Source organism: Pseudomonas sp. MDV22-iso1 (genome assembly GCF_058145095.1).
Genome location: NZ_JBYVMF010000016.1, coordinates 1 through 169,059, shown reverse-complemented (window position 1 = coordinate 169,059; position 169,059 = coordinate 1). Strand labels below are relative to the sequence as shown.

Genomic DNA, 169,059 nt, shown 5'->3' with positions numbered 1-169,059 from the left:
GCCACCGTGGCGCATTGACGCCTCGGCTTGGGCGAGTCCATCCAATTACAGGGGATGGGTTATTTGGCCAAAGCAGTCAGTATCGTGTGAGCAATTTTGATCCGCTCCGGGATCGGGAAGTTTTTGTTGGCCAGAATCACGATGCCGATGTCTTTGGATGGCACGAAAAGCACGTAGGTGCCAAAGCCACCGGTGGAGCCGGTTTTGTTGATCAGCACGTTGTCGGGTTGAGGCTCAGGTGGGGTCAACCATTCGACCTTGTGCGCTTGCATGGCCATTTCCGTGGAATTGCCTGCCAGCAGTTTTTCCAGCGTGATGGGGTAGGTGTAGCGCTCCCAACCCAGCCCTTGGGTCATGCCGCCGACGGTGTAGTAACCGGTGTGAGTCGTGGCGATGGCCTTTTGCAATGGCTGTTCAAGGTTCGACGGTTTCAGGTTCGCCTCAACGAACCGAAGCATGTCCGTGGCGCTGGTTTTCACGCCGTAGGCTTCTGAGTCCAGCGCTCCCGGGCTGACCCTGACCGGTTTGTTTTCCTTATCGTAACCTTGGGCGTACAGGCCCATTTCGGCCTGCGGAACCTTGAGCCAGGTGTGCGACAACCCTAATTTTGGCAGTAAGGTTTTTTCCATCACTTCATCAAACGGCGCTCCCATGCGTTGGCCCGCCAGGTAGCCGAACAGCCCGATGCTCGGGTTGGAATACTGGCGGTGGGTGCCAGCACCGTAGGTCGGCTTCCACTGCATGAAGTAGCCGAGCATTGTGTCCGGCGTGTCGAACTCCGCGGGGAATTGCAACGGCAGGCCACCGGCGGTGTAGGTGCCCAGTTGCAGCACGGTGATGTTGTCTAATGCGCTGCCTCGCAATGCCGGGAGCACCTGGCTGGCCTTGTCCGAGAGGGAAAATTTGCCGGTCGCGTTGGCATAAGCGGCGAGGGTGGCGGTGAAGGTCTTGCTGACTGAGCCGATCTCGAACAAGGTGTCCTGAGTGACCGACTGGCCGGTTTCCTTCGAGGCGAGGCCGTAATTGAAGTAATGGGGCTGGCCGTTGACGGTGATTGCGATCGCCATGCCGGGAATCTGCTGTTGCTGCATGATCGGCGTGACAGCGGCCTGCACAGCGTTGTCCAGACGTTCGTCCGCCATGCAGTGACCGGCGACGAGTAGAAGTGCGAACGTGCTGCAGGATTTGATCTTTATAGCCATATCGAAGGGACGTTCCATAAGTCTGGTGAACATGAATCGCTGCTCTCCGGGCGATTGTCCAGGAGTGCCGTTTGCGCCTGCCGACCCATCACATCCGGGTCGATCTGGCGGCCGAGGGCTCGATTATGCCATTCGTTTTGGCGTCTGGACTGCCCGCTGTTTCGATGGCCGCGTTCAAGGAGTGGTTGCTTGAAGTTGCGCGCCGCCGCCGTTCGTCAACTCGATAGCACGCCCTCTGCGCGTTCGTTTCAAACAAGTACGGCCCAGATTTGCTGGACCTCATCAATGAGGTGCGTCATGGCTAACGAATCAACGTTCCAGGGTGGAACACCCAACACCGACCCAACCAAGCCCATCCCCGGCACCGACGAGCCGACGATGGATCACGACGCACCTCCAGGCATGGACCCTTCGCGGGATCCGGCGGAAGCCGATGCGGATCGACCCGAAGACTGGAAGGATCCGACGGCAGATGAAGACATGCCGCCTGCGGATGAACCTACCCCGCTGTCCGATGACAGGCGATAAACAGAACCCGGCCAGTGTGCCGGGTTTTTTGTGTGCGCCCGGTTGACCGCGTCATCGTTCATCGCCAGCAGGCTAGCTTACACACTGATCGCATGAGGACTGGAGATCCATTGTGGGAGCCAGCCTGCTGGCGATAGCGGACACTCAGGCAACACAATTGTCGGCTGTGCCACCGTCATCGCGGGCAAGCCATGCTCCCACAGGAATCAGACACTGGCGGAAATTGCTACCGGCCTGCGCTCCAGATTCAATGCCAGCACACTGACCAACACCACTACTGCGCCTACAACAATCATCATCGTCGGACGCTCCCCCAGTGCAAACGAAGCGATCGCCATGGCCGTTGGCGGCACCAGGTACAGCGTCATGGTCGCCCGGCTCAGATCAACGTGAGCCAGCACATACGCCCATGCCAGGTAGGCGAGTGCGCTTGGAAAGACGCCCAACGCCACCACTGCCAACTGCACATGAACCGGTGCGCTGACCACCTGCGCGGCCAGGCCAGGCAGATAAATCAGCAGCAATACCGTCCCCGCCCACACGGTGTAGCAAACGAGGGTCAGGCCGTCGTAGCGTCCGGTGTGATGCTTTTGCAGCGCAAAGTAGAAACTCCAGGACACCGCCGCCAGCAAAATCAACAAGCCGTGGGCGTCGATGCTGCCGAAGCCACGATCGCCGGCCACCACCGTGACGACGCCGATCAATCCCAGGAAAACACACCCCCAGCGCCACACACTCACCCGGTCCTTGAAAACAAAACGCGCCAGCAGCGTGCTGAACAGCGGAGTGGTTTGCGCCAGCACACTGGAGGCGCCGGCGCTGACACCTTGCTGGCCAAAATTGATCGCGACGTGATGCAGGCTTACGGCGAAAAAGCCGAGCCCGAACAACAGAGGCACGTCGCGGATGCGCGGCAGGCGGATGCCTTTGAACGCTGCGACGAGGGCCATGAATGCCGAAGCTACCAGAAAGCGCAGTAACGCGAGGTGGCCCGGGTCATAGGCTTGCAAGCCGATGTGAATGCCCGTGGGGGAGTAAGCCCAACAGGCGACAACAAAAGCCATCGACAGCATGATTTGCAGGGGGCGCGGAGGTTTCATGGGCGTAGACCGGTGGGGGAATGCAATGAGTATCGGAATCCTGATCACTCTCCACAACTGACTTATACTGCGTGAAATGTTCATTTTTGGTGATGTATGGAGCTGGCGCAGATTCGCATGTTCAAAACCGTTGCTGACGTCGGCAGCATCGCCCGGGCGGCCGAGCTTTTGCATTGCGTGCCGTCGAACATCACGGCGCGGATCAAGGCACTGGAGGCGGAATTGGGGGTGGCGCTGTTTCTGCGCGAGGGGCGCGGGCTGAGAATCAGTCCTGCGGGGCAGACGTTTCTGGTGTATGCGTCGAAAATCCTGGCGCTGACCGTGGAAGCGAAGCGTGCGGTGGATCCTTCTGCCGAGCCGTCCGGTCCATTGCGCATAGGGGCCATCGAGTCCTCAGCGACGGGGCGATTGCCACGTTTGCTGGCCCGGTTCCACAAGCGCTATCCCGCCGTAGCGCTGGAATTGACCACCGGGACCTGGAGCCAGCTGCTGGATGACACGCTCAATCACCGGCTTGATGGCGCGATCGTCGCAGTGGATGTCGAGCGCGCGCAACTCAAGCGCACGCCGATGTATCGCGAAGACCTGTTGCTGATTGCCTCGACGTCTCTGGGGCCGGTGCGTGATATCTCGGATCTGCACGACAAGACGGTGTTCATGTGGCCTCAGGGTTGTCCTTATCGGGCGGCGCTTGAGCACTGGTTGCTGCGCCAGGGGCAGGCGCTGCCGATTGTCAGCCTGGCCAGTTACGGTGCCATTGTCGGCTGTGTCAGCGCAGGGGCAGGGGTGGCACTGGTGCCCAAAGGGGTGTTCGATCAATACGCCAAGGGCGCTGGCTGTGTGGGGTATGAGTTTGCTGAACTGACGGCGATCGAAAACCTGTTTTACTGGCATGAAAACGCCGGCGTTCACCCGGCGCGAGAGGCTTTTGTGGGGATGTTGCGGGAGGAGTTTCAGAAGGACCCGTAGGACCGTAGGACCGTAGGAGCTGTCGAGTGAAACGAGGCTGCGATCTTTTGATCTTTGTTTTTAAGGCCAGATCAAAAGATCGCAGCCTCGTTTCACTCGACAGCTCCTACATTGAATCAGGCGTATCAGGTAAATCAGATCAATCAGATCAATCAGGTAAATCAGGTCAATCAGGTCAATCAGTCTGCGCCGACATCCCGCATCAATAACCCAAACTCCAATTGCACCGCCTCCGGTATCGGCAGGTACACCGTGTGCCCATCCCCCGGTGCCACTGCAATAGCTTCGCCTTTACCGTTCTGCAGTTGATGCAGATCGAAATGAAAGTTGCCCTTGGGTGTCATCAATTCCATGTGATCGCCCACACCGAAGCGGTTCTTGACCTTGACCTCGGCCAACCGGCCCAGGCGCTCGCCGGTCAGTTCGCCGACGAACTGCTGGCGCTCCGAGACCGAGCTGCCGTTCTGGTAGTTCTGGTATTCGTCGTGCACGTGACGGCGCAGGAATCCCTCTGTGTAACCGCGCTGGGCCAATGATTCCAGGTCGGTCATCAGGCTGCGGTCGAAATCACGTCCGGCCACTGCGTCGTCGATGGCCTGGCGATACACCTGAGTGGTTCGCGCGCAATAGAAGTGGGATTTGGTACGACCTTCGATTTTCAGTGAGTGCACGCCCATCTGCGTCAAACGCTCGACGTGTTGCACGGCGCGCAGGTCCTTGGCGTTCATGATGTAGGTGCCGTGTTCATCCTCGAACGCCGGCATCAGTTCGCCTGGGCGATTGGCTTCCTGCAACAGGAACACCCGGTCGGTCGGCGCGCCGATACCCAGGGTCGGCTCTGGCTGGAAGCTCTGGACGATGTCGCCAAGCTGGTTTTGCGTGGCTTCCTGGGCCGAATACTTCCAGCGGCAGGCGTTGGTGCAACTGCCCTGATTGGCATCGCGCTTGTTCATGTACCCCGACAGCAAACAGCGGCCGGAATAAGCCATGCACAGCGCGCCGTGGACAAACACCTCAAGCTCCATGCCCGGCACTTGCTGGCGGATTTCGGCAATTTCCTCCAGGGACAGTTCCCGCGACAGGATGATCCGGCTCAGGCCTTGCTGTTGCCAGAACTCCACGCTCGCCCAGTTCACTGTGTTGGCCTGCACCGACAGGTGGATCGGCATCAGCGGGAAGTGCCGGCGCACCAGCATGATCAGTCCCGGATCGGACATGATCAGCGCGTCCGGGCCCATGGCAATGATCGGTTCGAGGTCCTTGAGAAAGGTTTTCAGCTTGGCGTTGTGCGGGGCAATGTTCACCACGACATAGAAGCGCTTGCCCAGGCCCTGGGCTTCGCGAATGCCGACCGCGAGATGGGCGTGATCGAACTCGTTATTGCGCACTCGCAAGCTGTAACGCGGCTGTCCGGCATAAACCGCATCGGCGCCGTAGGCGAAGGCATAACGCATGTTTTTCAAGGTGCCGGCAGGGGCGAGCAGCTCTGGGGATGAAGGGGTCATGGGTAGGTGGTCGCAAAAGCCGCGCAGAGTAAGCGGCTTGAGCCGAGGGTTTATTGATCTGGATCTATGCTTGATGAACAGACGGATGGCACTCGCGCGAACCGTGGCGGACTAAGCATCAGGACCGCTCTTAACGACAAGAGCGTGCCCCCTGCGGACTGACATGGATCGGACATGAACGAAAAGACATTACAGAACAAATCACTGGTGATACTGCTGTTTGTGGTCACCGCCGCCTTTATCTGGATCTTGCTGCCCTTTTACGGGGCCGTGTTCTGGGCGGTGATTCTCGGAATCGTCTTTGCGCCGTTGCAAAGACGCCTGCAAATGAAGTTTGCCTGGCAGCGTAACGTCACATCGCTGTGCACCTTGGGCGTGTGCCTGGTGATCGCTATTTTGCCGGTGATCATCATCAGCGCCTTGCTGGTTCAAGAGGGAGCCGTGTTCTACAAGAGCGTGGAAAGCGGCGAGCTGGATATCGCGGCCTATGTCGCGCAGTTCAAACACAGCTTGCCGATGTACTTCCAGCACTTGCTCGACCGGTTCGGCATGGGCGAGTTGAACGGATTGCGCGAGAAGCTGGTCAAGAGCGCCATGACCGGTGGCCAGGTCCTGGCGTCCCAGGCGTTCAGTTTCGGCCAGGGGACCTTTGAGTTCATCGTCAGTTTTTTCATCATGCTGTACCTGCTGTTTTTCTTTTTGCGCGACGGTCCCGAGCTGGCGCGCAAGGTCCGGGCGGCGGTGCCGTTGCAGGAACACCAGAAGCGTCGCTTGCAGCTCAAATTCAATCGTGTGGTGCGCGCAACCGTGAAAGGCAACCTGCTGGTGGCGGTCACGCAAGGTGCGTTGGGCGGTTTCATTTTCTGGTTTCTGGATATCCCCAGCGCGTTGCTGTGGGCCGTGCTGATGGCGTTTCTGTCGCTGTTGCCAGCGGTGGGGGCGGGGATTGTCTGGGGGCCGGTGGCGGCTTACTTCCTGCTGACCGGTGCGATCTGGCAAGGTGTGGTGCTGGCATCGTTTGGGGTGTTCGTGATCGGGCTGGTGGATAACGTGCTGCGCCCGATTCTGGTGGGCAAGGACACCAAAATGCCGGATTACATGATTCTGATTTCAACCCTGGGTGGCATGGCAGTGTTTGGACTCAACGGCTTTGTGATCGGACCGCTGATCGCCGCGCTCTTCATGTCGAGCTGGGCGATCTTCAGCGAAACCAAACCGCGGGTGCAGCTGCCTTAGGCGCTGAGTCGACCCGAGTCGATGCGTTGCGACAGCGCTTTTGCCGCTGGCAGCGAGGTCAGCGGGCCGCTGATGGGCTCGCCGTCCTGCATCAGATACCAGCAGGCGAGCAATCCCAGCTCTCTCAAAGGGGCGGGAACGGCGCTACCGATTACGGACATGATCTGGACCTGGGACATACATACCTCCATCGCTTGATGGAGTTACCTTACGGATCTGGCGTCAAGACGGACAATCAACGCTTTCGATAGTGGTCATTGACGCCAGTGAGTGTTGGATCAGTCGACAACCAGGTCCAGCATGTGCACCACTTCCTGCTCGTTGAGCAGGCCCTTGCGCACCAGGTTTTCCGCCAGCAGCGATAGAAACTTGGCGCTGCGATGGCCTTCCAGGTGCTTGAGTTCGGTGAGCGTGTTGTACACCTTGCTGGAAGTGCACAAGCCGACATTTCGGTGCGGGTTCTGTGTGGGCATGAGGTCGTCCTTGTTGTTATTGACCTATTAGGGAGCGGACAGAGCCAACTGTGCGGACCCGTCATGACATAAATATGACCGTTTTCCCCAAGGCGAGGTAAGGCTGTTCAGCTTAATCTTGCCTTTTTTGGGCATCGAGACTGTCCCGACAGCGACCTTGATGGAAGTTATCCAGACACTGTACCGATGCGCGGGCACAAAAAAGGCCCCGCTGATGAGGCGGGGCCTGATTGATGGCCTATAGCGGTGAGTGGCTGCAACGCTGTCAGTAGTGCCGGCCACCGTAGTAGCCGCGAGGCGGGCCGTAATAACGGGGAGGACCGTAGTAGCCGCGGGGTGGTCCGTAATACACAGGCGCCGGTTGATAATAAACCGGTTGTTGCACATAGACCGGTGCCGGCTGGTAGTAGACCGGTGGCGGCGGTTGTTGAACATACACGGGCTGCGGTTGCGCATAGACCGGTTGTTGTACATACACCGGCCGGTTGGCGTTAATCAGGGCCGAACCGACAATGGCCGAGCCGACAATCGCGCCAAACACCGCTGGGCCTTGCCAGTGGTTACCGCCACCGCCATGGGCTTGAGCCTGTCCTGCGATAGCGAGGGCGCCAATCAGCAAGGCAACTGTGGGGAGTTTACGGATCATGATAATTCCTCGGTTCTTCGACCCGGCGCTTGTGTCTGCAATAGACCCAAGGATTGTCGCGGGGATACTTCTAAGACAGCGCTTTTTCGAAATTCAGCACGGCCTCAAGGTAAATTTTGTGTAAGGTCTGTACCGGCTTCCTTACGGTCGCGTTCCCCAGTGAACACAGGCCTTTATGATCGAACAGAACACGATGGACTGGCTAATCCCGTCCATCTGAAAGTGCATTTGAAGGAGAAGTTTCATGCAGATGAACCCCAACCGCGATACCCAATTGTGCATGTCGCTTTCCGCGCGCCCCGGGAACTTTGGCCTGCGCTTTCACAACCACCTTTACGAGCAGTTGGGGCTGAATTACTACTACAAGGCGTTCAGCAGCCAGGACTTGCCGGGCGCAGTGGGTGGCATTCGTGCCTTGGGCATACGCGGTTGTGGCGTTTCGATGCCGTTCAAGGAGGCATGTATTGCCCTGGTTGATGAGCTGGACCCTTCCGCTGCGGCCATCCAGTCGATCAACACCATCGTCAACACGAATGGCCATTTGAAGGCTTACAACACCGACTACATTGCGATTGCCCAATTGCTGGAAACCCATCAAGTCCCCAAGGAATCGACGTTTGCCCTGCGCGGCAGCGGTGGCATGGCTAAAGCTGTGGCAAGTGCCTTGCGCGATGGCGGGTACAAAAACGGCCAGATCGTCGCGCGCAATGAACGCACCGGTCGCGCCTTGGCAGAGTCACTGGGCTATGAATGGCGAGCTGAACTGGCGGACTTGCGCCCGCAAATGCTGATCAATGTCACCCCTGTCGGAATGTCTGGCGGATCAGAAGCGGATCAACTCGCGTTTGATGCTGAAGCGATACAACGCGCGGAAACTGTTTTCGATGTGGTGGCGATCCCTTCGGAAACGCCACTGATCGTGCGAGGTCGTGCGGAAGGCAAGCGGGTGATCACCGGGCTTGAAGTCATCGCCATCCAGGCACTGGAGCAATTTGTGTTGTACACCGGCGTGCGCCCGTCGGATGAGCAGTTTCGCAAGGCCGTAGAGTTTGCACGCAGCTGACGCCTCCGCGCGGGGGTAGGGCGTCATCGCGAAACACATTTCCCGGGTTTATTCCAGGCGGGAAAGGCGTTCTTCCAGCGCGGCAATCCGCGCTTCCAGCTCTTCGATCCGCTCCAGCGAAACACCGCTCCCCGAGCCTCTTTCCGCAGGGTTCTGCCGAGCGGCGAGGATCACCTCGATGTCCGCCGGATCACCCAGGGCGTGCATGTAACGGTCCTCACGCTGGCCCGCCTGACGCGGGATCAACAGTGCAAGACCGCGAGCAATCAGGCGCTCCAGTTGATGCACCACCTGTTCTGCATCTTCGAAGTCATGCATGCGGCCGCTGCGGGTCAGCAGTTCATTGACCGTTTGCGGACCGCGCAGGAATAACAATCCCGCCAGGATGACCTGCGCCGGCACCAACTCCAGGGCCTTGTCGACTTTATGCTCCCAGCGGTCGGCGCGGCTGCCCATTACCAGTTTGGTGAACCCGCGTCCTTCAAGGGCACGCAGACTTTGACCGACCTGACCCTGGGTGAGGTTCATCACCGGTTCACGGCTGGTTTTCTGATTGCAGGCAATCACCAGTGCATTGAGGGTCAGCGGGTAGGTTTCCGGGCTGGTGGCCTGCTTTTCGATCAGCGAGCCAAGGATGCGGATTTCCGTGCTGTTGAGCCGTGGCTCGTCGAAGGTGGTTTCTTGCTCGGTGCTCATTTTTTCTATCCCTAATTGGCAGTCGGGTCTGGCAAACCTCAACTCATACCCATTTGAATCGAGCCGGGAATCTTGCGCTAAAGCAGGTTCCCGATTCCAGCGTCGAGGTGACGCTCAACGTTCCGTTGTGTGCGGTGGCAATTTGCGAGGCGATGTAAAGCCCCAACCCCAGGCCTTCGCCCCGTTGCCCGGCTTCCGAGCGGGTAAAGGGCTCGAACAGCAAAGGCATCAAGGCGGGTGGGATCGGTGAGCCCTGATTGGTCACGGTGATCACAACCTCATCCCCCTCGGCAAAGGCCTGCACGCTGATGGGCGCTGCGGTCGAGCCGTGAGTGACGGCGTTTCCGAGAAGGTTCGACAACAACTGGCTGATGCGCAGCGCATCGCAATGGACACCGCTTGGTACATCCAGCGAGTGAATCAACTGCGCCTTTGGGTGCGATGCCTGAACTTCGTCCAGGGTCTGCTTGAGCGTATGACGCAAGTCATCGACCATCTGGCGCTTGACCGGGATCCCGCCACCCATGCGCCCTCGGGCGAAATCCAGGACGTTTTCGATCAGCACACCCATGCGTATCGAGCTGGTGCGGATGGCTGAAATAAGGCTCAGGGAGCGTTTGTCCTCGGTCTTGGTGTCCAGCAGATCGGCGCTCATGCGAATGGCGCTCAACGGCGTTCGCAGGTCATGCCCGAGCACCGCGACGAACTGCTCGCGCAGCCGGCCATGTTCATTGGCCACGACCAAGGCCTCTTTCGTGATTTCAAGGTGGCTTTGACTGTCGAGACTCATCGCAATCAGTTGCGCGAAGAGGGTGAGGGTCTTGACGATGGCAGGCTCGTCAAGGTTCGCCGGTACCGAGTCGATGGCACACAGGGTGCCGAAGAAGTCGCCATTGGCCTTGACGATGGGAATCGAGATGTAACTCTCCAGGCCATAAGTCCTGGGGGTGTGATGCTGCGAGAAAATCGGATGATGGCTGGCATGCCCGAAAATCACCGGCGTGCGGTGCTGGCGGATCTCGTGGCAGATGGTCGACTCCAGGACCAGTTCTCCGCCGGGTTTGAGCCCGAAATCAATGGAGTCATCGACCGCGCAGGCGACCCACTTTTGCTCGGTCACTCGTGCCACGGCAGCGAAGCGCATCCCGGTGAGGTGCTTGACCATGCTCAGAATCACCGGCACCGCATCGATGCTGCGGATGGCTTCAACGTCTGGAGTGAAATCTGCTTGGGTCATTTGGCCATGGGACGGAAAGGAATTTGATCAGAGATTATCCCTAATTCCTCACTGTGGCGAATGGACTGGCGTGTTCATCGGTAACTGATTGCAGCGCATCGACACCAACGTGCCATCCGTTTCCAAGGCTATAATCGCCTCCACGTTTTTCCTACTGTCACCCCATGAGACTGCCATGACCATTTCCCTGTATGACGCTTCCGTTCCTGTTTTCAAGCAAATGCTCAACGCCCTGAGCGATGTGCTGAACAAGGCTGAAGCCCACGCTACTGCCAAGAACATTGATCCAAATGCCTTCCTGCAGGCTCGCCTGTACCCGGACATGTTCCCGTTGGTACGCCAGGTGCAGATCGCCGTTGATTTCGCCAAGGGCGTTTCCTCGCGTCTGGCTGAAGTTGAAGTGCCGAAGTACGAAGACACCGAAACCACCTTCGCCGAGCTGCAAGCGCTGATCACCAAGGTCCTGGCCTACATCGGCGAGATCAAGCCGGAGCAGATCAATGGCAAGGAAGGCATCGAGATCGTTACCCGTCCTGGCACGCCAAAAGAGAAGCGCTTCAGTGGTCAGGCTTACCTGCTGAGCTACGGCCTGCCGCAGTTCTTCTTCCACGTCACCACCACCTACGCCTTGCTGCGTCACAACGGTGTGGAAGTGGGCAAGCGTGATTACATGGGCGCGTTCTAAACCGCCCAGCGACAAAAAAGCCCGCCAAGGTGTAAGCCTTGGCGGGCTTTTTTTGTTTTTCTGTGGGAGCCCGGCTCGTGTTTACGCCATTCGTTGGGCTTTCTCTTCTTCGCCCAGGCAAGCCGCCGCGGTGAACAGCACATCGGTCGACGAATTCAGCGCCGTCTCTGCCGAATCCTGCAACACGCCGATGATGAAGCCGACCGCGACCACTTGCATGGCGATTTCGCTCGGGATACCGAACAGGCTGCACGCCAGTGGGATCAGCAGCAACGAGCCGCCGGCCACGCCCGAGGCGCCGCACGCGCAGATCGCTGCAACGACGCTCAGCAGGATGGCCGTCGGGATATCCACGGCGATACCCAGCGTATGCACGGCAGCCAGCGTCAGCACGGTAATGGTGATCGCCGCGCCGGCCATGTTGATGGTCGCACCCAGCGGGATCGAGACCGAGTAAGTGTCTTCGTGCAGGCCCAGGCGTTTGCTCAATTCCAGGTTGACCGGAATGTTCGCCGCCGAGCTGCGGGTGAAGAAGGCCGTGATGCCGCTCTCGCGCAGGCACGTCAGCACCAGTGGATACGGGTTGCGCCGCAGCTTCCAGAACACGATGAGCGGGTTCATCACCAGTGCCACGAAGAGCATGCAGCCCAGCAACACGGCCAGCAGATGCGCGTAGCCGATCAGGGCGCCGAAACCGGAGGTGGCCAGGGTCGAGGCCACCAGGCCGAAGATGCCCAAGGGCGCAAAGCGGATCACCAGGCGCACAATCACGGTCACGCCGTTGGAAAGGTCGCCCAGCACTTCACGGGTGGTGTCGCCGGCATGGCGAATGGCAATGCCCATGCCGATTGCCCAGGCCAGGATGCCGATGAAGTTGGCGTTCATCAGGGCGCTGACCGGGTTGTCGACCACGCTCAGCAGCAGGCTTTGCAGGACTTCACCAATGCCGCCCGGCGCGGTCACCGCAACGTCCTGGGTCGACAGCACCAGGTTCGATGGAAACATCATGCTGGCGACGACCGCGACCACAGCGGCGGCGAAGGTGCCCAGCAGGTACAAAAACAGAATCGGCCGGATATGGGTTTCCTGGCCGTGCTTGTGGTTGGCAATCGATGCCATCACCAGCACAAACACCAGAATCGGTGCGACGGCTTTTAGCGCGGAGACGAACACTTTGCCGATGAACGCCGTGGACTTCGCCACGTCAGGTGCAAGCAGGGCCAGGGCGATACCGGCAAGCAGGCCGATCACGATTTGCGTAACCAGGCTCAAGCGTGTCAGGCGTTGCAATAGAGAAAGGGATGAAGCAGTCATAAAACGGCATCTCTGATTTTTTATAAGTGCGAGGCTTCGCCATTCCTGTGGCAACAATCAGGCAGGCCACAGGCAGGAAACCGAAAAGTGTCGCGACATCGACGCTAATGACGGTCGATGAACACAGGGCATACGTTTTTCAGGGCGCGGACTTTATCACAGCGTAGGCCGTATCTTTCAGACCTGTGACGAACTGCCGCCGGGGCATTCAACGCAATAGGCAGGTTTGTGCAACCGCGTCTGGAAACACTCTGTTAAGATTGCGCATCCTCATTTTCATGTTCTGCCAGTGGGCCCTCGGGCTATCGCTGGTGTCGTCGTTTTCTGGAGTTCTGCATGCTGTTGCCCATCCTTCTGTTGTCGGCCGCCGGTTTCACGGTGCTGACCACGGAATTCGTCATCGTCGGCCTGTTGCCGGCCATCGCCCGTGATCTGGAGGTCAGCATCCCGCAAGCGGGGTTGCTGGTGACGCTGTTCGCCTTCACCGTCGCCGCATTCGGGCCGTTCCTCACGGCGTACTTCGCCCGGTTCGAGCGCCGCAAGTTGTTTATTTCGGTGCTGATCATGTTCGGTCTCGCCAACACGCTGGCCGCCTTCGCGCCGAACATTTGGGTGATGGCCGTTGCGCGGCTGATTCCGGCGCTCGGGCTGCCGGTGTTCTGGGCGTTGGCCAGTGAGACGGCGGTGGACATTGTCGGGCCGGATTACGCCGGACGGGCCATTGCCAAGATCGGTTTCGGCATCGTCTGCGCCACCGTGTTCGGCATTCCGGTCGGTACGTTGATTTCCGATGCGTTTGGCTGGCGCAGTGCCTTCGGTATTTTGGCGGTGATTGCGTTTGCCAAGGCGCTGCTGCTGTTTATCTACCTGCCTCAAACCGATTTGCATCAGCATCAGGTGAGTTTCCGTTCGCAGTTCAAGATCCTGCGCAGCCCGTTGATGATCGGCCACGTGGTGCTGTCGGTCCTGGTGTTCAGCGGCATGTTCACCGCTTATACCTATCTGGCGGACATCCTCGAACGACTGGCCGGTTTCAACGGCACCGTGGTTGGCTGGTGCCTGATGGGCTTTGGCGCCGTAGGGCTGATTGGCAACTCGCTGGGGGGCCGAGCGGTGGACCGTCACCCACTGATTGCTTCGATGATGTTCTGCGCGTTCATGATCGCCGGCATGGTGGCGTTGGTGCCGAACATTCATTCGCCGGTTGGACTGGCAGCCGCGATGGGCATCTGGGGCGTGACGCAGGCTGCGTTGTTCCTGGTCAGCCATGTACGGCTGATGAAAGCCGCCCCGGAGGCGCCAGCCTTTGCCGCCTCGCTGAACATTGCCGGCGCCAACCTTGGCATCGGCCTGGGGGCTATGGTCGGCGGGCGGGTGATCGACAGCGTCGGTTTGCAAGGCCTCGGTTTTGCGGCAGCGGCGTTTATCCTGGCGTCGATTTTGCTGTCGATCGCCTTGATGACCTTCAAACCGCGTGAACTCTGCGCCTGAGTGTCTACACCGCCGTAAACAGCTCGCGTCGGGCACCTTCGGTAATCGCAACGATGCCGGGGTGCTTGACCTTACGCTCTACTGAAATGGCGTAGAACGACTCGGTCACGGCGTCGGTCTGGCCAATCAGCTCCACGCCATATTGGCGTTTCACTTCATCGGCGATCACGCTTGGCCCGATGAAAATCCCGCTGCCGGACTGGCCAAACGCTTGCATCAGGGCGCTGTCATCGAACTCGCCAACGATGCGCGGCTGGATCTGCTGCTCGGCGAACCAGCGTTGCAAGCGACTGCGAACGACGGTTTCCGGCCCGGGAATCAGCAACGGCGCACCGTTGAGGCTGCGAGGAAAATCCTGGCCATAGTGCGCGGCCAGGGTGGCGGTGGCGAAAAAGCTGATACCGCATTCGCCGAGTTTCTGGCTGTAGCCTTTGATGTCGAGATGAGAGGGCATCGGGCTGTCGGAAATCACCAGGTCCAGGCGCTGGATCGCCAGGTCGGCCAGCAGGCGTTCGAGCTTGTCCTCGCGACAGGTGATGCGCAGCGGCTCGCTCAATTCCATGGTGGGCGCGATCAGGCGATAGACGATGGATTTGGGCACCACGTCCGCGACGCCCACCCGAAACAGAATCTGCTGCTCATTGGGTTGCGCCCGCAGCATCAACTCCAGCTCTCCCCCCAACTGAAACATTTGCTCGGCGTAGGTGAGGGTCTGCCGCCCGGCTTCGGTGAGTTCCAGCTGTCGACCTACTCGCCGAAACAATTCAATGCCATAGGTTTGTTCAAGCAAGGAGATCTGCCCGCTGATGGTTTGCGGCGTCAGATTCAATTGCTCGCAGGCACGTACGATGCTGCCGGTTTTGGCAACGACCCAGAAGTAGTGCAGCTGACGGTAGTTGAGCATGTCGTTCTACAGTTCGTAAAAACCGAAGTATAACCGCTAAAAATACGAATTTTACTGAAGTGTTTGTCTCCCTAGAATGCGTCGCTATCAACGGGCCACTGTATTGGCTCTGTTTGTTCTATCGAGGAATGCGACATGAAGCTTAAAACCACAGCAGTGTTGATCGCGTCTTTACTGCTATTGGCCGGCTGCGATCAGGCTGAGAAAAGCGCTCAGCAACTGATGGGCAAGGCTGCCGAAACGGCCAAGCAGGCTATCGACGATACTCACAAAGCTGCCGAACAGGCGATCAGCGACGCCACGGGCGGGTTGATCAGCCAGAAAGAACCATCGGACGAAGATAACGAGAAAAAAGAATCTTCGTCCCAGGAAATCTAAACCGCCTTAAACGAGTCAGGACTGACCCATGGAATACCTTTTAGAACTTGCTGCAAGCCCCACCGCCTGGGTCGCCTTGGCCACGTTGGTGGTGATGGAAATCGTGCTCGGCATCGATAACCTGATCTTTATTTCGATCCTGACCAACAAGCTGCCAATGGAACACCGGCAGAAAGCGCGGCGCATTGGTATCGGCATGGCGTTGATTCTGCGTCTGGCGCTGCTGAGCACCATCGCGTTCATCGTCCAGTTGACGGCGCCGGTGATCGAGATTCTCGGTCACGCGTTCTCCTGGAAGGACATGATTCTGATCGCCGGTGGTCTGTTCCTGTTGTGGAAGGCGACCACCGAGATCCATCACAGCATGGACCCTGCGCCTGAAGATCCGAAGTCCGCCACCTCGACTGTGACCCTGGGCTTTGCCGCCGCGATCGGTCAGATCCTGATGCTGGACATGGTGTTTTCCATCGACAGCATCATTACCGCCGTCGGCATGACCGAGCATTTGCCGATCATGATCATCGCGGTGGTGGTGTCGGTGTTGGTGATGTTGCTGGCCGCTGATCCATTGGCCAAGTTCATCAACGACAACCCGACGGTGGTGATGTTGGCGCTGGGCTTCCTGATCATGATTGGCATGACGCTGATCGCCGAAGGTTTTGGCGCCCATGTACCGAAAGGCTACGTGTATGCAGCCATGGCGTTCTCGGCAACGATCGAATGCTTGAACATGATGTCGCGCAAGGCCAGGCAGAAGCGTATCGCCGCTCAAGCTTAAGCCGCGTTAAACAAAACGGCCGCCTGTACTCGAAAGAGCGCAGGCGGCCGTTTTCGTTTGAACGGTTTAAACGCGACGGTCAGTGAGCGGTCGCGACCTTTGCGTTTTTTGGTGCGGGTGCCGATTGAACAGGTGGATGATGGTGCCGGCGAGCAATACGCAGCACACCCCACAACATGGCAGCGGCGACAGCCAGCCAGCCCGAAATCAGCATTACTATGGTCATTGCCAGGCTCATCAGTGCCTCCTCTTTGCCCTGCATCGGGCACACACTCTTTCCAAGTGACAGTCTAGTCGCTGCCATGTTTCAGGCTATTGACCAAAGGTCGCCTGTCACCAACCAGTTCGCTCTATCGAATGCGCACGTCTGACCTATAAGGCTATACCGCTGCCGCGCCGCGTCCTATGATCGACGGCCAAGCCGGGAACGCGATGGCCCGGCGTCTGAACAGTAAGTGATGATGGTGCGGGTATTTTCTCGAATTGTTTCTACGGTGCTGCTGGCAGGCGTTGTTGCTGGCCTGGCGGGTTGTGCGGGGAGCGTTTCGCCCGAGATCAAGCGTCTGCCGGAGCGGGTCGAACTCAGCGGTACGTTCTATCGTGGGCAGGACAATCAAAGTGGCCCTCAGGTGCTGGCCAGCCTGCTGTCGCAACAGGGTGTGGTCATCACACCGGGCTTGCTCGAGAAGCCGCTGCACTTGCCGGGGGACGAGGCCCGGTTGCAGCAGAACATGCTGAACCTTGCCCGGGAATACGGCATGGTTGTCTATCCGCTGGACAGCAATCTACCGGCGTTGCTGGCGCAAGTGGCGGCGGGGTACCCGGTCGTGGTGCGGTTCACCGAAGGCTCGGCTTTCTGGGCTGAACCGCGCTACGCCATCCTCGCCGGCTACAACACTCAGAAGCAGACCGTGCTGCTGCGTGCGGGGATGAATCGCCGAGCACTAATGAGCTTCAGCTCATTCGAGTCGTCGTTCAAGGACGCGGGTGGCTGGGCGGTGTTGATTCAGAAGCCAAACCAGATTCCAGCCAATGTCGATCAATCTCGCTGGTTGAAAGCCGCTAACGAGCTGGCTCAGGCGGGTCAGGAACAAGCCGCTGCCCGTGCAACCAAGGCGCTTGGCGCACAATAAGTCCGTTCGTCATCTGCCGGGCACCGACGCGCGTCGTCGACCTCTTAAAGGATAAGGCCCGGATGTTCCGGGCCAGACCAAGGAGGCGCCCCATGGCACAGTCCAATACTCCCGCAGGCCCGCATTCGTCGGAACACTCATCCGGCGATGAGCTGGGTTTCGACCCCGATTCGCCTGACGTCGCTGACCCTCAGGTGGATCCCATCGGGCCCGCCAAAGCCCCCCGGGATGTGAAGCCGGGTGACGATGACAAGGCTCCGGCGAAGCCCTACGACCCGCTTGCTGATCTCAAACCCTGATGTCTCGTGAGGTGCCTATGTCTACCGATTCGAGTTTCAACGACAAACGCCCGGACAGTGTTCCAACCACGCCCGCTGATGAGATCGACCCGGTCATGGACCCGGACAGCCCTATGAGGGACCCCATGGCGAGGCCGGTGGTGGTGCCAACCGAGCACACCAAAGATCCCAGTGCCGGAGACGGCATTCCCGATGACGATCAGATGCCGTTGCCCAACGACTGACTCAGCAGGATGAAAAAAGCCCCGAAGAATCGTAATGCTGTTTACTTAAGAAAAGTTTCAGGCGATCAGAATATTGTGGCGAGGGGATTTATCCCCGTAGGGCTGCGAAGCAGCCCCAAAAGCCGCAATTTGAGGTGTATCAGGTATACCGCGTAGGCGGGTTTTACGGCTGCTTCGCAGCCGGACGGGGATAAATCCCCTCGCCACGAATGTATGTCCATCACTTAAGTGAACATCATTACCGAAGAATCGGGGCTTTCTTTTGGTTGGAGGCGGCTTACTTCGACGCTTCGACCACGCCGCTCTGGCGGTTCTTGAGGTTCTTCTCTGATTTGTATTGAAGTGCCACCGACGGTACGTTCGCGCCCTTGCCGGTTTCAACCCAGCTGCGAATACGACTGGCATCGGCAAAGTGTGTGTACTTGCCGAAAGCATCAAGGATGACCAGCGCCACCTGGCGATTTCCCATAGTCGTCACGAGCACCAGGCAGTGGCCGGCCTGATTGGTGAAACCCGTCTTGGTCAAGCGAATGTCCCAGTTCGGTTTATTGACCAGGTGATCGGTGTTGCGGAAACCCAAGCTGTAGTTGGGCTTGCGAAACGAAACGGTTTTTTCCTTGGTGGTGCTCAGTTCAGTGAGCAGCGGGTACTTGTGCGCGGCTACCAGCAATTTACTCAGGTCGCGGGCCGTGGAGACGTTGCGCGGGGACAGGCCGGTAGGTTCGACGAAGTGGGTGCTGGTCATGCCCAGTGCCTTTGCCTTGGCGTTCATCGCGGCAATGAACGCGACGTAGCCGCCCGGGTAGTGGTGGGCGAGGCTGGCGGCAGCGCGGTTTTCCGAGGACATCAAGGCAATCAGCAGCATTTCCCGGCGAGGCATTTCGCTATTGAGCTTGACCCGGGAGAAGACGCCTTTCATTTCAGGCGTGTCGCTGATGTTGATGTTGATGTACTCATCCATGTTCTGCCGGGCTTCAACAATGACCAGGCCGGTCATCAATTTGCTGACGGAGGCGATCGGTACCACCACGTCCGGGTTGCTGGCGTAGATGACTTTGTTCGTCTGCATGTCCATCAGCAGTGCGCTGCCTGAGGCGATCTTCAGCTGCGACGTGTCCCGAGGCGCCGCGGTGGTTTCTGCGGCGTTGACCGCTGGCGTGATGAAAGTCCCTGTAACTGCAAAAAATAGGCTCAGGATGGAAAGACGGATTTTCACGCTGGCAAACTCATAAGAGGTGGATAAGCCGTTTTGTAACGGGCTGTTTCTTAAAACCGACGCATTTTAGGAGTATGGCTGAAGAACTGTCGATGGTTGATGAAATAACGGGTGAAAGTCCTTGAAAAGCCGTACAAAACAGCAGGTTTCCGGCGAGCGGTAGGCTTTTTTCTGCGGGCAAAAAGAACCCCGCCATTGGCGGGGTCCTTTTTTCACGTTCATGTCGCTACGTGAACTCAGCTGTGCAGCGTTTCCGCCGCATACAGCGTGTTTTCCAGCAGGCAGGCTCGGGTCATCGGGCCAACGCCGCCAGGAACCGGAGTGATCCAGCCAGCACGGGGCAGGGCGGTTTCGTAGATGACGTCACCGACCAGCTTGCCGTCGTCCTGGCGGTTGATGCCGACGTCGATCACGATCGCGCCTTCCTTGATCCATTCCCCCTTGACCAGGCCCGGCTTGCCGGCGGCAACCACCACCAGATCGGCACGGCCGACATGGCCGGCGAGGTCCTTGGTGAAGCGGTGGGTGACGGTGACGGTGCAACCCGCCAACAGCAACTCCATCGCCATCGGGCGTCCAACAATATTGGAAGCTCCGACAACGACTGCATCCATGCCGTACAGGTCGACACCGGTGCTTTCCAGCAAGGTCATGATGCCTTTGGGTGTGCACGGACGCAGCAGCGGAATACGCTGGGCCAGACGGCCGACGTTGTACGGGTGGAAGCCGTCAACGTCTTTGTCCGGGCGAATGCGCTCGAGCAATTTCGAGGCGTCCAGGTGTTCCGGCAGGGGAAGCTGAAGCAGAACACCATCGATTGCCGGGTCTTCGTTCAGTCGATCGATCAGATCGGTGAGTGCTTCCTGAGTGGTTTCGGAAGGCAGGTCGTAGGCTTGGGAAAGGAAGCCGACCTCTTCACAGTCTTTACGCTTGTGCGAGACATAAACCTGAGAGGCAGGATCGCTGCCGACCAGGATCACCGCGAGACCGGGCGTGCGCAGGCCTTGCTGGCGACGCTCGGTAACGCGTTTGGCGATCTGCTGGCGCAGGCTGGCGGCGATCGATTTGCCGTCGATTAGTTGTGCAGTCATTGCGCGTGATTAACCATCGAGAGGGGAAAAAAAGAGAACGCATTCTCGCATGTCATGAGGTGAGGGCAAAGGCGCTTGGTCTGCAAATTCCCCTAACCCCTTTAATTAAATGAATTTTTTTTAAAAAGGATTTGACGACCCCTAGGGGGGTCTATACTATTCGTCGCACTTGTCGGGCACAGCCTAGCACTGGTTAAGAAGGTCTAGCAGAGTTACGGTTCTGCAAGGCTGGAAAGCACTTAGTTTGTAGTCGTCCAAGAGTACAGATTAACAAGGCGCCCGTAGCTCAGCTGGATAGAGCATCCGCCTTCTAAGCGGATGGTCGCAGGTTCGAGTCCTGCCGGGTGCGCCATTTAGGCAGCTTTGGCACAAGTAGCGCGATATGGTGGGCGTAGCTCAGTTGGTAGAGCACGGGATTGTGACTCCCGTTGTCGAGGGTTCGATCCCCTTCGTCCACCCCATATTTCGAAAGGCGCCAGATTAACAGTCTGGCGCCTTTGCTTTAACAGCTTCAATCCGCGGATGTGGTGGAATTGGTAGACACACTGGATTTAGGTTCCAGCGCCGCGAGGCGTAAGAGTTCGAGTCTCTTCATCCGCACCAATTAAAACTTCTCTCATGCCGATTGGCCTGGTGGGAGTTCAACGAAGAAGTTGTTTGGCTTCTTTGTTATGCAAGATGGTGGGCGTAGCTCAGTTGGTAGAGCACGGGATTGTGACTCCCGTTGTCGAGGGTTCGATCCCCTTCGTCCACCCCATATTTCGAAAGGCGCCAGATTTAACAGTCTGGCGCCTTTTTTGTTTCTGAGTATTCACCGGCCGCAGGTTCTGGGTCGTATGAGCAGGGCGTTTCGTCGTATTTATGTTTCTCGATGATGCCGCACTGCCCGCCGACCATGCTCGCACGGTCGGCTGCCAGGGCAATGACTGGCAACTGCTTCTATATATAGAAGGGTTGGCGCAGAGCCTCGGCGTGATTGGCTTTATTTGCTACCAGGGCGAGATGCATTCGTGCATTCGCACCTATAAATTGCCTGCTGCGTTTTTACCCGTTTTCAGTAGGGTGACTTCTTGAGTTTGACCTACTAGAATGCATGCCCTTGATTCTGGGGTCGGAAACGGCCGGCCAACGTCTGTGCAACGAGGAATATCCATGCAAGTTTCTGTTGAAAATACTTCTGCTCTTGAGCGCCGCATGAGCATCACCGTGCCGGCTGAGCGCATCGAGACTCAGGTCAACAAGCGTCTGCAGCAGACTGCCCAAAAGGCCAAGATTGCTGGCTTCCGTCCAGGCAAAGTGCCGATGAGCGAAATCAAGCGCCGTTTTGGTGCTGATGCGCGTCAGGAAGCTGTTGGCGACGTTATCCAGTCCTCTTTCTACGAAGCTGTTGTTGAGCAGAAGCTGAACCCGGCTGGCGCGCCTTCGATCGAGCCGAAATCGCTTGAAGCGGGCAAAGATCTGGAATACGTAGCCATTTTCGAAGTGTTCCCTGAGTTCACCGTAGCTGGTTTCGACGGTATCGCTGTTGAGCGCCTGAGCGCTGAAGTGACCGACGCCGATCTGGACAAGATGCTGGACGTGCTGCGCAAGCAGAACACCCGTTTTGAAGTGGCCGATCGCGCTGCCCAGAACGAAGACCAGCTGAACATCGATTTCGTTGGCAAGGTTGACGGTGAAGTGTTCGCGGGTGGTTCCGCCAAAGGTACTCAGCTGGTTCTGGGTTCCGGCCGCATGATCCCTGGTTTCGAAGACGGTCTGGTTGGCGCTAAAGCCGGCGAAGAGCGCGTTCTGAACCTGACCTTCCCAGAGGACTATCAGAACCTCGACCTGGCTGGCAAAACCGCTGAGTTCACCGTTACCGTGAACACTGTTTCCGAGCCAAAACTGCCAGAGCTGAACGAAGAATTCTTCGCTCAATTCGGCATCAAGGAAACCGGTCTGGAAGGCTTCCGCACCGAAGTTCGCAAGAACATGGAGCGCGAGCTGCGTCAGGCGATCAAATCCAAGGTCAAGAATCAGGTAATGGACGGTCTGCTGGCCACCAACCCGATCGAAGTGCCTAAGGCTCTGCTGTCCAACGAAGTTGACCGTCTGCGCGTGCAGGCTGTTCAGCAATTCGGCGGCAACATCAAGCCTGACCAACTGCCGGCCGAGCTGTTCGAAGAACAAGCCAAGCGCCGCGTTGTACTGGGTCTGATCGTGGCTGAAGTGGTCAAGCAATTCGACCTCAAGCCTGACGAAACCCGCGTTCGCGAAATGATTCAGGAAATGGCTTCGGCCTACCAAGAGCCTGAGCAAGTTGTGTCTTGGTACTACAAGAACGACCAGCAGCTGAACGAAGTTCGTTCAGTTGTGCTTGAAGAACAAGTTGTGGATACTGTTCTGCAGAAGGCTAACGTGACCGACAAATCGGTCTCTTACGAAGAAGCAGTCAAGCCGGTAGAAGCTCCACAAGCCGACTGATCGTTTTTGCGCTAAGAAATACACACCATAAGCCAGCCTTCGTGCTGGCTTATGCGTATTCAAGACATAACTATTTGGGAGTGACTGCAGAGCATGTTCCGTAATTCGTATATTCAGCAGAACTCTGATATCCAGGCCGCTGGCGGCCTGGTCCCGATGGTTGTCGAGCAGTCCGCTCGTGGCGAGCGCGCCTACGACATTTACTCGCGTCTTCTCAAAGAGCGAGTGATCTTTCTGGTGGGTCCGGTAGAGGACTACATGGCCAACCTGATCTGTGCGCAACTGCTGTTCCTTGAAGCGGAAAACCCGGACAAGGACATCCATCTCTATATCAACTCCCCGGGCGGTTCGGTGACGGCGGGCATGTCGATCTACGACACCATGCAGTTCATCAAACCCAACGTATCGACCACCTGTATCGGTCAAGCATGCAGCATGGGTGCTTTCCTGCTGACGGCCGGTGCTCCTGGCAAGCGCTACTGCCTGCCGAACTCGCGTGTGATGATTCACCAGCCACTGGGCGGTTTCCAGGGCCAGGCATCGGATATCGAAATCCATGCCAAGGAAATCCTCTTCATTCGTGAGCGGCTCAACACGCTGATGGCCAAGCACAGCGGGCACACTCTTGAAGAAATCGAGCGTGATACCAACCGCGATAACTTCATGAGCGCAGAGGCCGCGCGTGACTACGGGTTGATCGACGAAGTGATCGCCCAGCGCCCAGCGTAAAAATAAGCAGCTCAATTTAGGGTTGGTCGGCTGGTCTGATCATCGGCGGGCTTGAAAAAGCCCGCAATAGCCTTCATCTTGTGTTGCAAGCCTATCGGATTTGGATCGAACGAATGACTGACACCCGCAACGGCGAGGACAACGGCAAGCTGCTCTATTGCTCCTTCTGTGGCAAAAGCCAGCATGAAGTACGCAAGTTGATTGCCGGCCCCTCGGTCTTTATCTGCGACGAGTGCGTCGACCTGTGCAATGACATCATCCGAGAGGAGGTGCAGGAAGCCCAGGCCGAAAGCAGCGCGCATAAATTGCCTTCGCCTAAAGAAATCAGCGGCATCCTTGATCAGTATGTGATTGGTCAGGAGCGTGCAAAAAAGGTTTTGGCCGTAGCGGTGTACAACCACTACAAACGTCTGAACCAGCGTGACAAAAAGAATGACGACGTCGAACTCGGCAAGAGCAACATATTGCTGATCGGCCCGACAGGCTCGGGCAAAACCCTGCTTGCCGAAACACTGGCTCGTTTGCTGAACGTTCCGTTCACCATCGCCGATGCGACCACCCTCACCGAGGCTGGCTACGTAGGTGAAGATGTCGAGAACATTATTCAGAAGCTGCTTCAGAAGTGCGATTACGACGTAGAAAAGGCCCAGATGGGCATCGTCTACATCGATGAAATCGACAAGATTTCGCGCAAGTCTGACAACCCGTCGATCACCCGGGACGTTTCCGGTGAAGGCGTGCAGCAGGCCTTGCTTAAATTGATCGAAGGCACGGTCGCTTCCGTTCCACCACAAGGTGGTCGCAAGCATCCGCAGCAGGAATTCCTTCAGGTCGATACCCGTAACATCCTGTTCATCTGCGGTGGTGCATTCTCCGGTCTGGAAAAAGTTATCCAGAACCGTTCCACCAAAGGCGGCATCGGTTTCAACGCCGAAGTGCGCAGCAAGGAAGAAGGCAAGAAAGTGGGCGAGTCCCTGCGTGAAGTCGAACCTGACGATCTGGTCAAGTTCGGTCTGATCCCGGAATTCGTCGGCCGTCTGCCAGTTCTTGCCACGCTGGACGAGCTTGATGAGGCTGCGTTGATGCAGATTCTCACCGAGCCGAAAAATGCTCTGACCAAGCAGTATGCCAAGCTGTTCGAGATGGAAGGTGTGGACCTGGAATTCCGGGCCGACGCGCTGAAATCCGTCGCCAAACGTGCACTGGAACGCAAGACCGGTGCCCGTGGCCTGCGATCGATTCTCGAAGGTGTATTGCTCGACACTATGTACGAAATCCCCTCGCAGTCCGAGGTGAGTAAAGTAGTGATCGATGAAAGCGTTATAGAAGGCAAGTCCAAGCCACTGTATATCTACGAAAACAGTGAGCCGGCTGCCAAGGCCGCGCCAGACGCCTAAGCGTCACGCAGCTGGAATAAAGAAGGGGCCTTCGGGCCCCTTTTCTTTTTGCGCGTTTTAACGCTGTCTTTGTGCTTGTTTTTTTCAAGGGCAGCCCCCATCTTGGTTTCAAGCTTACTTCCATCTGTTTACGGCCATATGGCCGCCGTAGAGGCGAAATCATGAAGACAACCATCGAATTGCCTCTCCTGCCATTGCGTGATGTTGTGGTTTATCCGCACATGGTTATCCCGCTGTTCGTGGGGCGCGAGAAATCCATCGAAGCCCTCGAGGCAGCGATGACGGGCGACAAGCAGATCCTTCTGCTGGCTCAGAGAAACCCTGCTGACGACGATCCCGGTGAAGAAGCACTTTATCGCGTAGGTACCATTGCGACCGTTCTGCAGCTGCTCAAGCTGCCTGATGGCACGGTCAAGGTTCTGGTCGAAGGTGAGCAGCGGGGCGCTGTGGAGCGCTTCAGCGAAGTGGACGGCCACTGCCGTGCCGAAGTCTCCCTGATCGACGAAGTCGACGCACCCGAGCGCGAGTCCGAAGTATTCGTTCGTAGCTTGCTGGCGCAGTTTGAGCAGTATGTTCAGCTGGGCAAGAAGGTCCCTGCGGAAGTCCTGTCGTCGCTGAACAGCATCGACGAGCCAGGGCGTCTGGTCGACACCATGGCCGCGCACATGGCCCTGAAAATCGAGCAGAAGCAGGAAATTCTCGAAATCATTGATTTGTCAGCCCGTGTTGAGCACGTGCTGGCGTTGCTGGACGCCGAGATCGACTTGCTGCAAGTCGAGAAGCGCATTCGCGGTCGCGTCAAAAAGCAAATGGAGCGCAGTCAGCGCGAGTACTACCTGAATGAGCAGATGAAGGCCATTCAGAAAGAACTCGGCGACAGCGACGAGGGCCACAACGAAATCGAAGAGCTGAAAAAGCGCATCGATGCCGCTGGCCTGCCAAAAGATGCCCTGGCCAAAGCCCAGGGTGAACTGAACAAGCTCAAGCAAATGTCGCCGATGTCCGCGGAAGCCACCGTGGTGCGGTCGTACATCGACTGGCTGGTCCAGGTGCCGTGGAAGGCTCAGAGCAAAGTCCGCCTGGATCTTGCTCGTGCCGAAGACATTCTCGACGCCGACCACTACGGTCTGGAAGAAGTCAAAGAACGCATCCTCGAATACCTCGCCGTGCAAAAACGCGTGAAGAAAATTCGCGGACCGGTGTTGTGCCTGGTCGGACCTCCGGGTGTGGGTAAAACTTCCCTGGCCGAGTCGATCGCTCACGCCACCAACCGTAAATTCGTGCGCATGGCACTCGGCGGCGTACGTGATGAAGCGGAAATTCGTGGTCATCGCCGTACTTACATCGGTTCGATGCCAGGAAGATTGATTCAAAAGATGACGAAGGTGGGTGTTCGCAACCCGCTGTTCCTGCTCGATGAAATCGACAAAATGGGCAGCGATATGCGTGGCGATCCGGCGTCGGCGTTGCTGGAAGTGCTCGATCCCGAGCAGAACCACAACTTCAACGATCATTACCTCGAAGTCGACTACGACCTGTCCGATGTGATGTTCCTTTGCACCTCCAACTCCATGAACATCCCGCCGGCGTTGCTGGACCGGATGGAAGTGATTCGTCTGCCGGGCTACACCGAAGACGAAAAGATCAACATTGCCGTCAAGTACCTCACGCCCAAGCAGATTACGGCTAACGGCTTGAAGAAAGGCGAGCTGGAATTCGAATCCGAAGCGATCCGCGACATCATTCGCTACTACACCCGCGAGGCCGGCGTACGCGGGCTTGAGCGTCAGATTGCCAAGGTTTGCCGCAAGACGGTCAAAGAGCATGCTCTGGAAAAACGCTTCTCGGTGACCGTCACGGCGGACATGCTGGAGCACTTCCTCGGCGTGCGTAAATTCCGCTACGGCCTGGCTGAATCGCAGGATCAGATTGGTCAGGTGACCGGGCTGGCCTGGACTCAAGTAGGCGGCGAACTGCTAACCATTGAAGCTGCTGTCGTGCCTGGCAAAGGCCAGTTGATCAAGACCGGTTCGTTGGGTGATGTGATGGTCGAATCGATCACTGCAGCCCTCACCGTCGTGCGCAGTCGTGCGAAGAGCCTGGGGATTCCCCTGGACTTCCACGAGAAGCGCGATACGCATATCCACATGCCGGAGGGGGCGACCCCGAAAGACGGTCCTAGCGCTGGTGTGGGCATGTGCACGGCCCTGGTGTCGGCATTGACCGGGATTCCGGTTCGCGCTGATGTCGCCATGACGGGTGAAATCACCCTGCGTGGGCAGGTGCTGGCGATTGGTGGCTTGAAAGAAAAACTGCTCGCGGCTCACCGCGGTGGGATCAAGACGGTGATCATTCCTGAAGAGAACGTACGCGATCTGAAGGAAATTCCTGACAATATCAAGCAAGATCTGCAGATTAAACCAGTTAAATGGATTGACGAGGTCCTGCAAATTGCGCTGCAATACGCGCCGGAGCCCTTGCCTGATGTGGCTCCCGAGATAGTTGCGAAGGATGAAAAACGCGAGTCTGACTCTAAGGAAAGAATTAGCACGCATTAGTACGCATTTGCCTGGGGGGCTTCCTTGACAGCTTTTTAGAGCCCTTGTTATAAAGCGGCTCTTATAGTGTCTGTAGGCCATTCAGCACTCGTTTTTGCTTTCACCAAAAAACTTAGAATCATACTCAAATAGATATAAGGGGACTTAGAGTGAACAAGTCGGAACTGATTGATGCTATCGCTGCATCCGCTGATATCCCGAAAGCCGCTGCTGGCCGTGCGCTGGACGCTGTAATCGAATCCGTCACTGGCGCTCTCAAGGCTGGCGACTCTGTTGTTCTGGTTGGTTTCGGTACTTTTTCCGTGACTGATCGTCCAGCTCGCATCGGTCGTAACCCACAGACCGGTAAGACGCTGGAAATCGCAGCCGCTAAAAAGCCAGGTTTCAAAGCCGGTAAAGCGCTGAAAGAAGCTGTCAACTAAGTACGATTCAGGTTTTTGCCTATCCGGGTCGGGGTCATACCTGACCTGGCAGCGGAGCGGTAGTCCAGTCGGCACATTGCCGGTCCGAGACACCGAGGGTCGCATGTTCGAACCCATCGGTCCGCTCCGCCAGTTACGAGAAGGCGCATCCTCGGATGCGCCTTTCTTCTATCCGGATTCTACCCACGCTCCACGGTTGCCTAAATTTGAAGTTCAACCGTTTCTGGGGGACGCATGCTGCAGAATATCAGGGACAATTCACAAGGCTGGATTGCCAAAACCATTATCGGGATCATCGTTGTACTGATGGCGTTCACCGGTGTCGAAGCCATATTCCAGGCTACGAGCAACAGCCAGGACGCGGCCAAGGTCAACGGTGAAGAAATCAGCCAGAACGAGCTGAGCCAGGCGGTTGATATGCAACGCCGTCAGCTCATGCAACAGCTGGGTAAAGATTTCGACGCTTCCTTGCTCGACGAAAAAATGCTGCGCGAATCGGCTCTCAAGGGCCTGATCGATCGCAAGCTGCTGCTGCAAGGCGCAGAAGACTCGAAATTCGCTTTTTCCGAAGCCGCTTTGGACCAGGTGATCCTGCAAACGCCTGAATTCCAGGTGGATGGCAAGTTCAGTGCCGAGCGTTTCGACCAGGTTATTCGTCAACTGGGCTACAGCCGGATGCAGTTCCGCCAGATGCTGGCTCAGGAAATGCTGATTGGTCAGTTGCGCGCCGGTTTGGCGGGCAGCGGCTTTGTCACCGATGCTCAGGTACTGGCATTCGCCCGTCTGGAAAAACAGACCCGCGATTTCGCCACCTTGAACGTCAAAGCCGACCCTGCTGCGGTGAAGCTGACCGACGATGAGGTCAAGGCTTACTACGACGAACACGCCAAGGAATTCATGACGCCGGATCAGGTGGTCATTGACTACCTCGAATTGAAGAAGTCCTCCTTCTTTGATCAGGTCAGCGTGAATGACGAAGACCTGCAAGCGGCGTATCAGAAAGAAATCGCGAACCTGGCCGAGCAACGCCGGGCTGCGCACATTCTGATCGAAGTGAACGATAAAATGACCGAGGCGCAAGCCAAGGCCAAGATCGAAGACATCCAGGCCCGTCTGGCCAAAGGCGAGAAATTCGAGGCGTTGGCCAAGGAATTCTCCCAGGATCCGGGTTCGGCCAACAACGGTGGTGACCTCGGCTACGCAGGTCCAGGTGTTTACGATCCGGCGTTCGAGACAGCGTTGTATGCGCTGAACAAGGACCAGGTTTCCGCACCGGTTCGTACGGACTTCGGTTTTCACCTGATCAAGCTGTTGGGTGTTGAAGCGCCTGAAGTGCCGACGTTTGCCAGCCTGAAAGACAAGCTGACCCGCGAGGCGAAAACCCAGCAGGTTGAACAGCGTTTCGTCGAGGCGACCAAGCAATTGGAAGATTCGTCGTTTGAAGCTTCCGATCTGGCTCAGCCGGCTCAAGACCTGAAGTTGACCGTTCACACCTCCAAGCCGTTTGGCCGTGAAGGTGGCGAGGGTGTTGCAGCCAACCGTGCCGTGATCGCTGCTGCGTTCAGCCCGGAAGTTCTGGATGAAGGTGCCAACAGCACTGCCATCGAACTGGATCCTGAAACTGTGATCGTGCTGCGTGCCAAGGAACACTTGAAGCCTGCACAATTGCCGCTGGAAAGCGTGAATGCCAGCATTCGCCAGCAATTGGCCATGGAACACGCCAGCGCTGCTGCGAAAACCAAGGCTGATGAGCTGATCGCCAGCCTGCGTGATGGCAAGACTCCGCTGGACAAGGCTGTTGACGGCCAAAACTGGAAAGTCATCGAGGCGGCGACTCGCGGTCAGGAAGGGATCGACCCTACCGTGCTGCAAGCGCTGTTCCGTATGCCGAAACCCGCTGCCAAGGACAAGCCAACTTTCAACAGCGTGACCCTGGCGGATGGTAGCCTGGTGATCGTGCGCTTGAACGGCGTCAATGAAGCCGCTGCACCGACCGAAGAAGAGAAGGCTCAATACCGTCGCTTCCTCGCCTCGCGCATCGGCCAGCAAGACTTTGCGGCCTATCGCAAGCAGCTGGAGAGCTCCGCAGACATCAAGCGTTTCTGATGCCTGACTGAGTTATCCGCGTAATAAAAAGACCCCAGCCGACCAGCTGGGGTTTTTTATGGGCACAAATAAAATAATCGATGGTCAGTACCTCTGTAACTGATTCAAGACACAATCGATGTCACGCTAATCATCGATCTGTTGCACAATACGCCCCGAATCGTTTTCCTCAGGATGTTCAATGTTTAAATCATTTCCCATGCGGGTTGTTGGACTGGCGTTGGTACTGGCCGCTGCTGCCGGCTGTTCGTCAAAAAAATCCGCGATCTATGAGCATGAGAATTTCGATGATTCCGGAACGTTTTCTCGCAATTACCCGGTGACAGATGCGCAAACGTGCGAAGCCGCTCGCAGGGCCTTGCTCAGTCAGGGCTACATCATCACCAGCAGCGATCCGAAACTGGTGAGCGGGCACAAGAGCTTCCAGCAAACCGGCGAGACCCACATGGAGATCAGCTTCAGCGTGGTCTGTGCCGATGACGGTAGCGAAGGGCATCACGCCACCATGTTCGCCAACGCCTTGCAGGACCGCTATGCACTGAAGAAGACCAATAACTCCGCCAGTCTCGGTGTGGGTGTGCTGGGTTCGGTGTCGATGCCGATTGGTTCGTCCGATGACTCGATGGTCAAGGTCGCGAGCGAGACCGTGTCGTCCGCCAAGTTCTACGAGCGATTCTTCGCCTTGGTCGAACTCTTCCTGCCGCCTGAAGCGAAAAAGGCTGCGCACATCGTCGAGAAGCCGAAAACCGATCTGGGTGTACCTGAAGTGAAAGCTGCACCGGCGCCGTTGGCACCCACGCCGGCCCCTGCCACTCCAGCTCCTGTCCCAGCGGCCCCCGCGCCGGCTCCGGCAGCCGAACCTGCGCCAGCACCCGTTGAAGCCGCACCCGCAGCCTCCGAGCCCGTAGCGCCACCGGCTGAATCGGCGCCGATCACTCCGGTCGATACCGTTGAGCCCGCACCATCAACGGAAACGGTAACCCCACCTCAGGAATCGAGCCTGCCGCCACCGAGCGAGCCCATTCCTTCAGGCCAGTAAACCCCGTTTAAATTGACCGTCGTCAACCCAGGCCGTAGTCCTACGGCCTGTTCGAAAAAATCCTGTGATAAATCCTTGGACGCCTGCTACGTTTTATTAGTAGCTGCTGAACGTCGTACGTAAGTGCGTCATTTTTCCTTCACGTGGGCACTTTATGCTCAAGGCGTGGGTCATTTATTCAGGCATTTTTTAAACGAGTGGTGGGGGAGTCAAAATGGACGATTATCAAGAAGAGCTGCTCGAGTATCAGGCATTCGAACTGGATCCGCTGGAACCAGCAGAGGACGCTACAGAACTGTAAACATCAGGCGGATTGGCGATGACTTCGGCGAAATTCGCCGGGCGTCTGACCGTTCCAGCGTTTGAAAGCCCGTTGAAACGCCTCGGCTGATGCAAAGCCCAGCAGGTAGGCGATTTCACCGAACGCCAGTTCGGTATCACGGATGTAGGTCATCGCCAGGTCGCGGCGAGTGTCGTTGAGGATCGCGCGAAATTGCGTACCTTCTTCGGCAAGTTTGCGGCGCAAGGTCCAGGTGGGCAGCTTCAAACGTGCCGCCACTTCTTCCAAGTCAGGTTCCTGGCCACCATTGAGCAACGGCCCAAGCAGCTGAGTGATGCGTTCACGCAAGCTGCGCGTGCGGGTCAATTGTTCCAATTCCCGTTCACATAACTGCAGCAGGTGTCGCCAGGTACTCGGGCAGTGTTCCGGGTTGCGCAGGGCGAGGCTGGCCAGGCTCAAACGCAGCTGGTTATGTTCGCAGCCAAACAGGATCGGGCACTCACCCAGCACTGCATACGCATTGATATAAGTGGGTGCCTCGAACTCGATTTCGATGCGTTCGGCACGCAGTGGGGCAGGGCTGATGCTGGACAATTGCTGCTGCCAGCCGGAGATGATCGAGTCCACCACAAAGCGGTTATAGGCGTTGTAAGGGCTGATGGAATAGAACCGCAGCCACGCGCCTTGGGCATCTTCATGGAAGCTCGATTGACCACGATAGTTGGAACCGTACAGTGCTTCGAAGCGAATCAGGCACCGCGCCGCCTCGCGCACCGTCGGTGCCTGGGCGGCGGTCACCCCGGCCAGGCCTGCCTGACTCAGGCGACTGAGTTGGCCCATGCGTAAACCCAGTGCCGGGTCGCCGGTCAGCTGAATGGCGCTGTGACCCAGGCGCATATAGCGCGGAATCGAGAGTCGGGCGCCTGCTTCGCTCAAGCGCGCAGCATCGAGGCCGTATTGCTCCAGCAACGGCTGCGGGTCCAGAGCGTAACTGCGCACGGCGTCCGCCAGGCTATGAACGAAGCCTACCGACAGATCCCCAAGGCGCATCGGCAGTGGTTTCATGACTTACAACCACAGGTTCAGCAAACGTGCACCATGGGCGTTGCCGTCGGCGAAATGCTGCCCGTTGCTGCTGAGAAAACTTTGACCGGCACTGCCTTTATCCCAGAACTGGCCACGCAGGAACACGCTCATGCCGGCGATGGCCTGGCTGCTGGGCGGCTGGGCCGTCAGTGTCAGGCGTTGCCAGGCCTGGCCTTCACTGAGCTCGCCGGCCTTGAGGCTGATTGAGCTCGGTGTCGTCAACCCTTTGTAACCGCGCCACGGCTTGTCCCAGGCTCCGCGACCGGCGACATACGCCGGCACGGCGATCAGTTGGGCGCCCTGACTGTCGAGCTTGCGGTAGTTGTCCGGATACCAACTGTCACTGCCGATCAACACACCCAGACGTCCGGCAGGGGTGTCGACGACATTCAGGTCATGCTCACCGTTCGCCGCGATGACATCACTTTGATCGAAGACCGGGTGCATTTGACGTTGCGGCTGACCAATGGGCAGTCCGTCGCGATCGAACACGACGGAGCTGTTGAACAGCGCGCCACGACCGATTTTCAGCGTACCGTCGATGACGCTCGGCTCGGGCAGCACGATGGAACCCGCGACCAGGGTCACGCGGAATTCTTTCGCCAGGCCACCAAACAACGCCTGGTAATCCTTTGCCATGCCTTTGGCTTTCATACGCAAGTGCGCATCATCCACGCGGTTCTCACCTTTGGCAGCGATCAGCGCGCGGGCGAACTTCAATGGATTGCTCACCGCCAGCCAGTTCATGGCGTCTTTCAAGGTGTTGGCCTGGTACAGCTCATCCTTCTCGCCACTGACCATCAGCCAGGTGCCGATGTGTTCAGGCAGTACGACGATGGTTTTTTCGTTGAGCAGGCCTTGCTCCTGAGCCTTCTGCAAATACGCGGCGAGCTTGCGGTGCAAGCGCTCGGAGCTTTGGTAGTCGGTGGGAAACAGCTCGGGCTGGATGCCCAGCAGGTTGCCGTGATCCGCGGGCGTCCCCTGGTCGACAGCGAGATCGATACGCAGGTCTGACAGGTAATGCCCCACCGGTCTGTCCGCGGCCCACATTGCGTAGGTCGTCAGGGCGGCAATCAATGCCATGGAAAAGGTCAGGTACAGAAGTTTGCGCATGGGAAAACAGTCAACGGCCGTGTGCAGGATTCGCGACTAGGGTAGGGCCCATGTCGCCGCTTGCCAAGGGGCGCTGCGCATTTGGATCAATAAGTTGTCAGTTACGGTCATTGAGCGACAGCGTCGCGGCTCTTAGTCTGTCGAACATGACTGATGGGGGCCGCAGAGCTCCCGCATTTTTTTCCGTGATCGCTCGTTGTGGAGTTACCGATGGCCGCCGCTCATTACCCGCACCTGTTGGCCCCGCTGGACTTGGGTTTTACCACGTTGCGTAACCGCACCCTGATGGGCTCGATGCACACGGGGCTCGAAGAGAAACCGGGTGGTTTCGAGCGCATGGCGGCGTACTTTGCCGAACGTGCCCTTGGCGGCGTTGGCTTGATGGTGACCGGCGGCATTGGCCCGAACGACGAGGGTGGCGTGTACTCCGGTGCGGCCAAGCTCACCACCGAGGAAGAAGCGCTCAAGCACCAGATCGTCACCCGTGCGGTGCACGAGGCGGGCGGCAAGATCTGCATGCAGATCCTCCACGCCGGGCGCTATGCCTACAGCCCGAAACAAGTTGCGCCGAGTGCGATTCAGGCGCCGATCAACCCGTTCAAGCCTAAAGAGCTGGACGAGGAAGGTATCGAGAAACAAATCAGCGATTTCGTGACCTGCTCGACCCTGGCGCAAAAAGCCGAGTACGACGGTGTCGAAATCATGGGCTCGGAAGGTTATTTCATTAACCAGTTCCTCGCCGCTCACACCAACCACCGCACCGACCGTTGGGGTGGCAGCTACGAAAACCGCATGCGCCTGCCAGTAGAGATCGTGCGCCGGGTGCGCGAAGCCGTTGGCCCGAATTTCATCATCATTTTCCGCCTGTCGATGCTCGACCTGGTGGAAGGCGGCAGCACCTGGGAAGAAATCGTGACCCTGGCAAAGGCCATCGAACAGGCCGGGGCAACGATCATCAACACCGGCATCGGCTGGCACGAAGCGCGGATTCCGACCATTGCCACCAAGGTTCCACGCGCGGCATTCAGCAAGGTCACGGCCAAGCTGCGGGGTTCGGTGAGCATTCCATTGATCACCACCAACCGTATCAACACGCCGGAAGTCGCCGAGCAGATTCTGGCCGAAGGTGACGCCGACATGGTGTCCATGGCACGGCCGTTCCTCGCCGACCCGGATTTCGTCAACAAGGCCGCCGCCGGCCGTGGCGATGAAATCAACACGTGCATCGGTTGCAACCAGGCCTGCCTGGACCACACGTTCGGTGGCAAGTTGACCAGTTGCCTGGTGAACCCTCGGGCCTGTCATGAAACCGAGCTCAACTACCTGCCAGTGAAGCAGATCAAGAAAATCGCGGTAGTCGGTGCCGGTCCTGCAGGTTTGTCGGCAGCGACCGTGGCGGCTGAGCGTGGCCATCAGGTGACGTTGTTCGATTCGGCCAGCGAAATCGGTGGTCAGTTCAACATCGCCAAGCGCGTACCGGGCAAGGAAGAGTTTTTCGAAACCTTGCGTTATTTCGGCCGCAAATTGCAGACCACCCACGTCGAGGTGTGCCTGAACACACGTGTCGATGTGGCCACACTGGTGGCAGGCAGTTACGACGAGATCATCCTCGCCACGGGTATCGCCCCAAGAACGCCGGCCATTCCCGGTGTCGAGAATGCCAAGGTGTTGAGCTACCTGGATGTGATCCTCGAGCGCAAACCGGTGGGCAAACGTGTCGCCGTCATCGGCGCGGGTGGTATTGGTTTTGACGTGTCGGAATTCCTCGTGCATCAGGGCGTGTCCACCAGCCTTGATCGTGAAGCATTCTGGAAAGAATGGGGCATCGACACCCATCTGGAAGCACGCGGCGGCGTCGCCGGCATCAAGGCCGAGCCACATGCTCCGGCCCGCGAAGTGTTCCTGCTGCAACGCAAGAAATCCAAGGTGGGCGACGGCCTGGGTAAAACCACTGGCTGGATTCACCGTACAGGTCTTAAAAACAAACAGGTGCAAATGCTCAACAGCGTCGAATACCTGAAGATCGACGATGAAGGCTTGCATATCCGCATTGGTGAAACCGGTGAGCCGCAGGTGCTGGCCGTGGACAATATCGTGATCTGTGCCGGTCAGGATCCATTGCGCGAGTTGCAGGACGGCTTGACTGCCGCGGGTCAGAATGTGCATTTGATCGGTGGTGCGGACGTGGCGGCAGAGCTCGATGCCAAGCGCGCGATCAATCAGGGTTCGCGGTTGGCTGCCGAGTTGTAACTTTCGAAAATCCTTGTAGCAGCTGGCGCAGCCTGCGCCAGCTGCTACAAGGCCTGCGGTGACTGATAGACTCGATTCTTTTCCAGATCGCGCACAGCCAATGCTTTTTCCCTCGTCCAGCTGGCTTCCCCCGATTCCCCTTGAACTCGTGAATCTCGACTGGCTTACCCACGCCGGTATCGAATTGGCGATTCTGCGTCTTGACCAGATAGATCCGCTGATCAGCGGCAACAAGTGGTTCAAGCTTATCGAGCATCTGAAGGCGGCCGACCAGTGCGCAGCCAAAGGCATCATCAGTCTCGGTGGTGCGCATTCCAACCACCTGCACGCGCTCGCCGCCGCTGGTAAGCGCTTTGGGTTTCCCACTGTCGGCCTGTTGCGCGGTCACCCTCAGGACACTCCTACGGTCGAAGACCTTCACGCGTTCGGCATGCAATTGCATTGGCTGGGTTATGGCGGTTATCGAGCGCGGAACACGCCGGGTTTCTGGTTGCCCTGGCAGGCGCAGTATGCGGATTTTCAAGCGGTGCCCGAAGGCGGCGGTGGGCTTCTGGGCGCGCGAGGTTGCATGCAGCTCAAGGCTGCCGTCCACGATCAATTGCGCAGTGTGGGATGGCGTGATTACGACGGTTGGTGGCTGGCCTGCGGTACAGGAACCACCCTGGCCGGATTGGTATTGGCGGAAGCGGGAGAGCATCCGGTGTATGGCGCACTGGCGGTGCCCGATGATCATGGCGTGGCGCAGCAGGTCCAATCCATTGTGCAAGAAGCGGGCTTGCGACAGCCCCTGTACGAACTGCTCGATGCGAGCCGTGGCGGCTTTGCCAAAGTCGATCCGCTGTTGCTCGAGTTCATTGAGCAGGCGGAACAGGCCAGCGGTGTTCCCCTCGAACCGCTGTACACCGGCAAGGCACTGCTGGCGCTCAAGCAGCAGGTGGCAGCCGGACGGTTCAAGAAAGGTACGCGCCTGATCTTCGTCCACACCGGCGGCTTGCAGGGGCGCCGAGGATTTATCTCGCAATTCTGATGGCGCTGCAAACCATTGCAGGAGTGAGCCTGCTCGCGATAGCGGAGTGTCAATCGGCATCAATGTTATCTGACACTCCGCCATCGCGAGCAGGCTCACTCCCACAGGGTGCCGGTTCTTGCTGGTGTCAGATATCGCGGCTCACCCGTTTGGGCATCATCCGCAGAAGGGTGTTATCGCGCACCACGTAATGGTGATAAATCCCCGCCAACGCATGCAGGCCGATCAGCCAGTAGCCGATCGTTCCGCCCAGCACGTGCCAGCCTTCGATCTGTTTCGCCAGCGCCTTGTCTTCCGACAACAGCATTGGCAGGTCGAAGCCGTAGAACATCACCTGATGGCCCTTGGCGCTGGTCACCAGCCATCCCAGAATCGGCATGGCAATCATGAAAATGTAGAGCGCCCAGTGCATCAGTCTGGCCAATACCGTCTGCCACTGAGGCGATGCCGGGAAGATTTTCGGCGCCGGGCCGAGGCTGCGCGCGAACAGGCGTAGCCAGACCAACACAAATACCGTCAGGCCAAGCAGGAAATGCGATTCAGTGATCAGCGTCCGGCCGCCACTGCCCTTGGGAAAGATCCCGCGAAATTCAATGCAGGCATACACCAGTGCCAACAGCACCAGCATCAACCAATGCAACGTGATCGATACGGTGCTGTAGCGTGATTCGGAGTTTGTCCAGGGCATACGGGTGTTCCTCACAGGTCGGTTCCAGCGTCACCGTTCTCATTCGACGGCGTGCTTTAACTGTAAGCCTGTTTCATCGGGTTTGCCTGAGGCTATCGACCTTTCAATGCTCTGGCTCAACAGATTGACCACAAAAAAGCGCCAGTTCCGCTAAAGAACTGGCGCTTTGAAATCCCCCGTGCGAGTTGATCAGCTGCTTTGTGGCATTTCACCGTTCGCCAGGCGCTTGTTGATATCGGCGATCACCTCCGGCAAATCGGCAATGGTATCGATCATGTAGTGAGGACGAGAGCCTTCGAACATCCCGTGGATACGCGTGCGCTCGCTGTCTAGCTGGTCGCTGCCGAGGGCGCGAAAACCTTCATAATCCAGGCCCAATGCGTTGCCCGAGCAGATCAGTGCCACGGTCCACATGCCGGCGCGACGACCTTCAAGAATGCCCGGCACCGTGTCATCGATTTTCACGCAGGCCGCGACATCGTCGATCCCCAGGGCGATGACATTGGCCAGTGCCTGTGCCGGCCATGGACGACCGTTCGGAACTTCATCGGTGGCAACAACGTGGTCGGCGATGTAGCCGTTTGTGGCCGCCAGTTCGACCACTTTGTCCATGACCTGTTTCGGGTAACCGGAGCAGGAACCGATCTTGATCCCTTGTTGGCGCAGGAGGGCGATGGTGTCCAGCGCGCCCGGAATCAATGCCGAGTGCTCAGCGATCTTTTCAATCTGCAAAGGCATGAAGCGTTTGTAGATGGCGGTGACGTCATCGTCGGTTGGCGTGCGGCCGAACACCGCGCGATAACGCTCTGCCACTTGCGGCTGGTTGCACAGGGTGCGGATGTGATCCCACTTGCCCATGCCCATCGGACCGCGGGCTTCTTCGATCGACACCTGGACGTCAAACTCGGCGAAGGCCTCGACAAAAATCTGCGTCGGCGCGAAGGAACCGAAATCGACCACGGTGCCGGCCCAGTCGAGGATCGCGGCCTGGAGTTTGGTGGGGTTTGCGTAGTTCATGGTAATCAAATCCTGTCGTTGGAAAAATGATAATCCCTGTAGCGGCAGCCTCGCAGGCTCGGCAACTGCTACAGGGTCGGGAGTCAAATTTCTAAAACTTCCATCTCACGCAACACTTCACCGACCGCCGCCACGGCCGCGTGCATCTCGGCCTGATTAACGTGGCCAATGCAACCGACGCGGAACGTTTCAACCTGGGTCAGCTTTCCGGGATAAAGAATGAAACCCTTGGCTTTCACACGCTCGTAGAACTCCTTGAACTGGTAGCGCGGGTCTTTCGGCGCGTGGAACGTCACGATGATCGGCGCCTGGATCGCGGCCGGCAGGAAGCTGCGCAAGCCCAGACGGGCCATGTCATCCAGCAGCACCTGGCAATTGTTCGCATAGCGTTGATGCCGGGCCGGCAAGCCGCCTTCTTCGTTGTATTGCAAGAGGGCTTCGTGCAGCGCGGCGACCACGTGAGTCGGCGGAGTGAAGCGCCATTGGCCGGTCTTGGCCATGTAGGCGTGCTGGTCGTACAGGTCCATCGCCAGGGAGTGGGAATTGCCGGCGGCATTTGCCAGGGATTCTTTGTGAGCGAACACGAACCCCATACCCGGTACGCCCTCGAGGCATTTGCCCGAGGCGGCGATCAACGCGTCAAACGGCACCTGCTGCGCATCGATCGGCAGGCCTGCGAAGGAGCTCATGGCGTCGATGATCAGGCGTTTGCCGTGCTGCGCAACGACCTGGGCGATGTCGGGCAGCGGGTTGAGGATGCCGGTGCTGGTTTCGCAGTGGATCAGCGCGATGTGAGTAATGCTGGAATCGGCGTGAAGCAGGCGATCCACGTCGGCGGCGGTGGTCGGTTCGTCTTCGGCGGTTTCGAAGGTGCTGAACGAGCGACCCAGTACTTCACAGATTTTCGCCAGGCGTTTGCCGTAGGCACCGTTGATCAGCACCAGGACCTTGCCGTCACGGGGCACCAGGGTGCCGATCGCCGCTTCGACCGCGAAGGTCCCGCTGCCTTGCAGAGGCACACAGTGATGGCTTTCGGCGCCATTGATGATGGTGAGCAGTTGCTCGCACACGCTGGCGGTCAGTTGATTGAACCGGTCATCCCATGAACCCCAGTCGACCATCATGGCCTGGCGAGTGCGGGCCGACGTGGTCAGTGGGCCAGGGGTGAGCAGGATGGGTTCGGCAGTACTCAATCTCGTGTCCTCGTAATCGATGGGGTAAAGCTACGGGGCTTAAATTGCAATTTGCCGTGCTATCAATCAAATTGTTTATTGTTATGCCAGCCATCAGTGAGAATTATTCATGAACTTGTTCCAGCTCCGCGCGTTCGATGCCGTGGCCCGCGAAGGCAGTTTTACCCGGGCTGCTGCGCGGTTGTTCATCAGCCAGCCTGCGGTCACCGGGCACATCAAGGCGCTGGAGGAGCATTACCAGATCAGTTTGCTGCGACGCACGGCACGACGGGTGGAGCTGACGGAGGAGGGGATAAAGCTCGCCGCCATCACCCGGGCGATGTTTGGTCTTGCTGAAGAGGCGCAGGTGATGCTGGAGGCAAATCGACAACTGCTGACCGGGCGTCTGGAGGTGGCCGCGGACGGGCCGCACCTGGTCATGCCGATGCTGGCCAGTTTGCGTGCGAGGTATCCGGGCGTCACGGTGAACCTGCGCTTGGGTAATGCTCAGGAAACGCTGACGGCGCTGTTGTCAGAGCATGCCGACGTGGCGGTGCTGACCGAGGTTGAGCCGCGCAAGGGGCTGCACTTGCAGGCGTTGAGCGAATCGCGAATCTGCGCGCTGGTGCCGGCGGGGCATCCATGGGCGCAGCGTTCCAAGGCCGTTCACATCAAGGAATTGGATCAGGTGATCATGGTGTTGCGTGAGCCGGGCTCGGTGACCCGGAGCACGTTTGATGACGCCTGTGCTCAAGCGAAGGTTAATCCGCGCGTACTGCTGGAGCTGGACAGCCGTGAGGCGGTAACGGAAGCGGTGGCTGCGGAGTTGGGGGTTGGCGTGGTGTCTTCGGTAGAGGTAAGCCACGACCCGAGGGTGGTGGCGGTCACGATTATCGGTGACGGGCTGGCTAACCGGCACCTGATCGGGTGCATGGAGCGGCGTCGCAATTTGCGGTTGATACAGGCGTTTCTGGCGTTGGCCCCCGCAATGAATTGACCGCGGTCCTGTAGGAGCTGCCGCAGGCTGCGATCTTTTGATCTTTTTTTTAACATCCAGATCAAAAGATCGCAGCCTTCGGCAGCTCCTACAGGGGATCTGTATTGATCCAGATGCAGGGTTCGACTTAGCGATTGATTAACCAGTCAAACAGCAGATCGCTATTGCCATTGTGTTGCGGCGCAGGCTTCGGCTGCCGGGGTAGTCTGCTACCTGCACACATCACCGGGCGATCCGGGTCGCTGTCGAGAAAACTGACGAATACGTCAGTACCGGCTTTCGGCAGTCCGACAAAGTTCGAGTGAGCGTCCGGTGTCGCGCAGACGATGGGCACCCACATGCCGTCGGGCTCTTCCGGGTCGGGTTCGGACGTTGGCCACAACAAGACCTGAACGCGACCTTGATCATCCCGTGTGGCGGGTTGTCCTGGACAGCCAAGTACGCGCGCGGGCTGATACCCGGGAATGCGGGTTTTGGCCCGCGTGACTGGCGGCCGGAAAACCGTTGACCAGGGAATGGCGGTGAATTGATTGTGGTAACTCGCGGCAATGCTGTCCTGGGCCAGAATCGAAGGATGCTGCCCGTGGTGCCGGACCTCGGTGAGCAGCCACTGATCGTTGAAGCTCATGATGGGATGCTCTGAGACCTGGACAATCCGTGCGCTGCGCAATGCAGGCTGTGTGCTTTCACCGTGGATTTGCTGCGGTGTGCAGCGCAGGCGCTCCAGTTCCCGTTGGCTGCATTGCTGGTGATGAACCTGCTCGGGAGTGGACAGAACGGCAGTTTGCGATGCCTTGGCGAAGGCGTGGTTGGCGGCATCGCCGAGCGTGTCGGGTATACCGCGATTTTTCGCCTGCCGTTGTGCGTGCGTGTGCAGGGCATCGTGGCGCTGATACAAACGCGTAATTGCCGACGCCGCGTTTAAGTCATCCACTTCATTTTGGAAAGGCGACAATTGCGGGTCCTGAGGGAAGCTCAGGCCGTCATCGGCCAGCACCAGCACGTGACCGTTCCGGTGATGTTCGAAGTGAAAGTGGATGCCTTCTTCTTCGCACAGTCGCTTCAACAGGGCCAGATCACTTTCCTCGTACTGAATGCAAAAAGGTCGGGGTGGGTACTGGCCGTTCAGCTCGATGCGATAGCTCTCTTCGGGCAGTTCATTTTGCTCCAGTAATTGACGCAGGATGGTCGGCACGTCGAGGTGATGAAACACCCGGCGGCAGGTGTCTGATTCCAGCCTTTGAAGGTAGGGAACCACTGTCAGCGTGTAGCCGATCTGAAGCGATCCATGATGCTCGCGTGTGGCGCTGTGGACACTGCCATGAATCCCGTCGCCATTCCCCAGATCGAGAAAAACCGGCTTTCGCAGCAGCCTGCCGAAGTCCATGGCCGGTGCCATGGCAATCACCTCAATCTCGAAACGATAGAGCTGGTTGAGTCCTTCATAACCCTTGAACCGCACTGCCTGAAGCGTCAGATCGCCCTCCAGGAGAGTGAGCGTGAAGGGGCTTTCCTTGTCGTTATGCATAGGGCGCGCTTGTGCTGTGAGTACGGATGCAGAGGGTACGAAACCGCAGCAGATTAGGGATGCGGCAATCGACTTTTCAGAATCGCCCTACAACCCTCGGTGAAGAAGCCGATCTGTCTGTCGGTGAAGGTGGAATTTTTGGTCGATTGCCAACTTTAGGCCGTATAAACTTGCGCAAAGCGTCGGCCAATAGATGTCTCGGCGCCACAGATAAGAGAGTGAGTAATGGGCGCACAGTGGAAGGTTAAACACAAAGAAGCGGCATCTAACGCCAAAGGGAAGATTTTCGGCAAACTGGTGAAAGAAATCACCATCGCTGCGCGTAACGGTGCCGATGTGACAACCAACGCGCACTTGCGCCTGGTGGTTGAACAGGCCAAAAAAGCTTCGATGCCCCGTGAAACCCTGGAGCGGGCGATCAAGAAAGGTTCGGGCCAGCTCGGCGAGACGGTGCAGTACCATCGCGTAACGTATGAAGGGTTCGCGCCGCACCAAGTGCCCCTGATCGTTGAATGCGTGACCGATAACATCAACCGCACGGTCGCTGAAATCCGCGTTGCGTTCCGCAAGGGCCAACTGGGCGCTTCGGGTTCGGTGTCTTGGGACTTCAACCATGTTGGCATGATCGAGGCGTCCCCGGACAGCCCTGACGCCGATCCGGAAATGGCCGCTATTGAAGCGGGTGCCCAGGATTTCGAGCCAGGCGAAGAAGAGGGGACCACCTTGTTCCTGACCGAGCCGGCGGACCTTGATGCGGTGCAGAAAGCGTTGCCGGAGCAGGGCTTCACGGTGTTGTCGGCAAAACTGGGCTATCAGCCGAAGAACCCGGTCAGCGGTTTGAGCGACGAGCAAATGGCCGAAGTCGAAGCCTTCCTCGAAGGCCTGGATAACCATGATGACGTGCAGGACATGTTTGTCGGGTTGGCGGGTTGATTTGAGCTGTATGCAATGACAAATGTGGCGGGGGAACTTGCTCCCTCGCCACAGGTTATGGGGTCACCTTAACTCCCGTACAACGTCACTGAACCCAGGTCGAGCCAGCACGTCCGGCTGACAGCAACGCTGCTGTAAATCCTCCAGCTGCCCACGGCTTTCATCGCTCAATCCTGAGTCGATCCGCTCCAGCAACTCCCCTAGCAGAACCCCGAACGCGCGCACTTCAATCCGTTGCAATGCCCGGCTGTCGGGACTGTCCGTGGTCGCGTGAAAAGACGCTGCACCAAAGTCTCCCAGCAGACAATCACCTTGATCATTGCAAAGAATATTGTGGCCATAGAGGTCGCCGTGAGTGATGCCGTGTCGATGCAGGTGTTCGGCCACCGACGCAACGCCCTTGGCGATACGCAAGGCAACGTCCGCGCTGAAACGGGCATCGTCGGCATACACATCACGGGTGCAGGACTCAAGGCTCGGCAGCCCGGCGAGATTGCGGAAACTCGGCTCGATCAGCTCCATCACCAACCCGGCTTGCGCCTGTGGATGCCCGGTGATTCGTCCTGCGACCCGGATCAGGTTCGGATGAACTCCAGCGGTGATGCAGGCATTCATTTCGTGCAACGGCGAGCCATCGCTGGTCATCTCGCCCTTGTAGAGCTTGACCGCGACCTGGGTCGCAGATGTGCCCGCACGCTGCCACGTGGCTCGATGAATGACCCCTGATGCCCCTTCGCCAAGCTGCTGCTCCAGGTGCAGCGATGACCAGGGGATGCTCGCGGTCGCTTCAAGGGCCGCCGCGTCGGCCTCGGTCTCCAGCGGGTTGCCGGCGAAGGCCAGCCACGTCAGGCGGGGCAGCGTGAGCAGCCAGTCGGGAAGCACTTCGAGCTGGTTGGCAGCGATGCGGATCAGTTCGAGTCGATGGCACTGGCGCAGGCTTTCGGGCAACTGCTGCAAGCGGTTACCCGCCAGCATGAGTTTTTGCAGGTATGGGCGTTCACCCAGCTCGGTCGGTAATTCGCTGATGCAGTTGTCGGTCATGATCAGCCAGCGCAACAACGGTGGCAATGCGGCGCCCGGCACCTGTTCAATGTGGTTGGCCTTGAAACCGACCATGGTCAGCGCGGCGCAACGGCCCACGCAGGCGGGCAGTTCCGTGAACGCATTGTCCGAGCAGAACAGTACGCGCAAACGTGTCAGGCGGTGCAGATCATCCGGCAGTTGGCTCAGGGCATTGCCGCTGAGGTTGAGCACCTCCAAGGTATCCGCCAGGTCGAAGATTTCCCGGGGGAACTCCGTCAGGCCGCAGGCGAGGTCCAGTCGGGTAGCGCCTGCCAGTGTTCCGGCGCGCAGTTGGGCAAGGGTGTCCATGAACGGGGTTCGCTATTGATCGAGGGAAGGGCGTAGAGGCCTGAAGATGGGCGACATGATAGCGGGAAAAATGTGGCGCCTGTCAGGCCGTTATCGCTAGCAGGCTAGCTCCCACAGTGATCGAGTTGTCTGGGCGGACGCGGTCAACGGTGGGAGCTAGCCTGCTAGCGATGACGGCACCAGCCACACCAAAGAATACAGATCAAACGATACCCTTGACCTCCACCAACTGCCCCAACCGACTACGCGTCCGCGCCAGATCAATCGCCTCTCCCTCCAGGCTTTCACGCAACGACTGCTGGCCAAGCAAGGTCAGGTGCTTGTCCTGATCGTACAAAACGTCAACCAGATTGATGAACCGCTGCTGCGCCGCAATGGACGCATCGGCCAGGCTGGGCAGCGCGACGATGATCCAGTGATCAAACCGTCGGCACAGCTCCAGATAGTCCATCACCGCCGTGGGCTGGTCACACAGATCGGCAAAGGTAAAACCGACCGAGCGCCCTTCGCAGTATCGGGCTTGAAGGTGTCGGGTTCCGACGGGCAGCTTGATCGGCGGCGTATCACTATCGGGCAGGTTCAGTGCCTGACGCTGCCGTGTCGTGTCTGGCCAAAGGTACTGACCTTGAGTGAAAAGCTGTTGAGCGTGGGTTCTTGCCTGGCTGCGGTAATCGTGCGGCCCACCGACTTCCATGACCTGCATGCGCGCGTTGATCAGGTCGATCACCGGTTTGAACCGCGCGTGGTAAAGCGGGTTCGGCAGCAAACCTTCCGGAGGGTAATTGGAGGTGACCAGCAGCAGGATGCCCCGCTGGAAAAGCGCTTTGAACAGTCGCGTGATGAGCATCGCATCGCCGATGTCATGGACGTGAAATTCGTCGAAACACAGCACCCGGCAATCGCTCAGCAGTTCATCGAGGGTGAGCTCCAGGGCGTCGGGCCGGTCACGATGGTTGAACAGGCCCTGATGCAGCTGAGCGAAGAACTCATGGAAGTGCAGCCGGCGTTTTTCCGCGAACGGGATGGCCTGGAAAAATCCGTCGAGCAACCAGCTCTTTCCACGCCCGACGGCGCCATGCAGGTAAAGTCCGGGAAGGGGTTTCGCGAAGGCGCCCAGCAACGCCGCGGCGTGCTGTGCCATGCAGTCGATCACGCGCTGCTGACTGTGGCTGAGGGTGTAACCCTGGGCGTGCGCCTTGTGGCGGAAGTAGTCATGAACAAGCCGACCGCTGGCGTTGCTGGTGGAAGCATTCGAGGCTTTGCCCAGCAAGCGGCGCAGCACAGGCCAGCGTGATGTGAGTCGCGGACGGTTAGGTGGTCGAACGGCCACTGTGATAGCACTCTGTGATGGTCAGGCCGTCGCCCCAAGCGGCGACGGCACAGTTTAACCAAATAGAGATTTTTCCTTCCAGTCACTCCGAGCCTTGCCGCGAGCCATTGGACAGAAATCTGCGGATGCATACCACGCTCGCGACCCTGTCGGTTGGGGCGGGTTCAGAACTGTACGGTCTGCTTGAGCATTTGCGCCGCTGAGGTGTCGCTCGGGCTGACCATTGCATAGTTGTAGCCGGCGCCCGACCAGTACTCGGCCTGCAGCTCGCCGTCGTGGCGACTGCCCCTGGGCAGGAAGAGGTTTTTGGGGCCAGGTGGGCGTACGTAAAAGCTGATTTTCTGCCCCTCGGGGTTTTCGTAGACCACCATCGCCGCGGGTCCCTGGTCGGTGCTGAGCAACCGTCCGCTGACCGGTTTGAACCCTGCGCTCGCAAGGTTCGGCAGGCGGTTGGCCCGGGTGAAATAGCGGTCAAGCCAACCTTGTACATCGCCATCGTCGCTGACCTTGAAATCCGCCGGCAAAATGCCTTGCTGCGCAAACAGACGGTACGCCTGCAGGGCATCGGTCATGGGTGCCTGGGCACTGACTAGGGTCATCTCGCGGGCCTGCCAGCCACTGAACCCGCCGACACTGACGGCAATCAGCAGCACAGCGGCGCTCGCCAGATGACGGCGCGATTGTCGTTTGACTCGCTGGCGAATCATTGAGGGTGTGAGTTGCGGATTGACCGGTTGCTGCAACAAGCCGCTCAAACCTGCCCGCAGTTGCTGAGCGTCCCGCTGCCAGGCACGCACAGTGGCTGCCACTTCGGCATTGCTTGCCAGAAAAGTCTCCACCAGACGACGGTCATCGTCGCTGAGCTGGTGGTCGATGTAAGCGTGCAGGTCACGCTCGCTTGGGGGCATGCTGATCATTTAAGTCTCCGCAAAGCAGGGCGGATGATTTCACCCTCGCTGAGGTGGCGCAACGCTTGGCGGGCGCGGGACAGACGGGACATCACGGTGCCAATGGGCACGCCGAGAATTTCGGCGACCTCTTTATAGCTCAGGCCTTCTACCGACACCCAAAGCAGCAGCGCGCGCTGTTCAGTGGCGAGTTGGTCGAAGGCCTGGAGGGTGGATTGGGCGATCACGGTGCGTTCCGCCGATGGCTGCGAGTCATCACGACCGGTGAAGAATTCGAGCATTCGCGCGTATCGCCGGGTGCGCCGATGCGTATCGAGAAACTGTCGATACAGAATCGAAAACAACCAGGCGCGCAGATCACCTTCGGGGCGTTTGTCGTTCCAGCGCGACAACGCTCGCTCCAGGCTGGCCTGCACCAGGTCATCGGCGCTGCTGGGGTTGCGCGTGAGCGAAAGCGCAAACCGCCGCAGTCTGGGAATGATTTCACTCAGTTGTTCGTCGATATCGCTCATGAATTTCTAACCAGTCACTACGCTCTGTGAATGGGAGACGTCCGGCATTGGAGGTTATTCCACGCCTGAACAAATAAATACCGGGCAATGGAATAAACCGCCTGGGCGTTCGTCTGCTTGATTCTTCTCACTTGTGGCCGATGGCCCTGGAGTCATTCATGGTAGATCGCTCAACACCGCCCACTCGACCACCGCTGAGTGCTGCAAGCCTGATGTTTCGTCTGGCCGGTATCGCCGTGGTCGTCGCGGTCGTGGCCGGGGCTTTTGCCTACGTCAACGGCACGTTTGACCCACAACGGCTGACGCCGAAAAAGTTGATCAATGTTCTGGAAACCAACAACGGCGTGCATCCGGGGTTCCGGCGAAACCACTCCAAAGGCGTGTGTGTGATCGGCCATTTCGAGAGCAGCAGCGAGGCGCGCAATTACTCCACTGCGCAGGTGTTCAATGAAGAGCGCACCCCTGTGGTGGGTCGTTTTGCCTTGCCGGCCGGCAACCCGTATGCCCCGGACAACAGCGTGCCGATCCGCAGCATGGCCCTGCGCTTCACCCAGGCCAACGGCCAGCAGTGGCGCACCGGGATGAACAGCATGCCGGTGTTCCCGGTGGGTACCCCTGAAGCGTTCTACCAATTTCAACAAGCCCAGTCTCCCGTCCCGGCCACCGGCAAACCGGACCCGGCGGCAGTCCCGGCGTTTTTCGCTTCACACCCGGAAGCCATACCTTTCCTGACATGGGTTAAACCGGCCAAGCCTTCCGCCAGCTACGTGACGGAAACCTATAACAGCGTCAATGCGTTCTACCTGGTCAATGCCGCCGGGCAACGTCAGGCCGTGCGCTGGAGCATGGTGCCGGTGGCGCAGGATGCGGCGGGTGCGACGGCACCGGCGGGTGGGGATTTCCTGGAGAAAGACCTGGTCCAGCGAATCGCCGCAGGACCGTTGCGCTGGCAGCTGAACATCACGCTGGCTGACCCGGGTGACCCGGTGAACGATGCCAGCAAGCCCTGGCCTGACGGGCGCAAAGTGCTGAACGCGGGCACGCTGGTGCTCGAAAGCACCCAGCCGCAGCTCAATGGCGAATGCCGCGACATCAACTATGACCCGCTCGTATTGCCTGCCGGCATCGAAGGTTCGGACGATCCATTGCTCGCCGCTCGTTCCGCCGGGTACGCCAGTTCCTATCTGCGACGCACCAGCGAAGTCAGCCAGTTGCCCGCCGCCAAACAGGAGGCTCAACAATGAGCACTCAACCGAACCATTTCGCACCGTTGGCGCGGCTGCTGCATTGGCTGATGGCACTGATGGTCATCGCGATGCTGTTTATTGGCGCGGGCATGGTCGCCTCGGTGTCAGAGCGTCATGAGTGGCTGATCCATCTGCACAAACCCTTGGGCATCGCCATTCTGCTGCTGGTCATCGTGCGCCTGGTGGTGCGGTTTTCCACCCGGCAGCCGCCATTGCCCGCGGATTTGCCGGGATGGCAGGTGTTGGCGGCCAAGGCATCTCATGTGTTGCTGTACGCCTTGATGCTGATCTTGCCGTTGCTGGGCTGGGCCATGATCTCGGCGGCGGGTGACCCGGTGATGCTCAGCAGCTCGTTGCAATTGCCGTCGATCGTGCCGGCCAACGCCCAGGTGTTTTCGATCTTGCGCAAGGCACACGGTTACTTGGCGTATCTGCTGTTTCTGACCGTACTGCTGCATTTGGCGGCAGCGTTGTTCCACGGTTGGGTGCGCCGCGACGATGTGCTGGACAGCATGCTGCGGGGCAAGGATCGCGTTTGATTTCTTAGCCACGTCGAATCTGAGGAGATACACACTTTTGCAGGCGCTGCCGCAGGCTGCGATCTTTTGATCTTGTTATGAGATCAAAATCAAAAGATCGCAGCCTGCGGCAGCTCCTGCATGGTTAGGGTAACGCCACTTCTGCACGTTTGCTTCTGGGGGCGAGCGTGCTCCACCAATAGATCAACGCCACAGCGTTGATCCCTGCACCCAGCAAACACACCCCGAGCCAGCCACCCCAGGCATACATCGCCGTCGAGCCGATCGAGCCCAAGGCGCTGCCTATCGAATAGAACAGCATGTAACCGGCGGTGAGTCGGCTTTGGGCTTCCGGGCGCACGCTGTAGATCATGCTCTGGCTGGTGACGTGCACGGCCTGTAAACCCAGGTCCAGCGTGATTACGCCCAGCAACAAAGCCCATAACGAAGATTGAGTAAAGGCAATCGGCAGCCAGGAAGCCAACATCAACAACAGGGAACAGCCGCTGGTCCATTGGCCCCAACCCCGATCAGCCAGGTGCCCGGCGCGAGCGGCTGCCAGCGCACCGGCGGCACCCGCCAGGCCGAACAATCCGATCTGTGTATGGGACAGCGACAGCGGCGGGGCGCTTAGCGGTAGCACCATCGGCGTCCATAACACCATGGCGCTGGCGAAGGTCAGCAGCGCTAGAATCGCCCGTTGACGAAGTACGGGCTCTTCCTTGAACAAGGTGAAAACCGAGCCGAGCAGCGCGCCGTAAGAACTGTCGGGCTGCCTGTTCTCGTGCTTGGGCAGCACGCGAAACAACAGCAGCGCCATGGCCAGGGTCAAGCCTGCCGACAACAGATACACCGAGCGCCACCCCGCCAGATCCGCCATGCCGCCGGCCACTGTACGGGTCAGCAAGATGCCGACGACGATGCCGCTGGTGACCACGCCCACCACGCGCCCTCGCTGCGCCGGGAGTGCCAATGTCGCGGCGTAAGCCACCAGGACCTGCGTCACCACCGCCAGTAACCCGGTCAACGTCATCCCGATCAACAGCCAGGTGCTGTTCGACGCGCACGCAATCATCAACAAAGCCAGGGCCGACAGCAGTGTTTGCGTGAGGATCAGCCGTCTGCGATTGAGCAGATCCCCGAGTGGTACCAACAGCAACAGACCCGCGCCGTACCCGACCTGGGTCAGTGTGACGACAATGCCGATGGTTGCCGGGTCCATCGCAAACGCGGCGGCCATGGCATCGAGCAGGGGTTGTGCGAAGTAAACGTTACCGACTGCCAGTCCGCAGGCGACAGCGAACAGCAGCACCACGGCGCTGCTGAGTACATGATGATCAGGCTTCATGCCGAACTCCCAATGTGGTTTCATTTTAAAACCAGTTGTACGGTAGGGAATCTGGTTTTATATTGCAACCACATTTGTTTCAGTGGATTCGGACATGGTTAGACGTATAAGCGAGGAAGACGCCGAATGCCCGGTCGCACGATCCGTGGAAGCCATCGGCGATGGCTGGTCGTTGCTGATCGTGCGCGATGCCTTTGACGGCATTTGCCGGTTCGGTGAGTTCCAGCGCAGTCTGGGCATGGCCAAGAACATTCTGTCGGTGCGTTTGCGCGCACTGGTGGCCCACGGAATTTTCGATCTGGTGCCGGCCTCGGATGGCAGCGCTTATCAGGAATATGTGCTGACTGAGAAGGGCAAGGGCTTATTCCCGCTGATCATCGGATTGCGGCAGTGGGGGGAGGCGTTTTTCTTTAAGGAAAGGGAGGCGCATTCGCGGCTGGTTGACCGCGAACACGGTCTGCCGCTGCGGCCCCTGGAGCTGCGTGCCGAGGATGGGCGGTTGCTGGGGCCGGAGGATTGTGTGCGAATCGCTGCCGATTGAACGGCAAAAGATCGCAGCCTGCGATCTTTTGATCTTTCAATGTGTAAACAGGATCAGCGCAGGGTATCGACCATGTCCGCCACGGTGGTCAACACATCCTTGCCCAACTGCTTCGAACGTTTCCCCGACCAACCCGTAATCGGGTTAGGCGCATCATTGTTGTCCTTGAAGGGCATTTCCAGGGTCAGCGACAGGCAGTCGAATTTTTCGCCGACGCTGTTGCACGCCAGGGTCATGTTGGCCTCGCCCGGCTTGTCCCGGGTGTAGCCGTGTTTGGTCTGGAAGTCTTTGGTTAAATGCTTCAGATGATCGCGGAAGCGGGTTTCGAGCTGCTCGATCCTTGGCGTATAACCGGGATTGCCTTCGCAACCGGCGGTGAACACGTAAGGGATTTCTTCATCACCATGGATGTCGAGGAACAGGTCGACGCCATGTTTTTCCATCTGCTGCTGAACGAACAGCACTTCCGGGCTCATCTCCTGGCTGGCGCTCTGCCACGCGCGGTTCAGGTCCTGGCCCATTGCATTGGTGCGCAGGTGGCCATGGAAGGCGCCGTCCGGGTTCATGTTCGGGACCAGATAAAGGTCGGCGCTGGCCAGCAGTTTGCTCAACACGGGATCGTCGTGATGCTCCAGACGCTCGATCACGCCTTCCATGAACCATTCGGCCATGTGCTCGCCCGGGTGTTGCTGGGCAATCATCCAGACCTTGCGCCGGCCCTCGGCACCGGTGCCTTTGCGCAGCAGCTGAATGTCCCGGCCTTCGACGCTCTTGCCGGTGGCCAGCAGTTCGGTGCCGGCCTTGGTCAGCGCCTGCTCGATCAACCAGTCATGGCGGCCACGGCTGTAGGGTTCGAAGTAAGCGAACCAGGCATGGGTGGCGGTGGTTTCGAGGCTGAAGCGCAGGCAGTCGCCTTCGAAAATGGTCGGCACCCGGAACCAGTTGACGTGGTCGTAGGAGGCGACGGCCTGGTAACCATCCCAGGCTTTGTTGTAGGAAGATTTGCTGGCATTGCTCAGGCGAAACCAGTGCTCCTGACCGACGTGCAAGCCACTGGCCTTGAAGTGGAACCACTGGAAATGCGGGCTGCGCGTGTCGGGCCTGATGGCCAGGAGCGCGTGAAGCGGATTGCTGATATCCAGCACTTCAATGTTGCCGCTGTCGAAGTTTGCGCTGATGTCAAAAGAGGATTTAGCCACGGCCATCGTCGATTCCTGAATATGATTTTTATGGCAGGTACTTTACACGCTGGGAAGCGCTCAGGCGGGTAGAAAAAATCCCCCCGATCATCTGATGCAGTGGGCGCCCGCTCTGGCCACTTGTGCATCATGTTCGGCTTTCACGCCGGACACCCCCACCGCGCCGATGACCTGGCCATCGACAATGATCGGCACGCCGCCCTCCAGTGAAGTGAGCAGGGGGGCGGACAAAAACGCAAAGCGCCCACCGTTGACCATCTCCTCATAGTCGGTTGATTCGCGCCGGCCCAGGGCGGAGGTGCGAGCCTTTTGGGTGGCGATGTAGGCGCCTATCGGGGCGCACCCGTCGAGGCGTTCGAGCGCCAGGGGATGACCGCCGTCGTCGACGACGACAATGGTCACGGCCCATTGATTGTTCTGGGCTTCAGTGCGGGCGGCGGTGAGGATCTGGCTGACTTCGGTCTGGCTCAACACGGCTTTGCTTTTCATGTGAATCTCCAGTGGTCGGTCAAGGCAACGCGGCTTCGACCAGTTCGATCCAGTGCCGAACGGGGGTTCGACCTGCACCATCCAGGTGGGACTGACAGCCGATATTGGCCGTGACGATGACGTCAGGGTGGCCGCTCTCCAGGGCATTGAGTTTGTTATCGCGCAATTGTCTGGACAGTTCAGGTTGGGTGATCGAATACGTGCCCGCCGAACCGCAGCACAAATGGCTGTCGGGCACGGCGGTAAGGTTGAAGCCTAGTCGAAGCAGGACCGCTTCAACGGCGCCGCCGAGTTTTTGTGCGTGCTGCAACGTGCAGGGGCAATGGAAAGCCAGGCGTTGTTCACTGTGTACAGCGAGTTTTTCCAGCGGCTCATCGCTTAGTACTTCAACCAGATCCTTGGCCAGGGCACTGACTTTTTTCGCCTTGTCGGCATACGCCGGATCGTTTTCGAGCAAATGCCCGTAGTCCTTGATGAAGGCACCACAACCGCTGGCGGTTTGCACGATGGCTTCGGCGCCGTTTTCGATGCTCGGCCACCAGGCATCGATGTTGCGTCGGGCGCGGTCCAGCCCCGCGGACTGAGCATCCAGGTGATAGTCCACCGCACCGCAGCATCCGGCCTCCCGCGCTGGCGTGATGCTGATGCCCAATCGATCCAGGACCCGCGATGTCGCCGCATTGGTATTGGGCGACAGGCCGGGCTGAACGCAGCCTTCGAGTATCAGAACCTGCCGAGCGTGGCGCGTAGTCGGACGTGGTTTGGCGGGTGCCATGTTGCGCGGCAATTTGACTCGCAGGCTGTCGGGCAGCAGGGCGCGGAACACCTGACCACTGTTGACCAGCCCCTTGAACAGACCCGGATTGGGCACGACACCACGCAGTCCCTCGCGCAGCAGCCGTTGGCCGAGTGGGCGCGGCACCGCTGCATCGACCACCGCACGGCCGATATCCAGCAGGTTGTGATAGTCGACGCCGGACGGGCAGGTGGTTTCGCAGTTGCGGCAGGACAGGCAGCGATCAAGGTGCTGTTGGGTTTTCTGCGTGACCTCGTTACCTTCCAGCACTTGCTTGATCAGGTAGATGCGGCCCCGGGGGCCATCCAGTTCATCGCCGAGCAATTGATACGTCGGGCAGGTGGCATTGCAGAAACCGCAGTGCACGCACGAGCGCAGGATACTTTCTGCTTCTTCGGCACGGGGTAGCTGGCGGGCGTGTTCGCTCAAGGTGGTCTGCATGGCTCAAAGCTCCGCATACAGGCGTGCGGGGTTGAAGATTCCCCGAGGATCGAGTTGTTGCTTGAGATTCCGGTGGTAACGCATCAATGATGCCGTCAACGGTTGGAACGGGCTGTCGATCAGGCCATGGCTGTAGCAGGTCACATGCCCGCCGACTTCCTCGACAACCTGGCGAATGAACGCCGCGTCGCCGTCGGATTTGAGCCAGCGTTGCGCACCGCCCCAGTCGATGATTTGCGTGCCCGGCAGGGAAAGCCGGGGCGTGTTGTGGGGGACGGACAGTCGCCAGAGCGGCTGGACTTCATCGAAAAAGCTCAAGCGCTGTTCATTGAGATCCGCCCAATAGGAAGAATCCAGCGGCTCACCGCCCAAGCGGTCATGCGCCGCCGTCACCGAACCTTCGCCGCCCTCCAGTCGCAAGTGCAGACGCTGACCGTCGTGGCACGCGGCGCTGATCGGCAAGGGTTGTTGGCCCCATTCCGCCAGGCGCAGCAAGGCGCGGTCGCTGTCCATTTCCAGGCTGATGCTCAAGCATTGGCGCGGTTTCGGCAGGACTTTGAGCGAGACTTCGCTGATCACCCCAAGGGCGCCAAAGCTGCCGGCCATCAGCCGCGACAGGTCGTAACCGGCCACGTTCTTCATCACCTCGCCACCAAAGCGCAAATGCTTGCCATGGCCGGTGATGACGCGAGTGCCCAGGACAAAATCCCTGACCGAGCCTGACCATGGCCGCCTTGGTCCCGACAACCCGCTGGCGATCATGCCGCCCACCGTCGCGCCTTCGCCAAAGGAAGGCGGTTCGCAGGGCAGCATCTGTTGCGCGACGTCCAATGCTTCAGTGAGCTGCGACAAAGGCGTGCCGCACCGTGCGGTGATGACCAGTTCAGTCGGGTCATAGCTGACAATGCCCCGGTGGGTGCGCGTGTCGAGGACTTCACCGGCGACGATGCGCCCCAGGAACGCTTTGCTGTTTGAGCCTTGAATGCGCAATGGTGTGGCGTTCTGCAGCGCCTGATTGACCTGTTCCAGCAGCGCGCGGCTGTCATCGAAATCCTGTTCGCTGCGCATCAGAATCGCTCCAGTTCGGGGAAGGGCAACTGCCCCATGTGAACGTGCATGGCGCCGAACTCGGCGCAGCGGTGCAGGGTTGGAATGTTCTTGCCAGGATTGAGCAAACCGTTCGGATCGAACGCGGCCTTGACGGCATGGAACACGGTCAATTCATCGCTGTTGAACTGCGCGCACATCTGATTGATTTTCTCCCGACCCACGCCATGCTCGCCGGTAATGCTCCCACCGACTTTCACGCACAACTCCAGGATCTTGCCGCCCAGGGCTTCGGCGCGATCAAGCTCGCCCGGTTGATTGGCATCGAACAGGATCAGCGGATGCATGTTGCCGTCACCGGCATGGAACACGTTGGCCACGCGCAGATCGTATTCGGCCGACAACGCTGCAATCGCCTGCAGCACGCCCGGCAACTCACGGCGGGGAATGGTGCCGTCCATGCAGTAGTAGTCCGGAGACAGTCGACCCACCGCCGGGAACGCATTCTTGCGTCCGGCCCAGAAGCGCACCCGTTCGGCCTCGTCTTTGGCGAGCCTCACTTCGGTGGCCCCGGCCTGTTCCAGCACCTGGCGCACGCGGTCGCAATCCTCGTGCACGTCCGCTTCAACGCCGTCGAGTTCACACAGAAGAATGGCCTGGGCATCGACTGGATAACCGGCGTGAATGAAATCTTCGGCGGCACGAATCGCCAGGTTATCCATCATCTCCAGTCCGCCGGGAATGATGCCCGCGGCGATGATGTCTGCGACCGCGCGACCGGCTTTCTCGACAGAGTCGAACGCCGCCAGCAGCACTTTGGCGGTCTGCGGCTTGGGCAGCAATTTGACCGTGACTTCGGTGATGACCCCGAGCATGCCTTCGGAACCGGTGAACAACGCCAGCAGATCGAAACCCGGGGAGTCGAGTGCATTCGAGCCCAGCGTCAGGTGTTCACCGTCGACCGTCAGGATCTCGACCTTGAGCACGTTGTGCACAGTCAAACCGTACTTCAGGCAATGCACGCCACCGGCGTTTTCCGCAACGTTGCCGCCGATGGAACAGGCGATCTGTGAGGAAGGGTCCGGCGCGTAATAAAGTCCATAAGGGGCAGCGGCCTGGGAGATGGCCAGATTGCGCACACCCGGTTGAACCCGTGCGGTGCGGGCGGCAGGGTCGATCTGCAGAATGTTGTTGAAGCGCGCCATCACCAGCAATACGCCTTTTTCCAGGGGCAATGCACCTCCGGACAAACCGGTTCCGGCGCCACGGGCGACGACCGACACGCGTCGTTCATGGCAGACCTGGAGTACAGCTTGTACTTCGTCCAGGTGACGCGGCAGAACGACCAGTAAAGGCGTGGTGCGATAGGCTGACAGCCCGTCGCACTCGTAAGGTTTGAGTTCTTCCTGCTGATGCAGGATCTCCAGATTCGGCAGTCGCGTTTGCAGTGCGTGCAACAGCGCGCTTTTATCAACGTCGGGCAGGACACCGTCGACGCGTTCGTCGTAGAGGATGTTCATAGGCGGTTCACGACACTCCTTTGTTTTTATAAGAGGCCTGTCGCTTTCATCATTGGCCGCACGCGTCCAACTGTCTATCGGTTGTTGGGCCAATAGAAACAGTTTTTGATGAGGTATTTTGAAGTGCGCGTGGGAATCGCAGGTAAAACAGCGGCTTATGAGCCTGTGAACGTAAGCGGTTTTGGTGCTGCTGGAGAGGGGTGAAACGGGGGGCGTCTTCCTTGACGCCGACGCAGCTTAGAGACTGTGCGATTGATTCTCAAGTGCTAATTTTCATTAGTTTGGGCCAATGTAGCCGGGCTTCTCTTGCCAACGGATATTCTTTTGATATCATCCGCGCCATCGAATTTGTAACACGTAAAGACTTCATTAGCCTGAAGCCATAAGCCGGTTTAACCGGCAAAAAAAAGACCCGGCAAAAAGCCGGGTCAAAAACCGTGATTAGCCTGATGAGGAGATAGTCCAGGAGACCGACCTAAGGCCTCTTGGTCCATCGACTGATCTCGCGATCAGCTGATGCAATAATAATCATTCTCGTTTGCAAGTCAAATGATTTTACCTGCCCGATGGGAATATTCTTTCCCGTCGTCGTCCGTGTCTTTCCTTTTTATTTGATCTGATCAGACTTGAGTGCACGGTCAACCATGGCCCTTGCCATGTCGATCATGTGGACCGTCGAGAACGCAAGATCGCGGCTGGCGCCTTGCAGATTGCTGGCGGATTCGTAGGCAATCGCAGCCGCACACCGCATCAAGTCCGAAGCGTGGACCAGCGCTTCTTCGCCGCTGATGCTGCGGTTTACATCGAAAAAGCGTTCTTCAGTCACCTCATCCAGAACAGCGGGTTTCAAGTAATAGTCCAGTGCCCGCTGCGCAGCGGCGCTGCCTTGCGGAGAGTTCAGGGTTGTGTCGAGCATGCCGGGGGCTTCGATGCCGGGTAAGGTCATGGTGTTTGTAGACTCCGTAGTAGGTTCAGATCCCTGAATAAATCCTAATACGTTATGTATTTGTTACAAGAACTGAAATAATACAAGTTGTGTTTTGCAGCCAGGCAGGAGCCGCCGTATCGTGCCGAACATGGATAAATGGATTGAATTGGTCAAGGCCAAGATGAGTGACCTCAACATCACTCAAGAGATACTCGCTGAACGTCTCGGGATGTCCCAGGGTGGAGTGGGGCACTGGCTGAAAAAACGCCGCCAGCCGAGCATTGAAGACATGAATCGGGTCTTGCAGGCACTGGGGTTGGAGTTTCTCGAGGTGGCGATGGTCATCAGAGAAACCGAGGCTTCAGAAGATGACGAGCTGTCTCTGACGCAGAAATATAACCCTTACTTCCGCTACCCGGTCAGTGACTGGCGGGAAACGGGACACGTGCGTGATGGTGAGTTGCCGGTGTACGGCGAGAGGCGTTTCGAGCTGTCCGATTACCATGCTCGAGAGGGGGCGTTCTGGCTGAGGGTCGAGGGCGACGCCATGACAGCACCCAGCGGCCTCAGTATCGGCGAGGACATGTTGATTCTGGTGGACCCTAACGTCGAAGCGATCCCCGGCAAACTGGTGATCGCCCGGTGGCCGAGCAGCGCCAGCGCGACCTTTCGCAAGCTGGTTGAAGAGGGCGGTCAGCGTTACCTGGTCCCGCTCAATCCCACGTACCCGAAAATGCTGTTTACCGATGACTGCCGAATGATCGGCGTGGTCGTACAGGCAACTTTCAAATTCTAATCGGATCGGTCCTGGCAATGCGTAGGACCGATCTTCATTTCACGCGTCTTCCAGCTCGACCAATGCACTGCCTTCGCTGACCATCTCGCCTTCCTGGCAATAAAGCGCCTTGATCACGCCCGCGTGGGGGGCACGGATGCTGTGTTCCATCTTCATGGCTTCAAGCACCACCAGTTGCGCGCCGGCTTCCACCGTTTGCCCGGCTTCCACCAGGACCCGCACGATGCTGCCGTTCATGGGCGCGGTGAGCCCGCCCTGATGGCTGTGGCTGGCCTCGACGGCACTGATCGGGTCGTAGGACTCGATGCGACGCAATTCACCCTCCCATTGCAAGTAGACGATGCCGTCCCGGCGGATCGCCCGATGCTGCAGGCGCATGCCGCCGTGCTCGGTCAGCAGGTGCTCACCCCGAAGCTGCGCCGAGCGCGTATCGCCTAACGTCAGCGCCCGGTCCTGTCCTTCACAGCTCAGGTGCAAAGTAATCTCTTTCGGCAATCCGCAACGCAGGCCTGTGCTGCTGCTCCATGGCGAACTCGGGTCATCAGTGCGCGTAGAAGGTTTCAGGCTTTGGGCGAATGCTTGCCCGGCCGCTTGCCAGAACTCATCACTGAGGTCGGCGGGTGCCGGCAGCAGCTGTTTCTGATAGCGCGGGATAAACCCGGTATCCAGTTCTGCCGCTGCAAAGGCGGGATGGCCGATGATGCGACGCAGAAAATTGATGTTGGTCTTGAGACCACCGATCGCAAACTCATCGAGCATGCTCAGCAAGCGCAACCGCGCCTGCTCCCGGTCTTCACCCCAGGCAATCAATTTGCCGAGCATCGGATCGTAGAAGGGCGAGATCTCATCGCCTTCTTCCACGCCACTGTCGACACGACGACCGGGACCTTCGGCAGATTCGCGATACAACTCCAGACGCCCGGTGGCGGGTAGAAAATCATTGCCCGGGTCTTCTGCGTACAGCCGCACTTCAATCGCGTGGCCGATCAGTGGAACCTGCTCTTGAGTCATCGGCAGCGCTTCACCCCGCGCCACTCGAATTTGCCAGGCCACCAGGTCGAGGCCGGTGATGGCCTCGGTCACCGGGTGTTCCACTTGCAGGCGCGTGTTCATCTCCATGAAGAAGAACTCACCGCGCGCATCCAGCAGGAATTCCACGGTACCGGCGCCGACGTATCCGATTGCCTGGGCGGAACGCACAGCCGCTTCGCCCATGGCGCGACGCAGTTCCGGGCTCAGGCCGGGAGCGGGTGCTTCTTCAACGACTTTTTGATGCCGACGCTGAATCGAGCAGTCGCGCTCGTTGAGGTACAGGCAGTTGCCGTGCTGGTCGGCGAAGACCTGGATTTCCACATGGCGCGGTTTGAGCAGGTACTTTTCGACCAGCATGCGCGAGTCGCCAAACGAGGATTGGGCTTCACGTTGGGCCGAGGCGAGGGCTTCCGCCAGTTGGCTGACGTCCTCGACCACTTTCATGCCTTTGCCGCCACCACCCGCCGTCGCCTTGAGCAACACCGGGTAACCGATTCGCTCACAGGCATCGCGAAAAGTATCCAGGTCCTGTGCTTCGCCGTGATAACCGGGCACCAGTGGAACGCCAGCGGTTTCCATCAGGGCTTTGGCAGCGGACTTGCTCCCCATGGCGTCAATCGCCGAGGCGGGTGGGCCGAGGAAGACCAGACCAGCGCTTTCGATAGCGCGAGCGAAGCCGGCATTTTCCGAGAGAAAGCCATAACCGGGGTGAATCGCCTGGGCGCCGCTGGCCTTGGCGGCTGCGATCAGCTTGTCGATTTGCAGGTAGCTGTCGGCGGCTTTGCTCCCACCCAGGTCGATGCGGATGTCCGCTTCGCGGCTGTGTCGGGCTTCGCGGTCGATAGCGCTGTGCACAGCCACGGTGGTCAGGCCCAGCGCCTTGGCAGTACGCATCACCCGACAAGCGATTTCACCGCGGTTGGCGACCAGCACGGTGGTGATAACAGGTGTGCTCATCAGCGTGGCTCCTGGGGGGTGATTGCGGCTTGCCAGCTCGGCGGACGTTTTTGCAAGAAAGCCCGCAGACCTTCCTGGCCTTCGGGGCTGACGCGGATGCGGGCGATGGCGTTTTCTGTATAGCGACGCAGCGCCGGGGTCAGTGCACCGTTGCCGACTTCACGCAGCAAGTCTTTGCTGACGCGCATGGCGGCCGGGCTGTTGAGGAGCAGGTTGTCGATCCACTGTTCGACTTTCTGCTCCAGGTCTGCCAGCGGATAACTCTCCGACAACAAACCGATTTCCCGTGCCCGTTGGCCGCCAAAACGTTCGGCGGTCAGGGCATAGCGACGTGCCGCCCGTTCGCCGATGGCTTGCACCACGAACGGACTGATTACGGCTGGTGCCAGGCCGATGCGTACTTCCGACAGGCAGAATTGCGCGTCATCGGCGCCAATCGCCATGTCGCAGCAACTGATCAGGCCCAGGGCGCCGCCGAATGCAGCGCCTTGCACCACCGCCAGTGTCGGGATTTTCAGTTTGCCGAGGTTGTACATCAACTCTGCCAGTTCCCGGGCGTCGTCGAGGTTGGTGTGGTAGTCGAGTTCGGCCGATTGCTGCATCCACGCCAGATCAGCACCGGCGCTGAAATGCTTGCCGCGTCCGCGCAGCAGTAAAAATCGCAGGCTGGTATCGCTCGACACGGTGTCCAGCGCGAGGATCAATTCGCGGATCATCTCGGCATTGAACGCGTTGTTCTTTTCTTCACGGTTGAGCCACAAGGTGGCGAAACCCCGAGGATCGGTTTGCAGTTCCAGGGTATTGAAGTCGTTCATAGGGGTCCGTCTCCACGGTCCTTGCGGGAGCGGATTTGTCTGCGGTCTACGATTGCTGCGCAATCGAACGGGGATAAATCCCCTCGCCACACAAACCCGCTCCCACAGAAAATCACATCCGGAACACGCCGAAGCGGCTCGGTTCGATGGGTGCGTTCAACGATGCGGACAAGGCCAGGGCCAATACGTTTCGGGTCTGGGCCGGGTCGATGACACCGTCGTCCCACAGCCGGGCGCTGGAGTAATAGGGGTGCCCCTGTTCTTCGTACTGATCAAGGATGGGTTGCTTGATCTCGGCTTCCTGCTCGGCGCTGAACGCCTGGCCGCTGCGTTCAGCCTGCTCGCGCTTGACCTGCACCAGCACACCTGCGGCCTGTTCGGCACCCATTACGCCAATGCGCGCATTCGGCCACATCCACAGGAAGCGTGGGTCGTAGGCGCGTCCGCACATGCCGTAGTTACCGGCGCCAAAGCTGCCGCCGATGATCACGGTGAATTTCGGCACTTTGGCGCAGGCCACGGCGGTCACCAGTTTGGCGCCGTGCTTGGCGATGCCGCCGGCCTCGTATTTCTGACCGACCATGAAACCGGTGATGTTCTGCAGGAACAGCAGTGGAATACCGCGCTGGCAGGCCAGTTCGATAAAGTGCGCGCCTTTCTGTGCGGCCTCGGCGAAGAGGATGCCGTTGTTGGCGAGAATGGCGATCGGATAACCGTGCAGGTAGGCAAAACCGCACACCAGGGTCGTCCCGAACAACGCCTTGAATTCGTCGAACACCGAACCGTCCACCAACCGTGCGATCACCTCGCGCACATCGAAGGGTTGTTTGGCATCCGCCGACACCACGCCGTACAGCTCGTCGCTGTTGTAGAGCGGGGCGATCGGCGTACGTTGTTGCACTTCGCCCAGTTTGCGCCAGTTGAGGTTGGCGATGCTCCGCCGGGCAATGGCCAGGGCGTGTTCATCGCTCTCGGCATAGTGGTCGGCCACCCCGGAAATCTTGCAGTGCACATCGGCGCCACCCAGATCCTCGGCGCTGACCACTTCACCCGTCGCCGCCTTCACCAGCGGCGGGCCGGCGAGGAAGATAGTGGCCTGGTTGCGCACCATGATTGCTTCATCGGCCATCGCCGGCACATAAGCGCCGCCTGCAGTGCAGGAACCCATGACCACCGCGATCTGCGGAATGCCCATGGCGCTCATGTTGGCCTGGTTGAAGAAGATGCGACCGAAGTGTTCGCGATCGGGAAACACTTCATCCTGACGCGGCAAGTTCGCGCCGCCCGAGTCCACCAGGTAGATGCACGGCAGGCGATTCTGCTGGGCAATGGTCTGGGCGCGCAGATGTTTTTTCACGGTCAGCGGGTAATACGAGCCACCTTTAACGGTGGCGTCGTTCGCGACGATCATGCATTCGACGCCTTCCACCCGGCCGATCCCGGCAATCACGCCAGCGGCGGGAACGTCTTCGCCGTAAACCTCGTAGGCCGCCAGTTGGCTGATTTCGAGAAATGGTGAGCCCGGATCGAGCAGTCGGTTGATGCGTTCACGGGGCAGCAATTTGCCCCGCGAGGTGTGGCGTTCTTGAGCCTTGGTGCCACCCCCTTGCTGCACTTGAGCGAGCAGGGTGTGCAAGGCGTCGACCTGTTTGAGCATCGCCGCGCTGTTGGCCGCGAACTCCGCTGAACGGGGGTTGAGCTGGGTATGCAGGATAGCCATGGGCAGCTCCGGTTAGCGGGTTTCGTTAAACAGTTCACGACCGATCAACATGCGACGGATCTCACTGGTACCGGCGCCGATTTCGTACAGTTTGGCGTCACGCAACAGGCGACCGGCCGGGAATTCGTTGATGTAACCGTTGCCACCGAGAATCTGGATCGCGTCGAGGGCCATTTGCGTGGCGCGTTCGGCGCTGTAGAGGATCACGCCCGCGGCGTCTTTACGGGTGGTTTCCCCGCGCTCGCAGGCTTGGGCCACGGCGTACAGGTAGGCGCGGCTAGCGTTGAGTTGGGTGTACATGTCGGCGACTTTGCCTTGGATCAGCTGGAATTCGCCGATGCTCTGGCCGAACTGTTTACGGTCGTGGATATAAGGAACGATCAGGTCCATGCAGGATTGCATGATCCCGGTCGGGCCACCGGAGAGCACAACGCGTTCGTAGTCGAGGCCACTCATCAGCACTTTCACGCCGCCGTTGAGCACGCCGAGGATGTTTTCTTCCGGCACTTCGACGTCATCGAAGAACAGCTCGCAGGTGTTCGAGCCGCGCATGCCGAGCTTGTCGAATTTGTTGCTGCGGCTGAAGCCTTTCGAGTCGCGTTCGACGATGAATGCGGTAATGCCGTGAGGGCCTTTTTCCAGGTCGGTCTTGGCGTAGATCACGTAAGTGTTGGCGTCTGGGCCGTTGGTGATCCAGGTTTTGCTGCCATTGAGCACGTAGTGATCACCGCGTTTGTCGGCACGCAGTTTCATCGAGACCACGTCGGAACCGGCATTCGGTTCGCTCATGGCCAGGGCGCCGATGTGCTCGCCGCTGATCAGCTTCGGCAGGTATTTGGTTTTCTGTTCGTGAGTGCCGTTGCGGTTGATCTGGTTGACGCAGAGGTTGGAGTGCGCGCCGTAGGAGAGCGCCACCGAAGCCGAACCCCGGCTGATTTCTTCCATGATCACCACATGAGCCAGGTAACCCAGGCCAGCACCGCCGTACGCTTCCGGCACAGTCACGCCGAGCAGGCCCATGTCGCCAAATTTGCGCCACAGGTCGGCAGGGAACAGGTTGTCGATGTCGATCTGAGCAGCGCGCGGGGCGATCTCTTTGGCGACGAAGGACTGGACCTGATCGCGCAGCATGTCGATGGTCTCACCGAGGGCAAAGTTCAGGGATGGGTAGCTCATGGGTCACCTTTTGGCTTTTTTGTAGGGCTGGGAGGGCGCCGAATCAGCTCTCACCTTTACGTTAACGTAAGCCTGTGACGAATGGCTGTCAATCACCCTTTACGTTAACGTCAACTTGAGCGAGAGTAGAGCCAGTTCAAGATAGAACAGCGGACCTCCCATCGTGGCCGCCGTAACGCCCATTAATAAAGACAATAGGGGTCGTCATGGATCAACCCAGTGCAAGCCCGCAGCGCAGCTATACCCGCGGTTCTCAGGACAAAGCCTTGCTGGCGATGACCATAGGTCAGGCGTTTGACAGCACCGTCGCGAAGTACCCGAATGGGGAAGCGTTGGTCGTGCGCCATCAGAAGTTGCGCTACACATGGCAGCAATTGTCCGAAGCCGTCGACCTGCACGCCAGGGCGCTTCTGGCGCTAGGATTGCAGGCAGGTGACCGTCTCGGCATCTGGGCGCCGAACTGTGCGCAGTGGTGCATCAGCCAGTTCGCCAGCGCGAAAATTGGTGTGATCCTGGTCAATATCAATCCCGCGTATCGCAGCTCTGAACTCGAGTACGTGCTCAAGCAGTCGGGTTGCCAGTGGCTGGTCTGCGCGGGTGCATTCAAAACCTCTGATTACCACGCCATGCTTCAGGGCCTGGTGCCCGAACTGGCAGAGCAATCCATCGGGAAATTGCAGAGCGAACGCCTCCCTGAATTACGCGGCGTCATCAGCCTCGATGCACAGCCGCCTTCCGGCTTTCTGCCTTGGTCGCAACTGGCGGATCTGGCCGCAAGCGTATTGGTGCAGCAGCTGCACGAACGCCAGGAAAGCCTGCATTTCGACCAGGCCGTCAACATCCAGTACACCTCCGGCACCACGGGCTTCCCCAAGGGCGCGACCCTCAGTCATTACAACATTCTCAACAACGGCTACATGGTCGGTGAAAGCCTTGGCCTGACCGCTGATGATCGACTGGTCATTCCGGTGCCGCTCTACCATTGCTTTGGCATGGTGATGGGCAACCTCGGTTGCATCACTCACGGCAGCACCATGATCTACCCCAACGATGCATTTGATCCGCTGTTGACGCTGAGTACGGTCGCCGAAGAAAAAGCCACCGCGCTGTATGGCGTGCCCACCATGTTCATTGCCATGCTTGATCAGCCGCAGCGCGCCGAATTCGATCTGTCGAGTCTGCGTACCGGGATCATGGCCGGGGCGACCTGCCCCATTGAGGTGATGCGCCGGGTCATCAGCGAAATGCACATGAGCGAAGTGCAGATTGCCTATGGCATGACGGAAACAAGTCCGGTGTCCTTGCAGACCGGTCCGTCGGACGAACTCGAATTGCGCGTCACCACAGTCGGCCGTACCCAACCGCAACTGGAAAGCAAAATTATCGACGAGGCCGGTAACCTGGTCCCGCGAGGCACCATTGGCGAGCTATGCACTCGCGGTTACAGCGTGATGCTCGGCTATTGGAACAATCCGCAAGGCACCGCCGAGGCCATTGATCAGGCTGGCTGGATGCATACCGGGGACCTGGCGAGCATGAACGAGGAGGGCTACGTCTGCATTGCCGGGCGTAACAAGGACATGATCATCCGTGGGGGCGAGAATGTTTACCCGCGCGAGCTGGAGGAGTTCTTCTTTACCCATCCGGCGGTGGCCGATGTGCAAGTGATCGGGATTCCATGCTCGCGGTACGGTGAGGAGATTGTTGCCTGGATCAAATTCCATCCGGGCCACAGCGCTACCGAGCAGGATCTGCAAGTGTGGTGCAAGGAGCGCATTGCGCACTTCAAGACACCGCGGTACTTCAAGTTCGTGGAAGAGTTTCCGATGACGGTGACCGGGAAGATCCAGAAGTTTCGGATGCGTGAGATCAGTATCGAGGAGCTCAAAGCGCTACCGTAGGAGCTGGCGCAGCCTGCGATCTTTTGGTCTTGCTTTTTTGAAGATCAAAAGATCGCAGGCTGCGCCAGCTCCTACGGGGGATTTGTGTTGTGTCAGAGGGCGATGTTGAGCAGAAATCCAAATGCCAGAAAGCACAAAGGGGAGCCTAAGCTCCCCTTTAATTTGTCGTTGCGTGTGCTCTTTTTTTATTATTGAGGGGCGGTCATTTATTGTTTTTGGAAACCGTGACCCTTTACCGCTGTTTTTTTCGATCCCCATCCGGGATCAAGAGCAAACGTATTTTTTTGAGCGCTGATCTGCTTTTTCGCCAAGCGATCCAACCAGTTCGGGAGCTACCTGAAGGTAGTTTTATTGTTCTCTGCCCGGTTGCGGGTTACTCCGAAAAGCACCCTGAAAAGCACACCTTCTCCAAAAAAATCTGTTAGCTACGTTTCTGCCGTGTTGTTCTTGTTATGTCAGATACGTTTCATCTTATTTTTATTGGTTTGCCGCTTTTTATTCTTGTTATGTCATAGAGATAGCAGGAGGCGTGCCAACTTTTAAAAACCCTTTAAAATCAACGTCTTGAAGATTTGCCGAATTTTTCACTTAGCTCAAGCCAGACATTTTGTTTCCGTGTTACTCGTTTCCGCCCACATTTCCGAAGCACCGGTAACACCCGGACACACCCAGGACTCACTGCGCGCTACGGGCCTTTGCCACGCGTGAGCCGGATGGACGCCCAAGCACCGCACTGATCTGTTGCCCAGCCAGAATCAATGCGTCCAGGTCGATGCCCGTCTCGATGCCAAGGCCATTGAGCAGGTAAACCACATCTTCAGTCGCCACGTTACCGCTGGCGCCTTTGGCATATGGACAGCCACCGAGCCCTGCGATGGAACTGTCGAACACCGCGATGCCTTCCAGCAGGCTGGCGTAGATATTGGCCATTGCCTGGCCATAAGTGTCGTGGAAATGCCCAGCGAGTTTTTCTCGTGGCACGTCAGCCGACACCACCTCGAACATCTTGCGGGTCGCGCCAGCGGTTCCGGTGCCGATGGTGTCGCCCAGGGACACTTCGTAGCAGCCCATGGCGTAGAGCTCCCTGGCTACACGGGCCACTTGTGCCGGTTCAACGTTGCCTTCGTATGGGCAGCCCAACACGCAAGAAACGTAACCTCGCACGCTCACGCCGTGTTGCCGCGCGGCGTCCATGATCGGCACAAAGCGCTCCAGGCTTTCACTGATCGAGCAGTTGATGTTGCGCTGGGAAAACGCTTCGGACGCTGCTGCGAATACAGCCACTTCCTTTACCCCGGCGGCAATCGCGTCTTCAAACCCTCTGAGGTTGGGGGCCAATGCACCGTAGGTAACACCGGGCTTGCGCTGGATTTGCGCGAACACGTCAGCGGAACCGGCCATCTGCGGCACCCATTTGGGCGACACGAAGCTGCCGACTTCTATATAGCCCAGACCTGCGGCGGTCAGTGCATCGACCAGTTGCACCTTGTCGGCGACGCTGATCGGTCGGGCTTCGTTTTGCAGACCATCGCGAGGGCCGACTTCGACCAGGCGTACATGGGTGGGAAGGGACATGGGAATCGACCTGTGGTGTCTGAATTTTCGAATGACCCCGTGGGAGCAACGCTTGCTCGCGATGGCGGCCTGTCAGTCGACATCAAGGTTGAAGGTCATACCCTCATCGCGAGCAAGCTTTGCTCCCACGGTGTGGATGGGTGGGGTTATTGGACCGCTTCCTGGCTCTTCATCGTCTGCTCCAGCGCCTGCACACAACGCTCTTGCGCTGTATCCAGCTCCAGCTTCATCTGCTCAATGTCGAGCATCTGCTGTTCCAGCTGGTCGCGGCGTTCGGCAATCTTGCTCAACATGGTTTGCAGCTGCTTCTGATTGCCGCCGGAGGGGTCGTAAAGTTCGATCAACTCGCGGCATTCTGCCAACGAAAAGCCAATGCGCTTGCCCCGCAGGATCAGCTTCAGGCTGACTTTGTCCCGGGGCGAATAAATACGTTCCTGCCCGCGCCGCTCGGGGCTCAGCAAGCCTTGCTCTTCATAAAAGCGAATGGCCCGGGTGGTGATGTCCAGTTCGCGGGCAAGGTCGGAAATGCTGTAGGTCTGGCTGCTCATGGGCGCGCTCGAGAAAAGGTCATTGCGCTAAGCTAATGTCAGGTTGACGTTTACGTCAAGTGGCGTGAATTCTGGATGACCTTGCAGGCCTCATCGCGAGCAGGCGCGTCCGTCTCTATGGCGAACGCACTTTCCGTATTTCAGCAATGAGGCTGCTACGTTACAACGGTCTATGCCTTGTCCAGCTTCTTCTCATGCGCCGTCACCTGCTGGCACAACTCGATCATCTGCTCGCGCATCCAGCGGTTGGCTGGATCCTGGTCGGTGCTTTCATGCCAGTACAGATGGGTTTCCACCGGGGGTACGTCGTTCACCGGCAACGTGAAGGCGTGCAAGTCATTGCGGCGGGCGAAGCGCTCCGGCACGGTCATCACCATGTCAGTCTGTTGCAAGACTTGTGAAGCCATCAGGTAATGCTGGGAGCGCAGGGCGATCTTGCGCTGGATCCCCATTTTGCCCAGCGCCAGGTCGACATGCCCCAGTCCACTGCGGCGGCTGGAAATATGGATGTGGGTCTGGGACAGGTAATCATCCAGGGTGAATTTTTCCTTCCCCACCAAGGGATGGCCCTTGCGCATGGCGCACACGTACCGGTCTTCCATCAGCTTGACGTGACGTACCTGCGGGTCGGTATTGAGCGGAGCGTCGACGGCGAAGTCCAGACGACCGGCCGCCAGCTCCTTGGTGGTCTCGCGACGCTTGGACAAAAAGCTCTCGATGATTACCGTCGGGGCCAGGCGACGCAGGCGCTGGAAAAGCGGAGGCAAAATCACCGCCTCGGTGAGGTCGGTCATGCTGATTCGATAGGTCTTGGCCGCCTGCAGCGGGTTGAAAATGCGGCTTTCCTGCACCGAGACCCTCAGCAGGGAAAGCGCATTGCGCACGGGGCCGATGATGTTCTGTGCCATGGGGGTCGGCACCATGCCCTGGGCGGTGCGCACGAACAACGGATCGTTGAAGGTTTCGCGCAGGCGGGCGAGGGCGTTGGAAACAGCAGGTTGAGTAATGCCGACGATTTGCCCCGCGCGGGTCAGGTTTGCTTCCGTGTAGATCGCGTCGAAGACGATGAAAAGGTTGAGGTCGACCTTGCTCAGATTCATGGCGCTGGGCTCTCTGCTCTTGTTATAGAAAGGGTGGCTCGATCAGTCGATCATATATCGGTGATGAATGTTAATACACGCCGAGAATAGGCTAGGTAAATATTCGTAGCTGTTCTAGCATCGATTGCATGACCTGAACAACTCCTCGAAACCCCCGTTAAAAGGTAGAGCTGCCCATGGATTTCGCTTATTCGCCCAAGGTGCAAGAACTGCGTGAGCGCGTGACCGCGTTCATGGATACCTACGTTTATCCTGCTGAAGCTGTGTTCGAACGCCAGGTCGCCGAGGGCGATCGCTGGCAGCCGACGGCGATCATGGAAGAACTCAAACTCAAGGCCAAGGCCGAAGGCCTGTGGAATTTGTTTCTGCCTGAGTCCGAGCTCGGCGCCGGCCTGACCAACCTGGAATACGCACCACTGGCAGAAATCATGGGTCGCTCGCTGCTCGGCCCTGAGCCCTTCAACTGCTCGGCACCCGACACGGGAAACATGGAAGTGCTGGTGCGTTACGCCAACGAAGAGCAGAAACAACGCTGGCTCGAACCCCTGCTACGCGGTGAAATCCGCTCGGCGTTCGCCATGACCGAGCCGGACGTCGCTTCCTCTGACGCCACCAACATGGCCGCTCGTGCTGTGCGTGATGGTGACGAGTGGGTCATCAATGGCAAGAAATGGTGGACCTCAGGTGCCTGCGATCCACGCTGCAAAATCCTGATCTTCATGGGCTTGAGCAATCCCGATGCGCCGCGTCATGCCCAGCACTCGATGATTCTCGTGCCGGTGGACGCTCCCGGCGTGAAGATTGTGCGTCCGCTGCCGGTATTCGGCTATGACGATGCACCGCATGGTCACGCAGAAGTCCTGTTCGAGAATGTCCGGGTGCCTTACGAGAACGTCCTGCTGGGCGAAGGTCGGGGTTTCGAAATCGCACAAGGCCGTCTCGGCCCTGGCCGAATTCACCACTGCATGCGTTCGATCGGCATGGCAGAGCGGGCGCTGGAACTGATGTGCAAACGCTCGGTGAGCCGTACCGCGTTCGGCAAACCACTGGCGCGTCTGGGTGGCAACATCGACAAGATTGCCGACTCGCGGATGGAAATCGACATGGCGCGCCTACTGACGTTGAAAGCGGCGTACATGATGGACACCGTCGGTAACAAGGTGGCGAAGAGCGAGATTGCGCAAATCAAGGTTGTCGCCCCCAACGTAGCGTTGCGGGTGATCGACCGGGCGATCCAGATTCATGGCGGGGCAGGGGTGTCCAACGATTTCCCGCTGGCCTACATGTATGCGATGCAGCGCACCTTGCGACTGGCTGATGGCCCGGACGAAGTGCACCGTGCCGCGATCGGCAAGTTCGAGATCGGTAAATATGTACCGAAAGAAATGATGCGTAGCAGTCACTGATTTCTGTTTTAGCGCAATGAGGATCAGAGTGGGAGCGGGCTCTTACACTGGATCTTCGCTGTGGGAGCAAAGCTTGCTCGCGATGCGGCCGTGTCATTCGCCATGACAGCGTTCGCGAACAAGCTATGCTCCCGCAGATTTGTATATTGTCAGTCGACCGTCGGAAGTCCATAGAAGGCACGCGCGCAGGCGGTGCTGTGGGCCGCCAGGTCTTCCTCACTTTCCCCTCGATGCAATGCCACTTCGCGCAACACTTCGGTCAGGTAAGCCGGTTCGTTTCGGCCATTTTTTGGCTTGGGTCGCAAAGTGCGCGGCAACAGATACGGTGCATCACTTTCCAGCATCAGCCACCCGCGTTTGATCTCCTTGACCAGCGGATGAAGGTGAGTGCCACGGCGCTCGTCGCAAATCCATCCCGTAATGCCGATGTGCAAATCCAGGTCGAGGTAACTGAACAGCGCTTTCTTTTCTCCGGTGAAGCAATGCACAACGGCGGCAGGCAACTGATTGCGGTAGTCACGCAGGATTTCCAGCAAGCGCTGACTCGCATCACGTTCGTGGAGGAACACCGGCAATTGCAGCTCGACCGCCATCGCCAGATGTTCTTCCAGGACTTTTTCCTGTTGTGGGCGGGGGGAGAAATCGCGATTGAAATCCAGCCCGCATTCGCCCACGGCCACAACGTTGGGCTCCCTGAGCAGACTGCGCAGACGCTGGGCGCTGTCGGCGTTCCAGTCGCTGGCGGAGTGAGGGTGAATGCCGGCGGTGGCAAACAGCCGTTGAGTGCTCTCATCCAGTTGCTGGCACAGCTCCAGCGCCTGTTCGCTGCCTTCTACGCTGGTCCCGGTCAGTACCAGTTGGCACACGCCAGCGGCGTACGCGCGGTCGAGTACCGCCTGGTGTTTGCCGGCAAAACTGGGGTTGGTCAGGTTGACGCCGATATCGATGAGTTGCATGGTGCTACCTCGGACCAAAGGCCGGAAAGCATATCAGAGCTGTAGATTTATAAGAAAAGCCAAGAACTACAACGAGTTGAAGCTGTCTTTTGATGCCGCGCGGCACGTCGGGCTGGTGAGGTTGCCACCGCGACGCCATTTTCACGCGCTTGTCAGCTCTGTTTCTGTCGTTCGATTTCGCGAAATCTTGAAATCGGCCAGTATTCTTTTCGGAGAGTGGATGATACGTCCCTCGGTTTTGTTACTGCTGTGTGGTGCTTTGCTGCTGCCGATGCCGGCGGATGCGCGTCTGGCCGGACCTTCGCAAGTGGTGCCGTCGGCCAAAGTGCGTGATTTGGCGGAAATTCGCAGCAGTCGCGTACTTCGGGTGCTGGTCAATCAAAGCCGTAACAGCTCCGGCGAAGTCCAGGGCCAGCCCATCGGTGTCGAATACCATCGCCTGCGCGCCTTCGAGCAATACCTCAACGGTCACGCCCGTGACGGCCAGGAAATCACTTTCAAGATTATCCCCAAAGGCAAAGATCAACTGATCGGTGCCTTACAGCGCGGAGAGGGTGATCTGGTGGCGCCAGGTGAGCTCCTTGATCTGCAACCCGGTCATGCCGTTAGTACCAGTGAGCCGATTGCCAGCAATGTTCCGCTGGTGTTGGTCGGTATCAAAGGTGAGCGCCGTTACACCCGCCTTGAGCAACTGTCCGGTAAAACCCTGGCGCTGCCCACAGGCAGCGCTGCCGGGGACGCGGTCAGTCAGATCAACCAGAAACTCGCCCTGCACAAACTGCCACCGGTGAAGATCGAGTGGGTCGATCCCAGCCTGGCGGTCGAGGACGTGCTGGAAATGGTTCAGGGCGGAATTTTTCACCTGACCATCGTCGAGCAACCTATCGCCGAGCGGTGGGGCAAGATCTTGCCGAAACTGCGATTTGACCGGCAGGTTCTGATCAGCGATCCAGGCGAGGAGTTCTGGTTCGTGCGCCGCGATGCGTCGATGTTGCGGGCGAGCATTGATCGCTTTCTGCTGACCTACAGGAAACCTTCGGATCAGGATGTGGCTTTCCTGCGTATCTACCGACGCCTCTATCAGGTGCACTATCCGCTCGCCAAGGCCAATCGCCAGCGGCTGGAGAAGCTACGACCGGTGCTGCAGAAACATGCCGATGCCCAAGGCATGGACTGGCTCAATCTGGCGGCGCTGGCGTTCAAGGAATCCGCGTTGCAACCCAACGCTCGCAGTGGCAGCGGCCCTACCGGTCTGATGCAGATCACACCCTCCGCAGCCCAGCGGGTGGGCGTCAATAATATCCAGGAGCTCGACGCCAACGTGCAGGCTGGGGCGAAGTACCTGGCGATGATTCGTCGCAAGTTCTTCTCCAGTCCCAAACTCAATGAGCGTGAGCGCATGGCGTTCGTGCTGGCGGCTTACAACATTGGACCGGAACGGGTTCAAGGCATGCGCGCTGAAGCACGACGACGCGGCTTGAACCCCAATCAGTGGTTCTTCCAGGTTGAGCGCATTGCCATGGAGCAGGTGGGAATGGGCCCTGTCAGCTATGTTAATAGCGTGAACAAGTATTACCTGGCGTTCGATCGGGAGCGGGAATCGTTGGAGCCTCCGGGGCAAAAAGTTGCCTCACGTAAATGATCGACTAAACTGATTGTTATGGTGGGGTATTTGCGCTTTTAACATTAATTTTTACGATTAAAATAGCGGCCAACCAACACACAAACCAAAAAATGGATGACACAGCATGAGCACACTGATCAACAAGGTACTGTTTACCCGCGCCGGCTACGGCCTGACGGTCCTGCGGATCTTCGTCGGCATTATCTTTGCCGCACACGGCTCCCAGAAACTGTTCGGCGCGTTTGGTGGGTACGGGTTGGCTGGCACTGCGCAATACATGGAAAGCCTCGGCCTGACACCGGGCTACGTGATGGCGACACTGGCCGGTGGTACTGAGTTTTTCGCCGGTCTTGCCCTGATCATCGGGCTATTGGTTCGCCCTGCGGCACTGGGGTTGGCGTTCCTTTCCCTGGTGGCAATCTTTACCGTGCATATCAGCCACGGTCTGTTCATGGCCAATAACGGTTATGAATTTGCCCTGGCCTTGTTGGGTGGCAGCATCGCGGTACTGATCGAAGGTGCCGGCAAGCTGTCGGTGGACCGCGCCATCGCGGGCTGACCGCTCTGGTTCAATGAAAAGGCCTGCATTGCGCAGGCCTTTTTGTTGCTCGATATTCTTGACACTCCTGCGTCGGCTTCTCTAGGATGCTGCTCATGCGCCGATTTAAACAGCTACTTGCGGGGCGCCAGGTGACTCATTCAGTTGCCGATAGAAGCTTGAAACAGGCTTCGAAATACCGCTAAAGCGCTGGTTCGGTGTTGCCTCTCACCTGCCATGCAGACTTTTGAGGCAGAGACACGACACGATGAATGCACTAAACCCCGTTATACGTCCCGCGCCGATCACGGCACATCTCACCCAGCGCAATCCAAAAATCCTGCTTGGCGGAAAACATCAACCGACGCTTTTGCGTTATCTCGATGGATGGCCTCGCCGCACCGGCGGTCCAGCTGCTTTCCTGATCCAGTTTGTCGAAGACGGTGAATCACTTGCTCGATTCGCCACTGACAGCTTCGACCTGGCGGTGATTCAGTCGCCAAGCCTTGAGGATGCAGTGGAAGTTATCAAGCAGCTGACCCGTGTGGCTCGCCAGGGGCTCATCACCCGTCGCTGAATCTCAGCGCAGACCGATAGCGAGCGTGCCGGCTGGCGCCGGCATCGTAGACAGGTTTCGTTCGCTCGACTGATCAGACAAGCCCTTTCAAGGCCAGATCGTAGGGCTCGCAGCCTTTGCTGGTGAAGCTCCGGTAACGGCCGAACAGGCGGATCAGATAGATCGAGCCAACGTTCATGTAGCCCAAGCGGTAGATGGACTTCAACGAATCGAAATTGCTCGACTCGACATAGGAGACCAGGCCCTTGTGACCTTCCTCAAGGTAGTGCTTGAGCGCAAGATTCATACCGATCGCATGCAGGCGCTGACCGCGATAGTCATGATGGGTGAAGCCCTTGTACATGTACACGAAGGACGAGTCGAAGTGCAGGAACAGCTCTGGCGGATCGATATGCGTGGGTTGCCGCGAGTACCAGCCGTAGGAGGCCAGTACCGCGCCATCGAAGATGCCAAAGCACTGATCGCCCTTGGCTATGGACTCTTCAATGAAGCTCTCGGGCATCTCGTTTACTGGATCGCGCGCGTAGTGGCGCATCATCTGTTCACTGAGGAACATCGGCTTGAAGTTCGAGGGGTAGTCGAGGAATTTACTGTCGACTTTTTGCAGCGTCACGCCGCGCAGTATCTTGAACAGCATGAAGGCGTTGACCGTCTTCAACAACAGCTGGTGAATCGCGCTGGATAACCCGTTCTTACGAATCTTCGTTTGGCTTTTCTGAAGCAGCTGCTGCACGATCATGGCGTCCTCCCACAAAAAATATCCGGATGGAAAAGGCAATATGCATGACGATCAAATGCCAATTTTTTGTCCTTTGTAACAAGATGTTAGCTGTTTAAATCTTGATTGCTACGGAAAAGCGTCATAAAACCACCGATACTTTGTACCAATAAATAGAATCGATTGAGTTTCCTGAGCTATCTAGTTGAGTCGTAAACGATTCCTTCGTGGCATGTCGTACAGACGATAGAATCTCGCAGTGCACGCTGCCTTTCAGGTTAGTGGAAAGCCTGGCGCAACTCCCCGCCAGTTCGTGATCGCCCAAGGAGACGCCCGACTTGAGTACCAACATCATCACAAAGGAAGGTCATGAGGCCCTGAAAAAGGAGCTCGATTTTCTTTGGCGAGAAAAGCGCCCGGACACCACTCGCAAGGTGACCTGGGCAGCGTCACTGGGTGATCGCAGTGAAAATGCCGACTATCAGTACAACAAGAAGCTGCTGCGGGAAATTGATCGCAGGGTTAGATACCTTCGCAAGCGGCTTGAAGATGTGCGGGTGGTCGAGTACTCGCCTGAGCAGGAAGGAAGAGTTTTTTTCGGGGCTTGGGTCGAGATTGAAAACGAAGCTGGGGACATCAAGAAATTTCGGGTCGTCGGCTATGACGAAATCTACGGTCGCAACGATTACATCTCGATCGACTCTCCGATGGCGCGTGCGTTATTGAAGAAGGAAGTGGGCGATGAGGCCGTTGTGCAGACGCCGAACGGTGAAATGTTGTGGTGGATCAACCAGGTTTCTTATCCGCAGTAGCCGCAGTTAATCACCAAACCTGGTCGCGCTTCACTTTCCAGAAGTGATCGCGCGGTGTCAGGGTTCATGAGGTGACGCGAGGTGATTTACATCATCCCTCGCGCAGTACGGTCAGTGGGCTCGCGTTCAAGGCTCGACGTGTGCCGAAAACCCCGGCACCGCCGATCAGCACGGCACCGATCAATGGCAGGATCAGCAACCACGGGTGCGGATGCCAAGGCAGGTCGAATGCGTAGCGGTACAGCACCAGGCTAACGAGTTCCGATCCCAGCGCCGCCAGTAATCCACTGACGGCACCCAGCAGACCGAACTCGATCCTTCGGGCCTTGACCAGCAATTTGCGCTCCGCCCCCAGCGCGCGCAACAAGGCGCCTTGGCGAATACGTTCATCCAGAGTGGCTTGCAACCCGGAAAACAGCACCGCCATGCCCGCCGCCAATACAAACAACAGGACATACTCCACCGCCAGGGTGACCTGGGCGAGTATGCTGCGCAGTTGTTCCAGCAGGGCTTCGACTTGCAGGATGGTCACCGCGGGAAAGCTGCGGGAGAGGTCCACGATTTGCTGATCATGACCGGCTGCCAGATAGAAGCTGGTCAGGTAGGTCGCCGGTAAATCTTTCAATGTGCCGGGCTGGAAGATCATGAAGAAGTTGGGCTGGAAATTGTCCCAGTTGATGTCCCGCAAACTGGTGACTTTCGCTTCGCGATTGACCCCGCCGACGGTAAAGACCAGATGATCGCCCAGCTTGAGCTTCAGACTTTCGGCAACCTTGCCTTCAACAGACACGCCGGGGATTTCGTCGGGAGCCTGTTCTGTCCACCAATTGCCCGCCGTGAGGGTGTTGCCTGGGGGCAGATCCGCTGCCCACGTCAGGCTCAGATCCCGCTGGATCGCCCGGTCACCGGCAGAGTCCTTGCTGACGATTTCCTGAGCCGGCTCGCCATTGATGCTTATCAAACGCCCCGGCACCACGGGGTATAGCGGCGCCGCTTGTGCGGACAGTTCGATCAGGCGATCCGTAAATGCCTGCTTGTCCGCCGGCAGGATATTCAGCGCAAAATAGTTGGGAGCGTTTTTGGGCAGCTGGTTCTGCCAGGTGTCGAGCAGTTCACCGCGCAGCAATGCGATCAATGCCATGGACAGCAGAATCAGGCCGAAGGCCAGGGATTGTCCCGCAGCCGCGAGTGGATGGCGCAGCAATTGCCCCAATCCCAGGCGCCACGGCAACGACGCGCGGGCAAGCATGCGGCGCAGGCTTTTGAGCAGCAGTAACAGCAATCCGCCCAGGACCACGGCGGCAATGACGCCGCCACCGAGGAGGGCAAAGGTCAGCACCAGATCCAGGCTCAGTCGCCACATGATCAATCCCAGTGCACCCAAGGCTGCGCCGTAAACCATCCAGGTGCTGGACGGAATGGGCAGCATGTCCCGACGCAGGACCCGCAATGGCGGAACACGGCCGAGGGCGGCCAAGGGTGGCAGGGCAAAACCGGCCAGTGCCACCAGCCCGGTGCCGATACCGGCGATGGCTGGAAACAGGCCGCCCGGTGGCACATCGCTCGGCAACAGATCATGCAACAGCGCAAAGAGTCCGAGTTGCGCCAGCCAGCCGATAACGGCACCGCTGATGCTCGCGAGCAGTCCCAGTACCGTCAGCTGCAAACTGAACAGCACCATGGTTTCCCGGCGGGACAGACCGAGGCAGCGCAGCAACGCACTGGCGTCGAAACGGCGAGTAGCAAAACGAGTCGCCGACAAGGCGACCGCTACACCGGATAGCAGCACCGCCACGAGACTGGCCATGTTCAGGTAACGCTCGGCCTTGCCCAGCGCGCCGCCGATCTGCCGGTTGCCATCGCGGGCATCCTGCAGTCGCTGGTTTGCGGCCAACCCGGGTTTGATCAGTTGACGATAGGTTTCCAGCGCTTCGGCTTTGCCACGCCAGAGTTCCCGGTAGCTGACCCGGCTACCGGGTTGCACCACCCCGGTCGCCGCGAGGTCGCTGAGGTTGATCATCACCCGTGGCGTGAGGCTATAGAAGTTGCCGGCCCGATCGGGCTCGTAAGTCAGTACTCGCGCCAGTTTCAGGGTTTTCATGCCGACGTCGATGCTGTCACCGATCTTGAGGTCCAGCGCCGTCAACAGCCGTGCTTCGACCCAGGCTTCCCCGGATTCAGGCCCGCCACCGGATTCTTCCAGGGCGAAAGGCGCAGGGGCGCTTTTCAGTTCTCCGCGCAGGGGGTAGGCGTCATCGGCGGCTTTGATGCTCGACAGTTGAATGCCGTTGTCAGTGGCAATGACGCTGGAGAACTCGACGACCTGAGCGTGTTCGAGCCCCAGCTCCGTACCGCTTTTGATTTGTTCGGGGCTTGCCGGTGAACTGCCTTCGAGCAGCAGGTCGGCACCGAGGAATTCCGTGGCGCGCAGCATCATGGCGCCGTTGAGACGGGCACCGAAGTAACCGATGGCGGTGCTCGCCGCCACTGCCACCAGCAAGGCAAAGAACAACACGCGCAACTCACCGGCGCGGGCGTCGCGCAGCAGTTGGCGAATGGCGAGGCTGAACAAACGCAAAAACGGCAGGCGTGCCATCAAGGCTCCAGGGGGGCGACCAGCAGGCCGGCTTCAAGTCGGATCAGGCGCCGGCAGCGATGTGCCAGGCGTTCGTCGTGCGTCACCAGCACCAGGGTCGTGCCGCGTTCCTTGTTGAGTTCGAACAACAGATCGCTGATCCGTTCGCCCGTATGGCTGTCGAGGTTGCCTGTGGGTTCGTCGGCGAACAACACATCGGGTTCGGCGGCAAACGCGCGGGCAATGGCCACTCGCTGCTGCTCGCCTCCGGAGAGTTGTCTTGGAGAATGGGTCAAACGTTGGCCCAGGCCGACCCGTTGCAGCAGTTCCGTGGCACGCTCGCGGGCGTCTTTACGGCCGTCGAGCTCCAGCGGCAGCATGACGTTTTCCAGGGCGTTGAGGCTGTCGAGCAGCTGGAATGATTGAAAGACAAAGCCCACATGTTCGGCGCGGATACGTGCGCGCTGGTCTTCATCGAGATCGCTCAGGGCCTGGCCCGCGAGCGTGACTTCGCCGCTGCTCGGCAGATCGAGGCCCGCGAGCAAGCCGAGGAGGGTGGATTTGCCGGAACCCGAGGCGCCGACGATAGCCAGGCTATCGCCCTTGTTCAGTTCCAGGCTGAGTTCGTGCAGGATAGTCAGTTCACCTTCCGCGCTGGGTACCACTTTGCTGAGGTTCTTCGCGGTGAGAATGCTTGCGCCCATGGAGAATCCGATGCGAGTGTGGTTTTTGAGTGCTGGCCTGGCCTTGATGTGCATGGCCCAGAACGCAGCGGCGGGTACAGTCCTGATCGTTGGCGATAGTATCAGCGCCGGTTTCGGCCTGGATACCCGGTTGGGGTGGGTGTCGTTGCTTGAGCAGCGGCTCAAGCGCGAAGGTTTCGACGATAAGGTGGTCAATGCGTCCATCAGTGGCGACACCAGTGCCGGAGGCCAGGCACGCCTGCCAGCGCTGCTTGCAGAGCATAAACCCGAGCTGGTGATCCTCGAGTTGGGTGGCAATGACGGCTTGCGCGGGATGCTGCCAACGCAATTGCAACAAAATCTTGCGTCGATGATCGACAGCTCCCGCGCCAGTGGAGCGAAAGTGTTGCTGCTCGGCATGCAGTTGCCGCCCAATTATGGTGCTCGTTACACCAAGGCATTTGCCGAGGTCTACGGCAATGTGGCCACCGAGAAAAAAATCCCTTTGGTACCGTTTTTTCTTGATGGCGTAGGCGGTCATCCGGACCTGATGCAAGCCGACGGTCTGCACCCGGCGGCAGGGGCGCAGGACAAGTTACTGGAAAATGTCTGGCCGGCACTGAAACCGCTGCTTTGACGCTTTTCTAGTCGCGATGTTTCGGCTAAGGTGGCGCCCCCTATTTGGAGCCCCCGATGCCGCGTCCCGCCTGGTCACTTTTCGCCTATCAACTGATCGAGCCTGACGAACAGCTGGATCTGTTCGCCTGCCAGGAAGTACGCGTACATCTGGTGACCCGGCAGCTGGAGTTGGGCGGTTCCGCAGACCGAACGTTATGCGGCAGTCTGTTGCCGGCCCAGCCTCGCTGGTCGAGTGTTGACCGCCGGGTGTTTCAGGATCAGCGCCTGTGCTCGCTGTGTCGCGCCATTCTTGAGTCGCAAAAACGCGGTACCTCGCCGATCTGGCCGGAATTGCGGTTCGAGCTTTAATCTTCAGCCAGCCGTCGATCAGTTTCCTTGCAGGGGAAGGCCGACTCCCGCTGAAAGCGGTGCACGTTCGAAACGTCCTGCAATCCATAAAGTTTCCAGCATTGACGCGCTCTATCGGCGCGTCTCCCCGAATACCGAAACGCCGGTGTACAATCCCGTTTTTATACCCATGTCGATCATGCGAAGGATTTTCCGGATGTTGCCGCGCTTTCCCGCCGTCACCCGCTGCCTGACTCTAGCCGCTCTGTGTGCGGCGGGTCCCGTTGCAGCATTGGAGTTGCCTCTCCCACCACCTGGTGAAGACATCATCGGCCAGGTGCAAGTGATCAAGGCCAAGTACGAAGACACCTTCGCCGACCTTGGTACCACCTACGATCTGGGCTATTCGGAAATGGTCGCGGCCAACCCGGGTGTCGACGCCTGGTTGCCGGGTGCCGGTACCGAAATCATTTTGCCAACACGTTTCATCCTGCCACCAGGACCTCGTGAGGGCATCGTGATCAACCTGGCTGAATACCGTCTTTACTACTACCCGAAAGGCCGGGACGTGGTTTACACCTTCCCGCTGGGGATCGGTCGTGAGGGCTGGGGCTCGCCTATCGCTCACACGACCATCACCGCCAAGACGCCTAACCCGACATGGACCCCTCCAGCGTCGATCAAGGCCGAACACCTGGCAGACGGTGATCCTTTGCCAAACGTGGTGCCGGCAGGCCCGGACAACCCCCTGGGGCCGTTCAAATTCAATCTGGGCACGCCTGGTTACCTGATCCATGGTTCGAACAAGAAGTTTGGTATCGGCATGCGTACCAGTCACGGTTGCTTCCGCATGTTTAACAACAATGTGCTGGAAATGGCGGGCATGGTGCCGGTGGGTACGTCGGTACGCATCATCAATGATCCGTACAAGTTCGGTGTAAGCAGCGGCAAGGTCTACCTTGAGGCGCACACGCCGCTGGACGATAACGGCAACCCGTCGGTCGTCGACAAGCACACGGCCGTGATCAACGCGATGCTCAAGCGTGAGGACATCACCAACAACCTGCGCATGAACTGGGATGTGGTACGTGATGTGGTCGCCGCTGAAGATGGCTTGCCAGTGGAAATCGCTGTGCCCAATGGTGCTGCGCCAATGGTGACAAGTACACCGGTTGATTTGCAGCAGTAACGGCTAAAAGGACCCGCCGACGTTAGCCACGTTGGCGGGTTTTTTATTGCCCGTAGAAAACTGCGGGCAATAAAAAAGCCGACCCATAAATGGGTCGGCTTGATAACAATCCCGAAGGACTATTACTTGCGGCTAGCTTTGTCGAGCATGCGCAGAGCGCGCTCGTTAGCTTCGTCAGCAGTCTGTTGTGCTTTTTGAGCAGCAGCCAGAGCTTCATCAGCTTTACGGTAAGCTTCGTCTGCACGAGCCTGGGAGCGAGCTGCTGCGTCTTCAGTTGCAGTCAGACGTGCTTCGGTTTCTTTCGATGCGCTGCTGCAACCGGTAGCCAGAACTGCGGCCAAGGCCAGAGCAGAGAATTTCAGAACGTTGTTCATCGTGTTCCCCTTCAAGGACTTTCTATTAAGTAGCTGTCTCCTCAGAGTGAGGAAATAGCCGGCGTACATACTACCCATTACTTGTAGTAAGTAAACTGACGTGAAGCAAGAAGCAAAAAAAATTGTAGGCGTTGATTCTTTTTCGAGCAACTTTTAACTGCGCTGTTTAAAAAATATCCAGCTGCAAGCCCCGATCTGAGCGATCCGCCCAAAAAAAGTTCCCGTTCGCGAAACCTGTTTTCGGTCTTGGGTAAAGTCTGTCTATATCATTTCGTCTACACTTTTGTTCGCGAATTGAGCAGCGCTTCTCAACTCTTTCTGCTAGTTCAGGTGACTTTAAGAAGGGGCGCTCGTCTTAAGTCTCAACATCCGGCAATGTTCAGGCCATCGATCCTGCAAAATCTGTGGTTTCGAGAAGTCGCTGCACCACCCGGAGCCGCACCCGCCAACCTGCGTGATGACGAGCGCACCTTGAGCATTTTTGCCATTGGTGCCTACTATTTAGACGTGCCCGGTTGCGCGAGATTGGTGCAGCTCTTCTCGGTGTCCATTCGGCACGGGGTGGCGTAGATGTTCCTTCGCCGGAAAAACATCGGTAAGGTAGGGGTCAGAATTCAAGACCCGCGAGGAGTAGTGATGAGCGAGGCGTTGTCCATCCACCATGACCAGGCTGGTCATCAGTTCGAGACCACTGTGGACGGTCATCGTGCCTACCTGACCTATATGGATCTGGGAAAACAGACCCTGGATATTTATCGTACCTTTGTGCCGAACGCGCTACGGGGTCGTGGCATTGCTGCGGCATTGACCGAGCAGGCGCTGCAGTACGCCGAGGAAATGGGCTACACCGTCATTCCGTCGTGCTCCTACGTGGAGCGCTACATGGAGCGTCACCAGCGGCATGCGGCCAAGCTGAGTCAATGACGTTTCAAGAATCGAACGCATAAAAAAACGCCGGGTTTAGCCCGGCGTTTTTTTGTCTGCGTTTTTTGCGTGCAGAAGTGGCGATCAACCGCGATCGCGTTTCGGCAGTACATCCTTGAGCTTGGCATGCATGCTGCGCAAGGTGGTTTCGGTGGCGGACCAGTCGATGCAAGCATCGGTGATCGACACACCGTATTGCAGGTCGGCGAGGTCTTTGGGAATCGCCTGGCAACCCCAGTTCAGATGACTTTCAACCATCAAACCGATGATCGACTGGTTGCCTTCGAGGATCTGGTTGGCGACGTTTTCCATCACCAGCGGTTGCAGGGCCGGGTCCTTGTTGGAGTTGGCGTGGCTGCAATCGACCATGATGTTCGGCTTGATCTTCGCTTTGTTCAGCGCTTGCTCGCAGAGCGCGACGCTGACCGAATCGTAGTTCGGCTTGCCATTGCCACCGCGCAGCACGACGTGGCCGTAGGCATTGCCTTTGGTGGTCACGATCGATACGCCACCTTCCTGGTTGATACCCAGGAAACGGTGCGGGCTGGAAACCGACTGCAGCGCGTTGATCGCTACGGTCAGGCCGCCATCGGTACCATTCTTGAAGCCGACCGCCGAGGACAGGCCGGAAGCCATTTCACGGTGAGTCTGGGATTCGGTGGTGCGCGCGCCGATGGCCGACCAGCTGATCAGGTCCTGCAAGTACTGCGGGGAAATCGGGTCGAGGGCTTCAGTCGCGGTAGGCAGGCCCATTTCCGCCAGGTCCAGCAACAGCTGACGGCCGATGTGCAGGCCATCCTGGATCTTGAAAGAGTCGTCGAGGTACGGGTCGTTGATCAAACCTTTCCAGCCGACGGTGGTGCGTGGCTTCTCGAAATACACGCGCATGACCAGATACAAGGTATCCGACACTTCAGCGGCCAGGACCTTCAGGCGCTCGGCGTATTCGTGGGCAGCCTTGATGTCGTGGATCGAGCAAGGCCCGATGACAACAAACAGGCGGTGATCGGTGCCGTCAAGAATGTTGCGAATGACTTCGCGACCCTTGGTGACGGTGCGCAGGGCAGCGTCGCTCAGGGGGATATCACGCTTGAGCTGATCAGGAGTGATCAGCGTCTCGTTGGAAGCGACGTTTAGGTCGTTGATCGGTAAATCAGCCATCGTTTACTCGTCAGGTCACGGGTGCCGGCCGCCAGCGAACCCGCGCGGCGGAGCACAGCAAATTAAGCGCGTCGGGGAGCGGAACCTTAGCGCGTTACACCGTGGCTCGACAATGGGCAGACGCCGGTTTTAGGGGCATTCTCCACTAATTGATAATGTCCGCTAATCGACTACAGCCTGGGCGAATGCCTTGTGAACGGTGTCGTGGGAAAACTCGTCAGCGTGCTGCTGGACCCATTCGAGGGCCAGGGCTTGCGATTCCTGCAGGCCACTTTGGGCGTCATGCAGGCGGCAATATCGCTCGATCTGACACACCTGCTCACCCATCCGGGCGCTGAACAGCATCTGCTCATCGACAAAGGCAATCCCCACCAGATAGCCGCGCTTGCGCCGCAGGCACCAGGCGACGTAACCCAGATAGCGCAGGTCGGGATTCAGGGTCGGCATGCGCACCTCGAGCGCCGTGCCGTGGCGCCAGGCACGGTGGTAATTGCAAGCCATGCCCCCGAGGCTGATAGTGTGCAGCCGTTGCCGCGATATACATTCATGCTTGAGCAACGTTAATTCGACGGGCACATCGTCAGGGTGAGGAAGAAAACGTCCCATGAACACGGACTCCATGTGTCGGCCAGCTGACATTGTTTCCCCCAGTATAGTGGTCGAATCGGAACTGACCGATTTCGATGCTGACCAACGGCTGCTGGCGATGAGCGGAGTTTCGCTGGTGATTTTTACCAGTGTGGGCTGCGCCAGCTGTCGTTTCGCCCGAGCGCAATTGCCGAAACTGTATCTGGCGGTCGATCGACTGTGCTGGATTGATGCCGGCAACAATGGCGGCTTGGTGGAGCGTTATCAGGTCTTTCATTTACCGTCGCTGTTTGTGGTGCGCGACGGTGAGTTTTTCGGTGCATTGCAATCGCGCCTGACGACCACTGAGCTGAACGACGCCGTGGCTCAGGTGCTGACGAGAACAGCAGAGGAGTTGCCATGATGGGGGCAGTTGCCAAACCGACAATCGGCATTATCGGTACCGGTGCGATCGGCGGGTTTTACGGAGTGATGCTGGCCCGTGCCGGTTTCGATGTGCACTTTCTGTTACGCAGTGAGTTTTCCGCCGTGACGGAACACGGGTTGCAGGTCAACAGCGCGCAACATGGCGCGCTGACGCTCAATCCGGTCCAGGCCTACTCCTCGGCCGCCGATTTGCCACCCTGCGACTGGTTACTGGTGGGCGCCAAAACCACCAGCAACGCCGATCTGGCGCCAGCAATCATTCAGGCCGCAGCGCCGAATGCCAAGGTGCTGGTGTTGCAAAACGGCCTTGATGTGGAAGACAGCCTGCGCGAATGCCTCCCCGACTCGCTGCACGTACTCGGCGGGCTGTGTTACATCTGCGTCCATCGCGAAAGCCCAGGTGTCATCACTCATCAGGCGCTTGGCGCCGTGCACATTGGCTATCACAGTGGTCCTGCCACTTCGGAGCAGTCGCGTTCGGCGATCTCGGAGGAGGGCGCCGACCTGTTTCGCGCCGCCGGCATCGACTCCCAGCCAATGCCGAATCTGCACCAGGCCCGTTGGCAGAAGCTCGTCTGGAACATTCCCTATAACGGTCTGTCGGTCCTGCTCGGGGCAGGCACGACGCCTCTGATGGCCGATACCGATAGCCGCGAGCTGATAAAGGCGCTGATGGCCGAAGTGGTTCAGGGCGCTATCACCTGTGGCCACCAGGTACCGCAAGGCTATGCCGAACACCTGTTCATGATGACCGAAAAGATGCCCGACTACTGGCCGAGCATGTACCACGACTTTGTGCATAAACGACCGCTGGAGTTGGCCGCAATCTATGCCCGGCCCTTGGCGGCAGCGAAGGCGGCCGGTTGCGAGATGCCACGCATCGAAGCCTTGTTCCAGAGTTTGAGCTTCATCGATCGACGTAACCGTTGAGTCGATCCACCAGAGGGGAAGGGCATGGCGAAAACTATCGACGATAAACTGGTGCTGGCGATTTCTTCGCGGGCGCTGTTCGACCTGAGCGAAAGCCACAAGGTCTATCTGTCCAGCGGCGTCGAAGCCTACCGGCAATATCAGATCGAGCACGAAGACGAGTTTCTCGAGCCCGGTGATGCATTCCCGCTGGTGCAAAAACTCCTCAACCTCAACACCCATCTTGGTCGCGCCCGGGTCGAAGTGATTCTGGTGTCGCGCAACAGTGCCGATACCGGATTAAGAGTGTTCAACTCGATCCACCACTACGGCCTGGCGATTTCCCGTGCGGCGTTTGTCGGCGGGCGCAGTCCCTATCCGTATCTCAAAGCCTTTGGGTGTGACCTGTTTCTGTCGACCCATGCCGAAGATGTGCGCAGTGCGCTGGACGCCGGTTTTGCGGCGGCGACGATTCTGTCGGGCGGTGCCAGCCGAGCGGCCAGCGACGAACTGCGCATCGCCTTCGACGGTGATGCGGTGCTGTTTTCCGATGAATCGGAACGTGTCTATCAATCCGGTGGCCTTGAAGCCTTTCAGGCCAGCGAGCGCGAATCGGCCCGCGAGCCCTTGCGCGGTGGGCCGTTCAAAGGCTTCCTGGCGGCCCTGAACCTGTTACAGCGCGAGTTCCCGGACGATGCTTGCCCGATCCGCACGGCGCTGGTCACGGCGCGCTCGGCACCGGCCCATGAAAGGGTGATCCGCACGCTGCGTGAGTGGGATATCCGTCTCGACGAATCACTGTTCCTCGGTGGGCTGACCAAGTCGGCGTTTCTCGAAGCGTTTGCCGCTGACGTGTTTTTCGACGATCAGGCCGGCCACTGCGAGTTGGCCCGTGAAGTGGTCGCCACCGGTCACGTGCCTCACGGCATAAGCAACGAGCAAAAGGTTTAAGCCCACGGTTCAACGCGTTACACCGGACGTCGTACTCGCCAAGGCACTGCTAAGCTGAATCAATCTCCGCCATGTTGGCACTCGAGGAGGTCATATGATTCGGTCGATGCTGTATGCCACTGACCTCGGCCTGTACGCACCGTTGGTGATGCACCATGCCTTGGCGATGGCGCGCACATTCGATGCTGACCTGTATGTGGTGCATGCGGTAGAGCCGATGGGATTGTTCGCCGAGTCGGTGCTGCAAAGCTACCTTGATGAACAGGCATTAAGCGATTTTCACAGTCAGGGCCTGAACACGGTGATCGCCAATATCGAGCAGCGGGTGCTCGACAGCTTTCGCGAAGAATTGGGGGATGAGGGGGATCAGGACCTGGCGCGAATCAAAGCGGTACGGGTGATACAGGGGGATCCTTCCCAAGTGATTCTCGACCAGGCACAGAAACTCTCTGTGGATTTGCTGATCGTAGGTAGTCATAGCCATGGCGCCGGCGCGGAGACACCTCTGGGCAGGACCGCTGCACGCGTATTACAGCTGTCGAGGGTACCCGTCTATCTGGTGCCGCTGGTTGAGCGTCGTCGTCACGGGGATCGCTAGTACAGGAATACTGGCACTTTGATGAAAAAGTTCTAGATTTATTCTTTAAACCATTAATATAGTTATATACCGTCGCTGATGCCCGTGGCGTCTACCTGCTTTGAGGGATACATATGAAGCTTCAACAATTGCGCTACATCTGGGAAGTGGCGCACCACGACCTCAACGTTTCTGCCACAGCCCAAAGCCTTTACACCTCGCAACCGGGCATCAGTAAACAGATCCGACTGCTGGAAGATGAACTGGGCGTCGAAGTTTTCGCCCGCAGTGGCAAGCACCTGACCCGCGTCACCCCGGCCGGCGAGCGCATTATCACCACCGCTGGCGAGATCCTTCGCAAAGTTGAAAGCATCAAGCAGATTGCCCAGGAATTCTCCAACGAGAAGAAAGGCACCCTGTCGATCGCCACCACTCACACCCAGGCGCGTTATGCACTGCCGCCGGTGATCAGCAATTTCATCAAACAATACCCAGATGTGGCCCTGCACATGCACCAGGGTTCGCCGATGCAGATCGCCGAAATGGCCGCTGACGGTACCGTGGATTTCGCCATCGCCACCGAGGCCCTGGAGTTGTTCGGTGATTTGGTGATGATGCCGTGCTACCGCTGGAATCGCTGCGTCGTCGTGCCTCAGGGGCATCCGCTGACCAAAGTATCGAAACTTACGCTTGAAGCGTTGGCCGAGTACCCGATCGTCACCTACGTGTTCGGTTTCACGGGCCGCTCGAAGCTCGATGAAGCCTTCAGCCATCGTGGCCTGACGCCAAAAGTGGTGTTCACCGCCGCTGACGCCGACGTCATCAAGACTTACGTGCGCTTGGGCCTGGGTGTCGGCATCGTGGCGAAAATGGCGGTCGACGCCAAACTCGACAGCGATCTGGTGATGCTTGATGCCAGCGACCTTTTCGAATCCAGCATTACCAAGATCGGTTTCCGTCGTGGCACGTTCCTGCGCGGCTTCATGTGCGACTTCATCGAGAAATTCGCCCCGCACCTGACGCGCGAAGTCATGGCCAAAGCCATTCAGTGCCACAACAAGCAGGAACTGGAAGAGCTGTTCGACGGCGTCGAACTGCCGGTTCATTAATAGGGTTCTGCTGCCTACACCACCTCGGTAACAGAAAACTGTTGCCGAGCACCCGCCACCAGAATCTCCACATCATCGCCTTCGAACTTGCCCAGCAGGCTTTTGCCCAAGGGCGAGCGAGGGGTGATAACCGTGATCAGTTGCCCCACAAGATCGACTTTCAATCCAGCTGCGTCGGGCGCCAGAAACAACCACTGCTCACGACCTTTCTCGTCTTCCAGTCCCAGCAGCGCACCGACTTCAATGCCCCGTTGATCGTCATAGGGGCGCAACGCCAGGTTCTGGCACAGCGTCAGTGAATGCCTGATTTCCTCAACGCGCTTCGCTTGGCCCGCAGCAAGATAAGACGCTTCCAGGCCCAGCGTGTCGTACTTGTTTTCAGCAATGTTTTCTTCGTGAGTCGCAGTTTCGTAGGCGGTTTGCGCGGCACGCTCGGCGATGTCGAGGTCGACGCGCAGCTTGTCGAGAATCAGTTGGTGGACGATCTTCTTGTTCATGTTCAATCGCAAAATTGCTGGACGTTGGCGCGGCTTTTTTCGCTGGGCGCGTTCTGATCTTGTTGCAGCCAGAACTGGCATTTCGGATTGGCCAGGTTACGGCTGCTGCCTCGCGCCTGATCGAGCCGTTGCTGCTGCTCGTTTTTGCGCAGGTTTTCTTCGTACTGTTCGAACAGTGGGCTCTGTGGAGGAATGTCCGGCCGTGGCTGCAGTTCCACTTGCTCTGGCACGGGCGGTTTGACCCAGTGCTCGACAGCGGAGGTGACAGGCGCGAGTTGCTCCGGAAAAAACAGGCGCGAGGCAAGCCAGCAGGTCAGCGCTATGGCGATAAATCCCAACCATAATCCCAGGGCGATACTGCCGCTCAGTTTCAGCACGTTGAGCTGTATCGAAATCGGGCGGCGGGTGGCGGGACGGTAGGGCATGGCTGCCTCCTGGCGATGATGGCGGGCGAGCGGCGATTGTCGCATGAAGATTAATCGGCGTCGGCTCTTCTGCACGGAGTCATTTATGCGGACAATCGCCGCCTTTGCCAACGGGAGCCTGGAATGCCTGAAATGAAAACCCGCTGGGATATTTTTTGCACCGTGGTCGATAACTTTGGCGACATCGGTGTGACCTGGCGCCTGGCTCGACAGCTGGTGGCCGAGCACGATGTGGCTGTGCGTTTATGGGTTGATGATCTGCGCGCCTTCGAGCGCCTGTGTCCTGACATCGACATCACGCGTTCGCAACAATGGCAACAAGGTGTCGAGGTCAGACATTGGCCCGCCGACTGGCAACCTGCCGAATCCGCCGATGTGGTCATTGCCGCTTTTGCCTGCCAATTGCCGAGCCCTTACATGGATGCCATGGCCACTCGGGGACAACCGCCGCTGTGGTTGAACCTTGATTATCTGAGTGCTGAAGACTGGGTCGTTGGTTGTCACGGCTTGCCGTCGGTCAAATACAAGAACGTGCAGAAGTTCTTTTTCTTTCCGGGGTTCCGCAAGGGGACCGGCGGTTTGCTGCGTGAAAGCGGTTTGCTGGAGCGGCGTCAGCAGTTTCAACAGAATGCTGAAGCACAGCGAACCTTTCTGCAGGGCTTGGGGATTGATCGCTTGCCGGGAGCGCAGTTGATCTCGTTGTTCGCCTACGAAAATACCGGGCTCGCAAGTTGGCTCGACGCCATGGCGACCGATCCGATGCCCACGCATCTGCTGGTACCTGAAGGGCGGATTCTCGGTGATGTGGAGCGCTGGCTCGGTCTCGAGGGGTTGACGGCCGGTGCCGTGCACGTGCGCGATGCGTTGACGGTGCACGTGCTGCCATTCGTCCGGCAGGATCAATACGACCTGTTGCTGTGGTGCTGCGACTTCAATGCCGTGCGGGGCGAGGATTCGTTCGTCCGCGCCCAGTGGGCGGGGCGGCCATTGCTCTGGCACATCTACCGGCAAGACGAGGATATTCACCTCGACAAGCTCGAAGCGTTCCTCACGTTGTACACAAAGGGCCTGTCGGCACCTGCCAGCGACGCGATCAGCGGCCTTTGGCGCGCCTGGAATGCCGGTGACAAAATGACCGACCACTGGCAATCCACCCGTAAACACGGGCCGGAGCTGGAAAAACATGCGCAAGCGTGGTGTCTGGAACAGGCCTTGCAGGATGATCTTGCCGCAGCGCTGGTACAGTTTTATGTAAATTGGATATGATACGCGGCCTAGATTTTTGTAAATCCCATCCAAATTCGGATATTCGCAATGAAAACTGGTAAAGAACTGAAACCCGGTACCGTGATCCGTCTCGAAAACGATCCATGGTTGGTTCAGAAAGCTGAATTCACCAAGTCTGGTCGTAACAGCGCGATCATGAAGACCAAGCTGAAAAACCTGCTGACCGGTTACAAGACCGAGATCGTTTACAGCGCTGACGACAAGCTGGACGACGTGATCCTCGACCGCAAAGAAGCGACCCTGTCCTTCATCAGCGGCGACACCTACACGTTCATGGACACCACTGACTACACCATGTACGAGCTGAACGCTGAAGACATCGAAGCCGTTCTGCCTTTCGTTGAAGAAGGCATGACCGATGTTTGCGAAGCGATCTTCTTCGAAGAGCGTCTGGTATCCGTAGAGCTGCCGACCACTATCGTGCGCGTCGTTGACTACACCGAAGGTTCGGCTCGTGGCGACACGTCCGGCAAGGTGATGAAGCCTGCCAAGCTGAGCAACGGTACTGAGCTGCAAGTTGCTGACTTCATCGAAATCGGTGACAAGATCGAAATCGATACCCGCGATGGCGGTTCCTACAAAGGCCGTGCTAAATAAGCACAGCTTCAGGAATGAAAAAGCCCGACCATTGAGTCGGGCTTTTTTGTGCCTGCAAGATCAACAGATCGCGCTTAAACCGTTACATGCAAACGCACGTCGACGTTGCCACGGGTCGCATTGGAGTAAGGGCAGACTTGGTGCGCCGCTTCAACCAGCGATTGCGCATCGGCTTGTTCCAGGCCTGGCAGGCTGATGTGCAAGTCGATGTCCAGACCGAAACCACCAGGAATCTGGCCGATGCCCACATGGGCGGTGATCGAGGCGTCGTTTGGAATGGTGCGTTTGGTCTGGCTGGCCACAAACTTCAGTGCGCCGATGAAGCAGGCGGAGTACCCGGCAGCAAACAGTTGCTCAGGGTTGGTCGCCGCGCCGCCCGCACCGCCGAGTTCTTTCGGGGTGGCCAGTTTGACATCGAGAATGTTGTCGCTGGACACCGCACGACCGTCACGGCCGCCGGTGGAGGTAGCAATTGCAGTGTAGAGAGTTTGCATGGTGAGAGCCTCGATCTGGATTGACTGTCTGCGCTAAATGTTTGCGCGCTAAGTAAGTGCGAGATAAATGTATCTCGCTAATATTTAGCGCGCAAGATAAATTTTTGAGAAAATTTCCCTTCGATGAGGCCGTGTGACGCAGAGCAGCGGAATAGAGCGGTTTAAATGCCAAGAGCAGCGCAAAAAAAATGTGGGAGAGAGCCTGCTCGCGATGGCGGTATGGCAGGCACATCATGTGTTGACTGGCTCACCGCTATCGCGAGCAGGTTCGCCTCCCAGGGGTCAAGGTGGGGCGAGGTTTAGAGACTGTCCTGCAAATGCCGACGCAATGCCTGCAAATCCGCCTGCAGCTTTTGCAATTGCTCCAGCGTCTGCCCACTGGCACCGAGGATGCATTGCGGAATATCACGTGCCTTGTCCCGCAATGCACGACCTTGCTCCGTCAGTTCGACAATCACCACCCGTTCATCCTCACGACTGCGCGTACGACTCAGTAAACCCTCGACTTCCAGGCGTTTGAGCAGAGGCGTCAACGAGCCAGGATCGGTCAGCAGGCGCGTGCTGATTTCACCGACAGTCATCCCGTCACGTTCCCACAACACCATCATCGCCAGGTACTGCGGATAGGTCAGACCCAAGGCTTGCAGCAGCGGCTTGTAAACCTTGGTCATCATCAACGACGTGGAATGCAGGGCGAAGCAGACCTGATTATCCAGCAGCAGGTGGTCACAGTTATTGGGAGCGGTGTGCTTTTTGGTCATGTCGAAGCCTTGATCAATGATCGTCATGAATCTAGCGGGCTAATCTTTGATGCGCCAGATAATTCTCGGCTAGTGCCGTTCCAGGTTTTTCTGAAGCGCCAGATCCCATGGCGGGATTGGACTGAACCGGCTCTTGAGATATTCCAGCAGCAGTCGGCTGCGTGGATTGGGTTGTTGTTCCAGACGCAATGCATAAATTCCGGTGCTTTCCGGATCGGGCAGACCGTTGTCGCAGAACAACGGCAGCAACTCGCCGCGCACGAGGTATTCGCTGGCCAGCCAGGTTGGCAAGTGCGCAACGCCAAGCCCGGCAAGCGCGCCGCAGACCAGCGCTTCGGCATTGTTTGCGCTCATACGGATACGCGCGGGGCGATGCACTTGCAGCTGGCCGTTGCGTTCAAATCGCCAGGCAAACAGTGGTGCCAGACCCTCCCAGTCGAGACCGTCATGTTCAACCAGTTGCGCCGGCTCGCTCGGTACGCCCCGGCGCTTCAGGTAATCGGGGCTGGCGCAGGCGATGCGCACCATGCTCGCCAATGGCGTGGCCACCAAACGCGTATCGGCCATTTGCCCTGCGCGCAGTACCAGGTCGACTTTGCCCAGGTTCAAGCCCTGCATGTCGACAAAGCTGTCGATCAGGTGCAACTGCACATCAAGGCCCGGATAGAGCATCAGGAAGTCGGCAATCACCGGTGCCAGGTGCCGACGCCCGAACGCGGCGGGCGCATCAATCCGGATCAATCCTTCCGGCGCACTGCTCAGGGAAACCGCTTCCGCCCTGGCGAGTCGTAATTCCGCCACGATCCGCCGTGCACGTTCGGCAAAAGCCAGGCCGGCAGGTGTCGCACGCACAGCGTGGGTGCTGCGGATGAACAATTGGCTGCCGACGGCGTGTTCCAGGCTGTCGATGCGCCTCGCCACTGCGGAGGGCGTCAGCGGATAACGGCGGGAGGCGGCGGAAAAGCTGCCGGTTTCCAGCACATCAAGAAACAACCCGAGCTGTTCGGTCAATTGATTGGGGTTCATGAGCGTTGCTTATGCGAAGTGGGCACAGCCATTGTGCGTTGCTGTGCGTTTCACTGCCAGCAGTGACTGCGTAGGATGAGCCTTCTGACAGGAAGGGAAATTGGCCGTGATCGAGTTTTTGATGTACCTGGTGTTTGGCGCTGCCCTCGGTACGCTGGGTGGTTTGTTCGGTATTGGCGGCGGCTTGATCGCGATTCCACTGCTGGGCGTGCTGTTCGGTCTCGATCAGCAGATTGCTCAGGGCACCGCGCTGGTCATGGTTGTACCCAACGTGATGCTGGCGCTGTGGCGTTATCACCAGCGCAACCGGATCGAACTGCGCCACGCGTTGCCGCTGGCGTCGATGGGATTCTGCTTCGCCTGGCTCGGTTCGATCTGGGCAGTGGGCATTGATGCGCAAACCATGCGCGTCGGCTTCGTCGCCTTCCTGATTGCCCTGTCGGCCTACAACCTGGTGCGCATGTTTACCGCTAACGCACCCGCGTCGTCGCAGATGCGTTATTCCTGGCCGTGGCTGGGTGTCCTTGGCGCTGCGTCCGGCTCCATGGGTGGGCTGTTTGGTGTCGGCGGGGCGGTTGTGGCAACTCCGGTGTTGACCAGCCTGTTTGGTACAAGCCAGGTGGTTGCCCAGGGTTTATCGCTGGCACTGGCGTTGCCAAGCACTGGCGTCACGTTGGTCACGTACGCCGTGCACCATCAAGTCGACTGGATGATCGGCGTGCCGCTGGCCGTCGGTGGCCTGATGAGCATCAGCTGGGGCGTGAAAATCGCCCACGCCATGCCGGAGCGGCTGCTACGCGGGCTTTTTTGCGCCTTCCTGGTGCTGTGCGCGGTGATGCTCGCCTTTAAAGTTTGAAGCCTTCTACGATGTGTTCGGCCAGGCACTCGGTGATCGGCGACGGATTGTGCAGGTTACGCACCAGCATGATGCTCGCCTCGGGCAACTCCGGCAGGCCCTCGGCTTCACCTAGAATGCGCATGTCCGGCGTGATCAGGCTTTCCAGTTGTGCGGTGACGGCCAGGCCGGCGCTGACCACCGCCATGATCGCCGACAGGCTGGAACTGTTGTATGCGACCCGATAATCCCGGCCCATGGCGTCCAGCGCATTGCAGGCCCACAACCGGCAGAAGCAATCACTGTTGAACATCGCCAAGGGCAACGGCGTTTGCTCATGGGCGCTGAAACATTGCGCTTCGGCCCAGACAAAACGCTCCTTGCGCAACAACTGGCCGATCTCGTTGCCCGGCTCGCGAGTGACGATGGACAAGTCCAGGTCCTGGCGCAGCAGCAATTGTTTTGATGATTCGCAATGGACCTCGATCTGGATCAGCGGGTAGGACTGTGCAAACCGCCGCAGAATCCCCGGCAGAAACCGCATCACATAATCGTCGGGCGTGCCGATACGCACCATGCCGACCATGTGCGGTTCGCGCAGCGTGTTGAACACCTCGCTGTGCAACTTCAGAATGCGCCTGGCATAGCCCAGCAATACCTGGCCTTCCGCCGTCAGCCGCACCTGGCGACCGTCACGCTGGAACAACTGGCGCTGCAACACATCCTCTTCAAGCCGCTTCATCTGCATGCTTACGGCAGATTGCGTGCGGTTGACCAGTTCCCCTGCACGGGTAAAACCACCTTGGTCGGCAATGGCGACGAAGGTGCGCAGCACTTCGGTGTCGATACTTGGGAAGGCTGACATACATCAATCTCCGAGATGTGTTGCATAAGAAACATTCGTTGGATTGATCTTAGCGCCAGCGCGACACTTGAGCCATCCCAAACGGAGGGCAACAAGATGAAAGGTCAAAACGAAGTCGTAGCCGCAGAAAAACATTCCATCCATGTCGTATCTGATTTGCTGCACAAGTTGACTCGCTGGTACGAATTGCACCGTGAACGCGAACTGTTGGCCGGGATGAGCGACGAAGCGTTGAAGGACATCGGCCTGAGTCGTGCAGATGTCGAGCACGAAGTGGTCCGTCCATTCTGGGATGACCCGATGCACAAATGAGTCATTCACACCTACACAAACCCTCTTCCGGTGAGGTAGGTTGCGAGCAGACAAGGAGATGCTCATGCCCGCAACACTGTCCTTCTCCATCAAACAGGCTCGGCGTCTGGCGCTGGCTGCCCAGGGATTCAACGGGCGCCAGCCGCCAGCGACGATCAAGGCGGCGCAGCTCAATCGCCTGATCGAACGTCTGGGCATCCTGCAAATAGATTCGGTCAATGCGCTGGTGCGTTCGCACTACCTTCCGTTGTTTTCCCGCCTCGGCAGCTACTCCTCCGACTTGCTCGACCAGGCTGCCTGGAGTCAGGGCCGGCGACGCACGCTGTTCGAATACTGGGGCCATGAAGCCTCGCTGTTGCCTTTGTCGATGTATCCGTTGATGCGCTGGCGAATGCTGCGCGCGACCCGTGGCGAGGACATCTATCAACAACTGGCGCGGTTTGGTCGTGAGCAACAGGACACGATTCGCCGGGTGCTGGCTTCGGTTGAGGAGCTCGGGGCGCTGGGGGCCGGCAGCCTGTCGACTCGCGAAGAACGGGCCGGACCCTGGTGGGACTGGAGCGCTGAAAAGCATGCGCTGGAATGGTTGTTCGCTGCAGGTGAAGTGACCGTGGCGGGGCGGCGTGGCTTCGAGCGGCTTTATGATCTGCCGGAAAGAGTGATCCCTTCGGCGATTCTCCAGCAACCTGTCCTTGATGAGGCGGCGGCCCAGCGGGGACTGTTGCTGCATGCCGCGACTGCCTTGGGCGTGGCGACGGAAAAGGATCTGCGCGATTACTTCCGGCTTAGCCCGGGTGATGCTCGCCCGCGTCTCGCCGAGCTGGTTGAGGAGGGGGCGTTACTGACTTGCGAGGTGCAGGGGTGGCGGCAACCGGCCTATTGTCTGCCTGAGCCCAAAGTGCGGCGCAAGGTCGAGGCCAGTGCGTTGCTTTCACCCTTCGATTCACTGATCTGGGAGCGTAGCCGCACCGAGCGATTGTTCGATTTTCGTTATCGGCTGGAGATTTACACGCCGCAGGACAAGCGGGTGTTCGGCTATTACGTGCTGCCGTTCTTGCACCATGAAAGGATCGCGGCACGGGTGGACCTGCGTGCGGAAAGGGCCCAGGGGAGGTTGGCGGTGCATGCGGTACACGAGGAAGAGCCGGGGCTGGATGACGAGGGAATGCTGGCGTTGGCGATGAATTTGCGGCGGATGGCGGATTGGCTGGGGCTGACGCGGGTGCAGTTGAATTGTCAGCGGGTGAGTGCGGCAAGGTTGCGGGTAGCATTGGCTGCGATTGAGGGTGCCTGAGCTGGCCTGATCGCTAGCAGGCTAGCTCCCACAGTTGAACGCGTTCGGCAGAACAGCGCGGTAAAAATGTGGGAGCTAGCCCGCTAGCGATTGTTTCAAAGTGATTTACCGCCGAACCTGCTTCAAGGTTTCGGCAATCAGAAACGCCAATTCCAGCGACTGATCGGCATTCATCCGCGGATCGCAATGGGTGTGATACCGGTCCGACAATCCATCTTCGGTAATAGGTCGCGCGCCACCGATGCACTCGGTCACGTTCTGCCCGGTCATCTCGATGTGGATGCCACCGGCGTAAGTGCCTTCCGCTTCGTGAACCTGGAAGAACTGCTTCACTTCTCCAAGAATCTGCGCAAAGTCGCGAGTCTTGTAGCCGCTGCTGGCCTTGATGGTATTGCCATGCATCGGATCGGAGCTCCAGAGCACCTGCTTGCCCTCGCGCTGCACGGCGCGGATCAACGCGGGCAGATGATCACCCACCTTGTTCGCGCCCATCCGGGCAATCAGGTTCAGACGACCTGGGTCGTTGTCCGGGTTTAGCACGTCGATCAGACGAATCAGATCGTCGGGGTTCATGCTTGGACCGACCTTGACGCCGATCGGGTTGTTCACGCCCCGCAGGAACTCGACATGAGCGCCGTCGAGCTGACGGGTGCGGTCGCCGATCCACAGCATGTGCGCCGAGCAGTCGTAGTAATCGTTGGTCAGGCTGTCGCGACGCACGAAGGCTTCTTCGTAGTTCAGCAGCAGCGCTTCGTGGGCGGTGAAAAAACTGGTTTCGCGCAGCTGTGGCGAACTGTCCATGCCGCAGGCGCGCATGAAGGCCAGGGTTTCATCGATGCGATCGGCCAGGTGGCTGTATTTTTCAGCCAGTGCCGAGTTGGCGATGAAATCCAGGTTCCACTTATGCACCTGGTGCAGGTCGGCAAAACCGCCTTGGGCAAAGGCCCGAAGCAGGTTCAAGGTCGCCGTGGACTGGTGATAGGACTGGAGCAAGCGCTCCGGGTCCGGCACACGGCTTTTCTCGTCGAAACCGATGCCGTTGACGATGTCTCCGCGGTACGCCGGCAAGGTCACGCCGTCGATGGTTTCGTCGTTGGCTGATCGTGGCTTGGCGAATTGCCCGGCCATGCGTCCAACTTTGACCACCGGGCATCCGGCAGCAAACGTCATGACGATCGCCATTTGCAGCAGCACTTTGAACGTGTCGCGAATCTTCGCGGCGGAGAACTCGGCGAAGCTCTCGGCGCAGTCGCCGCCCTGCAACAGAAACGCGCGGCCCTGGGTCACCTCGGCAAACTGACGGCGCAACTCCCGGGCTTCACCGGCAAACACCAGCGGCGGATAGCTGGCCAGCGTTTGCTCGACGTGCAGCAAATGCGCCGCGTCGGGGTAGTGGGGTTGTTGCTGGATCGGCAAGGCGCGCCAGCTGTCAGGACTCCAGGGTTGGCTCATCACGGTCTCGGTTGGTTTACGCTCGGACCGTCATGTTATCAGCAATTAATGCGTGACCTGTTCCCGTTGCTTCGCGGACAATCGCGCCTTTGCCGCTTCAAGCTGCGGCAGGCCCGGTAATGATCTGGAGACGAAATGACTGAGGAGCGCGTCGAGCATCTGCTCGCCGAGGTACAGGATGAGTTCGGCGTGATACGCGTGCTGGAAGTGGCCGATTACCGTTTTCTCGAATTCGGTGACGCCATCGAACAGAGTTGCGTGTTTACTGCCGATCCCAGCTGGCTCGAATACGACTACACCCGCGCGATGTTGATCGGCGCGTTGTGCCACGATCAGCCGGAGAGTGCGTTGTTTCTGGGGCTCGGTGCAGGGACGTTGACCCAGGCCTGCCTGAAGTTTCTGCCGCTGGAAGACGTCGAGGCTATCGAGCTGCGTCCCGATGTACCGCGCCTCGCCATCGAGTTCCTTGGGCTGGATGATGACCCGCGGCTGTATATCCGTGTGGGCGATGCGCTGGAACTGCTCGACACCGCCGAGCCTGCCGACCTGATTTTCGTCGACCTCTATACCGATGTCGGTCCGGGTGTCGGGCATCTGGCCTGGAGCTTTTTGGAAAACTGTCAGAAGCGCCTGAATCCAGGCGGCTGGCTGGTGATCAACCAATGGGCCACCGATGATGGAAAACCCTTGGGCGCGGCGCTGCTACGCGGTTTGTACCACCGCCATTACTGGGAGTTGCCGGTGAAGGAGGGCAACGTGATTTTGATCGTGCCTTCGGAGCTGGATCAGGAACTGGACATGGATGGGCTGATCGCGCGGGCTGAAGGACTGGCGCCGCTGCTGGGGTATTCGTTGCAGCCGTTGATCAAGGCGATTCGCCCGGCTACTTGAGGTTGTTGAGGCTCCTGTAGGGGAGCTGTGGTGCTGCCTTCAGCAGCCTTTGAAAACGCCCGGCCGCTTCTCGACCATCGACCGCACCCCTTCCTTGGCATCTTCACTCGCCATCAACTTCTTCACCAGCGGCGGCAACGCCTGCGCCGCTGCAGTTTCCCCTTCATACCGTGCCTGGCGAGCCGACATCAATGTCGCCTGAACCCCAAGCGGCGCCTGCCGGGCAATCCGTTCGGCCAGCTCAATCGCCCGTGGCAACAAATCCTCGCTGGCCATGACTTCCTGCACCAACCCCAGGTGCAACGCCTCGTGGGCATCGAATTCATCGCCGGTCAGCAACCAGCGCATGGCATTGCCCCAGCCCGCGACCTGATGCAGGCGCAGCGTGGCCCCGCCAAACGGGAATATCCCCCTTTGCACTTCTTTCTGGGCAAAACGGGTGTTGCTGGCGCACAGGTTGATGTCAGCGGCCAGCATCAGCTCGATGCCGATGGTCAGGCAGTAACCTTGTGCAGCGACAATCACCGGTTTACTCACCCTTGGCCCGGCAAATACACCCCAGGGATCGCAGCCACCCGGAGGCGCCTGCCAACCTTCAGCCAGGGACGCGCTGGCACTGACCAGGTCGAGCCCGGCGGTAAAATGCTCCCCGTGGCCGAACACCACGGCCACCCGCGCGTCGCTGTCCGCTTCGAGCTCGCCATAGGCCAGGCTGAGTTCGTTGAGCAGTTGCAGATCGAAGGCGTTGCGCTTGGCCACCCGGTCCAGACCGATTAACAGGACATGACCGCGCCGTTCGCGGCTGACTCGACTGCAGCTGGACTGATCCATGGAACATTTCTTCGGGCGGGAAGAGGTGGGAAGGCGTCAGTGAGACCGCAAGTTTTTGTCGTCAGGGTGAACCGTTTTAGCGCCATCCCCAGCAGGGCTGGGCCTTTGAAAAATAGACCGTTGCGCGATTATGCGCAAAGCTTGTGACATAACGGTGTATCCGTCAGTTTTCCGACAAATAATGCTCCCTTTTTGGGCGAATTCCGGTATAGTGCGCGCCGGCCTTTAACCGGGCCGCGTTTAGGTAGCGCAATTCCCCGAAGTCAGCTTCGGCTGCACGTCCGCACACCGGACTCTCCCTTGACGAATCTTTTTCATTCATTCGTTTTCGCAAATCCCCGCCGACAAAGCAGCCAGGGCGACTCTTGAGTCTTACACGGCATGCGCAGCTTTGGAGCATGGGTCTTTGCGGATGCACTTAGAGGCAGACCCATGACCCAGGAAACCGGCGGCTTCGCCGCTTTTAATCTTAATCCGAATATTCTTGCAGCCGTCATTGCGACTGGCTACGAAGAGCCTTCGGCTATTCAGCAGCAATCGATCCCGATCATCATGGCCGGCCACGACATGATTGGCCAAGCGCAAACCGGTACGGGTAAAACCGCCGCTTTCGCCCTGCCGATCCTGCATTGCATCGATCCTGCCAAGCGCGAGCCGCAAGCCCTGATCCTGGCGCCAACCCGTGAGTTGGCGCTGCAAGTAGCAACCGCTTTCGAAACCTACGCCAAGCAAATGCCGGGCGTTACCGTTGTGGCCGTTTACGGCGGCGCGCCTATGGGCCCACAACTGAAAGCAATCCGTAACGGCGCACAGATCGTTGTCGCTACCCCGGGCCGCCTGTGCGACCACCTGCGTCGCGACGAGAAAGTCCTGTCGACCGTGAACCACCTGGTTCTCGACGAAGCTGACGAAATGCTCAAGCTGGGCTTCATGGACGACCTGGAAGTCATCTTCAAGGCTCTGCCAGCGACCCGTCAGACCGTACTGTTCTCGGCGACCCTGCCACAGTCGATCCGTGCCATTGCCGAACGTCACCTGCGTGACCCGCAGCACGTGAAGATCCAGACCAAGACCCAGACCGTTACCGCGATCGAACAGGCTCACCTGTTGGTTCACGCTGACCAGAAGACCTCGGCTGTATTGAGCCTGCTGGAAGTCGAAGACTTCGACGCCCTGATCATGTTCGTGCGCACCAAGCAAGCGACCCTGGACCTGGCCAGTGCCCTGGAAGCCAAAGGCTACAAAGCCGCTGCGCTGAACGGTGACATTGCCCAGAATCAGCGTGAGCGCGTGATCGACTCCCTCAAGGATGGCCGTCTGGACATCGTTGTGGCGACCGACGTTGCTGCTCGTGGCCTGGACGTTCCGCGCATCACTCACGTGTTCAACGTTGACATGCCGTACGATCCAGAGTCCTACGTTCACCGTATCGGCCGTACTGGCCGTGCCGGTCGCGAAGGTCGTGCGCTGTTGCTGGTGACTCCGCGTGAGCGCCGCATGCTGCAAGTGATCGAGCGTGTAACCGGTCAGAAAGTGGCTGAAGTCCGCCTGCCGGATGCTCAGGCCGTTCTCGATGCCCGCATCAAGAAACTGACCAACAGCCTGTCGCCGCTGGTTGCTGATGCTGAATCGACTCACGGTGATCTGCTGGATCGTCTGACTGCCGACATCGGTTGCAGCCCGCGTGCCCTGGCCGCGGCCCTGCTGCGCAAGGCTACAAACGGTCAAGCACTGACCCTGGCTGCGATCGAGAAAGAACGTCCACTGGTGCCGAACAATGCACCGCGTGGCGATCGTCCTGAGCGTACCGGTGATCGTCCGGACCGTGGTGATCGCGAGCGTCGTGCTCCGGTTCCATTGGCTGAAGGCCGTGCTCGTTGCCGTACCGCGCTGGGCGCGCGTGATGGTATCGCCGCCAAGAACCTGCTGGGCGCCATCCTGAACGAAGGCGGCCTGGCTCGTGAAGCGATCGGTCGCATCCAGGTGCGTGACAGCTTCAGCCTCGTTGAGCTGCCGGAAGATGGTCTGGAGCGTTTGCTGACCAAGCTGAAGGACACTCGCGTTGCCGGTAAGCAGTTGAAGCTGCGTCGCTACCGCGAAGATTGATCCGCTCTCGAGCTGATTGATCAAACATAAAAAATCCCCGACTGGTTCGGGGATTTTTTTATGCCTGCGTTGTGGCGAGGGGATTTATCCCCGTTCGGCTGCGCAGCAGTCGTAAAACCTGAACGCAATATCTATCTGATGCACCGCGCTGCCCGAATTCACGACTGCTACGCAGCCGAACGGGGATAAATCCCCTCGCCACATTGCAGCTGTTCCAAATGCCACAAAGCGGCTACAAGGTTAGTCCGTTACCGGTCCGCCACCCGCCGTGATCACTTGCACACTCATGCGCGGTGTCGCCAGATCGAGCCCTGCTTCATCCAGTTGCCGCTTGAGTAACAGGTTGAACGCACGGGAGACTTCCCACTGCTTGATCGGAGCGGTCTTGAATCGGGCGCGAAGTATTGCGTTGCCCGACTCGAAACTCTCGACGCCCTGAATCTCCAGTGGCGACCAGATGTTGCGCCGTTGCAGTGGGTCCGTCCGCATCTTCTGCCCCACATCGCGCATCAACTTGATCGCGTCATCGATGTTCATGGCGGAAGGGATGGCCACCCTGAAAATCGCGTAACCGAATTCCCGGGAGTAGTTCTTGATGCTTTTGATTTCGCTGAACGGAATGGTGTGGACGATGCCGTCGATGTCTCGCAGGCGCACGGTGCGAATCGTCAGGCCTTCAACCGTGCCGAGGTGGCCGCCAACGTCCACGTAGTCGTCGATGGCCAGGGAGTCCTCAATGATGATGAACAGCCCTGTAATCAGGTCGGCGACCAGCGACTGGGCACCGAAACCAATGGCCAGGCCGATCACGCCGGCACCGGCCAGCAGTGGCGTGACGTTCATGCCCATGTTCGCCAGCGCAACGATCAGCGCAACGATGAAAATCGCCACGAACAGCACGTTGCGGATCAGCGGCATCATCGTCTGCGCGCGGGCATTTGCCAGGCCTTTGCGCGAGCGGGTGAGGGCGTGGTGCACTGCGGTGTCACTGAGAATCCAGATCAGCCAGGCAAAAATAAGCGTTCCCGCCAGGCTGAACAGTTTGACGCTGACTTCATGACCTTCGCCTTCGGTGAAGGTAATCAGAGACATGCCCCAGACGCGCAGGCCAAGTTCTATGAACGCCAGCCACACCAGCAGGTGGGCGAGGGTGTAGAAAAAGTTTTTCAGTCGATCCGAATACAACGCATGCCGCTTCACGCCTCGCTGTGGTTTGAGCGAGTGGCGGCGCACCAGTCCATTGATAACCATGCACAGCACCAACAGCACCGTGCAGATAAGCGACTGACGCAACGCAGTGCTGGTGTCGCCAGCTGACACGAAAGTGGCAAACAACGAAATGCCCACCAGTACCAAGGCGGGTATGTACCAGAAGGTTCCGAGGATATCGATGGTGTCGCTGAGTGCGCGGCGGGTCAGGCGCCGTGAGAGTGGCTGGTTGCGGATCAAGTGCGCGATTGGACGGCGGAAGCGCAGGATAAACAGTCCGGTGGACAGTGCGGCCAGGACATTGGCGATCGTTGCGGCGGTGTGCGCCAGGTGGGTGCCGAGGCTTTCAACCAGCCGCGGATCACTCAAGGCTTCGCCGAATGCGGCGAAGCTGCCGATCAGCCACAACGGCCGAAAGGCCTGATGGCGCAGGATGTACAGGGCACGGTGACGGTGTGGGCCGTCGAGCAGGGAGAAGGCGATGACGCAGATCGCCGAAAAGCAGGTGCCCACCACCAGCGCATACGCCAACACCATGGCCAGGCTTTTGCCCAATGACGAGGGCAGGGCGTAGGTCATGTAGACCGTCATCACCAGTGCAATCAGCCACGGCCCGAGCTTGCGCAAGGCGAAACGCAGCATGTCCAGGGCGCTGGGATGTTGCGGCAACTCTTCGGTCAGGCCGAAGCGCATGCGCACCCGGTGACTGAGCCAGATCAGCACGGCGGCGAGCAAACTCCAGACCATCAGGATCATGGCAAAGGCAAAGATGATCGGCAGCCATTCATTGGCCGGCACGATCAAGGCTTTCAGTTCTTCCTTGGTCAGTTCGTACTCTTCGGACCAGCGCGTGAGTGGACTGTCGGCGCCGGAAAACTGCTTCTCGAGACTTGCCAGTGTCCCGCCGATCAATCCGAGTACGCCCTGTTCGGCGGCGGGCTGGGCCTTTTTGGTGGCATCGCGCAACTTCTTCAAGTCGGCGAGCAACTTGGCCCGCTGCTGATCGTTCTCCAGCGACTTGATGACTTCGTCAAGGGATTGCCCCAGCGGTTCCTGGGCTTCTGGCTGGGCTTTCGCCGAACCGTTGAGCAGGCTCGGCAGGCCGACGGCCTGGGCTGGCGCCATTGGCAAGAGCGTCATGAGGCAGACGAGGAGGAGATACGGCAGGGCGAAAAGACGAGCGAACACTAGGCGGTCAACCTTGGAATGAGCAGATCGACCGAGTGTACGAGCCCGCTAAAATCAATGCGAGCCGGGGAGCGGATTTATTCGTTAAGTTTGGCGAGGATCTTGAACACCACGGTGGCGAGGATCGTCAGCATGCCGATCCACATGGCGAACACGCCGGCATTCTTGTCACGGAAATTGAAGCCGATGGCGAGCAGGATCATCCCGGACAGGATCGGAATCAGCATGGCGTGGAAGGACTGCATGGAGATCATGGAGCGACTGCCTTGTCTTGGGGTAATTTAAGTCTAGGTGGCTTTTAACGAGCCGGTGTTGAGGTGTGTCAAAAATGAGGGGCCAGTTGTGGTGAGGGGATAAAACCCCTCGCCACAGTTTGCCTGGGGATTTGTTACGGCAGTTCCTGGCAGGCGTAAAACGCGCTCAACACTTTTACCAGGTGGGCCAGGTCATGGCTGCCGCACAGTTCACGGATCGAATGCATGGCGAATGTCGGCAGGCCGATGTCCACGGTGCGCACGCCCAGGTGACTGGCGGTAATCGGGCCGATGGTCGAGCCGCAACCCATGTCGCTGCGCACCACGAAGCTCTGCACCGGTACTTCTTCGGCCATGCACAGATGGCGGAAGAACCCGGCGGTTTCGCTGTTGGTGGCGTAGCGCTGGTTGCTGTTGACCTTGATGACCGGGCCGGCGTTGAGTTTCGGGCCGTGGTTGGCGTCATGCTTGTCGGCGTAGTTGGGATGCACGCCATGGGCGTTGTCGGCCGACACCAGCAGGGACTTCTGGATGGTCCGTACGAACTCGTCACCCTCGGGCAGCAGGCGGCGCAAGGTTTGCTCAAGCATCGGGCCATCGGCGCCGCACGCCGAGCAGGAGCCGACTTCTTCGTGGTCGTTGGCCACCAGAACGCAAGTTTCGTCGGTCTCGGCCGTCAGCAATGCTTGCAGGCCGGCGTAGCACGACAGCAGGTTGTCCAGGCGCGCGCCCGCGATGAAGTCGCCGTGCAGGCCAATAACCGCCGCGCTTTGGGTGTCGTAGAAGCTCAGCTCGTAGTCGAGCACCACGTCGGCGTTCAGACCATGTTCCAGTGCCAGTTGATTGGTGAGCACTGCGCGGAAGTCGACGCGCTCGTCGCCGGCAAATTGCGCGAGGATCGGTGGAAGTTCAGTCTGCGCATTGATCGCCCAGCCCATGTTGGCTTCACGATTGAGGTGAATCGCCAGGTTGGGAATGGTCGCGATGGGCGCCTTGAAATCGATCAGCTGGCTCTCGACCTTGCCGTCACGACGAAAGGTGACACGGCCAGCCAGGGACAGATCTCGGTCAAACCAGGGTGCCAGCAGCGCACCACCGTACACTTCGACACCCAGCTGCCAGAAACCCTGGCGTTGCAGTTCAGGTTGCGGCTTGACGCGCAGGCACGGGCTGTCGGTATGGGCGCCCACCAGGCGAATACCGCCATGTAGCGGTGAGTGACGGCCCATCTTGATGGCGACGATCGAGGAGTCGTTACGGGTGACGTAGTATCGGCCGTTGGCTTCGGTGGTCCAGGGCTCGCGCTCATCAAGGCGCTGAAAGCCCGCCGCTTCCAGGCGCTGTACAAGGCTGGCAGTGGCATGAAACGGGGTAGGGGAGGCCTTGAGGAAGTCGATCAGGCCTTGGTTCAACTCTTCGCGCATAAGTAGCTCCAGACAGCAATGGCGCCAGTTTAACGTATTGATCAAAGAATTGGCGGGGGAGTGCTGGTTAGGCGGTCCACGGTATCGGGTCCGCAGGAGATCCCTATAGGAGCGAGCTTGCTCGCGAAGGTCGTGAGCGATTACGCGGAAAACCAAATGCGCTGCGGCGTCCTTGGGTTTTTCGCGAGCAGGCTCGCTCCTACAGGGTTTTGCTTTTGCTTTAGAACGGTGCCGGACACCCGAAGCGCAGGCGTTCACCGGTTTGCGGATGGGTGAAGCTCAGCATGCTCGCGTGCAGACACAGTCGTGGCCAGGCAGCCAGCGCCTGTTCGTGGGCGTACAGCCCGTCACCCAGCAGTGGATGACCAATGGACAGCATGTGCACGCGCAGTTGATGGGAGCGGCCAGTGATTGGCGTCAGTTCGACCCGGCACCAGTCGCCGCATCGCTCCAGCACGCGCCAGAAGGTCAGGGCGTGCTTACCGAATTCATGGTCAACCACATGACGTGGTTTGGTCGGCGGATCGTAGCGCAACGGCAAATCGATGCTGCCGCTATCGAGTTCAGGCTGACCCCAGCACAGTGCGGTGTAGGCTTTTTCGGTTTCGCGGTCGTGAAATTGCCGGGACAGCTCGCGATGAGTATCCGGGTCACGCGCCAACAGAATGATGCCGGAGGTTTCCCAGTCCAGTCGGTGGACGATTCGCGCTTCCGGGTAGCCGTTTTCTTGCAGGCGGGTAATCAGGCAGTCCTTGTTGTCGTCAGCCCGGCCAGGGACGGAAAGCAGCAACGTAGGCTTGTTCACCACCAATACGGCGGCGTCCTGATAAATGATGTGGACGTTGGACAGCGGCATTAAAACAGCCTCGTAACAAATGCCAACGGCGGCTCAGGCTTTCGCAAATCCGTGGGAGCAAAGCTTGCTCGCGATGCAGGCAACCCGGTCCGAACCGGATGGATGCTATCGCGAGCAAGCTTTGCTCCCACAGGGGCGTAAGCCTGAGCCGCCGTGGCTCCTGTCTGATCGACTAGCGGTCAGGCAGGGTGATATTGAGTTCCAGAATCGAGCAGCTGCCCTGGTTTTCCAGAGCGACATGCACGTCATCGGACCCGATATTGACGTATTTGCGAATCACCTCGACCAGTTCCTTCTGCAAGGCTGGCAGGTAGTCCGGTGTACTGCGTTGGCCGCGTTCATGCGCCACGATGATCTGTAGACGCTCTTTCGCTACCGAGGCTGTGCTTGTCTTCTTGTTGGCACGAAAGAAGTCAAAAAGGTTCATTACCTACCTCCAAACAGGCGCTCGAAGAATCCCTTCTTCGTGACATCGAGAAAACGATGCTCTACGGTTTTGCCCAGCAGACGATCAACGGCATCGCTGTATGCCTGGCCGGCATCGCTCTGGTCGTCGAGAATCACCGGTACACCCGAGTTGGAAGCCTTGAGCACTGCCTGGGATTCGGGAATGACACCCAGCAGGGTGACGGACAGGATTTCCTTGACGTCTTCGACGCCGAGCATTTCACCGTCATTCACGCGTTGCGGGTTGTAGCGGGTCAGCAGCAAGTGCTCCTTGATCGGATCCTCGCCCTTTTCAGCGCGGCGGGATTTGCTGGCCAGCAGGCCGAGCATACGGTCCGAGTCACGTACCGAGGACACTTCCGGGTTGGTCACGATGATCGCTTCATCAGCGAAGTACATGGCCAGGTGGGCGCCTTTCTCGATGCCCGCCGGGGAGTCGCAGACCACGAATTCGAAGTCTTCTTTCAACGCCATCAGGACTTTTTCCACGCCTTCGACGGTCAGCGCGTCTTTGTCGCGGGTCTGGCTGGCGGCGAGGACGTAAAGGTTTTCCAGGCGCTTGTCTTTGATCAGGGCCTGTTGCAGGTTCGCTTCGCCGTTGACGACGTTGACGAAGTCATACACCACGCGACGTTCGCAACCCATGATCAGGTCGAGGTTACGCAGGCCCACGTCGAAGTCGACGATAACTGTTTTGTGACCGCGCAGTGCGAGGCCGGTACCGATAGCGGCACTGGTGGTGGTCTTACCCACACCACCCTTGCCGGATGTAACCACGAGAATCTTGGCCAAGGTGTTTCACCCCTAAGGAAAAAGGACATTTAGCCCCTGAAAAACATCTCTAGAAAACTACTGCAGTCGGACAGCCTTGGCTGGAATCCGGCCCTGAACGGCGATTACCTTCGGTAAACACTGCTTTTGGCCATTTTCCGACTTCGTTCAAGCCGTTTTCGCTACGTTTTAGAGATGCTTGGAAAATGCGGCAGTATCCGTTAAAGCCGAATGATGTTCAACACATCGCCCGACAGGCTGACCTGTACGCCCGAACCCCATAAAGGGTCGCGGCGCAGATCCTCCGAAACCTTGTAATGGCCCGCGATGGAGACCAGTTCAGCGCTCATTTGCTGACAGAAAATCCTGGCTTTCGTGTCGCCCTTGACCCCGGCCAGAACGCGACCACGCATCGGGCCGTATACATGGATGTTGCCATCGGCCAGAAGTTCCGCCCCCGGGCTCACCGAGGAGATCACCACCAGATCACAGCCCTGGGCATAAATCTGCTGACCGCCGCGTACCGGTGACGTGATGATTTTCGTCGGCTTGATCGTCGGCTCCGGTGGTTTTTCCGGTTTTTTCACCACGACGCCTTCATTCGGGTCCAGTGGACGTTCCCGGGCACCGGACGGCGGGAGCACCGGCAAATCCACGGCAATGGCGGCAGCGATGTCCTCAATGCGGCTGGCACGGATCGCCAGCGTGCGCAGGCCATGTTGGCGACACACGCGCATCAGGCCGGGCAAATCCACGGCGCCTTCGCTGGGTGGAAGTTTGTCCAGGGCCAGCACCAGCGGGGCGTTGCTGAAGAAGTTGGGCGCCTGGGCGACCTTGGCGGCCAGTTGTCGATCGAGGTTCTCGAGGTCGTTACGGGCCAGTTCCAGCACCGTAATGGCGAGCATGCTGCCCTTCAACTGGAACACGGGATCTTTGTCTAGCGGTTCGGTTTGGCTCATGGTCGGCATACAACGACTTGTCACTAAAAGTGCCGAGACTTATAACGAGAACGCCCGCGAGCCGCAAGCCGGGTCGAACGATGTAGAATGCGCGGCCATTGTCTTGACGGAAGCTTTAATGGATCGCCCGCGTTTTCGAACAGCCTTTCTTTCTCCGCGTTTCTGGCCGCTGTGGTGTGGCTTGGGGCTGTTGTGGCTGATTGTTCAGCTGCCTTATCGCGCGTTGCTGTTTATCGGTCGCTTGCTCGGTGCATTGATGTATCGGCTGGCCGGCGACAGACGGCGCATCGCCAAGCGCAATCTCGAACTGTGTTTTCCTGAAAAAACCGCCGCCGAGCGCAAACGCCTGCTCAAGGAAAACTTCGCGTCTACCGGCATTGCCTTCTTTGAAATGGCCATGAGCTGGTGGTGGTCGCGCGAGCGTCTGGCGAAACTGGCCCATGTCGAAGGCCTGGAGCATTTGCAAAAAGCCCAGCGCGAAGGCAAAGGCGTGATCCTGATGGCGGTGCATTTCACCACGCTGGAAATTGGCGCGGCATTGCTCGGCCAGCAGCACACCATCGATGGCATGTACCGCGAGCACAAAAATCCGCTGTTCGATTACATCCAGCGCCTTGGCCGCGAGCGGCACAACCTCGACTCGCTGGCCGTGGAGCGTGACGACGTGCGTGGCATGCTCAAACTGCTGCGTGCCGGCCGGGCGATCTGGTATGCGCCGGATCAGGACTACGGCGCCAAGCAAAGTATCTTCGTGCCGTTGTTCGGTATCCGGGCGGCCACGGTCACTGCCACCAGCAAGTTTGCGCGCCTGGGCAAGGCGCTGGTGGTGCCATTCACCCAGGAGCGTCTGGCAGACGGCAGCGGGTACCGACTGGTGATTCATGCCCCGCTCGAAGGTTTCCCGGGCGAAAGCGAAGAGGCCGATTGCATTCGCATCAATCAATGGGTCGAAGGCGTCTTGCGCGAATGCCCCGAGCAATACCTCTGGGCCCATCGCCGCTTCAAGAGCCGTCCACCCGGCGAGCCCAAGCTCTACGCCAAACGCGGTTAAAACCCACAAGCACCAGGGAGTGTTGCGATGAGTCCTGCTGAACCGGTTACAGGTTTGATTCTATCCGGCGGCGGGGCTCGGGCGGCCTATCAGGTGGGGGTGCTGGCGGCGATTGCCGAGTTGCTGCCCGAGGGTGCGGACAATCCGTTCCCGGTGATCGTCGGCACCTCGGCCGGAGCAATCAATGCGGTGAGCCTCGCCAGCGGGGCGATGGACTTCCGTGGCGCTATCGAGCGTCTGACGACCTTCTGGCAGGGCTTTCGCAGCCATCTGGTGCTGCGCAGCGATTGGCCGGGGGTGATCCATCAGGCCAGCCGCTTTGTCGGTCACAGCTTGCTGGGCATCGGTGCGCAGGTACCGGTGGCCTTGCTCAACAGTTCGCCGCTGCGCGGATTGCTCAACGACAAACTGCAAATGAACGGCATCGCTGAGGCCATCGCGCAAAAACAATTGCAGGCCGTGGCGGTGACTGCCTTCGGCTACGAATCCGGCCAGGCCGTCACGTTCTATCAGGGCGGCGGCACCATTGACGCCTGGTTGCGCCATCGGCGTATCGGCGTGCCGACTCAATTGTCGGTTGAACACTTGCTCGCCAGCTCCGCCATTCCGCTGCTGTTTGCACCGGTAAAAATCGGCGAGGAGTATTTCGGCGACGGCGCTGTCCGCCAATCCGCACCGATCAGCCCGGCCCTGCACCTGGGCGCGAGCCGTGTGCTGGTGGTGGGCGTGAGTGGCAATCCGCGAGGGGTCGACCCGGAGCAGCCGCTGCAACGCGCCTACACAGGCCAGCAGCCGACCCTGGCGCAGATCGGTGGGCACATGCTCAACAGTACGTTCATCGACAGCCTGGAAAGCGACATCGAGCTGCTGCAGCGTCTGAACCAGTTCAGCCACCTGATGCCCGATGGCACGCCGACCCGTGCGTTGGGCGTGGCTCCGGTGGAAGTGCTGGTGATTTCACCGAGTCAGCCAATTGATGAAATTGCGGCGCGGCATCGCCAGGAATTGCCGGCGGCGCTGCGGCTGTTCCTGCGCGGGCCGGGAGCCACGAAAACCAGCGGGGCAGGGGTGCTGAGCTATCTGCTGTTCGAGGCGGGGTATTGCAGCGAATTGATTGATCTGGGGCGGCGGGATGCGTTGGCCAAGCGGGGGGAGCTTTGCCGGTTTTTGGGGTTGGCGGATTCTGTTATCCCGGCCTGAGATTGGCGGTGCGGCCATCGCTGGCAAGCCAGGTTCTCACAGAGATTGTGTCGTTCGCTGATGACGTGAACGACACACAACCCTGTGGGAGCCTGGCTTGCCAGCGATGCTTTTTACGGTCAGAAGTGGAACTTCACCAGGAAGCTCGTCACGTTCTGATTGGTCGTAAACGCACGGGTGTCGTCGATCCCGTACTTGTCCTTCCAGTAATCGTACTCCACACCCACATACAACTGCTTCTCGCCGAAATTCAGCGCCTTGCCCAGGTCGTATTTGACCTGTGGGTTGAAGTGCAGGTTGGCGTGGTAGTCGCCTTTGGAGTTCGAGTCGTTGTCCATCACCCAATCCATGTAACCATCGATCAGGATGTTCGAGTCGCCGACCGGAATGGTGTAGGACCACACAGGCGTGACCTGCCAGACGTTGTCACCCGCACGCGAACCTTCGGTGTGGCGCTGGTAGAAGTTCAGCTGGAAGTAGTCGAAACCAGGGATCGCCAGGTCGAAACCCGGACCGATCAGGTAGGACTCGGTATCACCCTCGCCGAACTCGTAGGTCATCGCCAGCAGCACGTCCTTGATCGGGCCGAACTCGATCTTCTGGTCCAGCACCTTGCCCAGGGAAATGCGCGGCTGGAATTCACCGTAGTAGGTGTTCGGACCGTTGTTGAAGTCCTTGCCACCGTTGTAGAAGATCTTGTCGACGAAGAAGAAGTTATCCCCATACTTCCACCCGTCGGCGTGTTCGAAGGTGACGGTTTGCTGAATGGCCGGATTGACCTTGAAGTCCTTGCCATACAGGTAGCTCAGGCTGTTGTTCTGCCATTGCAACAAGTCGCCGGCCATCGCTTGGCCCCCCGCCAGCAAGGTCGTGGCAAGCATCAGGCTAGTGCACGTACGTTTCATTCGGTTGCTCCCAAAAAGTTGGTGTTCCACGTTTTTTTTCTAAGATTGGCGCTCTGGTGTGGCGCCTTTTCCGTCGCTGCAAAAGTCATCCATTCGGTCAGCTTTAGTGCTGTTAGCAAGAGCTGAGCCAAGGCTTTCAAAAAGCACAAAAACTCCCGCTCGGCTGCTCGAAAGCGGTCGATTGAGAGGGGTTTTGGAATGCCTTGATGCTGACCGGGGCCGGGATAAGTTGGCTTTCTGGTCAGGATTTAAATCCGGACTTTTTTTTAAAGCGGATTCAGGCGGCCGCGGAGAATACTGACTCCTTGACCAGGTCTCAAGTGCCCCGCAACAGAGCACCGACGACAGGTTTGGCGCACGGTTGCGGGTCATCTTAGAAATGCACCTTCACCAGCAGGCTGGTGGTGTTTTCATTGGTGTCGAAGCTGGACGTGTTCTCGATGCCGTATTTGTCTTTCCAGTAGCTGTACTCGGCGCCGACATACACCTGTTTCTCACGCCAGCCCATGGCTTTGCCCAGGTCGTATTTCACCTGCGGGTTGACGTGCACGTTGGCGTGATAGGTACCGCGTGCGTTCTGGTCGTTATCCACGACCCAGTCGATGTAGCCGTCGATCAACACGGTCGAGTTACCCAATGGAAGGGTGTAGGACCAGGCTGGTGTGATTTGCCAGACGTCATCGCCGGGGCGGCTGCCTTCGGTCTGGCGCCGATAGAAGTTCAAGGTGAAGTAGTTGAAGCCCGGTACGGCGAGGTCGAAACCTGGGCCGATCAGGTAGGCCTCGGTGTCGTCTTCGCCGTTCTCGTAGGTCATGGCCAGCAGCACGTCCTTGATCGGCCCGAACTCTAGACGGCGGTCGAGGATTTTGCCGAAGGAGAGGCGGGGGCTGAACTCGCCGTAATAGGCGTGAGAGCCTTTGTTGCGGTCTTTTTCGCCGTTGTAATACGTGCTGTCGACGAACAGGAAATTGTCGCCGTACTTCCATTTGTCGGCATGCTCGAAGGTCACTGTCTGCTGGATCGACGGGTTGACCGCAAAATCCTTGCCGTACAGGTAGCTCAAGCTGTTGGTCTGCCACAGCAATAAATCGCCGGCCATGGCCTGACTGGCGGCCAGAAGACCGCCGCCCAACAGCATGTGTGTCTGTGTCCGAATCATCTGTTGCTCCCTCTTGTTTTTATTGTTTGAGGCGCAGACAGCCCTTGACCCTGTAGGAGTGAGCCTGCTCGCGATAGCGTTGAATCAGTCAACTCAGGCGTTGAATGTCATACCGTCATCGCGAGCAGGCTCGCTCCTGCAAGGTTCATGGCGTCTCTGTTATTGCTGGTGTGCGTGGCAGTCATTGATGGCCGCGCGTTCCGCGCCGCCAAGGATGTTGAACAGCAGGTTCAGCGTCAGCGCACTGAGGGTCGCCATGGCGATCCCGCTGTGGGTGATCGGGCTCATCCACATCGGCAAGTGGGCGAAAAACTCCGGACGCACCACCGGGATCAGTCCCATCCCGATGCTCACCGCCACCAGCAACTGGTTGCGGCGATCGCCGATATCGGCTTCCTGGAGAATCTTGATCCCGGTTGCGGCGACCATGCCGAACATCGCGATCGCGGCGCCGCCCAGTACCGCAGGCGGAATCGAGGCCACCAGAAAAGCGGCCTTTGGCAGCAGGCTCAAGACGATCAGCAAACCGCCGGCGACGATGGTGACCGAGCGGCAGCGCACGCCGGTCATCTGCACCAGGCCGATGTTCTGGGCGAAAGAGGAGTGGGTGAAGGTGTTGAAGAAACCGGCAAAGAACGAGGCGCCGGCATCGCAGAGCAAGCCGCGACGCAGCATGCGCGGGCAGACTTCCTGGTCGGTAATCTTGCCCAGTGCAAGGAACATCCCGGTGGACTCGACGAAGATGATCACCACCACCAGGCACATGGAGAGGATCGGCGCGAGTTCGAATTTCGGCATGCCGAAATGCAGCGGGGTGACGAACTGCAACCAGGGCGCCTGGGCCATGCCGCTGAGGTCGACCATGCCCAGCACGCCACAGAGCACGTAGCCCAGGCACATGCCGATCAGCACGGAAATGTTCACCCAGAAACCGCGCATGAAGCGATGCACCAACAGAATCGTGCCCAGCACCAGTGCGGCGATGGTCAGGTAGATGGGGGAACCGAATTGAGTGGCGCCAGCACCGCCGCCGGCCCAGTTAACGGCCACGGGGAACAGCGATAAACCGATCGAGGTGATGACCGTGCCGGTCACCAGAGGCGGGAAGAAGCGAACGACTTTGGACATGAACGGCGCGATGATCATGCCGAAGAACCCGGCGGCGATGGTCGCGCCGAAGATCCCCTGCAGTCCGATACCGGGCATGCCGGCCATGGCGACCATGCTGCCGACGGCGGCGAAACTGGCGCCCATCATCACCGGCATTCTTATTCCCACGGGGCCGATGCCCATGGATTGCACGATGGTGGCGATCCCGGCGACCAGCAGGTCGGCGTTGATCAGGAAGGCGATTTCTTCACGACTCAGGCCAGCGGCCTGTCCGATGATCAGCGGCACCGCAATGGCTCCGCCGTACATCAGCAGAACGTGTTGCAGCCCGACCAGAATCAATTGCAAAAGGGGCAAACGCTGAATAGCGGGTGCGTCGGGGATGCGCGCTTGGGATAGCTCGGACATGCAACACCTCGGATCTTTTTTATTCTTGTGATTTTTGCAGCAGGGTGACCGCAGTGCGGCCGATCGCGGGCAAGCCTTGCTCCTACAGGTTCTAGTGAATCCTGTGGGAGCAAGGCTTGCCCGCGAAGCTTTTCAGCGGTTAATTGGTCGACGCTCCCTGCACAATCCAGGCACCGATCAGGTCACGTTCCTGCTGGGTCATCTGCGTGATGTTGCCCAGTGGCATGATCTGGCTGGTGACGGCTTGTGCCTGAATGCGCGGGGCGTTCTGGCGGATCTGTTCAGGGGTATCGAACATCACGCCACCGGGTGCTGCACTGAACAGCGGGCTGGTTGGTTTGGCCGAATGGCACACCGCGCAACGTTCCTGAATCACGCTGTGCACCTTGTCGAAACCAGGGCCCGCATTGGACGCTTGGGCCGGTGCGGTAGCAGGGGCCTCGGCAGGTTTTGCTTCAGCCGGTTTCAAACCACCGCCCACTGCTGTTTCCGGCAATGGCTGGTACTCGATGGTGCCAGCAGCCTTGGCGACATCAGGTGCACTCGGCATCTGCGCAGGACCCGTTACGTAGGCCAGGCTGATCATGCCGACGGCGGCAACCGGGAGGGTCCAGGCGAACTTGTGGCTGTCGTGACGGGTGTTGAAGTAGTGACGCACCAACACCGCCAGCACCGCGATCCCGGCCAGGATCAGCCAGTTGTATTGGCTGCCATAGGTGCTCGGGAAGTGGTTGCTGATCATGATGAACAGCACCGGCAAGGTGAAGTAGTTGTTGTGACGCGAACGCAGCAAGCCTTTGGCCGGCAGTGCCGGATCGGGCGTACGGTTCTCGGCAATCGCCGCCACCAGTGCACGTTGCGCGGGCATGATGATACGGAACACGTTGCCGACCATGATGGTGCCGATGATCGCGCCGACGTGCAGGTACGCACCACGACCGCTGAACACCTTGCTGAAGCCGTAGGCCGCGCCGATGATCAGGACGAACAGGATGAAACCGAGCAGGGCAGGGCGTTTGCCCAAGGCCGAGTCGCAGAGGAAGGAGTAGATGAACCAGCCGATGAACAGCGAGCCGATACCGATGGCCACGCCTTCAGGACCGCTCAGTGTGCTACCCGGAGCCAGCAGGTAGAGCGTCGGGTTGGAGTAGAACACCACGCACAGCAGCGCGATCCCCGACAGCCAGGTGAAGTAGGCTTCCCATTTGAACCAGTGCAGGTTGTCCGGCATGGTCGGTGGGGCCAGTTTGTATTTTTCCAGGTGGTAGATACCGCCGCCGTGGATCGCCCACAAATCGCCCGCCAGACCACTTTTCGGGTTGACCCGATTGAGGTTGTTTTCCAGCCAGACGAAATAGAACGACGCGCCGATCCAGGCCACGCCAGTAATCATATGAACCCAGCGCACGCTCAGGTTCAGCCATTCAAACAGATGTGCTTCCACAGTCTTTACCTCTCGCCTGTCACTCTGTTGTCGAGTGATCAGACCTTCTCTTATTGGTGGGGGGCGAGGATCAAACGCTCATCCTCTTTGAAAAAATGCTCATCGCAGTTATTGCATGTGCCACTGCGATCAACCACCAGGAAGTCATCCCGCTTTTCGATCGTCAGCACCGGATGGTGCCAAACGCCGCGATGGTAATTAATGCCCTGCCTGCCGTTGGTGACGAAGGCGCGGACCAAGCCTGATACAGGTTCATCGCCAACTGGCGCGACCACGATCAGAAAGGGGTTGCCGAGCAGCGGAATGAAAGCCTGGCTGCCCAACGGGTGACGCTCCAGCATGCAAACGGTCAGCGGCATGTCCTGCGCGTCGGCGCGGAAGATGCTGATGATCGCGTTGTCTTCTGGCTTGGCGGTTTCCACCGTCGCCAGTTTATGGAAGCGCATGGTCGAACCGTTGTTGATCATGAAGTGATCGCTGCCATCGGTTTCGATCACGTCACCGAAAGGGGCGAAGGCTTCTTTAGTCAGCGGTTCAATCGTCAATGTGCGCATGCTGTTCTTTTCCGAATTCTGTGTTGTTCAACTTGTCAGTGCGTCTTGCGCGATCCCTGTAGGAGCTGGCGAAGCCTGCGATCTTTTGACTTTGTTTTTAAGATCAAAAGATCGCAGCCTGCGGCAGCTCCTACAGACTCAGCATTACTTCGCGACCTTGCCCAGTACGCGCAGACGGCTTACACCACCATCCGGGAACACGTTCAGGCGGATGTGGGTGATCGGGCCCAGTGCTTTGATCTGCTCGGCGAAGGTGTGTTCGGCGTGCATTTCCAGTTTCTGAGCGGGCAACAGCTCACGCCAGAACAGCGATTGGGTTTCGATCTGGCTGTCGGTACCGCCCTTCACGAACGCGCCCTGGATCGAGCAGGTGTCCGGGTAGTTGCCTTTGAAGTGCAGGGTGTCGACGACGACTTTCTCGATCTCGCCGGCATGACCCAGTGCGACGATCACCCAGTCATTGCCAGGTGTGCGACGACGTGCGGTTTCCCAGCCATCGCCCATGTTGATGCCACGACCCGGGTTAAGGATGTTGCTCATGCGACCGAAGTGTTCGTCGGAGCAGGCGAGGGCGCGGCCACCGTTGAGGGCTGCAGCCAGGTCCACTTGCTCGTTGTCACCCACAGCGGACCAGTCGCGGAACGGAATGCCGTAAACGCGCAGACGGGCCACGCCACCATCCGGGTAGATGTTGAAGCGCAGGTGGCTGAACGACTGGTCGTTGTTGATCTCGTGGTAGTGGTGGCTGTTGCCCTGCAGCTCGACGGCTGACAGTACTTCAGTCCACTGGGTGTTTTCGTCCGGCTCGCCCGAGGCCAGGAAGCAGGCTTCCAGGGAGGCCGACGGCGGGAAGTTGCCGGTGAAGAATGAAGTGTCGATGTCCACGCCTTTGATCGAGCCCGGAACGCCCAGGCGGATCACCGCGCTGTCGTAGCCTTCAAAGCGCTTGCGGCGCGACTCCCAGCCGTCCATCCACTTGCCGTTGTCATCGAACACGCCCTCCTTCCATACGGCCGGGGTCGGCTGAAACAGACGGTTGGCGTCTGCAAACCAGTCATCGGTGACCGAGATGATCTTGGTGCCCAGGCGGGCGTCGGCCAGGTTGACGAACTTCTCGAAAGGTACGGCGTAAGCTTTCATTCTTCTTGTCTGCCTTTAATAAGTTGGCTTGGGATGCTTGCAGGGCCCTGGGTGCTTTTCGCGTTTAACAGCACTCGGGCCAGGCTTGCTTATAGGGTCAGTAATCGGAACAGGGCGATCTTGTTGATCTCCGCCAGCGCGCATTTGAATTCGGTGTCTGCCGAGTTGTGAATGCGCGTTTCGAACGCCGCGAGGATCTGATGCCGGTTGCTGCCTTTTACCGCCATGATGAAGGGAAACTTGAACTTCGCTTTGTAGGCGTCGTTCAGCTCGGTGAAGCGCTGAAACTCTTCGGCCGTGCATTGGTGAATACCGGCGCCAGCTTGTTCATTGGTGCTGGCTTCGGTCAGATGGCCCTGGACGGCAGCTTTGCCGGCCAGGTCCGGGTGAGCGTTGATCAGGGCCAGCTGGCTTTCGTGATCAGCACTCAACAGGATGTCGCTCATGCGCTGGTGCAGGGTTTCGATCTCGTCGATCGAAGGGTCCTGGCCCAGGTCGAAAGCCTTTTCGGCCACCCATGGCGAATGTTCGTAGATGTCGGCGAAGGCAGCGACGAACGCGTCGCGGCTCAGGGTCGATGGCTTCAGGGTTTTGAAGGTGCTCATTTGGCAGCCCCTTGGTACGGGTGGGTTTCTTGCCAGTGGCGCGCAATGTCGACGCGGCGGCTGAACCACACCTGTTCATGACTTTTAGCGTATTCGATAAAGCGCTTGAGCGAGGCCAGGCGCGCCGGACGGCCGATCAGGCGGCAGTGCAGACCGATCGACAGCATCTTTGGGGCTTCTGCGCCTTCGGCGTACAGCACGTCGAACGCGTCCTTGAGGTATTCGAAGAAATCGTCGCCCTTGTTGAAACCCTGGACCTGGGTGAAGCGCATGTCGTTGGTGTCCAGCGTGTACGGGATCACCAGGTGCGGCTTGCCAGTCGGGTTGTTGGGTTCCCAGTAGGGCAGGTCGTCGTCATAGGTGTCGCAGTCGTAGAGGAAACCACCTTCTTCCATCACCAGGCGACGGGTGTTCGGGCCGGTGCGGCCGGTGTACCAGCCCAGCGGGCGTTCGCCGGTGATTTCGGTGAGGATGCGGATCGCTTCGAGCATGTGCTCGCGTTCCTGGGCTTCGTCCATGTACTGGTAGTCGATCCAGCGATAGCCGTGGCTGCAGATCTCGTGGCCGGCGTCGACCATTGCGCGGATCACGTCCGGGTGGCGTTGTGCGGCCATGGCCACGGCAAAAACGGTCAGCGGGATGTCGAATTCCTTGAACAGTTTCAGGATCCGCCAGACGCCGACACGGCTGCCATACTCGTAGAGCGATTCCATGCTCATGTTGCGCTCGCCCTGCAAAGGCTGCGCCGAGACCATTTCCGACAGGAAGGCTTCAGATTCTTTATCGCCGTGCAGAATGTTGCGCTCGCCACCTTCTTCGTAATTGAGTACGAAGGACAAGGCGATGCGGGCATTGCCCGGCCAGTGTGGGTGCGGAGGGTTACTGCCGTAACCGACCAGGTCGCGTGGGTAGTCAGCGCTCACTGCAGTCTTCCTTCTTGTTCGTGGCATATCAATGTCAGGTAAGTGTGGCGTGCCTGATAACGGATTACAGGCTGGCGTCACAGCGATGGGCTGATTGTATACAACTTTATATCCACTTTGTAAGCCTGAATTTTCGCATTTTTCATTGACTGTCATGAAAGGATGGTACTGCAAGAAACCTGCCTGACTGGTCAGCTAATGGATGGGAGGTCCGCTGATCCTGAGGTTTAGCTGTCTATACGCTACGAAATCCGCAATGGCGTTGTCGGATGGAAAAATGTCGTTTTTATTGTGTACAATTTTTTTGAAAAGTGTCTTAATCAATCGCTCGCCGCAGCGTTTCGTGCTCCGAATCGGTGCGGTCTCCTTTACAACTGACTTCGGGAGGCGCGAGGCCTGACTGCTCTTGGCAGGCAGGCGCGCAGAATCAATGGGACGTTTGACTACACACGTTTTGGACGCTGCACACGGTTGCCCGGGCAGCTCGATCAAAGTCGAGTTGTACCGCGTTGAAGGCTCGCAGCTGGAATTGGTCGCCAGCGCGATAACCAACAGCGATGGCCGTGTCGATGCACCGCTGCTGCAAGGTGATGATTACCGTACCGGGGTTTATCAGGTTCAGTTCCATGCGGGCGATTACTATCGCGCCCGTGGTGTTCAGTTGCCGGAGCCGGCCTTTCTGGATGTGGTGGTGCTGCGGTTTGGCATCTCTGCAGAGCAGGATCACTACCACGTACCGCTGCTGATTTCGCCGTACAGCTATTCCACGTACCGCGGCAGCTGATCCCCCAAGCAGCTGCCTCAACCTGGAAGCGACTGCGCATATAGCTTCTTTGGTCTTTCGCCCGCTCACACTGCGGGCTTTTTTTTGCCTCTGGGAAAGTCAAAAGATCGCAGCCTCGTTGCACTCCGCAGCTCCTACAGGGGATTGCATTCCAACTGTAGGAGCTGCCGAGTGAAACGAGGCTGCGATCTTTTGATCTGGCTTTGCTTAACGGCTTAACGGCTTAACGGCTTAACGGCTTAACGGCTCAACAGCGACGCCGCCCCCGCCCCACTGAACAGGCCGGCACTCACCCGGTTAAACCAACTCTGCCCCTTGCCGCTGCGCAGATACCGCGCGGCACCGTGGGCACCCAGCCCATAAGCCAGCTTGCACAGCAGATCCAGCACCGTCCACGTCGCGATCATCACCAGCAACTGCGGCAGGAACGGTTGCTCGGCACTCAGAAACTGCGGCAGGAACGCGGCGAAGAACAGAATATCTTTCGGGTTGCTGGCTCCCAACACAAACGCGCGCCCGAACAATGCGCGAAAGCGCGGAACAGCCGCCGCCTGGGGCACTTCAGCGCCCACCGAAGGCTGACGCGATTGCTGCCAGCTCTGCCAGGCGAGGTAGAACAGGTACAGTGCGCCGACAATCTTCAGCGCGCTGAACAGCTGTTCCGAGGCCAGCAATAACGCACCCAACCCCAAAGCCGAAGCACTCAGCAGGCAGATCGACGCAATCACGCCGCCCAGAAACGCCGGGTACGAGCGACGCAAACCGTAATTCAGACTGTTGCTGATCATCAGCAAAGACAGTGGCCCCGGGATCAGGATCACTACCAGCGCAGCGCCGCTGAACAGCAGCCAGGTTTCCAGACTCATCACTTTCCTCCATTTGTGCAAAAGCCCCACCCGACGGGGTGAGGCTGATTCGAAACGCGTTATGCGTAACGTTTACAAGAAAACAAACTTGGCGATGAAGATCGCGCAGAGCACCCACAGGCTGACGGAGATTTCCTTGTGCTTGCCAGTGAAAGCCTTCAGTACCACGTAAGTGATAAAGCCGAGCGCGATGCCATCAGCGACCGAGAAGGTCAGGGGCATCATGATCGCGGTGACGATTGCCGGGATGCTGTCAGTGGCTTCGTCCCATTCGATGTGCTTCATGCCGCCCATCATCAGCATCGCGACATAAATCAGCGCGCCCGCAGTGGCGTAGGCGGGGATCATGCCGGCCAGCGGTGCGAAGAACATCGCGGCAATAAATAGCACACCTACCGTCACCGCGGTAAGACCAGTCCGACCACCTGCGGCAACCCCCGCGGCGCTTTCCACATAACTGGTGACCGGGGGCACACCGACTACCGCGCCGAACACGCTGGAAGCACTGTCGGCTTTCATGGCGCGCGAGAGGTTTTCAATCCGCCCGTCCGCGTTCACCAGATTGGCGCGCTGGGCAACGCCCATCAGGGTGCCGGCGGTGTCGAACATGTGCACGAAGAGGAAAGCCAGTACCACGCTGATCATGCTGATGTTGAAGACGCCGGCGACGTTCATCGCCATCCAGGTCGGTGCCAGGCTCGGCGGGGCCGACATGATGCCCTCGTAGTGCACCAGGCCCAGGCCCCAACCGGCCAGGGTCACGGTAATGATGCTGATGAGGATCGCGCCGAACACTTTGTGATAGCTGAGCACGGCGATCATCAGGAAGCAGATGGCGGCGAGCAGTGGACCAGGCTCGCGCAGGGAGCCGAGTTTGATCAGTGTGGCCGGGCTATCGACGACGATGCCGGCGGTTTTCAGACCGATCAACCCAAGAAACAAGCCCACGCCAGCGCCCATGGCGTAGCGCAAACTCACGGGGATGCTGTTGAGCAGCCATTCGCGGATTCGGGAAAAGGTCAGGATCATGAACAGCACACCGGACACGAACACCGCGCCCAGTGCGGTTTCCCAGTTGTAGCCCATGGCGCCGACCACGGTGTAGGTGAAGAAAGCGTTCAGGCCCATGCCCGGTGCCAGGCCCACTGGCCAGTTGGCGTAAAGGCCCATCAGCAGGCAGCCCAGCGCAGCAGCGATGCAGGTGGCCACGAACGCGGCGCCGTGATCAATCCCCGCATCGGCCATGATGTTGGGGTTGACGAAGATGATGTAAGCCATGGTGATGAAGGTTGTCAGACCGGCAATCAGTTCGGTCTTCACCGTGGTGCCATGCAAGGTGAGTTTAAAGATGCGCTCCAGCCAGCCGTTAGGTACAGGCGGCGAGAGATCCAGCGTCGATGCTTCGGATTTGCGGCTTTCCACAGCGAGTACTCCTCAAGAGTTTTATTGTTATTTCCAGGACCGGACCCATGAGGGCGGCAGCGGTCCTTTGAGGCACTTGCGAATTTGTTGACCGCTTGGTCAGGAACTCGCACGAAGTGGATTATGCTTTTGTGTACAAATAAAGCAAATATTGTTTTTGATTTTGTAGACGAAAAGTTTGGTGATAGGGATATATGGCCTTCGAGGGCCCATCGCCAGCAGGCTGGCTCCCACAGGATTTGTGTTCACCACGGATCACTGTGCCCCCATCCGGTTGGCTCCCACAGGATTATGTCCACCACAGGTCATGTGGGAGCCAGCCTGCTGGCGATGGGGCCAGAACAGTCAATCAACAGTCTGACTTTTCCCAAGCGCCAGATTCACCGCCAGCCACCCATCCACCGCCGCCTCTCCAGCCTCGGCAAACACCCGTTCCAGCAACTTCACTTGCTCACGCCGCAGTGACTGCTCGAAACGCGCGCCATCCTCGGTCAATTCCAGCAACCGCTTACGTTTGTCTGTCTCGGACGCGACGCTGTCGACCAGGTGCATTTCCACCAATTGACGCAGCGGCATGTTCAACGCTTGTTTGGTTACACCCAACAGTTCCAGCAGTTCCTTGACGCTCAGGTTCGGATAACGGGCGATGAAAAATACGATGCGTTGATGGACTCGACTCAAGCCGCGCCGCTCAAGCATTTCGTCAGCCTTGGCGGTGAACGCCTGATAGCCGAAGAAAAACGCTTCCATGGCCTGTTGCTGAGTCGATGGATTTTTAAGGTCAAGCATATTGACGTATCCGTTCGGGGTGTCGTAATTTCGGTCAACCAGTTTGACTTATTTTCCTCAGGCCTCGCTACCGGTGATCCCCATGGCTTTTTCCGAACGTGTCTCGCGCCTTAAAAGTTCTTTGATCCGTGAAATCCTTGCTGCTGCCCAGCGCCCCGAAGTGATGTCGTTCGCGGGCGGCTTGCCGGCCGAGGCGATGCTGCCGAAAGTCGACTGGGCCGACATGCCGGTGACCATGGGGCAGTACGGCATGAGCGAGGGTGAGCCAGCACTGCGTGAAGTATTGGCTGCGCAAGCACGCGCCTTGGGCGTACCGTGTGAAGCGAGTCAGGTATTGGTGGTCAGCGGTTCGCAACAGACCCTGGACCTCGCAGCCAAGCTGTACATCGACCAAGGCACTGAAATCCTGCTAGAAGCGCCGACCTACCTGGCCGCACTGCAGATCTTTCAGCTGTTCGGGGCAGACTGCATCACGGTTCCGCTGGAAGCCGATGGTCCCAACCTGGCGACATTGCGCAGCCGTCTGGAAAAACACCGTCCGGCTTTCATCTACCTGATCCCGACGTTCCAGAATCCTTCAGCGGTTCGCTACAGCGAAGCCAAGCGTGATGCCGTGGCGGCGTTGCTCGATGAATTCGCCGTCACGCTAATTGAAGACGAGCCGTACCGTGAGCTGACTTTCGATGGTGGTAGCGCCACACCGATTGTCAGTCGTTTGAAGAAAAGCAGCTGGATCTATACCGGCACCGTGTCGAAAACCCTTCTGCCGGGGTTGCGTGTCGGTTACCTGATTGCCAGCCCGGATCTGTTTCCGCATTTGTTGAAACTCAAGCAATCGGCTGACCTGCACACCAATCGGGTAGGGCAGTGGCAGGCATTGCAGTGGATCGGCACCGAGAAATTCCAGCACCATTTGAGCGAGCTGAGGGACTTCTATCGGGTTCGAAGGGATGCTTTCCAGTTGGCTCTGGAAACCCATTTTTCCGATCTGGCAGACTGGAATGTGCCGCAGGGCGGGTTGTTTTTCTGGCTGACGCTTAAGCAACCGCTGGACACCCGCACGTTGCTCAAGAACGCGCTGGCGGCTGATGTGGCGTTCATGCCGGGGGAGCCGTTTTTCCCTGAGCCGGACAATCATCCGGGGCATTTGCGGCTGAACTTCAGCCATATCGATCCAGCACGGCTCGATGAAGGGCTCAAGCGTTTGGCGGGGGTAGTGCGTCAGGCGCTGATAGAAAAAGTTGCCTGAAATACAAATAAACCGGCTCAGGGGCCGGTTTTTTAATCAGCGGTGACTGGGCTGTCCTCATCGCCAGCAGGCTGGCTCCCACAGTGGATTAGCGGCGCTCACAAAACCTGTGGGAGCCAGCCTGCTGGCGATGGCGTCAGTCAGCGCACCGCATATACATCAAGCCGCCGCAAACCGCTTATCCAGATAATCAATGATCACTTTGGACTCATACATCCAGGTGGTCTGGCCATTCTCTTCAATGCGCAGGCACGGCACTTTGACCTTGCCGCCCTGTTCCAGCAGCGTCTGGCGATCCTGTTCGTTGTTCTTTGCGTCGCGCAATGCGACCGGAACATTCAGGCGGCGCAAGGTGCGGCGGGTTTTTACGCAGAACGGGCACGCGTGGAATTGATACAGGGTCAGGCCCTTGGCTGCGGTGTTGACCTGAGCCTGAACTTCGGCCGGGCGCTGTTTTTTGCCGGGGCGAGTGATGAAGTCGATGAAGATGATCAGTTGGCCTAGGCCGACACGAAGCGCTTTTACGAACACGGTATAAGCCTCACAGGGGCAAGCGGAAGGCGCGCAGCTTACCTGATTTTTCACAGGCGAAAAAAAACCGGCGATAAATGCCGGTTTTTTTCGTGCCGCGAATTACTTGATCAGGCTGAGAAACTCGCTGCGGGTCGCCGCGTTTTCGCGGAACTCACCCAACATCACCGAAGTGATCATCGACGAATTCTGTTTCTCCACACCGCGCATCATCATGCACATGTGCTTGGCTTCGATCACCACGGCAACGCCCAGGGCGCCGGTGACTTCCTGCACGGCATCAGCGATCTGACGGCTGAGGTTTTCCTGGATCTGCAGGCGACGGGCGTACATATCAACAATCCGCGCGACTTTCGAGAGCCCCAGTACTTTGCCGCTCGGGATGTAGGCGACGTGGGCCTTGCCGATAAACGGCAGCAGGTGGTGTTCGCACAACGAGTAGAGCTCGATGTCCTTCACCAGCACCATTTCGCTGTTATCGGAGCTGAACAAGGCACCGTTGGTGACTTCTTCCAGCGTTTGTTCATAGCCGCGGCAGAGGTACTGCATGGCTTTGGCGGCACGCTTTGGCGTGTCGAGCAGGCCCTCGCGGGAGACGTCCTCGCCCAATTGGCCGAGAATCGCGGTGTAATTCTGTTCCAATGTCACAGAGCTTTATTCCGTATAGGTTCTAGAGGGGTACGGTTTCTGTCTGTACCAATTTTGTACCAATCAGGCGTTGCTCCAGCTTCCCGGCTCCGCTTCAGTCTTGTCTGGAGTCGACCGCCGGTTATAAGTCGTCAGCAGCATTTGCACGCTGTGGCCGAGCTGATTCGCAATGAACCCGAGGTTCATGCCTGTCATTGGGCACATGGTAGCGTAAGTGTGCCGGCAGTTGTATTGCCGTCTGGCTCTGATGTTCAGAGCGAGCACTGCCGTCATGAAGGGTTTGCAGGTGTGCTGGCCTCATGACGGGGAGGGGCGCTGATCATGTTTCCAGTGTTTTCTCTAGTGCCTGGTCAAAAATCACCGGGCCCGAGTCGGTTTCGCCCAGCAAATCCTGTGGATTGAGCAACGGGCATGCGCCCATGGTCAGGCAGCCGCAACCGATGCAACCTTCAAGGCTGGTGGACAGCCTGGTCAGTTGCTCGATCCGTCGTTTCAGAGAGGAAGCCCACGCTTTCGATACCGTTTCCCATTCCTTGGCTGAAGCTTTGCGATCATGGGGAATGGGTTCAAGCGCTGTCTTGATCTCCGCCAGTGAAATCCCGCTGGCTTGCGCTATTCGAATAATCGCGATCCGACGAAGCGTGCCGCGAGCGTAGACCCGATGATTGCCGGCTGTGCGCTTAGACCCTAACAAGCCTTTGGACTCATAAAAATGCAGCGTGGAAACAGACAAGCCACTGCGTTTTGCGACTTGGCCCACGCTTAGATTTTGATGGTCGGTGACTTTTTCCTTCATGGCTGTTGAGCTCAAGCAATATTGAGGTTTCAAAGCCTACTCATCACATTGACGAAAGACAACAACAGCCAGAAACGCGCGTGAAGCGACAGGCTACTCGTCGCGACCTTCCATCATGGTTCGTTTGAGCATCACGTAAACCGCCCCGGCGCCGCCATGTCTGGCCTGGCACGAGGTGAAGCCAAGGACCTGTGAATGCTGGCGCAGCCAAGTGTTGACGTGACTTTTGATCATCGGGCGCTTGCCGTCCAGACGCACGGCTTTGCCATGGGTGACGCGCACGCAGCGGATTTCGAATTTGGTGGCTTCTGCCAGAAAGACCCAGAGCGTTTCCCGGGCTTTTTCCACGTTCATGCCGTGCAGGTCGAGGCTGCCTTCGAACGGAATCTGTCCGACCTTGAGCTTGCGCATCTGGCTTTCCTGCACGCCGTCGCGTGCCCACATCAACTCGTCTTCAGGTCCGACGTCGATCACGAACTGATCAGAGAGCCCGTCAACGGTGGTGGCATCGGTGCGCACGGTGGCGGCCTGACGCAGTTTGGCAATTTGCGCGCGGTCGGCTTTGGGTTTGCCGGTTTCGGCGCGATCGTGCTTGATCGGCTTGACGCCTTGGATCGCACTTTTGAACAGGGAAAAATCGTCGTCTTGCATGTCAGCCTCCGCGAAGGGCGGCCAGTTTACCCAAGTCCAGGCTTCAGCCATACAAATGAAGGCCCGCCGGCAGGTCGGGCCTTCAATTCAATCGTGTTTTTTCATCAAGTGCGGAGACATGTTGAGTTCACGGGATTGCCGAGAACGACGCCGGCATCGGCGCCACAGCCAGACACCGATGTACAGCACGAACAGGCCAACCGCCAGGATGATTGCCGACCCCAGCGGACTTGCATTCAGTTCGCCGAGTGCCGGCGGACGGCCGAGCAGGCTCGCTGCACCGGCCATGGCGAGTAGCACGCCGCACATGGCAAGCAACGCCGCAAACGCTGCGCCGAATCGAAAACGCCAGTTGCTTTGGCCTTTGGGCCGCAAGCGGCGAGCGTCAAAACCATCGGATAACTTCATTCCGACCTTCCTCAATGGGTATCGGCCCTTCGACCGGGAGTTGTCCGGGATGTTCCTGAGGCTAAGACAATTACAGGTAATGAGAGGCTTTTGCGGATGAGCGGCGATGTTGGCCGCTCATCGAGCGTGGATCAAATCAGTTCGTGCGTCAGCGCGAGGGTGGCGAAGTTGTCCGCCATGATCGCCATCTCGGTCTGTTGCACATGTTCGGCGCTGAGCACTCCTCCCTTGTAGGGTAGATCACGGGTGGCGCAGGCGTCTTCAACGAGGGTACAACGAAAGCCCAGGTTTTTCGCCGCACGTACGGTAGTGCTCACACTCGAGTGGCTCATGAAGCCGCAGACGATCAGGTCCAGCGACCCCAGGTTCTGCAGGCGATCCAGCAGTTCCGTACCGTGGAAGGCACTTGGCAGCAATTTGCCGATGATCGTTTCGTCGGCCTGTGGCTCCAGCCCGGGGATGAACTCGCCGCGCTCGCCCTGCGGGTCGAACAACCCACCGACAGTGCCGAGATGGCGGACATGCACGATCGGCCGACCGGCTGCACGGGCAGCGGCGACCAGTTGCTTGATGTTCGCGACGGCAGCATCCATGCCGACCAGGGCCAACGGGCCGCTGAGGTATTCTTTCTGGGCATCGATGATCACAAGCGTCGCATGACTCAGATTGGCTGCTGCATAACCGCGGCCGCTGAGTTGAAACATCGTTTTTGGAACGGACATTCTGGGGCTCCTTCGGGTGGGGCTTTTGCGACATTGTCCTCTGGCTGAGCGCTTCTGTGAATCGCTACCATCGTAGAGGCCGTCGTTATTGGCTCGCAGCCTTGTCAAGTGGCTCGTATTGTTCAATAGCAGACCAGAAAAACAGAAATATCCTACAACTGCCCCTGTATTTTTACGGCGTCGTCGTGATGCGTTTTGGCTGGTAGAATCGCCAGTCGTTTTTTCTGGAGTTTGCCCCCGTGATCACTTCCCGACTTCGTACCCTGCGAGACCATATTCGTTGGGCCGTCAGCCGCTTCCATGGGGAGGATCTTTTTTTCGGCCATGGGACCGACAACGCCTGGGACGAAGCCCGTCAACTGGTGTTGGGTGCCTTGCACTTGCCGTGGGAAATGGCTGACAGCTACCTTGATTGCGCGCTGGAAGACGATGAGTTGGTCAACCTGCAGCGTTTACTCAAGCGTCGTATCGAAGAGCGCATACCGACCGCCTACCTGCTGGGCGAGGCCTGGTTCTGCGGCATGTCGTTCATCGTCGACGAACGCGTGTTGATCCCCCGTTCGCCGATTGGCGAGCTGATCGAAAAACGTTTCGAACCCTGGCTGGCCGCCGAGCCCGCGCGCATTCTGGACCTGTGCACCGGTTCTGGCTGCATTGGCATCGCCTGTGCGTATGAATTCCAGAACGCCGAAGTGGTGTTGGCCGATCTGTCTTTCGAAGCGCTTGAAGTCGCCAACCAGAACATCGAGCGCCATGGCGTCGATGAACGTGTGTACACCGTGCAGGGCGATGGCTTTGACGGGTTGCCGGGTCAGCGTTTCGACCTGATCGTGTCAAACCCGCCTTACGTCGATGCGGAAGATTTTGCCGACATGCCGGACGAGTACCAGCACGAACCGGAACTGGGCCTGGCCTGCGGTGATGATGGTTTGAACCTGGTACGCCGCATGCTCGCCGAAGCCGCGGATCATCTGACCGAGAAGGGTTTGCTGATTGTCGAGGTGGGTAACAGCCAGGTTCACGTCGAGGCGTTGTACCCGGAAGTCGATTTTGCCTGGCTTGATTTCGAGCGCGGTGGGCATGGGGTGTTCATGCTGACGGCAGAGCAGTGCCGCAATCATCAGGCAGTGTTCGCCTCCCGCGTCTGACTTGAGGCCGCCATCGCTGGCAAGCCAGGCTCCCACAGGTTCTGCGTCGTTCAGATAACGGCTGAACGAAGCAAAACCTGTGGGAGCAAGGCTTGCCAGCGATGGCCGCGCCTCGGTCTCGAGCCATCAGCGCTGCGTAGCAATCCAGATCAACAACCCTGCCTGAAACATCGCAAATGCCACCAAACACGTAATGGTGAACCGCAGCGCCGCGTCTTCACGCATGTACTTGCTGACTTTTTCTTCGTGTTTCTTGAGTTTCACTTCCTGCTCGGCCAGGTTGTGCTCGGCTTGCTGAAGCATGTGCGCCGCTTCGATAATTTCCACCACCTGAAGCTTTTCGCGGTTCCAGTCTGCTTTCAGGTCACCGACCCGCGCGTCTTTGACGCTGCCCTTTAGATGCTGGGCATCGGCGTACACCACTTCAAAACCGTGGCTCTTCAGAAAGTGGTCGCGACGCAAGCGAGTGTCTTCGTTCAGCGCGTCCTTGTTGTTCAGGTCCGTGCCTTCGACGGTGTAGCCAGACCAGCGTTTTTTGGCCCAGTTAATTGCGTGGGCGGCCATGAAACGGCCGATGCCACGGTTCATCGGTTCAATCTGCAAGCCGCTGTCCGGCCCGAAACCCACGGTCTTGTCGACGTGATCGACCCACACATCCAGATGATTCTGTTCCTTGCGCACGCGCTGACCGGGCAGGGTGATGGTCATGCGCATCAGGCTGCGCTCCTTGTCGTGGCGTTCGGCGTAACCGAATTCGACAAAGCGCAGCGGGCGTCCACCGGTGTTGCGATCGGTCTGCAACGGCGCCAGGCGGAGCATTTTCTGGTGCTCGACGTGCACATCCGCCCACGGCAGCTCAACCGCCGGCGGTGCCTCTTGTTCAGCAGGGGTGTCGGGTGAAGTCGGGTTGTCGGTCATAACGGCGAGATCCTGTCCAAGCTCTGCTTGTCGCCAGTCTTGGCGCTGGCGACAAAGGCTTATCGGCCGTTTTTGTCAGGACTGGAGGACAAAAAGAGCTTAACTGGTGCGAAGTCCGTCAATAAACCCGAGGATTCGTGCGCCCAGTTCGGCGGCCAACGGCAACTGCGGGTCTTTGTAAGAGGCCAACTGCCGTTTTACATCGCTGGGCACGATGCGCATCACGTGGTTCATGCCTTCAATCAACGCCAGTTCAGCGTCCGGTTTGGCCGCCTTGAGCAGCCTGGCGTCGCCGACACCCACTTGAATGTCGTTGCTGCCCTGAATGATCAACGCCGGCATTTTGAGTTTGGCGAAAGCCGCCGCCGGGTCCTGGCGGAACAGCGAAATCAGATACGGCTGGACGCTCGGGCGGAAAATCACCTGCAGTTGCGGCGGCACGTTGTCGTCGGTCTGGCCGGCCTTGAGGCTGTCGAGCAATTCATTGGCGCGCAGCATCAACGGTGGCGGCAGGCGATTGCTCAGTTGCTGGCGCAATACCTGGTCAATCGGGCGAGCGCTGCCGGACATGGAAATTACCGCTGCCGCATCAACGCTCGGCGCGGCGAGGGTGGCGATCAACGCACCTTCGCTGTGCCCCAGCAGGATCAACTGGCCGAATCGAGGATCGGCTTTAAGTTTCTGGCCCCACGCTTGCGCGTCGGACACATAGCCTTCCACCGACAGATTACGCTCGTCCGGGGCAGCGGCCAGGCTCGCTGCCACGCCGCGCTTGTCGTAACGCACGCTGGCAATGTTGTGCTTGGCAAGCACCCAGGCCAGGCGTTTGAGGCTGTCGTTGCGCCCACCGTCGGGATTATTGCCGTCGCGATCCGTCGGGCCGGAGCCGGAAATAATCAGGACGACGGGCACGGGCGTGTCGGATTTGGGCAGCAGCAGCGAGCCGAAAAGCTCGCCGTGGCCGGTGTCGAGAGTGATCGGGCGTTGCAGGACAGTGGCCTGGGCAAAGCCGGTAAACAAGGTAAGACTCAAGGCTAGAACTCGCAGCATCATCACGCCATCATTCACGAAGATGCCGGTTGGACTCGCGGGCACCCATAAGGTTCGAGGATGAACTACTTGGGTAGCCTGCGTATACTGGCGCGCATTACGTATTCAGGTTCATTTCACGGAGCGTCCTGCATGTCCGGCAATACCTACGGCAAGCTGTTCACTGTCACCACCGCTGGCGAAAGCCATGGTCCGGCGTTGGTCGCCATTGTCGACGGCTGCCCGCCGGGTCTGGAAATTTCCCTCGAGGATTTGCAGCGCGACCTCGATCGCCGCAAGCCCGGCACCAGCCGCCACACCACCCAGCGCCAGGAAGCCGACGAAGTCGAAATCCTCTCCGGCGTGTTCGAGGGTCGCACCACCGGGTGCGCCATTGGCCTGTTGATCCGTAACACCGACCAGAAGTCCAAGGACTACTCGGCGATCAAGGACCTGTTCCGCCCGGCTCACGCTGATTACACCTACCACCACAAATACGGCGAGCGCGATTACCGCGGTGGCGGTCGCAGTTCGGCGCGGGAAACCGCCATGCGTGTTGCGGCCGGCGCGATTGCCAAGAAGTACCTGGCCACCCAGGGCATTGTCATTCGTGGCTACATGAGCCAGCTCGGCCCGATTGAAATCCCGTTCAAGACCTGGGATTGCGTGGAAGAGAACGCGTTCTTCAGCCCCGATCCGGACAAGGTCCCGGAGCTCGAGGCGTACATGGACCAGTTGCGCCGGGATCAGGATTCGGTCGGTGCGAAGATCACCGTGGTTGCTGAAGGCGTCATGCCGGGTCTTGGCGAGCCGATCTTCGACCGTCTCGACGCCGAGCTAGCCCATGCGCTGATGAGCATCAACGCCGTCAAAGGCGTGGAAATCGGCGCCGGTTTCGCCAGCGTCGCTCAACGCGGCACCGAACACCGCGATGAGATGACCCCGCAAGGTTTCCTCAGCAACAACGCGGGCGGCATTCTGGGCGGCATCTCGTCCGGTCAGCCAATCATTGCGCACCTGGCGCTCAAACCTACATCCAGTATCACCACGCCGGGCCGTTCGATCGACGTGCATGGCAATCCGGTTGACGTCATCACCAAGGGCCGCCACGACCCGTGTGTCGGCATCCGCGCCACGCCAATCGCCGAAGCGATGATGGCCATCGTGCTGATGGATCACCTGCTGCGTCATCGTGGGCAGAATGCCGATGTGCGCGTGAGCACGCCGGTGCTGGGTCAGCTTTAATGGCTGACCTCTTGGTCGCTGCGGTCTGACGACCGTGGCGACGCTCCCGTACTGGCGGCTCTCCAGTTTCTATCTGTTCTATTTCGCCTTGCTCGGTTCGACGGCGCCGTTTCTGGCGCTGTACTTCGATCACCTGGGTTTTTCCAGCGCGCGCATCGGTGAACTGGTCGCGATACCAATGCTGATGCGCTGCGTGGCGCCGAATATCTGGGGCTGGCTCGGTGATTACACCGGCCGCCGGCTGGCCATCGTGCGTTTCGGCGCGGTCTGCACGCTGCTGACCTTTTCGCTGATTTTCGTCAGCAAGACCTACGCCTGGCTGGCGATGGTCATGGCCTTGCATGCGTTCTTCTGGCACGCCGTGTTGCCGCAGTTCGAAGTCATTACCCTGGCGCATTTGAAAGGGCAGACGTCGCGCTACAGTCAGATCCGCTTGTGGGGCTCCATCGGTTTCATCATTACAGTCGTCGCGCTGGGCCGGCTGTTTGAATGGCTGAGCCTGGACATCTACCCGGCGGCGCTGGTTCTGATCATGGCCGGCATCGTCGTCAGCAGCCTGTGGGTGCCAAACGCCCAGCCGGTGCAGACTGAGCGGATCGCCGGAGACGGCTTTCTGAGGCAACTTCGCAGTCCAGGCGTGCTGGCTTTCTACGGTTGCGTGGCGCTGATGCAGATGAGCCACGGCCCGTATTACACCTTTCTGACACTGCACCTGGAACGCCTCGGCTACACCCGTGGCCTGATCGGTATGCTCTGGGCCGTGGGCGTCGTCGCCGAAGTTTTGATGTTCCTGGCCATGAGCAGGATTCTTGCGCGGTTCTCGGTGCGCCGGGTACTGATGGCGAGTTTCCTCCTGGCCGCGCTGCGCTGGTTGTTGCTCGGCACCTTTGCCGAATACCTCTGGGTGCTGCTGTTTGCCCAGGTACTGCACGCGGCCACTTTCGGCAGCTTTCACGCGGCGGCCATCCAGTTCGTACAACGTAGCTTCGGTGCACGCCAGCAAGGGCAGGGCCAGGCGTTGTACGCCGCGCTGGCCGGCACGGGTGGCGCATTGGGCGCCCTGTATTCTGGCTACAGCTGGAACGCCCTTGGATCACAGTTGACCTTTAGTATTGCAAGCATCGCGGCCCTCGCGGCTGCCGTTATCATTGCCGTTCGCATGCAAGAGGACCGGCCATGAGCGCAGTCCGACGCCGCTGAATTTTTGTTCGAATGCGAGATGACGCCGCGCTCGCGCTCGAACCTGTAAAGAATGAACCGTTAAGGAGTTGCCTGATGAGCAGCCTGTCCGTCTACCACGTCTCAAGCCCTGACATTCCCAACAAGGTGCTGACCCATTTAGAAGACATTGCCTCGACCCTGGCCGAACAGGGCGTGCGATTTGACCGCTGGCACGCAGCGGCAACAATCCAGCCCGGTGCCAGTCAGGAAGATCTGATCGGCGCCTACCAGGAACAGATCGACCAGTTAATGACCGAACGCGGGTACGTCACCGTCGATGTCATCAGCTTGAACAGCGACCACCCGCAAAAAGCCGAGCTGCGCGCAGAACTGCTCGACGAGCGCTGTAACGGCGAGGAGCAAGTCCGGTTATTCGTGGCGGGACGCGGCTTGTTCAACCTGCATATCGACGATTACGTCTATGCAGTGCTCTGCGAAAAGAACGATCTGATCACAGTGCCCGCCGGCACCCGGCACTGGTTCGACATGGGCGAGCATCCGCATTTCATAACGATCCGAATGATCAGTCGTTCTGACGGCTCGCCCGCGAAGTTTACTGGCGAAGACATCGCCAGCCGATTCCCGGGTCTTGATGACTGAGCCGATGCGGCCTGGCAGACAAATCAGTATTGACTGACAGACCGCTATCGCGAGCAAGCTAGGCCCCACACAAGATAGGCAGGGGATCGGGCGATCGAGGACCCACCCCAGAAACAATTCAGGCCGTGAAGCGATAGCTCTCACGGCCTGTTTGTTTGTAGCCCTGCAGCGATTTACGCCGAGTGATAAGTCGGCAGAGCGAACCGTTGTTGGCTTTGCAGCATGGAAATCTGTGGCAGCTCGCTGGCTTGTTCAGCCAGGTCGCGGCGAATGGCACTGATTACCCACGACAACTGATCGCCAGCGTGCAACTGCTGGTACGAAATCGAACGCTTGAAGACTTTGCCTTCCTGACTGCGCAGCGTCAGCAGGATGCCACCGTCAGGACGAGGCTGGGTGTTGACTTCGAAGTTGGAGAACAGGGAGGTAAATTTTTCTTGGATCAGGCTCATGTCTATCAGCTCCGTTAGCACTTGGTTGGCAAGCATGGAGAGGTAGTTGCAGCCTTTGTGCCAGCATTTGAAAAATAAAAAACACATATAAATCAATAGCTTGCATTTTTAAGCGTTTTTTGCTTTCGTGCAATGTGCATGAATGGCCATCGTGCATCCTGCATTTTGCGTGGTTGGGGAGGTTTCTACGGAACCATTCGCTAAACCCGTGCTCTCGTTTCCACCCCTGGTTTTCGCGGATACAAAACATTTCAAAAACCGCGTGTACAGCTCAGGAACGGCTGACGTACTTTCGGCCTCAGACATCGCCACCCGACAATAAAAAGATCGAACGGGAGCAACTATGAGCCGCACGCAGAACGACACGATTACCTGGAGCATGATGCTCCGCAAGCTGCCCTCCATCGCCAGAGCCATTCCTCGCGTGGTCAAGGGCATGAAAGCTGCCAACGTCACGGACCCGACCCAATCGTGCGGTCTGGGCTGGAGTTTTGAACAGGCAACCCTGCGTAACCCCGACGGCCCGGCATTGCTGCAGGACGATGTGGTGTTGAGCTACGCGCAGGTCAACCAGTGGGCCAATCGAATCGCCCATCACCTGACGGCACAAGGCATCCGCAAGGGCGACGTGGTGGCGGTGTTCATCGAGAACCGCCCGGAACTGCTGGTCACCATCCTGGCGGTGGCCAAGACCGGTGCCATCAGTGCATTGCTCAACACCTCGCAAACCCGCGACACCCTGGCCCACAGCCTGAACCTGGTTTCGCCGGCGGCAATCATTGTCGGTCAAGAGTTGGTGCCGGCGTTCTCCGCTGTTCGCGAGCGTGTGGCGATAGAGGCGAGCCGCACCTGGTTCGTTGCCGAACGAGCCGCCATCGGCCATCCCGGCGATGCCCCCGAGGGTTTCATCAACTTGATGACCGCCACAGCCGACAGCCCGGATGGCAATCCCGCCAGCAGTCAGCAGATATTTTTCGACGACCCTTGTTTCTACATCTACACCTCAGGCACCACGGGATTGCCCAAGGCCGGGGTGTTCAAGCACGGGCGCTGGATGCGCAGTTCGGCCAGCTTCGGCATGATCGCCCTGAACATGGGGCCGGAGGATGTCGTCTATTGCACCCTGCCGCTGTATCACGCCACGGGGCTGTGCGTGTGCTGGGGCTCGGCCATCAGCGGCGCCTCGGGGTTCGCCATCCGCCGCAAGTTCAGCGCCAGTCAGTTCTGGAACGATGTGCGCAAGTACCGCGCAACCACGCTCGGATATGTCGGCGAGCTGTGCCGCTACCTTGTGGACCAGCCACCGAGTGCCGAGGACAACCAGCACCGGGTCACGAAAATGATCGGCAACGGCCTGCGACCTGGCGCGTGGGCCGCCTTCAAAACCCGCTTTGCGGTGGATCACATCTGCGAGCTGTATGCCGCCAGCGACGGCAACATCGGCTTCACCAATATTCTCAACTTCGACAACACCGTCGGTTTTTCCCTGATGTCGTGGGAGTTGGCGGCGTACGACCATGACAGCGGACAACCGATTCGCGAGGCCAAGGGGTTCATGCGTAAAGTTGGCAAAGGTGAGCAGGGGTTGCTGTTGGCGAAGATTGATGAAAAAGCGCCACTGGACGGCTACACCGATCCGCAGAAAACCGAGAAGGTCGTGTTGCACGACGTGTTCGAGAAGGGTGACCGTTACTTCAATACCGGTGACCTGCTGCGCAACATCGGCTTCGGCCACGCGCAGTTTGTCGATCGGTTGGGCGACACGTACCGCTGGAAGGGCGAAAACGTCTCGACCACTGAAGTCGAAAACATCCTGCTGCAGCACCCGAATATTTCTGAGGCCGTGGCCTACGGAGTGGAAGTGCGCAACACCAACGGTCGCGCCGGTATGGCGGCGATTACCCCGGCCGAGTCGTTGGCCACCCTGGATTTCAGCGAACTGCTGACCTTTGCCCGCGAGCAAATGCCGGCTTACGCGGTGCCGTTGTTTCTGCGAGTGAAAGTGAAGATGGAGACCACCGGCACCTTCAAGTACCAGAAGACGCGACTCAAGGACGAAGGATTTGATCCTGGAAAAACCGGCGACGATCCCATTTATGCCTGGTTGCCGGGAACTCACACCTACGTGCAAGTGACTGAAGAGGTGCTGGCCGAGATTCATGACGGTAAATACCGTTATTGAATGTGGCTATGACCCTTGATGAGAAAAAAGAAGTGACAGTTTTCAGGTTGCTCCGGAAACTGTCGCCCTTTTGCGATGACACAGAAGTGGAGTTTCCCATGACAGACCAAAGCCGTCAGATGACCCCGGAAGAAGCCGCTGAATTTGCCGAACAGGTATTCAACAAGGCACGTGAGGGTGATGCGGCCATGATGGCTGCGCTGCTGTCCAAAGGCCTGCCACCGAACCTGCGCAATCACAAGGGCGATACCTTGCTGATGCTGGCGGCGTACCACGGTCATCTGGAGACGGTAAAAGTGTTGCTCGAGCACAAGGCTGACCCGGAAATCCGCAACGACAACGGCCAGAGCCCGATCGCCGGTGCTGCGTTCAAGGGCGACCTGCCGGTGGTCAAGGCGTTGGTCGAAAGCGGTGCACAGGTCGAAGGGTCGTCCTTCGACGGTCGTACGGCACTGATGATGGCTGCGATGTTCAACCGAGTGGAAATCGTCGACTACCTGATCAGCAAAGGTGCCGATCCGAAAGCCAAGGATGCCAATGGCGTTTGCGCGCTGGACGCTGCCAGGACCATGGGCGCAGTCGACACCATTGCACAGCTTGAGAAGTTGTTGGGCTGACCCGCAGGCCTGTAGCAGCTGCATATGCCCCGCTGTATGTAGCAGCTGCCGAGCCTGCGAGGCTGCGTTCGGCGGTGAAGCCGTCGCGATATCTGTGATTGCCCAGCAGTAGCAGTTGCCAAGCACGTTCGGCAGCGGCTATTGGTGGTTAATACACCCAGACCTCAACCCGCCGATTTTTGATCCGTCCCTCATCCGCGCTGTTCGCCGCCACCGGCATTTCGGCGCCAAAACCGCGAATCTCGCGAAACACCACGCCACGCTTCACCAACTCCCGCCGTACCGCCATGGCCCGCAGTTTCGACAACAGATCGGCACGTGCCGGATCAGTCTTGGCATCGCCAAACCCCACCAGCGTGACCTGCCGATTGGTTTTGTCCCGTTGCTTTATATAGTCGAGCACCCGTGACAGGTCCTGCCGAGCCTTGTTGTCCAGCGTTGCGCTGCCTTCTTCAAAACGAAAATTCACCGTCAGGCGCTGGGCATGCCGGCTCAGCGCCTGGTAACCCTCGGGCATCAGCGCGTTGGGCGTGACGGCCATCGCCTGGACGGTCTGGGCGATAAAACCGTTGGCAGCGACAATAGCCTGACCCTGGCTGCTTTGGGTGTAGGCCACCAGTGCATCGGCCCAGGGATTTTTACCGTTGGGTGGCAGGTAAAAGAACAATCGACGAGACAGCGGATAGTCTTCGGTGGCGACCAGGCTGTTGAGCGGCAACATGGCCTGGGAGGGGCCGTCGGCAATGGCCACGGCTTTCGCTTCTCGGACATAGGGCAGGCCGATGAAACCGATGGCTTGCGGGTCCTGACTGACGGCGTCGGACAACTGTTCGCTGGATTCGAAGCGTTTCGCGGTGGCGCTCAGGGCTTTCCCACGGCCACTGAGGACCAGCTCCTTGAACGTGTCGTAAGTGCCCGACTGATCATCCCGCGCATAAAGATGAATGGTACCGCCGACACCGCCGACGTCTTCCCAGCTTTTCGCTTCACCGCTGAAGATCCGCGCCAGTTGATCGGTATTGAGTTGGGTCAGGGGGTTGTGCGGATGAAGGATGATCGCCAGGCCGTCGATGGCAATGACCTGCTCGGCGACGGGGCTTTTCAAATCGCCCAGGGAGCGGAGGTTGGACACCTCGCCGTCCTTGATCGGACGGGAGGACGCGGCGAGGTCGGCAGTCCCGGCTTGCAAGGCGGTGAAGCCGGTGCTGGAACCGTGGGCGGCGATGTCCACCACGACCCGGCGTCCCTGGGCCGTCTCGCCCGCGATGCGCAGTTCATTGGTGGTGCCAGGTATTTCGCGATGAACCTTGATCAGGCCCTGTTCGCGCATGAGCCCTTCGACCAGCGCCGGGCCCAGCGCTGCGCCAATGGTGTTGGAACCCTGAATGCGCAAAGCCGGGCCGTGTTCAGGTGTCGGCAACGCTGCGGCGAACACCGACGCAGGCGCCAGGGCGCCCAGTATCCACAGGTACAAAACGCGCAGCATCATGCCGGCACCCTAATAAGCCAAAGGAGGTGCCGGGAGATTAAGTCAGTAGGGTTTCACAAAGATGACAACAACCCCTTGAGGGAGCGACCCTTTGTGGCGAGGGGATTTATCCCCGTTGGGCTGCGCAGCAGACCTGTCTTTTCTGAATCAAAAGAGGGTCCGCTTCGCGCCCCAACGGGGATAAATCCCCTCGCCACAGAATCCCCCAACACAGACTGCCGCACTTGATTTCTTTCGTCGACTTCAAACAGCAATCAGCTCAATTCAAGCCAGATCGGCGCATGGTCCGAAGGTTTCTCCATCCCGCGCAGTTCGTAATCCACGCCCGCATCCTTGACCCGTGGCAGCAAACCATGGGACGCCATGATCAAGTCGATACGCAGCCCGCGCTTGGGCTCGTCTTCAAACCCGCGACTGCGGTAGTCGAACCAGCTGAAACGGTCAGCCACGTCCGGGTTCAGGTGCCGGAAGCTGTCCACCAGACCCCAGTTCTTCAAGCGCGCCATCCACTCGCGCTCTTCGGGCAGGAAGCTGCATTTGCCGGTTTTCAGCCAGCGCTTCATGTTGTCCGGGCCGATGCCGATGTCGCAATCTTCCGGAGAAATATTGACGTCGCCCATCACCACGACTGGCTGGTCGTTGCTGAACTGGCTTTCCAGCAATTGCTGCAAGTCGTTGTAGAAGCGTTCCTTGGCCGGGAATTTGGTCGGGTGATCGCGGCTTTCGCCCTGTGGGAAGTAACCGTTCATGATGGTCACCGGTACGCCATTTTCGTCGGCGAACTTGCCCCAGATGAAGCGACGCTGTGCGTCTTCGTCATCGGTCGTGAAACCTTTGTGCAGTTCCAGGGGTTCCTTGCGCGAGAGCAGGGCGACGCCGTAATGACCTTTTTGACCGTGGAAATACACGTGGTAGCCCAGCGCTTGAACCTCGGCCAGCGGGAACTGGTCGTCGTGCACCTTGGTTTCCTGCAGTCCGATCACATCGGGCTGATGCTTTTCTATCAGCGCCGCCAGCTGATGCGGGCGAGCACGCAGCCCGTTGATGTTGAAGGAGACGATCTTCATGGTCGGCAGTCCTGGCAAAAAGGGCGATGCTAGCCGACTTCCGCCCGTAGGAGCAAAGCTTGTTCCGGGCAGCGTTCCGACGATCGCGGTGTGTCAGATCCCGTTGATGCCGCTGACCCAGCGCTATCGTCGGAACGCTGACCGAAACAAGCTTTGCTCCTACAGAGGTCTACAGGTTCTGAGTACCGCGCCAGAACCTGGACTATAACTACTAGCGATGTCAGCCCCGTGTCGACACTGATTTCAGTCAGCAAGGAACTGTGCCAACCCATGTAGGCTCGTAATAACAAGAGCGCCACCATTTTGAGCGGCGCCCTGGGGAGATTGACCGTTATGCCCGAAACCTCGACCGCCATTGCCGATATCCACATGCTCGACAGTGGCTATTCCCGTGAAGCCCGTTCGTTGCTGTACCAGGCCTATCGACATGAGCCAACGTTCAGCTATCTGTTCGAAGCGGAACGTCCCGGCTATGAGCAGCGCGTGCGCGCCACGGTGCGTGAGCTGGTCAAGCAGCATTTCCTTCAGGACCTGCCGGCCATCGGCCTGTTGGTCAATGACCGGTTGATCGGCATTGCCCTGATCGCGCCGCCGCAACGTCGGCTGGGCATCACGGAGAGCTGGGCCTGGCGTCTGCGCATGGTGCTCAGCACCGGTTTCCGCTGCACCCGTCGTTATCTGGAATACCACGATGCGGTCATGGCCTGCGTGCCGTCCGACTCGGTTCACTTGCTGCCGTTGCTGGGGATTCATCCGCAGTTTCAAGGCAAGCACTTCGGCGAACAGCTGTTGCAAGCGGTGCACAACTGGTGCGCGGTCGATGAGCATTCCCAGGGTGTGGTCCTCGACACCGGCAATCCTCGTTACCTTGAGTTCTACAAGCGCCAGGGTTATGAAGAAATCGGCGAAGTGGCCGTAGGGCCGGTACGCGAACACGTGTTTTTTCACGCCAATCCGCAGGTGCTGCAAACCGCCACCGCATAAAGGTCGAACTTTCCGCGCACCCAAGGCTCTATCACGCTCCCAAGCTCGTGATAGCATCCGCGCCTATGAAGTTTCCAGGAAGAATTACCAGTGGCGTGCTGATGCTGTTATCCAGCTGCGCGGCGCTGGCGCAAAGTGAATTGGATGTGCGGATCAAACCGTCCAACGATGAACTGAAGGCCAATATAGAGGGCTATATCGGCAGCCTCGGCGATCGCGACGAGGAAGCCTTGCTGCGCTTCAGTCGCGGTGCCGAGGAACAGGCGCGCAAGGCTGCCCAGGCCTTGGGTTATTACCAGCCCCAGATCGAATCGGACGTGCAGGGCGGCAAGTCGCCGCGCCTGATTCTCACGATCGACCCCGGCGAGCCGATCCATCTGCGCAACGTCACGGTGCGTGTCGAGGGGCCTGCCGCTTCGCTCAAATCCTTTCGGGTGCCCAAGAGTGCTGCGCTGAAAACCGGCGCAGTGCTCAATCATGGGCACTACGAAGACGCCAAACGGCTGATTCAGAACCAGGCTTCGCGCTACGGTTTTTTCAGTGGTCACTTCTCGCACCAGACGTTATCGGTCGACCCGCGAGCCGGGGTGGCAGACATCGATCTGGTCTACGAAAGCGGCCCGCGTTATTCGCTGGGCAAGGTCAGTTTCGAGGGCGACACGCCGTTCGATGAAGACTTGCTCAAGCGCATGGTGCCGTTCAAGGAAGGCGCGCCTTACGACTCCGAACTGATCGCTGAACTCAACCAGGCCATGCAGTCGAGCGGCTATTTCGAAAGCGTCCGGGTCGATGCGGCACCCACCGCATCCAAGAACAATGTGATCCCGGTGGACGTCAAACTCGACACTCGCAAGCCGCGGACCATGGGCCTGGGCCTCGGCTACTCCACTGACGTCGGTCCACGGGTCAAGGCCAACTGGACCCGTCACTGGGTCAATCCCCAAGGGCATAGCTATGGCTGGGAGACCGAAATCTCGGCGCCCCGGCAGAACGTCGGGATCTTCTACGACATTCCCCTGGACCCTCCGCTCACCGACAAACTGCGCTTCGCCGGTGGCTACCAGAGCGAAGAAATTGCCGACAAGGACTCCCTGAGCAAACTCCTGACAATTGGTCCTGAGTGGCACAGCAAGTTGCCCAGCGGTTGGCAGCGGGTGGTGTCGCTCAAGTGGCAACGAGAGGAATACCGTCTGGGCGATGACTCGGGACTCAGCACCTTGCTCATGCCCGGCATCAGTTACTCGTACCTGAAAAGCGACAACCGCATCGATCCGCACAATGGTTATCGCCTGCAGTTCGAGAGCAAAGTGGCCAAGGAAGGCTTGGGGTCCGACAACAACCTGCTGTATGGCACCGCGCTGGTCAAAGGCCTGACCACCGTATTCGACAAACACCGGTTCCTCGGCCGGGTGCAAGTCGGCGGCAGCGCCACCAATGGCTATAAATCGATTCCGCCGTCACTGCGCTTTTTCGCCGGTGGCGATCAGAGCGTGCGCGGTTACGACTATCAGAGTCTGTCCCCGGAAAACTCCGAAGGCGATCGCATCGGTGGCCGTTACATGGTCAGTGCCAGCGCCGAATACCAATATTCCGTCGCCGAAAAATGGCGGGTCGCAACCTTCGTCGACCAGGGCAATTCCTTCAATAACCTTGAACTGCCGAGCCTCAAGACCGGCGTCGGTATTGGCGTGCGCTGGGTCTCGCCGGTAGGGCCGATCCGTCTCGACCTGGCCCACGCGCTGGACGACCCCGGCGGCATCCGACTGCACTTTTCCATGGGGCCTGAGCTTTGAATCGTGGTTTGAAAATAACGCTGCTCGCCATTCTGACCCTGCTGATGCTGGTCGTTCTGGCGCTGGCCACGGTGCTCGGTACGGCGGCGGGCAGTCGTTGGGCGCTGGGTTTCGTACCGGGCCTGACCGTGGACAATTTCCAGGGTCGCCTGGGCGGGCAGTGGAGCGCCGACCATCTCGTTTGGCAGCAGGACACCAGCCGGGTCGAGTTGAGCAAAGCGATTTTCGCCTGGTCGCCCTCATGCCTGTTGCGCCGAACCTTGTGCATTGACCAGTTGCAAGCCGATCAGGTCAGCCTGCAATTTCCACCCGGCACCGATGAAGCCAGCAACGGGCCGATCAGTCTTCCGGATTTGAGCCTGCCGTTGGCCATCGAACTGGGTGACGTAAAGGTCGGCAGCCTGCTGTTCAATGGCAGCGAAGAGCTCAAGGGCTTGCAACTGGCGGCGCACTGGACCGCGCAAGGGCTGCAGATCGATTCGGTGAAGTTGCAGCGCGACGAGCTCAGCCTGAACCTGTCCGGCCTGCTGCAACCGACGGGCAACTGGCCGCTCAAGGCCGAAGGCACGCTGACACTGCCGGCACCCGGCACCGGGCCTTGGGCGCTGGCCCTGAACGTCGACGGCGATTTGCTGAAGACCCTGAACCTCAAGGCCGACAGCAGCGGTTACCTCAACGGGCAGTTGACCGGCGAGTTGCAGCCGTTGGTGGAAAACCTGCCCGCGAAGGTTCGGATCACCGCGGACGGCTTCAAACCCAGTGCCGATCTGCCGGATACCCTGCAACTCAATCAATTGGAGCTCACGGGCACCGGCGACTTGAAAAACGGTTACCAGTTGCTCGGTAAAGCCAGCCTGCCGGCCGAGAAAGGCCCGGTCGCGTTGTTGCTCCAGGGCAAGGTCGACGCGAATGGCGCGCAGATCGCTGGCCTGGATCTGACCGCCAATGACAAGCAAAGCCTCAAGCTCACCGGCAACCTCGACTGGAGCAAAGGCCTGAGCGCCGAAGCGACCGTCGACTGGGTGGATTTCCCCTGGCATCGTCTCTATCCGCTGATCGATGAGCCGGAAGTCGCATTGCGCAGCTTCACTGGCGAAGTGTCCTATACCGACGGTAAATACCTGGGCCACTTCAAGGCCGCACTGGATGGTCCGGCAGGCGCATTCAGCCTGAGCAGTCCGTTCGCAGGCGACCTGACGAAAATCTACCTGCAGCAGATTCAACTCGAAGCCGGGCAGGGCAAGGCCGAAGGTCACCTGAACCTGCAATTCGCCGATGGCATCGCCTGGGACACGGCGCTGGACCTGTCGGCGATCAACCCGGCGTATTGGGTCGCGGAGTTGCCAGGCACCCTGGCCGGCCCGTTGCGCAGCACCGGTGAAATGAAAAATGAAAAGCTCAGCCTGAACGCGGATCTCGACCTCAAGGGCAAACTGCGTGGGCAACCGGCGGTGATCCAGGCCAAGGCCGATGGCGGCGGTGAGCAATGGAACCTCAACGCGCTGCAAGTGCGCCTGGGTGACAACAGCATCAACGGCAAGGGCAGCCTGCATCAGAAACTCGCCGGCCAGATCGATATCAAGATGCCGCGTCTTGCCCAGCTGTGGCCGCAACTGCGTGGCCAGCTCAATGGCCGGGTCGACGTTGCCGGCACGCTCAAGGCGCCTCAGGGCAAGCTCGGATTGCAAGGCACCCAACTGGCATTCCAGGACAATCGCCTGCAAAGCCTCAATCTGGACGCAACGCTGGACAGCGCACAGCGGGCAAAAATCGACCTGAAGGGCAGTGGCATACAAGCCGGCGATACCTCGTTGGGCACGTTGACTGCCAGCGGCCAGGGCGATATCAAAAACCAGAAGCTCAGCCTCGATTTGCAAGGGCCGCAGCTCAAACTCGCGCTCGGCCTCGACGGGGCACTGGACAAAGGCAATTGGCGTGGGCGCCTGGCCAGAGGGGACATTCAGGCCGGCGGACAGGACTGGAAGCTGCAAGGTCCGGCAAAGCTTGAGCGATTGGCCGATGGCAAAATCAATTTCGGCGCCCATTGCTGGATGTCAGGCCAAGCCAGCTTGTGCGGTGAAGACCAGCGCTTGATGCCGGAACCGAAGCTGCGATACCACCTCAAGCAATTCCCGATCGACAGCCTGGCTCAATGGTTGCCGAAAGATTTTGCGTGGAAAGGCCGGCTCAACGCCGACCTGCAACTGGACCTGCCTGCCAGCGGCCCGAACGGTCAGATCACCCTTGATGCCAGCGGCGGCACGCTGCGTGTGCGCGAGAAGGACCAGTGGCTGGACTTCCCGTACCAGACCTTGCTGCTCACCAGCAAACTCACGCCAAAACGCATCGACACCGACCTCAACTTCGTCGGTCAGAAGCTGGGTGAATTGCGGGTACAGGCGCAGATCAATCCAATTCCGGCGAACAAACCGCTCAGTGGCAACTTCCGCCTGAATGGTCTGGATTTGTCCGTGGCTCGACCGTTTTTGCCCATGGTCGAGAAACTCACGGGGCGTCTGAATGGTAGCGGGACCATCGCAGGCACGCTGATGGCGCCACTGGTCAACGGCAATCTGCTGCTGAGCAATGGCGAAGTGTCCGGGCCGGAACTGCCGATGGAGATTCAGGCGTTGCAGCTGCAAGCCGTCATTGCTGGCGAAAACGTGCAGGTGAACGGTGGCTGGAAAAGCGGCAAGGCCGGGCAGGGCAGCCTGAACGGCAACATAGCGTGGGGCCAGGCGCTGGTGGTCGACCTGGCACTCAAAGGCTCTCAACTGCCGGTGACCGTCGAACCCTACGCCAAGCTGGAAGTGGCGCCGGACCTGAAGATCTCGATGAAGGACGATGAACTGGCGATTGCCGGCAAGGTACTGGTGCCCAAAGGCGACATCACCGTGCGCGAACTGCCGCCATCGACGGTCAAGGTCTCCAGCGACACGGTCATCGTCGGGCAGCAAACCGAAGAAGGGAAACCGCCGATTGCCATGAAAATGGACATCGACGTGGTCGTGGGTGAAGACAAACTGAGTTTTGCCGGATTTGGACTGACCGCCAACCTGCAAGGCCATGTGCACATCGGCGACAACATGGACACCCGTGGCGAACTCTGGCTCAACGACGGCCGTTACCGTGCCTACGGTCAGCGTTTGACGGTGCGCCGGGCGCGCTTGCTGTTTGCCGGTCCTATCGATCAACCGTACCTGGACATCGAAGCGATTCGCCAGACCGATGACATCATCGCCGGGATTCGCCTGAGCGGCAGCGCCGAGCAGCCGACCACGCAAATCTTCTCCGAACCGGCCATGAGCCAGGAACAGGCGTTGTCCTATCTGGTGCTGGGCCGTCCGTTGAGCACCAACGGCGAAGACAACAACATGCTCGCCCAGGCCGCCCTCGGTTTGGGGTTGATGGGTAGTTCGGGTGTGACCAGCGGGTTGGCGAAGAATCTGGGCATCCAGGATTTCCAGCTCGACACCGAGGGCAGCGGCAATGACACCTCCGTGGTGGCCAGCGGCAACATCTCGGAAAAACTCAGCTTGCGTTATGGGGTGGGGGTGTTCGAGCCGGCCAACACCATTGCGCTGCGCTACAAGCTGAGCAAGAAGGTCTACCTGGAAGCCGCGGGCGGCGTCGCCAGTTCGCTGGATATCTTCTATAAGCGGGATTTTTAAGCGCTAAAGATCAAAAGATCGCAGGCTTCGCCAGCTCCTACAGGTGCACGCAAAACACCGTAGGAGCTGCCGCAGGCTGCGATCTTTTTGCTTTTACGGGCACGCCACTCATCCAGCCAATACCAAGCATCCTAACTATTACGTTGACATTCGCTGCCTAGGCAGTAACATCTCGACATACATTCTCTGCCTAGGCAGCTAATTGGTGGACAGATGAAACATTTCACCCCGGACGACTTCAAGAATTGCCACCTCGGGCTCCTGCTCGGGCGCGCCGCGCTGCTCAAGGACCGGATTATCGACACCCACATGGAACCTCACGGCATCACTGCCGCGCAGTTCAAGGTGCTGATCATCATGGCCCAGTTCGGCGTCGATACCCCGGCCGAGCTGTGCCGCCACCTGTCCCTGGACAGCGGTTCGATGACGCGCATGCTCGATCGTCTGGAACAGAAAGGTTTCCTCGCTCGCCAACGTTCAGAAGCGGATCGCCGCCAGGTGCAATTGGTGTTGACCGAAGAAGGTCAGCACCTTGCCGACCGCCTGCCACATATCGGCGCTGAAGCCATGAACGAGCTGGCCGGCGCTATTACGCCGGACGAGCTGGCCACCCTGGAGCAGATCCTGAAGAAAATCCTGGTGGCAGCCGGTGACTCGATCACCTTGCTGCGGGTTGGTGACAAATGAGCAGCAAAACCTTGCGTACCGGTCTGGGCCTGCATCTGAGTTTAGTGTTCGCCGCCATGACTCTGGCCGGTTGCGCCAACTACAGCGGCCTGACCACCGAGGGCAAAAGCCTCGATGCGAAAACCCTCAAGGCTGGCCAATCCCTGAGTGGCGTTACCCTGACACCGGCGGCCTGGCCGAAAAGCGACTGGTGGAAAAGCCTGGGTGATCCGCAGCTGGACGGCCTGATCCGTGAAGCGCTGCAAGACAGCCCTGACATGCAGATCGCCGACGCCCGCGCCCACCAGGCCAGCGCCGCCGCTTATGCTGCCGATGCCGAGCGCATGCCGACCCTGGATGCCAGTGCCGGCGTCAGCCGTTCACGTCTGGCCCGGGATCAGGACCCGAGCGGGCAGGGCGGCACGTACTCGACCCTGCGCAATCTCGGCGCCACCTTCAATTACAACTTCGACCTCTGGGGCGGTCAGCGTGACGCCTGGGAAGCCGCGCTTGGCGAAGCCCGCGCCGCCGAGGTCGATCAACAAGCCGCGCAGTTGACCTTGTCCGCCGACATCGCCCGCGCCTACAGCGACCTGGGTCAGGCGCACATCGTTTATGACCTGGCCAGCGAAGACCTCAAACGCACCCGGCAAATGCTCGACCTGAGTCAGCGGCGTCTGAGCTCGGGCATCGACAGCCAATACCAGTTCCAGCAAACCGAAAGCCTGGAAGCCAGTTCTCAGGCCAGCCTGATCGACGCCGAGAAACGCCTGAAAAGCGCCAAAATCGCCTTGGCGGTCTTGCTCGGCAAAGGGCCGGATCGCGGCAATGAAATCGCCCGACCGAAAATCCTCCAGGCCAGCGCCGTGGCCTTGCCGTCCGTTCTGCCCGCTGAATTGCTCGGCCGCCGTCCGGACCTGGTCGCGGCGCGCTGGCGCGTCGAAGCGGCAAGCAAGAACATCGACGCCGGCAAGACCCGGTTCTACCCCAACCTCAACCTGAGTGCTGCGGCGGGTGTCGAGTCGTTGCTGGGCGATGCGATGTTCGGTTCGGCCAGTCGTTTCTTCAATGTCGGGCCAACGATTTCGGTGCCGATTTTCGACGGCGGGCGCCTGCGTGCCGACCTCGATTCACGCGATGCCGACTACGACCTCGCCGTGGCGCAGTACAACAAAAGCCTGGTGAAAGCACTCGGTGATGTCAGCGACACCATCAACCAGCTGCACGACATCGGGCGGCAGATCGGGGCGCAGCAACACGCCACCGACATTGCCCAGGATTCTTACAACACCGTGGTCCAGCGGTACGGTTCCGGCATCGGCAACTACCTGGACGTGCTCAGCATCGAGCAGCAACTGCTCCAGGCCCAGCGTCAGCTGGCCAACCTGAATGCCGAGCAAATCGACCTGTCGATCCAACTGATGCAGGCGCTGGGCGGCGGCTTCCAGGGTGAAACCCTGACCGCAGCCAATCCGGCCCCCGCCACGCAGAATAACTAATTCAAGGTATTTGTCATGGCCACTGCCGAAAACACCGCGACTCCCACTGATAAAGCACCCGACAACGCTCAGGACACCAGTAATCCACGCAAACGCAAAATCATGCTGGTGGTGCTGGCGATTGTGGTCATCCTCGTCGGACTCGGCGTGTGGGGCTATCACGAATTCTACGGACGCTGGAACGAAAGCACCGACGATGCCTATGTGAACGGCAACGTGGTGGAAATCACCCCACTGGTCACAGGCACCGTGGTCAGCATCGGCGCGGACGATGGTGACCTGGTGCATGAAGGCCAGGTGCTCATCAACTTCGACCCGAACGACGCCGAAGTCGGCCTGCAAAGCGCCCAGGCCAATCTGGCGCGTACCGTGCGCCAGGTGCGCGGTCTGTACAGCAACGTCGACGGCATGAAAGCCCAGGTCAATGCACAACAGGCCGAAGTGCAAAAAGCGCAGGACAATTTCAATCGCCGGAAGAATCTGGCGGCTGGCGGGGCGATTTCCCAAGAGGAACTGTCCCATGCTCGCGACGACCTGACCTCGGCGCAAAACGCCTTGGCCAACGCCCGGCAACAACTCAAGACCACCAGCGCGCTGGTGGATGACACCGTGGTGTCGTCGCACCCGGACGTGATGTCCGCCGCCGCCCAACTGCGTCAGGCCTACCTGACCAATGCACGCAGCACCTTGATCGCGCCGGTCACCGGGTACGTGGCCAAACGCACCGTGCAGTTGGGTCAACGGGTGCAGCCGGGCACAGCGCTGATGGCGGTCATTCCACTGGACCAACTGTGGATCGACGCCAACTTCAAGGAGACCCAGTTGCGTGACATGCGCATCGGCCAGCCGGTGGACATCGAAGCCGACCTGTACGGCAGCGACGTGAAATACAGCGGCACCATCGACAGCCTCGGCGCCGGTACCGGCAGCGCGTTTGCCCTGTTGCCGGCACAGAACGCCACCGGTAACTGGATCAAGATTGTCCAGCGCGTGCCGGTGCGTATTCACATCAATGCCGAAGAACTGGCCAAGCATCCGTTGCGTGTCGGTCTGTCGACCCAGGTCGATGTGAACCTGCGTGACCAGAGCGGTCCGGTGCTGGCGCAACAGCCGCCGCAGAAGGCCTCGTTCAGCACCAATGTCTACGACCGTCAATTGGCCGAAGCCGACGCGATGATCGCTCAACTGATCCACGACAACAGCGCTGCGGTCAGCAAAACCGCGCAGCGCTGATACCGACGTGCGGGAACGAGCTTTTGTGGCGAGGGAGCTTGCTCCCGCTCGGCTGCGAAGCAGTCGTAAAGCTTTTGGGGCCGCTTCGCGACCCAGCGGGACGGCGCGACGATTCGACAAGCTCCCTCGCCACAAAAGCTCGCTCCGACAAGGGCGCAGCGCCCGCCATGTTTCAAAGGATCTGCGATGAGCAATAAAGCGTCTTTCACGCCACCCAGCCTGCTGCTCAGCACCATCGGCCTGTCGCTGGCGACCTTCATGCAGGTGCTCGATACGACCATCGCCAACGTGGCGTTGCCGACGATTTCCGGCAACCTGGGCGTGAGTTCGGAGCAGGGCACCTGGGTTATCACCTCCTTCGCGGTGAGCAACGCCATCGCGCTGCCGTTGACCGGCTGGCTCAGTCGGCGTTTCGGCGAAGTGAAGCTGTTTCTCTGGGCGACCATTCTCTTCGTCATCGCCTCGTTCCTGTGCGGCATCTCCACCTCGATGCCGGAACTGATTCTGTTCCGGGTCGTTCAGGGCCTGGTCGCCGGACCGCTGTATCCCATGACGCAGACGCTATTGATTGCGGTCTATCCCCCCGCGAGGCGAGGCATGGCCCTGGCGTTGCTGGCGATGGTCACGGTAGTGGCGCCGATTGCCGGCCCGATCCTCGGCGGCTGGATTACCGACAGCTATAGCTGGCCGTGGATCTTCTTTATCAACGTGCCGATCGGGATCTTTGCGGTGATGGTCGTGCGCCAGCAACTCAAGGCGCGCCCGGTGGAAACCAGTCGCCAACCGATGGACTACGTCGGTCTGATCACGCTGATCATTGGCGTGGGCGCGTTGCAGGTGATCCTCGACAAGGGCAATGACCTGGATTGGTTCGAATCGAACTTCATCATCATCGGCGCCGCGATCTCGGTGATTGCGCTGGCGGTGTTCATCATCTGGGAAATGACTGACCAGCACCCGGTGGTCAACCTGCGGCTGTTCGCCCATCGCAATTTCCGTATCGGCACCATTGTGCTGGTGCTGGGGTACGCCGGGTTCTTCGGGATCAACCTGATCCTGCCGCAATGGTTGCAGACCCAGATGGGCTACACCGCCACCTGGGCCGGTCTGGCGGTAGCGCCAATCGGCATTCTGCCGGTGCTGATGTCGCCGTTTGTCGGCAAATATGCGCACAAATTCGACCTGCGGCTGTTGGCGGGACTGGCCTTCCTGGCGATTGGCCTGAGTTGCTTCATGCGTGCCGGATTCACCAACGAAGTGGACTTCCAGCACATCGCGCTGGTGCAATTGTTCATGGGGATCGGGGTGGCGCTGTTCTTCATGCCGACCTTGAGCATTCTGATGTCGGACCTGCCACCGAGCCAAATCGCCGATGGCGCCGGTCTGGCGACATTCCTGCGGACCCTGGGCGGTAGTTTTGCGGCGTCGCTGACCACCTGGATCTGGATTCGCCGGGCGGACCAGCATCATGCATACCTGAGCGAAAGCATTTCCACCTATGAGCCGGCGACCCGGGATGCGTTGAACTCACTGGGCGGAGCGGGTAATCCAGCGTATGCGCAGCTCGATCATGTGCTGACCAGCCAGGCGTACATGCTCTCGACCGTGGATTACTTCACGCTTTTAGGATGGGGTTTCATGGGGCTGATCCTGCTCGTGTGGCTGGCAAAACCACCGTTCGCGGCGAAGGCCGGGCCTGCAGCCTCCGGCCACTGATTTAGCGGCGCCTGTTTAAAAGATCGCAGCCTTCGGCAGCTCCTACAGAGAATCACCGTACTTCCTGTAGGAGCTGCCAAAGGCTGCGATTTTTGGATCGTTCCCACGCTCTGCGTGGGAATGCCTCAACGGACGCTCCGCGTTCGGCTTTGAAAGGGACGCGAAGCGCCCCGGGCTGCATTCCCACGCAGAGCGTGGGAACGATCAGGCAACGATCAGGCAGAAGGCGCTGCCAACTGCGGTGGAGGGGCGAAGTCGAACGGCGCCAGCGCCATTCCGTTCTCATCCACCTGCAACGCCCAGCCCTGACGGTCCCAATCTCCCAGCACAATGCGCCTGGCCGCCTGCTCGCCAATCTGCAACTTGTGAAGGGCGGGGCGATGGGTATGCCCGTGAATCAAGGTCTTCACTCCAAACGCCTGCATCACCCGCGGTACTTCTTCAGGCGTGACATCAACGATGTCATTGGCCTTCATCCGCACCTGGGCCGTGCTTTCACTGCGCAGCTTGCGCGCGAGCTTATGGCGGGTGCTCAGGGGCAAGTGCCGCAGGATAAACAGGGTGATGGGGTTGCGCAGGTAACGACGCAGCTTCATATAGCCGACGTCGCGGGTGCAGAGGCTGTCGCCGTGCATCAACAGCACCGGCTCGCCGTAAAACTGCACGACGCTCGGGTCTTTCAACAACGTGCAGCCGGCCTGTTTGCAAAAAGCCTGGCCCAGCATGAAGTCGCGATTACCGTGCATCAGAAAAATGGCCGTGCCGCTGTCGCTGAGATCGCGCAGGGCCTGGCAGATGGAGCGCTGGAACGGGGTCATGGCATCGTCGCCAATCCACGCTTCGAAAAAGTCGCCCAGAATGTACAACGCACTCGCCGAGCGGGCGCGTCCGGCGAGCAAATCCAGAAACGCCCGGGTGATGTCCGGGCGCTCCTCTTCCAGATGTAAGTCTGAAATCAGCAGTATCACTCAATGATCTCGGCTTTCTCGATGATCACGTCGTCTGCCGGTACATCCTGGTGGCCGGATTTCATGGTGGTGGACACACCTTTGATCTTGTCGACCACTTCTTCGCCGGCAACCACTTTGGCGAATACGGCGTAGCCCCAGCCCTGAGTGGTCTTGGCGCTGTGGTTCAGGAAGCTGTTGTCAGCCACGTTGATGAAGAACTGGGCGGAAGCCGAATGCGGCTCCATGGTGCGGGCCATGGCAACGCTGTACTTCACGTTTGGCAGACCGTTGTCGGCTTCGTTCTGGATGCTTGGGCGCTTGTCTTTCTTTTCTTTCATGCCTGGCTCGAAACCGCCGCCCTGGATCATGAAGTTACCGATGACGCGGTGGAACACGGTGTTCTCGTAGTGGCCGGCCTTGACGTATTCGATGAAGTTGGCAACGGTCAGCGGTGCCTTTTCAGCGTTCAGTTCCAGGACGATGTCGCCATGGTTGGTGGTCAGTTTGACTTGGGTCATGATCGGAGACTCTTTTTGAGAATGCGTTTTCTGGGAATTCGTGGTTTTTGGGGCTTTGAAGCCCCCAACCGGTTTGGCCAGCAATGGCCAAGTAGCGCAGTTTAGCGCGACAGGCGTGAATTTCGAGGCTGTTTTTCATTTGCATCCGATTAAATGCAGCCGTTTTCGGGCCTGCTCTGTCAGCCACTTGACAGCTTCGGCTATGATAGCGGCTTTGTTTTGTCAGGCCCCGTCTGCGGCCGCGCACTTGTACGTTCAAGGATCCTATGAGCAAGCCCACTGTCGAACCTGTTTCGAATTCCAAGACTGGCCCTGCCGTGCCGGTCAATTTCCTGCGCCCGATTATCCAGGCGGACCTGGACTCGGGTAAGCACACGCAGATCGTTACTCGTTTCCCGCCTGAGCCCAACGGTTACCTGCACATCGGCCACGCCAAGTCGATTTGCGTGAACTTCGGATTGGCCCAGGAGTTTGGCGGCGTCACGCACCTGCGTTTCGACGACACCAACCCGGCCAAGGAAGACCAGGAATACATCGACGCGATCGAAAGCGACATCAAATGGCTGGGCTTCGAATGGTCCGGTGAAGTGCGCTACGCGTCGCAGTATTTCGACCAGTTGCACGACTGGGCCGTCGAGCTGATCAAAGCCGGCAAGGCCTACGTCGATGACCTGAGCCCGGAACAGGCCAAGGAATACCGTGGCACCCTGACCGAGCCGGGCAAGAACAGCCCGTTCCGTGATCGCAGCGTCGAAGAAAACCTCGACTGGTTCGCCCGCATGAATGCCGGCGAATTCCAGGACGGCGCACGCGTGCTGCGGGCGAAGATCGACATGGCCTCGCCGAACATGAACCTGCGCGACCCGATCATGTATCGCATCCGCCATGCGCACCACCACCAGACGGGTGACAAGTGGTGCATTTACCCGAACTACGACTTCACCCACGGTCAGTCGGACGCCATCGAAGGCATCACCCACTCGATCTGCACCCTGGAGTTCGAAAGTCATCGTCCGCTGTACGACTGGTTCCTCGATGCTCTGCCAGTACCGGCGCACCCGCGTCAGTACGAATTCAGCCGCCTGAACCTGAACTACACCATTACCAGCAAGCGCAAGCTCAAGCAGCTGGTCGATGAGAAGCACGTTCATGGTTGGGACGATCCGCGCATGTCCACGCTGTCGGGCTTCCGCCGCCGCGGCTACACGCCGGCGTCGATCCGCAATTTCTGCGACATGGTCGGCACCAACCGTTCCGACGGCGTGGTCGATTTCGGCATGCTGGAATTCAGCATCCGTCAGGACCTCGACCAGAACGCGCCGCGCGCCATGTGCGTGCTGCATCCGTTGAAGGTCGTGATCACCAACTACCCGGAAGACCAGGTCGAGAACCTCGAACTGCCGCGTCATCCGCAGAAAGAAGAACTGGGCGTGCGCAAGCTGCCATTCGCCCGTGAAATCTACATCGACCGTGAAGATTTCATGGAAGAGCCGCCAAAAGGCTACAAGCGCCTGGAACCGAACGGCGAAGTGCGCCTGCGCGGCAGCTACGTAATTCGCGCCGACGAAGCGATCAAGGATGCCGATGGCAACATCGTCGAACTGCGTTGCTCCTACGATCCGCAAACACTGGGCAAGAACCCTGAAGGCCGCAAGGTCAAAGGCGTGGTGCACTGGGTGCCGGCCGCTGCCAGCGTCGAGTGCGAAGTGCGTCTGTACGATCGCCTGTTCCGCTCGCCGAACCCTGAAAAGGCCGAAGACAGCGCCAGTTTCCTGGACAACATCAACCCTGAATCGCTGCAAGTGCTCACCGGTTGTCGTGCTGAACCCTCGCTGGGCAATGCACAGCCGGAAGACCGTTTCCAGTTCGAGCGCGAAGGTTACTTCTGCGCGGATATCAAGGACTCGAAACCAGGTCATCCGGTATTCAACCGTACCGTGACCTTGCGTGATTCGTGGGGCCAGTGATTCTAGGAAACGACTAAAGTGCTATCGATCTACAACACGCTCACCAAGAGCAAAGAAGTCTTCAAGCCGCTGGATGGCAACAATGTGCGCATGTACGTCTGCGGGATGACCGTGTACGACTACTGCCACATTGGCCATGGCCGCAGCATGGTCGCGTTCGACCTGGTGACCCGCTGGTTGCGGTTCAGCGGTTACAACCTGACCTACGTGCGCAACATCACCGACATCGAAGACAAGATCATCAATCGGGCGAAGGAGAATGGCGAGCCATTCGACGCGTTGACCGAGCGCATGATCACTGCGATGCATGAGGATGAAGCGCGCCTGAACATCCTCAAGCCGGACATGGAGCCGCGCGCCACGGATCATATTCCGGGCATGCTGAGCATGATCCAGACCCTGATCGACAAGGGTTATGCCTACGCACCGGGCAATGGCGACGTGTATTACCGTGTCGCCAAGTTCATGGGCTACGGCAAGCTGTCGCGCAAGAAGATCGAAGACCTGCGCATCGGCGCGCGTATCGAAGTCGACGAGTCCAAGCAGGACCCACTGGACTTCGTGCTGTGGAAAGCCACGAAACCGGGCGAGCCAAGCTGGCCTTCGCCGTGGGGCGACGGCCGTCCGGGCTGGCACATCGAGTGCTCGGTGATGTCAACGTGCTGCCTGGGCGAGACCTTCGACATTCATGGCGGCGGTAGCGACCTGGAATTTCCGCACCACGAAAACGAAATCGCCCAGAGCGAAGCGGCCACTGGCAAGACCTACGCCAACGCGTGGATGCATTGCGGCATGATTCGCATCAATGGCGAGAAGATGTCCAAGTCCTTGAACAACTTCTTCACCATTCGCGATGTGCTGGAAAAGTACCACCCGGAAGTCGTGCGTTACCTGTTGGTGTCGAGCCATTACCGCAGCGCGATCAACTATTCGGAAGACAACCTCAAGGACGCCAAGGGCGCACTCGAGCGTTTCTACCACGCGCTGAAAGGCCTGCCGAGCGTGGTGCCGGCTGGCGGTGAGGCCTTCGTGGAGCGATTCACCCAGGTGATGAACGACGACTTCGGTACGCCGGAAGCCTGCGCGGTGCTGTTCGAGATGGTGCGCGAGATCAACCGTCTGCGCGAGAGCGATATCGATGCAGCGGCAGGTCTGGCGGCTCGCTTGAAAGAGCTGGCCAGCGTGCTGGGTGTGTTGCAGCTTGAAGCGGACGACTTCCTTCAGGCAGGTGCTGAAGGGCGGGTTGATGCGGCTGAGGTCGATGCACTGATCGCCGCGCGTCTGGCGGCGCGTGCCGGCAAAGACTGGGCCGAATCCGACCGAATCCGCGACCAGCTCACCGCCATGGGCGTAGTGCTGGAAGACGGCAAGGGCGGCACGACCTGGCGTCTGGCTGACTGATAGCGTCATCCGCTGCAAAACAAAACCCGCTTTGTGCGGGTTTTTGTTTTTTGGGTTATCCAGGGATTCTTGGTTGGCAGGCCTGATGCCATCGCCAGCAGGCTAGCTCCCACATTTAATTTTCGTCATGTTTGAATCTTGGGTTTGACGCAGATCTCTTGTGTGGCGAGCCTGCTCGCGATGGTCTCAAGGCTGCCACTGCCAGTGCGGCTAAATTGTCATTCCGACTGGCGCAACCGCTTGTAAAGGGTATTACGACTAACCCCAAGTCTTCGCGCCAGGTACGAAATATTCCCCCCAGCCGCCGCCAACTGCCGATTCAAATCCTCGGCATCATTCAAATCCACCGTCAGCGACTCCGGCGAATCCACCGGCTCCATCTCCAGGTCCACAAAAAAATCATCCGGCAAATGCTCCGGCCGCACCGGTTGTTCCTCGGCCATGGCCAGCGCCACCTGCATCACGCTGCTGACTTGGCGCAAATTCCCAGGCCACGGATGACGACTGAACAACTCCATCACCTCACGACTCAATCCTGCCCATTGCGACGTCTCGCGATGCTGTTCCCACAGCCGCGTGAACAGCGCCTGCTTGTCGCTGCGTTCGCGCAGTGGCGGTAATTCCAGAGTCAAACCACCAATTCGGTAATAGAGGTCTTCACGAAACCGCCCTAATTGCACCTGCTCGCGCAACGAACGGTTGGTCGCCGAAATAATCCGTATATCCACCGGGAACAGCTCGCTGCTGCCCACCGGTTGCACGCAACGTTCCTGCAAAACCCTTAACAAACGAGCCTGTGTCGGCAACGGCATGTCGCCGATTTCATCAAGGAAGAGGGTGCCCTTGTCGGCCTTGCGGATCAGCCCGATGCTGCCTTTCTGGTTAGCACCCGTAAACGCTCCCTTCTCGTAGCCAAACAACTCCGATTCCACCAGTTCGGCGGGGATCGCTGCACAGTTCACGGCAATAAACGCCTGTTTGCTGCGAGAGCTGGCCTGGTGCAGGGCTTTGACGAACACTTCCTTGCCGACCCCGGTTTCACCGTGGATGAGCAGTGGAATGTCTTTTTCCAGCAAACGCTCGGCCTGCCGCACGGCCTTTTCCACGCGGCTGTCACCGAAGTGCAGGGTGTTCAGGCTGATCGCTGCCGGTGCGGCCACGGCGGGTTCAGCGCTTTTCGCTTCGGAAAAAAGCCGTGCCTGGATCGGTACTTGTTTAGGTCGTTTCAACAGGCACTGAAAGCGGTTGCGCCCCGACGTCTGCAGGGCGAACGGCAGACCTTCCGGCTGATTCAGCAGCTCCAGCAGCGAGACCTTGAACAGGCTTTCAACGTTGACCCGCGATAGGCTGATGCCCAGCAAGTTATCGGCCCGCCGATTGGCTGACAGCACCTGACCGGTCTCATCGAAAATCAACAGCCCGGCCCATTGGCTGTCCAGATTGTTCAACCCGGTGTTGAAGGTCAGTTGAAAATGCTGGCCATGGAACAGGTTAAGGATCAACCGGTTCTCCACGGTCTGGCTCATCATCTTGACCATGCCCAGGGTGTGGGAGGGCGGCAAATAGCTGTCGCTGGACACGTCCAGTACCGCGATGACTTTGCGCTCGGCATCGAAAATAGGCGCGGCGGAACCGGTCATGAAGCGGTTGGCCTTGAGGAAATGTTCATCGTGCTCGATGTGCACGGCCTGCTCACACGCCAGTGCGGTGCCGATGGCATTGGTGCCGCTGCTACGCTCCATCCAGCTCGCGCCGGCACTGAAGCCATGGGTCAGTTTCGGTTCGATAAACCGCTGAGTTCCCCAGGACGTGAGCACCTGGCCCTGATTGTCGGCGAGCATGATCAGGCAGTTGGAATTGCTGAGGATGTTCTCGTAATACGGCAGCACTTCCTGGTGAGTGGTCTGCACCAGCGAGTGCTGGCTCTCGAGCAACTGCGCAATGCCCTCGGCGGGCAGTTGGTCGAATTTCGGGGCGCTTTGATGATTGAGACCAAACGCGCGGCATCGGGACCATGAATCCTGAATGATGGCGTCGTGGGACAGCGGCTGGACAGGTGCGGCCATGGCAGTCGATCTCTGAGCATTATTATTTTTGTTGTAAGTAACGCGATTCATGTAGCAGCTGCCGAAGGCTGCTCCGGCGACGCAGTCGCCGTAAAACGGTTTATGCGATTTCCCTGACACTCCGCGCCGCCTGATTTCACGACGGCTTCGCCGCCGGACGCAGCCTTCGGCAGCTGCTGCACAGGGTGTGTATCTCGACATTCTTCGCAGTAAAACGGTGTGTAGAGTGTTGTTCACTATTGTTCATTGTCAACGGTCGAAGTGTTCAATTGTTCAGGTGCGATTGTTCATTTCTGTTCAGCATCGAAAGCAATATCAACACCGTCTCAGAGGATTCTGAAGCGGATCAATCACTTGCAATTTCTGGCACGAATGTCGCTCTGTAGCTCCGGTCGCTTGACTCCAATAATAAAAAGGCCGAGCCATGTCATTAACCCTGGAACACGTCAGCCGCACCGTCGAGGGCCAACTCTGGATCGACGACGCCAGCTTGAGTTTCGAACCTGGTTCCTTCAACGTTTTGCTCGGTCGCACCCTTTCCGGCAAAACCAGCCTCATGCGCCTGATGGCCGGTCTGGACAAGCCCGACAGTGGCCGCATCCTGATGAATGGTGTCGACGTCACCCAGCGCCCGGTGCGCCTGCGCAACGTGTCGATGGTCTATCAGCAGTTCATCAACTACCCAACCATGACCGTGTTCGAGAACATCGCCTCGCCGTTGCGCCAGGGCGGTGTTTCCAACGAAATGATCCAGAGCAAAGTGCTCGAAACCGCGAAGATGCTGCGCATCGAGAAATTCCTCCAGCGCCATCCCCTCGAACTTTCCGGCGGCCAGCAACAGCGCACCGCCATGGCACGCGCACTGGTGAAGGATGCGGAGCTGATCCTGTTCGACGAGCCGCTGGTCAACCTCGACTACAAGCTTCGCGAAGAGCTGCGCCAGGAAATGCGCGAGCTGTTCAAGGCGCGGCACACCATTGCCATCTACGCCACCACCGAACCTAACGAAGCCCTGGCCCTGGGCGGCACCACGACCATTCTTCACGAGGGGCGGGTGATCCAGAGCGGCAAGTCTTCCGAGGTCTATCACCAGCCACAAACCGTGTTGGCGGCGGAGCTGTTCTCCGAGCCGCCGATCAACCTGATGCCGGGGCGCATCGCTGGCAACGAAGTCAGCTTCGCCAACTTTGTGCACTTTCCGCTGAACGTCGACCTGCGCCCGGTGGGCGAGGGCGAGTTCCGCTTTGGCGTGCGGCCCAGCCATATCTCGCTGGTGCCGAGCAACGACGATGACCTGGAACTGGCGGTGACCGTCGAGGTGGCCGAGATCAGTGGTTCGGAAACCTTCCTGCACGTGCGCAACGAACATTTCCTGTTGGTGCTGCACCTGCCCGGCGTTCATGAATACGACGTGGATGCGCCGATTCGCATCTATATCCCGACCCATAAATTGTTTGTGTTCGATGCGCAGGGGCGGCTGGTCCAGGCGCCCGGTCGACGTATCGCGAGGGTTGCCTGATGGCCGAAATCCGATTGCAGAACCTCGCCCACAGCTACACCCGCACGCCGACCGGTCCCGAGGATTACGCGATTCGCGAAATGGACCACATCTGGGAACAGGGTGGCGCCTACGCGCTGCTTGGACCTTCGGGCTGCGGCAAATCGACCTTGCTCAACATCATTTCCGGTCTGCTGAGTCCTTCCCAGGGCCAGGTGCTGTTCGACAACAAAGTGGTCAACGACCTGACGCCTGAGAAGCGCAACATCGCCCAGGTTTTCCAGTTTCCTGTGGTCTACGACACCATGACCGTGTTCGACAATCTCGCCTTCCCGCTGCGTAATCAGGGCATGGGCGAGGCGAAAGTCCACAGCAAGGTTCAGGAAATCGCCGAGGTTCTCGACCTGCAGGCGCTGCTGAACAAGAAGGCGCGCAACCTCACCGCTGACGAAAAACAGAAAGTCTCCATGGGGCGCGGACTGGTGCGCGATGACGTTTCCGCGATCCTCTTCGATGAGCCGCTGACGGTGATCGACCCCCACCTTAAATGGAAGCTGCGGCGCAAGCTCAAGCAGATCCACGAGCAGTTCAACATCACCATGGTCTACGTCACCCACGATCAACTGGAGGCCTCGACCTTCGCCGACAAGATCGCGGTGATGTATGGCGGGCAGATCGTGCAGTTCGGTACGCCACGGGAATTGTTCGAGCGGCCGAGCCACACCTTTGTCGGTTACTTCATTGGCAGCCCCGGGATGAACCTGATCGAAGTGCAGCCGCAGCCGGGGGGCGTGGGTTTCGCGTCGACCCATCTACCGTTGTCCGACGCTCAACTGCAGCGCATCGCCGAGTCCGAATGGCACACTTTGAAAGTCGGCATCCGCCCGGAGTTTATCCATGTGTGGGAGGAGCCCTTTGATGACGCCATGCGGGCCGACGTCGTACACGTCGAAGACCTCGGCACCTACAAGATCATGACGCTCAACCTCGACGGTGCCCCGTTGAAAGTACGCCTCGCCGAAGACAAACCGGTGCCGGAAGGCACGGCGTATATCAGTTTTCCGGCGCAATGGTTGATGGTTTATGCCGATGATTATTTGTTGCCAGCGCAAGCCAACAACAGGGAGCAGCCATGAACAAGGTGCAGAACAACAAGGCGTGGTGGCTGGTCTTGCCGGTGTTTTTGCTGGTGGCCTTTAGCGCGGTGATCCCGATGATGACCGTGGTCAACTATTCGGTGCAGGACATATTTGACCAGTCCAGCCGCTACTTCGTTGGCGCCGATTGGTACAAGCAGGTACTGCTCGATCCGCGTCTGCATGACTCGCTGCTGCGCCAGTTCATCTATTCCGGTTGCGTGCTGCTGATCGAAATCCCGCTGGGCATTGCTATTGCCCTGACCATGCCGACCAAGGGCCGCTGGTCCTCGTTGGTGCTGATCATCCTGGCGATTCCGCTGCTGATTCCGTGGAACGTGGTCGGCACCATCTGGCAGATCTTCGGCCGCGCCGACATTGGCTTGCTGGGCTCCAGCCTTAACGCCATGGGCATCAACTACAACTACGCGGCGAACACCATGGACGCCTGGGTCACGGTGCTGGTGATGGACGTCTGGCACTGGACGTCCCTGGTAGCGCTGTTGTGCTTCTCCGGCCTGCGCGCCATTCCGGATGTGTATTACCAGGCGGCGCGGATTGATCGGGCGTCGGCGTGGGCGGTCTTCCGGCACATCCAGTTGCCCAAGCTCAAGAGCGTGCTGTTGATTGCGGTGATGCTGCGGTTCATGGACAGTTTCATGATCTACACCGAGCCGTTCGTGCTAACCGGTGGCGGCCCGGGGAATGCCACGACCTTCCTCAGCCAGACCCTGACCCAAATGGCCATCGGGCAGTTCGACTTGGGTCCGGCCGCGGCTTTCTCGCTGGTGTATTTCCTGATCATCCTGTTGGTGTCCTGGCTGTTCTACACCGCCATGACTCACTCTGACGCCAACCGCTGAGGTCTGCCATGAGCAAAAGAAAGCTGATCCCGCTGCTCATCTACATCCTGTTCCTGCTGGTACCGATCTACTGGCTGCTGAACATGTCGTTCAAGAGCAATACCGAAATCCTCGGCGGCCTGACGCTGTTTCCGCAGGATTTCACCCTTGCCAATTACAAGGTGATCTTTACTGATCCGGCCTGGTACACCGGTTACCTCAATTCGCTGTATTACGTCAGCCTCAACACGGTGATCTCCCTGAGCGTCGCGTTGCCGGCAGCTTATGCGTTCTCGCGCTATCGTTTTCTCGGCGACAAGCACCTGTTTTTCTGGCTGCTGACCAATCGCATGGCGCCGCCTGCGGTGTTCCTGCTGCCGTTTTTCCAGCTGTATTCGTCGATCGGCCTGTTTGACACCCACATCGCAGTGGCCTTGGCTCACTGCCTGTTTAACGTGCCATTGGCAGTGTGGATTCTTGAAGGGTTCATGTCCGGTGTTCCGAAAGAGATCGACGAAACGGCCTACATCGACGGCTACAGTTTTCCCAAGTTCTTCGTGAAGATTTTCATTCCGCTGATTGGTTCCGGCATCGGGGTGACGGCGTTTTTCTGCTTCATGTTTTCCTGGGTCGAACTGCTGCTGGCGCGCACGCTGACGTCGGTGAATGCCAAACCGATTGCGGCGGTGATGACCCGAACGGTCTCGGCGTCCGGCATTGACTGGGGCGTGCTGGCAGCGGCGGGGGTGTTGACCATTCTGCCCGGCATGCTGGTGATCTGGTTTGTTCGCAACCACGTGGCCAAGGGCTTTGCCTTGGGCCGGGTATGAGGAACTGATGATGGAATGGATGAGTTGGACGGTCCCCACCGCGGCGTTCTTCATCGTCATTGGCCTGATTCTGGTAGGCATGACGACCTGGGAATTGCGTTCGCCGAGCGTTCTGCGGCGAGGTTTTCTACCGATTGCCACCACCCGTGGCGATCGGCTGTTTATCGGTCTTCTCGGCAGCGCCTACCTGCATCTGCTGGTAATCGGCGTCACCGACTGGAGCATCTGGGTGGCGTCCGCGTTGTCCCTGGTGTGGCTGTTGGCTGTGATGCGCTGGGGCTAGTCGAATCGATCGGCAATGTTGCTCCGAAAATCAAACAGGAGGTCTCTATGTTCGACAAAAACAATAAGCTGCGACATAGCGTTTCATTGGCAGCCATGCTGGCACTCAGCGGGTTGAGCGCTGCGGCTTGGGCCGATGCTTATGAAGATGCCGCGAAGAAATGGATAGGCAGCGAATTCAAACCGTCCACCCTCACGCCAGAGCAGCAGCTCGAGGAACTGAAGTGGTTCATCAAGGCGGCCGAGCCGTTCCGCGGGATGAACATCAAGGTTGTTTCTGAGACCCTGACCACTCACGAATATGAGTCCAAGGTGCTGGCCAAGGCCTTTACCGAGATCACCGGGATCAAGCTGACCCACGACCTGCTGCAAGAAGGCGACGTGGTGGAAAAGCTGCAGACCGTGATGCAGTCGGACAAGAGCATCTATGACGGTTGGGTCAACGACTCCGACCTGATCGGTACACACTTCCGCTACGGCAAGACCGAATCGATCACCGACCTGATGGCCAACGAAGGCAAGGATTTCACCTCGCCAACCCTGGACATCAAAGACTTCATCGGCATTTCCTTCACCACCGCGCCGGACGGCAAAATCTATCAACTGCCCGACCAGCAATTCGCCAACCTTTACTGGTTTCGCGCCGACTGGTTCGAGCGGCCTGACCTGAAAGCCAAATTCAAGGAAAAGTACGGGTACGAACTGGGTGTGCCGGTTAACTGGTCAGCCTATGAAGACATCGCCAAATTCTTTAGCGAAGACGTCAAGGAAATCGACGGTAAGCGTATCTACGGGCACATGGACTACGGCAAGAAAGACCCGTCCCTGGGCTGGCGTTTCACCGATGCCTGGTTCTCCATGGCCGGTGGCGGCGACAAAGGCATTCCCAACGGTTTACCGGTGGACGAGTGGGGCATCCGCGTCGAGGACTGCCATCCGGTCGGCTCCAGCGTGACCCGAGGCGGCGACACCAACGGCCCGGCTGCGGTCTTCGCGACGCAGAAATACGTCGACTGGCTCAAGGCCTACGCGCCACCGGAAGCGGCGGGCATGACTTTCTCCGAATCCGGCCCGGTACCGTCCCAAGGCAACATCGCCCAGCAGATCTTCTGGTACACCGCCTTTACTGCCGACATGACCAAGCCAGGGCTGCCGGTGATGAACGCCGACGGCACACCGAAATGGCGGATGGCCCCTTCGCCACGCGGTCCGTACTGGGAAGAGGGGATGAAGCTGGGGTATCAGGACGTAGGCTCCTGGACCTTCCTCAAATCCACACCGGAGAAACAGAAACTCGCCGCGTGGCTGTACGCGCAGTTCGTGACCTCGAAAACCGTCTCGCTGAAGAAAACCATCGTCGGCCTGACGCCGATTCGTGAGTCCGACATCAACTCCCAAGCCATGACCGACCTGGCGCCGAAACTCGGTGGCCTGGTGGAGTTCTACCGCAGCCCCGCCCGCGTGCAATGGACCCCGACCGGGACCAACGTGCCGGACTATCCGCGCTTGGCCCAACTGTGGTGGAGCCACATCGCCGAAGCGGCCAGCGGCGAGAAAACCCCGCAACAGGCGCTCGATGGCCTGGCCAAGGACCAGGACGCCATCATGACGCGGCTTGAACGCTCCAAGGTGCAAACAGTGTGCGGGCCGAAAATGAACCCGGAACGGGATGCGCAATACTGGTTCGATCAGCCGGGCGCACCGAAACCGAAACTGGCGAACGAAAAGCCTAAAGGCGAAACCGTGAGCTATACCGAACTGCTGAAATCCTGGGCGGATGCACGTAAGTAGGTTGATTGTTTGTTGAAAGGCGAACGGCACCGTGAGGTGCCGTTTTTTGTTGGTGTCTGTTCCACCGCAATCGCTGGCAAGCCAGCTCCCACACGGGGGCTGGGTCATGCACAGAGTGTGTGTGCACTGCAGATCCACTGTAGGAGCGAGCCTGCTCGCGATGAGGCCAGTTCAGTCGACAAACTTCATCGGCCGACCAAACTTTGCTTACAAGCACCGATGTATGTGGTGATTAACGGCAATTACTCAGGTGGGTCTAATTGGTCCAGCGCGCGATTCACCGCAAGCTCCCCTAGCATGATCACTTGTGCAATGCCGAGCAGTGAATTGCGCCTTGGCCCTTTCATTGTTTTTGAATCGCGGCTTTCGCGGAGGGATGCCGGATAATTGTCTGGCGGATTTGGTGAGAACTTGCACATAGATGAAACTCCGATGCTATTTAAAAGGAGTCATCACCGCCCCGCTACCAAACGAAGGGTGACGACCATACGAAGGTTGGTAGACCGGGCATCGAAACCGGCGCTCCCGAAGGAGCCCTGCGCATGGTCACCATAAAATACTGCCCAAATACCGGACAGTAAGAGGTGACGCTGTGCGCCGATGCTTCAGGCCTACCAAGCCCGATCACTGATTTTCAATGACCGGCAAACGATAGAACCCAAGCATATGACGCACAAGCCGGCGGATTTTGTATCACTCGTAGGTAAGGGTGCAAGGTGTTGTAGCTTTCAAGAAGTAATCTCGTGGGTGATTAAACACGCTTGTTAAACAGTGATGAAATAATGGGTAATACCTGTCAATTCCGCCCCTGTAGTAGCTGCCGAAGACAGCGATCTTTCGATTTACAGGTGATAAACAACCATGTTCGAACTGCTGGTGCGTTCGCTCATGTTGCGACGGCGGCGTTTTTCTTCTGAATGGCAACGGTTGGGAGCGCCGTTTTCTATATTCGTTAGCCGGATGAAGTCAGGAAAAAACTGAGATTTCTGGGTAGATCGATCAAGCATGCTTTTTCTATCGCGGTGAGGTGTTGCTCTGTTAGCAGGTAATCATGTAATGGGTCTTCGTCTTTTGTCCAACCCATGATCAACGATAGCTCCTTAAGCGCAATAGGGATCTGTTTTTCAAACGAAGGGAAATCTTCACCTTCCGGAACACCCACCACTAAAAATTTTGTTTTCATGTCAATCCGGCTTACTACCGTACGTGTTGCGGTTCACAACGAAATGCTGAAATTACCTTGGGTTATTACCTATGCTCCGTGATGAAATAATTCTCAGACGAGCTAAGCTTCGACGGCAATATATAAGGCCAAATTGCTGGGTAATCGCGTTCCGAGCACCTTTTCGATCTGCTGTATTTGTATGTAGCTAAGAGCAAACTCGCCTTCGGCACCTTCTGCGAAACCTTTCCATTTCATCACCGCCATAACCTCCCTCTCCTGATGTGCAGGAACATCAAGCTCGAATTTCATTGAGTCATCCTCACTGGCATCTAATAAAAAACCGCTAATGCATAAGTGCATTTTCTATCCCTTATTTGTTTGTACTTCTGTCGGGTTTCGCGTCTTCAAGACGAGCACCCGTTTCCGGATTGAATTCGCCTAGATGTTTTCCTTGCTTATCGTATATTTCGACGGTGCCATGCATAGAGTCCCATTCGAAAATACGACCTTTTCGGTCTTTCCATCGTCTGCGCTCTGCACCACCTCCTTTGACGTAGGTTTTTGATTTAACCCTTACGGCATCTGGAAAGGCTATTAGACCCTTGGGCGCAGGGTGATGAGTGAAGTCTCCTGGTCGAACGCTAACCACAACATAAACCGGCCTAACACCCGACCCCACCGGAAACACAAGAATGAAATCCTTGTACTCAGGCGGGTGAATCGGGTTGACGATGATGCTGTCGGCCAGTTTCGTCGGCGGATAAACCCATATGTGCGGTGCTTGCGGCGCAGCTTGCAGTGCCGGAATACCAAGAATGTCGGACCCGTCCTCAGCCGGAGTCCAGATCAGTTCTACACCATCCCCCAGGTCCGCCACTTGCTGGGTGCCGCGCAAGGAGAACTGCACGACATCGACCATTTCCCAGTCGCGGTTCTTGCCCGTGTAAAAACCGTAACCCTTGAGACTGCCGTCGGCCTGCTGTTCGATGTTCAGCCGAACGCGCGTACGGGCTTGTTTGAGGGCGCGTAGCTGTTCTTCGGAATAGAGCGCACTGTCACCAAGGCTTGGTGTCCAAAACACGGCCACTACGCCGGCCAGCGCGGCCGCGCCGGCCGCGCCCAGTACCGCCCCGACGCTTAGGGTAGAAGCCGCGAGCGTCGGCGCGCGAAGTGCAAGCCGGCCGATGCCGAGTGCTGTGACGTTGCCGCTGATTGTTTGCAGATCCAGCAGCCCGGCATCGCCCGCTTCGCGACCCCCAAGCCAGGCGATCTCTCCGTAGTCCTTGAGGCTATCGACCGGCACCATGCCCGATGGATACGAGTAGTTGATGATGGCGTCCGGCAAATTGCAGGACTTGGCGAAGACGCAGCCAGTGCGAATGACTTCCTGCTTTTCCATGGGAACGGGAAGTCGGTCCTCATAGGCCCTTTGCCTCGCGAGCATGTCGTCATAAGCTTTTTGTCTGGCGTCCCGCGCTGCCAATTCGGCAGTCGTCATGTCGCGGTAAGAGATGTGATGCCCGTCGCCGGACGGCGGGTTCTGAATCTGGGGAATGCCCGGTTTGCCAGCCACTGATTGTCCTTGTGAGTACGTCCATCGACGGCCCCGTTAAGGGCTGCGCGACGTTAACGAACGTGGCAAATCGTGGCTGTAGGAAGCGTCTTGGATGACGTTAGGACAGATCTTTGTTTGCGATAGGAAGACGAGTCGAACTGGAGAAGACGTGCAAAGGTGGATCGTTAGTGACTTGCGGCACTAAAACGATGGAAAAAACGAGACTGAAGGAGGGTGCTGACTAAACCAAAATAGCCAGGTCGGTGTATTTGGCAACTATTGGATCAACAGTTAAAAGTTTCATTGGCTCCGTCATGGCGGTAGCGACAATGAGGCGGTCGAACGGGTCCCGGTGATGATGTTCGAGATCCTTTACTGCAATGGCGTGTTCTGATGTCACAGGCAGTTCGATGAAACCGCTTTCGAGGCAATAATGGCGGATCTCCTCCAGATCAACCTCCAGCTTTCCAAGACCCACTTTTATGGCCATCTCCCAGAATGTTGCTGCGCTGATGTAAACATCTGCAGCACTCTCAATTTGCTTTCTGGCTTTTGCGGACAGCTTTGGGTCATCGCTGAGCGTCCATAGCAAAATATGTGTATCGAGCAGAAGCCTCATTCTTTAGCGCCTTCGAAGGCATCGAGCATCTCGTCTGGAAGTGATGCGTCGAAGTCGTCGGGTAGAACCAGTTTGCCTTTCATTGCCCCAATACGTTTACCGCAGGCTTTGCCTACGGGAACGAGCCGCGCAAGGGCGCGGCCGTGTTTGGCAATCGTGATGATTTGCCCCGCTGCGGCATCATCGACGAGCTTGGACAGGTTGTTTTTTGCTTCGGCCAAAGGGACGACGATCATCATGTCTCCTCCATATTCTGGACAAATATAGCCAAAATATCTGCGTGCGGCAAAAATACCCGGCTTCTTAGAGGCCCCAGGCGCCGGTTCGGTAAACCTCAGGTTCTGATTAATTAAAGCGATGGTTCGGCGTTCGATAGCCCGTTTGTCAAAGCTTTCCATTAGTTCGGAAAAAATCTCACGGTTCATTGCTGCTCCCTTCTCGAAGACGTCCATCAGTAATTGTTCAAGATATGCCAATCGATAATGACTGGATGTAGGACAGAGCGGGTAATACAGGGAGAGCTTTCGGACATTATTGGAGGAGTGGAGATAGGAGGTAAAAAATTCTACAAGTGCAATACCGGTAGCTGTATGAAGCGTCTTGGATGACGCTAAGAAGGGTCGCTGTTTGCGATGGCGCGAGGTGTTGAATTGAAAAAACGCGTTGTTGCTTTGCTTTGCTTTGCTTTGCTTTGCTTTGCTTTGGCTTTTGATCTTCTTGCCCCCTCGTAAGGCCGAGCGCAGGTTCTGCGCAGTGGGCAACCCGGCATGGATGCCGGGTTAGCCGCGCACGGCCATGGATGGCCGATCGCGGCGGGCCCACGGAGCAGGACCGGAGCGAGGGTATGCCGAGCCCCAGCGAGGCACCGGACGAAAGGGGCAAGAGCGTTTGGTTACTTGGCGCTTTTCCAAG

The 169,059-nt window shown here is 58.6% G+C and carries 162 protein-coding genes, 4 tRNA genes and 2 pseudogenes; 78 read left to right on the top strand and 90 right to left on the bottom strand.

What is annotated here, in order from left to right; genetic code table 11:
* Window positions 1-59: 59 nt before the first annotated feature.
* Complete coding sequence (gene ampC, locus AC3ZVB_RS19060; protein WP_490147410.1) at window positions 60-1,220, bottom strand: class C beta-lactamase; 1,161 nt, start codon at window positions 1,218-1,220, stop codon at window positions 60-62.
* A 279-nt stretch (window positions 1,221-1,499) separates the two neighbouring features.
* Here ampC and AC3ZVB_RS19055 point away from each other — a divergent pair, with 279 nt between their 5' ends.
* Window positions 1,500-1,730: a hypothetical protein gene (locus AC3ZVB_RS19055; protein WP_194692441.1), complete on the top strand. Its 231-nt coding sequence runs from the start codon at window positions 1,500-1,502 to the stop codon at window positions 1,728-1,730.
* A 206-nt stretch (window positions 1,731-1,936) separates the two neighbouring features.
* Here the strand turns inward: AC3ZVB_RS19055 and AC3ZVB_RS19050 are convergent, their stop codons facing one another.
* Window positions 1,937-2,830, bottom strand: a complete 894-nt coding sequence (locus tag AC3ZVB_RS19050; RefSeq protein WP_490147408.1) for a DMT family transporter — start codon at window positions 2,828-2,830, stop codon at window positions 1,937-1,939.
* A gap of 96 nt (window positions 2,831-2,926) precedes the next feature.
* Here AC3ZVB_RS19050 and AC3ZVB_RS19045 point away from each other — a divergent pair, with 96 nt between their 5' ends.
* Complete coding sequence (locus tag AC3ZVB_RS19045; RefSeq protein ID WP_194692439.1) at window positions 2,927-3,799, top strand: LysR family transcriptional regulator; 873 nt, start codon at window positions 2,927-2,929, stop codon at window positions 3,797-3,799.
* Between the two features lie 179 nt (window positions 3,800-3,978).
* Here AC3ZVB_RS19045 and trhP read toward each other — a convergent pair whose 3' ends face one another.
* Entirely contained in the window at window positions 3,979-5,304 is a 1,326-nt protein-coding gene (trhP, locus tag AC3ZVB_RS19040; protein WP_490147407.1) for a prephenate-dependent tRNA uridine(34) hydroxylase TrhP, read from the bottom strand.
* 174 nt (window positions 5,305-5,478) lie between these two features.
* Between trhP and AC3ZVB_RS19035 the strand changes: the two genes are divergently transcribed.
* Window positions 5,479-6,540: an AI-2E family transporter gene (locus AC3ZVB_RS19035; RefSeq protein ID WP_194692437.1), complete on the top strand. Its 1,062-nt coding sequence runs from the start codon at window positions 5,479-5,481 to the stop codon at window positions 6,538-6,540.
* On the opposite strand, the gene AC3ZVB_RS19030 is transcribed toward AC3ZVB_RS19035, so the two are convergent.
* The 3 genes from AC3ZVB_RS19030 to AC3ZVB_RS19020 form a co-directional block, all read right to left on the bottom strand.
* Complete coding sequence (locus AC3ZVB_RS19030; protein ID WP_162440154.1) at window positions 6,537-6,719, bottom strand: hypothetical protein; 183 nt, start codon at window positions 6,717-6,719, stop codon at window positions 6,537-6,539. The two genes, AC3ZVB_RS19035 and AC3ZVB_RS19030, sit on opposite strands and share 4 nt — an antisense overlap.
* 99 nt (window positions 6,720-6,818) lie before the next feature.
* Window positions 6,819-7,013, bottom strand: coding sequence for a hypothetical protein (locus AC3ZVB_RS19025; protein WP_054053875.1), 195 nt, complete (start codon window positions 7,011-7,013; stop codon window positions 6,819-6,821).
* Between the two features lie 265 nt (window positions 7,014-7,278).
* Window positions 7,279-7,659 (bottom strand): hypothetical protein, encoded by a 381-nt coding sequence (locus AC3ZVB_RS19020; RefSeq protein ID WP_194692436.1) that lies wholly within the window; start codon window positions 7,657-7,659, stop codon window positions 7,279-7,281.
* Window positions 7,660-7,903: 244 nt separating this feature from the next.
* On the opposite strand from AC3ZVB_RS19020, the gene AC3ZVB_RS19015 reads away from it, so the two are divergent.
* Complete coding sequence (locus AC3ZVB_RS19015) at window positions 7,904-8,722, top strand: shikimate 5-dehydrogenase (RefSeq protein WP_490147406.1); 819 nt, start codon at window positions 7,904-7,906, stop codon at window positions 8,720-8,722.
* Window positions 8,723-8,770: 48 nt separating this feature from the next.
* Here AC3ZVB_RS19015 and AC3ZVB_RS19010 read toward each other — a convergent pair whose 3' ends face one another.
* Entirely contained in the window at window positions 8,771-9,418 is a 648-nt protein-coding gene (locus AC3ZVB_RS19010; protein ID WP_194692434.1) for a YceH family protein, read from the bottom strand.
* 43 nt (window positions 9,419-9,461) lie between these two features.
* On the bottom strand, window positions 9,462-10,655 hold the full coding sequence (locus AC3ZVB_RS19005; RefSeq protein WP_490147405.1) for a GAF domain-containing sensor histidine kinase: 1,194 nt from the start codon (window positions 10,653-10,655) through the stop codon (window positions 9,462-9,464).
* 175 nt (window positions 10,656-10,830) lie between these two features.
* On the opposite strand from AC3ZVB_RS19005, the gene AC3ZVB_RS19000 reads away from it, so the two are divergent.
* On the top strand, window positions 10,831-11,340 hold the full coding sequence (locus tag AC3ZVB_RS19000; protein ID WP_162440159.1) for a DUF1993 domain-containing protein: 510 nt from the start codon (window positions 10,831-10,833) through the stop codon (window positions 11,338-11,340).
* Window positions 11,341-11,421: 81 nt separating this feature from the next.
* On the opposite strand, the gene sstT is transcribed toward AC3ZVB_RS19000, so the two are convergent.
* Window positions 11,422-12,654, bottom strand: coding sequence for a serine/threonine transporter SstT (gene sstT / locus AC3ZVB_RS18995; RefSeq protein ID WP_162440160.1), 1,233 nt, complete (start codon window positions 12,652-12,654; stop codon window positions 11,422-11,424).
* 336 nt (window positions 12,655-12,990) lie between these two features.
* On the opposite strand from sstT, the gene AC3ZVB_RS18990 reads away from it, so the two are divergent.
* Window positions 12,991-14,145 (top strand): MFS transporter, encoded by a 1,155-nt coding sequence (locus tag AC3ZVB_RS18990; protein ID WP_162440161.1) that lies wholly within the window; start codon window positions 12,991-12,993, stop codon window positions 14,143-14,145.
* 4 nt (window positions 14,146-14,149) lie between these two features.
* On the opposite strand, the gene nhaR is transcribed toward AC3ZVB_RS18990, so the two are convergent.
* On the bottom strand, window positions 14,150-15,049 hold the full coding sequence (nhaR, locus tag AC3ZVB_RS18985) for a transcriptional activator NhaR (protein ID WP_490147404.1): 900 nt from the start codon (window positions 15,047-15,049) through the stop codon (window positions 14,150-14,152).
* A 135-nt stretch (window positions 15,050-15,184) separates the two neighbouring features.
* On the opposite strand from nhaR, the gene AC3ZVB_RS18980 reads away from it, so the two are divergent.
* Window positions 15,185-15,427, top strand: a complete 243-nt coding sequence (locus AC3ZVB_RS18980) for a hypothetical protein (RefSeq protein ID WP_162440163.1) — start codon at window positions 15,185-15,187, stop codon at window positions 15,425-15,427.
* A 28-nt stretch (window positions 15,428-15,455) separates the two neighbouring features.
* A complete protein-coding gene (locus AC3ZVB_RS18975; RefSeq protein WP_490147403.1) occupies window positions 15,456-16,205 on the top strand; it encodes a TerC family protein in 750 nt (249 codons plus the stop codon).
* Between the two features lie 79 nt (window positions 16,206-16,284).
* Here the strand turns inward: AC3ZVB_RS18975 and AC3ZVB_RS18970 are convergent, their stop codons facing one another.
* Window positions 16,285-16,467, bottom strand: a complete 183-nt coding sequence (locus AC3ZVB_RS18970) for a hypothetical protein (RefSeq protein WP_162440165.1) — start codon at window positions 16,465-16,467, stop codon at window positions 16,285-16,287.
* A gap of 143 nt (window positions 16,468-16,610) precedes the next feature.
* Between AC3ZVB_RS18970 and AC3ZVB_RS18965 the strand changes: the two are divergent.
* The 3 genes and pseudogenes from AC3ZVB_RS18965 (at window position 16,611) to AC3ZVB_RS18955 (ending at window position 17,861) form a co-directional block, all read left to right on the top strand.
* Window positions 16,611-17,338, top strand: a pseudogene (locus AC3ZVB_RS18965) (peptidase C39 family protein).
* A 92-nt stretch (window positions 17,339-17,430) separates the two neighbouring features.
* Window positions 17,431-17,637 (top strand): DUF6021 family protein, encoded by a 207-nt coding sequence (locus AC3ZVB_RS18960; RefSeq protein WP_162440167.1) that lies wholly within the window; start codon window positions 17,431-17,433, stop codon window positions 17,635-17,637.
* Between the two features lie 17 nt (window positions 17,638-17,654).
* Window positions 17,655-17,861, top strand: coding sequence for a hypothetical protein (locus AC3ZVB_RS18955; RefSeq protein ID WP_162440168.1), 207 nt, complete (start codon window positions 17,655-17,657; stop codon window positions 17,859-17,861).
* A gap of 277 nt (window positions 17,862-18,138) precedes the next feature.
* On the opposite strand, the gene pbpG is transcribed toward AC3ZVB_RS18955, so the two are convergent.
* The gene (gene pbpG / locus AC3ZVB_RS18950) at window positions 18,139-19,077 is read right to left on the bottom strand and encodes a D-alanyl-D-alanine endopeptidase (protein WP_490147402.1); all 939 of its coding nucleotides are present in this window, start codon (window positions 19,075-19,077) and stop codon (window positions 18,139-18,141) included.
* A 236-nt stretch (window positions 19,078-19,313) separates the two neighbouring features.
* Window positions 19,314-20,168, bottom strand: a complete 855-nt coding sequence (gene folD, locus AC3ZVB_RS18945) for a bifunctional methylenetetrahydrofolate dehydrogenase/methenyltetrahydrofolate cyclohydrolase FolD (protein WP_162440170.1) — start codon at window positions 20,166-20,168, stop codon at window positions 19,314-19,316.
* 275 nt (window positions 20,169-20,443) lie between these two features.
* Here folD and AC3ZVB_RS18940 point away from each other — a divergent pair.
* From AC3ZVB_RS18940 to AC3ZVB_RS18885, 12 genes are all read left to right on the top strand, one after another.
* Window positions 20,444-20,520 (top strand) — tRNA-Arg (locus tag AC3ZVB_RS18940).
* Between the two features lie 33 nt (window positions 20,521-20,553).
* Window positions 20,554-20,629 (top strand) — tRNA-His (locus tag AC3ZVB_RS18935).
* A 57-nt stretch (window positions 20,630-20,686) separates the two neighbouring features.
* A tRNA-Leu gene (locus AC3ZVB_RS18930) sits at window positions 20,687-20,771 on the top strand.
* A 78-nt stretch (window positions 20,772-20,849) separates the two neighbouring features.
* A tRNA-His gene (locus AC3ZVB_RS18925) sits at window positions 20,850-20,925 on the top strand.
* A 104-nt stretch (window positions 20,926-21,029) separates the two neighbouring features.
* Complete coding sequence (locus tag AC3ZVB_RS18920; protein ID WP_162440171.1) at window positions 21,030-21,242, top strand: hypothetical protein; 213 nt, start codon at window positions 21,030-21,032, stop codon at window positions 21,240-21,242.
* Between the two features lie 78 nt (window positions 21,243-21,320).
* Window positions 21,321-22,631: a trigger factor gene (tig, locus tag AC3ZVB_RS18915; protein WP_162440172.1), complete on the top strand. Its 1,311-nt coding sequence runs from the start codon at window positions 21,321-21,323 to the stop codon at window positions 22,629-22,631.
* A gap of 93 nt (window positions 22,632-22,724) precedes the next feature.
* Window positions 22,725-23,360: an ATP-dependent Clp endopeptidase proteolytic subunit ClpP gene (gene clpP, locus AC3ZVB_RS18910; RefSeq protein WP_162440173.1), complete on the top strand. Its 636-nt coding sequence runs from the start codon at window positions 22,725-22,727 to the stop codon at window positions 23,358-23,360.
* A gap of 113 nt (window positions 23,361-23,473) precedes the next feature.
* The gene (gene clpX / locus AC3ZVB_RS18905) at window positions 23,474-24,757 is read left to right on the top strand and encodes an ATP-dependent Clp protease ATP-binding subunit ClpX (protein ID WP_007946893.1); all 1,284 of its coding nucleotides are present in this window, start codon (window positions 23,474-23,476) and stop codon (window positions 24,755-24,757) included.
* 161 nt (window positions 24,758-24,918) lie between these two features.
* A complete protein-coding gene (lon, locus tag AC3ZVB_RS18900) occupies window positions 24,919-27,315 on the top strand; it encodes an endopeptidase La (protein WP_162440174.1) in 2,397 nt (798 codons plus the stop codon).
* 149 nt (window positions 27,316-27,464) lie between these two features.
* Window positions 27,465-27,737 (top strand): HU family DNA-binding protein, encoded by a 273-nt coding sequence (locus AC3ZVB_RS18895; RefSeq protein ID WP_002552737.1) that lies wholly within the window; start codon window positions 27,465-27,467, stop codon window positions 27,735-27,737.
* Between the two features lie 234 nt (window positions 27,738-27,971).
* Complete coding sequence (locus AC3ZVB_RS18890; protein ID WP_490147401.1) at window positions 27,972-29,843, top strand: SurA N-terminal domain-containing protein; 1,872 nt, start codon at window positions 27,972-27,974, stop codon at window positions 29,841-29,843.
* Window positions 29,844-30,024: 181 nt separating this feature from the next.
* Window positions 30,025-30,882, top strand: a complete 858-nt coding sequence (locus tag AC3ZVB_RS18885) for a DUF2242 domain-containing protein (RefSeq protein ID WP_194692427.1) — start codon at window positions 30,025-30,027, stop codon at window positions 30,880-30,882.
* A 304-nt stretch (window positions 30,883-31,186) separates the two neighbouring features.
* Here the strand turns inward: AC3ZVB_RS18885 and AC3ZVB_RS18880 are convergent, their stop codons facing one another.
* Window positions 31,187-32,227 carry an AraC family transcriptional regulator gene (locus tag AC3ZVB_RS18880; RefSeq protein WP_490147400.1) on the bottom strand — a complete coding sequence of 347 codons (1,041 nt, stop codon included), beginning with the start codon at window positions 32,225-32,227 and terminating at the stop codon, window positions 31,187-31,189.
* 3 nt (window positions 32,228-32,230) lie between these two features.
* Entirely contained in the window at window positions 32,231-33,361 is a 1,131-nt protein-coding gene (locus AC3ZVB_RS18875; protein WP_490147399.1) for a carbon-nitrogen hydrolase family protein, read from the bottom strand.
* Window positions 33,362-33,571: 210 nt separating this feature from the next.
* Between AC3ZVB_RS18875 and AC3ZVB_RS18870 the strand changes: the two genes are divergently transcribed.
* Together AC3ZVB_RS18870 and AC3ZVB_RS18865 are read left to right on the top strand one after the other, a co-directional pair.
* A complete protein-coding gene (locus AC3ZVB_RS18870; protein ID WP_490147398.1) occupies window positions 33,572-35,611 on the top strand; it encodes an oxidoreductase in 2,040 nt (679 codons plus the stop codon).
* Between the two features lie 100 nt (window positions 35,612-35,711).
* A complete protein-coding gene (locus AC3ZVB_RS18865) occupies window positions 35,712-36,638 on the top strand; it encodes a 1-aminocyclopropane-1-carboxylate deaminase/D-cysteine desulfhydrase (RefSeq protein WP_490147397.1) in 927 nt (308 codons plus the stop codon).
* A gap of 127 nt (window positions 36,639-36,765) precedes the next feature.
* Here the strand turns inward: AC3ZVB_RS18865 and AC3ZVB_RS18860 are convergent, their stop codons facing one another.
* From AC3ZVB_RS18860 to AC3ZVB_RS18850, 3 genes are all read right to left on the bottom strand, one after another.
* Window positions 36,766-37,326: a cytochrome b gene (locus AC3ZVB_RS18860; RefSeq protein ID WP_490147396.1), complete on the bottom strand. Its 561-nt coding sequence runs from the start codon at window positions 37,324-37,326 to the stop codon at window positions 36,766-36,768.
* Between the two features lie 189 nt (window positions 37,327-37,515).
* Complete coding sequence (gene phnX / locus AC3ZVB_RS18855) at window positions 37,516-38,343, bottom strand: phosphonoacetaldehyde hydrolase (RefSeq protein ID WP_162437563.1); 828 nt, start codon at window positions 38,341-38,343, stop codon at window positions 37,516-37,518.
* 83 nt (window positions 38,344-38,426) lie between these two features.
* Window positions 38,427-39,536, bottom strand: coding sequence for a 2-aminoethylphosphonate--pyruvate transaminase (locus AC3ZVB_RS18850; RefSeq protein ID WP_490147395.1), 1,110 nt, complete (start codon window positions 39,534-39,536; stop codon window positions 38,427-38,429).
* 109 nt (window positions 39,537-39,645) lie between these two features.
* Here AC3ZVB_RS18850 and AC3ZVB_RS18845 point away from each other — a divergent pair, with 109 nt between their 5' ends.
* Complete coding sequence (locus AC3ZVB_RS18845; protein ID WP_490147394.1) at window positions 39,646-40,512, top strand: LysR substrate-binding domain-containing protein; 867 nt, start codon at window positions 39,646-39,648, stop codon at window positions 40,510-40,512.
* A 127-nt stretch (window positions 40,513-40,639) separates the two neighbouring features.
* Here the strand turns inward: AC3ZVB_RS18845 and AC3ZVB_RS18840 are convergent, their stop codons facing one another.
* Window positions 40,640-42,040 (bottom strand): type VI secretion system Vgr family protein, encoded by a 1,401-nt coding sequence (locus AC3ZVB_RS18840; protein ID WP_490147393.1) that lies wholly within the window; start codon window positions 42,038-42,040, stop codon window positions 40,640-40,642.
* A gap of 225 nt (window positions 42,041-42,265) precedes the next feature.
* Here AC3ZVB_RS18840 and AC3ZVB_RS18835 point away from each other — a divergent pair, with 225 nt between their 5' ends.
* Window positions 42,266-42,973, top strand: coding sequence for a YebC/PmpR family DNA-binding transcriptional regulator (locus tag AC3ZVB_RS18835; RefSeq protein WP_194692419.1), 708 nt, complete (start codon window positions 42,266-42,268; stop codon window positions 42,971-42,973).
* A gap of 63 nt (window positions 42,974-43,036) precedes the next feature.
* On the opposite strand, the gene AC3ZVB_RS18830 is transcribed toward AC3ZVB_RS18835, so the two are convergent.
* The 4 genes from AC3ZVB_RS18830 to AC3ZVB_RS18815 all read right to left on the bottom strand — a co-directional run bounded on the left by AC3ZVB_RS18830 (window position 43,037) and on the right by AC3ZVB_RS18815 (window position 47,094).
* A complete protein-coding gene (locus AC3ZVB_RS18830; RefSeq protein WP_490147392.1) occupies window positions 43,037-44,344 on the bottom strand; it encodes a leucine-rich repeat-containing protein kinase family protein in 1,308 nt (435 codons plus the stop codon).
* A gap of 202 nt (window positions 44,345-44,546) precedes the next feature.
* On the bottom strand, window positions 44,547-45,674 hold the full coding sequence (zapE, locus tag AC3ZVB_RS18825; protein WP_490147391.1) for a cell division protein ZapE: 1,128 nt from the start codon (window positions 45,672-45,674) through the stop codon (window positions 44,547-44,549).
* A gap of 164 nt (window positions 45,675-45,838) precedes the next feature.
* Window positions 45,839-46,591, bottom strand: a complete 753-nt coding sequence (locus AC3ZVB_RS18820; RefSeq protein ID WP_490147390.1) for an anti-sigma factor family protein — start codon at window positions 46,589-46,591, stop codon at window positions 45,839-45,841.
* Window positions 46,588-47,094 (bottom strand): sigma-70 family RNA polymerase sigma factor, encoded by a 507-nt coding sequence (locus AC3ZVB_RS18815; protein ID WP_490147389.1) that lies wholly within the window; start codon window positions 47,092-47,094, stop codon window positions 46,588-46,590. Before AC3ZVB_RS18815 ends, AC3ZVB_RS18820 begins: the two co-directional genes overlap by 4 nt.
* A 158-nt stretch (window positions 47,095-47,252) precedes the next feature.
* Here AC3ZVB_RS18815 and AC3ZVB_RS18810 point away from each other — a divergent pair, with 158 nt between their 5' ends.
* Together AC3ZVB_RS18810 and AC3ZVB_RS18805 are read left to right on the top strand one after the other, a co-directional pair.
* Complete coding sequence (locus AC3ZVB_RS18810) at window positions 47,253-48,338, top strand: catalase family peroxidase (RefSeq protein ID WP_490147388.1); 1,086 nt, start codon at window positions 47,253-47,255, stop codon at window positions 48,336-48,338.
* Window positions 48,335-48,880 (top strand): cytochrome b, encoded by a 546-nt coding sequence (locus tag AC3ZVB_RS18805; RefSeq protein ID WP_490147387.1) that lies wholly within the window; start codon window positions 48,335-48,337, stop codon window positions 48,878-48,880. Before AC3ZVB_RS18810 ends, AC3ZVB_RS18805 begins: the two co-directional genes overlap by 4 nt.
* Window positions 48,881-49,004: 124 nt before the next feature.
* Here the strand turns inward: AC3ZVB_RS18805 and AC3ZVB_RS18800 are convergent, their stop codons facing one another.
* Window positions 49,005-50,207 carry an MFS transporter gene (locus tag AC3ZVB_RS18800; RefSeq protein WP_490147386.1) on the bottom strand — a complete coding sequence of 401 codons (1,203 nt, stop codon included), beginning with the start codon at window positions 50,205-50,207 and terminating at the stop codon, window positions 49,005-49,007.
* Window positions 50,208-50,301: 94 nt separating this feature from the next.
* On the opposite strand from AC3ZVB_RS18800, the gene AC3ZVB_RS18795 reads away from it, so the two are divergent.
* Complete coding sequence (locus tag AC3ZVB_RS18795) at window positions 50,302-50,748, top strand: winged helix-turn-helix transcriptional regulator (RefSeq protein WP_490147385.1); 447 nt, start codon at window positions 50,302-50,304, stop codon at window positions 50,746-50,748.
* A 53-nt stretch (window positions 50,749-50,801) separates the two neighbouring features.
* On the opposite strand, the gene AC3ZVB_RS18790 is transcribed toward AC3ZVB_RS18795, so the two are convergent.
* From AC3ZVB_RS18790 to AC3ZVB_RS18765, 6 genes are all read right to left on the bottom strand, one after another.
* The gene (locus tag AC3ZVB_RS18790; protein WP_490147384.1) at window positions 50,802-51,953 is read right to left on the bottom strand and encodes a M14 family metallopeptidase; all 1,152 of its coding nucleotides are present in this window, start codon (window positions 51,951-51,953) and stop codon (window positions 50,802-50,804) included.
* An 81-nt stretch (window positions 51,954-52,034) separates the two neighbouring features.
* Window positions 52,035-52,436 (bottom strand): heme-binding protein, encoded by a 402-nt coding sequence (locus tag AC3ZVB_RS18785; protein WP_162437549.1) that lies wholly within the window; start codon window positions 52,434-52,436, stop codon window positions 52,035-52,037.
* A 19-nt stretch (window positions 52,437-52,455) separates the two neighbouring features.
* Window positions 52,456-53,673: a glycolate oxidase subunit GlcF gene (gene glcF, locus AC3ZVB_RS18780; protein ID WP_490147383.1), complete on the bottom strand. Its 1,218-nt coding sequence runs from the start codon at window positions 53,671-53,673 to the stop codon at window positions 52,456-52,458.
* 3 nt (window positions 53,674-53,676) lie between these two features.
* The gene (glcE, locus tag AC3ZVB_RS18775; protein ID WP_490147382.1) at window positions 53,677-54,741 is read right to left on the bottom strand and encodes a glycolate oxidase subunit GlcE; all 1,065 of its coding nucleotides are present in this window, start codon (window positions 54,739-54,741) and stop codon (window positions 53,677-53,679) included.
* Window positions 54,741-56,240, bottom strand: a complete 1,500-nt coding sequence (gene glcD, locus AC3ZVB_RS18770; RefSeq protein WP_490147381.1) for a glycolate oxidase subunit GlcD — start codon at window positions 56,238-56,240, stop codon at window positions 54,741-54,743. The genes glcE and glcD overlap by 1 nt, the downstream gene beginning before the upstream one ends.
* Before the next feature lie 607 nt (window positions 56,241-56,847).
* Window positions 56,848-57,186, bottom strand: coding sequence for a DUF6124 family protein (locus AC3ZVB_RS18765; protein WP_162437545.1), 339 nt, complete (start codon window positions 57,184-57,186; stop codon window positions 56,848-56,850).
* A gap of 130 nt (window positions 57,187-57,316) precedes the next feature.
* Here AC3ZVB_RS18765 and AC3ZVB_RS18760 point away from each other — a divergent pair, with 130 nt between their 5' ends.
* Window positions 57,317-57,964 (top strand): LexA family protein, encoded by a 648-nt coding sequence (locus tag AC3ZVB_RS18760; protein WP_194692410.1) that lies wholly within the window; start codon window positions 57,317-57,319, stop codon window positions 57,962-57,964.
* A gap of 39 nt (window positions 57,965-58,003) precedes the next feature.
* Here AC3ZVB_RS18760 and AC3ZVB_RS18755 read toward each other — a convergent pair whose 3' ends face one another.
* The 4 genes from AC3ZVB_RS18755 to AC3ZVB_RS18740 all read right to left on the bottom strand — a co-directional run bounded on the left by AC3ZVB_RS18755 (window position 58,004) and on the right by AC3ZVB_RS18740 (window position 63,664).
* Window positions 58,004-59,953: an acetyl/propionyl/methylcrotonyl-CoA carboxylase subunit alpha gene (locus tag AC3ZVB_RS18755; RefSeq protein WP_490147380.1), complete on the bottom strand. Its 1,950-nt coding sequence runs from the start codon at window positions 59,951-59,953 to the stop codon at window positions 58,004-58,006.
* Window positions 59,953-60,768, bottom strand: coding sequence for a gamma-carboxygeranoyl-CoA hydratase (locus AC3ZVB_RS18750; protein ID WP_490147379.1), 816 nt, complete (start codon window positions 60,766-60,768; stop codon window positions 59,953-59,955). The genes AC3ZVB_RS18755 and AC3ZVB_RS18750 overlap by 1 nt, the downstream gene beginning before the upstream one ends.
* Before the next feature lie 112 nt (window positions 60,769-60,880).
* On the bottom strand, window positions 60,881-62,488 hold the full coding sequence (locus AC3ZVB_RS18745; RefSeq protein ID WP_162437541.1) for a carboxyl transferase domain-containing protein: 1,608 nt from the start codon (window positions 62,486-62,488) through the stop codon (window positions 60,881-60,883).
* 12 nt (window positions 62,489-62,500) lie between these two features.
* Window positions 62,501-63,664: an isovaleryl-CoA dehydrogenase gene (locus AC3ZVB_RS18740; RefSeq protein ID WP_490147378.1), complete on the bottom strand. Its 1,164-nt coding sequence runs from the start codon at window positions 63,662-63,664 to the stop codon at window positions 62,501-62,503.
* Between the two features lie 206 nt (window positions 63,665-63,870).
* On the opposite strand from AC3ZVB_RS18740, the gene AC3ZVB_RS18735 reads away from it, so the two are divergent.
* The gene (locus AC3ZVB_RS18735) at window positions 63,871-65,565 is read left to right on the top strand and encodes an AMP-binding protein (RefSeq protein WP_490147377.1); all 1,695 of its coding nucleotides are present in this window, start codon (window positions 63,871-63,873) and stop codon (window positions 65,563-65,565) included.
* Between the two features lie 675 nt (window positions 65,566-66,240).
* On the opposite strand, the gene AC3ZVB_RS18730 is transcribed toward AC3ZVB_RS18735, so the two are convergent.
* From AC3ZVB_RS18730 to AC3ZVB_RS18720, 3 genes are all read right to left on the bottom strand, one after another.
* Window positions 66,241-67,140, bottom strand: coding sequence for a hydroxymethylglutaryl-CoA lyase (locus AC3ZVB_RS18730; RefSeq protein WP_162437538.1), 900 nt, complete (start codon window positions 67,138-67,140; stop codon window positions 66,241-66,243).
* Window positions 67,141-67,286: 146 nt separating this feature from the next.
* Window positions 67,287-67,688 carry a MerR family transcriptional regulator gene (locus tag AC3ZVB_RS18725; RefSeq protein ID WP_490147376.1) on the bottom strand — a complete coding sequence of 134 codons (402 nt, stop codon included), beginning with the start codon at window positions 67,686-67,688 and terminating at the stop codon, window positions 67,287-67,289.
* 170 nt (window positions 67,689-67,858) lie between these two features.
* Complete coding sequence (locus AC3ZVB_RS18720) at window positions 67,859-68,788, bottom strand: LysR family transcriptional regulator (protein WP_162437536.1); 930 nt, start codon at window positions 68,786-68,788, stop codon at window positions 67,859-67,861.
* Between the two features lie 176 nt (window positions 68,789-68,964).
* Here AC3ZVB_RS18720 and AC3ZVB_RS18715 point away from each other — a divergent pair, with 176 nt between their 5' ends.
* Window positions 68,965-70,194, top strand: coding sequence for an acyl-CoA dehydrogenase (locus AC3ZVB_RS18715; RefSeq protein ID WP_162437535.1), 1,230 nt, complete (start codon window positions 68,965-68,967; stop codon window positions 70,192-70,194).
* A gap of 149 nt (window positions 70,195-70,343) precedes the next feature.
* Here the strand turns inward: AC3ZVB_RS18715 and AC3ZVB_RS18710 are convergent, their stop codons facing one another.
* Window positions 70,344-71,150 (bottom strand): TatD family hydrolase, encoded by an 807-nt coding sequence (locus tag AC3ZVB_RS18710; RefSeq protein ID WP_490147375.1) that lies wholly within the window; start codon window positions 71,148-71,150, stop codon window positions 70,344-70,346.
* A 220-nt stretch (window positions 71,151-71,370) separates the two neighbouring features.
* Between AC3ZVB_RS18710 and AC3ZVB_RS18705 the strand changes: the two genes are divergently transcribed.
* The 3 genes from AC3ZVB_RS18705 (at window position 71,371) to AC3ZVB_RS18695 (ending at window position 73,889) form a co-directional block, all read left to right on the top strand.
* Window positions 71,371-72,792, top strand: a complete 1,422-nt coding sequence (locus tag AC3ZVB_RS18705) for an MltF family protein (RefSeq protein WP_490147374.1) — start codon at window positions 71,371-71,373, stop codon at window positions 72,790-72,792.
* A 106-nt stretch (window positions 72,793-72,898) separates the two neighbouring features.
* Window positions 72,899-73,333 (top strand): DoxX family protein, encoded by a 435-nt coding sequence (locus AC3ZVB_RS18700; protein WP_150712628.1) that lies wholly within the window; start codon window positions 72,899-72,901, stop codon window positions 73,331-73,333.
* 247 nt (window positions 73,334-73,580) lie between these two features.
* Window positions 73,581-73,889, top strand: coding sequence for a class I SAM-dependent methyltransferase (locus AC3ZVB_RS18695; RefSeq protein ID WP_162437532.1), 309 nt, complete (start codon window positions 73,581-73,583; stop codon window positions 73,887-73,889).
* A gap of 73 nt (window positions 73,890-73,962) precedes the next feature.
* Here AC3ZVB_RS18695 and AC3ZVB_RS18690 read toward each other — a convergent pair whose 3' ends face one another.
* The gene (locus AC3ZVB_RS18690) at window positions 73,963-74,628 is read right to left on the bottom strand and encodes a GNAT family N-acetyltransferase (RefSeq protein WP_194692402.1); all 666 of its coding nucleotides are present in this window, start codon (window positions 74,626-74,628) and stop codon (window positions 73,963-73,965) included.
* Window positions 74,629-74,945: 317 nt separating this feature from the next.
* Here AC3ZVB_RS18690 and greB point away from each other — a divergent pair, with 317 nt between their 5' ends.
* Complete coding sequence (greB, locus tag AC3ZVB_RS18685) at window positions 74,946-75,419, top strand: transcription elongation factor GreB (protein ID WP_162437530.1); 474 nt, start codon at window positions 74,946-74,948, stop codon at window positions 75,417-75,419.
* 91 nt (window positions 75,420-75,510) lie between these two features.
* Here greB and AC3ZVB_RS18680 read toward each other — a convergent pair whose 3' ends face one another.
* Window positions 75,511-78,015 (bottom strand): ABC transporter permease, encoded by a 2,505-nt coding sequence (locus AC3ZVB_RS18680; protein ID WP_490147373.1) that lies wholly within the window; start codon window positions 78,013-78,015, stop codon window positions 75,511-75,513.
* On the bottom strand, window positions 78,015-78,698 hold the full coding sequence (locus AC3ZVB_RS18675; protein ID WP_162437528.1) for an ABC transporter ATP-binding protein: 684 nt from the start codon (window positions 78,696-78,698) through the stop codon (window positions 78,015-78,017). Before AC3ZVB_RS18675 ends, AC3ZVB_RS18680 begins: the two co-directional genes overlap by 1 nt.
* A 10-nt stretch (window positions 78,699-78,708) precedes the next feature.
* On the opposite strand from AC3ZVB_RS18675, the gene AC3ZVB_RS18670 reads away from it, so the two are divergent.
* From AC3ZVB_RS18670 to AC3ZVB_RS18660, 3 genes are all read left to right on the top strand, one after another.
* The gene (locus AC3ZVB_RS18670) at window positions 78,709-79,314 is read left to right on the top strand and encodes an arylesterase (RefSeq protein WP_194692400.1); all 606 of its coding nucleotides are present in this window, start codon (window positions 78,709-78,711) and stop codon (window positions 79,312-79,314) included.
* A gap of 56 nt (window positions 79,315-79,370) precedes the next feature.
* Complete coding sequence (locus AC3ZVB_RS18665) at window positions 79,371-79,664, top strand: hypothetical protein (RefSeq protein ID WP_003226812.1); 294 nt, start codon at window positions 79,371-79,373, stop codon at window positions 79,662-79,664.
* 196 nt (window positions 79,665-79,860) lie between these two features.
* Entirely contained in the window at window positions 79,861-80,832 is a 972-nt protein-coding gene (locus tag AC3ZVB_RS18660) for a L,D-transpeptidase family protein (protein WP_162437526.1), read from the top strand.
* A gap of 122 nt (window positions 80,833-80,954) precedes the next feature.
* On the opposite strand, the gene oprI is transcribed toward AC3ZVB_RS18660, so the two are convergent.
* Complete coding sequence (gene oprI / locus AC3ZVB_RS18655) at window positions 80,955-81,206, bottom strand: outer membrane lipoprotei OprI (RefSeq protein ID WP_003199355.1); 252 nt, start codon at window positions 81,204-81,206, stop codon at window positions 80,955-80,957.
* Window positions 81,207-81,842: 636 nt separating this feature from the next.
* Here oprI and AC3ZVB_RS18650 point away from each other — a divergent pair.
* Entirely contained in the window at window positions 81,843-82,130 is a 288-nt protein-coding gene (locus tag AC3ZVB_RS18650) for a GNAT family N-acetyltransferase (protein WP_162437525.1), read from the top strand.
* An 84-nt stretch (window positions 82,131-82,214) separates the two neighbouring features.
* On the opposite strand, the gene AC3ZVB_RS18645 is transcribed toward AC3ZVB_RS18650, so the two are convergent.
* Together AC3ZVB_RS18645 and AC3ZVB_RS18640 are read right to left on the bottom strand one after the other, a co-directional pair.
* The gene (locus AC3ZVB_RS18645) at window positions 82,215-83,291 is read right to left on the bottom strand and encodes a 3-deoxy-7-phosphoheptulonate synthase (RefSeq protein ID WP_162437524.1); all 1,077 of its coding nucleotides are present in this window, start codon (window positions 83,289-83,291) and stop codon (window positions 82,215-82,217) included.
* A 162-nt stretch (window positions 83,292-83,453) separates the two neighbouring features.
* Window positions 83,454-83,897 (bottom strand): PilZ domain-containing protein, encoded by a 444-nt coding sequence (locus AC3ZVB_RS18640; RefSeq protein ID WP_162437523.1) that lies wholly within the window; start codon window positions 83,895-83,897, stop codon window positions 83,454-83,456.
* On the opposite strand from AC3ZVB_RS18640, the gene AC3ZVB_RS18635 reads away from it, so the two are divergent.
* The 5 genes from AC3ZVB_RS18635 to cysB all read left to right on the top strand — a co-directional run bounded on the left by AC3ZVB_RS18635 (window position 83,896) and on the right by cysB (window position 87,851).
* The gene (locus AC3ZVB_RS18635) at window positions 83,896-84,282 is read left to right on the top strand and encodes a thioredoxin family protein (RefSeq protein ID WP_490147372.1); all 387 of its coding nucleotides are present in this window, start codon (window positions 83,896-83,898) and stop codon (window positions 84,280-84,282) included. The genes AC3ZVB_RS18640 and AC3ZVB_RS18635 overlap by 2 nt on opposite strands.
* The gene (locus AC3ZVB_RS18630; RefSeq protein WP_490147371.1) at window positions 84,279-85,235 is read left to right on the top strand and encodes a putative 2-dehydropantoate 2-reductase; all 957 of its coding nucleotides are present in this window, start codon (window positions 84,279-84,281) and stop codon (window positions 85,233-85,235) included. The genes AC3ZVB_RS18635 and AC3ZVB_RS18630 overlap by 4 nt, the downstream gene beginning before the upstream one ends.
* 24 nt (window positions 85,236-85,259) lie before the next feature.
* Window positions 85,260-86,165, top strand: coding sequence for a 5'-nucleotidase (locus tag AC3ZVB_RS18625; protein WP_490147370.1), 906 nt, complete (start codon window positions 85,260-85,262; stop codon window positions 86,163-86,165).
* A gap of 94 nt (window positions 86,166-86,259) precedes the next feature.
* Window positions 86,260-86,763, top strand: a complete 504-nt coding sequence (locus AC3ZVB_RS18620) for a universal stress protein (protein ID WP_490147369.1) — start codon at window positions 86,260-86,262, stop codon at window positions 86,761-86,763.
* 113 nt (window positions 86,764-86,876) lie between these two features.
* A complete protein-coding gene (gene cysB / locus AC3ZVB_RS18615) occupies window positions 86,877-87,851 on the top strand; it encodes an HTH-type transcriptional regulator CysB (protein ID WP_010461327.1) in 975 nt (324 codons plus the stop codon).
* Between the two features lie 14 nt (window positions 87,852-87,865).
* Here the strand turns inward: cysB and AC3ZVB_RS18610 are convergent, their stop codons facing one another.
* Both AC3ZVB_RS18610 and AC3ZVB_RS18605 read right to left on the bottom strand, forming a co-directional pair.
* Window positions 87,866-88,348 (bottom strand): GreA/GreB family elongation factor, encoded by a 483-nt coding sequence (locus AC3ZVB_RS18610; RefSeq protein WP_162437518.1) that lies wholly within the window; start codon window positions 88,346-88,348, stop codon window positions 87,866-87,868.
* Window positions 88,349-88,350: 2 nt separating this feature from the next.
* Complete coding sequence (locus AC3ZVB_RS18605) at window positions 88,351-88,773, bottom strand: hypothetical protein (protein ID WP_490147368.1); 423 nt, start codon at window positions 88,771-88,773, stop codon at window positions 88,351-88,353.
* 123 nt (window positions 88,774-88,896) lie between these two features.
* On the opposite strand from AC3ZVB_RS18605, the gene earP reads away from it, so the two are divergent.
* Together earP and AC3ZVB_RS18595 are read left to right on the top strand one after the other, a co-directional pair.
* Window positions 88,897-90,039 (top strand): elongation factor P maturation arginine rhamnosyltransferase EarP, encoded by a 1,143-nt coding sequence (gene earP / locus AC3ZVB_RS18600; protein WP_490147367.1) that lies wholly within the window; start codon window positions 88,897-88,899, stop codon window positions 90,037-90,039.
* Between the two features lie 48 nt (window positions 90,040-90,087).
* Window positions 90,088-90,657, top strand: a complete 570-nt coding sequence (locus AC3ZVB_RS18595) for an elongation factor P (protein ID WP_162437515.1) — start codon at window positions 90,088-90,090, stop codon at window positions 90,655-90,657.
* A gap of 74 nt (window positions 90,658-90,731) precedes the next feature.
* Here AC3ZVB_RS18595 and AC3ZVB_RS18590 read toward each other — a convergent pair whose 3' ends face one another.
* From AC3ZVB_RS18590 to AC3ZVB_RS18580, 3 genes are all read right to left on the bottom strand, one after another.
* Entirely contained in the window at window positions 90,732-91,151 is a 420-nt protein-coding gene (locus AC3ZVB_RS18590) for an organic hydroperoxide resistance protein (RefSeq protein ID WP_123406683.1), read from the bottom strand.
* Between the two features lie 299 nt (window positions 91,152-91,450).
* Entirely contained in the window at window positions 91,451-91,912 is a 462-nt protein-coding gene (locus AC3ZVB_RS18585) for a MarR family winged helix-turn-helix transcriptional regulator (RefSeq protein ID WP_490147366.1), read from the bottom strand.
* A gap of 69 nt (window positions 91,913-91,981) precedes the next feature.
* Window positions 91,982-92,938 (bottom strand): LysR family transcriptional regulator, encoded by a 957-nt coding sequence (locus AC3ZVB_RS18580; protein ID WP_490147365.1) that lies wholly within the window; start codon window positions 92,936-92,938, stop codon window positions 91,982-91,984.
* Between the two features lie 106 nt (window positions 92,939-93,044).
* On the opposite strand from AC3ZVB_RS18580, the gene AC3ZVB_RS18575 reads away from it, so the two are divergent.
* Window positions 93,045-93,794, top strand: a complete 750-nt coding sequence (locus AC3ZVB_RS18575) for a sulfite exporter TauE/SafE family protein (RefSeq protein ID WP_162437512.1) — start codon at window positions 93,045-93,047, stop codon at window positions 93,792-93,794.
* Here AC3ZVB_RS18575 and AC3ZVB_RS18570 read toward each other — a convergent pair.
* Complete coding sequence (locus tag AC3ZVB_RS18570) at window positions 93,784-94,638, bottom strand: LysR substrate-binding domain-containing protein (RefSeq protein WP_194692390.1); 855 nt, start codon at window positions 94,636-94,638, stop codon at window positions 93,784-93,786. The two genes, AC3ZVB_RS18575 and AC3ZVB_RS18570, sit on opposite strands and share 11 nt — an antisense overlap.
* Window positions 94,639-94,734: 96 nt before the next feature.
* Between AC3ZVB_RS18570 and AC3ZVB_RS18565 the strand changes: the two genes are divergently transcribed.
* Entirely contained in the window at window positions 94,735-94,950 is a 216-nt protein-coding gene (locus AC3ZVB_RS18565) for a DUF1127 domain-containing protein (RefSeq protein WP_490147364.1), read from the top strand.
* A gap of 64 nt (window positions 94,951-95,014) precedes the next feature.
* A complete protein-coding gene (locus tag AC3ZVB_RS18560; protein ID WP_490147363.1) occupies window positions 95,015-96,244 on the top strand; it encodes a winged helix-turn-helix domain-containing protein in 1,230 nt (409 codons plus the stop codon).
* Between the two features lie 105 nt (window positions 96,245-96,349).
* Here AC3ZVB_RS18560 and AC3ZVB_RS18555 read toward each other — a convergent pair whose 3' ends face one another.
* Complete coding sequence (locus AC3ZVB_RS18555; RefSeq protein WP_162437508.1) at window positions 96,350-97,696, bottom strand: class II 3-deoxy-7-phosphoheptulonate synthase; 1,347 nt, start codon at window positions 97,694-97,696, stop codon at window positions 96,350-96,352.
* A 135-nt stretch (window positions 97,697-97,831) separates the two neighbouring features.
* Here AC3ZVB_RS18555 and AC3ZVB_RS18550 point away from each other — a divergent pair, with 135 nt between their 5' ends.
* Window positions 97,832-98,587, top strand: a complete 756-nt coding sequence (locus AC3ZVB_RS18550) for a spermidine synthase (protein ID WP_490147362.1) — start codon at window positions 97,832-97,834, stop codon at window positions 98,585-98,587.
* Window positions 98,588-98,626: 39 nt separating this feature from the next.
* On the opposite strand, the gene AC3ZVB_RS18545 is transcribed toward AC3ZVB_RS18550, so the two are convergent.
* A complete protein-coding gene (locus AC3ZVB_RS18545) occupies window positions 98,627-99,418 on the bottom strand; it encodes a crotonase/enoyl-CoA hydratase family protein (RefSeq protein ID WP_490147361.1) in 792 nt (263 codons plus the stop codon).
* A gap of 432 nt (window positions 99,419-99,850) precedes the next feature.
* Between AC3ZVB_RS18545 and AC3ZVB_RS18540 the strand changes: the two genes are divergently transcribed.
* On the top strand, window positions 99,851-101,524 hold the full coding sequence (locus AC3ZVB_RS18540; RefSeq protein WP_162437505.1) for a DEAD/DEAH box helicase: 1,674 nt from the start codon (window positions 99,851-99,853) through the stop codon (window positions 101,522-101,524).
* A 240-nt stretch (window positions 101,525-101,764) separates the two neighbouring features.
* Here AC3ZVB_RS18540 and AC3ZVB_RS18535 read toward each other — a convergent pair whose 3' ends face one another.
* The 7 genes from AC3ZVB_RS18535 to minC form a co-directional block, all read right to left on the bottom strand.
* The gene (locus AC3ZVB_RS18535) at window positions 101,765-103,921 is read right to left on the bottom strand and encodes a mechanosensitive ion channel family protein (protein WP_490147360.1); all 2,157 of its coding nucleotides are present in this window, start codon (window positions 103,919-103,921) and stop codon (window positions 101,765-101,767) included.
* Between the two features lie 77 nt (window positions 103,922-103,998).
* Entirely contained in the window at window positions 103,999-104,175 is a 177-nt protein-coding gene (locus AC3ZVB_RS18530) for a hypothetical protein (RefSeq protein WP_178114294.1), read from the bottom strand.
* Window positions 104,176-104,309: 134 nt separating this feature from the next.
* Complete coding sequence (locus tag AC3ZVB_RS18525) at window positions 104,310-105,599, bottom strand: M18 family aminopeptidase (protein ID WP_162437503.1); 1,290 nt, start codon at window positions 105,597-105,599, stop codon at window positions 104,310-104,312.
* A 220-nt stretch (window positions 105,600-105,819) separates the two neighbouring features.
* Window positions 105,820-106,455 carry an RluA family pseudouridine synthase gene (locus AC3ZVB_RS18520; RefSeq protein WP_490147359.1) on the bottom strand — a complete coding sequence of 212 codons (636 nt, stop codon included), beginning with the start codon at window positions 106,453-106,455 and terminating at the stop codon, window positions 105,820-105,822.
* A 172-nt stretch (window positions 106,456-106,627) separates the two neighbouring features.
* On the bottom strand, window positions 106,628-106,882 hold the full coding sequence (gene minE, locus AC3ZVB_RS18515; RefSeq protein WP_162437501.1) for a cell division topological specificity factor MinE: 255 nt from the start codon (window positions 106,880-106,882) through the stop codon (window positions 106,628-106,630).
* The gene (gene minD, locus AC3ZVB_RS18510) at window positions 106,882-107,694 is read right to left on the bottom strand and encodes a septum site-determining protein MinD (RefSeq protein WP_045060222.1); all 813 of its coding nucleotides are present in this window, start codon (window positions 107,692-107,694) and stop codon (window positions 106,882-106,884) included. Before minD ends, minE begins: the two co-directional genes overlap by 1 nt.
* 200 nt (window positions 107,695-107,894) lie before the next feature.
* Window positions 107,895-108,632 (bottom strand): septum site-determining protein MinC, encoded by a 738-nt coding sequence (gene minC / locus AC3ZVB_RS18505; protein WP_162437499.1) that lies wholly within the window; start codon window positions 108,630-108,632, stop codon window positions 107,895-107,897.
* 118 nt (window positions 108,633-108,750) lie between these two features.
* Here minC and AC3ZVB_RS18500 point away from each other — a divergent pair, with 118 nt between their 5' ends.
* Window positions 108,751-109,683: a lipid A biosynthesis lauroyl acyltransferase gene (locus tag AC3ZVB_RS18500; protein WP_490147358.1), complete on the top strand. Its 933-nt coding sequence runs from the start codon at window positions 108,751-108,753 to the stop codon at window positions 109,681-109,683.
* Between the two features lie 27 nt (window positions 109,684-109,710).
* The gene (locus tag AC3ZVB_RS18495) at window positions 109,711-110,883 is read left to right on the top strand and encodes a patatin-like phospholipase family protein (protein ID WP_162437497.1); all 1,173 of its coding nucleotides are present in this window, start codon (window positions 109,711-109,713) and stop codon (window positions 110,881-110,883) included.
* Window positions 110,884-111,002: 119 nt separating this feature from the next.
* On the opposite strand, the gene AC3ZVB_RS18490 is transcribed toward AC3ZVB_RS18495, so the two are convergent.
* The 8 genes from AC3ZVB_RS18490 to puuE form a co-directional block, all read right to left on the bottom strand.
* A complete protein-coding gene (locus AC3ZVB_RS18490; RefSeq protein WP_162437496.1) occupies window positions 111,003-111,788 on the bottom strand; it encodes an outer membrane protein OmpK in 786 nt (261 codons plus the stop codon).
* 373 nt (window positions 111,789-112,161) lie between these two features.
* Window positions 112,162-112,947: an outer membrane protein OmpK gene (locus AC3ZVB_RS18485; RefSeq protein ID WP_194692383.1), complete on the bottom strand. Its 786-nt coding sequence runs from the start codon at window positions 112,945-112,947 to the stop codon at window positions 112,162-112,164.
* Between the two features lie 159 nt (window positions 112,948-113,106).
* On the bottom strand, window positions 113,107-114,465 hold the full coding sequence (locus tag AC3ZVB_RS18480) for a nucleobase:cation symporter-2 family protein (RefSeq protein ID WP_162437494.1): 1,359 nt from the start codon (window positions 114,463-114,465) through the stop codon (window positions 113,107-113,109).
* Between the two features lie 139 nt (window positions 114,466-114,604).
* The gene (locus AC3ZVB_RS18475; RefSeq protein ID WP_490147357.1) at window positions 114,605-115,909 is read right to left on the bottom strand and encodes a urate hydroxylase PuuD; all 1,305 of its coding nucleotides are present in this window, start codon (window positions 115,907-115,909) and stop codon (window positions 114,605-114,607) included.
* A gap of 50 nt (window positions 115,910-115,959) precedes the next feature.
* Entirely contained in the window at window positions 115,960-116,463 is a 504-nt protein-coding gene (locus AC3ZVB_RS18470) for an ureidoglycolate lyase (RefSeq protein WP_490147356.1), read from the bottom strand.
* 144 nt (window positions 116,464-116,607) lie between these two features.
* The gene (gene alc / locus AC3ZVB_RS18465; protein ID WP_162437491.1) at window positions 116,608-117,603 is read right to left on the bottom strand and encodes an allantoicase; all 996 of its coding nucleotides are present in this window, start codon (window positions 117,601-117,603) and stop codon (window positions 116,608-116,610) included.
* 89 nt (window positions 117,604-117,692) lie between these two features.
* Window positions 117,693-118,208, bottom strand: a complete 516-nt coding sequence (gene uraD / locus AC3ZVB_RS18460; RefSeq protein WP_162437490.1) for a 2-oxo-4-hydroxy-4-carboxy-5-ureidoimidazoline decarboxylase — start codon at window positions 118,206-118,208, stop codon at window positions 117,693-117,695.
* Complete coding sequence (puuE, locus tag AC3ZVB_RS18455) at window positions 118,205-119,131, bottom strand: allantoinase PuuE (protein WP_162437489.1); 927 nt, start codon at window positions 119,129-119,131, stop codon at window positions 118,205-118,207. Before puuE ends, uraD begins: the two co-directional genes overlap by 4 nt.
* A 430-nt stretch (window positions 119,132-119,561) precedes the next feature.
* Between puuE and uraH the strand changes: the two genes are divergently transcribed.
* On the top strand, window positions 119,562-119,915 hold the full coding sequence (uraH, locus tag AC3ZVB_RS18450) for a hydroxyisourate hydrolase (protein ID WP_008031462.1): 354 nt from the start codon (window positions 119,562-119,564) through the stop codon (window positions 119,913-119,915).
* A 239-nt stretch (window positions 119,916-120,154) separates the two neighbouring features.
* On the opposite strand, the gene AC3ZVB_RS18445 is transcribed toward uraH, so the two are convergent.
* From AC3ZVB_RS18445 to AC3ZVB_RS18435, 3 genes are all read right to left on the bottom strand, one after another.
* Complete coding sequence (locus tag AC3ZVB_RS18445) at window positions 120,155-120,781, bottom strand: LysE family translocator (protein WP_162437488.1); 627 nt, start codon at window positions 120,779-120,781, stop codon at window positions 120,155-120,157.
* 72 nt (window positions 120,782-120,853) lie between these two features.
* Window positions 120,854-122,203: an NCS2 family permease gene (locus tag AC3ZVB_RS18440; RefSeq protein ID WP_490147355.1), complete on the bottom strand. Its 1,350-nt coding sequence runs from the start codon at window positions 122,201-122,203 to the stop codon at window positions 120,854-120,856.
* Between the two features lie 345 nt (window positions 122,204-122,548).
* On the bottom strand, window positions 122,549-122,992 hold the full coding sequence (locus AC3ZVB_RS18435) for a MarR family winged helix-turn-helix transcriptional regulator (RefSeq protein ID WP_162437486.1): 444 nt from the start codon (window positions 122,990-122,992) through the stop codon (window positions 122,549-122,551).
* Between the two features lie 82 nt (window positions 122,993-123,074).
* Between AC3ZVB_RS18435 and AC3ZVB_RS18430 the strand changes: the two genes are divergently transcribed.
* A complete protein-coding gene (locus AC3ZVB_RS18430; RefSeq protein WP_490147354.1) occupies window positions 123,075-124,241 on the top strand; it encodes an aminotransferase-like domain-containing protein in 1,167 nt (388 codons plus the stop codon).
* A gap of 159 nt (window positions 124,242-124,400) precedes the next feature.
* On the opposite strand, the gene AC3ZVB_RS18425 is transcribed toward AC3ZVB_RS18430, so the two are convergent.
* From AC3ZVB_RS18425 to AC3ZVB_RS18400, 6 genes are all read right to left on the bottom strand, one after another.
* Entirely contained in the window at window positions 124,401-124,772 is a 372-nt protein-coding gene (locus AC3ZVB_RS18425; protein WP_162437484.1) for a glutathione S-transferase N-terminal domain-containing protein, read from the bottom strand.
* A 102-nt stretch (window positions 124,773-124,874) separates the two neighbouring features.
* The gene (gene folE / locus AC3ZVB_RS18420) at window positions 124,875-125,420 is read right to left on the bottom strand and encodes a GTP cyclohydrolase I FolE (protein WP_162437483.1); all 546 of its coding nucleotides are present in this window, start codon (window positions 125,418-125,420) and stop codon (window positions 124,875-124,877) included.
* Between the two features lie 319 nt (window positions 125,421-125,739).
* Complete coding sequence (soxR, locus tag AC3ZVB_RS18415) at window positions 125,740-126,216, bottom strand: redox-sensitive transcriptional activator SoxR (protein ID WP_194692379.1); 477 nt, start codon at window positions 126,214-126,216, stop codon at window positions 125,740-125,742.
* A 93-nt stretch (window positions 126,217-126,309) separates the two neighbouring features.
* Window positions 126,310-126,867: a Smr/MutS family protein gene (locus AC3ZVB_RS18410; RefSeq protein WP_490147353.1), complete on the bottom strand. Its 558-nt coding sequence runs from the start codon at window positions 126,865-126,867 to the stop codon at window positions 126,310-126,312.
* Window positions 126,868-126,954: 87 nt separating this feature from the next.
* Window positions 126,955-127,275, bottom strand: a complete 321-nt coding sequence (locus tag AC3ZVB_RS18405) for a hypothetical protein (RefSeq protein ID WP_162437480.1) — start codon at window positions 127,273-127,275, stop codon at window positions 126,955-126,957.
* A gap of 131 nt (window positions 127,276-127,406) precedes the next feature.
* A complete protein-coding gene (locus tag AC3ZVB_RS18400; RefSeq protein WP_162437479.1) occupies window positions 127,407-127,997 on the bottom strand; it encodes a cysteine hydrolase family protein in 591 nt (196 codons plus the stop codon).
* Between the two features lie 239 nt (window positions 127,998-128,236).
* Here AC3ZVB_RS18400 and prmB point away from each other — a divergent pair, with 239 nt between their 5' ends.
* Entirely contained in the window at window positions 128,237-129,145 is a 909-nt protein-coding gene (gene prmB, locus AC3ZVB_RS18395) for a 50S ribosomal protein L3 N(5)-glutamine methyltransferase (RefSeq protein WP_194692378.1), read from the top strand.
* Between the two features lie 126 nt (window positions 129,146-129,271).
* Here the strand turns inward: prmB and AC3ZVB_RS18390 are convergent, their stop codons facing one another.
* Both AC3ZVB_RS18390 and AC3ZVB_RS18385 read right to left on the bottom strand, forming a co-directional pair.
* Window positions 129,272-130,063, bottom strand: coding sequence for a hypothetical protein (locus AC3ZVB_RS18390; protein ID WP_490147352.1), 792 nt, complete (start codon window positions 130,061-130,063; stop codon window positions 129,272-129,274).
* Window positions 130,064-130,162: 99 nt separating this feature from the next.
* Entirely contained in the window at window positions 130,163-131,116 is a 954-nt protein-coding gene (locus tag AC3ZVB_RS18385; RefSeq protein WP_490147351.1) for an alpha/beta hydrolase, read from the bottom strand.
* A gap of 129 nt (window positions 131,117-131,245) precedes the next feature.
* Between AC3ZVB_RS18385 and aroC the strand changes: the two genes are divergently transcribed.
* The 3 genes from aroC (at window position 131,246) to AC3ZVB_RS18370 (ending at window position 134,158) form a co-directional block, all read left to right on the top strand.
* A complete protein-coding gene (gene aroC / locus AC3ZVB_RS18380; protein WP_162437476.1) occupies window positions 131,246-132,337 on the top strand; it encodes a chorismate synthase in 1,092 nt (363 codons plus the stop codon).
* Between the two features lie 34 nt (window positions 132,338-132,371).
* Window positions 132,372-133,517: an MFS transporter gene (locus tag AC3ZVB_RS18375; protein WP_490147350.1), complete on the top strand. Its 1,146-nt coding sequence runs from the start codon at window positions 132,372-132,374 to the stop codon at window positions 133,515-133,517.
* 95 nt (window positions 133,518-133,612) lie between these two features.
* Window positions 133,613-134,158 carry a 1,2-dihydroxy-3-keto-5-methylthiopentene dioxygenase gene (locus AC3ZVB_RS18370; RefSeq protein ID WP_490147349.1) on the top strand — a complete coding sequence of 182 codons (546 nt, stop codon included), beginning with the start codon at window positions 133,613-133,615 and terminating at the stop codon, window positions 134,156-134,158.
* Between the two features lie 173 nt (window positions 134,159-134,331).
* On the opposite strand, the gene AC3ZVB_RS18365 is transcribed toward AC3ZVB_RS18370, so the two are convergent.
* On the bottom strand, window positions 134,332-134,610 hold the full coding sequence (locus AC3ZVB_RS18365) for a DUF3509 domain-containing protein (RefSeq protein ID WP_045059161.1): 279 nt from the start codon (window positions 134,608-134,610) through the stop codon (window positions 134,332-134,334).
* A gap of 343 nt (window positions 134,611-134,953) precedes the next feature.
* On the opposite strand from AC3ZVB_RS18365, the gene AC3ZVB_RS18360 reads away from it, so the two are divergent.
* Together AC3ZVB_RS18360 and AC3ZVB_RS18355 are read left to right on the top strand one after the other, a co-directional pair.
* The gene (locus AC3ZVB_RS18360; RefSeq protein WP_490147348.1) at window positions 134,954-136,792 is read left to right on the top strand and encodes a long-chain-acyl-CoA synthetase; all 1,839 of its coding nucleotides are present in this window, start codon (window positions 134,954-134,956) and stop codon (window positions 136,790-136,792) included.
* 98 nt (window positions 136,793-136,890) lie between these two features.
* Window positions 136,891-137,409, top strand: coding sequence for an ankyrin repeat domain-containing protein (locus tag AC3ZVB_RS18355; protein WP_490147347.1), 519 nt, complete (start codon window positions 136,891-136,893; stop codon window positions 137,407-137,409).
* Window positions 137,410-137,557: 148 nt separating this feature from the next.
* On the opposite strand, the gene AC3ZVB_RS18350 is transcribed toward AC3ZVB_RS18355, so the two are convergent.
* Together AC3ZVB_RS18350 and xthA are read right to left on the bottom strand one after the other, a co-directional pair.
* Window positions 137,558-138,898 (bottom strand): substrate-binding domain-containing protein, encoded by a 1,341-nt coding sequence (locus tag AC3ZVB_RS18350; RefSeq protein ID WP_490147346.1) that lies wholly within the window; start codon window positions 138,896-138,898, stop codon window positions 137,558-137,560.
* Between the two features lie 254 nt (window positions 138,899-139,152).
* Window positions 139,153-139,965 carry an exodeoxyribonuclease III gene (gene xthA, locus AC3ZVB_RS18345; protein ID WP_162437470.1) on the bottom strand — a complete coding sequence of 271 codons (813 nt, stop codon included), beginning with the start codon at window positions 139,963-139,965 and terminating at the stop codon, window positions 139,153-139,155.
* A gap of 333 nt (window positions 139,966-140,298) precedes the next feature.
* On the opposite strand from xthA, the gene AC3ZVB_RS18340 reads away from it, so the two are divergent.
* From AC3ZVB_RS18340 to AC3ZVB_RS18310, 7 genes are all read left to right on the top strand, one after another.
* Complete coding sequence (locus tag AC3ZVB_RS18340; protein ID WP_162437469.1) at window positions 140,299-140,949, top strand: GNAT family N-acetyltransferase; 651 nt, start codon at window positions 140,299-140,301, stop codon at window positions 140,947-140,949.
* 65 nt (window positions 140,950-141,014) lie between these two features.
* Window positions 141,015-142,742, top strand: coding sequence for an autotransporter assembly complex protein TamA (locus AC3ZVB_RS18335; RefSeq protein ID WP_490147345.1), 1,728 nt, complete (start codon window positions 141,015-141,017; stop codon window positions 142,740-142,742).
* The gene (locus AC3ZVB_RS18330) at window positions 142,739-146,413 is read left to right on the top strand and encodes a translocation/assembly module TamB domain-containing protein (RefSeq protein ID WP_490147344.1); all 3,675 of its coding nucleotides are present in this window, start codon (window positions 142,739-142,741) and stop codon (window positions 146,411-146,413) included. Before AC3ZVB_RS18335 ends, AC3ZVB_RS18330 begins: the two co-directional genes overlap by 4 nt.
* Window positions 146,414-146,626: 213 nt before the next feature.
* The gene (locus tag AC3ZVB_RS18325) at window positions 146,627-147,100 is read left to right on the top strand and encodes a MarR family winged helix-turn-helix transcriptional regulator (protein ID WP_162437466.1); all 474 of its coding nucleotides are present in this window, start codon (window positions 146,627-146,629) and stop codon (window positions 147,098-147,100) included.
* Window positions 147,097-148,578, top strand: a complete 1,482-nt coding sequence (locus AC3ZVB_RS18320; RefSeq protein ID WP_490147343.1) for an efflux transporter outer membrane subunit — start codon at window positions 147,097-147,099, stop codon at window positions 148,576-148,578. The genes AC3ZVB_RS18325 and AC3ZVB_RS18320 overlap by 4 nt, the downstream gene beginning before the upstream one ends.
* A 15-nt stretch (window positions 148,579-148,593) precedes the next feature.
* The gene (locus tag AC3ZVB_RS18315) at window positions 148,594-149,811 is read left to right on the top strand and encodes an HlyD/EmrA/EmrK family protein (protein ID WP_162440766.1); all 1,218 of its coding nucleotides are present in this window, start codon (window positions 148,594-148,596) and stop codon (window positions 149,809-149,811) included.
* A 186-nt stretch (window positions 149,812-149,997) separates the two neighbouring features.
* A complete protein-coding gene (locus AC3ZVB_RS18310; RefSeq protein WP_490147342.1) occupies window positions 149,998-151,527 on the top strand; it encodes a DHA2 family efflux MFS transporter permease subunit in 1,530 nt (509 codons plus the stop codon).
* A 215-nt stretch (window positions 151,528-151,742) separates the two neighbouring features.
* On the opposite strand, the gene lpxH is transcribed toward AC3ZVB_RS18310, so the two are convergent.
* Together lpxH and AC3ZVB_RS18300 are read right to left on the bottom strand one after the other, a co-directional pair.
* Window positions 151,743-152,495, bottom strand: a complete 753-nt coding sequence (gene lpxH / locus AC3ZVB_RS18305) for a UDP-2,3-diacylglucosamine diphosphatase (RefSeq protein WP_490147341.1) — start codon at window positions 152,493-152,495, stop codon at window positions 151,743-151,745.
* Window positions 152,492-152,995 carry a peptidylprolyl isomerase gene (locus AC3ZVB_RS18300; protein WP_162440763.1) on the bottom strand — a complete coding sequence of 168 codons (504 nt, stop codon included), beginning with the start codon at window positions 152,993-152,995 and terminating at the stop codon, window positions 152,492-152,494. The genes lpxH and AC3ZVB_RS18300 overlap by 4 nt, the downstream gene beginning before the upstream one ends.
* Window positions 152,996-153,261: 266 nt before the next feature.
* Between AC3ZVB_RS18300 and AC3ZVB_RS18295 the strand changes: the two genes are divergently transcribed.
* Both AC3ZVB_RS18295 and cysS read left to right on the top strand, forming a co-directional pair.
* Complete coding sequence (locus AC3ZVB_RS18295) at window positions 153,262-154,962, top strand: glutamine--tRNA ligase/YqeY domain fusion protein (RefSeq protein WP_490147340.1); 1,701 nt, start codon at window positions 153,262-153,264, stop codon at window positions 154,960-154,962.
* A gap of 18 nt (window positions 154,963-154,980) precedes the next feature.
* Window positions 154,981-156,363 (top strand): cysteine--tRNA ligase, encoded by a 1,383-nt coding sequence (gene cysS / locus AC3ZVB_RS18290; protein WP_490147339.1) that lies wholly within the window; start codon window positions 154,981-154,983, stop codon window positions 156,361-156,363.
* Between the two features lie 218 nt (window positions 156,364-156,581).
* Here cysS and AC3ZVB_RS18285 read toward each other — a convergent pair whose 3' ends face one another.
* A complete protein-coding gene (locus AC3ZVB_RS18285) occupies window positions 156,582-158,429 on the bottom strand; it encodes a sigma-54-dependent Fis family transcriptional regulator (RefSeq protein WP_490147338.1) in 1,848 nt (615 codons plus the stop codon).
* 424 nt (window positions 158,430-158,853) lie between these two features.
* Here AC3ZVB_RS18285 and AC3ZVB_RS18280 point away from each other — a divergent pair, with 424 nt between their 5' ends.
* Genes AC3ZVB_RS18280 through AC3ZVB_RS18255 form a run of 6 tightly spaced genes read left to right on the top strand, consistent with a single transcriptional unit; the run spans window position 158,854 to window position 164,808 of the window.
* Window positions 158,854-159,948, top strand: a complete 1,095-nt coding sequence (locus AC3ZVB_RS18280) for an ABC transporter ATP-binding protein (protein WP_162440759.1) — start codon at window positions 158,854-158,856, stop codon at window positions 159,946-159,948.
* Entirely contained in the window at window positions 159,948-161,063 is a 1,116-nt protein-coding gene (locus tag AC3ZVB_RS18275; RefSeq protein ID WP_162440758.1) for an ABC transporter ATP-binding protein, read from the top strand. The genes AC3ZVB_RS18280 and AC3ZVB_RS18275 overlap by 1 nt, the downstream gene beginning before the upstream one ends.
* A complete protein-coding gene (locus AC3ZVB_RS18270; RefSeq protein ID WP_008032762.1) occupies window positions 161,060-161,926 on the top strand; it encodes a carbohydrate ABC transporter permease in 867 nt (288 codons plus the stop codon). Before AC3ZVB_RS18275 ends, AC3ZVB_RS18270 begins: the two co-directional genes overlap by 4 nt.
* Window positions 161,927-161,934: 8 nt before the next feature.
* The gene (locus AC3ZVB_RS18265; protein ID WP_162440757.1) at window positions 161,935-162,735 is read left to right on the top strand and encodes a carbohydrate ABC transporter permease; all 801 of its coding nucleotides are present in this window, start codon (window positions 161,935-161,937) and stop codon (window positions 162,733-162,735) included.
* A gap of 10 nt (window positions 162,736-162,745) precedes the next feature.
* Window positions 162,746-163,018, top strand: coding sequence for a DUF2160 domain-containing protein (locus AC3ZVB_RS18260; RefSeq protein WP_162440756.1), 273 nt, complete (start codon window positions 162,746-162,748; stop codon window positions 163,016-163,018).
* Between the two features lie 47 nt (window positions 163,019-163,065).
* A complete protein-coding gene (locus tag AC3ZVB_RS18255; protein ID WP_194692360.1) occupies window positions 163,066-164,808 on the top strand; it encodes an ABC transporter substrate-binding protein in 1,743 nt (580 codons plus the stop codon).
* Window positions 164,809-165,050: 242 nt separating this feature from the next.
* Here the strand turns inward: AC3ZVB_RS18255 and AC3ZVB_RS18250 are convergent.
* From AC3ZVB_RS18250 to AC3ZVB_RS18225, 6 genes and pseudogenes are all read right to left on the bottom strand, one after another.
* Window positions 165,051-165,155, bottom strand: a pseudogene (locus AC3ZVB_RS18250) (DUF6124 family protein); the annotation flags it as partial.
* A 605-nt stretch (window positions 165,156-165,760) separates the two neighbouring features.
* Window positions 165,761-165,991 (bottom strand): DUF7683 domain-containing protein, encoded by a 231-nt coding sequence (locus tag AC3ZVB_RS18245; protein ID WP_490147337.1) that lies wholly within the window; start codon window positions 165,989-165,991, stop codon window positions 165,761-165,763.
* A gap of 102 nt (window positions 165,992-166,093) precedes the next feature.
* Window positions 166,094-166,333 carry a pyocin S6 family toxin immunity protein gene (locus AC3ZVB_RS18240; RefSeq protein ID WP_490147336.1) on the bottom strand — a complete coding sequence of 80 codons (240 nt, stop codon included), beginning with the start codon at window positions 166,331-166,333 and terminating at the stop codon, window positions 166,094-166,096.
* Window positions 166,334-166,343: 10 nt separating this feature from the next.
* A complete protein-coding gene (locus AC3ZVB_RS18235; protein WP_490147335.1) occupies window positions 166,344-167,546 on the bottom strand; it encodes a colicin E3/pyocin S6 family cytotoxin in 1,203 nt (400 codons plus the stop codon).
* Between the two features lie 223 nt (window positions 167,547-167,769).
* On the bottom strand, window positions 167,770-168,147 hold the full coding sequence (locus tag AC3ZVB_RS18230; RefSeq protein ID WP_490147334.1) for a type II toxin-antitoxin system VapC family toxin: 378 nt from the start codon (window positions 168,145-168,147) through the stop codon (window positions 167,770-167,772).
* On the bottom strand, window positions 168,144-168,440 hold the full coding sequence (locus AC3ZVB_RS18225; protein ID WP_490147409.1) for a type II toxin-antitoxin system Phd/YefM family antitoxin: 297 nt from the start codon (window positions 168,438-168,440) through the stop codon (window positions 168,144-168,146). The genes AC3ZVB_RS18230 and AC3ZVB_RS18225 overlap by 4 nt, the downstream gene beginning before the upstream one ends.
* Window positions 168,441-169,059: the final 619 nt, after the last annotated feature.

Excerpts from the sequence above, each read along its gene's own strand:
- AC3ZVB_RS18480 (WP_162437494.1), bottom strand. The coding sequence starts at position 114,465 with ATGTCCGAGCTATCCCAAGCGCGCATCCCCGACGCACCCGCTATTCAG.
- AC3ZVB_RS18390 (WP_490147352.1), bottom strand. The coding sequence starts at position 130,063 with ATGACCGACAACCCGACTTCACCCGACACCCCTGCTGAACAAGAGGCA.
- AC3ZVB_RS18695 (WP_162437532.1), top strand. The coding sequence starts at position 73,581 with ATGAATGCACTAAACCCCGTTATACGTCCCGCGCCGATCACGGCACAT.
- uraD (WP_162437490.1), bottom strand. The coding sequence starts at position 118,208 with ATGAGCACCTTCAAAACCCTGAAGCCATCGACCCTGAGCCGCGACGCG.
- AC3ZVB_RS18750 (WP_490147379.1), bottom strand. The coding sequence starts at position 60,768 with ATGAACGACTTCAATACCCTGGAACTGCAAACCGATCCTCGGGGTTTC.
- AC3ZVB_RS18820 (WP_490147390.1), bottom strand. The coding sequence starts at position 46,591 with ATGATCAGCATGCCCCCAAGCGAGCGTGACCTGCACGCTTACATCGAC.
- AC3ZVB_RS18670 (WP_194692400.1), top strand. The coding sequence starts at position 78,709 with ATGCGAGTGTGGTTTTTGAGTGCTGGCCTGGCCTTGATGTGCATGGCC.
- AC3ZVB_RS19010 (WP_194692434.1), bottom strand. The coding sequence starts at position 9,418 with ATGAGCACCGAGCAAGAAACCACCTTCGACGAGCCACGGCTCAACAGC.
- AC3ZVB_RS18265 (WP_162440757.1), top strand. The coding sequence starts at position 161,935 with ATGAGCAAAAGAAAGCTGATCCCGCTGCTCATCTACATCCTGTTCCTG.
- AC3ZVB_RS18310 (WP_490147342.1), top strand. The coding sequence starts at position 149,998 with ATGAGCAATAAAGCGTCTTTCACGCCACCCAGCCTGCTGCTCAGCACC.
- AC3ZVB_RS18405 (WP_162437480.1), bottom strand. The coding sequence starts at position 127,275 with ATGAAGTTATCCGATGGTTTTGACGCTCGCCGCTTGCGGCCCAAAGGC.
- AC3ZVB_RS18530 (WP_178114294.1), bottom strand. The coding sequence starts at position 104,175 with ATGATCTCCATGCAGTCCTTCCACGCCATGCTGATTCCGATCCTGTCC.
- AC3ZVB_RS18845 (WP_490147394.1), top strand. The coding sequence starts at position 39,646 with ATGAACTTGTTCCAGCTCCGCGCGTTCGATGCCGTGGCCCGCGAAGGC.
- xthA (WP_162437470.1), bottom strand. The coding sequence starts at position 139,965 with ATGAAGATCGTCTCCTTCAACATCAACGGGCTGCGTGCTCGCCCGCAT.
- AC3ZVB_RS18740 (WP_490147378.1), bottom strand. The coding sequence starts at position 63,664 with ATGAGCTACCCATCCCTGAACTTTGCCCTCGGTGAGACCATCGACATG.
- AC3ZVB_RS18975 (WP_490147403.1), top strand. The coding sequence starts at position 15,456 with ATGGAATACCTTTTAGAACTTGCTGCAAGCCCCACCGCCTGGGTCGCC.
- AC3ZVB_RS18340 (WP_162437469.1), top strand. The coding sequence starts at position 140,299 with ATGCCCGAAACCTCGACCGCCATTGCCGATATCCACATGCTCGACAGT.
- AC3ZVB_RS18370 (WP_490147349.1), top strand. The coding sequence starts at position 133,613 with ATGAGCAGCCTGTCCGTCTACCACGTCTCAAGCCCTGACATTCCCAAC.
- AC3ZVB_RS18605 (WP_490147368.1), bottom strand. The coding sequence starts at position 88,773 with ATGCCCTACCGTCCCGCCACCCGCCGCCCGATTTCGATACAGCTCAAC.
- AC3ZVB_RS18285 (WP_490147338.1), bottom strand. The coding sequence starts at position 158,429 with ATGGCCGCACCTGTCCAGCCGCTGTCCCACGACGCCATCATTCAGGAT.
- cysB (WP_010461327.1), top strand. The coding sequence starts at position 86,877 with ATGAAGCTTCAACAATTGCGCTACATCTGGGAAGTGGCGCACCACGAC.
- clpP (WP_162440173.1), top strand. The coding sequence starts at position 22,725 with ATGTTCCGTAATTCGTATATTCAGCAGAACTCTGATATCCAGGCCGCT.
- AC3ZVB_RS18720 (WP_162437536.1), bottom strand. The coding sequence starts at position 68,788 with ATGAATCTGAGCAAGGTCGACCTCAACCTTTTCATCGTCTTCGACGCG.
- AC3ZVB_RS18495 (WP_162437497.1), top strand. The coding sequence starts at position 109,711 with ATGAGTCCTGCTGAACCGGTTACAGGTTTGATTCTATCCGGCGGCGGG.
- AC3ZVB_RS18875 (WP_490147399.1), bottom strand. The coding sequence starts at position 33,361 with ATGCGCAAACTTCTGTACCTGACCTTTTCCATGGCATTGATTGCCGCC.
- AC3ZVB_RS18470 (WP_490147356.1), bottom strand. The coding sequence starts at position 116,463 with ATGCGCACATTGACGATTGAACCGCTGACTAAAGAAGCCTTCGCCCCT.
- AC3ZVB_RS18270 (WP_008032762.1), top strand. The coding sequence starts at position 161,060 with ATGAACAAGGTGCAGAACAACAAGGCGTGGTGGCTGGTCTTGCCGGTG.
- glcE (WP_490147382.1), bottom strand. The coding sequence starts at position 54,741 with ATGCGCAGCGAACAGGATTTCGATGACAGCCGCGCGCTGCTGGAACAG.
- aroC (WP_162437476.1), top strand. The coding sequence starts at position 131,246 with ATGTCCGGCAATACCTACGGCAAGCTGTTCACTGTCACCACCGCTGGC.
- AC3ZVB_RS18765 (WP_162437545.1), bottom strand. The coding sequence starts at position 57,186 with ATGACCTTACCCGGCATCGAAGCCCCCGGCATGCTCGACACAACCCTG.
- AC3ZVB_RS18560 (WP_490147363.1), top strand. The coding sequence starts at position 95,015 with ATGCCCGCAACACTGTCCTTCTCCATCAAACAGGCTCGGCGTCTGGCG.
- AC3ZVB_RS18960 (WP_162440167.1), top strand. The coding sequence starts at position 17,431 with ATGGCACAGTCCAATACTCCCGCAGGCCCGCATTCGTCGGAACACTCA.
- phnX (WP_162437563.1), bottom strand. The coding sequence starts at position 38,343 with ATGAACTACGCAAACCCCACCAAACTCCAGGCCGCGATCCTCGACTGG.
- nhaR (WP_490147404.1), bottom strand. The coding sequence starts at position 15,049 with ATGCTCAACTACCGTCAGCTGCACTACTTCTGGGTCGTTGCCAAAACC.
- earP (WP_490147367.1), top strand. The coding sequence starts at position 88,897 with ATGCCTGAAATGAAAACCCGCTGGGATATTTTTTGCACCGTGGTCGAT.
- AC3ZVB_RS18565 (WP_490147364.1), top strand. The coding sequence starts at position 94,735 with ATGAAAGGTCAAAACGAAGTCGTAGCCGCAGAAAAACATTCCATCCAT.
- AC3ZVB_RS18520 (WP_490147359.1), bottom strand. The coding sequence starts at position 106,455 with ATGCCGCTGTCCAACGTCCACATCATTTATCAGGACGCCGCCGTATTG.
- AC3ZVB_RS19015 (WP_490147406.1), top strand. The coding sequence starts at position 7,904 with ATGCAGATGAACCCCAACCGCGATACCCAATTGTGCATGTCGCTTTCC.
- AC3ZVB_RS18680 (WP_490147373.1), bottom strand. The coding sequence starts at position 78,015 with ATGGCACGCCTGCCGTTTTTGCGTTTGTTCAGCCTCGCCATTCGCCAA.
- AC3ZVB_RS18555 (WP_162437508.1), bottom strand. The coding sequence starts at position 97,696 with ATGAGCCAACCCTGGAGTCCTGACAGCTGGCGCGCCTTGCCGATCCAG.
- AC3ZVB_RS18640 (WP_162437523.1), bottom strand. The coding sequence starts at position 83,897 with ATGGGACGTTTTCTTCCTCACCCTGACGATGTGCCCGTCGAATTAACG.
- AC3ZVB_RS18240 (WP_490147336.1), bottom strand. The coding sequence starts at position 166,333 with ATGCACTTATGCATTAGCGGTTTTTTATTAGATGCCAGTGAGGATGAC.
- tig (WP_162440172.1), top strand. The coding sequence starts at position 21,321 with ATGCAAGTTTCTGTTGAAAATACTTCTGCTCTTGAGCGCCGCATGAGC.
- AC3ZVB_RS19030 (WP_162440154.1), bottom strand. The coding sequence starts at position 6,719 with ATGTCCCAGGTCCAGATCATGTCCGTAATCGGTAGCGCCGTTCCCGCC.
- AC3ZVB_RS19045 (WP_194692439.1), top strand. The coding sequence starts at position 2,927 with ATGGAGCTGGCGCAGATTCGCATGTTCAAAACCGTTGCTGACGTCGGC.
- clpX (WP_007946893.1), top strand. The coding sequence starts at position 23,474 with ATGACTGACACCCGCAACGGCGAGGACAACGGCAAGCTGCTCTATTGC.
- minE (WP_162437501.1), bottom strand. The coding sequence starts at position 106,882 with ATGAACCTTTTTGACTTCTTTCGTGCCAACAAGAAGACAAGCACAGCC.
- AC3ZVB_RS18610 (WP_162437518.1), bottom strand. The coding sequence starts at position 88,348 with ATGAACAAGAAGATCGTCCACCAACTGATTCTCGACAAGCTGCGCGTC.
- AC3ZVB_RS18385 (WP_490147351.1), bottom strand. The coding sequence starts at position 131,116 with ATGATGCTGCGAGTTCTAGCCTTGAGTCTTACCTTGTTTACCGGCTTT.
- AC3ZVB_RS18730 (WP_162437538.1), bottom strand. The coding sequence starts at position 67,140 with ATGTCCCTTCCCACCCATGTACGCCTGGTCGAAGTCGGCCCTCGCGAT.
- AC3ZVB_RS18705 (WP_490147374.1), top strand. The coding sequence starts at position 71,371 with ATGATACGTCCCTCGGTTTTGTTACTGCTGTGTGGTGCTTTGCTGCTG.
- AC3ZVB_RS18580 (WP_490147365.1), bottom strand. The coding sequence starts at position 92,938 with ATGAACCCCAATCAATTGACCGAACAGCTCGGGTTGTTTCTTGATGTG.
- AC3ZVB_RS18590 (WP_123406683.1), bottom strand. The coding sequence starts at position 91,151 with ATGCAAACTCTCTACACTGCAATTGCTACCTCCACCGGCGGCCGTGAC.
- AC3ZVB_RS18620 (WP_490147369.1), top strand. The coding sequence starts at position 86,260 with ATGATTCGGTCGATGCTGTATGCCACTGACCTCGGCCTGTACGCACCG.
- AC3ZVB_RS18795 (WP_490147385.1), top strand. The coding sequence starts at position 50,302 with ATGGTTAGACGTATAAGCGAGGAAGACGCCGAATGCCCGGTCGCACGA.
- AC3ZVB_RS18700 (WP_150712628.1), top strand. The coding sequence starts at position 72,899 with ATGAGCACACTGATCAACAAGGTACTGTTTACCCGCGCCGGCTACGGC.
- AC3ZVB_RS18810 (WP_490147388.1), top strand. The coding sequence starts at position 47,253 with ATGGTAGATCGCTCAACACCGCCCACTCGACCACCGCTGAGTGCTGCA.
- AC3ZVB_RS18785 (WP_162437549.1), bottom strand. The coding sequence starts at position 52,436 with ATGAAAAGCAAAGCCGTGTTGAGCCAGACCGAAGTCAGCCAGATCCTC.
- AC3ZVB_RS18320 (WP_490147343.1), top strand. The coding sequence starts at position 147,097 with ATGAGCAGCAAAACCTTGCGTACCGGTCTGGGCCTGCATCTGAGTTTA.
- uraH (WP_008031462.1), top strand. The coding sequence starts at position 119,562 with ATGGGACGTTTGACTACACACGTTTTGGACGCTGCACACGGTTGCCCG.
- AC3ZVB_RS19025 (WP_054053875.1), bottom strand. The coding sequence starts at position 7,013 with ATGCCCACACAGAACCCGCACCGAAATGTCGGCTTGTGCACTTCCAGC.
- AC3ZVB_RS18725 (WP_490147376.1), bottom strand. The coding sequence starts at position 67,688 with ATGAGCAGCCAGACCTACAGCATTTCCGACCTTGCCCGCGAACTGGAC.
- AC3ZVB_RS18360 (WP_490147348.1), top strand. The coding sequence starts at position 134,954 with ATGAGCCGCACGCAGAACGACACGATTACCTGGAGCATGATGCTCCGC.
- AC3ZVB_RS19020 (WP_194692436.1), bottom strand. The coding sequence starts at position 7,659 with ATGATCCGTAAACTCCCCACAGTTGCCTTGCTGATTGGCGCCCTCGCT.
- AC3ZVB_RS18835 (WP_194692419.1), top strand. The coding sequence starts at position 42,266 with ATGGGCGCACAGTGGAAGGTTAAACACAAAGAAGCGGCATCTAACGCC.
- AC3ZVB_RS18260 (WP_162440756.1), top strand. The coding sequence starts at position 162,746 with ATGGAATGGATGAGTTGGACGGTCCCCACCGCGGCGTTCTTCATCGTC.
- AC3ZVB_RS18755 (WP_490147380.1), bottom strand. The coding sequence starts at position 59,953 with ATGAGCACACCTGTTATCACCACCGTGCTGGTCGCCAACCGCGGTGAA.
- AC3ZVB_RS18540 (WP_162437505.1), top strand. The coding sequence starts at position 99,851 with ATGACCCAGGAAACCGGCGGCTTCGCCGCTTTTAATCTTAATCCGAAT.
- AC3ZVB_RS18920 (WP_162440171.1), top strand. The coding sequence starts at position 21,030 with ATGTTTCTCGATGATGCCGCACTGCCCGCCGACCATGCTCGCACGGTC.
- AC3ZVB_RS18885 (WP_194692427.1), top strand. The coding sequence starts at position 30,025 with ATGTTTAAATCATTTCCCATGCGGGTTGTTGGACTGGCGTTGGTACTG.
- AC3ZVB_RS18630 (WP_490147371.1), top strand. The coding sequence starts at position 84,279 with ATGATGGGGGCAGTTGCCAAACCGACAATCGGCATTATCGGTACCGGT.
- AC3ZVB_RS18295 (WP_490147340.1), top strand. The coding sequence starts at position 153,262 with ATGAGCAAGCCCACTGTCGAACCTGTTTCGAATTCCAAGACTGGCCCT.
- AC3ZVB_RS18890 (WP_490147401.1), top strand. The coding sequence starts at position 27,972 with ATGCTGCAGAATATCAGGGACAATTCACAAGGCTGGATTGCCAAAACC.
- glcD (WP_490147381.1), bottom strand. The coding sequence starts at position 56,240 with ATGAACATCCTCTACGACGAACGCGTCGACGGTGTCCTGCCCGACGTT.
- AC3ZVB_RS18865 (WP_490147397.1), top strand. The coding sequence starts at position 35,712 with ATGCTTTTTCCCTCGTCCAGCTGGCTTCCCCCGATTCCCCTTGAACTC.
- AC3ZVB_RS18545 (WP_490147361.1), bottom strand. The coding sequence starts at position 99,418 with ATGGATCAGTCCAGCTGCAGTCGAGTCAGCCGCGAACGGCGCGGTCAT.
- ampC (WP_490147410.1), bottom strand. The coding sequence starts at position 1,220 with ATGGAACGTCCCTTCGATATGGCTATAAAGATCAAATCCTGCAGCACG.
- AC3ZVB_RS18735 (WP_490147377.1), top strand. The coding sequence starts at position 63,871 with ATGGATCAACCCAGTGCAAGCCCGCAGCGCAGCTATACCCGCGGTTCT.
- AC3ZVB_RS18815 (WP_490147389.1), bottom strand. The coding sequence starts at position 47,094 with ATGAGCGATATCGACGAACAACTGAGTGAAATCATTCCCAGACTGCGG.
- AC3ZVB_RS18675 (WP_162437528.1), bottom strand. The coding sequence starts at position 78,698 with ATGGGCGCAAGCATTCTCACCGCGAAGAACCTCAGCAAAGTGGTACCC.
- AC3ZVB_RS19035 (WP_194692437.1), top strand. The coding sequence starts at position 5,479 with ATGAACGAAAAGACATTACAGAACAAATCACTGGTGATACTGCTGTTT.
- AC3ZVB_RS18500 (WP_490147358.1), top strand. The coding sequence starts at position 108,751 with ATGGATCGCCCGCGTTTTCGAACAGCCTTTCTTTCTCCGCGTTTCTGG.
- AC3ZVB_RS18525 (WP_162437503.1), bottom strand. The coding sequence starts at position 105,599 with ATGCGCGAAGAGTTGAACCAAGGCCTGATCGACTTCCTCAAGGCCTCC.
- AC3ZVB_RS18300 (WP_162440763.1), bottom strand. The coding sequence starts at position 152,995 with ATGACCCAAGTCAAACTGACCACCAACCATGGCGACATCGTCCTGGAA.
- AC3ZVB_RS18445 (WP_162437488.1), bottom strand. The coding sequence starts at position 120,781 with ATGAGTCTGGAAACCTGGCTGCTGTTCAGCGGCGCTGCGCTGGTAGTG.
- AC3ZVB_RS18335 (WP_490147345.1), top strand. The coding sequence starts at position 141,015 with ATGAAGTTTCCAGGAAGAATTACCAGTGGCGTGCTGATGCTGTTATCC.
- AC3ZVB_RS18830 (WP_490147392.1), bottom strand. The coding sequence starts at position 44,344 with ATGGACACCCTTGCCCAACTGCGCGCCGGAACACTGGCAGGCGCTACC.
- AC3ZVB_RS18355 (WP_490147347.1), top strand. The coding sequence starts at position 136,891 with ATGACAGACCAAAGCCGTCAGATGACCCCGGAAGAAGCCGCTGAATTT.
- AC3ZVB_RS18840 (WP_490147393.1), bottom strand. The coding sequence starts at position 42,040 with ATGCATAACGACAAGGAAAGCCCCTTCACGCTCACTCTCCTGGAGGGC.
- AC3ZVB_RS18430 (WP_490147354.1), top strand. The coding sequence starts at position 123,075 with ATGGCTTTTTCCGAACGTGTCTCGCGCCTTAAAAGTTCTTTGATCCGT.
- sstT (WP_162440160.1), bottom strand. The coding sequence starts at position 12,654 with ATGACTGCTTCATCCCTTTCTCTATTGCAACGCCTGACACGCTTGAGC.
- AC3ZVB_RS18365 (WP_045059161.1), bottom strand. The coding sequence starts at position 134,610 with ATGAGCCTGATCCAAGAAAAATTTACCTCCCTGTTCTCCAACTTCGAA.
- AC3ZVB_RS18710 (WP_490147375.1), bottom strand. The coding sequence starts at position 71,150 with ATGCAACTCATCGATATCGGCGTCAACCTGACCAACCCCAGTTTTGCC.
- AC3ZVB_RS19055 (WP_194692441.1), top strand. The coding sequence starts at position 1,500 with ATGGCTAACGAATCAACGTTCCAGGGTGGAACACCCAACACCGACCCA.
- AC3ZVB_RS19050 (WP_490147408.1), bottom strand. The coding sequence starts at position 2,830 with ATGAAACCTCCGCGCCCCCTGCAAATCATGCTGTCGATGGCTTTTGTT.
- AC3ZVB_RS18275 (WP_162440758.1), top strand. The coding sequence starts at position 159,948 with ATGGCCGAAATCCGATTGCAGAACCTCGCCCACAGCTACACCCGCACG.
- AC3ZVB_RS18325 (WP_162437466.1), top strand. The coding sequence starts at position 146,627 with ATGAAACATTTCACCCCGGACGACTTCAAGAATTGCCACCTCGGGCTC.
- AC3ZVB_RS18435 (WP_162437486.1), bottom strand. The coding sequence starts at position 122,992 with ATGCTTGACCTTAAAAATCCATCGACTCAGCAACAGGCCATGGAAGCG.
- AC3ZVB_RS18230 (WP_490147334.1), bottom strand. The coding sequence starts at position 168,147 with ATGAGGCTTCTGCTCGATACACATATTTTGCTATGGACGCTCAGCGAT.
- AC3ZVB_RS18970 (WP_162440165.1), bottom strand. The coding sequence starts at position 16,467 with ATGCAGGGCAAAGAGGAGGCACTGATGAGCCTGGCAATGACCATAGTA.
- oprI (WP_003199355.1), bottom strand. The coding sequence starts at position 81,206 with ATGAACAACGTTCTGAAATTCTCTGCTCTGGCCTTGGCCGCAGTTCTG.
- lon (WP_162440174.1), top strand. The coding sequence starts at position 24,919 with ATGAAGACAACCATCGAATTGCCTCTCCTGCCATTGCGTGATGTTGTG.
- AC3ZVB_RS18245 (WP_490147337.1), bottom strand. The coding sequence starts at position 165,991 with ATGAAAACAAAATTTTTAGTGGTGGGTGTTCCGGAAGGTGAAGATTTC.
- AC3ZVB_RS18645 (WP_162437524.1), bottom strand. The coding sequence starts at position 83,291 with ATGGCTGATTTACCGATCAACGACCTAAACGTCGCTTCCAACGAGACG.
- AC3ZVB_RS18980 (WP_162440163.1), top strand. The coding sequence starts at position 15,185 with ATGAAGCTTAAAACCACAGCAGTGTTGATCGCGTCTTTACTGCTATTG.
- trhP (WP_490147407.1), bottom strand. The coding sequence starts at position 5,304 with ATGACCCCTTCATCCCCAGAGCTGCTCGCCCCTGCCGGCACCTTGAAA.
- AC3ZVB_RS18585 (WP_490147366.1), bottom strand. The coding sequence starts at position 91,912 with ATGACCAAAAAGCACACCGCTCCCAATAACTGTGACCACCTGCTGCTG.
- AC3ZVB_RS18745 (WP_162437541.1), bottom strand. The coding sequence starts at position 62,488 with ATGGCTATCCTGCATACCCAGCTCAACCCCCGTTCAGCGGAGTTCGCG.
- AC3ZVB_RS18485 (WP_194692383.1), bottom strand. The coding sequence starts at position 112,947 with ATGATTCGGACACAGACACACATGCTGTTGGGCGGCGGTCTTCTGGCC.
- AC3ZVB_RS18665 (WP_003226812.1), top strand. The coding sequence starts at position 79,371 with ATGCCGCGTCCCGCCTGGTCACTTTTCGCCTATCAACTGATCGAGCCT.
- AC3ZVB_RS18880 (WP_490147400.1), bottom strand. The coding sequence starts at position 32,227 with ATGAAACCACTGCCGATGCGCCTTGGGGATCTGTCGGTAGGCTTCGTT.
- AC3ZVB_RS18570 (WP_194692390.1), bottom strand. The coding sequence starts at position 94,638 with ATGTCAGCCTTCCCAAGTATCGACACCGAAGTGCTGCGCACCTTCGTC.
- AC3ZVB_RS18790 (WP_490147384.1), bottom strand. The coding sequence starts at position 51,953 with ATGGCCGTGGCTAAATCCTCTTTTGACATCAGCGCAAACTTCGACAGC.
- AC3ZVB_RS18550 (WP_490147362.1), top strand. The coding sequence starts at position 97,832 with ATGACTGAGGAGCGCGTCGAGCATCTGCTCGCCGAGGTACAGGATGAG.
- AC3ZVB_RS18990 (WP_162440161.1), top strand. The coding sequence starts at position 12,991 with ATGCTGTTGCCCATCCTTCTGTTGTCGGCCGCCGGTTTCACGGTGCTG.
- minC (WP_162437499.1), bottom strand. The coding sequence starts at position 108,632 with ATGAGCCAAACCGAACCGCTAGACAAAGATCCCGTGTTCCAGTTGAAG.
- soxR (WP_194692379.1), bottom strand. The coding sequence starts at position 126,216 with ATGAAGGAAAAAGTCACCGACCATCAAAATCTAAGCGTGGGCCAAGTC.
- folD (WP_162440170.1), bottom strand. The coding sequence starts at position 20,168 with ATGACTGCACAACTAATCGACGGCAAATCGATCGCCGCCAGCCTGCGC.
- AC3ZVB_RS18690 (WP_194692402.1), bottom strand. The coding sequence starts at position 74,628 with ATGATCGTGCAGCAGCTGCTTCAGAAAAGCCAAACGAAGATTCGTAAG.
- AC3ZVB_RS18410 (WP_490147353.1), bottom strand. The coding sequence starts at position 126,867 with ATGCAAGACGACGATTTTTCCCTGTTCAAAAGTGCGATCCAAGGCGTC.
- AC3ZVB_RS19000 (WP_162440159.1), top strand. The coding sequence starts at position 10,831 with ATGACCATTTCCCTGTATGACGCTTCCGTTCCTGTTTTCAAGCAAATG.
- alc (WP_162437491.1), bottom strand. The coding sequence starts at position 117,603 with ATGAAAGCTTACGCCGTACCTTTCGAGAAGTTCGTCAACCTGGCCGAC.
- AC3ZVB_RS18595 (WP_162437515.1), top strand. The coding sequence starts at position 90,088 with ATGAAAACTGGTAAAGAACTGAAACCCGGTACCGTGATCCGTCTCGAA.
- AC3ZVB_RS18800 (WP_490147386.1), bottom strand. The coding sequence starts at position 50,207 with ATGAAGCCTGATCATCATGTACTCAGCAGCGCCGTGGTGCTGCTGTTC.
- AC3ZVB_RS18870 (WP_490147398.1), top strand. The coding sequence starts at position 33,572 with ATGGCCGCCGCTCATTACCCGCACCTGTTGGCCCCGCTGGACTTGGGT.
- AC3ZVB_RS18805 (WP_490147387.1), top strand. The coding sequence starts at position 48,335 with ATGAGCACTCAACCGAACCATTTCGCACCGTTGGCGCGGCTGCTGCAT.
- AC3ZVB_RS18255 (WP_194692360.1), top strand. The coding sequence starts at position 163,066 with ATGTTCGACAAAAACAATAAGCTGCGACATAGCGTTTCATTGGCAGCC.
- AC3ZVB_RS18860 (WP_490147396.1), bottom strand. The coding sequence starts at position 37,326 with ATGCCCTGGACAAACTCCGAATCACGCTACAGCACCGTATCGATCACG.
- AC3ZVB_RS18635 (WP_490147372.1), top strand. The coding sequence starts at position 83,896 with ATGAACACGGACTCCATGTGTCGGCCAGCTGACATTGTTTCCCCCAGT.
- AC3ZVB_RS18760 (WP_194692410.1), top strand. The coding sequence starts at position 57,317 with ATGGATAAATGGATTGAATTGGTCAAGGCCAAGATGAGTGACCTCAAC.
- AC3ZVB_RS18955 (WP_162440168.1), top strand. The coding sequence starts at position 17,655 with ATGTCTACCGATTCGAGTTTCAACGACAAACGCCCGGACAGTGTTCCA.
- AC3ZVB_RS18490 (WP_162437496.1), bottom strand. The coding sequence starts at position 111,788 with ATGAAACGTACGTGCACTAGCCTGATGCTTGCCACGACCTTGCTGGCG.
- AC3ZVB_RS19005 (WP_490147405.1), bottom strand. The coding sequence starts at position 10,655 with ATGACCCAAGCAGATTTCACTCCAGACGTTGAAGCCATCCGCAGCATC.
- AC3ZVB_RS18280 (WP_162440759.1), top strand. The coding sequence starts at position 158,854 with ATGTCATTAACCCTGGAACACGTCAGCCGCACCGTCGAGGGCCAACTC.
- AC3ZVB_RS18625 (WP_490147370.1), top strand. The coding sequence starts at position 85,260 with ATGGCGAAAACTATCGACGATAAACTGGTGCTGGCGATTTCTTCGCGG.
- AC3ZVB_RS18715 (WP_162437535.1), top strand. The coding sequence starts at position 68,965 with ATGGATTTCGCTTATTCGCCCAAGGTGCAAGAACTGCGTGAGCGCGTG.
- AC3ZVB_RS18650 (WP_162437525.1), top strand. The coding sequence starts at position 81,843 with ATGAGCGAGGCGTTGTCCATCCACCATGACCAGGCTGGTCATCAGTTC.
- AC3ZVB_RS18315 (WP_162440766.1), top strand. The coding sequence starts at position 148,594 with ATGGCCACTGCCGAAAACACCGCGACTCCCACTGATAAAGCACCCGAC.
- AC3ZVB_RS18350 (WP_490147346.1), bottom strand. The coding sequence starts at position 138,898 with ATGATGCTGCGCGTTTTGTACCTGTGGATACTGGGCGCCCTGGCGCCT.
- glcF (WP_490147383.1), bottom strand. The coding sequence starts at position 53,673 with ATGCAGACCACCTTGAGCGAACACGCCCGCCAGCTACCCCGTGCCGAA.
- AC3ZVB_RS18400 (WP_162437479.1), bottom strand. The coding sequence starts at position 127,997 with ATGTCCGTTCCAAAAACGATGTTTCAACTCAGCGGCCGCGGTTATGCA.
- AC3ZVB_RS18660 (WP_162437526.1), top strand. The coding sequence starts at position 79,861 with ATGTTGCCGCGCTTTCCCGCCGTCACCCGCTGCCTGACTCTAGCCGCT.